Source organism: Bifidobacterium sp. LH_558 (assembly GCF_056356295.1).
This window is the reverse complement of record NZ_JBKETZ010000003.1, coordinates 115344-346029: the sequence shown is the minus strand read 5'-3', so window position 1 is coordinate 346029 and position 230686 is coordinate 115344. Positions and strand designations below refer to the sequence as shown.

General features: G+C 61.2%; 193 protein-coding genes, 2 tRNA genes and 4 pseudogenes (1 of these 199 running past the window's edge). 123 read left to right on the top strand and 76 right to left on the bottom strand.

Annotated features, from left to right (window positions below):
- The 4 genes from AC1AV0_RS06295 to AC1AV0_RS06280 form a co-directional block, all read left to right on the top strand.
- On the top strand, window positions 1-1293 hold the 3' portion of the coding sequence (locus tag AC1AV0_RS06295) for an ABC transporter substrate-binding protein (protein WP_476572203.1). Its footprint begins 27 nt before the window's first position; 1293 of the gene's 1320 nt are visible here — the last part of the coding sequence; its start codon lies beyond the left edge, outside the window; the stop codon is at window positions 1291-1293.
- Window positions 1294-1378: 85 nt separating this feature from the next.
- A complete protein-coding gene (locus AC1AV0_RS06290; RefSeq protein WP_476572201.1) occupies window positions 1379-3511 on the top strand; it encodes a glycosyl hydrolase 115 family protein in 2133 nt (710 codons plus the stop codon).
- 37 nt (window positions 3512-3548) lie between these two features.
- Window positions 3549-4595: a LacI family DNA-binding transcriptional regulator gene (locus AC1AV0_RS06285; RefSeq protein ID WP_476572199.1), complete on the top strand. Its 1047-nt coding sequence runs from the start codon at window positions 3549-3551 to the stop codon at window positions 4593-4595.
- Between the two features lie 42 nt (window positions 4596-4637).
- Entirely contained in the window at window positions 4638-6206 is a 1569-nt protein-coding gene (locus AC1AV0_RS06280) for a glycoside hydrolase family 28 protein (protein WP_476572197.1), read from the top strand.
- Between the two features lie 68 nt (window positions 6207-6274).
- Here AC1AV0_RS06280 and AC1AV0_RS06275 read toward each other — a convergent pair whose 3' ends face one another.
- Entirely contained in the window at window positions 6275-7141 is an 867-nt protein-coding gene (locus AC1AV0_RS06275) for a sugar phosphate isomerase/epimerase family protein (RefSeq protein WP_476572194.1), read from the bottom strand.
- A gap of 205 nt (window positions 7142-7346) precedes the next feature.
- On the opposite strand from AC1AV0_RS06275, the gene AC1AV0_RS06270 reads away from it, so the two are divergent.
- Both AC1AV0_RS06270 and AC1AV0_RS06265 read left to right on the top strand, forming a co-directional pair.
- On the top strand, window positions 7347-8993 hold the full coding sequence (locus AC1AV0_RS06270) for a UxaA family hydrolase (RefSeq protein WP_476572192.1): 1647 nt from the start codon (window positions 7347-7349) through the stop codon (window positions 8991-8993).
- A 363-nt stretch (window positions 8994-9356) separates the two neighbouring features.
- Window positions 9357-9737: a glycerophosphodiester phosphodiesterase gene (locus tag AC1AV0_RS06265; RefSeq protein WP_476572190.1), complete on the top strand. Its 381-nt coding sequence runs from the start codon at window positions 9357-9359 to the stop codon at window positions 9735-9737.
- Window positions 9738-9758: 21 nt separating this feature from the next.
- Here AC1AV0_RS06265 and AC1AV0_RS06260 read toward each other — a convergent pair whose 3' ends face one another.
- Window positions 9759-10325: a hypothetical protein gene (locus AC1AV0_RS06260; RefSeq protein ID WP_476572188.1), complete on the bottom strand. Its 567-nt coding sequence runs from the start codon at window positions 10323-10325 to the stop codon at window positions 9759-9761.
- 51 nt (window positions 10326-10376) lie between these two features.
- Here AC1AV0_RS06260 and AC1AV0_RS06255 point away from each other — a divergent pair, with 51 nt between their 5' ends.
- Entirely contained in the window at window positions 10377-11066 is a 690-nt protein-coding gene (locus AC1AV0_RS06255) for a lysophospholipid acyltransferase family protein (RefSeq protein ID WP_476572186.1), read from the top strand.
- Between the two features lie 127 nt (window positions 11067-11193).
- Here the strand turns inward: AC1AV0_RS06255 and AC1AV0_RS06250 are convergent, their stop codons facing one another.
- Together AC1AV0_RS06250 and AC1AV0_RS06245 are read right to left on the bottom strand one after the other, a co-directional pair.
- Complete coding sequence (locus tag AC1AV0_RS06250; RefSeq protein WP_476572184.1) at window positions 11194-13389, bottom strand: Stk1 family PASTA domain-containing Ser/Thr kinase; 2196 nt, start codon at window positions 13387-13389, stop codon at window positions 11194-11196.
- Window positions 13390-13523: 134 nt separating this feature from the next.
- A complete protein-coding gene (locus AC1AV0_RS06245; RefSeq protein ID WP_476572182.1) occupies window positions 13524-14612 on the bottom strand; it encodes a polyprenyl synthetase family protein in 1089 nt (362 codons plus the stop codon).
- A gap of 208 nt (window positions 14613-14820) precedes the next feature.
- Between AC1AV0_RS06245 and AC1AV0_RS06240 the strand changes: the two genes are divergently transcribed.
- The 3 genes from AC1AV0_RS06240 (at window position 14821) to AC1AV0_RS06230 (ending at window position 19543) form a co-directional block, all read left to right on the top strand.
- Complete coding sequence (locus AC1AV0_RS06240; protein ID WP_476572180.1) at window positions 14821-15498, top strand: DUF4192 domain-containing protein; 678 nt, start codon at window positions 14821-14823, stop codon at window positions 15496-15498.
- A 179-nt stretch (window positions 15499-15677) separates the two neighbouring features.
- The gene (locus AC1AV0_RS06235) at window positions 15678-17099 is read left to right on the top strand and encodes an RNA polymerase sigma factor (protein ID WP_476572178.1); all 1422 of its coding nucleotides are present in this window, start codon (window positions 15678-15680) and stop codon (window positions 17097-17099) included.
- A gap of 212 nt (window positions 17100-17311) precedes the next feature.
- Window positions 17312-19543: a DNA gyrase/topoisomerase IV subunit B gene (locus AC1AV0_RS06230; protein WP_476572176.1), complete on the top strand. Its 2232-nt coding sequence runs from the start codon at window positions 17312-17314 to the stop codon at window positions 19541-19543.
- Between the two features lie 208 nt (window positions 19544-19751).
- Here the strand turns inward: AC1AV0_RS06230 and AC1AV0_RS06225 are convergent, their stop codons facing one another.
- A complete protein-coding gene (locus tag AC1AV0_RS06225) occupies window positions 19752-21185 on the bottom strand; it encodes a DUF4153 domain-containing protein (RefSeq protein ID WP_476572174.1) in 1434 nt (477 codons plus the stop codon).
- 195 nt (window positions 21186-21380) lie between these two features.
- Here AC1AV0_RS06225 and AC1AV0_RS06220 point away from each other — a divergent pair, with 195 nt between their 5' ends.
- The 4 genes from AC1AV0_RS06220 to AC1AV0_RS06205 all read left to right on the top strand — a co-directional run bounded on the left by AC1AV0_RS06220 (window position 21381) and on the right by AC1AV0_RS06205 (window position 28918).
- Window positions 21381-21959, top strand: coding sequence for a DUF2975 domain-containing protein (locus tag AC1AV0_RS06220; RefSeq protein WP_476572172.1), 579 nt, complete (start codon window positions 21381-21383; stop codon window positions 21957-21959).
- Window positions 21960-22172 carry a helix-turn-helix domain-containing protein gene (locus tag AC1AV0_RS06215; protein WP_476572170.1) on the top strand — a complete coding sequence of 71 codons (213 nt, stop codon included), beginning with the start codon at window positions 21960-21962 and terminating at the stop codon, window positions 22170-22172.
- Between the two features lie 252 nt (window positions 22173-22424).
- Window positions 22425-23615 (top strand): MFS transporter, encoded by a 1191-nt coding sequence (locus AC1AV0_RS06210; RefSeq protein ID WP_476572168.1) that lies wholly within the window; start codon window positions 22425-22427, stop codon window positions 23613-23615.
- 239 nt (window positions 23616-23854) lie between these two features.
- A complete protein-coding gene (locus tag AC1AV0_RS06205) occupies window positions 23855-28918 on the top strand; it encodes an Lhr family ATP-dependent helicase (RefSeq protein WP_476572166.1) in 5064 nt (1687 codons plus the stop codon).
- Window positions 28919-28952: 34 nt separating this feature from the next.
- Here the strand turns inward: AC1AV0_RS06205 and AC1AV0_RS06200 are convergent, their stop codons facing one another.
- Complete coding sequence (locus tag AC1AV0_RS06200) at window positions 28953-29318, bottom strand: VOC family protein (RefSeq protein ID WP_476572164.1); 366 nt, start codon at window positions 29316-29318, stop codon at window positions 28953-28955.
- Window positions 29319-29405: 87 nt separating this feature from the next.
- On the bottom strand, window positions 29406-32129 hold the full coding sequence (locus tag AC1AV0_RS06195) for a DNA gyrase/topoisomerase IV subunit A (protein ID WP_476572162.1): 2724 nt from the start codon (window positions 32127-32129) through the stop codon (window positions 29406-29408).
- Between the two features lie 136 nt (window positions 32130-32265).
- Between AC1AV0_RS06195 and AC1AV0_RS06190 the strand changes: the two genes are divergently transcribed.
- Window positions 32266-33600 (top strand): alkaline phosphatase family protein, encoded by a 1335-nt coding sequence (locus tag AC1AV0_RS06190; RefSeq protein WP_476572160.1) that lies wholly within the window; start codon window positions 32266-32268, stop codon window positions 33598-33600.
- Between the two features lie 52 nt (window positions 33601-33652).
- Here AC1AV0_RS06190 and sepH read toward each other — a convergent pair whose 3' ends face one another.
- On the bottom strand, window positions 33653-34744 hold the full coding sequence (gene sepH, locus AC1AV0_RS06185; protein WP_476572158.1) for a septation protein SepH: 1092 nt from the start codon (window positions 34742-34744) through the stop codon (window positions 33653-33655).
- Window positions 34745-34899: 155 nt separating this feature from the next.
- Here sepH and AC1AV0_RS06180 point away from each other — a divergent pair, with 155 nt between their 5' ends.
- From AC1AV0_RS06180 to AC1AV0_RS06165, 4 genes are all read left to right on the top strand, one after another.
- Window positions 34900-35193, top strand: a complete 294-nt coding sequence (locus AC1AV0_RS06180) for a DUF4193 domain-containing protein (RefSeq protein WP_476572156.1) — start codon at window positions 34900-34902, stop codon at window positions 35191-35193.
- Window positions 35193-35672, top strand: a complete 480-nt coding sequence (gene dut, locus AC1AV0_RS06175) for a dUTP diphosphatase (protein WP_476572154.1) — start codon at window positions 35193-35195, stop codon at window positions 35670-35672. The genes AC1AV0_RS06180 and dut overlap by 1 nt, the downstream gene beginning before the upstream one ends.
- A gap of 74 nt (window positions 35673-35746) precedes the next feature.
- Complete coding sequence (locus tag AC1AV0_RS06170) at window positions 35747-38077, top strand: RelA/SpoT family protein (RefSeq protein ID WP_476572152.1); 2331 nt, start codon at window positions 35747-35749, stop codon at window positions 38075-38077.
- Window positions 38078-38315: 238 nt separating this feature from the next.
- Window positions 38316-41075 carry an ABC transporter ATP-binding protein/permease gene (locus tag AC1AV0_RS06165; protein WP_476572150.1) on the top strand — a complete coding sequence of 920 codons (2760 nt, stop codon included), beginning with the start codon at window positions 38316-38318 and terminating at the stop codon, window positions 41073-41075.
- Between the two features lie 28 nt (window positions 41076-41103).
- Here AC1AV0_RS06165 and AC1AV0_RS06160 read toward each other — a convergent pair whose 3' ends face one another.
- Window positions 41104-42006 carry a LysR family transcriptional regulator gene (locus AC1AV0_RS06160; protein ID WP_476572148.1) on the bottom strand — a complete coding sequence of 301 codons (903 nt, stop codon included), beginning with the start codon at window positions 42004-42006 and terminating at the stop codon, window positions 41104-41106.
- Between the two features lie 161 nt (window positions 42007-42167).
- On the opposite strand from AC1AV0_RS06160, the gene AC1AV0_RS06155 reads away from it, so the two are divergent.
- The 6 genes from AC1AV0_RS06155 to AC1AV0_RS06130 all read left to right on the top strand — a co-directional run bounded on the left by AC1AV0_RS06155 (window position 42168) and on the right by AC1AV0_RS06130 (window position 49377).
- Window positions 42168-43301 carry a C45 family autoproteolytic acyltransferase/hydolase gene (locus AC1AV0_RS06155; RefSeq protein ID WP_476572146.1) on the top strand — a complete coding sequence of 378 codons (1134 nt, stop codon included), beginning with the start codon at window positions 42168-42170 and terminating at the stop codon, window positions 43299-43301.
- Between the two features lie 23 nt (window positions 43302-43324).
- Window positions 43325-44773 carry a phenylacetate--CoA ligase family protein gene (locus tag AC1AV0_RS06150; protein WP_476572144.1) on the top strand — a complete coding sequence of 483 codons (1449 nt, stop codon included), beginning with the start codon at window positions 43325-43327 and terminating at the stop codon, window positions 44771-44773.
- A gap of 21 nt (window positions 44774-44794) precedes the next feature.
- A complete protein-coding gene (locus tag AC1AV0_RS06145) occupies window positions 44795-45610 on the top strand; it encodes an ABC transporter ATP-binding protein (protein ID WP_476572142.1) in 816 nt (271 codons plus the stop codon).
- 5 nt (window positions 45611-45615) lie between these two features.
- Window positions 45616-48039 (top strand): FtsX-like permease family protein, encoded by a 2424-nt coding sequence (locus AC1AV0_RS06140; RefSeq protein ID WP_476572140.1) that lies wholly within the window; start codon window positions 45616-45618, stop codon window positions 48037-48039.
- Window positions 48032-48694 (top strand): LysE family translocator, encoded by a 663-nt coding sequence (locus AC1AV0_RS06135; RefSeq protein WP_476572138.1) that lies wholly within the window; start codon window positions 48032-48034, stop codon window positions 48692-48694. Before AC1AV0_RS06140 ends, AC1AV0_RS06135 begins: the two co-directional genes overlap by 8 nt.
- A gap of 116 nt (window positions 48695-48810) precedes the next feature.
- A complete protein-coding gene (locus tag AC1AV0_RS06130) occupies window positions 48811-49377 on the top strand; it encodes a cyclophilin-like fold protein (RefSeq protein ID WP_476572136.1) in 567 nt (188 codons plus the stop codon).
- 1 nt (window position 49378) lies between these two features.
- Here AC1AV0_RS06130 and AC1AV0_RS06125 read toward each other — a convergent pair whose 3' ends face one another.
- Together AC1AV0_RS06125 and AC1AV0_RS06120 are read right to left on the bottom strand one after the other, a co-directional pair.
- On the bottom strand, window positions 49379-50767 hold the full coding sequence (locus AC1AV0_RS06125; RefSeq protein WP_476572134.1) for a GHKL domain-containing protein: 1389 nt from the start codon (window positions 50765-50767) through the stop codon (window positions 49379-49381).
- A gap of 9 nt (window positions 50768-50776) precedes the next feature.
- Window positions 50777-51508, bottom strand: a complete 732-nt coding sequence (locus AC1AV0_RS06120; RefSeq protein ID WP_476572132.1) for a LytR/AlgR family response regulator transcription factor — start codon at window positions 51506-51508, stop codon at window positions 50777-50779.
- A 254-nt stretch (window positions 51509-51762) separates the two neighbouring features.
- On the opposite strand from AC1AV0_RS06120, the gene AC1AV0_RS06115 reads away from it, so the two are divergent.
- The 5 genes from AC1AV0_RS06115 (at window position 51763) to AC1AV0_RS06095 (ending at window position 58743) form a co-directional block, all read left to right on the top strand.
- A complete protein-coding gene (locus AC1AV0_RS06115) occupies window positions 51763-54711 on the top strand; it encodes a glycoside hydrolase family 3 N-terminal domain-containing protein (RefSeq protein WP_476572130.1) in 2949 nt (982 codons plus the stop codon).
- 401 nt (window positions 54712-55112) lie between these two features.
- Window positions 55113-56318, top strand: a complete 1206-nt coding sequence (locus AC1AV0_RS06110; protein ID WP_476572128.1) for an MFS transporter — start codon at window positions 55113-55115, stop codon at window positions 56316-56318.
- Between the two features lie 47 nt (window positions 56319-56365).
- A complete protein-coding gene (locus tag AC1AV0_RS06105) occupies window positions 56366-56983 on the top strand; it encodes a cyclophilin-like fold protein (RefSeq protein WP_476572126.1) in 618 nt (205 codons plus the stop codon).
- Between the two features lie 144 nt (window positions 56984-57127).
- Window positions 57128-57958, top strand: coding sequence for an ABC transporter ATP-binding protein (locus AC1AV0_RS06100; protein WP_476572235.1), 831 nt, complete (start codon window positions 57128-57130; stop codon window positions 57956-57958).
- Window positions 57955-58743: an ABC transporter permease gene (locus AC1AV0_RS06095; RefSeq protein ID WP_476572123.1), complete on the top strand. Its 789-nt coding sequence runs from the start codon at window positions 57955-57957 to the stop codon at window positions 58741-58743. The genes AC1AV0_RS06100 and AC1AV0_RS06095 overlap by 4 nt, the downstream gene beginning before the upstream one ends.
- Window positions 58744-58967: 224 nt before the next feature.
- On the opposite strand, the gene AC1AV0_RS06090 is transcribed toward AC1AV0_RS06095, so the two are convergent.
- From AC1AV0_RS06090 to AC1AV0_RS06075, 4 genes are all read right to left on the bottom strand, one after another.
- The gene (locus AC1AV0_RS06090; protein ID WP_476572120.1) at window positions 58968-59762 is read right to left on the bottom strand and encodes an SDR family oxidoreductase; all 795 of its coding nucleotides are present in this window, start codon (window positions 59760-59762) and stop codon (window positions 58968-58970) included.
- A 177-nt stretch (window positions 59763-59939) separates the two neighbouring features.
- Window positions 59940-60854, bottom strand: coding sequence for a LysR family transcriptional regulator (locus tag AC1AV0_RS06085; RefSeq protein WP_476572118.1), 915 nt, complete (start codon window positions 60852-60854; stop codon window positions 59940-59942).
- 183 nt (window positions 60855-61037) lie between these two features.
- Window positions 61038-62081, bottom strand: a complete 1044-nt coding sequence (locus AC1AV0_RS06080) for a zinc-dependent alcohol dehydrogenase family protein (protein ID WP_476572116.1) — start codon at window positions 62079-62081, stop codon at window positions 61038-61040.
- A gap of 156 nt (window positions 62082-62237) precedes the next feature.
- On the bottom strand, window positions 62238-63833 hold the full coding sequence (locus AC1AV0_RS06075; protein ID WP_476572114.1) for a carboxylesterase/lipase family protein: 1596 nt from the start codon (window positions 63831-63833) through the stop codon (window positions 62238-62240).
- A 279-nt stretch (window positions 63834-64112) separates the two neighbouring features.
- Between AC1AV0_RS06075 and AC1AV0_RS06070 the strand changes: the two genes are divergently transcribed.
- On the top strand, window positions 64113-67016 hold the full coding sequence (locus AC1AV0_RS06070) for a glycoside hydrolase family 3 N-terminal domain-containing protein (protein WP_476572112.1): 2904 nt from the start codon (window positions 64113-64115) through the stop codon (window positions 67014-67016).
- 77 nt (window positions 67017-67093) lie between these two features.
- On the opposite strand, the gene AC1AV0_RS06065 is transcribed toward AC1AV0_RS06070, so the two are convergent.
- From AC1AV0_RS06065 to AC1AV0_RS06050, 4 genes are all read right to left on the bottom strand, one after another.
- The gene (locus AC1AV0_RS06065; protein ID WP_476572110.1) at window positions 67094-67960 is read right to left on the bottom strand and encodes a LysR family transcriptional regulator; all 867 of its coding nucleotides are present in this window, start codon (window positions 67958-67960) and stop codon (window positions 67094-67096) included.
- 70 nt (window positions 67961-68030) lie between these two features.
- The gene (locus AC1AV0_RS06060; RefSeq protein WP_476572108.1) at window positions 68031-69044 is read right to left on the bottom strand and encodes an aldo/keto reductase; all 1014 of its coding nucleotides are present in this window, start codon (window positions 69042-69044) and stop codon (window positions 68031-68033) included.
- Window positions 69045-69758: 714 nt separating this feature from the next.
- Window positions 69759-70391 (bottom strand): flavodoxin, encoded by a 633-nt coding sequence (locus tag AC1AV0_RS06055; RefSeq protein ID WP_476572106.1) that lies wholly within the window; start codon window positions 70389-70391, stop codon window positions 69759-69761.
- Between the two features lie 97 nt (window positions 70392-70488).
- Window positions 70489-71019: a MerR family transcriptional regulator gene (locus tag AC1AV0_RS06050; RefSeq protein ID WP_476572104.1), complete on the bottom strand. Its 531-nt coding sequence runs from the start codon at window positions 71017-71019 to the stop codon at window positions 70489-70491.
- 55 nt (window positions 71020-71074) lie between these two features.
- Between AC1AV0_RS06050 and AC1AV0_RS06045 the strand changes: the two genes are divergently transcribed.
- Window positions 71075-71935: an aldo/keto reductase gene (locus tag AC1AV0_RS06045; RefSeq protein ID WP_476572102.1), complete on the top strand. Its 861-nt coding sequence runs from the start codon at window positions 71075-71077 to the stop codon at window positions 71933-71935.
- Between the two features lie 97 nt (window positions 71936-72032).
- Window positions 72033-72512 carry a flavodoxin gene (locus tag AC1AV0_RS06040; RefSeq protein WP_476572100.1) on the top strand — a complete coding sequence of 160 codons (480 nt, stop codon included), beginning with the start codon at window positions 72033-72035 and terminating at the stop codon, window positions 72510-72512.
- 9 nt (window positions 72513-72521) lie between these two features.
- Here the strand turns inward: AC1AV0_RS06040 and AC1AV0_RS06035 are convergent, their stop codons facing one another.
- Window positions 72522-73094 carry a TetR/AcrR family transcriptional regulator gene (locus AC1AV0_RS06035; RefSeq protein ID WP_476572098.1) on the bottom strand — a complete coding sequence of 191 codons (573 nt, stop codon included), beginning with the start codon at window positions 73092-73094 and terminating at the stop codon, window positions 72522-72524.
- A 115-nt stretch (window positions 73095-73209) separates the two neighbouring features.
- On the opposite strand from AC1AV0_RS06035, the gene AC1AV0_RS06030 reads away from it, so the two are divergent.
- From AC1AV0_RS06030 to AC1AV0_RS06020, 3 genes are all read left to right on the top strand, one after another.
- Complete coding sequence (locus tag AC1AV0_RS06030) at window positions 73210-73581, top strand: hypothetical protein (protein ID WP_476572096.1); 372 nt, start codon at window positions 73210-73212, stop codon at window positions 73579-73581.
- 247 nt (window positions 73582-73828) lie between these two features.
- On the top strand, window positions 73829-74830 hold the full coding sequence (locus AC1AV0_RS06025; protein ID WP_476572094.1) for a DUF3737 family protein: 1002 nt from the start codon (window positions 73829-73831) through the stop codon (window positions 74828-74830).
- 108 nt (window positions 74831-74938) lie between these two features.
- Window positions 74939-76162 carry a MalY/PatB family protein gene (locus AC1AV0_RS06020; RefSeq protein ID WP_476572092.1) on the top strand — a complete coding sequence of 408 codons (1224 nt, stop codon included), beginning with the start codon at window positions 74939-74941 and terminating at the stop codon, window positions 76160-76162.
- Between the two features lie 83 nt (window positions 76163-76245).
- On the opposite strand, the gene AC1AV0_RS06015 is transcribed toward AC1AV0_RS06020, so the two are convergent.
- The 6 genes from AC1AV0_RS06015 to AC1AV0_RS05990 all read right to left on the bottom strand — a co-directional run bounded on the left by AC1AV0_RS06015 (window position 76246) and on the right by AC1AV0_RS05990 (window position 81178).
- The gene (locus AC1AV0_RS06015) at window positions 76246-76644 is read right to left on the bottom strand and encodes a cupin domain-containing protein (protein WP_476572090.1); all 399 of its coding nucleotides are present in this window, start codon (window positions 76642-76644) and stop codon (window positions 76246-76248) included.
- A gap of 59 nt (window positions 76645-76703) precedes the next feature.
- Window positions 76704-77708 carry an aldo/keto reductase gene (locus AC1AV0_RS06010; RefSeq protein WP_476572088.1) on the bottom strand — a complete coding sequence of 335 codons (1005 nt, stop codon included), beginning with the start codon at window positions 77706-77708 and terminating at the stop codon, window positions 76704-76706.
- Between the two features lie 126 nt (window positions 77709-77834).
- Window positions 77835-78758, bottom strand: a complete 924-nt coding sequence (locus AC1AV0_RS06005) for a LysR family transcriptional regulator (RefSeq protein ID WP_476572086.1) — start codon at window positions 78756-78758, stop codon at window positions 77835-77837.
- A 125-nt stretch (window positions 78759-78883) separates the two neighbouring features.
- The gene (locus tag AC1AV0_RS06000; RefSeq protein ID WP_476572084.1) at window positions 78884-79420 is read right to left on the bottom strand and encodes a peptidylprolyl isomerase; all 537 of its coding nucleotides are present in this window, start codon (window positions 79418-79420) and stop codon (window positions 78884-78886) included.
- Window positions 79421-79530: 110 nt separating this feature from the next.
- Window positions 79531-80076 (bottom strand): hypothetical protein, encoded by a 546-nt coding sequence (locus AC1AV0_RS05995; protein ID WP_476572082.1) that lies wholly within the window; start codon window positions 80074-80076, stop codon window positions 79531-79533.
- Between the two features lie 298 nt (window positions 80077-80374).
- The gene (locus tag AC1AV0_RS05990) at window positions 80375-81178 is read right to left on the bottom strand and encodes a Cof-type HAD-IIB family hydrolase (RefSeq protein ID WP_476572080.1); all 804 of its coding nucleotides are present in this window, start codon (window positions 81176-81178) and stop codon (window positions 80375-80377) included.
- Between the two features lie 232 nt (window positions 81179-81410).
- Between AC1AV0_RS05990 and AC1AV0_RS05985 the strand changes: the two genes are divergently transcribed.
- The 10 genes from AC1AV0_RS05985 (at window position 81411) to tig (ending at window position 94519) form a co-directional block, all read left to right on the top strand.
- The gene (locus AC1AV0_RS05985) at window positions 81411-82388 is read left to right on the top strand and encodes a MetQ/NlpA family ABC transporter substrate-binding protein (RefSeq protein WP_476572078.1); all 978 of its coding nucleotides are present in this window, start codon (window positions 81411-81413) and stop codon (window positions 82386-82388) included.
- A 154-nt stretch (window positions 82389-82542) separates the two neighbouring features.
- A complete protein-coding gene (locus AC1AV0_RS05980) occupies window positions 82543-83739 on the top strand; it encodes a methionine ABC transporter ATP-binding protein (protein ID WP_476572076.1) in 1197 nt (398 codons plus the stop codon).
- Entirely contained in the window at window positions 83736-84419 is a 684-nt protein-coding gene (locus AC1AV0_RS05975; RefSeq protein ID WP_476572074.1) for a methionine ABC transporter permease, read from the top strand. Before AC1AV0_RS05980 ends, AC1AV0_RS05975 begins: the two co-directional genes overlap by 4 nt.
- A 43-nt stretch (window positions 84420-84462) precedes the next feature.
- Window positions 84463-85614, top strand: a complete 1152-nt coding sequence (locus AC1AV0_RS05970) for a M20 metallopeptidase family protein (RefSeq protein ID WP_476572073.1) — start codon at window positions 84463-84465, stop codon at window positions 85612-85614.
- A gap of 6 nt (window positions 85615-85620) precedes the next feature.
- Window positions 85621-87318, top strand: a complete 1698-nt coding sequence (locus tag AC1AV0_RS05965) for an NAD+ synthase (protein ID WP_476572071.1) — start codon at window positions 85621-85623, stop codon at window positions 87316-87318.
- 248 nt (window positions 87319-87566) lie between these two features.
- A complete protein-coding gene (gene pflB, locus AC1AV0_RS05960; RefSeq protein ID WP_476572069.1) occupies window positions 87567-89942 on the top strand; it encodes a formate C-acetyltransferase in 2376 nt (791 codons plus the stop codon).
- Between the two features lie 204 nt (window positions 89943-90146).
- Entirely contained in the window at window positions 90147-91028 is an 882-nt protein-coding gene (pflA, locus tag AC1AV0_RS05955; protein WP_476572067.1) for a pyruvate formate-lyase-activating protein, read from the top strand.
- Between the two features lie 114 nt (window positions 91029-91142).
- Window positions 91143-91805 (top strand): DUF3000 family protein, encoded by a 663-nt coding sequence (locus AC1AV0_RS05950; protein WP_476572065.1) that lies wholly within the window; start codon window positions 91143-91145, stop codon window positions 91803-91805.
- Window positions 91806-91857: 52 nt separating this feature from the next.
- On the top strand, window positions 91858-93105 hold the full coding sequence (locus AC1AV0_RS05945) for an HRDC domain-containing protein (protein WP_476572233.1): 1248 nt from the start codon (window positions 91858-91860) through the stop codon (window positions 93103-93105).
- A gap of 52 nt (window positions 93106-93157) precedes the next feature.
- Window positions 93158-94519, top strand: a complete 1362-nt coding sequence (tig, locus tag AC1AV0_RS05940; RefSeq protein WP_476572063.1) for a trigger factor — start codon at window positions 93158-93160, stop codon at window positions 94517-94519.
- 257 nt (window positions 94520-94776) lie between these two features.
- Here the strand turns inward: tig and AC1AV0_RS05935 are convergent, their stop codons facing one another.
- Entirely contained in the window at window positions 94777-95541 is a 765-nt protein-coding gene (locus tag AC1AV0_RS05935; protein ID WP_476572061.1) for a MazG nucleotide pyrophosphohydrolase domain-containing protein, read from the bottom strand.
- A 284-nt stretch (window positions 95542-95825) separates the two neighbouring features.
- On the opposite strand from AC1AV0_RS05935, the gene AC1AV0_RS05930 reads away from it, so the two are divergent.
- The gene (locus AC1AV0_RS05930) at window positions 95826-96209 is read left to right on the top strand and encodes a transcriptional regulator (protein ID WP_476572059.1); all 384 of its coding nucleotides are present in this window, start codon (window positions 95826-95828) and stop codon (window positions 96207-96209) included.
- 702 nt (window positions 96210-96911) lie between these two features.
- Window positions 96912-97280 carry a metallopeptidase family protein gene (locus tag AC1AV0_RS05925; protein ID WP_476572231.1) on the top strand — a complete coding sequence of 123 codons (369 nt, stop codon included), beginning with the start codon at window positions 96912-96914 and terminating at the stop codon, window positions 97278-97280.
- Here the strand turns inward: AC1AV0_RS05925 and AC1AV0_RS05920 are convergent.
- Both AC1AV0_RS05920 and AC1AV0_RS05915 read right to left on the bottom strand, forming a co-directional pair.
- Window positions 97277-97519 carry a HepT-like ribonuclease domain-containing protein gene (locus AC1AV0_RS05920; RefSeq protein WP_476572057.1) on the bottom strand — a complete coding sequence of 81 codons (243 nt, stop codon included), beginning with the start codon at window positions 97517-97519 and terminating at the stop codon, window positions 97277-97279. The genes AC1AV0_RS05925 and AC1AV0_RS05920 overlap by 4 nt on opposite strands.
- Window positions 97520-97634: 115 nt before the next feature.
- Window positions 97635-97931, bottom strand: a complete 297-nt coding sequence (locus AC1AV0_RS05915) for a nucleotidyltransferase family protein (protein ID WP_476572055.1) — start codon at window positions 97929-97931, stop codon at window positions 97635-97637.
- A 71-nt stretch (window positions 97932-98002) separates the two neighbouring features.
- Here AC1AV0_RS05915 and AC1AV0_RS05910 point away from each other — a divergent pair.
- From AC1AV0_RS05910 to AC1AV0_RS05865, 10 genes and pseudogenes are all read left to right on the top strand, one after another.
- A pseudogene (locus tag AC1AV0_RS05910) lies at window positions 98003-98155 on the top strand (metallopeptidase family protein); the annotation flags it as partial.
- 177 nt (window positions 98156-98332) lie between these two features.
- A complete protein-coding gene (locus AC1AV0_RS05905) occupies window positions 98333-99013 on the top strand; it encodes a hypothetical protein (protein ID WP_476572053.1) in 681 nt (226 codons plus the stop codon).
- Window positions 98964-99176 (top strand): annotated as a pseudogene (locus tag AC1AV0_RS05900) (helix-turn-helix transcriptional regulator); the annotation flags it as partial. The gene AC1AV0_RS05905 and the pseudogene AC1AV0_RS05900, both read left to right, overlap by 50 nt.
- Window positions 99177-99380: 204 nt before the next feature.
- Entirely contained in the window at window positions 99381-100160 is a 780-nt protein-coding gene (locus AC1AV0_RS05895) for an ImmA/IrrE family metallo-endopeptidase (protein WP_476572229.1), read from the top strand.
- A gap of 484 nt (window positions 100161-100644) precedes the next feature.
- Window positions 100645-102789, top strand: a complete 2145-nt coding sequence (locus AC1AV0_RS05890; protein ID WP_476572050.1) for an ATP-dependent nuclease — start codon at window positions 100645-100647, stop codon at window positions 102787-102789.
- Complete coding sequence (locus AC1AV0_RS05885; protein ID WP_476572048.1) at window positions 102776-104413, top strand: UvrD-helicase domain-containing protein; 1638 nt, start codon at window positions 102776-102778, stop codon at window positions 104411-104413. The genes AC1AV0_RS05890 and AC1AV0_RS05885 overlap by 14 nt, the downstream gene beginning before the upstream one ends.
- A 397-nt stretch (window positions 104414-104810) precedes the next feature.
- Window positions 104811-107015: a DUF2075 domain-containing protein gene (locus AC1AV0_RS05880; RefSeq protein WP_476572046.1), complete on the top strand. Its 2205-nt coding sequence runs from the start codon at window positions 104811-104813 to the stop codon at window positions 107013-107015.
- A gap of 495 nt (window positions 107016-107510) precedes the next feature.
- Complete coding sequence (locus tag AC1AV0_RS05875; RefSeq protein ID WP_476572044.1) at window positions 107511-108341, top strand: Abi family protein; 831 nt, start codon at window positions 107511-107513, stop codon at window positions 108339-108341.
- 28 nt (window positions 108342-108369) lie between these two features.
- Window positions 108370-109167, top strand: coding sequence for a DUF1295 domain-containing protein (locus tag AC1AV0_RS05870; protein ID WP_476572042.1), 798 nt, complete (start codon window positions 108370-108372; stop codon window positions 109165-109167).
- Window positions 109168-109351: 184 nt separating this feature from the next.
- Entirely contained in the window at window positions 109352-109654 is a 303-nt protein-coding gene (locus AC1AV0_RS05865; RefSeq protein WP_476572040.1) for a DUF2316 family protein, read from the top strand.
- Window positions 109655-109683: 29 nt separating this feature from the next.
- Here the strand turns inward: AC1AV0_RS05865 and AC1AV0_RS05860 are convergent, their stop codons facing one another.
- Window positions 109684-110523 carry a hypothetical protein gene (locus AC1AV0_RS05860; RefSeq protein ID WP_476572038.1) on the bottom strand — a complete coding sequence of 280 codons (840 nt, stop codon included), beginning with the start codon at window positions 110521-110523 and terminating at the stop codon, window positions 109684-109686.
- Between the two features lie 269 nt (window positions 110524-110792).
- On the opposite strand from AC1AV0_RS05860, the gene AC1AV0_RS05855 reads away from it, so the two are divergent.
- The 3 genes from AC1AV0_RS05855 (at window position 110793) to AC1AV0_RS05845 (ending at window position 112041) form a co-directional block, all read left to right on the top strand.
- Window positions 110793-111350, top strand: coding sequence for a Panacea domain-containing protein (locus AC1AV0_RS05855; RefSeq protein WP_476572036.1), 558 nt, complete (start codon window positions 110793-110795; stop codon window positions 111348-111350).
- Between the two features lie 74 nt (window positions 111351-111424).
- Entirely contained in the window at window positions 111425-111664 is a 240-nt protein-coding gene (locus tag AC1AV0_RS05850; RefSeq protein WP_476572034.1) for a hypothetical protein, read from the top strand.
- A gap of 29 nt (window positions 111665-111693) precedes the next feature.
- Window positions 111694-112041 (top strand): MGMT family protein, encoded by a 348-nt coding sequence (locus tag AC1AV0_RS05845; RefSeq protein WP_476572032.1) that lies wholly within the window; start codon window positions 111694-111696, stop codon window positions 112039-112041.
- 156 nt (window positions 112042-112197) lie between these two features.
- On the opposite strand, the gene AC1AV0_RS05840 is transcribed toward AC1AV0_RS05845, so the two are convergent.
- Window positions 112198-113553 (bottom strand): metal-dependent hydrolase family protein, encoded by a 1356-nt coding sequence (locus tag AC1AV0_RS05840; protein WP_476572030.1) that lies wholly within the window; start codon window positions 113551-113553, stop codon window positions 112198-112200.
- A 152-nt stretch (window positions 113554-113705) separates the two neighbouring features.
- Here AC1AV0_RS05840 and dtd point away from each other — a divergent pair, with 152 nt between their 5' ends.
- The 9 genes from dtd (at window position 113706) to AC1AV0_RS05795 (ending at window position 121062) form a co-directional block, all read left to right on the top strand.
- Window positions 113706-114191 (top strand): D-aminoacyl-tRNA deacylase, encoded by a 486-nt coding sequence (gene dtd, locus AC1AV0_RS05835; RefSeq protein WP_476572028.1) that lies wholly within the window; start codon window positions 113706-113708, stop codon window positions 114189-114191.
- A gap of 207 nt (window positions 114192-114398) precedes the next feature.
- On the top strand, window positions 114399-115013 hold the full coding sequence (locus tag AC1AV0_RS05830; protein WP_476572026.1) for an ATP-dependent Clp protease proteolytic subunit: 615 nt from the start codon (window positions 114399-114401) through the stop codon (window positions 115011-115013).
- 3 nt (window positions 115014-115016) lie between these two features.
- Window positions 115017-115718 (top strand): ATP-dependent Clp protease proteolytic subunit, encoded by a 702-nt coding sequence (locus AC1AV0_RS05825; protein WP_476572024.1) that lies wholly within the window; start codon window positions 115017-115019, stop codon window positions 115716-115718.
- Window positions 115719-115873: 155 nt separating this feature from the next.
- Window positions 115874-117229 (top strand): ATP-dependent Clp protease ATP-binding subunit ClpX, encoded by a 1356-nt coding sequence (clpX, locus tag AC1AV0_RS05820; protein WP_476572022.1) that lies wholly within the window; start codon window positions 115874-115876, stop codon window positions 117227-117229.
- 84 nt (window positions 117230-117313) lie between these two features.
- Window positions 117314-117387 (top strand) — tRNA-Arg (locus tag AC1AV0_RS05815).
- Between the two features lie 30 nt (window positions 117388-117417).
- Window positions 117418-117494, top strand: a tRNA-Arg gene (locus tag AC1AV0_RS05810).
- 79 nt (window positions 117495-117573) lie between these two features.
- A complete protein-coding gene (locus AC1AV0_RS05805) occupies window positions 117574-118755 on the top strand; it encodes a MalY/PatB family protein (RefSeq protein ID WP_476572227.1) in 1182 nt (393 codons plus the stop codon).
- A 146-nt stretch (window positions 118756-118901) separates the two neighbouring features.
- Window positions 118902-120326, top strand: coding sequence for a Na+/H+ antiporter NhaA (locus tag AC1AV0_RS05800; protein WP_476572225.1), 1425 nt, complete (start codon window positions 118902-118904; stop codon window positions 120324-120326).
- A complete protein-coding gene (locus AC1AV0_RS05795; RefSeq protein ID WP_476572020.1) occupies window positions 120313-121062 on the top strand; it encodes an LOG family protein in 750 nt (249 codons plus the stop codon). The genes AC1AV0_RS05800 and AC1AV0_RS05795 overlap by 14 nt, the downstream gene beginning before the upstream one ends.
- On the opposite strand, the gene AC1AV0_RS05790 is transcribed toward AC1AV0_RS05795, so the two are convergent.
- The 7 genes from AC1AV0_RS05790 to AC1AV0_RS05760 all read right to left on the bottom strand — a co-directional run bounded on the left by AC1AV0_RS05790 (window position 121059) and on the right by AC1AV0_RS05760 (window position 129502).
- Complete coding sequence (locus AC1AV0_RS05790) at window positions 121059-121712, bottom strand: O-methyltransferase (protein WP_476572017.1); 654 nt, start codon at window positions 121710-121712, stop codon at window positions 121059-121061. The genes AC1AV0_RS05795 and AC1AV0_RS05790 overlap by 4 nt on opposite strands.
- Window positions 121713-121804: 92 nt before the next feature.
- Window positions 121805-122746, bottom strand: a complete 942-nt coding sequence (locus AC1AV0_RS05785) for a succinate dehydrogenase/fumarate reductase iron-sulfur subunit (protein ID WP_476572015.1) — start codon at window positions 122744-122746, stop codon at window positions 121805-121807.
- Window positions 122747-122759: 13 nt separating this feature from the next.
- Window positions 122760-124628, bottom strand: a complete 1869-nt coding sequence (locus AC1AV0_RS05780; protein ID WP_476572012.1) for an FAD-dependent oxidoreductase — start codon at window positions 124626-124628, stop codon at window positions 122760-122762.
- Window positions 124629-124691: 63 nt separating this feature from the next.
- A complete protein-coding gene (locus tag AC1AV0_RS05775) occupies window positions 124692-126278 on the bottom strand; it encodes a DNA-processing protein DprA (protein WP_476572008.1) in 1587 nt (528 codons plus the stop codon).
- A 1-nt stretch (window position 126279) separates the two neighbouring features.
- The gene (locus AC1AV0_RS05770; protein WP_476572005.1) at window positions 126280-127818 is read right to left on the bottom strand and encodes a YifB family Mg chelatase-like AAA ATPase; all 1539 of its coding nucleotides are present in this window, start codon (window positions 127816-127818) and stop codon (window positions 126280-126282) included.
- A 53-nt stretch (window positions 127819-127871) separates the two neighbouring features.
- Window positions 127872-128297, bottom strand: a complete 426-nt coding sequence (locus AC1AV0_RS05765) for a YraN family protein (protein ID WP_476572002.1) — start codon at window positions 128295-128297, stop codon at window positions 127872-127874.
- A 332-nt stretch (window positions 128298-128629) separates the two neighbouring features.
- Window positions 128630-129502, bottom strand: coding sequence for a pyridoxamine kinase (locus tag AC1AV0_RS05760; protein ID WP_476571998.1), 873 nt, complete (start codon window positions 129500-129502; stop codon window positions 128630-128632).
- Between the two features lie 386 nt (window positions 129503-129888).
- On the opposite strand from AC1AV0_RS05760, the gene AC1AV0_RS05755 reads away from it, so the two are divergent.
- From AC1AV0_RS05755 to AC1AV0_RS05745, 3 genes are all read left to right on the top strand, one after another.
- The gene (locus tag AC1AV0_RS05755) at window positions 129889-131205 is read left to right on the top strand and encodes an O-acetylhomoserine aminocarboxypropyltransferase/cysteine synthase family protein (RefSeq protein WP_476571995.1); all 1317 of its coding nucleotides are present in this window, start codon (window positions 129889-129891) and stop codon (window positions 131203-131205) included.
- Between the two features lie 342 nt (window positions 131206-131547).
- Window positions 131548-132366, top strand: coding sequence for an ABC transporter ATP-binding protein (locus AC1AV0_RS05750; protein WP_476571993.1), 819 nt, complete (start codon window positions 131548-131550; stop codon window positions 132364-132366).
- A gap of 19 nt (window positions 132367-132385) precedes the next feature.
- A complete protein-coding gene (locus tag AC1AV0_RS05745; RefSeq protein WP_476571990.1) occupies window positions 132386-134998 on the top strand; it encodes an ABC transporter permease in 2613 nt (870 codons plus the stop codon).
- 205 nt (window positions 134999-135203) lie between these two features.
- Here AC1AV0_RS05745 and AC1AV0_RS05740 read toward each other — a convergent pair whose 3' ends face one another.
- Both AC1AV0_RS05740 and AC1AV0_RS05735 read right to left on the bottom strand, forming a co-directional pair.
- Window positions 135204-136031 carry a response regulator gene (locus tag AC1AV0_RS05740; protein WP_476571988.1) on the bottom strand — a complete coding sequence of 276 codons (828 nt, stop codon included), beginning with the start codon at window positions 136029-136031 and terminating at the stop codon, window positions 135204-135206.
- A gap of 163 nt (window positions 136032-136194) precedes the next feature.
- Entirely contained in the window at window positions 136195-138780 is a 2586-nt protein-coding gene (locus AC1AV0_RS05735; protein ID WP_476571986.1) for a sensor histidine kinase, read from the bottom strand.
- A 191-nt stretch (window positions 138781-138971) separates the two neighbouring features.
- On the opposite strand from AC1AV0_RS05735, the pseudogene AC1AV0_RS05730 reads away from it, so the two are divergent.
- The 5 genes and pseudogenes from AC1AV0_RS05730 to AC1AV0_RS05710 form a co-directional block, all read left to right on the top strand.
- Window positions 138972-139685, top strand: a pseudogene (locus AC1AV0_RS05730) (alpha/beta fold hydrolase); the annotation flags it as partial.
- A gap of 84 nt (window positions 139686-139769) precedes the next feature.
- Window positions 139770-140426 (top strand): annotated as a pseudogene (locus AC1AV0_RS05725) (proline iminopeptidase); the annotation flags it as partial.
- A gap of 11 nt (window positions 140427-140437) precedes the next feature.
- Window positions 140438-141226 carry a pyrroline-5-carboxylate reductase gene (proC, locus tag AC1AV0_RS05720; protein WP_476571984.1) on the top strand — a complete coding sequence of 263 codons (789 nt, stop codon included), beginning with the start codon at window positions 140438-140440 and terminating at the stop codon, window positions 141224-141226.
- A 27-nt stretch (window positions 141227-141253) separates the two neighbouring features.
- Entirely contained in the window at window positions 141254-142348 is a 1095-nt protein-coding gene (gene ychF, locus AC1AV0_RS05715; protein ID WP_476571982.1) for a redox-regulated ATPase YchF, read from the top strand.
- A 33-nt stretch (window positions 142349-142381) separates the two neighbouring features.
- Window positions 142382-143452: a YeiH family protein gene (locus AC1AV0_RS05710; RefSeq protein ID WP_476571980.1), complete on the top strand. Its 1071-nt coding sequence runs from the start codon at window positions 142382-142384 to the stop codon at window positions 143450-143452.
- A 296-nt stretch (window positions 143453-143748) separates the two neighbouring features.
- Here AC1AV0_RS05710 and AC1AV0_RS05705 read toward each other — a convergent pair whose 3' ends face one another.
- Together AC1AV0_RS05705 and AC1AV0_RS05700 are read right to left on the bottom strand one after the other, a co-directional pair.
- Window positions 143749-143874, bottom strand: a complete 126-nt coding sequence (locus AC1AV0_RS05705; protein WP_476571978.1) for a hypothetical protein — start codon at window positions 143872-143874, stop codon at window positions 143749-143751.
- Between the two features lie 64 nt (window positions 143875-143938).
- Complete coding sequence (locus tag AC1AV0_RS05700; RefSeq protein WP_264298314.1) at window positions 143939-144061, bottom strand: hypothetical protein; 123 nt, start codon at window positions 144059-144061, stop codon at window positions 143939-143941.
- Window positions 144062-144239: 178 nt separating this feature from the next.
- Here AC1AV0_RS05700 and AC1AV0_RS05695 point away from each other — a divergent pair, with 178 nt between their 5' ends.
- Window positions 144240-144986 (top strand): AraC family transcriptional regulator, encoded by a 747-nt coding sequence (locus tag AC1AV0_RS05695; RefSeq protein WP_476571976.1) that lies wholly within the window; start codon window positions 144240-144242, stop codon window positions 144984-144986.
- A 187-nt stretch (window positions 144987-145173) separates the two neighbouring features.
- Complete coding sequence (locus AC1AV0_RS05690; protein ID WP_476572223.1) at window positions 145174-146001, top strand: histidine phosphatase family protein; 828 nt, start codon at window positions 145174-145176, stop codon at window positions 145999-146001.
- 128 nt (window positions 146002-146129) lie between these two features.
- Here AC1AV0_RS05690 and AC1AV0_RS05685 read toward each other — a convergent pair whose 3' ends face one another.
- Window positions 146130-146360 carry a MerR family transcriptional regulator gene (locus AC1AV0_RS05685; protein WP_476571974.1) on the bottom strand — a complete coding sequence of 77 codons (231 nt, stop codon included), beginning with the start codon at window positions 146358-146360 and terminating at the stop codon, window positions 146130-146132.
- Here AC1AV0_RS05685 and AC1AV0_RS05680 point away from each other — a divergent pair.
- Complete coding sequence (locus AC1AV0_RS05680; protein WP_476571972.1) at window positions 146337-146825, top strand: iron-containing alcohol dehydrogenase; 489 nt, start codon at window positions 146337-146339, stop codon at window positions 146823-146825. The genes AC1AV0_RS05685 and AC1AV0_RS05680 overlap by 24 nt on opposite strands.
- A 190-nt stretch (window positions 146826-147015) precedes the next feature.
- Here the strand turns inward: AC1AV0_RS05680 and AC1AV0_RS05675 are convergent, their stop codons facing one another.
- From AC1AV0_RS05675 to AC1AV0_RS05665, 3 genes are all read right to left on the bottom strand, one after another.
- Window positions 147016-147957, bottom strand: a complete 942-nt coding sequence (locus AC1AV0_RS05675) for an NAD(P)H-binding protein (protein WP_476571970.1) — start codon at window positions 147955-147957, stop codon at window positions 147016-147018.
- Window positions 147958-148355: 398 nt separating this feature from the next.
- Window positions 148356-149153, bottom strand: coding sequence for an AIM24 family protein (locus AC1AV0_RS05670; protein WP_476571968.1), 798 nt, complete (start codon window positions 149151-149153; stop codon window positions 148356-148358).
- 182 nt (window positions 149154-149335) lie between these two features.
- Entirely contained in the window at window positions 149336-150469 is a 1134-nt protein-coding gene (locus tag AC1AV0_RS05665; RefSeq protein ID WP_476571966.1) for a 5-methyltetrahydropteroyltriglutamate--homocysteine S-methyltransferase, read from the bottom strand.
- A gap of 304 nt (window positions 150470-150773) precedes the next feature.
- On the opposite strand from AC1AV0_RS05665, the gene AC1AV0_RS05660 reads away from it, so the two are divergent.
- Window positions 150774-152063: a uracil-xanthine permease family protein gene (locus AC1AV0_RS05660; RefSeq protein ID WP_476571964.1), complete on the top strand. Its 1290-nt coding sequence runs from the start codon at window positions 150774-150776 to the stop codon at window positions 152061-152063.
- A gap of 85 nt (window positions 152064-152148) precedes the next feature.
- Here the strand turns inward: AC1AV0_RS05660 and hxlB are convergent, their stop codons facing one another.
- The 3 genes from hxlB to AC1AV0_RS05645 form a co-directional block, all read right to left on the bottom strand.
- Window positions 152149-152715: a 6-phospho-3-hexuloisomerase gene (gene hxlB / locus AC1AV0_RS05655; RefSeq protein WP_476571962.1), complete on the bottom strand. Its 567-nt coding sequence runs from the start codon at window positions 152713-152715 to the stop codon at window positions 152149-152151.
- Window positions 152716-152749: 34 nt separating this feature from the next.
- Window positions 152750-153460, bottom strand: a complete 711-nt coding sequence (locus AC1AV0_RS05650; protein ID WP_476571960.1) for a beta/alpha barrel domain-containing protein — start codon at window positions 153458-153460, stop codon at window positions 152750-152752.
- A 99-nt stretch (window positions 153461-153559) separates the two neighbouring features.
- A complete protein-coding gene (locus AC1AV0_RS05645; protein ID WP_476571959.1) occupies window positions 153560-154318 on the bottom strand; it encodes a DeoR/GlpR family DNA-binding transcription regulator in 759 nt (252 codons plus the stop codon).
- Window positions 154319-154624: 306 nt separating this feature from the next.
- On the opposite strand from AC1AV0_RS05645, the gene AC1AV0_RS05640 reads away from it, so the two are divergent.
- The 5 genes from AC1AV0_RS05640 (at window position 154625) to AC1AV0_RS05620 (ending at window position 159885) form a co-directional block, all read left to right on the top strand.
- Complete coding sequence (locus AC1AV0_RS05640) at window positions 154625-155311, top strand: D-lyxose/D-mannose family sugar isomerase (RefSeq protein WP_476571957.1); 687 nt, start codon at window positions 154625-154627, stop codon at window positions 155309-155311.
- 125 nt (window positions 155312-155436) lie between these two features.
- The gene (locus AC1AV0_RS05635) at window positions 155437-156342 is read left to right on the top strand and encodes a carbohydrate kinase family protein (protein WP_476571955.1); all 906 of its coding nucleotides are present in this window, start codon (window positions 155437-155439) and stop codon (window positions 156340-156342) included.
- 2 nt (window positions 156343-156344) lie between these two features.
- On the top strand, window positions 156345-157457 hold the full coding sequence (locus tag AC1AV0_RS05630; protein ID WP_476571953.1) for an aldose 1-epimerase family protein: 1113 nt from the start codon (window positions 156345-156347) through the stop codon (window positions 157455-157457).
- A 66-nt stretch (window positions 157458-157523) separates the two neighbouring features.
- A complete protein-coding gene (locus AC1AV0_RS05625; protein WP_476571951.1) occupies window positions 157524-158945 on the top strand; it encodes a sugar porter family MFS transporter in 1422 nt (473 codons plus the stop codon).
- A 232-nt stretch (window positions 158946-159177) separates the two neighbouring features.
- The gene (locus AC1AV0_RS05620; protein WP_476571949.1) at window positions 159178-159885 is read left to right on the top strand and encodes an SDR family NAD(P)-dependent oxidoreductase; all 708 of its coding nucleotides are present in this window, start codon (window positions 159178-159180) and stop codon (window positions 159883-159885) included.
- A gap of 3 nt (window positions 159886-159888) precedes the next feature.
- Here AC1AV0_RS05620 and AC1AV0_RS05615 read toward each other — a convergent pair whose 3' ends face one another.
- The 4 genes from AC1AV0_RS05615 to AC1AV0_RS05600 are packed head-to-tail and all read right to left on the bottom strand — an operon-like array spanning window position 159889 to window position 163477.
- Complete coding sequence (locus AC1AV0_RS05615; protein ID WP_476571947.1) at window positions 159889-160509, bottom strand: hypothetical protein; 621 nt, start codon at window positions 160507-160509, stop codon at window positions 159889-159891.
- Window positions 160506-162047 carry an ABC transporter ATP-binding protein gene (locus AC1AV0_RS05610; RefSeq protein WP_476571945.1) on the bottom strand — a complete coding sequence of 514 codons (1542 nt, stop codon included), beginning with the start codon at window positions 162045-162047 and terminating at the stop codon, window positions 160506-160508. Before AC1AV0_RS05610 ends, AC1AV0_RS05615 begins: the two co-directional genes overlap by 4 nt.
- Window positions 162047-162808: an energy-coupling factor transporter transmembrane component T gene (locus tag AC1AV0_RS05605; RefSeq protein ID WP_476571942.1), complete on the bottom strand. Its 762-nt coding sequence runs from the start codon at window positions 162806-162808 to the stop codon at window positions 162047-162049. The genes AC1AV0_RS05610 and AC1AV0_RS05605 overlap by 1 nt, the downstream gene beginning before the upstream one ends.
- 48 nt (window positions 162809-162856) lie before the next feature.
- Entirely contained in the window at window positions 162857-163477 is a 621-nt protein-coding gene (locus tag AC1AV0_RS05600) for an MptD family putative ECF transporter S component (protein WP_476571940.1), read from the bottom strand.
- A gap of 227 nt (window positions 163478-163704) precedes the next feature.
- Here AC1AV0_RS05600 and AC1AV0_RS05595 point away from each other — a divergent pair, with 227 nt between their 5' ends.
- From AC1AV0_RS05595 to AC1AV0_RS05585, 3 genes are all read left to right on the top strand, one after another.
- A complete protein-coding gene (locus AC1AV0_RS05595; protein ID WP_476571938.1) occupies window positions 163705-164205 on the top strand; it encodes a nucleotidyltransferase domain-containing protein in 501 nt (166 codons plus the stop codon).
- Window positions 164205-164579 (top strand): HepT-like ribonuclease domain-containing protein, encoded by a 375-nt coding sequence (locus AC1AV0_RS05590; protein ID WP_476571935.1) that lies wholly within the window; start codon window positions 164205-164207, stop codon window positions 164577-164579. The genes AC1AV0_RS05595 and AC1AV0_RS05590 overlap by 1 nt, the downstream gene beginning before the upstream one ends.
- 221 nt (window positions 164580-164800) lie before the next feature.
- The gene (locus AC1AV0_RS05585) at window positions 164801-166591 is read left to right on the top strand and encodes a 1-deoxy-D-xylulose-5-phosphate synthase (protein ID WP_476571933.1); all 1791 of its coding nucleotides are present in this window, start codon (window positions 164801-164803) and stop codon (window positions 166589-166591) included.
- A gap of 99 nt (window positions 166592-166690) precedes the next feature.
- Here the strand turns inward: AC1AV0_RS05585 and AC1AV0_RS05580 are convergent, their stop codons facing one another.
- A complete protein-coding gene (locus AC1AV0_RS05580; protein ID WP_476571931.1) occupies window positions 166691-168109 on the bottom strand; it encodes an MATE family efflux transporter in 1419 nt (472 codons plus the stop codon).
- 198 nt (window positions 168110-168307) lie between these two features.
- Here AC1AV0_RS05580 and AC1AV0_RS05575 point away from each other — a divergent pair, with 198 nt between their 5' ends.
- Window positions 168308-168883, top strand: a complete 576-nt coding sequence (locus tag AC1AV0_RS05575) for a TetR/AcrR family transcriptional regulator (RefSeq protein WP_476571929.1) — start codon at window positions 168308-168310, stop codon at window positions 168881-168883.
- Window positions 168884-168954: 71 nt separating this feature from the next.
- Here AC1AV0_RS05575 and AC1AV0_RS05570 read toward each other — a convergent pair whose 3' ends face one another.
- Window positions 168955-170241, bottom strand: a complete 1287-nt coding sequence (locus AC1AV0_RS05570) for an ROK family transcriptional regulator (protein ID WP_476571926.1) — start codon at window positions 170239-170241, stop codon at window positions 168955-168957.
- Window positions 170242-170510: 269 nt separating this feature from the next.
- Here AC1AV0_RS05570 and alsE point away from each other — a divergent pair, with 269 nt between their 5' ends.
- From alsE to AC1AV0_RS05550, 4 genes are all read left to right on the top strand, one after another.
- Window positions 170511-171209, top strand: coding sequence for a D-allulose 6-phosphate 3-epimerase (gene alsE, locus AC1AV0_RS05565; RefSeq protein ID WP_476571924.1), 699 nt, complete (start codon window positions 170511-170513; stop codon window positions 171207-171209).
- Between the two features lie 68 nt (window positions 171210-171277).
- Window positions 171278-172276 (top strand): allose kinase, encoded by a 999-nt coding sequence (gene alsK, locus AC1AV0_RS05560; RefSeq protein ID WP_476571922.1) that lies wholly within the window; start codon window positions 171278-171280, stop codon window positions 172274-172276.
- Window positions 172277-172308: 32 nt separating this feature from the next.
- On the top strand, window positions 172309-173517 hold the full coding sequence (locus AC1AV0_RS05555; RefSeq protein WP_476571920.1) for an MFS transporter: 1209 nt from the start codon (window positions 172309-172311) through the stop codon (window positions 173515-173517).
- A 210-nt stretch (window positions 173518-173727) separates the two neighbouring features.
- The gene (locus AC1AV0_RS05550; RefSeq protein WP_476571918.1) at window positions 173728-174234 is read left to right on the top strand and encodes a MerR family transcriptional regulator; all 507 of its coding nucleotides are present in this window, start codon (window positions 173728-173730) and stop codon (window positions 174232-174234) included.
- Between the two features lie 48 nt (window positions 174235-174282).
- On the opposite strand, the gene AC1AV0_RS05545 is transcribed toward AC1AV0_RS05550, so the two are convergent.
- From AC1AV0_RS05545 to AC1AV0_RS05530, 4 genes are all read right to left on the bottom strand, one after another.
- Window positions 174283-174714, bottom strand: a complete 432-nt coding sequence (locus AC1AV0_RS05545; RefSeq protein ID WP_476571915.1) for a GNAT family N-acetyltransferase — start codon at window positions 174712-174714, stop codon at window positions 174283-174285.
- A gap of 130 nt (window positions 174715-174844) precedes the next feature.
- Entirely contained in the window at window positions 174845-175645 is an 801-nt protein-coding gene (locus tag AC1AV0_RS05540; RefSeq protein WP_476571913.1) for a methyltransferase domain-containing protein, read from the bottom strand.
- A gap of 28 nt (window positions 175646-175673) precedes the next feature.
- Complete coding sequence (locus AC1AV0_RS05535) at window positions 175674-177065, bottom strand: MFS transporter (RefSeq protein WP_476571911.1); 1392 nt, start codon at window positions 177063-177065, stop codon at window positions 175674-175676.
- Between the two features lie 262 nt (window positions 177066-177327).
- Window positions 177328-178230 (bottom strand): LysR family transcriptional regulator, encoded by a 903-nt coding sequence (locus AC1AV0_RS05530; protein WP_476571909.1) that lies wholly within the window; start codon window positions 178228-178230, stop codon window positions 177328-177330.
- Window positions 178231-178407: 177 nt separating this feature from the next.
- On the opposite strand from AC1AV0_RS05530, the gene AC1AV0_RS05525 reads away from it, so the two are divergent.
- On the top strand, window positions 178408-179904 hold the full coding sequence (locus tag AC1AV0_RS05525; protein ID WP_476571907.1) for a flavodoxin: 1497 nt from the start codon (window positions 178408-178410) through the stop codon (window positions 179902-179904).
- Window positions 179901-180620: a DUF4405 domain-containing protein gene (locus tag AC1AV0_RS05520; protein WP_476571905.1), complete on the top strand. Its 720-nt coding sequence runs from the start codon at window positions 179901-179903 to the stop codon at window positions 180618-180620. The genes AC1AV0_RS05525 and AC1AV0_RS05520 overlap by 4 nt, the downstream gene beginning before the upstream one ends.
- 39 nt (window positions 180621-180659) lie before the next feature.
- On the opposite strand, the gene AC1AV0_RS05515 is transcribed toward AC1AV0_RS05520, so the two are convergent.
- The gene (locus tag AC1AV0_RS05515) at window positions 180660-181373 is read right to left on the bottom strand and encodes a DUF4391 domain-containing protein (RefSeq protein ID WP_476571903.1); all 714 of its coding nucleotides are present in this window, start codon (window positions 181371-181373) and stop codon (window positions 180660-180662) included.
- 138 nt (window positions 181374-181511) lie between these two features.
- On the opposite strand from AC1AV0_RS05515, the gene AC1AV0_RS05510 reads away from it, so the two are divergent.
- Together AC1AV0_RS05510 and AC1AV0_RS05505 are read left to right on the top strand one after the other, a co-directional pair.
- Window positions 181512-182756: an MFS transporter gene (locus AC1AV0_RS05510; protein WP_476571900.1), complete on the top strand. Its 1245-nt coding sequence runs from the start codon at window positions 181512-181514 to the stop codon at window positions 182754-182756.
- A 162-nt stretch (window positions 182757-182918) separates the two neighbouring features.
- Entirely contained in the window at window positions 182919-183494 is a 576-nt protein-coding gene (locus AC1AV0_RS05505) for a TetR/AcrR family transcriptional regulator (protein ID WP_476571898.1), read from the top strand.
- Between the two features lie 30 nt (window positions 183495-183524).
- Here the strand turns inward: AC1AV0_RS05505 and AC1AV0_RS05500 are convergent, their stop codons facing one another.
- The 3 genes from AC1AV0_RS05500 to AC1AV0_RS05490 all read right to left on the bottom strand — a co-directional run bounded on the left by AC1AV0_RS05500 (window position 183525) and on the right by AC1AV0_RS05490 (window position 186842).
- On the bottom strand, window positions 183525-184931 hold the full coding sequence (locus AC1AV0_RS05500; RefSeq protein WP_476571896.1) for an MATE family efflux transporter: 1407 nt from the start codon (window positions 184929-184931) through the stop codon (window positions 183525-183527).
- A 147-nt stretch (window positions 184932-185078) separates the two neighbouring features.
- Window positions 185079-186380 carry an alpha-amylase family protein gene (locus AC1AV0_RS05495; RefSeq protein ID WP_476571894.1) on the bottom strand — a complete coding sequence of 434 codons (1302 nt, stop codon included), beginning with the start codon at window positions 186378-186380 and terminating at the stop codon, window positions 185079-185081.
- Window positions 186381-186533: 153 nt separating this feature from the next.
- Window positions 186534-186842 (bottom strand): hypothetical protein, encoded by a 309-nt coding sequence (locus tag AC1AV0_RS05490; RefSeq protein WP_476571892.1) that lies wholly within the window; start codon window positions 186840-186842, stop codon window positions 186534-186536.
- 200 nt (window positions 186843-187042) lie between these two features.
- Here AC1AV0_RS05490 and AC1AV0_RS05485 point away from each other — a divergent pair, with 200 nt between their 5' ends.
- Entirely contained in the window at window positions 187043-187939 is an 897-nt protein-coding gene (locus AC1AV0_RS05485) for a hypothetical protein (RefSeq protein WP_476571890.1), read from the top strand.
- 59 nt (window positions 187940-187998) lie between these two features.
- Here AC1AV0_RS05485 and AC1AV0_RS05480 read toward each other — a convergent pair whose 3' ends face one another.
- From AC1AV0_RS05480 to AC1AV0_RS05465, 4 genes are all read right to left on the bottom strand, one after another.
- A complete protein-coding gene (locus AC1AV0_RS05480; protein WP_476571887.1) occupies window positions 187999-190560 on the bottom strand; it encodes an ABC transporter permease in 2562 nt (853 codons plus the stop codon).
- 11 nt (window positions 190561-190571) lie between these two features.
- The gene (locus tag AC1AV0_RS05475) at window positions 190572-191237 is read right to left on the bottom strand and encodes an ABC transporter ATP-binding protein (protein ID WP_476571885.1); all 666 of its coding nucleotides are present in this window, start codon (window positions 191235-191237) and stop codon (window positions 190572-190574) included.
- A 161-nt stretch (window positions 191238-191398) separates the two neighbouring features.
- Window positions 191399-192691, bottom strand: coding sequence for a sensor histidine kinase (locus AC1AV0_RS05470; RefSeq protein WP_476571883.1), 1293 nt, complete (start codon window positions 192689-192691; stop codon window positions 191399-191401).
- Window positions 192688-193431, bottom strand: coding sequence for a LytR/AlgR family response regulator transcription factor (locus AC1AV0_RS05465; RefSeq protein ID WP_476571881.1), 744 nt, complete (start codon window positions 193429-193431; stop codon window positions 192688-192690). The genes AC1AV0_RS05470 and AC1AV0_RS05465 overlap by 4 nt, the downstream gene beginning before the upstream one ends.
- A gap of 141 nt (window positions 193432-193572) precedes the next feature.
- Here AC1AV0_RS05465 and AC1AV0_RS05460 point away from each other — a divergent pair, with 141 nt between their 5' ends.
- The 3 genes from AC1AV0_RS05460 (at window position 193573) to AC1AV0_RS05450 (ending at window position 197719) form a co-directional block, all read left to right on the top strand.
- Window positions 193573-195975 (top strand): carbon starvation CstA family protein, encoded by a 2403-nt coding sequence (locus AC1AV0_RS05460; RefSeq protein WP_476571879.1) that lies wholly within the window; start codon window positions 193573-193575, stop codon window positions 195973-195975.
- A gap of 141 nt (window positions 195976-196116) precedes the next feature.
- Window positions 196117-196323 carry a YbdD/YjiX family protein gene (locus tag AC1AV0_RS05455; RefSeq protein ID WP_476571877.1) on the top strand — a complete coding sequence of 69 codons (207 nt, stop codon included), beginning with the start codon at window positions 196117-196119 and terminating at the stop codon, window positions 196321-196323.
- A gap of 325 nt (window positions 196324-196648) precedes the next feature.
- On the top strand, window positions 196649-197719 hold the full coding sequence (locus AC1AV0_RS05450; RefSeq protein ID WP_476571875.1) for a helix-turn-helix transcriptional regulator: 1071 nt from the start codon (window positions 196649-196651) through the stop codon (window positions 197717-197719).
- A gap of 260 nt (window positions 197720-197979) precedes the next feature.
- On the opposite strand, the gene AC1AV0_RS05445 is transcribed toward AC1AV0_RS05450, so the two are convergent.
- On the bottom strand, window positions 197980-198879 hold the full coding sequence (locus AC1AV0_RS05445) for a LysR family transcriptional regulator (protein ID WP_476571873.1): 900 nt from the start codon (window positions 198877-198879) through the stop codon (window positions 197980-197982).
- 260 nt (window positions 198880-199139) lie between these two features.
- Between AC1AV0_RS05445 and AC1AV0_RS05440 the strand changes: the two genes are divergently transcribed.
- A complete protein-coding gene (locus AC1AV0_RS05440) occupies window positions 199140-199994 on the top strand; it encodes an aldo/keto reductase (RefSeq protein WP_476571871.1) in 855 nt (284 codons plus the stop codon).
- 192 nt (window positions 199995-200186) lie between these two features.
- On the opposite strand, the gene AC1AV0_RS05435 is transcribed toward AC1AV0_RS05440, so the two are convergent.
- The 4 genes from AC1AV0_RS05435 to AC1AV0_RS05420 all read right to left on the bottom strand — a co-directional run bounded on the left by AC1AV0_RS05435 (window position 200187) and on the right by AC1AV0_RS05420 (window position 203091).
- A complete protein-coding gene (locus AC1AV0_RS05435; protein ID WP_476571869.1) occupies window positions 200187-200561 on the bottom strand; it encodes a type II toxin-antitoxin system PemK/MazF family toxin in 375 nt (124 codons plus the stop codon).
- Window positions 200551-200826 carry a hypothetical protein gene (locus AC1AV0_RS05430; RefSeq protein WP_072726717.1) on the bottom strand — a complete coding sequence of 92 codons (276 nt, stop codon included), beginning with the start codon at window positions 200824-200826 and terminating at the stop codon, window positions 200551-200553. Before AC1AV0_RS05430 ends, AC1AV0_RS05435 begins: the two co-directional genes overlap by 11 nt.
- Before the next feature lie 145 nt (window positions 200827-200971).
- Window positions 200972-201769, bottom strand: a complete 798-nt coding sequence (locus AC1AV0_RS05425; protein WP_476571866.1) for a response regulator — start codon at window positions 201767-201769, stop codon at window positions 200972-200974.
- On the bottom strand, window positions 201766-203091 hold the full coding sequence (locus AC1AV0_RS05420) for a sensor histidine kinase (protein ID WP_476571864.1): 1326 nt from the start codon (window positions 203089-203091) through the stop codon (window positions 201766-201768). The genes AC1AV0_RS05425 and AC1AV0_RS05420 overlap by 4 nt, the downstream gene beginning before the upstream one ends.
- 267 nt (window positions 203092-203358) lie before the next feature.
- Here AC1AV0_RS05420 and AC1AV0_RS05415 point away from each other — a divergent pair, with 267 nt between their 5' ends.
- Genes AC1AV0_RS05415 through AC1AV0_RS05405 form a run of 3 tightly spaced genes read left to right on the top strand, consistent with a single transcriptional unit; the run spans window position 203359 to window position 206821 of the window.
- Complete coding sequence (locus tag AC1AV0_RS05415; RefSeq protein ID WP_476572221.1) at window positions 203359-204276, top strand: ABC transporter ATP-binding protein; 918 nt, start codon at window positions 203359-203361, stop codon at window positions 204274-204276.
- 9 nt (window positions 204277-204285) lie between these two features.
- On the top strand, window positions 204286-205542 hold the full coding sequence (locus tag AC1AV0_RS05410) for an ABC transporter permease (protein WP_476571862.1): 1257 nt from the start codon (window positions 204286-204288) through the stop codon (window positions 205540-205542).
- Window positions 205529-206821 carry an ABC transporter permease gene (locus AC1AV0_RS05405; protein ID WP_476571860.1) on the top strand — a complete coding sequence of 431 codons (1293 nt, stop codon included), beginning with the start codon at window positions 205529-205531 and terminating at the stop codon, window positions 206819-206821. The genes AC1AV0_RS05410 and AC1AV0_RS05405 overlap by 14 nt, the downstream gene beginning before the upstream one ends.
- Window positions 206822-206862: 41 nt before the next feature.
- Here AC1AV0_RS05405 and AC1AV0_RS05400 read toward each other — a convergent pair whose 3' ends face one another.
- The 3 genes from AC1AV0_RS05400 to AC1AV0_RS05390 form a co-directional block, all read right to left on the bottom strand.
- On the bottom strand, window positions 206863-208152 hold the full coding sequence (locus tag AC1AV0_RS05400; RefSeq protein WP_476571858.1) for an MFS transporter: 1290 nt from the start codon (window positions 208150-208152) through the stop codon (window positions 206863-206865).
- 198 nt (window positions 208153-208350) lie between these two features.
- Window positions 208351-209694 carry a nucleobase:cation symporter-2 family protein gene (locus AC1AV0_RS05395; RefSeq protein ID WP_476571856.1) on the bottom strand — a complete coding sequence of 448 codons (1344 nt, stop codon included), beginning with the start codon at window positions 209692-209694 and terminating at the stop codon, window positions 208351-208353.
- A gap of 169 nt (window positions 209695-209863) precedes the next feature.
- On the bottom strand, window positions 209864-210442 hold the full coding sequence (locus tag AC1AV0_RS05390; protein ID WP_476571854.1) for a xanthine phosphoribosyltransferase: 579 nt from the start codon (window positions 210440-210442) through the stop codon (window positions 209864-209866).
- A gap of 223 nt (window positions 210443-210665) precedes the next feature.
- Between AC1AV0_RS05390 and AC1AV0_RS05385 the strand changes: the two genes are divergently transcribed.
- The 11 genes from AC1AV0_RS05385 (at window position 210666) to mltG (ending at window position 223074) form a co-directional block, all read left to right on the top strand.
- Window positions 210666-213404 carry an ATP-dependent helicase gene (locus AC1AV0_RS05385; protein ID WP_476571852.1) on the top strand — a complete coding sequence of 913 codons (2739 nt, stop codon included), beginning with the start codon at window positions 210666-210668 and terminating at the stop codon, window positions 213402-213404.
- Between the two features lie 105 nt (window positions 213405-213509).
- A complete protein-coding gene (locus AC1AV0_RS05380) occupies window positions 213510-213911 on the top strand; it encodes a DUF4418 family protein (protein WP_476571850.1) in 402 nt (133 codons plus the stop codon).
- Window position 213912: 1 nt separating this feature from the next.
- Window positions 213913-215124 (top strand): ABC transporter permease, encoded by a 1212-nt coding sequence (locus AC1AV0_RS05375; RefSeq protein ID WP_476571848.1) that lies wholly within the window; start codon window positions 213913-213915, stop codon window positions 215122-215124.
- A 70-nt stretch (window positions 215125-215194) separates the two neighbouring features.
- Window positions 215195-216127: an ABC transporter ATP-binding protein gene (locus tag AC1AV0_RS05370; protein ID WP_476572219.1), complete on the top strand. Its 933-nt coding sequence runs from the start codon at window positions 215195-215197 to the stop codon at window positions 216125-216127.
- Between the two features lie 223 nt (window positions 216128-216350).
- Complete coding sequence (rpsD, locus tag AC1AV0_RS05365; protein ID WP_476571846.1) at window positions 216351-216977, top strand: 30S ribosomal protein S4; 627 nt, start codon at window positions 216351-216353, stop codon at window positions 216975-216977.
- Window positions 216978-217253: 276 nt separating this feature from the next.
- A complete protein-coding gene (locus AC1AV0_RS05360) occupies window positions 217254-217928 on the top strand; it encodes a histidine phosphatase family protein (protein ID WP_476571844.1) in 675 nt (224 codons plus the stop codon).
- Between the two features lie 81 nt (window positions 217929-218009).
- Window positions 218010-218387, top strand: a complete 378-nt coding sequence (locus AC1AV0_RS05355) for a DUF948 domain-containing protein (protein WP_476571842.1) — start codon at window positions 218010-218012, stop codon at window positions 218385-218387.
- Window positions 218387-218623: a hypothetical protein gene (locus tag AC1AV0_RS05350; protein ID WP_476571840.1), complete on the top strand. Its 237-nt coding sequence runs from the start codon at window positions 218387-218389 to the stop codon at window positions 218621-218623. Before AC1AV0_RS05355 ends, AC1AV0_RS05350 begins: the two co-directional genes overlap by 1 nt.
- 113 nt (window positions 218624-218736) lie before the next feature.
- Window positions 218737-221415, top strand: a complete 2679-nt coding sequence (gene alaS / locus AC1AV0_RS05345) for an alanine--tRNA ligase (RefSeq protein ID WP_476571838.1) — start codon at window positions 218737-218739, stop codon at window positions 221413-221415.
- A gap of 11 nt (window positions 221416-221426) precedes the next feature.
- Window positions 221427-221906 carry a Holliday junction resolvase RuvX gene (ruvX, locus tag AC1AV0_RS05340; protein WP_476571836.1) on the top strand — a complete coding sequence of 160 codons (480 nt, stop codon included), beginning with the start codon at window positions 221427-221429 and terminating at the stop codon, window positions 221904-221906.
- Window positions 221896-223074: an endolytic transglycosylase MltG gene (gene mltG / locus AC1AV0_RS05335; RefSeq protein ID WP_476571834.1), complete on the top strand. Its 1179-nt coding sequence runs from the start codon at window positions 221896-221898 to the stop codon at window positions 223072-223074. Before ruvX ends, mltG begins: the two co-directional genes overlap by 11 nt.
- Window positions 223075-223235: 161 nt before the next feature.
- Here the strand turns inward: mltG and AC1AV0_RS05330 are convergent, their stop codons facing one another.
- Complete coding sequence (locus AC1AV0_RS05330) at window positions 223236-223709, bottom strand: prepilin peptidase (RefSeq protein WP_476571832.1); 474 nt, start codon at window positions 223707-223709, stop codon at window positions 223236-223238.
- Between the two features lie 45 nt (window positions 223710-223754).
- On the opposite strand from AC1AV0_RS05330, the gene aroC reads away from it, so the two are divergent.
- From aroC to AC1AV0_RS05305, 5 genes are all read left to right on the top strand, one after another.
- Window positions 223755-224948, top strand: coding sequence for a chorismate synthase (aroC, locus tag AC1AV0_RS05325; protein WP_476571830.1), 1194 nt, complete (start codon window positions 223755-223757; stop codon window positions 224946-224948).
- An 86-nt stretch (window positions 224949-225034) separates the two neighbouring features.
- The gene (locus AC1AV0_RS05320; RefSeq protein ID WP_476571828.1) at window positions 225035-226699 is read left to right on the top strand and encodes a bifunctional shikimate kinase/3-dehydroquinate synthase; all 1665 of its coding nucleotides are present in this window, start codon (window positions 225035-225037) and stop codon (window positions 226697-226699) included.
- A 17-nt stretch (window positions 226700-226716) separates the two neighbouring features.
- On the top strand, window positions 226717-227163 hold the full coding sequence (locus AC1AV0_RS05315) for a type II 3-dehydroquinate dehydratase (protein WP_476571826.1): 447 nt from the start codon (window positions 226717-226719) through the stop codon (window positions 227161-227163).
- A gap of 59 nt (window positions 227164-227222) precedes the next feature.
- The gene (locus AC1AV0_RS05310) at window positions 227223-228884 is read left to right on the top strand and encodes a CTP synthase (protein ID WP_476571824.1); all 1662 of its coding nucleotides are present in this window, start codon (window positions 227223-227225) and stop codon (window positions 228882-228884) included.
- A gap of 135 nt (window positions 228885-229019) precedes the next feature.
- Window positions 229020-230654 (top strand): L,D-transpeptidase family protein, encoded by a 1635-nt coding sequence (locus tag AC1AV0_RS05305; protein WP_476571822.1) that lies wholly within the window; start codon window positions 229020-229022, stop codon window positions 230652-230654.
- Window positions 230655-230686: the final 32 nt, after the last annotated feature.

Below are 230686 nucleotides of genomic sequence, written 5' to 3'. Positions count from 1 at the left end.
GCCACCGCGATTGTTGCGGCAGCTTCGATGACCCTGGCCGGATGCGCGGGCGGCACGTCCGCCACGGGCGGTGCCGAGGTGAAGGCGTCGGACGAGGAGGTCACCATTCGCATCAGTTGGTGGGGTTCCGACACGCGAGTGCAGATCACCGAAGACGCCATCGATGCGTTCGAAGCGGAGCATTCCAATATCAAGGTCGAGACCACATACAACGACTGGTCGGGATACTGGGACAAGCTCGCCACTGAAAACGCCGGCAAAAACGCTCCGGATGTGATGCAGATGGACGAGCTCTACCTTGCCTCGTATGCCTCGCAAGGTTCGCTGTTTGATCTGGACGAGGCATCCGAATATCTGAGCCTCGATGGCATGGATGAATCGTTGAGGGATATGGGAAAGGTGGACGGCACGCAGTATGCCGCCCCGATTTCATCGACCGCCTTCGGCGTGGTCATCAATAACGATGTTGTGGAACAGTTGGGTTTGACCGTTCCAGACACCTCCGCATGGACGTGGGATGATCTCATCGACTTCGCGGAGCAGGTCGTTCAGGCCTCGAACGGCGAGACCGTGGGCATCGCGCCGCTGAACAACGGCATGAGCCTGCAGCTGTGGGCGCGTCAGCACGGTGAGAACCTCTTCGAGAACGGTGAGGTCTCCATCTCGGAGGAAACGCTGGCCTCGTATCTGCAGATGTCCTACGACTGGACCCATGGTGACAATCCGATCGCCGGCACGCCGGACCATCAGGCTGAACAGTCCTCCGGAACCGTGGACCAATCCGATTTCGCCACCAACAAGCAGGCGATGATCTTCACGCAGTCCACTCAGATCACCACCTATGCCAAGGCTGCGGGCACGGACAACATGACCCTCGTGCCCATGCCGAACGATGACGCTTCCAATAAGTACGGCTACCTGAAGCCCGGCATGTATTGGGCGGTGTCCTCTCAATCCGAGCATCCGGCCGAGGCCGCCATGCTGGTCGATTATCTGCTGAACAACGAAGAGGTCGGCGAGACCCTCGGCACGGACCGCGGAATCCCCTCCAACAACACGATTCGCGAATCCCTCGCCGAGACCTCCACCGGCACCGATAAGCAAGCGCTGGATTTCCCCTCCCAGATCGAGGACACTCTCGGCGATGCTCCGGCCATCACGCCTAACGGCGCCTCCGACCTCGACAAGATCATCGCCCGCTACAACCAGAAGGTGATGTTCGGCGAGCAGTCGGCCGCCGATGCCGCCACGGCCATGATCAGCGAGATCAACACCGCAATCGCATCCGCCTGATGACGATGCCTGAGGTGGGGTCAGACAGTTATGGCTCCACCTCAGATCATCTTGAACAACAAGTCGTAGTTATGAGGGTACAACCATGTTGATTGATGCCAACACCGTCATTGCGGCGGATGGGCGCCCGTCGTCGGTATGCGCCGCGGCCGCCGACGCACGGCGTGATCTGGCCAAGGTGTGCGGAATCGTGGACGATTCGCATACGGATGGTATGACGGCCGATGCCGCACGCATCGTGCTTGTTGATGCCGAATTCCCGTCCGAAGGCATGTTCAGTGTCTCATCCGTTGCGAGTCGGCGAGAATTGGTTGTTGCGGCCGGTGATGATTTCGGTTTCATCTATGGCCTGTACCACATCAGCCGTGAACTGCTGGGTGTGCCCGATCTGTGGTTCTGGATGGATTGGCAACCCGCTCGTGTCGGCGCGGTCGAAGTGCCTGATGAGTACAGTTTCGAGTCGCAGCCTTTCGCTGTCGCCGAACGCGGCTGGTTCGTCAACGACGAAGTGCTGCTGATGGGGTGGTCGTTAGACAATGATCCCGACCTGCCATGGCAGATGGTGTTCGAGGCGCTGCTGCGTTGCGGCGGCAACATGGTCATTCCCGGAACGGGCAACAACTCCGCCGGGCACGCCGTTGTCGCCGTGGCCCGAGGCCTCAAAATCGCGCAGCACCATGCCGAACCGTTGGGCGCGCGCCTGTTCTCGTCCGCCTATCCCGACCTCAACCCCTCATGGGATGAGCATAAGGACCTGTTCATCGGATTATGGAAGGAGTCGCTGGCGGCGCATGCCGGGCAGCATGTGATCTGGAATGTGGGATTCCGCGGGCAGGGGGATTCCCCATTCTGGTGTGCGGACCCCTCCTACGACACCGATGAGAAGCGCGGCGCGCTGATGAGTGAGATCATCCGCATCCAGCGGGCGATGGTGTTGGAATCCGACCCCAAGGCACGCTGTTGCGTCTACCTGTATGGCGAGACCCTGGAACTTTATCGCCAAGGCGTGCTCGATCTGCCGGACGACGTGATCACGATCTGGTCCGACAACGGCTTTGGTCGTATGGTCACCCGTCGTCAGGGCAACCACAATCCGCGTATCGACGCCATGCCCAACCCGGACGACGATGGTGCGCAGGGTATCTACTGCCATGCGTCGTTCTACGATCTGCAGGCCGCCAACCACATCACCACTCTGCCCAATCAACCGGTGCATATCGTCCGTGAACTGGGTGCCGTGCTGGCCAGCGGAGGCGACGCGTTCTGGGTCGTCAACTCGTCGAACGTCAAACCACATGCGTACTACCTCGACTTGATGGCCCGGCTGTGGCGCGAGGGCGTGCCGGCGCCGGAAGCGACCGCAGACACTGGTTGCGCGCAGGATGCAGTCGAATCCGTATGCCAATCCATCGTCGACCAGCATGCATGGGATTTCGCGGCCACCTATTACGGCGAGTCCGACGCGAGGTCGGTGGTCGAGGCCTACCGGGCGTATTTTGACGCGGCCGTGCCTTATGGAGAGCATTGGGACGAACACGCTGCGGAACAGTACTTCAATCATGGTCCACGCGAATTGATCAACCAATTCATGCGCGACCGCACGTCCGCATGCTCCGATCTGCTGTGGGCCACCGGCGATCGGCCGTTGGTCGAACAAATCGGAATCATCGACACAGCGTCCGTCATGGGTATGGGGCGGTATGCGGCGTTGGCGGAACGCAATGTCGTGGCCTCAGCCGGCATGACGAGGCATGCAGCGAGATTGTTCGACGACTCCATCGCTCTGCATACGCTTGTCTACGTCCATTGCTGCACAGCCACCCATCTGGTGTGCGAGGCGTTGCGTGAAGGACTGGAATCCGATTGGCAGCGGGCGTTCTGGCATGCGGGATTGGCCCGCAGTGAGTTCCAGCGGGCCCGTAAGGCGATGCTGTCGCGTGAGCATGGCAAATGGCGAGGCTTTTATGCCAACGAATGCCTGACCGATGTGGCGCAGAGCGCGTGGGTCGTATCCGGTCTTATGGCGTTCCTGCGTGCCATGGGCGACGGCCCTCATTTCTACCAATGGCAGCGAGACTTCATCTACAGCCGCGAGGAGGCGAAGGTCACCACGTTGCTCAACCTCGAGAACCATCTGACCGACGACGAGCTGTTCGACGCTATGCTCGCCAAATGGGAGGACGGCGGAGACGAGGATATATGCCGGTGCGTCGACTAGAATGTGACTGATACGTATCGATTGAGAGGGGTGTGATGTGAACACTGTGGTTCCGACCGGAATACGAGGCAAAGCGACCAGCAAGGACGTCGCCAAGCTGGCCGGCGTGGCGCAAAGCACGGTGTCGTATTACATGAACGGCAGCAGGCCGGTGTCAAAAGACGCCCGGGCGCGCATCGAAGCGGCGATGGCGACCCTCGACTACCATCCGAACTCCAGCGCCCGTACGCTGCGCACCCAGCGCACGAACCTCATCACCCTTATCGAACGATTGGACTACGAATCGGACGCATCGGATGTGGCGCCGTATCTGACCTCCATCATCGAGGAGTCCTACCGGCAGGGGTATGACGTCATCCTGAACACCACCAAAGCCGATCCCGACAGCCTGCGCCGCATGGACGGACGCAATATCTGTGATGGATTCATCCTGATGGATATCAAGCGGCATGACGAGCGCATCCCCGTGGCCGCCCAGATCGGCCTGCCTACGGTGGTGTTCGGCAAGCCGGATGATGAGCATGGGTTGGACGTCATCTATTTCGACTATGAAAGCGCCGGCACGATCATTGCGGACTATCTGGCCGGGTTCGGACATCGCACCGTGATGTTCCTGGATGAAAATCCTGTGGAGAACACCGATTACATCACATATCAGAGTATGTATGAGTCATTGCGGAAGCGCTGCTCCGATCATGGCATGGCGTTCGACGTCATACCGTTCGATCGAGACCATAAACAGTCGGCGATGGAGTCGATCGGCGAGAATATCCACAATCGTCTGGCTGTGGTCACTCGCCAATCGCACTCCACTAGGGCATGCATGGATGCGTTGGCAAGACGGAATCTGACTCCGGGGCGAGACCTGACGCTGGTGAGCGTCTGTCCGGATTCCAAGATTTCCTCGTTCAGCTTGCGGCCTTCGAACCTTTCGCCGCGTCCACGGGAGATTTCGACACAAGCCGTGCATATGCTGATCGATCGTATCGAGCATCCTGGCCGACCTCAATCAATCATGACCGTCAAAACAGACCACGTCACTACCCGGGACACCACCGTCGATTTCCGAAGCGAAGACGACTGACTGTCACAGCCATATCATTACTAATGAAGCGGAGCGAGAGCCATGACCGAATTGGCATCCCGACGGACAAGCATGCTCGACGCATGCGCCACCGACACCACACTCACCGTGTACTGGGACAAACCGGAATATGTCGATGCGAAGGCCGAGTACACGGTTATGGTGGACGGCACTGTCGTTACGCGAGTCAACCATACTTTCGCACGTATCGCGGGCCTGGTGCCGGAGCATGAGTATCGGGTAGCCGTGCACGTAGGGGAGAGCACGTCGGACGAAACGCGAATCGTGGGCGAAGGCCGATTCGTCACGGAACGTGCCAAACGCGATATCGACGTATCCCAGCCGCCGTACAGCGCCGTGGGCGACGGGCGCACCATGAACACCGCGGCCATCCAGCGGGCGCTTGACGACTGCGACGCCGACTCGAGAGTCGTCATTCCGGCGGGCGTGTACCTCACCGGAGCGCTGCGCATGCATTCGGACAGCGAACTTCATGTGCTTGCAAACGGCGTGCTGCAGGGGGCAACGAATCCGCAGGACTATGAGCCGCGCATATGGAGCCGTTTCGAAGGCGTGGAATGCGAATGCTACGCAAGCCTGATCAACATCGGCCATCTCGATCATACGTCCGGGCCGACCACCCATAATGTGCGCTTGTCCGGCCAAGGGGAGATTCGTGGCGGGGGAGCGGCGTTGATGCGCGCCACCATCGAACGCGAACGTGAACTGAAGGCCGATGAATTGGCGGCCATGGCCGACTACATCGCCACATGCGAGAACGCTGACACCATTCCCGGGCGCGTGCGCGGCCGGTTGGTCAACATCTCGAACGCCGAGAACGTCGAACTGTCCGGACTGACATTCGCCGACGGCCCCAGCTGGACCATCCACGCCATCTATTCGAAACACATCGTCACGCATGGGGCCACCATCCGCTCCAGCGGCGTGTGGAACGGCGACGGATGGGATCCGGACTCCAGCGAGGACTGCGTGCTCTTCGACACGCTGTTCGACACCGGCGACGACATGGTGGCGATCAAATCCGGCAAGAATCCCGAAGGCAACGCCATCAACCGTCCGACACGACATGTGCGCATCTTCTCGTGCACGGCCATGGGAGGCCACGGCATCGCCATCGGATCTGAGATGAGCGGCGGCGTCGAGGACGTGCGTGTGTGGGATACGGACGTCTCGCGTTCCCTGTACGGCATCCACATCAAAGGCACCCCCAAGCGCGGAGGATACGTGCGCGGGGTGTGGGTGTCGGACTGCGCGGTGGCTGCGATCACCATTCACTCCGTCGGCTACAACGACGACGGAGTGCCCGGCCCCGACCAACCGTATTTCGAGGACTTCCATTTCGAGCGGCTGCGAGTGATGGGATGGCAATGGCGTGGTTGCGACGATGTGCGTCCCGGCGTCGCCGTATTGGTCAAAGGTTTCGACAAGCCGGGCCATGAGGCCCGCAACATCGTGGTCAAGGACTGCATGCTCGGCGGCGTGGAACACGGTAGTGGGCGCATCGAGTTGTGCGATTGCGCTTCGCTGACATTCGACAACGTGAGTGCCGGCGCGAGTCCGATCAGTGATGTGGATGGGTCGCTGTCATAAGACGACGGACCGCGGCTAGCGATTGGTCACAGGAATCGCGAATGCCTCGACATCCGATCGGCCAGAGACTACAGATTCCCATACCGTCGTACGGCTTGCGCGATGGCATCGTCGGTGGTGTGCTCGAGGATGACGGGAATCCACGGACGGCGCTCGTTGGCAAGACGAACGATGCCCTCGATGTCGAGGATGCCCTTACCGGCGTCGCAACGGCGGATATTCATGCCGCAAGCCGTCGCGTCGGAAGGCTCGACGGTGAAATCGGAGATATGTACGGCCATGATGCGCTCGCCGAAACGATCGAAAGCCTCATTCGCGATCTGCAGCTGCGTCGAACCGTCGACGGTACGGCCATCGGGCGTGGTGTAGGCGGTCGCGTCGAACACAATGCCCAGCCAAGGGGAATCGATATCGGACAGGAGCCGTTCGGTGGAGGCGATGTCATGAATCGGATGGTTCGCACCCGGTTCAACGCCCACCATCGTGCCGAAGCGCTCGCCGACGGCGACGAGGCGGCGAATCGAATCCAAAGCCTGCCGGTACATCGACTCGGAGAAGTTCTCCTCGGTGAACCGTCCCGGCGCGGCGTCGACGGATCCGGTCTCGCTGGCCACCATCGGCGCGCCGAAGAAACGCGCATTGGCCAGATACGCTTCGAATTTGCGCAGACCTGCCTCGCGTGCGTCCGGATTGGGATGCGTCATGTTGAAGTAGCAGCCCAACACCGCGATATCGATGCCACGTTCGGCCATGATTCGCCGTATGCGCATACCCATCCCCGGGTTGATGGCGTCGGCGCCGCTGGGCAGATCAGGGAAGGACTTGCCCAACGCCAGCTGCGTGGTGTGCACTCCGTATCCGGACAATCCTTCGGCCAGCCGCTCAGGGGTGTCTCCCCACGTCACATCATGTCCGCGTGCGCCGAGATTGATCATCGAATCCGCCTTTCATATCAGGTCCGGCCGTTTAACGGGCCGTCGCGGCCCAACATAGAGGATGCAGAGCGGCCCTACGAATCCGCTGCCAAAGGTTGCCGGCGGAATCGGGCTATATATCACGGATCCGGCGCACACGCCAGAGCTAGCGCAACGATTGGCAACAAAAACCAAGAAACGCGAAAAGCCTTCGTACGTTTAGCGTATGAACGCAAAGCAGCCTGATCACAACATCACCAACATCACCAACATCCCCGCCGACGATTGCGCCGAGCGCGTCGCCTCGACGGGATTTATCCCCACCTGCGCCGATGGCGTCGCCCCGAACCATGATTATGTGGCCGAAATCCCCGAGAACACCGGCTTGGACACGATCTTCCTCGCGCAAGGCGATATGGTCTGCGTCGCCGCCCGCCCCATCACAGCGGGGGAGAGCGTGCAGGTCGAAGGGCATGAGCCGCTGACGGTGCTTAACGACGTGCCCCGCGGACACAAAATCGCATTGGTCGACGTGCCCGAAGGAGTCAACGTCGTCAAATACGGCTTTGAGATCGGCCGCGCCAAGCAGCCGATCAAACGTGGCGAATGGGTGCACACCCACAACATCGCCACGAATCTCGGCGACAATCTTGAATACACCTACGAGCCCACCGACGACACCGTTAAACCGGGCCAGCCCACCATGACCTTCCAAGGGTATCGTCGATCCAACGGCAAAGTCGGCATCCGCAACGATCTGTACATCGTGCCCACCGTGGGCTGCATCTCCGGACTGGTCGCCACTATGGCGCGCATGTTCACCTCGCGTCACAACGGCAACGGCAACTTCGACTCCGTGGTCGTGGCGCGCCATCCCTACGGCTGCTCTCAGCTCGGCGGCGACCTCGAATGGACGCAGAACACGCTGCGCGGCATCGTCGAGCATCCGAACGCCGGAGGCGTGCTGGTGGTCGGGCTCGGCTGCGAAAACAACCAAATGGCGCTGTTCAAGGCCGGACTGGAAGGCATCGACGAATCCCGCGTCAAAACCATGATCTGCCAGGATGAAACGGACGAATTCGACCGCGCGGCCGATCTGTTGGAAGAGCTCAACGAGGCCGCTGCCGGCGACCGACGCGAACCCATCCCGATGAACGAACTCAAAGTCGGCGTCGAATGCGGCGGCTCCGACGGCATGAGCGGCATCACCGCCAACCCCATGGTCGGCCGTTTCGCCGAATGGCTGGTCAGCCAAGGCGGATCAGTGGTGCTTTCCGAAGTGCCGGAGATGTTCGGCGCGGAAACCGTGCTGATGAGCCAGGCACGCGACGAAGACGTGTTCCACGACATCGTGGACCTGATCAACAACTTCAAAGGACATTTCCGCAAATACGGCGAAATCATCTCCGACAACCCCTCACCGGGCAACAAGGCCGGCGGCATCACCACCCTGGAAGACAAGTCCCTGGGCTGCATCCGCAAGGGCGGACGATGCGAGGTCGAGGACGTGATCCTCTACGGGCATCGCATCAGGCGCAACGGCCTGTCACTTATGCAGACGCCGGGCAACGATATGGTGTCCACCACCGCCAAGGGATCCGCGGGCTGCCATCTCATCCTGTTCACCACCGGCCGCGGCACGCCGTTCGGATGCTTCGTGCCGACCATCAAAGTCGCCACCAACACCCCGCTCGCCGAAAAGAAGAAGCGTTGGATCGACTTCAACGCCGGACGTCTGCTCGACGAGCCCGCCTCGGTGGTGGACGAGGACTTCCGCAAACTGGTGCTTGAGGTCGTCGACGGACGTAGGACCAATAACGAGAAGAACGCGATGCAGGAGACGGTCATCTTCAAAGACGGCCCCACCGAATAACGTTCGCAAACGGAGTGTCCTCACGCTTTCTCTCAGCTCGATGTATTCATATACACCTTCGCTTCGAGACGCGCGAGGACATACGCGTTTGCGAACGTTATTGCATAACCCGCACGGATGGCGTGTTATCGGGCTTAGCCGAAGCTCGACGTATGCCAATACGCCTTCGCTTCGGCACGCTCCGATACCGCGCGCATCCGTACGGCTTATTCGGCGAGCCTCATAACGCTTGCAAACGGAGTGTTCTCGCGCTTTCTCTCAGCTCGATGTTTGCGGGAAAATGTGGGCAACGAAATATGGTGTTTCCAGATGACGAGTATTTTGTCATCTGGAAATTTTTTCGTATCGAAAGGATGTACGGCCATGCCGCTTCCCATTCCGCCGGAGGACTCCGGTTACGATCACGCCCACGCCATCGAACTGTCCAAAGCGGCCGGTGCCACCGACGCCGACATCGCCGAATCCGAGACCTTCGGCCTGGCTCTCGACAAGCACAATGCGTGGGGACTGCCATTCAACGGATACTGCAACGCGGCGGGCTACGGCTACGTGTGGGAGCCGACCATGGGCGTGGCCCAGGATGGGTGGGACTCCCACGAGGCGTTCCTCACACTCAGCCGTGGGGCGCAGACGGCCATCGTCTACACCAGTTTGGAACGAGGTCATGATATCGACCGCGAATCCGCGCGCCAGTTTCTGAAGCACGAACGCGGCATCATCATCCACGGCAACCAGCCGTACTGATTGCTGGGCGTTATACGGGATTCAGACGCGGGCGCCGTCGTCGAACTCGTCCGCGCGGGTTTCGGTGTGGCCCTTGTGCTGCATGATCAGGCCGCCCGCGCCGAGAATCGCGCACAGGCCGAAGACGGTGCCGAGAATCGCCGCCAGCGACGGCACGAACACCGAGCCGATCAGTCCCGCGATACCGACGATCAGCAGCACCCAGAACACCAGTTTGGAGGTTTTCACCGGGCCGATTTGCGGGTTCGGCGGCACGAAGTCCTCGCCGTAGCGGTCCATCACATCATCGGTGTCCAGCCAGCTGGAACCGGTGAAATCACGCGGACCCTGCTGGTTGACGCGATCGCGCATAGGGCGCACGTCATCGGTGAAGGTGCCGGCGTCGAGATCGTTCACCGACAGCAGCGCCTCCTTCTCCTTGCGCTGGGCGTGCTTCTCGAAGCGTTTCGCCTGACGCGACGACTCCACATCCTTCAGATCGTCGGCGTGGGCCGCGGCGAACGCCGCCCATGCGTCATCGAGATTTCCGTCATCCGGCGTGGGGTTTGTGCGCTCGTCATCCGCATTGCTATTGTTGAGGTCAGTCATAGATACCACTCTAATCGGGCATGAGGCCAATCATGCGGAGAGGAAACCACAGTGTTGTATTGGTTCTTCGTTAAATCATTGGGATGGGTCGCCCGTCGACGTCTCGGCCCCACGGTCAGCGGCTTGGAGAATATCCCGCGCACCGGCGGCGCGATCATCGCGGCGAACCATCTGGCGGTGATCGATGACGCGCTGCTGCCCATCACCTCGCCCCGCATGATTCATTTCATGGGCAAGGCCGAATACTTCGAAGGCAAGGGACTGAAGGGCCGCTTCAAGAAGTGGTGGTTCACCTCCGTGGGCGTGTTCCCCGTGGACCGTTCCGGCGGCGACAAGTCGTTGGGTGCGTTGGCCCACGCGCGCGAGATCATCGAGGACGGCCATCTGTTCGGCATCCATATCGAAGGCACGCGCAGCCCCGACGGCCGTCTTTATAAGGGTCACACCGGCGCCGCTCGTCTCGCTTTCGAAACCGGCTGCGCGATCGTTCCCACGGCGATCATCGGCACGCGCGAACTGCAGGAGCCGGGCACGGTGATTCCGAAAAAGGGCAGGACCCAGATAATCTACGGCAAGCCGATCGCGGTCGAGCACAAGACCGGCGACGAGATCACCCATGAGGATCTGCGCGCGCTCACCGATCGGGTGACCGCCGAAATCCAAAAGATGAGCGGTCAGGAATACGTGGACGAGTACGCCCAGACCGTCAAGAAGCGCTTGAAGGAGCAGTCCGCGGCCTGACGGATTCCCGCACGAAGCTCCAATCAAAAGCAAAACCGAGGCCTCGTGGACTTCCGCTGTGACGGCGGATTCCACGAGGCCTCGTTTGTATGTAGTCGTATGGATTTGACCGGAAGTCTCAGACCACTCAGACCACGGTGAGAGTGACGACGGTGGCGTTGCCCTCCGTGTCGCGCAGGCGCACCTGCTGTCCGGCGGCGGGATTCTGCAAGCGCACCGTATGCGTCAGATCGCCCAGCGGCGCGGAGACCTTCACCTGCAGGCCCAGCGCCTCCAACGTCTGCGTGGCTTCGGTGGTGCTTTGGCCTCGCACGTCGGGAATCGTCACCATCTCGGGGCCTTTGGAGACGACCACATCGACCGTGTCGCCCCAATGCAACTGTGTGTCGGCCTCGACGGATGCGGAGATCACGTTGCCTGCCTCCACGGTGTCGCTGTATTCCTCGGTGATGTTCGCGGTCAGCTTCAAATCGTCCAAGGCCGCGGTCGCCTCATCTTGGGTGCGCCCCACGATATCCGGCATGCTCACCGGCATCGGCCCCTTCGACAGCACGATGGACACCTCGTCATTATGGTTGAGTGTGGTGCCCGGATCGGGGGAGACGCTTACGGCCGTGCCTTCGGGCAGATTCTCCGAATACACATCCTGCGATTCGTCATGCGTGACGTTGGAGAAACCGGCTTCCTTCAACGCGTCCAGAGGAGTCTTGCCCGATTCGGAGTTCGGGTCGAGGATATCCTCGGGGATGGTGGCCGTGCGCACGCCCTGAGAGACCGTCACGGTCAGTGTGGCGTTGTCGCGTTTGCTCACATGGCTGCCCACATAGGCGGTCGAATCGCCCACGGTGGCTGTGATCACCGAACCCTCGGGGATGTCGTCGCTGTAATCCTCGACGGTTTCGTACGGTATGCCCGCCACCTTCAGGGTGCTTTCGTAATCGCTCCACACGGCGCCTGCCAGCGAACAATCGGTCGCGCCTTCCTCACAGGTGACGTCGGTGGGCTGCGGCACCGACCAGTAGCTGCCGGGACCGAGGAAATACCACCAGGAGCCGCCCGAGCCGACCAACGCGAGCACCAGAACCACCACCAAAGCGATGATCAACGGTTTGCGGGGGCGTTTCTTCTTGGGGGATTCTCCGGCACCGTCTGAAGCGGCGGCGCCGTCGGTCATGATGGTCTGCGTGAACGCGTCATCCAGTCCGCCCAGAATCTGGGTCTGCTCGCCGAAGAAGCCATCGCCACGTGCGAGGGTGGATGCGGCGCCATCCGACTGGGGCAGCGGCACGACCCGCGTGGCCGCCGAATCGATGGCCGTGGTCGGCTGCGCGGTCGCCGAGGCCGGGGGGGCGGGCGGCAGGGATGAACCCGCGACGATCGGCGTGAACGTGGTGTCATCGGCCTTATCCGCAGCGTCAGACGAACCCTGATCCGGGGTTTTGCGGTACTGCCAATCCTCAATAGCCAACGAGGAGGTGAGCGCGCGCAGCTCGTCGGCGGCCTCGACGGCGCTCGCCGGACGCTGGTCGACCTGGCGTGCGGTCAGATGCGTGAGGAACGCGGCTACGGCCGGCGCGATGCCGGGACAGACGGTGGCGACGGACGGCACGTCCTCATGCACATGCTTGAACACCAACGTCACGGGATTGTCGGAATGGAACGGCACATCGCCGCTGAGCATCTCCCACGCCATAATGCCCACCGAATACAGGTCGCCCTGCGGGGTGGCCTGGTTGTTCTCGATCATCTCCGGCGCCAGATACGCGGCCGTGCCCAACAGCATGCCGGTGGATGAGAGCGTGGCCTGAGACGCGGCCTTCGCCAAGCCGAAATCGGTGATCTGCACATGGCCGCGGGAGTTGAGCAGGATGTTCTCGGGTTTGATGTCGCGGTGCACCACGCCGGCGCGATGCGCGGAGGCGAGCCCGTCCAAAGTTTCGGACACCACGCGCAGGGTCTCGCGCACCGAGAAGGTGCGCTGCTGGTTCATCTCATGGCGCAGATTCACGCCATGCACGTATTCCATCACCAGATAGTCCAAACCGTTGAACTCGCCGGTGTCGTACACCTGCACGATATGCGGGTTCGCGATGGCCGCGGCCGATTTGGCTTCGCGCCTGAACCGCTCCACGAACTGTTCGCGGTGGGGGCCCTGCGCGAGCTGGGTGTGCATCACTTTGACCGCCACCGTGCGGTCAAGTCGTTCGTCCACCGCCTCGAACACCGTGGCCATGCCGCCCTCGGCGATTTTGCGGACGACGCGGTAGCGGCCGTCGATCGTCGGCATGGTCTGGCCGTTGGGTTCCTCGAAGGCTTCAGTCATGATGGTGCTCGGTCAATTCCTTGATGTCGTGGTCCGAATGTCGCGGATCCGGTGTGTTCCCATGGAAAGGCCGCGATGCCGCGGCCCGTCACGCTTACTTAAGTGTACATGGCGTCAGTGCGTCGCGAAGGTGTTCATCGTAACGATTCTGGGATGAAATCACGGCATGCGGCAAGCAGCCGGTCCGCCGCCTCATCACGCAGTCCAAGCCGGGCGATGGCCTGACGCGACTGGCTCCACAGCGTGGCGATGCGCTCGCGGGAACGTTCGATCGCTCCGGTTTCGTCGAACAGGGCGATGACGCGGTCCACCTGCGCCTGATCGCGCTGGGTACGGGTGAAGATGGCGAGCAGCTCGTCGCGTTGCGCGTCGCTCGCCGCGGCCAACGCGTCCGCCAGCAGCACCGTGCGCTTGCCTTCGCGGATATCGCCTCCGACGGGCTTGCCGGTGGCGGCGCTGGCACCGATGACGTCGAGCAGATCGTCCGCAAGCTGGAAGGCCAGACCAAGCGGCAGCCCAATCGCCATTGCATGCCCGCGCGCCTGATCGGCCGGCATACCGACGGCGAGCATGGCGAAACGCAACGGCGCGATGGTGGTGTAGCTGGCGGTTTTCCAACGGAACACGTTCAGCGAGGCTTGGGAGAGTCCCTCCGGATCGTCCAGCGGTGAGGTCTCCACGGCCAGATCCAACACCTGTCCGATCTCCACCTCGCGGTGCATGTCGAGGAACGCGGCGACCAGATCGCCGCCGGAAGGCAGGTCGCGTACGGCCTGATGCACGATATCCACGCTTGCCGTGGCGAGAATGTCGCCCAGCATCAGTCCCAGCCCATTGCCGATGCTGCGGCTGCCCACCGCCTGTTCGAGCGCGCGGTGCGCGGACGGCTTGCCGCGGCGCAGATCGGAATCGTCGATGATGTCGTCATGCACCAGCGCGGCGGTCTGGAAGACTTCGATGCCGCACGCCAGATCGACCATGGCGTCACGCAGTCGAGCGTCCCCGTCCAGCGCGTCGAAGGCGGCGAGCGTCAGCAGCGCGCGCAGACGTTTGCCGCCCTCGCTGGAGGACACGGCCTGGGCGACCACCTCATCCATCACCCGCGCGCAATCCGCCGCCAACGCGTCGTCTTCGCCGCAAGGGGAGGGGAGGCCGGCGCGCTCGCGCACCAGTTCGGCGATGCGGGGCTCAATGCTCATACGGTCCGTTTCGGTAAGGCTCATGCCTTCTAACTTATCGACAGGCCATGTCGAATGTTGTGGACGCGTGGGGAAGTTATGCACATCGAAGCCGCTTTCGCGAGGCTGGTTCCACATCACCCGTTCCGGCTTGCGCGGCATACGCGCGCTCGCCCATGGTGGAGACATGAGTCGCGGATCGACCGAGGACTCCCGATTTGCCGCACCATTGCATAACGATGTCAAGGAGGACATGATGAACGCCACAGCCACCAACGTACGGGTGAACGACACACGTTTCCGCGCACGCATCCGCGAGGATGCCGAACACCGGAGCGATCCCATCGACGAGGATGTGCTTGAGGAGATGACGCGGCTGTTTCGCGCCCAACGCCGCAGAGACGGCCACCGCAAAGCGACGACGGCATGGTTGGACGGCCCTTTGGACGATTGGCTCGCCAACCTCGATGACGGCGTGGCCGAATTAAGCGTCGACGATATGGCCGCGATCGCCGTGGGCACATGCGAGACGTTGTCGATCCGCGACGCGCTGATCCTCTCGCTGATCACCGATGAGGAATCCTGTCCCAAAGCGCAGCTTATGGAGTTCGCAGCCCGACCCCACTTAGGGCGCTCGAAGCGGCGCATGTGCGAACTGCTGTCCGCCGCGTTCGAGGATGAGGGGCTCGCTCCTGATATGGAACGTTGCCAGACGGGCGTGATCATGCTGCTCGACATCGCCTGCTCGGTTCCGCCCGAACTCTCCGTGCAGCCGTTGGCGATGGTCGCCTACGCATTGTGGTGGATGGGAGACGAGCATGCCATCCTGTTCGCGATGCACTGCCTGGCCGTCGACGAGGATTGTTCGCTGGCGGCGATCGTCTTCTCGGCGATCAACCGAGGCATCACACCGGCCTGGTGCGCCCGCTGATTTGTGGGGTCGCGTCCGCCGCCGTGCGCGTGAGGGCGGCGGCGGACACGAAGGGAATTGCTCGCGGTGGGAATAATCGTCCTTGCGGGGTGGTTAACTCACATAGTTGACGATTTGCCCTTGCCAGAAGTGCGCCTTTATGGTATGTGCCGATGGCAGGAACACGCAGGAGGAAAGTTTTGGCCACGAAGGAAACGACGGCAACCAAGAACACGGCTGATGCGGATGAGGAGATGACCTCCGCCGCCAAGAAGCCGGCCGGGCGCAAGACCTCCGCCGCTAAAAAGACCGCCGGAGCCAAGAAAGCCGCTGGTGCGAAGAAGACCACGGCCAAAACCGCCGCCAAGAAATCCGCGGACGACAACGCCGAAGTGATCGACGACGCCGATCAGCTCGACGACGTCGACGATCTGGACGCCGACCAGGTGGACGACGTCGATTTGGACGTGGAGGATCTGGACGCCGAGGATCTCGATGTCGCCGCCGATGATGACGTCGAGGTGGATGACGATCTGGACGCCGACGATCTCGACGAGGATGTGCCGGACGATGAGGACGAGGCCGAGAAAGCCAAAGTTCCCGAACGTCCGAAGGAGAAGGGCGCGTTCGTGCTGTCCGATGCGGACGATGACGAGGAGCCTCCCGTCCGCGCAGGCAATCCGAAGCGTCGCGTGATCGCCGCCGGCGCCACCGCCGACCCCGTCAAGGACTACCTCAAGCAGATCGGCCGCGTGAGCCTGTTGAACGCCGAGCAGGAGGTCGACCTGTCCGAACGCATCGAAGCTGGCCTGTACGCGCAGCATCTGCTCGACACCGAAGGCGACACCATGGAGTTCAAGCGCAAGCGTGAGCTCAAGTGGGCCGCCTCCGACGGCAAGAAGGCCAAGGACCATCTGCTGGAGGCCAACCTGCGTCTGGTGGTGTCGCTGGCCAAGCGCTACACCGGCCGCGGCATGCTCTTCCTCGACCTCATTCAGGAAGGCAACCTCGGCTTGATCCGCGCCGTCGAGAAGTTCGACTGGAAGAAGGGCTTCAAGTTCTCCACCTACGCCACGTGGTGGATCCGCCAGGCCATCACCCGCGCCATGGCCGACCAGGCGCGCACCATCCGCGTGCCTGTGCACATGGTCGAAGTGATCAACAAACTCAGCCGTGTGCAGCGCCAGATGCTGCAGGATCTCGGCCGCGAACCCACGCCCGACGAGCTGGCGCGCGAGCTCGACATGCCCGTCGAGAAGGTGCAGGAAGTGCAGAAGTATGGCCGCGAGCCGATTTCGCTGCACACTCCGCTGGGTGAGGACGGCGATTCCGAGTTCGGTGATCTGATCGAGGACACCGACGCCATCGCCCCGTCCGACGCGGTCGCGTTCTCGCTGCTGCAGGAGCAGTTCAAGCAGGTTCTCGAGACGCTGTCTCCCCGCGAGGCGGGCGTGATCAAGATGCGTTACGGCCTTGAGGACGGCCAGCCCAAGACGCTCGACGACATCGGCCGCGTGTACGGCGTGACCCGCGAACGCATCCGCCAGATCGAATCGAAGACCATGTCGAAGCTGCGTCACCCCTCCCGTTCGCAGACCCTCCGTGACTTCCTTGACCAATGAAAGCCGCCGTTTTCCGTTCGGAAAACATAAGCGGCTTTCACGCGAGCCGGAAAAGGTGAAAGCCCAGTGGGCTTTCACCCCGGCGGAGCCATCCTTATAACCCAACGTGCCTCCAGCGGAGCAATCCATATAACAAGGACGGCCACCACCCGCCCGGTCCCACCATGTCCGCAGGCGAGATATCTCGTATAGTCCCCACAAGATAGAGAGTTATGGCAACTGAAGAATACGGCGCCAAAGACCTGTCCGTCCTCGAAGGACTGGACGCGGTGCGCAAGCGTCCCGGCATGTACATCGGCACCACTGACTCGCAGGGTCTTATGCACTGCCTGTGGGAGATCATCGACAACTCCGTGGATGAGGCGCTGGCCGGATTCTGCACCAACATCGTCGTGACCCTGCATACGGACGGTTCTGTGGAGGTGGCCGACAACGGCCGTGGCATCCCCGTCGACAAGGAGCCGAAAACCGGCTTGTCCGGCGTGGAGGTCGTGCTTACCAAACTGCATGCGGGCGCGAAGTTCGGCAACTCGTCGTACAACGCGGTCGGCGGTCTGCACGGCGTGGGCTCGTCGGTGGTCAACGCTTTGAGCTCCCGACTTGAGGTCGAGGTGGACCGCGACGGCAAAACCCACCACATGTCGTTCCATCAGGGCCATCCGGGCGTGTACACGGACGCCGATCCGGCTCATCCCTCGCCTGACTCTCCGTTCAAGCGCACCCGCAAGAACAAGCCCACCGAGCTTGAGGTCATCGGCAAAGTGCCGCCCAAAACCACGGGCACGCGCATCCGCTACTGGTATGACCCGGAGATCTTCAACAAGACGGCGGAATTCTCCTATGAGCAACTGGTCGACCGCGTGCGCCAGACCAGCTTCCTCGTGCCCGGACTGAAAATCACCGTCATCGACGAAAACATCCCCGAAGCTTCTTCTGTCATTCCGAAAGAATCGTCTGTCATTCCGAGCGAAGTCGAGGAATCTCCTTCCGTCATTGAGAGCGAAGCCTCCGCAACCCCCACCGTCGTCGACGGTGCTTTCGGCAAGCAGCCCGCCCACGAGCGCGTCGTGGAGTTCCTCCACACCGGTGGCGTCAAGGACTTCGTCGACTTCCTCTCCAAAGGCGAGGCCATCTCCGACATCTGGCGCATCCAAGGCGAGGGCACCTATAAGGAGGAGACCCAGGCCGTGGGCGCGGGCGGCGAACTGCACGCCGAGGAGATCGAGCGCACCTGCGGCGTCGACATCGCCCTGCGTTGGGTTAACGGCTACGACACCACAATCATGAGCTTCGTGAACATCGTGGAGACCCCCGGCGGCGGCATGCACGTCGACGGCTTCATGAACGCGATCACCAAGCAGATCCGCAAAACCGTCGAAGACAACGCACGCAAGCTCAAGGTGAACCTCAAGGACTCCGCCATGAAGGTGGAGCGCGACGACATCCAGGCCGGTCTGGTGGCCGTGGTCACCGTCCGTGTGGCCGAACCGCAGTTCCAAGGCCAGACCAAGGACGTGCTCGGCACCGCGCAGGTCAAGCCGATCGTCACCCGCTTGACCGACAAGCAGTTCGGTGAGATGATCACCGGTTCCAAGCGCGGGTTCAAGGACCAGTCGGGCCGCGTGCTGGAGAAGATCGTCGGCGAGATGCACGCGCGCATCCAGTCACGCAAGGCCAAGGAGGTCACGCGTCGTAAGAACGCGCTCGAATCCGCGTCCATGCCGGCCAAGCTCTCCGACTGCCAGCCGGGCAACGACGATGTGGCCGAACTGTTCATCGTGGAGGGCGATTCCGCACTCGGCACCGCCAAGGCCGCGCGCAACGCCGGCTTCCAGGCGCTGCTGCCGATTCGAGGCAAGATCCTCAACGTGCAGAAGGCCTCGATCACGCAGATGCTCGGCAACAAGGAATGCGCGGCCATCATCCAGGTGGTGGGCGCAGGTTCCGGCCAGAGCTTCGACATCACGCAGTCGCGCTACCACAAGGTCATCATGATGACCGATGCCGACGTGGACGGTGCGCATATCCGCATCCTGCTGCTCACCCTGTTCTACCGCTATATGCGGCCGCTGATCGAACACGGCTACGTGTACGCCGCCGTGCCGCCGCTGCACCGCATCGCGCTGACCGGCTCGCGCAAGGGCGAATACATCTACACGTATTCCGACGACGAGCTGGCCGTCAAACTCGCGGAGCTTGACGCCAAGCATATCGGCTACAACGACGACATCCAGCGGTACAAGGGTCTGGGCGAGATGGATGCCGACCAGCTGGCCGACACCACCATGGATCCGCGCACGCGCATGCTGCGCCGCATCCGCATGGAGGACGCCGCCAACGCCTCGGCCGTATTCGACCTGCTTATGGGCGACGATGTGCCGCCGCGCAAGCAGTTCATCGTCGACAACGCCGACGACTTCGACCGTTCCAAAATCGATACTTGATGGTTTTCCGTCATCCTGAGCGCAGGCCGTAGGCCGGAGTCGAAGGATCCCGCAGTCCGTGCAATGGCATGGAGGTTGTGAGATCCTTCGGCTCCGCTACGCTTCGCTCAGGATGACGTTGATAATGGTTATTCGTCATGCTGAGCGGAGTGCAACGAAGTCGAATCATCTCCACAGGATGGCGAAGTGTGCGCCGCCATATCGACGTTTATAGTGTGAAGCTGATATTCCATGCGTCGATGACGTTGTCCGGATTGGCAAAGCCGATAATCAGCCACCATGCCAGCACCAGCACGAATCCGATGGTGATCAGCGGCAAACGTTCGACGAACAGTCGTATCAGAGCCAACACCAGCATGATGGCCAACACCACGATGAACGTCATCGACAGGTACCGCAGCCAAGTCAGACCATAGGTCTGGATATACAAGGCGAGTCGCATGGCCGCGGATACGAGCATCACGCCGGTGGCTGCGATAAGGCCGATCTGCATGACAAGCAGTGGTATGCGTCGTGGCGCGTAGGTAAGAATAAAGCCGAATCCGATGAGGTTGGCCGAGGCGACGAATATGAGCTGGAAGAATCCCGTGCGCGCATATTCGGCATAGGTGTAACCATCCGGCAGACCATGCCCCACGAACAGGAACGTGAACTGTATGGCGCAGAACAGCAGATAGAACGCCAGTACGACACCGAGCACGACGCCGCTGATCAATGGGTCGAACGGGCGGCTGCGACGCGCCTTTTCAAGACTGGGCAGCGTGGGTTCATGGTCGCGGGTGTCCACGCTGGCGAGAAGCGAGAACAGGAACGGTGCCGGAGCCAGTATCACCATGACGTGCATGGTCAAGTCGCTCAGGTCGATATTCGACACCATATGGTTGAGCGTATAGGAGAACACTTCGTCCGCCTCCATCAACAGTGGCACGACCATGACCAGAATGGGCACGCAGATCAGCAGTGCCATTCCGATACGCCCCCAGAATCGCCGTAGCGACGTTCTACTGGTTGGGTCTTTCGCGCCGGTGACGAGGGCGGTCGCATCCGAACATGTGCGGGCCAGTATCGGCCAATGCGTGAACCATGAGAGCGTCCATCCGCGCAGCCAGTCGACGATAAGTTCCGATGGGCGATGGGTGTTGAATTTTCCCGATGAGAGTTGCAGAAAAGCCATCAATGCTGCGGGCAGCATGACCAGGGCGGTTGTGGTCGCATATGAGAGATTCGCCGGTGGAATGTGGAATGCGACGGTTTGCGTGGTGGCTGTCATCAGCCAGACGCTTATGGCGAGGATTGCGACGCCGGTGATCCACCACAAGACCGTGCGACGTGCGCGTGCGGCGAACAACGCCGTGCCTATCAGTGCGATGAGCGCGCACCAGCATCCCCATAACTGAAAAAGCGTGGTTTCGTCGCTGATTCCGCCGCTGGCGAGCAGCCGATCGAACAGCAGCGGAATGGCAAGAGCCGCCGCCAGCAAGGCGTACCGTCGTTTGAGCGGTATTGAGAGGGCGGTTTCCTCCCTTGATTCCGCCGCAATCGTATGGGGTGTTGCGGAGGATGCCTTCGGCTGGTCTGCTTGCGGGACCGGAGTAGTTGTCGGTTGCGGTTGGCTCGCGTCGTGCGGATGGTTGTCTGACATGCTGTCCCTCCTTCGTTCGGTTGCCGCCATCGTAAGCTATCGAAAAACGATAGATAGACATCGAATATCATTTCTTCACGGAAGTTGCATATCGATTTTCGATAGGTTATTATCGAAAATCGGTTATGGTGCCGTGTCGTGCGGTATCAGAATGCCTCTTGAGAATCTCAGAGGCGGCAGGAAAGGGAGCGTGATATGGAGCGGATCCATCGATTGAGTGGAGGAGAGGTGTCGGGAGGCGCGCGAGATGAGCGGCATCCCGTCGCCATCGCCGTGCTGAAAGGCCTGGTCGTGCTGTTCGAGCTGCTGTGTCTTACGGCACAGTGCGTCATCGTGCCGTTGTCTGGTGAAGTGGTCGCCGCATACCCTGAAACCGCGCCGATGCGCTGGCTTTATGTCGTGTTGGGGATTCTTGCCGTGGCGTGTTTCGAGGTCGCGTTGGTCGGCTTGTGGCGACTGCTGACGATGGTGCGTCGGCGTGACGTGTTTTCAGGCAAGGCGATGCGGCCCGTCAATCTCATCATCGGATGTGCCGGCGCGGAGGGCGTGCTGGTGTTCGTCGTGCTGTTGCTGTCCACGGTGCTGGAACCGCCCCTGATCTGGGATGCGGCCCAAAGCGCGTTCGTGCCAGCGGCGACGGGTATGCCGGCGCTTTCGCTGGCGTTGGTTGTGGCGCTGTTGCTGATCGTCGCCTTCATCATGCTGATGCTGGTTATGCGCTCGCTGCTCGCACAGGCGATCTCCCAGCGCGACGAGCTTGCGGCGGTGATCTGAATGACGATTCGTGTGAACCTTGATGTGATGCTCGCCAAACGCAAGATGAGCGTGAACGAATTGGCCGAACGCATCGGCATCACGCCGGTGAATGTGTCGGTGCTGAAAAACGGACGCGCCAAGGCGATCCGTTTCTCCACCCTCGACCAGATCTGCGACGTTCTGGACTGCCAGCCCGGCGATATCCTCGAATGGACGGAGGGTGAGGAGTAGCCGGGCGGTCGCGCTGTCTCCGATGCCTTCGACGCCCGGTTCAAATCCGTGTGGGGTACGACCCCGGGATGTTCCGACGTAAGGTCGACGTCCGCTTCGCGCCAGACTGTGGCGTACTTCGAGAAGAGGCCGGTGCGCGCTGACATTCGTAGTGATTTTTCCGTGTATCTTGCATGTCGCGGTATGAAACATGGTTGAATGACATCGTTATCATCCGTGAAGTCGTTATATGTGCGGAAGCGAGGGCGTATTGTGGTCAACCTGTTGTTGGCGGTAATCTACGTGGCGTTCATCAGTCTGGGACTGCCGGACTCATTGCTGGGTGCGGCCTGGCCCACCATGCACCAGGATCTCGGCGTGGCCGTCTCATGGCAGGGCGGCATCTCGATGATCATCTCCGCCGGCACCATCTTCTCCGCATTGATGAGCGACCGCATGACGCTCAAATTCGGCACGGGAAAAGTCACCGCGGTTTCGGTCGGCATGACCGCGGCCGCGCTGTTCGGCTTCTCCGTCGCGCCGAACTATTGGGTGCTGTTGCTTATCGCCATCCCGTACGGCCTTGGTGCGGGCGGCGTCGACGCGGCGTTGAACAACTACGTCGCCGTCCACTACAGCAGCCGTCATATGAGCTGGCTGCACTGCATGTGGGGCCTCGGCGCCTCGGTTGGCCCGTACTTTATGAGTTTCGCGCTGCTCAACGGCCAAGGCTGGCCGTGGGGATATCGCTACATCTCCATCCTGCAGGTGGTGCTCACGGCGATTCTGATATTCAGCCTGCCGTTGTGGAAAACGCGCGGCGCGGAATCCGCCGCCGATGAGAACGATACCACCGAGGCGTCGCTCGAACCGGCCGCGGCGAAGCCTTTGGGCCTGAGGGAAGTGCTCGCCATCCGTGGTGCCAAAGAAATCATGATCATGTTTTTCTGCTACTGCGCGGTCGAAACCACGGCCGGACTGTGGGCCAGCAGCTATATGGTGATGCATGTCGGCATTGACAAGACCACGGCAGCCAGCTGGGCCAGCCTGTTCTATGTTGGCATCACCGTCGGCCGCGCGCTGAGCGGATTCATGACCATGCGGTTCTCCGACCCGTCGATGATCCGTATCGGCCAGGCCACGGTGGTTCTCGGCATCGTGCTGATGGTGCTGCCCCTGCCCAACTATATCGGCGTGGTCGCAGGCTTGGTGACGGTCGGTCTTGGTTGCGCTCCGATTTATCCGTGTGTCATCCACTCCACGCCCACGTATTTCGGCGCGGACAAGTCGCAGGCCATCGTTGGCGTGCAGATGGCCAGCGCCTATGTTGGCTCGCTCGCTGCACCGCCGCTGTTCGGTCTGGTCGCGCAGTATGTGTCCATCGCCCTGTATCCGCTGTATATGCTTGTGATTCTCGTGCTGATGGTTGTGATGCACGAGCGTCTGCGCAAGCTGCGCGGCTAGTTTCGCGCCTGTATGTGCCTCTCGACCGGGATGGTGCGCGGGCCCCATGGGGTGGGGCTGATGCGTCTAGTCTCGGAAGGGGGATGGCTATGGTCGATGACGTAGGTTGCGAGTGTGGCTGATGCGCCGGTGCCGCGCCGGGTTGTCGTTTTGGTGCCGTCGTGCCTGATGGATGACCCGTTCGGAGGCCGACGCGCAGGCGCTCGCCAAGGTGACGGGCACGCTCTACAATCGAACATATGTACGATTGCATGGATGTGTTCGCCAAGCCCACCCGGGCATGGTTCACTCATGCGTTCGGCGAGCCCACCGAGGCGCAGCGGCAGGCGTGGCCTGCGATTCGATCCGGACGCGATACCTTGGTGATCGCGCCCACCGGATCAGGCAAGACCTTGGCCGCGTTCCTCTCATCCATCGATCGGCTGATGTCTCGCGCAGCGGACGAGTCACCTGCCCATGGTAGGCAAGGAGACGCTGACTCCTTACATGTTCGGAAGGCTCACGGCAGGCGCAAGACGGTCCGTGGCGTCACCGTGCTGTATATCTCGCCGTTGAAGGCCTTGGCGGCGGATGTGGCCAAAAACCTCATGCGTCCGCTTGACGGTATCGCTGCAGAATGCGAAGCGATGGGGCTTGACGCACCCGCGGTTACCGTGGCCATGCGCAGCGGTGACACCACGCCGGCCGAACGGCGGCATATCGCCACGCATCCGCCGGACATCCTCGTCACCACACCCGAATCGCTGTATCTAATGCTCACGTCGAAGGCATGCGACGTGCTGGCGACGGTCGACACGGTGATTGTGGACGAGGTGCACGCCGTGGCGGGCACCAAACGCGGCGCGCATCTGGCACTCAGCCTCGAACGGTTGGACGAGTTGGTGAGCCGGCATCAACACGACCATGACACGGAATCGGAACGGAACAATCAAGACGACGTATCGAATGCACGTATGCCTCGGCGCGTGCAGCGCATCGGCCTGTCCGCCACGGTGAAACCGCCCGAAGAAGTGGCACGGTTTCTTGCGGGCTCGCAGCCGGTGGGAATCGTCAACCCCGGAAGCGCGCCTGATATGGATTTAAGGATCGTCGAGCCTCTTTCCGATATGCGCGACCTGCAATCGGCGAATGTGAAGCACCGAGCCGGCGGCGTCGACGCGCGTCCTACCGGCGAACCCGCGATTTCGGGAGTCACCCCGGCCATGCGACGCTTGGCCAAACGCAAAGGATTGGCCAAAGCGGACGGCGACGGCATCGGCTATCAGGCCATCGTCGGCGCGGCGGGCGACGGCATGGGCGGCATGGGCTCGCCATCGGGTGACCAAGCCGGCTCGATATGGCCTGTCGTCGAACGCAGCGTGCTCGAGGAAATCCTCGCGCACAAAACCACGCTGGTGTTCGTGAACTCCCGAGGACTGGCCGAAAAACTCACCGCCCGCCTCAACGACCTCCACGCCGACACCATCGCTATGGCGCACCATGGATCCGTATCCAAAGACCGTCGCAAGCGCATCGAGGACGACCTCAAAAGCGGCAGGTTGCGTTGCGTGGTGGCGACCAGCAGTCTGGAACTCGGTATCGATATGGGGTCGGTCGATTTGGTCATTCAGATTGCGCCGCCGTTAAGCGTTTCCAGTGGACTGCAACGCGTCGGCCGCGCCGACCATCGCGTGGGCGGCGTCTCGCACGCCCTGTTCTACCCGTTGACCCGCGAGCAGATCATCGGTTCGGCCGCCAGCGTCGAAGCCATGCGGGCCGGCGATATCGAACCGATCCACGTGCCCCGCAATCCGCTCGACATCCTCGCCCAGCAGACGGTCGCCGCCGCGTCGATGGACGACCTCGACGCCGATCGTTGGTTCGAGGTCGTCCGGCGTGCCGCACCCTTCGCCGGTCTCGAACGCAGCGTCTTCGACTCGGTGATGGGTATGATGACCGGCGCCTACAACAGCGAGGACTTCTCCGCGTTCCGTCCGCCGCTGATGTTCAACGAGGATTCCGGTCTGATCGCCGCCCGCCCCGGAGCGCAACGATTGGCCGTCACCTCAGGCGGCACGATTCCCGACCGGGGACTGTACACCGTAGTGCTGCCCGAGGCTGACGCGGGCAAAGGGCCGCGCCGTGTGGGAGAACTCGATGAGGAGATGGTCTATGAATCGCGTGTCGGCGACGTCATCACCCTCGGCACCTCCACATGGCAGATTCAGGAGATCACCCGAGACCGTGTGACGGTGCTGCCCGCGCCCGGACGCACCGCGAGACTGCCGTTCTGGCATGGTGATGGCAACGGACGCGACGCTGCCTTCGGACGCACCAAAGGCCGTTTCCTGCGCGAAACCAGCGCCGCCCTCATCCTTGGGTTTCCCGACCGCGATGCAACCTTCTCCGGTCCTCCCGAACAAGATGCAACCTTCTCTCGTCATCCCGAACAGGACGTTACTTTTCTCCGTCATCCTGAGCGGAGCGAAGCGGAGTCGAAGGATCCCTCCCCGCGATTCGCCGAATCCACCGAACAACGCCTTATCGCCGACGGTCTCGACCGCAACTCCATCGACAATCTCGCCACGCTGCTCGCCGAACAGCGGGCCTGCACCGGCGTGGTGCCCAACGACCGCCATCTCATCATCGAACGATGCCCAAGCGAGGAAGGCGGATGGCAGGTCGTCCTCCATTCGCCGTACGGGCGGCGCATCCACGAGCCTTGGGCCATGGCCGTGAGCCACCGCATCAAACAGCGTTACGGATTCGACGGCCAGACCTACGCCGCGGACGACGGCATCATCATCCGATTGCCGGATGGCGTGGCGGTCGGGGACTCCCAGTCGCGCGACGAGGCGTCTGCGGATGCCGCAGCCGTCGACACCCCGTATGCCAGCCAGGGCCGGCAATCATCAGACAGACTGTCGCCCTCATGGCTGCGCAGCCTGTTCCTGTTCGACGCGGACGAACTGACGCGCGACGTGGAAACACAGGTCGGGGAGTCGGTGCTATTCGCAGCCCGGTTCCGCGAATGCGCGGCGCGTTCGTTGTTCCTGCCGCGCACCGATCCCGGCAAGCGCGTGCCGTTGTGGCAGCAACGTTTGCGGGCCGCGCAACTGCTCAACGCCGCGCGCACCCGACGCAACTTCCCACTGCTGTTGGAAACCGCGCGCGAATGCCTGCAGGACGTTTACGATATGGCCGCCCTACGCGAGCTCATGGTCTCGCTCAACGCCGGAACCATTGCGCTGGGGGAAGTGGAAACGCAGCGCCCCTCGCCGTTCGCGGAAAACCTGCTGTTCGGCTACGTCGGTCAGGTGATGTACCAGTATGACGTGCCGCAGGCCGAACGCAGCGCCCAACTGTTGTCGATCGACCCCGAGGTGCTGGAACGGTTGCTGGGAAGCGCCGATATGACCAGCGTGCTCGACGGGCAGGTCATCGCTGAGGTCGAAGCGGAACTCGCCGCACGCACGTTCTGGAACGACCTCGAAGCCTCCGATGTAACCGGCCGCATCGCACGCTTCGCCAAAATCCACGGCCCCTTCACCGCCGACCAGGTGATACGCGAGCTGGATTTGGACGCCTCAACCGTCGTCCGCACGCTCGACGAGCTCACCATGCGCGGCGAACTGCTGCACGGCCGCTTCACGGCCCAATCCATGCCGGGGAAGTCAGGGAAGCCGGGGAATGCCCACACGGATGCAAGGGGAGCGGATGGCTTGGAGTCACATGCCACGGAACCGCGTGCCGTGGAACCGTCTGTAACGGAACCACATGCCGCGGAATCGCAACCTGACCAATGGCTGCACAGGGATGTGTTCCGGCGGATCCGTTCGCGTTCGCTCAAGAAGGCGCGCGCCGCCATCACACCGGTGGATCCGGCGGCGTTCCAAACCTTCCTGCTCGACCGGCAGGGCATCGGTCCTGTTGGCGGCGAACGATACGAGGGCGTCGATGGATTGATGCGCGTCATCGAACAGCTGGAAGGCGTCGCGCTGCCGGCATCCGTATGGGAACGCAGCGTGTTTCCGGCCCGCGTGCGTGACTATCAGCCCGCATTGCTTGACGAGCTCATCACCTCCGGTGGTGTGATCTGGGTCGGGGCGCAATCCGGTGCCAAACCCAAGGGGCGTTCCAAAGAGCCTGGATTGGTGTCGTTCCATCCTGCCGACGCGGTGTTTCCTGAACAATCCACCCGTGGTCAGCGGCGCGAGGCCGCGGGCGTGGGAATCCTGCCCGACGCGATCGCCGATGTGCTGTCGTCGTCGGGCGCGTACCGGGCCGACCAGCTGGCGGATCTGTCGCGCAGGCGATGGGAGGAGATAGCGCCCGAAGTGGACCCCGACACCGGTGAGATCGTCGACAAAGCATGGTCGAGCAGTCAATTCGAAGAGGCGCTCTGGTCGCTGGTATGGCAGGGAAGGGTGACCAACAGCTCATTCGCGCCGGTGAGGGCGTTGGACTCCGGTATGCGTACGGTGCGGGCTCCATCGCGGGCCGCGCGCAGGCATGTCCGTGTGTCTGCGGCCGTATCATCCGCCATGTCGGGCCTGTGGATGGCAGTGGGTGACGGACGGCAGGCCGCAAGCCCGGAACAGGTGGCGATCGCGCGCGTCGAAGCTCTGCTGGACCGCTACGGGGTGGTCGCGCAGCCGCTTGCGGACAAGGAGAATCTGCCGGGAGGATTCTCCGCGCTGTACCCGGTGTTGAGGCGCATGGAGGAGCACGGCACGCTGGTGCGTGGCATGTTCGTCAAAGGATTCGGCGCGGCCCAATTCGCATCCAAAGAGGTGGTCGACGTGCTGCGCCAGGCGTCGGAAGGCCACGTCGAATCGGCGGTGGCATTGAGCGTGCTCGACCCCGCGAACCTCGCCGGATCTGCGGCGGCTTGGCCTGACGTGCCTGCGGGCGCGATCAAACCGATCCGTCGCGCCGGTGGCGTGGTCGTCATCGCCGCCGGGCAGCCGGTCGCCTATGCCGCGGTCAAATCCAAACACCTCACCATATTCGACGAACCAGCCGGGCTGGGCGGTGAGAACCGTGAATGCGGCGAGAACCGTGAGAACCGTGAAAACAGCAAAAACCGCGAGAGTAGCGAGAAGCGCGAGAGTAGCGAGAACCGTGAAAACCGCGAACACGACGCTCTGCTGCGGCGTGCTTTAAGCGAACTCGTATACGCCTTGCGGCGCGATACTCCCATTGGCAGCATCACATTCGCCGATGCGAACGGCGAATCGTTTACCGGAGGCAACCCTTATGCATGGGTGCTGCGTCAAGTGGGATTCACACTCACGCCGCAAGGCATGAAACTATATCGCTAAACGTCCAAGCTGCAATGCTGAACGTCTTAGTGATTCAGGAATTGATCATGGCTTCGATGTTGTTGCCTTCGGGATCATGCACGAAGGCCGCGTAATAGTTCGGGCCGTAATGCGGGCGCGGGCCGGGCTCGCCGTTGTCGGTGCCGCCGTTCGCCAAACCGGCCGCATGGAAGGCCGCGACCGCATCGGTATCGGGCGCTTGGAAGGCCACGTGCATCGGCACGACGTCGGCACCTTCCTTCGCCGTCGATACGAACACGCTGGAGCCGTCCGCATGGGCGAACTGCTGCACGCCGGGGAACGCCACGCCGCGTGCGTATCCCAACGGCTCCAACGCCGCATCGTAGAAGGCGACCTCGCCTTCGAAATCCTTCACGGTGATGGTCAGATGATCGATCATGGCATTACCCTCCTTGGATGATGACGGCCGCGATGCCGTCATCATCCACTGTAATCCATAGGGCTCGCCAAAGCGACGCGGTTCGCGTCAGCCGATGAAGGCGATGGGGGTGGCGAGGTCGGTTCCCGAACCGTCGCGGCGCATATCCGGCTTGGGCAGTTCGACGGGGGAGTTGCCCTCGCTCGACGCATGCAGCGGGTAGGCGCCCACCCATGCGAGGATCAGCGTGTTCTGCCCCTTGAGGAAGCGCTGCGAACGCACGCCGCCGGTGCCGCGACCCTTGGTCGGATACATCTCCAACGGTGTGATCTTCGCCGCACCGTTCTCGGTGCCGGGCAGGGCCTCAGAATCGCCTGCCACGGTCAGCACCACCGCGCCGGATGCCGAGGACAGGCCGTTTTCGCCCTCCTCATACACCCAAGCGATCTTGCCCGCGGGCACCACGTTAAACGCGGCCACCTGCTCACCCTCGGCCAAGCGGATGCCGGCCATGCCTCCGGCCGTGCGGCCCTGTGGACGCACATTGGCCGCCTCGAAGGTCAGCAGCGAGGAATCCGTGGCGATGAACACCAGACGATCCTCATCCTCGGCGGGAGCGGCGAACAGCGCCACATCGCCATCCTTCAGGTCGATAATCGGCCACGAATCCATCGTGGTGGGCGACTCGCGGTTCCACCGCTTGACCACGCCGCCCCGCGTGCCGATCGCCAACGGCGGCAACGCGGCCGTCTCGCCGGAGGAGGCTTCGGCGTTTTCGGAACCTTCACCCTCGCCGGAAGACGGCTTCGCCGGCTCCATCGCAATGGCGGTGATCACCTTCTCGCCCGGCACCGGGTCGGTGCTTTCGGTCATGCCGATCAGCTCATCCGCCTTCACACCGCCGGTCAACGCTAGCGTGGTCGACGCGGGCAACGCGGGAAGATCGGCCACATGCGCCAGCACCAGACGGCCCGCTGAGGTCACCAGACCATAGGATGCGCGGGTCGAGGTCGGGAAGATGGAAACGATCTGATCATCGGGCACACGCTTATCGGAGGCGGAACGCGTGTCGAACACGTCCATCGCGCTGGGTGTGGTGCGCGCGATCAAGCCGGAGGCGCTCATCATCACCACGCACGGCTCGTCCTCGATCTTCAACGCGCCCGCAAGCAGCGCATCCTCGCCGCTCTTCTTCGCGGCCTGCGCGGCGGCCTCCACATCGGCGGCCGCGGACGACACGGTCTGCGCCGAACGCACGGCCTCCATCGCGGACAAGGACACGCTGGAATCGCCCTCGATTTGCACCGGTGCCAACGCGCCGTCCTCACCCGCGTCCAACAGCACCGTGCGGCGCGGCGAACCGTATTTGGCGGCGGCCTCGTCCATCTCACGCACCACCACGGCGTCCAGCTCCGCCTCGGAGGAGAGGATGCGGTCGAGTTCTTCGATGCGGCGCTTCAACTCGTCACGCTCGGCCTCGAGCTCGATGCGGCTCATACGGGTCAGTCGGCGCAGACGCAGGTCGAGAATGTACTGGGCCTGGATCTCATCGAGGTCGAACACGGCCATCAGGCGTGTTTTGGCGGCGTCCGCGTCGTCGGAGGAGCGGATCACCTGGATGACCTCGTCGATGTCGACCATGGCGAGCAGCAAACCGTCGACCAAATGCAGGCGTTCCAGCGCCTTCTTGCGGCGGTATTCGCTACGCCTGCGGATCACCACGCGACGGTGGTCGATCCACACCTGGAGCATCTCCTTCAAGCCCATGGTGTGCGGGCGGCCCTCGACCAGCGCCACATTGTTGATGGCGAAGTTGTCTTGCAAAGGCGTGTGCTTGAACAGCTGCACCAACACTGCATGCGGGTCGAATCCGGTTTTGATCTCGATGACGATGCGTGTGCCGTTATGACGGTCCGTCAGATCGATCGCGCCGGAGATGCCCTCCAGCTTGCGGTTCTTCACACCGTCGGAGATGCGCTCCAGCACCTTCTCCGGTCCCACCATATAGGGCAGTTCGGTCACGACGATCGCCTTCTTGCGGGCGGTCACGTTTTCGACATGTGTGGCGGCGCGCGTGGTCAGCGTGCCACGGCCCGTCGCATACGCCTCGCGAATGCCGTCGCGGCCGATGATGATGCCGCCGCCCGGCCAATCCGGTCCCGGCACGCGCCGCATCAGCTCCTCAAGGGAGGCGTCCGGATTCGTCATCAGATACTTCGCGGCCGACACCACCTCGCCGAGATTATGCGTGGCGAGATTCGTGGCCATACCCACCGCGATGCCCGAACCGCCGTTGACCAGCAGATTCGGGATCGCCGCCGGCAGCACGGTCGGCTCTTTGAGCTTGTTGTCGTAGTTCGGTGTGAAATCGACGGTGTCTTCGTCGATGTCGGCGTTCATGCCCAACGCCGCCGGTCCCAGGCGGGCCTCGGTGTAACGTGATGCCGCGGGGCCGTCGTCAAGGGATCCGAAATTGCCATGGCCATCCACCAAGGGCAGACGCATGGCGAAAGGTTGCGCCAGACGCACCATGGCCTCGTAGATCGCGGAATCGCCGTGCGGATGGAGCTTACCCATCACCTCGCCGACCACACGGGCGGACTTCATGTACGGACGGTCCGGAGTGAGGTTCATCTGGCCCATCTGATAGACGATGCGTCGCTGCACCGGCTTCATGCCGTCGCGGGCGTCGGGCAATGCACGCGCGTAGATCACCGAATACGCGTATTCGAGGAACGATTTGCTCATCTCCTCGTTCAACGGCGTTTCGACGATATGCTCCTTGACCGTACGCGGGTCATAGGCCGGCTGGGCCGGTTTGCGTGATGCCATATGCGCTCCCTCAGTTCGAACAACCGCCCCATAATACCGTCAACATGTCCCAAAGCCGAGAATCGGCGAAAACGGGGTGTCCGAAAGGCTCCGCGAAAGGCACTTCTGAGAAGTCGTTGTGCTTGAATGTGAGATTATGAGCGTCGAAGTGCCGGAAATGGAAGAATTATTGCGTTTGGTGCCCACCGCGCAATATGGGGATGCGTCGCCGCATGGCGACGGGCGGGGGGACACCTCCAATACGTCGTCACATGGGCCGTCACATGAGTTGGCAAACGCGCCGTCAAATGCGCTATCAAACGAGTCACGCGGGGCTGTCCAAGACGAATCCCGCGGCGGCGCGCTGCATCTGTCGTCGCTGCTGCCCGCCGTATCCTCGGCCATTGGACACCCCATCGCCACCGCGGTGCACTCCGACCCGCGCCGCCTGCAAGCCGCGTTGGGCCTGCCCGATGTGAAATCCGCCATCGTCGTGTTGGTGGACGGATTGGGCTACTGGAACATCGCCATGAGACTGGGCCACGCGCCCACATTGCGTTCGCTGATGAACGACTCCGCCAACCAGCGCCCCATCTCCACATGCGCGCCCAGCACCACGGTCGCCGCAATGGCCACCTTCGGCACCGGCACCTGCCCGGGACTGACCGGCATGACCGGCTACACGCAGAAGAATCCGAACACCGGCCAGCTCAGCCAGCTCATCCAATTCAAGGAGGCGTTGGAACCCACCGACCTGCAACGCCAACCCACCATATTCGAAAGTCTTCGGGAATGCGGCGTGCGCGTCACCAGCTCCGGCCTGCCCAAATTCGCCAACTCGCCGCTCACCCAGGCCGCGCTGCGCGGCTCCGACTACATCGGCGGCGTGACCCCGCGCGACCGCGTACTCGCCGCCTGCAAGGCCGCCGCAACCCCCGGCCTGAGCTACCTGTACATCCGCGACGCCGACAAAGTGGGGCACAACTATGGTTGGGACTCCGACCAGTGGATCGCCACCTTCGAACGCATCGACGCGCAACTGGGACTGCTGCGGCGCAGCGCGCCCGCCGGCACGCTGATACTGGTCACCGCCGACCACGGCATGGTCACCGCCGATCCCGCCGAACGCATCGACATCGCCGAGAATCCACAGCTGGCCCAAGGCGTGGAACTCGTCGGGGGAGAGCCGCGTTCGGTGATGCTGTACGCGGACCGGAACACCTCCGCCGAGGAACTGGCTGAACGGTGGACGCAATCGCTGGGAAGCAAGGCTTTGGTGCGCACCAAAACGCAAGCCATCGAACAGGGCATGTATGGAACGGTGGACGCGCGTGTGCTGCCCATGATCGGCGACGTGCTCGTGCAGGCCACGGGCTCGGTCACCATCGTCGATTCGCGCTCGCAGTCGGAGAAGGCCACACGCCTGCCCAGCGTTCACGGCTCGCAGACGCGCTTGGAAATGGATATTCCCTGCCTGATCGACGTGGTGTGAGCGGATTCGCTTCGCCTACGCCGCCGAGAGGATGGCGATAGCCGGGGCCGGTTCAGTCGCCGAACAGGATTTCGTCCCAGCTGGGCACGGCGGAACGTCCGGACTTGCGTTTGGCGGCTTTGCCGGCGGCAGGCGTCTGCTCCGTCGTTTCTGCGGCGGCGAAGGCGGAGCCATTCGACACAGCGGCACCATTCGCCACGGCGGAGGAATCCGGGATGGGGGTCGATGGGGTGTCCGTCTGGGCGGTTTCGTGCGTGGCGTCCTCATTGGAGATCTCCGCCAAAGTCTGCATGATATCCGGCTGAGTAAGTCCGCCCGGATACTGCTGAGGCGGTTCGGTCTCATCCGTTTCGACCGTCGGATTCGCCACGGCTGCGGCCATAGGCCGCTCGATGGGGGAGACGGACGGCTGGCGGGTTTCAGGCCGTGCCGCCGGCAACGTCGGTTCGGGCGTGTTCCACGCGGAGACGGTCCGTTCGATGCGGGCCGAGCGCACGGAGTTGCCCGGCAGCGCCGGTGCCGGCGCGTCGGCACCGGCCTCGGCGGAAGCGTTCAGATTCTGCTCGCCCAGCAGCTTGCGGGCCGTGTTGTTCAGACTGACGACGGAATTGTCGTGCATATCCCAAGTCCACTCGGCTTTGGCGGTGCGTCCGGCGGTGGAGAACTGCGCGGTGATGTGCCAGGGCTCCAGACCGCGTCGGGTGGCCTTCCAGGAGACCGATTCCATGCCGATGCCAACCGAGGCCAGAGTGCGTTCCACCAGTTCGGAAAGGGTGCGCACCTTGCTTTCCTTGGGAGCGGGAACGCTGAGGAACTGTTCGATGGCGTATTGTTTCTCGGTTTCCACGGACGCGGAGAAACGGCGAACCAATGCCGCGCTCAGCTCGTAGCGTTCCGCCACGCGCGTCGGATCGGCGCCCGCGCGAATCAACGACTGAATCTGCGAGATGGGAAGCGCGGTCTGCTGTCGAGGCTGCTGACGATTCTGCTGACGCTCGCTGACAAGCTGCTTGGCCTCGAGAATGGCGCGTTCCAGGGCATCGTCCACCGTGACGGCGAATAGTTGTCCGCCTGAGGAGAACACGAGTTCGCCCGTTTCTCCAACGTGATCGAAGCGGGCTTCTTCAAGCCGATCCTGGGGCATAGGTGCACCACTTTCCGTCCATTGAGACATTACTTCTTCAAGTATGCCCCACGTGTCGAACTTTACGAGTATTTCAAATCGTGTATCCTATGGGCGAGTAAAGGCGTGTTTTGTTTCGGCGCTCAGCCGCGTCGGAACCGATGAAAGGAACCATAATGGCACAGGATTATGATTCTCCCCGCAACAAGGACGAGGATGAGGAGTCGCTGCAGGCTTTGGGCAAAAGCGCCCAGAGCTCGTCGAGTGACATCGACGACGACGAGAACGCCCTCGCTGAGGATTACGAGCTGCCGGGTGCCGACCTGAGCAACGAGGATTCCTCGGTGACCGTGATTCCGATGCAGGGCGACGAGTTCATCTGCTCGCAGTGCTTCTTGGTCAAGCACCGCAGCCAGTTGGCGACCATGGACGCCGACGGACAGCCGGTGTGCGAGGAGTGCGCCGCCTGATGACCTTCGATGTGGCCTACAACGAGCCGGAAAACACCGAGGTTCTTGTCAAATCGCTCGATCCGGAGCATCCCGCGCAGCTGCATTACGCGCACGCGGGCGATGCCGGCGCCGACCTCATCACCACGGTTCGGGTCGAACTCAAGCCCTTCGAGCGCGCGCTGGTGCCCACCGGCGTGGCGATCGCCCTGCCCGCGGGCTATGTGGCGCTCGTCCACCCGCGCAGCGGTCTGGCCGTCAAACAGGGCGTGACCGTGCTCAACGCGCCCGGCACCGTGGACGCGGGCTACCGCGGCGAAATCAAAGTGCCGCTGATCAATCTCGACCCCGAGCATACCGCGGTGTTCCAGCCCGGCGACCGCATCGCGCAGCTGGTGATCCAGCGCTATGTCGAAGCCCGGTTCGTCGAAGCCCAGACGTTGCCCGGATCGGACCGCGCCGAACGTGGCTTCGGCTCGACGGGAGTGTCGACGGACTGACATCGCGCGACGGCGTGGTACGGGACGCGAATGCGCGTACTATGGTTTCAAAACGTACGAGGGAGGTGACTGGTATGGCCGAGGAGACCGGAGAGCAGTATGCCGCCCGCATGCTGGGTTGCGAGATCAGCGCCGATCCGCTCAATCCGCTGGAACCGATTCTGAAGGTATGCCAGGCGCACCACCCCGACGAGGACATGTCGGTCCTCGAACGCGCGTACCGCCGCGCCGTCGTCCAGCATTCCCTCCAACGCCGCAAATCCGGCGAACCGTACATCATCCACCCGCTGGCAGTCTCCCAGATCCTCGCCGACCTGGGCATGGGGCCGATCGTCGTGGCCGCGGGCCTGCTGCACGACACGGTGGAGGACACCGACTACACGCTGGAGGAGTGCCGCGCGGAATTCGGCGACACCATCACCGGTCTGGTCGACGGCGTCACCAAGCTGAGCAAAATGGAGTACGGCGATTCCGCCCAGGCGGAGACCATCCGCAAAATGGTGGTGGCCATGAGCCGCGACGTGCGCGTGCTGGTCGTCAAGCTCGCCGACCGCGTGCACAACGCGCGCACCTGGCGTTATGTGAAAACCTCCAGCGCGCAGAAGAAGGCGCGCGAAACGCTCGATGTGTACGCGCCGCTGGCCAACAGGCTCGGCATGAACGCCATCAAAACCGAGCTGGAGGAGCTGAGCTTCAAAGTCCTCTATCCGAAGATCTACAACGAGATCGTGGTGCTGGTGGCGCGTCGCGCCGGACAGCGGGATGTGTACCTCAAGCAGATTCTGGCCGAGATCAACGAGGATCTCGACGAGCAGAACATCAGCGGCTATGTGACCGGCCGCCCGAAGGACTACTTCTCGATCTATCAGAAGATGATCGTGCGCGGCCACGATTTCTCCAACATCTACGATCTGGTCGGCGTGCGCATCATCGTCGACACGATTCAGGACTGCTACGCGGCGCTGGGTGCCGTGCACGCGCGGTGGAACCCGGTTCCGGGCCGCTTCAAAGACTACATCGCCATGCCCAAGCTCAACATGTACCAGTCGCTGCACACGACGGTGGTGGGCCTGGGCGGCAAGCCGGTCGAAATCCAGATCCGCACGTGGGATATGCATCGCCGCGCGGAGTTCGGCATCGCCGCGCACTGGAAGTACAAGGCGAACGGCCAGGCCGGACGCGCGCTCAGCTCGCCGGACAAAGCCGACCGCCAACGCGAGAACGTCGAAACGCAGGAGCTGAGCGAGGCCGACAACCTCAAGTGGATTCAGCAGCTCGCCGATTGGACGTCGGAAACCCCGGATTCCAACGAGTTCCTCGGCTCGCTGAAAGAGGATCTCGGCGCTGCCGAGGTCTACGTGTTCACGCCGAAAGGCAAGATCGTCTCGCTGCCGGCGGACGCCACTCCGGTCGATTTCGCCTACTCCGTGCACACGGAGGTCGGCCACCGCACCATGGGCGCGCGCGTCAACGGACGCTTGGTGCCGCTCGACACCAAGCTGGAGAATGGCGACACCGTCGAGGTGCTTACCTCCAAGTCGGATGCGGCAGGCCCTTCGCGCGACTGGCTGAGCTTTGTGAAAAGCCCGAAGGCCCGCAACAAGATCCGCCAGTGGTTCAGCAAGGAACGCCGATCCGAGGCGATTGAGGAGGGGCGCGACGAGCTGGTGCGCGCCATGCGCAAGCGCAATCTGCCGATTAACACGCTGCTGACCACCGAAGCGCTGGTCGGCATCGCCGACGACCTCAACTTCGCGAACGCCGACGCGGTGTTCGCCGCCATCGGCGAGGGACAGGTCTCCACGCAGAACGTGATCTCCCACCTCATCAAGGATGCGGGCGCCGATGAGGTGGACGAGGAGGTGGAGCAGGAGGCCCTGCCGCTCAAGCCGGTGGAGCGCCGGTCCACCACCAGCTCCACGGGCGTATCCGTCAAGGGCGTGGGCGACGTGTGGGTCAAGCTCGCGCGCTGCTGCATGCCGGTTCCGGGCGACCAGATCATCGGTTTCATCACCCGCAACCAGGGCGTGTCCGTGCACCGCTGCGACTGCCAGAACATGATCGACCTGCAGGAACGCCAGCCGGAACGTGTGATCGAGGTGGAATGGACCAGCACCAAGGGCGTGTTCATGGTCAAAATCCAGATCGAGGCCTTGGACCGCCGCAATCTGCTGAGCGACGTGACCCGCGTGCTGGCCGACCACGGCGTGAACATCATCTCGGGTTCGATCTCCACGGGCTCCGATCGTGTGGCCATCAGCCAGTTCAGTTTCGAAATGGCCGATCCGCAGCATCTGAACACCCTGCTGGCCGCGGTGCGCAAAATCGAAGGCGTGTTCGATGTGTACCGCATCACCGGTGCCAAGGACTCCGCCGAGCCCCGACTGCGTAAGATGCAGGGATGACGACGCACGTGCGAAACGTCTGAGTCGCGCCGTGCGACCCTCAAACACGACCGAAACGAACAGTCGAGGCGTTGTTTCGTTGGAATCCCGCCAGACTCGTGTTGTGCGGATGTGCGCGGGTGTGTAAGAAAAGGTCGCACGGATAGACAGTCCAACCGTCTTTGTGTGAATATGCCCGCGGCGAAGAACGGGCACGACGCCATTTGGTATTCTCAGCCTTAGGCCCAAGGAGGAACTCGTGCTGCAGATCAAGTCCATTTCCAAACAATACCGAGTCGGCGATTTCACGCAGAAGGCCCTGGACGGCGTCAGCCTGAACCTGCGCGACAACGAGTTCGTGGCCATCCTCGGACCCTCCGGATCCGGCAAAACCACGCTGCTCAACATCATCGGCGGCCTCGACCGTTACGACGACGGCGACCTCGTGATCAACGGCACTTCCACCAAACAGTACAAAGACCGCGACTGGGACTCCTATCGCAACCACACGATCGGCTTCGTGTTCCAAAGCTACAACCTCATCCCGCACCAGACCATCCTGTCGAATGTGGAGCTCGCGCTGACCATCTCCGGCGTCTCGAAGTCGAAGCGCCGCCGCCGCGCCCGCCGCGCGCTTAAACAAGTCGGCCTCGGCGAGCATATCAACAAGAAGCCCAACCAGCTTTCCGGCGGGCAGATGCAGCGCGTGGCCATCGCCCGCGCCTTAGTCAACGATCCCGACATCGTATTGGCCGACGAGCCGACCGGCGCGCTCGACTCGGACACCTCCGTGCAGATCATGGACCTGCTCAAAGAGGTGGCCAAGGACCGTCTCGTCGTCATGGTCACGCATAATCCCGAACTCGCGCAGGAGTATGCCACCCGCATCGTGGAACTGCGCGACGGGTCGATCCGCAGCGACTCCGACCCCTTCGAAATCGCCCAACAGCAGGCGGGCGAACCGGTGCACCGCACCATGGGCAAGGCCGCGATGAGTTTCGCCACGGCCCTGTCGCTCAGCCTGAACAACCTCGGCACCAAGAAGGCGCGCACTTTCCTCACCTCCTTCGCCGGATCCATCGGCATCATCGGCATCGCGCTCATCATGTCGGTTTCGAACGGCGTGAACACGTACATCGACGACATCCAACGTGAGACGATGACCTCGTATCCCATCACCATCGAGGAGCAATCCATCGATCTGAGCAGTCTGATGAGCCAAAGCGCCATGGCGGGCGGCGGCGAGGAGGACTCCGGCCATGCCAGCGACGGCATCTACCCGGACGATTCCAGCATCCAGCGGGCCTCCACGCTCACCACCTCCATCAGCGAGAACAATCTGACCGCGTTCAAGGACTACCTCGACGACCCCGACAGCGAAATCCACCAGTATGTGGGAAGCAATGGCATCCAATACTCGTATAACGTGAAGTTCTCCGCCTACACGCACGACCCCGACGGCACGTTGGTGAACGCGGACGGCGTGACCGTGGGCCAGAGCGCCTCGAACGACTCGATGGCCGCGCAGATGGCCACCAGCACCCCAACATCGTCGACGAGTTCCATGGCGATGCTGACCGGGCAGACGGAGGAGAATGCGGCCCCGAGCTCGTTCAACGAGATCATGCCCGGCGCGGACGATTCCACGCTGATCAGCAAGGTCGTTACCGACAACTACGAGGTGGTCGACGGCGCATGGCCCACCGGCGCCGACGAAGTGGTGCTTGTGCTCGACGAACGCAACGAGATTCCGCTGACCACCCTCTACGAGCTCGGTCTGCTGCCCGCCAGCGACTACCAGACGATGATGGATCAGCTCAACTCCGACGAGGAAGTCAGCACCTCCACCGACAAACTCGACTATGCGACCGCGCTCGACCAGACACTTACCCTGATCCCCGCATGCGACCAGTACGTCAAGGACGATTCCGGCCACTGGAGCTACGTCGGCGACGACGCGGACGAGATCACACGGCTTGTCGACTCCGGCACCGGCACCTCACTGCGGATTGTTGGCGTGGTCAAGCCCGTCGAGGACGCGCAGACCACGCTGCTCAGCCCCGGCATCGGCTATACGCGGGCGCTGACCAACGACCTCATCGGCCACACCGACGCCAGCGCCATCGTCACCGAACAGCGGGCCGACTCCGAGCACAGCGTGCTCAACGGGTTGGAGTTCTCCCCGGCCGACGACGCCGCCAAAGCCCAAGATGCGCGCACCTACGTGGCCTCGCTGGGTGTGAGCGACAAGGCGAGCATGGCGCGCACGCTGATGGCCTCCTCCATGGACGCCGAACAGCTGGCCGCGATGAGCGAACAGCAGATCGCCGACAGCTTCGACCAATATCTGGACGGCGCGGGCGACGACGTGCTTGTGGCGCTTTACGACCGCTACATCTCCACCGGCTCCTACGACGACAACCTCGCCGCGTTTGGCGTGGTCAGCCGTGACGCGCCCAGCGCCATCAACATCTACGCCGACAGTTTCGAATCCAAGGACGGCATCTCGCAGGCCATCGAGAACTACAACGCCTCGGCCGACGAGAACGACCAGATCACCTACACCGACTACGTGGGCCTGCTCATGAGCTCGGTGACCACCATCGTCAACGTGATCTCCTACGTGCTGATCGCGTTCGTGTCGGTGTCGCTGGTCGTCTCGTCGATCATGATCGGCATCATCACCTACATTTCGGTGCTGGAACGCACCAAGGAGATCGGTATCCTGCGCGCCATGGGCGCTTCGAAGCACAACGTCTCGCAGGTGTTCAACGCGGAGACAGGCATCATCGGCCTCTGCTCCGGCCTGTTGGGCGTTGGCATCACCGTGCTGCTGAATTTCCCCATCAATTCGATTCTGCACTACTTCATGGAGACGAACGAGGTGAACGCCGCGCTCAACCCGGTCGCCGGCGCGGTGCTGGTGGTGTTGAGCATCGTGCTCACCCTGATCGGCGGCATCATCCCCTCGCGCAAGGCCGCCAAGCAGGATCCCGCCACCGCGTTGCGCACGGAGTAGGTGGAAGGCGCACGTCCGGCAGTCGGAGTCACAGGCTGAACGTGTCGCCCATATCCGCCAGTCTGGTGCGCAATGCGTCGAGGAAAGCCGCGGCCGGCCGCGACAGGGTGCGTGAGTTTTTCCAGATCAGCGCATGCCGCACGTCGAGCCTGGGGTTGAGCGGGCGGAAGCACAGGTCGCTGTCGGCGGAGGTGTCGACGATTTTGTCGAAGCACAGCGCGCTGCCGAATCCCTCGCTTACCATCATCGCCGCGTTATACAGCAGATTGTAGGTGCCGATGATATTGAGACGGTCGGCGTCGACCCCGCGCCATCCGGACAATTCGTTGGACACCTTCGGCTGGGATGAGATGAACACAGGCAGATCGTCGAGATCGGCCGGGGTGATCGCCTCATGCGAGGCCAGCGGATGGTCCTTGCGCATCAGCAGACCCCATGTGTCGGTGGCGGGGATCTGCACGTAATCGTATTTCGCGGTGTCGGCGGGCATCGAGACGATGGCGAAATCCAACAGTCCGTTGTCGAGCTGCTCGGACACCGCCACCGCGTTGCCGCTGAACAGGTTGCAGCGGATGCGCGGATGCTGCGCGCGCAGGTCGTTGGCGACCTGCCCGAGCATGCGCATGGCATGTGTTTCGCCCGCGCCGATGTAGATATCGCCGGCGATCTGGTCCGACATGGTGGAGATCTCCGTGCCCGTGCGGTCCGTCAGTTCGATGATCTCCTGCGCGCGGTCTCGCAGCAGCTCGCCCTCAGGGGTGAGGGTGATGGTTCGGCTGCCACGGATGAACAGCTGCTTGCCGAGCTCCTCCTCAAGCTCGCGCAGTTGGCGGGAGAGCGTGGGCTGGGAGATCATAAGGATGTCGGCCGCGCCGGTGATGCTCTCCTCTTCGACGACGGCGAGGAAATACCTCAGAACGCGCAGATTCATAACGATTCCTTGATGTTGCGCAGCGCCGGATGACGGCATATCCGGCACATGCTTGGTGGGCATGGATTGTTATCGATTATAGACATTTGCTATGGATTTGTCGCACGTTTACCCTGTGAGCTCATCACCCCACATCGTTCCGCCACGAAGGGAAGGCCCGCATGACACGACATCGCAGCCCATTCGTCCGCTCCGTGATCGCCGGCGCGGCCGCCATCTCGCTGATGGCATCCGCCGGCTGCGCCTCCGCCGACGGCACCGGAACGGAGGCCATTCCCAAGGAGAGGGAGTCCACAATCCTGAGCGGCGGTCTACATGACGAGACGACCGTGAATGTGACGCCCGTCGACGACGTCGTGACGACTCTGAGCGACGGATTGGACACGGCGCGCTTCTCCGGGGACGACGGATTTTCCCGGTTCCTCGCGCGGGGCGGCGCATCATCCGATGCGGGTGTGGTGGACTATCTGGCGGGCGACATGCTCGACGGCGAGGTCATCGGCTCGCTGCTGGGCAGCCTGTTCGGATGCAGCACCATCGCCGCCCAAAGCGATGACGGCGATTGGCTGTTCGGCCGCAACTTCGATTGGGAGAACGTGCGGGCCATGATCGTCGAATCCCACCCCGACGACGCGTACGCCTCTATCTCCACTGTGAATATGGACTTCCTCGACCAAGGCTCGGACGGCATGCTCTCCCGGATGTCGGACGGGGCGCGCATCATCGCCGCGTTGTACGCGCCGTTGGACGGCGTGAATGAACGGGGACTCGCCGTTTCGGTGAACATGATTCAGGATTCCGCCACCATCGACCAGAACACCGACAACCCCGACCTGACCACCACCACGGCGATCCGGCTGCTGCTCAACCAGGCCGCGGATGTGGACGAGGCGCTGGCCCTGCTGCGCTCCCACAATCTGCACTCCTCGATGGGCATGATGATCCACTTGGCCATCGCCGACGCCGACGGCAACAGCGTCGCCGTCGAATACGTCGACGACGAGATGGTGGTGGTCGAGACCCCCGTGCTGACGAACTTCTATCTCGCCGACGGCGACAAACAGGGCATCGGCACCGAGGAATCCCACCAACGCTACGATCTGCTGACCTCCACGTTGGAGAACACCCTGCGGATGAGCGCCGCCGACATGCGCGACGCGCTCGACAGCGTAAGCAAAGACAATTTCGGCGGATTCTCATCCACCGAATGGAGCGTCGTCTACAACCTGAACGAACACACCGCCCGCTACTACCACCGCGAGGACTACACACACAGCTTCACCGTCGCCCTATGACAGACAGCACGGAAAGGAACCCCATGATTCCCAACCTCTCACTGGTCGGCGGATTCGTCGCCGCCCACGCCCGCGCCGCACTCCCGCGCCGGCGCATCAGCCGACTGCAGAACCGCATGCTGCGGCGCTTGCTCCACCACGCCTGGGACCACTCGCCCTACTACCGCAGCCGCTTCGCCGCCGCCGGAATCAGCCGTGACGACCTGAACACCATCGCCCTGAACCGACTGCCCATCACCGACAAACGCGAGGTGATGGAACATTTCGACACGCTGGTCACCAATCCCGCGCTCAGACTGGACGATCTGCGCGAATTCGATGCAAGCAATACCGACCGCGCCGCCACCTATCTGGGGCGCTACCATGTGGTGCACTCCTCGGGCAGCACCGGAAAACCCGGATACTTCGTCTACGACGATGCCGCATGGAAGCGTATGCTGGCGGCCATCACCCGCGGCGCGTTGTGGAATCGGAGCCTGCCGTGGGTGGTCCGCTTTCTACTCAAGCGCCCGCGTGTCGCCTTCATCGCCGCCACCGACGGCCGTTACGGCGGCGTGCTGGCCGTGGGCGACGGCATCGACGATCTGGGGCTCGCCCAACTGCAGCTCGACATCAATATGCCGCTGGACCAATGGATAACGAATATCAACGAATTCAACCCCACCGTGATCATCGGATACCCCTCCGCCATCAAAATCCTGCTGCGGCTGGCCGGCGAAGGGCATATCCACATCCATCCCGAGCGGGTCGTCTCCTGCGGCGAGCCGTTGGACCCCGGCCTGCGCGCGCAGATCGTCGACGCATTCGGCTGCGCGGTGGTCAACTTCTACGGTGCCAGCGAATCCCTGGCGTTGGGCGTTGAAGGCGACCCGGAGGACGGCATGCTGCTGTTCGACGATATGAATCTGATCGAAGTGGATGACGGGCAGATGTACCTCACCTCGCTCACCAACCTCACCCAACCGCTGATCCGCTACCGCATCTCCGACAGACTCCGACTGGTCGACGAGGGCGAGAGCGGGGATGAGAATGGGGCGAGCCGGGTCGTCGGTTCAGCTGATTCCGTCGGTTCCGGCCGTGCGCGCCGCCGGTTCCCCTTCACCCGCGCACGCGTGCTGCTCAGCCGCAACGAGGACATGTTGTGGTTCAACGACGGGCGCGGAGGCAAGGAATTCCTGCATCCGCTGGCCATCGAAGGCTTCTGCGTGGACGGTCTGCTGGACTACCAGTTCGCGAAAACCGGCGACGAATCCTTCGCCATGTGCGCCGAACGCCACCCCGACTCCGACGAGAACGCCATCCGCACGCAGGTCACCGAGCAGATGCGTCGGATTCTGCATGCCAAACATCTCGACCACATCGCCTTCGGCATCGAATTCGTGGACCGCATCGAACCGGACCCGCGCACCGGCAAGAAACGCTTGGTTGTCACCTGCCGATGCGAAGCCGCAGCCGTTGAGAAAGCCGTCTGACCACACGAGGAGCGCCCACGCATGACCACCACATCAGTTCCATCGCGAGTTCCATCGCAAGTCCCGCCGCACGAGAGCCCCGCCGCGCTGCTGCAGGGCCGCGCGCTCGGCAAACAATACCATCGCGGCGAATCGGCCAACATGGTGCTGCGCGGCGTCGACATCGACATCCACGCCGGTGATTTCACCGTGATCATGGGCGCGTCCGGAGCAGGCAAATCCACCCTCCTGTACGTGCTCAGCGGCATGGATCGGCCCACGGGCGGCGAAGTGCGTTACCGCGGGGCGCGCGTGGACGATTTGGGGGAGCGCGCGATGGCCCGCCTGCGCGCCGAGGAATTCGGATTCGTCTTCCAACAGCCGAACCTCGTCGGCAACCTCACCCTGCTCGAGAACGTGATCCTGGCCGGATACGTCGGCGGCGGACGCGACGCGGGTGTTGTGCGACAGGAGGGTGAGCGATTGCTGGAACGCATGCATATCGCCCACGCCGCGCACCGCCTGCCCTCGCAGGTCTCCGGCGGCGAGGCGCAGCGCGCGGCCATCGCACGGGCCGTCATCAACCATCCCGGCATACTGTTCGCGGACGAACCGACCGGCGCGCTCAACCGATGCAACAGCGACGACGTGCTCGACCTGCTCAGCGAACTGAACCAAGGCGGGCAAAGCGTGCTGATGGTCACTCATGACGTGCGCGCGGCCGTCCGCGCCAACCGCGTGCTCTACCTGCGCGACGGCGAACTGCTCGGCGAAGCGCTGCCCGGCGTCTACCGGCCCGACGAATCCAAAGGCCGTGAAACCTCGTTGGCCGCATGGCTTGCGGAAATGGGATGGTGACGGCCATGGCACCATATGCACCGCGCGCGTTGGCCATAACGCTCAAATCCACAATCCTGCGGCATAAGGGCTCGTTGGCGGGAGTGCTGGCGCTGATGATCGTCGCCTCCGCCGCGCTCGCCACTATCCTGGCCCTGCACGCCAACGCCAACACCTACGAACGCGAGGAACTGCAGCGGCTGGGATATGGCGACATCACCGTATGGGCGTCGAATCTGCCCGACGGAAGCGCCGAGGAGATCGCGGACGCGCTGGAAGCGCTCGACGAGGTGGACCATGTGGGCACGCAGACGGTGGTGTACGCCGATTACGAAGTCAACGGCGAACATTCCGACAGCGAAGGCCAGCTGATTGTCTATGACCGCGAACACTACGACTATCGGCTTTTGAACGACCAGGCCGACGGATATGCGGACACGCCCACGAGCCTGAACGCGGGGGAGACGCTGGTCTCGCCCGCCATGCGTTCGATGTTCGACGTGCAGATCGGCGACACCATCGCCTTCCAAGTGGTGCGCGGCGGCGATCCGGAGGAATTCACCGTGTCCGGATACGTCGAGGATCCGTTCATGGGCTCCTCGATGATCGGCATGAAAGGCTTCCTCATCACCGCCGACGACGCGCAACGGATCGCCGAACGCATCGAGAACGCCGGCATCGACGCGCTGGGCCGCGTCGGCGCGATGCTCCGCATCAGCGCCGACCCCGAAAGCGGATTGGACGCCACGGAACTGAACACTCGCATCAACGAGGTGGATGGTCTGCGGCAGGTCGTCGAATCCGCGCATACCGCGGACGCGATCGCCGGCTTCACCCTCACCGCGCTCAACGCCTATATCGGCATGTTGCTCGCCTTCGTCGTGGTGCTGCTCGCGGTCGCCGTCGTGGTGCTCGGCGCATCCATCAACGCCGACATCGAACAGGACACCCATGTGCTCGGCGTCTACAAAGCGCTGGGCTGCACCACCGGCATGCTTCGCGTCGTACTGCTGGCTCAGCATCTGCTCGGCGTCGTGCTGGGATTGGCCGTCGGCGCGGGAGCGTCGCTGTGGACCATACGTCTCGCGGCGCGTTCGACGGTCGACTCCACCGGCCTGCTGGTGCCGGCCGACTTCCCGACACTGCGGTATCTGGCCTGCGCCGCTGTGATCGTCGCGGCCTTCACCGTGTTCATCCTCGTCAAAACCAGACGGTTGGCGCGCGTCACGCCATTGCACGCCATCCAAGGCTCGTCGGCGATGGATACGGGCCGCGGTGGCGTTGCGGACGGGTTGGCTTCCGGCCGCGGCGAATCGGCCCGGCGGCGTCCACCGTTGCGGGCACGTTCGCTCGGCTGGTCCATGGCCGTGCGGCAACTGCATGACGGCCGCCGCTGGTATGCGGGTGCCTGTCTGGTGGTGGCGTTGATCGTGCTGCTCTCGTCGATGGTGGTGCGCGTGGACGCTTGGCTGGGCGCGGACGGTCGCGGCCTGATGGACGCGTTCAACCCGGCCGACATGCATATCGGCGTGCAATGCATCGGCGACTGCACCGTGGACCAGGCGCGCGACACCATCGAAGCGCATACGGCCGTGGTCGACGAATACGCGCTCGCCATGCCCGGCGTGGCGCTGAACGGCACCGACATGACCGCCAATGTGATCACTGAGCCGGAACGCTTCCACATCCTTCAGGGTTCAACCAGCCAGTCCGCCGACCAAGTGGTGGTCACCGAATTCGTCAGCCGCGACCTCGGCGTGGGGCTCGGCGACGCGGTGACCCTCAGCTCGGATCAGGGCAGCGCGCAATACACGATCGTCGGCATCTACCAATGCGCCAACGATATGGGGCTGAACGTGGGATTAAGCGCCGAAGGCTACGCGCGCATCGGCCGCGACAATCCGCAGATGTGGTGCCATCATTTCTTCCTCGCGGATGAAAGCGCCAAACAGGAGGCGCTGCTCGCCTTGGAGGACGCCTTCGGCGGCAACGCCTACATCCACGAGAACGCATGGCCGGGCCTGTATGGCATCGTCGCGGCGATGCGCATGCTGGTCGCCGCGATGGTGTTGGTCACCGCGCTGGTGGTGTTCGTCGCCGTCGCCCTGTCCGGAGCGAAGATTCTGGCGCGCGAACGCCATGATCTCGTCGTCTGCCGACTGATCGGCCTCACCTCGCGATACTTGCGTGCCTCGTTCGCCATCCGTTTCGCCGTGGTGGCGGCCGTCGGAGCGGTGATCGGCACCGTGGTGGCGGCCTTCGCCACCGATCCGCTGGTCGGCATGCTGCTGCGACTCTACGGAGTGAGTGATTTCGTCTCGCATCCGGCATGGTGGCGCGTGCCATTGCCGGGACTGCTGTCCGTCGCGTTGGCCGTCGTGTTCGCCTATCTGGTCTCCGGGTCGATACGGCGCGTCAGTCTGCAAGGGGAGTTGGTCGGCGATGCGTGAGTTCTGCGACATGCTGTTGACCGGCCTGCTGATCGGCTTGCTGTTCGGCGTGCCGGTCGGCGCGGTGGGGGCGCTGGTGGTGCAACGCACGCTCAGCCGGGGTTTCCTCGCCGGACTGCTGACGGGAAGCGGCTCGTCCGTGGCCGACTGCCTGTATGCGGGCGTGGGCGCGTTCGGACTGACGTTCGTCTCCGACCTGTTGTTGCGCTGGCGCGCGCCCATCAGCGTGGTCGGCGGATTGCTGATGGGTGCGATGGGCGTCGCTTCGCTGATGAGACGACGCGACGGCGGCGACGCAAGTCCGTCCGCTGGGCGAATGCGGGTCGATTCGACGCGAACGCGCGATATGGGCATGTTCGCCTCGGCCCTGGCCGTGGGTGTCACGAATCCCGCCGCCATCCTCGGATTCCTGTTCGCGTTCTCCTGCTTCGGCATCGCGGGGCCGCTCGATCCGACGCAAGGCGTCGCCTTGGTGGCGGGCATCCTCGCCGGCACGATGCTCTGGTGGCTGGCCTTGGCGGGACTGACCGCCGTATTGCGCGAACGATGCACGCCGGTCACGGTGGCGCGGATGGAACGCTGTTTCGCCGCCCTGGTGGCGCTGGTCGGCATCGGCATCGTCATCGCAGCCTGCGTCGGAGTGTTCGAACCCTGACCGAATCCCCACGAATCCAGCCAAAACCCATCATCCAACTAACCCACCATTCAACCAAGCTCACCATCCATCCACCATTGAGTAACCCACCCACCATTGTCGAAAGGAACACCATCATGAAGAACACATTGCGTCTGTGGATCGCGGCGGGCAGCGCGCTCGCCATGTCCCTTACCCTGGCGGGCTGCGCCGGCGGCGACACGTCGAACGGCACCGCGGCGGGCGGAGTCTCGTCCGGCACGGGATCGTCGAATTCGTCATCCTCGGGCGAGATCCCCACCGTACTGCAGGTGCGGTTCGGCGACGAAGGCGAACCCTTCGCCCTGAATCTGGACGGCAACGCCACCGCCTCCACCATCGCCGGATATGTGGCCGACTCCGACTGGCGTCTGCCGATCTACCATTACGACGATTTCGAAGACTCCGACGTGATGCAGTACTACGACATCCCCAGCCGCTACGAGATCCCCTCCGACCCGCAGACCGTGACCGAGGAACGTGCCGGCGAGGTCTACTATTCCGACCCGAACCGCATCATCCTGTTCTATCGCGACGCGCAGGTCAGCGGCGAATACACGAAGGTCGGTGAATTCGATCCGACCGACGACTTCGTCAACGCCGTCATCGACAATCCCGTGCTCGAAGGCTGGGGCAACAAAATCGTCCAAATCGGCGTGGAATAAGCTATGCCGGAATGGGGATGAGGATGTTGAGGGAGAAGACGCGGTCGGCGGTGGCGATATCGAGCTGGCCTTGGTATTTCGCCACCTGCCGGGCGATGGAACGCATGCCGAAGCCGTGGAAGCGTTTGTCGGCCTTGGAGGTCTGCGGCAAACCGTCCACCATACGCACCTCGCCCGTATAGTAGTTCTCCTCGCTCACGCGCAGCATGCGGCCGTTGGCGCGCAGATCGAACGTGATCTGTTTCTCGGCCGCGTCCGGCAGCAGCGTCACCGCCTCGATCGCATTGTCGAGGATGTTGCCGAACAGCGCGTACACGTCGGAACGGTCCATGAATCCGAGTTGCTTGCCGTCCGCCATGGCGGTCAGGGTGATGCCATGCTGCGCGCAATACAGGCTTTTCTCCGTCAGCAGCGTATCCAACGCGTCATTGCCGGTGTGGAAGATCGAATCGTACACGCGGATCGAGCGTTCCATCCGCTCCAACGCCTCGGTGGGAATGCTTGGCATGGGGGAGCCGTCGGGCATCATCTCCTGCGCGCGCTGCAATTCCTGCGCCGTTTTGCGCAGCGAAGCGAGATTCTTGCGCACGTCATGGAATTTGGTGTTCACCAGTTCGATGTTCTCGCGGCTCATCTCGTACTGCTGTTCCTTCAAACGGTTGATCTGCTGGATCACCGCCAGATCATTGGCCAGCCGGTCGTTATTCGACACGGCGAGCAGCAGCGCGAACGCGAGCATGCTGCACACCAGGTCGTACAGATAACAGATGACCTGGCCGCCGAATCCCAACGAGCCGCCGTCGACCAGCTCCTCCACCACCAGATTGAACACAATCACCAACGCCAGCACGCCAAGACTCATCAGCACACGAGCCTTCGTATCGCGAATCTTCTCACCATCCACGGTGAAATCGCGGGCCACCAGCAACCAGATCAGCCAGTAGACGACGGCGAACACCACCACATGCAACGGAATCAGCCGCATGTCGTAGATATACAAGCGCAAGCCCATCACGGAACGCAACGCCGAAACACAGGCGAAGGCGATATGCTGCGCGCAGTAGCCCACGGCGACGATGACCAGCGACTCCATCCACGATGCGGAGCAGATCCAACGCAGCATCACTACGAGCAGCGCCGCATAACAGGCGAAGAGCAGGGTGCTCGCCAGAAGACGCAGCGCGGATGTGGCCTGCCCATCGGTTGTCGGCATTGTCCACAGAAACGGCCAAACCATACGGACGGCACCCGTCGCCACACCGGCGGCCAGCGTGACGACAGCACCAATCGCGACGCGGTCCGTGCGATGCCAGTCGAGCCGACGCGTGAACAGCAACACGCCGGCGACGAACTCCAACAGGAAAGGCAGAAAATACGTCAGCTGCAGCATAATGGCCGCCTACGCCCGACTGTAGTAGGCGTTCAACGCCTGCATCAGCGGTTTCTTGCGGGAACGGGAGACGGGGACGCGCTCGCCATCCACCACCACCGTATCTCCCTCGAAGGCGTCCACCCATGCGAGATTGACCAGACAGTACCGGCTCGACGCCACGAAATCATGCTCGCCCAACTGCTCGGCCGTGGCTTTGAGCGAACCCCAATCCCGCCATGTGCCTTTGTTGGTGTGGTAGAACACGTTGTGCCCCGTCACCTCCACATAGCGGATGTCGTGCGAGTCGAGGAAATGCATGTGGTCGTCGGATTTGATGGCGATGGTCGTGCCCTTGCGTGAGTTGATGATGCTCAGCGCCTTGCGCATTTTCAACGCGAATCCTGGATATTCCAACGGTTTGACGAGATAGCCGACGGCATCCACATCGTAACCGACTGTGGCGTATTGGGCCATTTTGGTGGTGAACACGATCACCGTGCGTGTGTCCCTTTCGCGCAGTAGACGCGCGGCCTCCAACCCGTCGATGCCGGGCATCTCCACGTCGAGGAAAATCAGGTCGAAAGGCTTGCGGTCCGCGTCGTCGTAGGAGCGCAGCAACGCCGCGCCATCCTCGAAACGGGTGAGCGTGAGCCGGATGTCTTCGGCGGGATGCTCGTCGCAATAGCGCCGCACCATCGACTCGGTGACGGCGGCATCCTCGTCGACGTCATCGGTGATCGCAATCGAAATCAAAGCCATAGTAGGCATTCTAACCGCAGATCGGAGCTTGCCGCGACGATGCGGAACGGCTCATGCGACCACGATGACGGCTCGTGAAAAAGCCCAATGTGGCGATTCGCGCCGTTTTATGGTGAACATCAACACCACACACAAGACCCGACATTCGGCCCCATGACAAGGAAAGCCACGGCAGGCCGAGGGGTTCGGACTTGTGCTCGGGCACGGCAGCCCGGCGGTGGCCAAACCATACAACCCCATAGAAGGAGAAGAGCATGTTAGGCATCAATATCGCCGACGTGATCAATGTGATCGCATCGTTGCGCACGCAGCTCATCGCGATCGGCGTGGCGTTGGTGATCGCGCTGCTGGTCACGTTCATCGTCAACAAGCGCACCGTGAAGGAACAAAGCGTGCGCAAGCTCGTGCACAGCGAAACCTGGATCGCCGCCGCCGTGGCCATGATTGTGGCCGTGAGCATGATGCTGTTCGGGCCGTTAAGCACCACGCTGTCGCTGCTCTCCGGCGGCGGGCAGCTGTCCGAGGAGACGATGGCCCGCGCCAACGAGATGGCCGTCGACATCCAGCGCGAAGGCATCGTGATGCTGCAGAACGACGACGACCTGCTGCCGCTCGGAACCGGCCAGGTGAACGTGTTCGGATGGGCCTCCACCAATCCGATCTACGGCGGTTCCGGTTCCGGATCGCTTAACGACCAGTACGACACCACCTCCATCCTCGAAGGGTTGAACGAAGCCGGCGTCGAAACGAACACCGAACTGTCGCAGTTCTACACCGACTATCGCGCCGACCGCCCGGCCATGAGTGTGTTCAGCCAGGACTGGACCCTGCCGGAGCCGCCCGCCTCCACCTACTCCGATGATCTGCTCTCCAACGCGCGCGACTTCTCCGACACCGCGGTCGTCGTGCTCGCCCGTCCGGGCGGCGAAGGCGCCGATCTGCCGCACCGTATGGGCGACATCGCCGAGACCGGCCCCGGCGAGGAGACCGACAGCGGCGAGGGCGACGCGAACGCCGTCGCCGGACAGATGGGCGGCGACGTGGTCTACCACAATAACTCCAACGACTATCAGGACTTCGCCGACGACCAAGGCTATCTGACCCTCTCCCAGAGCGAGACCGATATGATCGACCTCGTCACCGAGAACTTCGACAACGTGGTGCTCGTCTACAACGGCGCCAACGACTTCGAACTCGATTTCGTGAACGACTATCCGCAGATCAAGTCCGTGCTGTGGTGCCCGTCCGCCGGACAGACCGGTTTCGCCGCCCTCGGCGAGGTGCTCTCCGGTGCCACGAACCCCTCCGGACACTCCACCGACACCTTCGTGCGCGACTTCTCGCTCACCCCGTGGTACAACAACATCGGCAACTTCACCTACGACAACATGGACGAGTTCAACGCCACCTCGTTCACCGGCACCAGCACCCCCACCTTCGTGAACTACGTCGAAGGCATCTACGTCGGCTACCGCTACTATGAGACGGCCGCCGAAGAAGGTGCGATCGATTACGATGCGGTGGTGCAGTATCCCTTCGGTTATGGTCTGTCCTACACCACTTTCTCTCAGGAGATGGGTGAGGTGACCTATGCCTCCGACGGCACGATCAGCTTCGATGTGACCGTGACGAACACGGGTGATGTGGCCGGTAAGGATGCGGTCGAGGTGTTCTACAATCCGCCGTACACCAACGGCGGCATCGAGAAGGCATCCGCGAACCTTATCGACTTCGCCAAGACGGACGAGCTTGCCCCGGGCGAATCGCAGACCATCTCGGTCGAATTCAACGACGAGGACATGGCCTCCTACGACTATGAGGGTGCCCGTGCCTACGTGCTCGAATCCGGCGACTACGGCATCTCGATCCGGTCCGACTCCCACACCATCATCGAGGAGCAGACCGTGACCGTGCCGGAAACCATCACCTACTCCGGCGAGAACATGCGCTCCAGCGACCAGACCGAAGTCACCAACGTGTTCGACGATGCCGCCGGCGACGTGACCTACCTGTCGCGCGCCGACCACTTCGCCAACTACGACGAGGCCACGGCCGCGCCGAGCAGCTACTCCATGCCCGAGGAGTACAAGGCCACGTTCATCAACGCCTCGAACTACGAGAACGAGAACGACGAGTCCGATGAAATGCCGACCACCGGCGCGAACAACGGCATCGACCTGTACGAGCTGTACGGCAAGGACTACGACGACCCCATGTGGGACGACCTGCTCGACCAGCTCACCTTCGACGACATGGACACGCTGATCGCGACCACCGGATACAACAACGCCGCCATCTCCAAGATCAACAAGCCCCAGCAGTCCGACGTGGACGGCCCCGCCGCGCTGAACAACAACTTCACCGGCGTCGGCTCCATCGGTCTGCCCGCCAGCACCGTCGTGGCCAACACCTTCAATCCGGAGCTGGCCACCGAATACGGCGAGATCATCGGCGATATGGCGCATGAGATCAACGTGACCGGCTGGTACGCCCCCGCCATGAACATCCACCGTTCCGCCTACGCGGGCCGCAACTTCGAGTACTTCTCCGAAGATCCGCTGCTCTCCGGCGTGATGGCCGCCAACGAGAACGCCGGCGCCGCCAGCAAGGGTGTGTATGGATTCATCAAGCACTTCGCGCTCAACGACCAGGAGACCAACCGCAACTCCATGATCTGCACCTGGGCTGATGAGCAGACGATCCGCGAAATCTACCTGAAGCCATTCGAGATGGCGGTCAAGGATGGCGAAGCCACCGCGGTGATGAGCTCCTACAACTACATCGGCACCCGTTACGCCGGCGCGCATTCGGGCCTGCTCAACACGGTGCTGCGCGACGAATGGGGCTTCCGCGGATTCGTGGAGACCGACTACTTCGGTGGCCTTGGCTACCAGGTGGCGGACCAGATCATCCGCAACGGCGGCGACGCGATGCTCGCCACCACGGACACCACCAACCACATCACCGACCACAGTGCCACCTCGCTGATCGCCATGCGCACCGCGACCCACAACATCCTCTACACCGCGGTGAACAGCTGGATCTACGAGAACGGACAGCCCGAAGTGACCACCCCGACCTGGCAGTACATCTACTACGCCGCCACCGGCGTGCTGGGTCTGCTGCTGATCGCCGCCGAGGTCGTGGCCATCCGCCGCTTCCTCAAGCGCCGCCAAGCTGCGGTGACGGTATCCGCCGAATAATTCGGCAGTTCCCCTCTCCGTCATCCTGAGTGGAGCGTAGCCTCATCCTCCGTCATCCTGAGCGGAGCGCAGCGAAGTCGAAGGATCTCTTGTCTGGCAACAGCGGAGATCCTTCGACTTCGTTCGTTTCACTCACTCCGCTCAGGATGACGAGGGTGTTGCGTTCGGAATGACAAAGCTGTCTGTTGCGTTCGGAATGACAAGGAATCGGGAATGACGTTGATGTCGGTTCCGTCGTCATGCCGAGCGTAGTCGAGGCATCTCATTCCCGATAACGAATCTATAGCCATGCCTCACAGATATGAGTCGGCATCGTTCATAGGTATTTGATATGCCGACTGCGCGATGCCTATGGTAAAGCCAATCCAAACCATTCCATACCTCGTGCAAGGCGAAAAACCATGTCTCAACCATCATCCGAATCCCGTGTGGCGAACCTGCGCATCTTCCTGCTGGCGGTCGGCGCGTTCGGCCTGATCAACACCGAGATGGGCGTCACCGGAATCCTGCCCGCGGTGGCGAGCGAATACGGCGTCACCGTGGCGACGGCCGGCCTGCTCGTGAGCCTGTTCGCCTTGGCCGTCGCGTTCTCCGGCCCCGTGGCACCCTTGCTATGCTCCCGCTTCCGCCGCAAAACGGTGATGATGGCCTCGCTCGCCGTATTCACCGTATGCAGCTTCGCCTCCGCATTCGTCTCCAGCTTCCCGCTGATGCTGGTGTTGCGCGTGATTCCGGCGATCATGCAGCCGGTATACACCTCCTTCGCCTTCTCCGAAGCCGCCGCCGCGGTGAGTCCGAAGGACGCGCCCAAAGCTACCGCGAAGGTGATGATGGGCGTCTCCGCCGGCATGGTGTTGGGCGTGCCCTGCGTGAACTGGATCGTCTCGATGAGCTCCGTGCGTGTGGGCATGCTGTTCTTCGCCGCCGTCAATGGATTCGCACTGTTGTCCTTGCTATTCGGTCTGCCCAGTGGTGAGCGTCCGCAGGCGATGTCATACGGCAGCCAGCTGCGGCATCTTCTGGAAGGGGAGACGTGGCTCGCCATCCTCGGCGTGGTGGCGCTCAACGGCGCGGTGTTCGGCGTGTTCAGCTATCTGTCCGAGTATCTCGGCACGGTCGCCGGCCTGCGACCGTCCACCATCAGCCTGATGCTGCTGGCATACGGTCTGATGAATATCGTGGGCAATATGATCGCGGGGAACGCGCTGACCCGATCGCCGCGCCGTTTCGCCTGCATGCTGCCTATTCCAATCGCCGTGATGTTCGCGCTGTTCTTCGCGTTCGGCGCGTTGACGGTGCCGGTGGCTGTGATTCTGATCGTGCTGGGCGTACTGGCCGGTTGCGTCGGCAACGTCAACCAGTACTGGATCTCCAGCGTGATGCCCGACGCTCCGGAATTCGCCAACGGCCTCTTCCTCGCCGCCACCAATCTGGGCACGATGATCGGCACGCAATTGGTCGGCATGCTGATCGATTCCGTCGGCTCCCAAGTGATTCCTCTCGGCGGCATCGCCATGCTGGCGGTCGCCCTGCCCCTGTTGCTCGCACGCGTCGCTCCGCAGGCGCGCGGCATACTGCGTGCCCATCGCCAGCGGGCGAACGCCTGAACCATGCGCCTCTGCGTACCGGTCAATCTCTTATAAGGAGCTATGCGATGAACCAGTCGAACATCTTCCGCAACACCATCGGCGGCGCGTTTCGCGTGCTGACTGCCATACTGGCGTGCGCGGCGCTGCTTCTGGTCGCCGGATGCGGCGTGCGGAACGAATCGGTGGGGGAGAGCGGTTCCGGAACCGACTCGTCGCAATCGTCCGCAACACAAGACGAATCCGGCGGTACCGACGCCGAATCCGAATCCAATGCCGACGACTCCGCTGCTAACGGCGATACTGGAAGCGACGATACTTCGGAAAGCGAGCAGATAATGAACGCCATTACCATCACCGTCAACGGACAATCCTTCTCGGCGACTCTGGCCGACACCGAAGCCGCCCGCGCCTTCGCCGAACGGCTCCCGCTCACGCTGGAGATGGACGACCTGCACGGCAATGAAAAATACCATTATCTCGACGAATCCTTGCCCACGAACGCTTCGAATCCCGGAACCATCCACGCCGGCGACCTGATGCTGTTCGGCTCCGACTGTCTCGTGCTGTTCTACGAGACCTTCCAAACCTCCTACTCCTACACCCGCATCGCCTCCATCGGCGACCCGGCCTCTTTAGCCTCTGCCGTCGGCCGCGGCAGCGTGACCGTGACCTTCGCTAACTGAAACAACCCTTTCTGTTTACAGGGATAACCGCAATGGTTGTTTCTATTGGGTGCTCGGTCCGAGACGGATGGCTGCCTCTTCGCTAAGAAACGCGGGGAAGCGCCGTGTCATACTGTGCGGCGGTATGGTGTGCCTATGCAAGAGATGCAGAAGGTGCTGTGTGCTCGGAATATGTCGTGCGATATGCCGTCGTCCCACGGCGAGGCAAGTGTGTTCCAAAGGCTGTCGCTGTCGCTTGGCCGGGGTGAGATCGTCGATCTGGTCGGCCCGTCCGGCTCCGGCAAAAGCAGTTTGCTGACCGCGTTGGCCCGATTGAATCCGCATGCGACCGGAGATATGGCGCTTGAGGAGCGGCCGGCGGAGGAGTTCACGCCGCAGCAGTGGCGTCGCCGTGTGGCCTATCTGCCGCAGAAGCCGACGCTGATCGGCTCCAGCGTGGGTGAGGCGATCCGTCTGCCATGGACGTTGGCGGTGCGCAAGGAAACGGGCTCTTCGATGAGGAATCAGCTCGTGGGACGGGGAGCGCGCGCCGGTCGCGAGGCGGACGTTCTCTTGCCGGACGAGCGAATTCGTGAATTGTTGGATGCCGTCGGCTGCACGGATGTTGAACTGTCCCGCCCGGTGCATGATCTGTCCGGTGGACAGGCCGCCCGCGTCAGTCTGGCGCGCACGCTGCTCACCCAGCCGACGGTGCTGTTGGCCGACGAGGTCGATGCCGGATTGGATGATGACAACGCGCGTTTGGTGGCCGACGTGCTGGCCGAAGCCGCCGGGCGAGGCATGGCGGTGATGCGCATCCGGCATCGTCCGCCGGATGGAAGGGCGACACGCATCCTTAGACTGGCGGATGGCGAGCTGACTGATCTGGCGGATTTGACCGGTGCGATCTCACCGGTCGGTTCGTTCGATGAAGCCGAAGAAAGAGTCGTTGCAAACGGTGCGGGAGATACGACGGTTGAGGAGGCGCGCGGATGAGCGGCACGACCTATGTCATCGATATCTGGGGTCTGTTGGTGGCGATGCTGATGGTGACCGTCGCGGCCGCCGTGTCGGGAGTCATGCGTATGGGCGTCGGCCGAACGTTGTTGTGGTCGGCATGCCGGGCATTGCTGCAATTGTGCGCGATGGGCTTCGTCATGGGGTTCGTGATCAGGGCGAACAATCCATGGCTGGTGTTTGCTCTGATCGCCGTGATGGTGGTCGCCGGTGTGCAAATCACGCTTTCGCGAGCCAAAGGCGTGCCGAAAGGGCTTACTGGGCCGGTATTGCTCAGCTTGGTGGTCACGATGGCCATAATGATCGCCGTGGTGGCCGAGCTCATCGTCCGTCCGCAGCCGTGGTATGCGCCGCAGCTGGTGGTGCCGCTCACCGGCATGCTGCTGGGCAACACGGTGAGCGCCCTAGCGGTGGGATTGAGTCGGTTCTACGAAAGCATGGGGGAGCGGCGCGATGAGATCGACACTCTGCTGGCGCTCGGCGCAACCACGTGGGAGGCGGCACGTCCGTCGGTGGTCTCGTCGATTCGACTCGGCCTGCTGCCGACCACCGCATCGTTGGCGTCCAGCGGCATCGTCACGATTCCCGGCATGATGGCAGGCCAGGTCATTGCCGGAGGGGATCCGTTCGACGCCGCCAAATACCAGTTCGTGATCCTCACCGCTATCGCCGCGCTGACTCTGCTCGCCGACAGCCTCATCATGCTGATGGTCTACAAAACCTGCTTCACCGCAGATGACAGGTATCGGTTGCCGGCGGCGTGATGGGTGTGCTTCTGACCGTTATCGATAGCGTCGATACGCCGAATTATCCCGCCGGTTGCGCGATGTCTACATGGCTGAAATCAAAAAAAGTGTTTCAGTGCGATATCAAACGCTTGAAGAAAAGCATGCAGATAGTGAGGACTGTCGGTTTCTTGACCGTTAGTCCATATCCTGTTCCCATTCGCGCAGCGTGTGCACTAGTGACGGAACATGCCGTGGTGCGGTCAGTCGCGTTGGGCGAGCTGTCGGACGTGGTCGAGTTGGTCGAGCACGCGCTGGGGTTGCCCTTCGAGAGGAAAGTCATGCCGGTCGAGTGCGCCGTCGAGTTCGCCCGCGCCGTCCGACTGGAGCGCGGCGAACATCGGCGTCAGCTCCGCGTTGGACTGTCCCGCGCCGGATTCGGCCACGAGTTCCAGCGTCTTGCCGAGCGCCTGGTCGTCGCTGAGCGCGGCTACCAGCACCTGCGCGATTTGCTGGCGCGCCACGACGCCGTCCGCAGGTGTGCCGGCGCGGCCGGTATCGCCCTGCAGGAATGTCAGACGATGCTCGTCCGGCCTGTTGTAGTCGAACCAGCCGGGGCGCACGATAGTGTACGGGTTGCCGCTCGCGCGGACCAGCCATTCGCCGCGGCGCTTCCAATCATGCGCTTGGGTGGAGGCGTTGTAGTTGGTGTCCATGTTGGTCACTCCCAGCGCGGACATGAGCACGATGCGCACCTTGCGTCCGTCGAGCACGTTCAGCACGTTGCGCACCGCGCCGTAGTCCACGGATTCCATCTGCGCGGCGTTGCCGTTGCTGCCGTGGGTGAAGACGATGGCATCCACGCCGTCGAGCGCCGGTCCAAGCGTCTCTGGATCGGTGAGCTGGCCTTCGACAATCTGCGCGGCCGTGGGCAGATGCGCGGTTCGGGCGTCGCGCACCAGCGCGCGTACGTCGAATCCCTGCTTGATGCCCTCGCTGACCGCCAGTCGTCCGATGCTGCCGGTTGCGCCGACGAACAATACACGTTTCACGTTCATGATGTGTCCTTTCTTGGGATGTGCTCCAGTGGAATAGACCATAGAAATCATCCGGAAAAGATACAAATACGTGAGATTGGCATTTCGATATGCGCTTACTGCATATAGCGCCGTTGCCGAGACTCCGCTTAAATGTGGTTCTCCAGTCCGAGAAGAAGGGGCGGTCTTTGTGGTGCGTTATATGGCGTAGGCTGGTTCGATGTTATCCGGATGGTCGAGAAGATCCCGCATCACCTCAAGAAACGCCTCGGCAGGCCGCGACAGCGGCTGGTTCTTCTTCCATGCGAGACTGGTGCGTATCGTCCGCTCGGGAAACAGCGGAAGGAAGGCGAGCCCGTCGTCCAGGTACGGAGTGAGGACGCTTTCGCAGCACAGCGCGTTTCCGAATCCTCGACGCACCAGATAGACGGCATTGTGCGGAAGATTCATGGTGCCTGCGATTTGGAAGCTGTTGTCTCCGCGTTGAATCTGCGCGAAGACGTCGTTGCGGCTCAACGAGCCTTTGGGTAGGAGGACCGTCATATCCTTCAGTTGCTCCACGGTGATGAACCGTTCGTTCGCGAGCGGATGGTCGGCCCGCACCAGCATGCCCAGACGGTCCCGTTCCGGCATTTCCAGATAATCGTAGGCGCTCATGTCAAGCGGCTGCACCAGCAGACCGAAGTCGGCGAGCCCGTTGTTGAGTTCGTCGATTATGTCGTCGCTGTAGGCGTCCTGCAGATGCACCTGAATGCCGGGATGGCGTCGACGCAGGCGGGTGAGCGCTTTGGCGACGGTGTCCATGGCGTTGATCTCAGCCGCGGCGATGTGCAGATCGCCTGCGATGGTCTCGCTGATGGTGAGTTCCGCCGTGGCCTTGTCGGACAATGCGAGAATCTCGCATGCGCGGCGGTAGAACATCCTACCTTCGCGGGTGAGCTCCAGAGCGCGGCTGCGCGATCCGCGCACGAACAGCACCGTGCCGAGCTCCTGTTCGAGACTTTTGATCTGGCGCGACAGCGTGGGCTGGTTGATGCGCAGCACATCGGCCGCCGCGGTGATGCCTTCCTCGCGTACGGCGGTCACGAACGCGCGTAAAGCCCGGGTCTCCAACGGAACGCCACCTCCCTATGCGTGTGTTTGAGCGCTACCCGTATGGTACCTCGCTTGCCGCCGCGAGACCTTCCGCTCCAACCGGATCACCAAGCGAACGGGTCGGTACGGTCGGTTAGAGCGTCATTCAAATGCGGCGGCGCTATGCAGCCGTATGCCTGAGAGGCATCAGATGGGACAGGCTTAGCCGATATGAATCATGGATTTGATGGCGCGGCGTTCATCCATCGCCTCGTAGGCGTCCTGCACATGGTCGAGGTCGAACGAGGCGGTGAATACTTTGCCTGGCTCGATCTCGCCGTTGAGCACGGCGGGCAGCAGCACGTTCCTGTCATAGGTAATGGCCGAGGCCGGGCCGCCCCTAAGGCCGACGTTGCGCCAGAACAGGGCGTTGACGTCCAGCTTCGACGCATCGATATGAGGCACGCCCACACGTCCGACCGTGGCGCCCGCTCCGGCGACCGCCAGCGCGGTCAGCGTGGATTGCTCCGAACCGACACATTCGAGCACGGAGTCGGCACCGTCGCCGTCGGTGAGTTCCATAACGCGTTCCACGGCTTCGTCTCCACGCTCCGGCACGATATCGGTGGCCCCGAACTCGCGCGCCACCGCCTGGCGGTCGGCGTGGCGGCTCATGGCGATGATGCGTTTCGCTCCGAGCAACTTCGCGCTCAGCACACCGCATAGGCCCACCGCTCCGTCGCCGAACACCACGGCCGTGCTGCCGGGCTTGACCTCGGCGCTGACGGCGGCGTGATAGCCGGTGGCCATCACATCGGCCAAAGCGAGCAGCGAGGCGCGCATGTCGGCGGAATAGTCGTCCGGTGTTCCGGGAATTTTGACCAGTGCGGTGTCCGCGTTGGTCGCGCGCATGATTTCGGCCTGATAGCCGGCGTTGCCGCCCGGCTCCACATTGGGGCAGTTCGCGTCGAAGCCGGCTTTGCAAGCCGCGCAGTGTCCGCATCCGTGGGTGAACGGCACGATGACGAAATCGCCCGGTTTAATCTCGCGCACATCAGCGCCGACCTTTTCGACGATGCCGATGGACTCGTGCCCGACGAGCGAGCCGTGCTGGCGCTGGGAAATGCCTCGGAACCACCACAGGTCCGATCCGCATACGCAGGCGTCGAGCACGCGCACGATGGCGTCGGTCGGCTTCTCGATCACAGGTTCCGGCATGTCATGGACCTCCATAACACCCGGTTCCACGAATACGGCTGCTTTCATTGTCTACGCTCCTTCATCGATGCCGTACAGCCGTGCGGATGGCACGGCTTTCGCTGACCTTATCCGCCGGTAGCGGTTACCGGTCAAATCGTGACATGCCTGGTGAAGAGATCCTTCGACTCCGCTGCGCTTCGCTCAGGATGACGGCACTGCACTTCAGTACTGGTAATCCGGCGCGAGCAGGGACATCAGCGTCTGGTCGTGGTGGTGGACCAGTTCGCTGTCGTCGTCGAGCAGCATGGTCGCGCCGGACTCGCGGGTGTAGGGCTCCCATTCGGGCAGGCCGTCCGCGGCGGGCACGCCGTCGCGCGCGAAACTCACCCACGCCTGGCTGATGCGGTCGGCCAGTGCGTCGCCACTCAGATTGTCGAAGACGTAGGGGATCTCCGCGCCATGGTATGACCCCATCACGCCGTTGGAGTGGGTGAACACGTAGGCGTACACGTTCGCTCCTCCTTGATCGGCCTTATGCGACATGATTTTGAGCATCGGCAGTCGGATCAGCGTGTCCACCCGGCTGGCCTCGAGCCCGCTGACGTTGGGATACGCCTCTTCGACGGCCACTGCGATGGCATCGGTGTCGTTTTGGGGTACGTCGGTCGGTGCGCTCATGCCCGTCCATTCGTTGAGATTGCTGCCGATCAGCAACGTCACGTCCTCGCCTGCGGCCGCGAAGGAATCGTCGGTGACGGGATTCGTGGGCAGGAAGTCGCCGTCCACGACCGGCCCCCATTCCATCTGATAGCCGCTGCCTAAGGGTGCCGGAATCTGGTATTCGTTCGCGGTGGTCTGCAATGCGGAGGTCGCGGCGTCCTGCAGGTCGGACACCGACACGGTCTGCAAGTCCTCGATGTTCTCGGCGGTGATGTTCAGATTATCCAGAATATGTTCGGTCAGCGTCTGGCTCTGCTCCTTGGTGGCGAAGGTGACGCCCATCGTTTCGGTGGCGCCGCTTTGCACGATGGCCTTGCTGAACAGCCCCTTGGCGCTCGGCGCACTCATCAGGGCGAGCTGTTTGGCGCCGCCGCCGGATTGTCCGAACAGGGTCACGTTGCTCGGGTCGCCGCCGAAGGATTCGATGTTCTCCTGGATCCATTCGAGGGCGGCGATGATGTCGGTGACTCCCACATTGCCGGAGTCCGCGTATTCCTCGCTATACGCCGACAGGTCGAGATGCCCGAACACGTTGAGACGGTGGTTGACTCCCACCACGACCACGTCGCCGCTGGCGCTGAGGTTCGCGCCGTCGTAGTTGCGCTCGTTGGCCGAACCGGTGGAGAACCCGCCGCCGTGCAGCCACACCATCACCGGGCGGCGTTCGCCGTCGTTGATGCCGGGCGTCCAGATGTTCAGATTCTGGCAGTTGTTGTCCGCGGAATCATCGTCTTCGGATGCGGACATGCCAAGCATGGAACCTTGCGGCGAGGTCGCGCCGTACGAATTGGTGGTGAGCACGCCATCCCACGGTTCGACCTCCTCGGCGGGAACGAAGCGTTTGCTCGCCTGCGCGTATGGCACGCCGAGATAGCGGTACACATCGCCTTGCATGGCGCCCTGCACATCGCCCGCCTCGGTTTGCACGATGGTGTTGGATGAGGTCGGCAGATCCTGATATGCCGGCGGCGAGGGGAAACTCCGGCGGATGACAACGACGATGACAAGAGCGATGACAACGAGCACCGCCACGATGGACGTGATGACGATCGCTATTTTCTTCTTGCGACTCATCGGCGTACGTACTGATGCGTTCATGACGGCAAAACCTCGTTCCTGATTGTGATTCCCGCCAAACACGACGGAAGGATATGCGCCAAGTGTATGGAGTCAGATCATGGCTCCGTAAGGCGGATATGCGGTTGCTCTATAAAAAACCTGCATCATGCTATTCACTATCCGCATAGCATGATACGACGTTTCGCGAGACGACGGCCGGTCGCGCGCCTTAGTATGGCGACATCTCCCCACCGCCAGCCGTCCATCGGCATGCCGGTGGGGCTGGTCAATCCCAACGCAACTCAAAGGAGAGAGCAGATGCTCAGTATCAATTGGAGCGATGTGATCAACGTGCTCGCATCCGTGACGCCGCATCTCATCGCGATCGGCGTCGCGCTGGTCATCGGCATCGTCGTGACGGTCGCCGTCAACAAGCGCACCGTGCAGGCCGCATCCGTGCGCAAACTCGTGCACGGCGAAACCTGGCTGGCGGTGCTGGTCGCCGCCGTGGTCGCCGTGGCGCTGATGCTGTACGGACCGTTGTTCAGCCTGCTGAACAACGCCACCGCCGAACGCCACACCCTGCAGGACAGCACGGTCGCCGCGGCCAACGACCTCGGCCCGCGCATCCAAGACGAAGCCATCACCCTGCTGAAGAACGACGATGGAGCCCTGCCGCTGGCGGCCGGCAATATCAACGTGTTCGGTTGGGCCTCCACCAATCCCGTCTACGGCGGCACCGGATCCGGCGCATTGTCGGACACCTATCCCACCGTCTCGCTGATCGACGGACTCGAGCAGGCGGGATTCAGCGTCAATCAGGATCTCACCGGCCTGTACACCTCCTATCGCGCCGACCGTCCCGAAGTGAGCCTGTTCGCCCAGGATTGGACGCTGCCCGAAGTGCCGGCCTCGCAGTACGGCGACCTCATCGCCGACGCTACAGACTTCTCCGACACCGCCGTCATCGTGCTCGCCCGCGTGGGCGGCGAGGGCGCCGACCTGCCGACCAACATGAAGGCCGAAGGCATCACCTACACCAACAATTCCGAGGATTACGAGGACTATCAGGCCGGGCAGCACTTCCTCGAACTCAGCCAGACCGAGCGCGACATGATCGACTTGGTCACCTCGAACTTCGAGAACGTGACGCTGGTTTACAATGGCGCGAACACCTTCCAGCTCGACTTCCTCGACGACTATCCGCAGATCACCTCCGTACTGTGGTGCCCGCCCGCCGGACAGGCCGGATTCACCTCGCTCGGCGCGGTGCTCGCCGGCGACGTGAACCCCTCCGGCAAGACTTCCGACACCTTCGTGCGCGATCTGACCGCCACTCCCAGCTTCAACAACTTCGGCAACTTCGCCTTCGACAATATGGAGGAATTCCAGATTCCCGAAGACGATCCGTTCGCGGCCAACGCCGTGCCTACCTTCGTCAACTATGTGGAAGGCATCTACATCGGCTACAAGTTCTACGAGACGGCCGCCGACGAAGGCCTCATCAACTACGACGAAGCCGTGCTCTACCCGTTCGGCTACGGTCTGAGCTACACCACCTTCAGTCAGGAGATGGGCGAGGTGACCTACGCTTCCGACGGTACGATCAGCTTCGACGTGACCGTCACCAACACGGGCGACGCGGCTGGCAAGGACGTGGTCGAGGTCTACTACAACCCGCCCTACACCAACGGCGGCATCGAAAAGGCCTCCGCGAATCTGGTGGCCTTCGACAAAACCGACGAGCTCGCTCCGGGCGAATCGCAGACGCTGACCGTCGAGTTCACCGACGAAGACATGGCCTCCTACGATGAGAACGACGCCGAAGCGTATGTGCTCGAACAGGGCGACTACGCGGTGTCCATCAATACCGATTCGCATACCGTGATTGCGGAGCAGACCGTGACCGTGCCCGAAACCATCGTCTACGACGAGTCCAACCCGCGTTCCGACGATCAGGTCGCCGCCACCAACCAGTTCAGCGACGCGGCCGGCGACGTGACCTATCTGTCCCGTGCGGACGGTTTTGCGAACTACGCCGAGGCCACCGCCGCGCCGAGCACCTACTCACTGGCCGACGAATACAAGGCCAACTTCGAGAACAACGGCTCCTACGATCCGGCCGACCACAACAATGCGGACGACGTGATGCCGACCACCGGTGCCGACAACGGCGTGCGTCTGGCCGACCTGTACGGCGCCGACTACGACGACACGCTGTGGGACGACCTGCTCGACCAGCTCACCTTCGATGAGATGGACACGCTGATCGCGCTCGGCGGCTACGGCACCCAAGCCATCGATTCCATCGGCAAAATCGCGCTCACCGACCTCGACGGTCCGGCTTCGCTGAACAACAACTTCACCGGCGTCGGCTCCGTGGGCTTCCCCTCGTCCACCTCGTTCGCCTGCACCTGGAATCAGGATCTGGCCCGCGAATTCGGTGAAATCATCGGCGACATGGCCCACGACATGGACGCCTCCGGCTGGTACGCGCCGAGCATGAACCTGCATCGTTCCGCGTTCGGCGGCCGCAACTTCGAATACTATTCGGAGGATCCGCTGCTCACCGGCACGATGGCGGCCACCGAAGTGGCGGGCGCGCGCTCGCGCGGCGTGTACTCCTTCATGAAGCATTTCGCGCTCAACGATCAGGAGACCAACCGCTGGGCGATGCTCACCACATGGTCAAACGAGCAGGCCATCCGCGAAGCCTATCTCAAGCCGTTCGAGATGTCCGTCAAGGACGGTGGCGCGCAGGCCGTGATGAGCGCCTACAACTACATCGGCGTGACCTACGCCGCCGCCTACGCGCCGCTGCAGCAGACGGTGCTGCGCGACGAATGGGGCTTCAACGGCATGGTGCTCTCCGACTATTTCGCAGGCTTCGGCTTCCAGAACGCCGACCAGATGATCCGCAACGGCAACGACATCATGCTCTCCACCACGGACGTGACCAACCATGTGACCGACCGTTCCGCCACTTCGGTGATCGCCATGCGCAACGCGGCGCACAACATCCTGTACACCGCGGTCAACAGCTATCACTATGAGAACGGCGAGCCCGCGCGGACGATTCCGATCTGGCAGACCATCACCTGGGTCGCGGTGGGAGCGCTCGGCCTGCTGGTCATCGGCCTTGAAGTCGTGTCCATCCGACGCTTCATCCGCCGTCGTCGCGAGGAGGGCGCAGTCTCCGCCTCCGTGACGAGCGAGGCCTGATAATCCTTCTCATCCATTGCATTGCCTGACGTGGCGTCCGGGGTACCTCCATTCCCCGGACGCCACGTCTTTTTCTTTTACGAGCGGGATGCCACGGCCGAAAGGAATACGTTGAGGAAGTCGGCGTCGTCGGCGCGGCATACGCCATGGAATTCCGCGGTGGCGTCGGCGTCGACGATTCTCACGAGTTTGCGGTCGCGGACCGGGCGCTCGTAGATGCGGATGGATTCCTGCGTGACGAAGTACAGCAGGTCGGTGGTCTGCGCGATGGCGGTGAACGATTCGGAATCGGATTGGCGCAGCAGACGCGAGGCCGGCAGCCGTTCGCGGCACACCTCCTCCCAGAAGCCGATGCCGTCGAGCAGCAGAATGTTGTATCCGTTGAAGTCCTTGAACTGGATCTCGTCGAATCTCGCCAGCGGATGGGCGTGCGGAACCGCCAGATACAGCGTCTCCGTCATAAAAGGAGCGCCGATGAGATTCAGCTCATCCAAAGTCTCCTTGAGGGGATAGTTGAATATGGCCAGCCGGTAGGTGCCGTCCGCCACGCCTTCAAGCATGTCGGAGTCGGGTTTCATCTCGCTGGACACCGTCATATCGGGATGCAGGCGCGAAAGAATCCGGGACGCCTCCCACAGCGGAGCCGGCGCGCAGGATGCCACGGCGATGGTATGGCGGCTGCGGTCGTATTCGCGCACACGGCGCATCATCTCGTCGTGCATGTCAAGCAGCCGGTTTGCGTATTCGACCGCCATCTCGCCGTTCTCGTTCAATGCGATGGTGTTGCGGTCGCGCTCGAACAGCGGCACCTTGAATTCGCTTTCCAGCCGACGCATCGTGCGGCTGAGCGACGGCTGCGACATATGCAGACTGCGGGCGGCACCGGACAGCGTCCCCTTCTTTGCGAACGCGACCAGCTGTTCGAGATCCTCCATATCCGACATACCCCATGACTGTACACCATGTGGATGCGCCGGTCGACGCCGCCCGCCCATAGCCGTCGGCCGAATCGGGTCAGGAATTCCCGCGGATCCGGCTGCCGCCGAACACGTCCAGATCCATATGGTCCAGGGCTTCGTCAATGGCGTGGATCTCGTCGGCGGTGAGCGTCACCTGCGAGGCGGCGAAATTCTCCCGCAGACGCTCGGGCTTCCTTGAGCCGGGGATGGGGATGATCCACGGCTTCTTGCACAGCATCCACGCCAGTGAGATCTGCGCGGCGGTGGCCTGCTTATCGCGGGCCAGTCGTGCGATCAGTTCGGTGAGCCCTTGCGCTTTGCGTCGGCCTTCCTCGCTGAACTGCGGCATGGCGGCGCGGTAGTCCGCCGCGTCCGTGAACGTGGTTGCGGCATCGTAGCTGTTGGTGAGGAATCCATTGGCCATGGGGGAGAACGCCACCAGCGCGACATTCAGTTCCTCCAAAGTCTTGAACAGCGATTCGTGCCAGCGGGCCATCATCGAATACCGGTTCTGCACGGCGGCCACGGGGCAGACCGCGTGGGCGCGACGCAGATAGGCCTCGTCGGCCTCGGAAATGCCCCATGCGCGGATCTTGCCTTCGCGGATGAGTTCGCCCATGACCTCCGCCACCGTCTCCGGAGAGGTCTTGGGGTCGATGCGGTGCTGGTAGTAGAGGTCGATGGTGTCGACGCCCAGGCGTTTCAGACTGCCCTCGACCGATTTGCGAATGCTCTGAGGCGAGCTGTCGACCATGAGCGTGCGATCCGGCGCGATCGCGATGCCGAATTTCGTGGCGACCACAACGTCGCTTCCCATGCCGCGAATCGCCTCGCCCACCAATTCCTCGTTGTATGCCGTGCGTCCGTCGGCATCGATGCCCGTATAGCTTTCCGCGGTGTCGAAGAACGTATATCCCATCTCGTAGGCCTCATGCAGCACGCGGACCGCTTGGCCCTGATCCATGGGAGCGCCGTAGCCGTGGGTGAACCCCATGCAGCCCAGCCCCAGCGGAGACACCACGATCTTCGATCCGCCAAGCATCCTTTGTGATGTGTTCCGCTCGCCCATAGCTGTCCCCTCCGTCATGTGTTCGCTGTGTTTTCGCTGTTCCGCGGTTCCGTCGGCAATGCGCGTGGCGCAAGTGTGCCGCGGCACCGGCCGATTCCGTTCGCTATGAGTTCATGCTATGCGCCTGTACGCGTCCGGCGCGTAAGGATTCGGCAATCGCCCATACGCAATGCGCATAGCTCCATACGGCGGCGGCATAGGCCACGAGAGCTGAACCTGATCAGCAACCTTTCGGTATAACGGCACCGGTCGTGAGGGTTGAGTCCGACCATCATCCTCTCGGCATGGCGGTATGGCATCGGTGTGAATGTTTTCAGGAGTCCTCTACGCGCATTGTCCTTCTCTAGCGTGGATGAATCGCCACTTACTGTCGGATTGCCCACGCCAGGCGCTTCCCCAACGTGGATAAGTTGGTAGTAGGTGGCGATTCATCCACGCTAAGCACGTTCTCAACGTGGACAAGTTGGTAGTAAGTGACGATTCATCCACGATTGGCACTCTCAACGTGGATAAGTTGACAGTAGGTGACGATTCATCCACGTTTAGCGCACTCTCAGCGTGGATGAGCTGACAGTAGGTGGCGACTCATCCACGCTTAGAGTCCTCAGCGTGGATGAAATGCCACATGCCGACGATTCGTCCACACTGAAATCCTCTCAGTGTGGACGAATCGACACTTACTGACAGCCCATCCACGCTGGATGGTTGGCTCTGTTACAGATTTAGGCTGGCGACCCAGTCCTGAACATCCGATTCGGATGCGCTGGATGAGAAGCGCTGACCTTCCTGCCAGTCGCCGGTGCCGGCGAGTTCGGCCAGTTGGGTGGCGCTTGAGCCGAGTCCCGAGCTGGTGGAGGTGCAGAACGGAATCACCGTCTTGCCGGTGAAATCGTTCGCCTCTACGAATCCGTTGACCGGCCACGCGGCGACGGCCCACCAGATCGGATAGCCGATGAACACAGTATCGTAGGAATCCCAGTTGGGCACTTCGGTGGTCGTCAGTTCCACATCGCGCTGGTCGGGATTGTCATGCTCGCGCACGACGCGGCTGTCATCGTTCGTCCAGTTGAGGTCGTCGTCCGTATACGGTTCGGATGGAGTGATCACGAAGATGTCGGCGCCGGCGGCATCGGCGACGGCGTTCGCCACCTCCTCCGTATGGCCTTGGGCCGAATAGTAGACCACGAGCGTCGATCCGTCGCCGCTGGTGGTGGGGGTGTCGGTGGTCGTCGACGAGTCGGACTGGGATGCGGCGGAATCCTGCGCGTCGGACTGCGAGGTTCCTCCGCAGGCGGCGAGACTGGCGGCGAGTACGATGCTCATGGCCGCCGCTGCGATTTTCTTCATGGGAATCATCCTCCTAAAAGTCGGTTGCGGTGGATGGTTCGACCATAGATTCCGGTAACCGCTACCGGTCAAATTCGCGGCACGCTGTGAGCGAACATCACCGTAAAGCTCCAACGAGGTGACGTTCGGCGGGGAGCTCCGGCTCGTTGAACGCGGCAAGCTCCTCGGGCATCGCGGCATCCGGGTCGTCGACCTCGATGAGATTGCTGTAGTACTTGGTGCGCCTCTCGAGCACACCGTTGTAGAATTCCTGCTTCGCATCGATATAGTCGATGCTGCGCTGGATCTCGGCCATGCGCTGTTCGAGAATCTGCCGCTTGGCCTCCAGAATCTGTTTGCGTTCGGGAATCGAGGACTCGCCCTGCAGGCACAGGTCGAGGTATTCCTTCATTTCCGCGGTTCCCATGCCGCAGGCGCGTAGGCAGTTGAGGGCTCCGATCCAGGCGATGTTCTTCTCGTCGAACACGCGACGGTTGTTCTCGTCCCGGCGCACGTTGGGCACCAACCCCGCCTTGCAGTAGAACTTCAGCGTTTCGTAGCTCATGTTGACGAGTTTGCATGCTTCTTTCATCGAATACATCGTCGCATCCTTCCGCAACGGCGTGTCGCCGATTTGACCGGTAGCCACTACCGGCTCCTATGCTCAACGATAACACGGCAACACAAACGAGCAAGGAGTTCATATGAACAACATCACCCTGAGCAACGGCGTGGAAATCCCCCAACTGGGATTCGGCGTCTTCCAGATTCCGCAGGAGCAGACCGCGCAGGCCGTGCGCGATGCGATCGAGGTCGGATACCGCCATATCGACACCGCCCAGTCCTATTTCAACGAGAAGCAGGTGGGCGAGGGTATCGCCACCAGCGGAATCGACCGCAAGGAACTGTTCGTCACCACCAAGGTGTGGATCGAGCATTACGGCTACGAGAACGCCAAGGCCTCGCTTGAGGAATCCTTCAAGAAGCTCGGCCTCGACTACATCGACCTGGTGCTGTTGCATCAGCCCTTCGCCGACTATTACGGCGCATGGCGAGCCCTCGAGGAGTTCTACCGCGAAGGCCGCATCCGCGCCATCGGTGTGAGCAACTTCAATCCCGGACGTCTCGCCGACATCGCCGCGTTCAACGAAATCGCCCCGATGGTCAACCAAGTCGAGACCAACCCGTTCCACCAGCAGACCGCCGCGCATGAGAACATGGTCGCCCGCCATGTGGCGCATGAGGCGTGGGCGCCGTTCGGCGAGGGCCGCAACGGTCTGTTCGACAATCCCGTGCTCGCCCGCATCGGCGAGGCTCACGGCAAGTCCGTGGCCCAGGTCACGCTGCGCTGGCTGATGCAGCGCGACGTCATCGCCCTGGCCAAGTCCACCCACAAAGAGCGCATGGCCGAAAACCTCGATATTTTCGATTTCGAGCTGACCGCCGACGAGATGGCCGCCATCGCCGAACTCGACAACCGTTCCAGCCTGTTCTTCGACCACGACGCCCCCGAAACGGTGGACCTTTTCGTCGAGATGGTCGCCGCCCGTCACGGCAAGGCCTGACGGTTGCGTTTGAGCGGCATGTCTCAATTTGACCGGTAGCGGCTACCGGAGAGTAGTGTCGCTTCCATCGACATTCATCGTTCAACAAAGGAGCATCATGACAACCCTTGTGGCCTATTATTCCGCCGAAGGATACACCAAGCGCGTGGCCGAAACCATCGCCGACGCCACCGGTGCCGACCTGTTCGAAATCACCCCGGCCGAACCCTATACGGACGCCGATCTGGACTGGCGCGACGCCAACAGCCGCGTCGTGCGAGAGCATGACGATCCGACGCTGCGCGAAATCCCGCTGGACAGCGCGGCCGTGCCGGACTGGGACTCCTACGACACCGTGTACATCGGCTATCCGATCTGGTGGGGCATCGCCGCATGGCCCGTCAACGGTTTCGTCACTGACAACGATTTCACCGGCAAGACGGTGATTCCGTTCTGCACCTCATCCAGCTCGCCGCTGGGCGAAAGCGATACTCTGCTGGCGGGACTCGCCGACACCGGCGATTGGAAGAAGGGACATCGTTTCCAGTCCACCGTCTCCGATGCGGAGATTCGCGACTGGGTCGCCAGCCAGCAGTAAGACATTCCCTCACGCTCGCGTGGGGGAGGCGATGATGCGAGGGATGGCGTTGAACATGATCAGTGTGATGCGTTCGACGCTTTCCTCGCAGTCCCGTTCAATCCAACGCTGCAGAACGGCGGCGATTGAGGCGATCAGCGCGTCTTTGAAATAGGCGAGTTCGGCGTCGTCGTTGATGCCGATATCCGCGCCGGCGGGCCGGATGCGCTGGTCCCATAGCGTTTCTCCGCCCAAATCCAATGGCAGACGGCGGCTGTGCTTCAACGTGACGCGGTAGAAATAGCGATGCTGCCTGATATGCGTCAGATAGATGCGCAATGACCCCTCGGAGAGCGGCTCGTGTAGGCCGGCCTGCCGGAACGCTTCGGTCAGTTCGTCGTTGAGATACTCCTGCATGGCCGCGAACATGTCATCCAAATCGGTGAAATGCTCGTAGAACGTGGACCTGTTGATATTCGCCTTACGGCAGATATCCGCCACGGAGAGCGGGCGGTCTGTGCCGTTGTCCAGCAACATCACCGCGGCGGCTTCGATGCGTCGGTCCGTCGCCAGAAACCTCGCGTTGTTCTTCACATTCACCATGCTTCCATTATTCCAACAGATGTTGAAGTAATGATGATTGAATCGCCGTAAAACCGCACGTATCGTCGATTTCGGCACGGCGGAACCCCCGTCGGCAAGCATGAGAGGAATGCAAATGAGCAAAGCCAACTACGTGACCCTGGTGCTTGGCACCGTCTCCGCGCTGGTGTTCGCGCTGGGCATGTGCATGTGCCTGCTACCCGAATGGAACGCGTTCATGCCTGGCGTGATCGTCGGCGTGATTGGTGTGGCGCTGTTTCTGGTCACATGGATGGTGCGTCGCCATTTCGACGGCAAGCCCGCCATCGTCTGGAACGCCAAAGCCGTTGGCGTGAGCGTGTACGCGTTGGTCTCCGCGCTGGTGTTCGGCGCGGGCATGTGCCTGACCATGGTGTTCACCCAGTGGATGATCCCCGGCATCGTCGTCGGCATCGTCGGCATTGTGATGCTGCTTGGCCTCATCCCCATGATCAAAGGCGTCAAGTAGTTGATTCGTGAGCCATTCGTCAAAGGCATGCACTTCGCTGTCGGCTCAGCATTGGAGATGTGTCTTCTTCCAAGCCGTTTTTCGCATGCTCCTGAGAGATTGAGTCTTGTTCGAGATGGCTTGGCATAGCAGACAAGACGGAACGACTTCCATAGCGGTTGAGCATGGAGGGGCATCGGCGCTAGGTATTTGATATGCGCCTGTGATGGTGTTTGAATGCCGGTAATACGACAGGAAGGACAGCATCATGGGCGCAACGGCAACGAATACGGCCTCATTGAATAATCTCGACACCTCCGCAGTGAGCGGTGGAGCGATGGAATGCGCGTGTCTGGCAAAACAGCAGCTGAACGAGCATGAGCACCACCGCGAATCCGCGGACGTGTGCCAGCAGGTGCTTACCGGCGAGCGCGCGATGTTCCAAGCAGCGAACCAGCGCATCGTCGACTCGACGTTCGCCGACGGCGAATCGCCGCTCAAGCACGCGCATGACATCGAACTCATCGGCAGCATGTTCAAATGGAAGTATCCGCTGTGGTACTGCGAGAACATCGTCGCGAAGGACTGCACCTGGTTCGAGATGGCGCGTGCCGGCGTGTGGTACACGAACAACATCACCGTGGAGAACAGCGTCATCGAAGCGCCGAAGAACTTCCGCCGCGCAGACGGCGTGCGGTTGACGAACGTGCAGTTCCCGAACGCGGCCGAAACGCTGTGGCACTGCCGCAACGTCACCATGCATGACGTGAGCGCCAAAGGCGACTACTTCGCCATGAACTGCGAGAACACGACCATCGACGGCTTCACGCTGGTGGGCAACTACTCCTTCGACGGCGCGAAGAACGTGGAGGTGCACAACGCGCGCATGCTCTCCAAAGACGCCTTCTGGAACGCCGAGAACATCACCGTCTACGACTCCTTCATCTCCGGCGAATACTTCGGTTGGAACTCGAAGAACATCACTCTGGTCAACTGCACCATCGAAAGCCTGCAGGGCATGTGCTACATCGACAACCTCGTGATGCGCGACTGCCGCCTGCTCAACACCACGCTCGCCTTCGAATACTCCACCGTGGACGTGCAGATCGACGGCGCCATCGACAGCGTGCTCAATCCGTCGGGCGGTGCAATCCGTGCTGAGCGGATCGGCGAACTGACCATGAACCCCAACGAGGTGGATGTGTCGGCCACCCGCATCATCTGCGATGCCATCGATTCCCGTCGCGACACCAAGCCCGCATCGTTCTAACCAATAGAAGAGATCCTTCGACTCCGCTACGCTCCGCTCAGGATGACGGAAAGTCCTCCTCGTCATCCCGAGCGGAGTCGAGGGATCTTTTGTGCTATAGGAGTAGTTATGACCTACGATTTCGACACCCTGATCGACCGCCGCGGCACCGGATCGCTTAAATGGGACGAATACAACGCCGAACTGCCGATGTGGGTGGCGGATATGGATTTCGCCACCGCTCCGGAGATCCGCGAGGCCTTGCAACGCGAACTGGACCGCGGTGTATTCGGCTACGCGATCGAAACCGCCCAATGGCGGCGCGTCATCGCCGACTGGTGGGAGCATCGCCACGGTTTCCGCTTCGATGAGGAATGGCTGGTGTTCTCCACCGGCGTGGTGCCTGCGATCTCCAGCATCGTGCGCAAGCTCACCACTCCGGCCGAGAACGTGCTGGTCATGACACCCGTCTACGACATCTTCTTCAATTCGATTCTCAACAACGGCCGCAACCCGATCGAATGCCCACTCGTCTACGACGAGACGACCATGCGTTACTCCATCGACTTCGCCGATTTGGAACGCAAGCTCGCCAACCCGCAGACCTCGCTGATGCTGCTGTGCAATCCGCACAATCCCATCGGCATCGTATGGGACGCCGATACGTTGGCGCGCATCGGCGAACTCGCTTGGAAGCACCATGTCATCGTGGTCTCAGACGAGATCCACTGCGACCTGACCATGCCCGGCGTCGAATACACGCCGTTCGCCTCGGTGAGCGCGCATTGCCGCGACAATTCGGTTACCTGCGTGGCTCCGACGAAAACTTTCAATCTCGCCGGATTGCATTCCGCCGCGGTCGTCGTGCCGAACCCAACCCTGCGTCACCGCGTATGGCGCGGCATCAACACCGACGAAGTGGGGGAGCCCGGCGCGTTCGCGATCCCCGCCACCGTGGCCGCCTTCACTCAAGGAGAGCCTTGGCTGGAAGAATTGCGCGCCTATCTGGCCGAGAACCGCCGCGTGGTCACCGACTATCTGCATGATCCCGCGAACTGGCCAGCGTTGCCCGAGGGCACGGGCGTTCGCGTGGTGCCGGGCGATGCCACCTATCTGCTATGGCTCGACTGCTCGAACGTGTTGAACGCCGCCGGCAAGCAAGATACCGAGGACTTGGGCGACTATCTGCAGCGCACAACCGGCTTACTGCTGACGGCAGGCGGCCAATACCATGGTGACGGCGCGCGGTTTGTGCGTCTGAACGTCGCCTGTCCCCTCGAACGTGTATATGACGCGCTCGACCGTTTCCTCCGCGGCGTCAACGCCTATGTCGCTGACAAACAGCGCGACTGATTGGACCGGAATTATCAGAGCATACGAATGGGGTGTCGCTCATTTCAAGCAGACACCCCAAAACTTGTTTATTGAAACTGGAATTACTTCAGCGTGAGGTATTCGGCGTCTTCCACAGGCTCCAGCCATTCGGTCGAGACGTTTTCACCCGGCAACATGATCGCGATATGCGCGAACGCCTCGTTCGGGGCGGCGCCATGCCAGTGCTTGGTACCGGCGGGCACATAGACCGCCTCACCGGGCTTGAGCTCGTGCGGCTCCTCGCCGGCGAACTGGTAGTAGCCGCGACCGCCCACAGCGATGAGAATCTGCGGGGAGCCATGGTGGATATGCCAATTGTTGCGGCAGCCTGGCTCGAAGGTGACGTTGTGAACGCCGATTTCAGGCGCGTCGATCAGCGGGGCAAGATAGCTCTGGCCGATGAAATACTGCGCGAAAGCGTTGTTCGGTTCTCCAATCGGGAAGCTGCTGGGATTCTCCATAATTGTTCTCCTTGATTGTGGTTATTGGTTGATTTGCTTATATAGGCGGGCGCTCGCGGCTACCGGTTGGTCAGGCTTTCCTGAAGTTCGGGATACCGCGCGCCCACCACTTCGAATTCGTCGAGATGCTTGCGGATGTCGGCCAATTCCTCGGCCGTGAACTCCACTTCCGTCGCGCCGATGTTGTCTTGCAGGCGATTCACATGCTTGGTGCCGGGAATCGGCACGATCCAAGGCTTCTGCGCGAGCAGCCACGCCAAGGCGATGCGGGCCGGCGTGGTGCCTTTCGCTTCGGCAAGCGAGCGCACATATTCGGCCAGCGCCACGTTGTGGTCCAGATTCTCGGGAGAGAAGCGCGGGATTTTGCTGCGGTAGTCGTCGTCCGAGAATTTCGCGTTGCGGTCGAACCGGCCCGTAAGCATGGCTTTGCCGAGTGGGCTGAACGGCACGAAGCCGACGCCCAACGCCTCCAAGGTGTCCAAAAGCTGTTCTTCCGGCTTGCGCCACCACATCGAATACTCGCTTTGCACGGCGGTCAACGGGCATACGGCATACGCGCGTTTGATGGTGCACACGCTCGCCTCCGACAATCCCCATCCCAACACCTTGCCTTCGCGGATGAGGTCCTGCACGGTGCCGGACACCTCTTCGATCGGCACGTTCGGGTCGACGCGATGCTGGTACAGCAGGTCGATATGGTCGGTGCGCAGACGCTTGAGCGATCCCTCCACCGCGGCGCGGATGGTTTCAGGGCGGCTGTCGAGCGTCTGCACGCGGCCGGAGGGGTCGAGTTCGTTGCTGTGCAGGTCGAATCCGAATTTCGTGGCGATAACGATTTCGTCACGGAACGGCTCCACGGCCTCGCCGACCAGCTCCTCGTTGGTGAACGGTCCGTAGACCTCGGCGGTGTCGAAGAACGTGACGCCTTCGTCGTGCGCTTTGCGAATCACCGCAATGGACTCGTCATGCGGCAGGAACGGCGGCCAGCTCATCGTGAATCCCATGCAGCCCAGTCCGATGGCCGAAACCTCTAGGCCGTTGGCTCCCAAAGTACGTGTACGCATGATGCCTCGCTTACCGAGTGTTCGTTGATGGTGATGTTGTCATCATTGAACACCGTGCGCGCCGATGCCGCCAATAAACAAACGACATGCGCCGCCATGCGTTTTGGGTATCGCGGGACGTGCGGGTTATGCGGACTTCGTAGGCTCGTCGGCGCGCAGGAATTCGACGAACGCGGACGCGGCCGGCGTCATCGACTGGCCCTTCTTCCAAGCGATCACCGCGCCAGTCTCCATTTTGGGGGAGAGCGGGCGGAACAGCAGCCTCTCGTCCACAACCGGAACGTCGAAACTGAAGGAGATTCCCACGCCGTTGCGCACCATCGTCGCGGCGTTCATCGACAGGTTGAAGGTGGCGGCCATGGTGATCTGTTGCGCCACGTCGCCGAACCAGCTCATCACCTCGCGTTGGACCTCCGCGCGGTACGGCATGATCATCGTCGCGCCGACCAAATCCTGCGGGCGGATCACCGTCAGCTTGGCCAGCGGACTGTCGGCGCGCACCAGCATGCCCCATCGGTCGGTGACATGCGTGCGCACATAGTCGTAACGGTCCACCGCCACCGGCTCGCTCATCAACCCCAAATCCAGCAGTCCCTGTTCCAGTCGCTCCTGGGTCATGTCGGCGGTGAGCGTGCGGATGTCGAATCGGATGTGCGGATGCAGCGCGCGGAACGCGGCGATGCGGCGGGACAGGTACGTCATGCTGCGGGATTCCGCGCAGCCGATGGCGATATTGCCGGTGAGGTTGCCCTGCGAGTCGCGCAGCTCGCGTTCGGTTTTGTCGGCCAGCGCGACCAGCGTCTGCGCGCGGTCGTACAGCAGATGGCCTTCGGGAGTCAGTTCGATGGTTTTGGCGCCGCGGTGGAACAGGGCGATGCCGAGGTCGTCCTCGAGTTTCTTCAACTGGCGGGAGAGCGTCGGCTGCGAGACCTGGAGCAATTCGGCGGCCCAGGTGATGTTGCGCTCCTCGGCGACGGCGAGGAAATACCGCAGCACATGCAGGTCCAGCGGTGATTTCGCGGGCTTGGCTGGAGGGATGATGTCGCTCATGGCTGTCTGTTCCTCGATTCGGGTGTGATGATTGTTCAGCATATAACAAAAGAGCGGCCGTCAAGCCGCTCTTTCGCTATTGGACAGGTTTATCAGCTGATGGTGATTCCAGTCGTGCGCGCCGCTTACTGCACGTCGATCGACAGGATCATCGCCGGCTCAAGCGGGCGGTCCATCGGATCGGTGGCGACGGCTTCGAGCTTGTCGACCACGGCCTTGGACTTATCGTCCGCGACCTCGCCGAAGATCGTGTGGTGACCGTCGAGCCACGGGGTGGGCACGGTGGTGATGAAGAACTGCGAGCCGTTGGTGCCGTGGACCTTGCCGTCCATACCGCGGCGCAGACCGGCGTTCGCCATGGCCAGCAGATACGGCTTGTCGAACTTCAGGTCGGCGACGATCTCGTCGTCGAAGTTGTAGCCGGGGCCGCCGGTGCCGGTGCCGAGTGGGCAGCCGCCCTGGATCATGAAGTCCTTGATGATGCGGTGGAAGCTCAGTCCGTCGTAGAACTTCTCATGGGAGGCCTGGCCGCTCATCGGATCGGCCCACTCCTTCTCGCCGGTGGCGAGGCCGAGGAAGTTGGCCACCGTCTCCGGGGTCTTCTCGTCGAACAGGTTGATGGTGATGTCACCCTCAGAGGTGCGCATAATAACTGTAGTCATGCCCTCAAGTCTCGCACGCCCGCCAGACCGGAAGTTGATAGCGGCAACTGGTTGTCTCCTGTCAAGGCGAGTCGGCAAGTCGACCGATTGCCGGAAACGACGTCGCTTGATCAGTCGTCTACGCCCATGCGTAGTTCGAGGGCGTCGCCGGCTTGGTCGAGGGAATCGTCGATCGCATCGAGACGGGTGTCGAAGGTGAAATACGTTTGGCGGTCGATCGCGCCGCTTCGCACGGCGGCCTCGATCTGGTCCTCCAAGGAATCGATTTGCAATTCGAGCTGCTCAAGCGGCGCTTTGGCGTCGATATACGCTTTTGGACGGTCCGCGAGGTTCGAGGGAACGGAAACGCTGCCCGCGGTTTCGACCGCGGAAGCGGCCTGCTGTTCCAAGTCGGTGATCGCGGCGTCGAAATCGTTGGTGCCGGTGGAGGATTGGCTGTCGTTCGAGTCTGCGGATGATCCGGAGCCGTCGGTCGAGTCCGTCGAACCGGAAGTGCCGCCGGTCTGACCGTTCTTCAACTCGTCGATTTCCTGCTGCATGCTGTCGAGTTTCTCAAGAATCTGCCGGTCGGCGCTGCTGGTGCATCCGCCCACCAAGGCGAGCGCGGCGATGGCGGCGATGGAGGTGGCTACGATACGCGTCATTGTGTTGCTCATACCCACTCATTCTACGGAGCTGGAGTCGCAACATTCCAGTCGAATGCGCATGAACTATCTCACGCCTCTCGTCATCGGCGTGGAGATGCTTCGACTCCGTTGCACTCCGCTCAGCATGACGAATAACCATTATCAACGTCATTCCGAGCGAAGCGGAGCGTAGTCGAGGAATCTCAGTGCGTTTGTGGGTGGAGGGATCCCTCGACTGCGCTCGGGATGACAGGTGGCGCGCTCGGGATGACGGTGCGGTGCGCTTGAGAGGATGACGCGGTGGAATGCCGACGGTGGTGCGCTCGGCTTAGAGCACGCCGAAATGGGTGAGCGCGTTGAGGACGCCGTCGTGGTCGACGTCGTCGGTCACGTAGTCGGCGGCGGCTTTCGGCGCTTCGGTGGCGTTGCCCATCGCCACGCCGATGCCGGCGAACGCGAGCATCTCCGTGTCGTTGCCGCCGTCGCCGAACGCCATCGTCTGTTCGCGGCACCATCCGTACCGCTCCATGAACCGTTGCATGCCGCGCGGCTTGCCGCCGTCCGCAGGGATCAGATCGGTGAAGTCGGGATGCCAACGCACGCCCTTGACGTTGCCGCACAGTCCGACGATCTCGCTTTCAAGGGCTTCGTCGACGAAGGGACTGATCTGGAACGTCTCATGCGTCTCGGGCCGCACATGCGGGTCGCCGATATGCGTGGTCGGCGCGGTTTTGCCGAGCTTTCGCCATGTCGCGCGCATCGCGTCGGTGATCTGGTTGAAGTAGACGTAGTCCTCTTCGCAGTAGTTCGCCACCACATCCGGATGCTCGTCGAGCCATGCGGTGATCGTGCGCACATCGCTCGGCGACAATGCTTGGTATTCGCGATAGCCGTGGTCGTCGAAGCAGTATTGTCCGTTGAGTCCGACGATGCCGTCGAACGCGACGGGGATTGTGTCGAGCACGACGCCCATATGCGAGGGCGCGCGCCCCGTGCAGACGAACACCTTGATGCCGCGTTCCTGCAGGCGGTGCAGCGCGTCGATGGTGGAGGCGGGCACCTCATGGGTGGTGAAACTGGTGAGCGTGCCGTCGATATCGAAGAATACGGCCTTGATGCCATGCGATGCCATCGTAGGAGCCTCCCGTCTTGTGAATCCCAAGACCATTGTGGTGCGTGCCGAAGACCGAAACGGCAAGGCCGTAACGCGTTATCAAGGGCGCGGATTCATTGGCATCTTACGCACGCTATAAGCAACACGTATACGGCAATCCGCTATTTTCCGCCATTTTCGCGATGTTCATCCTCTATGGTGGGGTCTCGTCAACAACCGCGTCAATCTTTTCGAAGAAGGGGAAGAGAACATGACAACCGCAATCCAGCAGCCGGCCTCGCCGGCCGATCCGAACGAACCGGTGCGCGTGAACCACACGCTGCGCAACGCCATCATCGCCATCGTCGTGGTGGCCATCGTCGCGGTCGGCGGATTCTTCGGCTACCGCGTATTCGCCGGCGCCAGCGAAACCGCCGCCAAAGGCTCCGAAAGCAATCCTGTGAAAATCGGCGTGGTCGGCGCCACCGATTCCCAGTGGCAAATCTTCCAGCAGAAGGCCGAGGCGGAAGGCATCTACGTCGACATCATCGACTTCCAGGACTACACCTCCGAGAATCCTGCGCTCGATTCCGGCGATCTGGATCTGAACGAATTCCAGCATCTGCTGTACCTCGCCAACTACAACGTGAGCAACGATAAGGATCTGCAGCCAATCGGAGGCACCGCCATCTATCCGCTCGGCGTCTACTCCACGAAGTACCAGTCCATCGACGAGATTCCGGCCGGCTCCACCGTCGTCATTCCCAACGATGAGACCAACCAGGCGCGCGCCATCGGCGTGCTCGAATCCGCCGGACTCATCACCCTCAACGGCGACTGGACCGCGTTCTCCACGCCGGCCGATATCGACGAAGCCAACAGCAAGGTCACCGTCACCGCATTGAAGGCCGAACAGGTCGCCAACAGCCTGAGCGATCCGCAGGTGGCCGCCGGTGTGGTCAACAACGACTATGTGTCCGACGCCGGACTCGATCCGGACGACGCCATCTACCAGGACGACGCCGAATCCGAATCCGCCCGCCCGTACATCAACGTGTGGGTGGCGCGCAAGGACGACGCGAACAACGAGACCTACCTGAAGCTCGCCCAGCTGTTCCAAGATTCGGAGGTGTTCGGCGCGCTGCAGGAGAACTCCGGCGGCACCGCGGTGGACGCCACCGGATTCAGCGCCGAGGAGCTGCAGGGCTTCCTCGCCGACATCGAAGCCGACACCAGAGCGGCCGAATAATCCACATTTGCCTGAACTGCGGGAAGGGGCGCGATTCAGGCACCAGCCGTGGCATCTCGGACCGTTCCCGCCTCATTACGCGGGGTCGACGGCCGGGATGCCGCCATGCCTGTACGACTACGAATCCCATCGGATTCATGAAGAAAGCGAAGCAATGAGCGAACCCATCATTGTGCTCGACCATGTGGTCAAGGAATTCCGCGGACGCGGCACCGGCGGGAGTGAAGCCGCGGCAGGAACGCGTGCGGTCTCGCGTGCGGTCGACGAGGTGAGCCTGAGCATCGGCAAAGGCGAGATCTTCGGCATCATCGGCTACTCGGGAGCGGGCAAATCCACGCTGGTGCGGCTGATCAACGCACTGGAACGCCCCACTTCGGGCGCGGTCAACGTGCTCGGCACCGACATCACTGCCCTGCCGGAATCGAAACTGCGTCCGATCCGCCGCAAAATCGGCATGATTTTCCAACAGTTCAACCTGTTCTCCACCAAAACCGTGGCGCAGAACATCGCCTACCCGCTGCAGCTCGACCATTGGCGCAAGGACTATCAGGAACGTCGTGTCGCCGAACTGCTTGATTTCGTAGGCCTCTCCGAACATGCAGGCAAATACCCGTCGCAGCTTTCCGGCGGGCAGAAGCAGCGCGTCGGCATCGCCCGCGCGCTGGCCACGAATCCCGAGATCCTGCTCGCCGACGAGGCGACCAGCGCGCTCGACCCGGAGACGACCACCGAAGTGCTGGGGCTGCTCAAACGTGTCAACGAGGAGCTCGGCATCACCATCGTGCTCATCACCCACCAGATGAACGTGGTGCAGCAGATCGCCGACCGCGTGGCCGTGATGAGCGCCGGCCGTGTGGTGGAAAGCGGCGACGTCTACGATGTGTTCGCCGCGCCACGGCAGGAGGTCACCAAACGCTTCATCGCCACCGCGCTTTCCGGCGTGCCCGATGAGGCGCGGGTCGCCCAACTGCACCGCGACTGGCCCGGCCGCATCATCACCGTGCTCATCCGGCAGCGGGACATCCAACGCGCCGCCGACGAAGCCGCCACCGCCGAACACAACGGTCTTGACGGCTCGGCCGGCCCCTCGGTCACGATTCCGGCATCGGGACAGCACATCTCCGAACTCATCGCGCGCCACGGCGTCACCTCCAGCCTGCTGTACGGCGGCATCGACACGGTCGGAGGCATCGCCATCGGCGCGATTACCTACGAATTCTCCGGCAGCGAGGAAACGCTCGTCGCCTTCCTCGACGACCTTCGTCGCGACGGCGACGTGGTCGACTTCGGCACCGCCGACCATCCCGTCTCCTATCAGGAGGCCATCGCCACACAAGGAGGGGCGCGATGATCGTATTGTCCTCACGCAGCGATTGGACCGTGCTGCGACCGCTGCTGTTCGAATCCATCGGCCAGACGCTCACCATGGTGCTCGTCACCCTTCTGATCGGCGGATTCCTCGGTCTTGTGCTCGGCGTGGTGCTGTACGGCACGCGGCCGGGCAGCCTGTTCGAAAACGCGCTTGTCTACCGGGTGCTCGACGTGATCGTCAACATCGTGCGGCCCATTCCGTTCATCATCTTCCTGGCGGCCATGCAGCCGGTCACCATCACAGTGGTCGGCACGTCCATCGGCACCGCGGCGGCCATCTTTCCGATGGTGCTGATGTGCACCTTCGCCACGTCCCGTCTGGTCGAGCAGAATCTGGTTCCGGTCGATCCCGGCATGATCGAGGCCGCCCGTGCGATGGGCGCGTCCAAACTCACCATCATCCGCACGGTACTCATCCCCGAAGCGTTGGCGCCGCTGATCCTCGCCTACGCCTTCCTGTTCATCGGCGTGCTCGACATGTCCGCCATGGCCGGCTACATCGGAGGCGGGGGACTGGGCAACTTCGCTATCGCCTACGGATACCAGAAGTTCGACCAGACCGTCACCTGGACGGCCGTGATCATCATGATCCTGCTCGTGCAGGTGGTGCAGGGACTCGCCAACGCGCTCGCCAAACATCTGCTTAAACGCCAACGGTAGCGGCCATCCGCGCCACTGATTCACAAGGATTAGGATGGAAACCATGACCGAACACATCGAAATCGACGACGAGCTTGTCGACATCCGTCATCATCTGCACGCCCACCCCGAGCGGAGCTTCTGCGAATTCGAAACCACCGTGTATCTGGAACGCCAGCTTACGGCCCACGGCATCGAAATCCTCGACAATCCGATGGAAACCGGCGTGGTGGCCCTCATCGAAGGAACCGCAGGTCCGGGCCCATGCGTCGCCCTGCGCGCCGACATCGACGGCCTGCCCATCGACGAGGACTCCGGTCTCGACTTCCGGTCGGAGAACAAAGGCGTGATGCACGGCTGCGGGCACGACCTGCATATGACCGGTCTGCTGGGCGCGGCCTTCTGGCTGGCCGAGCACCGCGACCGCTTCGCCGGATCGATACGGATCATGTTCCAACCCGCCGAAGAGACCGGCATCGGCGCGAAAGCCGTGATCGAGGCGGGACTGCTCGACGGCGTCGACGCGATCATCGGCACGCACAACAACCCCAATTACGCTCCCGGACAGATCGCCATCGGCGCCGAACCCATGATGGCCGGCTGCGTGCGGTTCAACGTCACCCTGCACGCCGAAGGCACGCACGCCGGATATCCGCATAAAGGCACCGGCCCGATCGAGGCGCTCGCCTCCATGATCCTGAGCCTGCAGACCATCGTGAGCCGCAACGTCTCGCCCTTCCATCCGCTGGTGCTATCCATCACCGAAGTGCACGGCGGGCACGTGTGGAACGTGGTCCCCGCCGAAGCCGGCTTCCAAGGCACGGTGCGCTACTTCCACAAGGAGGACGGCGAACTGGTCGGGAGGCGATTCCGCACCGTCGTGGAGCAGACCGCCGCCGCATACGGCATCCGGGCCGACGTGGAATGGGATGACTTCCAGGACCCGCTCGTCTCCGACCCCGATTTGGCGATGGCGCTCGCCTCGGAAGTCAGCGACTACGCGCAGCTGGAGCCCATCCGCCCGTCCATGGCGGGGGAGGACTTCTGCGAATACACGAAGGTCACGCTGCCCGTGTTCGCGTTCATCGGCTCGAACGGCGTCGAAGGCTGCCCCGACTGGCACAGCCCGCATTTCGTGGGATTGGACGAATCTATCCCCACCTTCGTGAACTTCTACGTCAACGCCGCGCTGCGCGTGCTGAAGGAACTACACTAAAGGAACATGACTCAGATTCGTTTCGCACTCGCCCAGATCGATACCCGCGTCGGCGACCTCGACGCCAACGCCGCCAAAGTGCTCGACCGGGCCCGACAGGCCGCGCAGAGTGATGCGCAGGTCGTCGTGTTCCCCGAGATGACCCTTACCGGATATCCCATCGAAGACCTCGCCCTGCGCGCCACCTTCCGACAGGCCGCATGGGACAAGGCCAACGCGCTCGCCGCCGATCTCGCTGCCGAAGGACTCGGCGAGTTGTTCGTGGTCGTGGGCACGGTGGGCACCGACCGCGCGAACGACAAGCCGCGCAACCGCCTGGTGGTGCTGCACGACGGCGTGGTGTGGGCCGGATATGACAAGCACTTCCTGCCCAACTACGGCGTGTTCGACGAGTTCCGCATCTTCTCCGCCGGGGGGGACGCCATGGTGCTCGACGTGGACGGCGTGCGTCTCGGCGTGGCCATCTGCGAGGACATCTGGCAGGACGGCGGCCCGGTGGCCGATCTCGCCGGCCGCAACATCGACGCGCTCATCACCATCAACGGCAGCCCCTACGAGGAGGGCAAAACCCAGACCCGCTGCGAACTGGTGCGCCGCCGCGCGGCCGAAGTGGACGCGCCGGTGATCTACGTGAACCAGGTCGGCGGCCAGGACGACCTCGTATTCGACGGCGGCAGCTTCGTCGTCGACCGCGACGGCACGCTGCTGCAACGCTCCCCGATGTTCATGGAGGACCTCGCCTGCTGGACGCTCGACACGTCAGCGGAACGTCAGGAACAGGTCGGGATCGCGCCCGATCTGGACCCGGACGAGGAGGTGTACACCGCCTGCGTGCTGGGATTGAAGGACTACATGGCCAAGAACCGCTTCACCGGCGTGACGCTCGGCCTGTCCGGAGGCATCGACTCCGCGCTCGTCGCCGCGATGGCGGCCGACGCGGTGGGCGGCGAGAACGTGTGGGGCATCTCCATGCCGAGCATGTACTCGTCCGACGGATCCAAAGACGACGCGGCCGACCTGGCCGCGAACATCGGCGCGCACTACGACGTGCAGCCCATCGAACCGCTGTTCGTGGCCTTCCAGAACCAGCTCGAACTCGAAGGCGTGGCGGCCGAGAACCTGCAGGCGCGCATCCGCGGCGTCATCGTGATGGCCTACTCCAACTCCAAGGGCCTGCTGGCGCTCGCCACCGGCAACAAATCCGAACTCGCCTGCGGATACTCCACCATCTACGGCGACGCGGTGGGCGGATACGCGCCCATCAAGGACCTGCTCAAAACCCGCGTGTGGGAGCTGGCCCGCTGGCGCAACCGCGCGGCGGCCGAAGGCGTCGGCATCGGCGGGCTCAAGATCGTGGGCAACGAGGCGGGGGATCGCGGAGTCGCGCTTGCCGACGGCGTGATGATTCCCGTCAGCTCGATCGAGAAGGCCCCGAGCGCTGAACTGCGCCCCGGACAGAAGGATTCCGATTCGCTGCCCGAATACGAGCTGCTCGATCGGGTGCTCGCCGCCTACATCGAGCATGCGCATGGCCGCGCCGATCTGCTGGCCGACGGGTTCGACGAGGGCACCGTCGACACGGTGATGCGTCTGGTGGACCGCGCCGAGTGGAAGCGCCGCCAGTATCCGCTGGGACCCAAGGTCACGGCGCTGGCGTTCGGACGCGACCGTCGTCTGCCCATCACCGCGGCTTTCCGCGAATAACGCGACCAGTCGCAACACGACACAACGTGACACAACGCGTGGTTGGGCCGCGTCCGCAAAACGCATGCGGACGCGGCCCAACCGCGTGTTCGCCTGCGGCGCGACGCTCCGGCGATGTGAACGATAACGGAATGTGAGGTAGCTCACGCGAGTTTTATGGGTTCTCCCAGCGGGCGAAGACTACACTAGGGAAGCAATGGTGCTGTGACGATGCGGCATCACAACAAAACAAACACCAAGGAGTGGATATGACAGCAGTTGAGACGACCGCGGTCACCCCGGAGGAGCTGGACGCCAAGGCGTGGGCCGGCTTCGAAGGCGGAAACTGGCAGCAGGATATCGACGTTCGCGACTTCATCCAGAAGAACTACACCCCGTACGACGGCGATGAGTCCTTCCTGGCGGATGCCACCGAGAAGACCAAGCATCTGTGGAAGTACCTCGACGACAACTACCTGGCGGTCGAGCGCAAGCAGCGTGTCTACGACGTGGACACCCACACCCCCGCCGATGTCGACGCCTTCCCGGCTGGCTACATCGACTCCCCGGAGGTCGACAACGTGATCGTCGGCGTGCAGACCGACGAGCCCTGCAAGCGCGCCATGATGCCGAACGGCGGCTGGCGTATGGTCGAGCAGGCCATCAAGGAAGCCGGCAAGGAGCCGGATCCGGAAGTCAAGAAGATCTTCACCAAGTACCGCAAGACCCACAACGACGGCGTCTTCGGCGTGTACACCAAGAACATCAAGGTCGCCCGCCACAACAAGATCCTCACCGGTCTGCCGGACGCCTACGGCCGCGGCCGCATCATCGGCGACTACCGCCGCGTGGCCCTCTACGGCGTGAACAAGCTCATCGAGTTCAAGAAGCGTGACAAGGACTCCGTGCCCTACCGCAACGACTTCACCGAGCCGGAGATCGAGCACTGGATCCGCTTCCGCGAGGAGCACGACGAGCAGATCAAGGCTCTCAAGAAGCTCATCAACCTGGGCAACGAGTACGGCCTCGACCTGTCCCGCCCGGCCCAGACCGCTCAGGAAGCCGTGCAGTGGACCTACATGGGCTACCTCGCCTCGGTCAAGAGCCAGGACGGCGCCGCCATGTCCTTCGGTCGCAACTCGACCTTCTTCGACATCTACATCGAGCGCGACCTCAAGGCCGGCGTCATCGATGAGGCCGGTGCCCAGGAGCTCATCGACAACATCGTCATGAAGCTGCGCATCGTGCGCTTCCTGCGTACCCAGGACTACGACGCGATCTTCTCCGGCGACCCGTACTGGGCGACCTGGTCCGACGCCGGCTTCGGCGACGACGGCCGCTCCATGGTCACCAAGACCTCGTTCCGTCTGCTCAACACCCTGACCCTCGAGCACCTCGGACCTGGCCCGGAGCCGAACATCACCATCTTCTGGGATCCGAAGCTGCCGGAAGGCTACAAGCGCTTCTGCGCCAAGATCTCCATCGACACCTCGGCCATCCAGTATGAGTCCGACAAGGAGATCCGCTCCCACTGGGGCGACGACGCCGCCATCGCCTGCTGCGTCTCCCCGATGCGCGTGGGCAAGCAGATGCAGTTCTTCGCCGCTCGCGTGAACTCCGCCAAGGCGCTGCTCTACGCGATCAACGGCGGCCGCGACGAGATGACCGGCATGCAGGTCATCGACAAGGGCGTGATCGATCCGATCACTCCGGAAGCCGACGGCACCCTGGACTACGAGAAGGTCAAGAACAACTACGAGAAGGCTCTCGAGTGGCTGTCCGAAACCTACGTCGAAGCGCTGAACATCATCCACTACATGCATGATAAGTACGCCTACGAGTCCATCGAGATGGCTCTGCACGACAAGGAAGTGTACCGCACCCTGGGTTGCGGCATGTCCGGTCTGTCCATCGCCGCCGACTCCCTGGCCGCCGTCAAGTACGCCAAGGTCTACCCGATCTACAACAAGGACGCGAAGACCCTGGAAGGCCACGAGTACGAGTACGTCGAGGGCGCCGATGACGATCTGATCGTCGGCTACCGCACCGAGGGCGAGTTCCCGCTCTACGGCAACGACGACGATCGCGCCGATGACATCGCCAAGTGGGTCGTCTCCACCGTGATGGGCCAGGTCAAGCGCCTGCCCGTCTACCGTGGCGCCGTCCCCACCCAGTCCATCCTGACCATCACCTCCAACGTGGAGTACGGCAAGAACACCGGTTCCTTCCCGTCCGGCCACGCCAAGGGCACCCCGTACGCTCCGGGCGCCAACCCGGAGAACGGCATGGACTCCCACGGCATGCTGCCGTCGATGTTCTCGGTCGGCAAGATCGACTACAACGACGCGCTTGACGGCATCTCGCTGACCAACACGATCACCCCCGACGGCCTCGGCCGCGACGAGGAGGAGCGCATCGGCAACCTGGTCGGCATCCTCGACGCCGGCAACGGCCACGGCCTCTACCACGCCAACATCAACGTGCTGCGCAAGGAGACCATGGAGGACGCCGTCGAGCACCCGGAGAAGTACCCGCACCTGACCGTGCGCGTCTCCGGCTACGCGGTGAACTTCGTCAAGCTCACCAAGGAGCAGCAGCTCGACGTGATCAGCCGTACGTTCCACCAGGGCGCCGTCACCGACTGATCGTAGTCGTGACGCACCGAGTGTGAAACGCTGAAAAAGGCGGGACCCATACGGGTTCCGCCTTTTTCGTCCCCTCCCGTCATACCGAGCGGAGGGGACGTGACGAAGGCCACATCGGCTTTCCGGCGAGCCACCAGCGGCCCCGGCGCGGGGGCACTAGACTGGGTGTCAGTACACGACCGAAACGAACCCAGGAGGACGATGATGTCTGACGCGACCCAATTCCGCACCACCACGCGGCATATGCTCAAACAATCGAAGGAATACGCCTCCCAGACGCTGATGGGCGGCCTGTCCGGCTTCGAATCTCCCATCGGACTCGACCGACGCGACCGCATCGACGCGCTTAAAACCGGCGATATCGGCTTCGTCCACTCATGGGATATCAACACCTCCGTCGACGGCCCCGGCACACGCATGACCGTCTTCATGAGCGGCTGCCCGCTGCGCTGCCAGTACTGCCAGAACCCCGACACATGGAAGATGCGCGACGGCAAACCCGTCACCTTGGAGGCCATGATCAAGAAGGTTGACCGCTACAAGGACCTGTTCAAAGCCACCGGCGGCGGAATCACCTTCTCCGGCGGCGAGTCGATGATGCAGCCCGCGTTCGTCTCGCGTGTGTTCCGCGCCGCCAAGGAGATGGGCGTGCACACCTGCCTCGACACGTCGGGCTTCCTCAACAAGAACTACACCGACGAGATGCTCGAAGACATCGACCTGTGCCTGCTCGATGTGAAATCCGGCGATGAGGAGACCTACCACAAGGTCACCGGCGGCCTGCTGCAGCCCACCATCGACTTCGGGCAGCGCCTCGCGAAGGCCAGCAAGAAGATCTGGGTGCGTTTCGTGCTCGTGCCGGGCCTGACCGATTCCGAAGAGAACGTCGACAATGTGGCGAAGATCTGCGCGAGCTTCGATGGAGCGGTGGAACACATCGACGTGCTCGGATTCCACCAGCTCGGCCGCCCCAAGTGGCACGAGCTGCGCATCCCATACCCGCTGGAGGACGCCAAAGGACCCAGCGCCAAACTGCGTCAGCGCGTCGTCGAACAGTTCCAGTCCTACGGCTTCACCGTCTACTAAACCCATCGGAGTCCATCCGAAGGGGAGTGCAGGCTGCAAGGAATTCGGCGAAATATCAGGCGTACGGGCGTGTGGATGCGCCGTAACGGGGCTTGGAGCCTTTAGCCTTGGTATATGGCAGACATCTACGCATTTCCGGCGGGTGCGCCCTCAACGGCGTCGGCGCCCCGGCAAGACGGATTGCCCGAACGGCCTGCCGGCGTGCCCGATGAGGTGTGGAACGCCGTGGAGTCGGTTCGGGATATGACGCGTGTCGCCGACGTGCGTTACCGCGAAATACCCATTCCCTCCACGCTGGCCGACTATGGCATTGGCGTTGAGCTGGAATGCGGTGAACACGGCGAAGACGCCGCGTCGTTCCTATCGGATCCGTCCTCTTCGCCGCGACTTGCCACGGGTTGGATTATGATTCTGTTCTCGGCGCAGTCGCGTATCGACTGGGCCGGTCGCTGGCGGTGCGTGGCCTTCACCCGATTGCCGCTGCACACCAGCGAGAACGATGGACTCACCCCACGCATGTATTGGGAAGACATGTGCGACCATCTGGCGGATGTCATCCCCGACTCGGTAGGTGGCACGGTGACCGTGACCCAGAACACCTCGTTCGGCACATTGGCCGCCGAGCCGGACGCCGGTTGCGAGATGCGCGTGTCTTGGTCGCCGCTCGAGCTGCCCGATGGCGGACTCGATGCCGGCGCGCAGGTCGGCATGTGGGCCAGGTTCATCAGATCCACTGTTCGTTTCGACGAGGGATTGGTTAGTGACTCATCAGATTGACCGCCGCATCGCCAAGGCGGAACCGCGTCTGCTCAGCGAGCCGCGCGGGGGAGTGCCCGACGTGATCGATACGCTCGCCGGATTCCGTGAGGCGTGCGATGCTTTGGCCGCGGCGTCCGGCCCGTTGGCCGCCGATGCCGAACGCGCGTCCGGATACCGCTACGGCCATGAGGATTGGCTGGTGCAGTTCAAACGCGGCGACGCCGGCATCATGCTGTTCGACCCGGTGGCCTTGGGCCAGGCTGGTGCCGATTGGGCTGACTTCAATCGCGCCGTGGGCGACGCCACCTGGATTCTGCATGATTCGATGATGGATCTGCCGGGTTTCGGAGACTTGGGGATGACCCCGCAGCGCCTGTTCGACACGGAGATCGCCGCGCGACTGCTCGGCATGCACCGTTTCGGACTCGCCGCCGTGATCGAGCATTATCTCGGCGTGACCTTGGCCAAAGAGCATTCCGCGGCCGACTGGTCGTACCGCCCGCTGCCGCGCGACTGGCGCAACTATGCCGCGCTGGACGTGGAACTGCTGATCGAACTGGAATCGTTGATGCGCCGTGACCTGCGCGAGCACGGTAAAGACGAATGGGCCGAGGAGGAGTTCGCGTTCGCCCTGCGCGAGGGACTCGCCCCCAAGCCGGCGCATCCGGCACCTTGGATGCGTATCTCACGCATCACCCAACTGGGGCGCGACCGTCGCGGACTCGCCATCGCCAAATCGCTGTGGGAGGAACGCGACCGGCTGGCCCGCCAGTACGACATCGCCCCCAGCCTGCTGCTGGCCGACTCGTCGATTATGGAGGCCGCGCAGAAGAAGCCGCACAATGTGCGCGAATTCCGCGCGATCCGCTGCCTCAACGAGCGGGTGCGCATGCATACCGGCAGCGCGCAGGACAAAATGTTCGAACGGTACGCGCCCATCCAACGCGAGGTCAAGCCCCGCGTGTGGAAAGACGCGATCCAACGCGCGCTGGACCTGAAACCCAGCGAACTGCCCGTCATGCCGGCATCCAACCAGCCGGGGGAGAACGAGACGAACGCGCCTAGGTCGATGCGCCTGTGGCAGACCCGCCATCCCGAGCGATATGAGCGTTTGCAACGGGTGCGCAAGGTCGTCAACCAGATCGGCGAGGACACGCGCACGCCGGCGGAAATCATCGTCAAACCGCAGATTCTGCGCAACCTCTGTTGGCTCGATGACCCCTCGAAAGTGGACGTGACGCGATTCCTCGAGGAGCAGGGCGCCAGAACATGGCAGGTGAAACTCATCGCAGCGTCCGTGAGTAGGGTTATCATGTAGAGGTTGCCCTACGGCAGAATGTAAGAAAACACGACTTTCAGGAGCGTTAAGCGTGAAAATCAGCGTTAGGAATCTTGAGCCGACCAAGGTGAAGCTCACCGTCACCGTCGACCCGGAAGAGTTCGAACCCTATCTGGACGAAGCCCGCAAGGAGATCGCCAAGCAGGCGAACATCCCCGGCTTCCGCAAGGGACATGTGCCGGCGAAGCTCATCGAGCAGCGTTACGGATTCGCCGGCATCGCCGGTGAGGCCGTGAACAACGCGGTGCCGGAGCTCTACTCCAAGGCGCTCGAGGAGAAGAAGATCCGCCCGATGGCCCAGCCCGAGCTGGACGTGCAGGAAGTCCCCGCTTCCTCCAAGGACGAGACCAAGCTGAAGTTCGTCGCCACCGTGGAGCGTCGCCCGGAGATCAAGCTGCCGAAGATCGACGGCATGGAGATCGCCATCGACAAGCCCGAAGTCAAGGATGAGGACGTGAACGCCCGCCTTGAGTCCCTGCGTCAGCGTTTCGGCACCCTCGTGGGTGTGGACCGCCCGGCCGCCAAGGGCGACTTCGCCAACATCGACCTGGATGCCCAGATTGACGGCGAGTCCGTCGACTCCCAGGAAGGCGTGAGCTACGAGCTCGGCTCCGGCACCATGCTCGACGGTCTGGATGAGGCCCTCGAAGGCCTGTCCGCCGGCGAGGAGACCACCTTCGAAGGCACGCTGGAAGCCGGCGAGCACGAGGGCGAGAAGGCTCAGATCAAGGTGAAGGTCAACTCCGTGAAGGCCGAGGAACTGCCGGAACTCGACGACGACTTCGCTCAGGAAGCCTCCGAGTTCGACACCCTCGAGGAGCTCAAGGAAGACATCCGCAAGAACGCCGCCGACGCCGCCAAGGGCCGCCAGGCCACCGAGGCCCGCGACGCGTTCATCGCCAAGCTGCAGGAAGACCTGGAGATCCCGGTGCCGAAGGGCGTCAAGGCCTCCATGGTCGAGGAGCACCTCAAGGGCATGACTCCGGATCCGGAGAAGGCCACCAAGGAGCAGAAGGCCGAAGCTGAGGAGCAGGTCGAGAAGGAACTGCGCGATCAGATGACCCTCGACGCTCTGGCCGAGATGCTGGACGTGCAGGTCTCCCAGGCCGACGTGTTCAACTTCCTCGCCTCCATCGCCCAGCAGTACGGCATGGACCCGAACAACTTCATCCAGGCGATCATCCGCAACGGCCAGCTCGGCTCCGCCGTGCAGGAAGTCGGCCGTTCCAAGGGCCTGCTCGCCGGCATGCGCGCCGTGAAGTTCACCGCCGACGGCGAAGAGGTCGACCTGTCCGCGTTCCTCGGTGAGGACGACGAAGAGGCCGACTCCGTCGAAGCCGCTTCCGCCGCCGCTGCCGTGGCCGACGAACTGGCCAACGCCGACGCCGAGTGAGCTGCTTGACTGACGTCGAGTGAGCTTGCGCTGACTCGGCCTCGGTTGTCATCGTCGTTGTCGCTACTGGCAACACGATCGACAGCTAGCCACTAGCTTCTAACGAAAGACCGGAACCTGTAACGGGTTCCGGTCTTTTGCTATTGCGTGCAGTTGTCGTTTTATACCGCGTACTCGTTACTCGTCATGCCGAGCGTAGTCGAGGCATCTCATCCCGCTACTCCGCCTAGTTCGCGTTGATGCTTCTTGGCTGGCTCCTACCGGGTGTTTGATTCCAACTCAACAATCCTCTGTTCGACGTCACGCAGCCGATTGCGCAGCGCCGATTCAATATCGACTCCATTTGCGTCGGCCTGTTGGATGACGCGCAGAATCTGATCAGCGTAATCATTCGGCGTCGGCTGGGATGAGGCTTTGTTGGTACCGGCGCGATCCATGGCTTTTACGAACAGTTCCGGATCGGCGGCCTTGGCCACGCGATGCACGATCTTCGCCGCGCGAGGGAACGCGCCCTGCGCGTGCGAGATGCCTTCGATGGCTGATTTGCGGCGCTTTTCGCGCTGCTTCATCTGATTCCATGTCGCCAGAACCTCTTCGGCGGACTCCTCTTTGGCTGCGTTCGCGTCATCATCGGGCGCGAACACATTCGGATGACGCGTGATGAGCTTATCGACCAGACGGTCGCACACCTCATCCAAAGTGAACGGATCGGCCGAGTCCTTTGCGCATACTGCGGCCTGATATAGCGACTGCATGAGCAGATCGCCAAGCTCCTCGCGCATGCCCTCGCGGTCGTTCTCTTCGACCGTATCGACGAATTCGTAGGTCTCCTCAAGCAGGTTCTTGAGCAGGGTGGTGTTGGTCTGCTTCTCGTCCCACGGGCATCCGCCGGGATTGGCGAGAATCGTAACCAGAACGCGGGCACGCTCCAACGCGGTCGGCGCCTGAACGACGGGATCAAGCTTCGAACACCGTTCGAATCCTGCGGGCAGTTGGTAATCATCATGTGCGGCTTCAGTCATGCCACCCATACTAATCTCGCCCAAGTAACATCGCCCATCCGATGGTTGTGATTGGTTGGCGTGCACCTCGTCATGCCGAGCATCCCTCTCTCGTCATGCCGAGCGCAGTCGAGGCATCTCAGCCATCCTCATCCTGTTAGTGTCCACCTTCCTGCCATGTTGAGTGTTCCTCCCTCGCCATGCCGGGTATCCCCTTTCCCAGTCATGCCGAGCGTAGTCGAGGCATCTCCATCTCCCTGTCGTACACTTATCCCAGCGAGATTATGACGGCGAAACGAGGGCACATGAGCGACAACAGCACGGACCGCAAAGCGTTGGAGGCGCTGGCGGGGGAGCCGTCTCAGGAGCAGATCGCCTACTACCGCAAGCCGTTCATGGTGCTGTGGGCCGCCGTGCAGGAGGCAAGTAGCGAGTTATCTGAGGATTACGACCTTTCACCGGAAATGGCCCAACTATGGGTTGCCGAACGAATGCGCCAAGTCTCCGATTCTCTGGTGGATCGCTTGGCGGAGAAAGCCGCGTCACGCGGTATCAGCAAATCGAATATCGCCCGCGCCGCCGACGCCAGCCCTGCCAACGCCCTACGTCGCTTCCCTCGTCTGCGTGACGATTCCGATGCCGCCAAAACCCGCCTACTCATCGACGACGTCCTCGATTCGTTGGAGTAATTCCTGTCAGCGTTATCAGTGTCGTCAGCGTTGCCGATTTGATACCTACTGACGATTCGTCCACGTTCAGGATGCTCTTATCGTGGATGAAATGCCAGTTACTGCCGATTCATCCACGTTGCGGGGCTGCTCAGCGTGGCCGATCTGTCACATACTGCCTATCCATCCACGCTGCGCTGCCTCAGTGTGGATATCTCGGTAGTAACTGTCAAATCACCCACGTTGAGGAGGCGCTCAGAGTGGATGATCTGTCATATACTGCCTATCCATCCACGCTACGTTGTCTCAGCGTGGATATCTTGGTAGTAACTGTCAATTCATCCACGTTGCGGAGCTGCTCAGTGTGGACGATTCGTCATTTACTATCAGAACGTCCACGGTGAGAGGCTGATTCCCGTGGATATAACGTCACTTACTATCAGAACGTCCACGTTGAGAGTCCAGCTCCCGTGGATAAGCTGTCATTGACCATCAGAACGTCCACGCTGATAAGAGCTGCGCATCGACATGCGCGTCATCCGCCACTACAAGGAATGAGTGTGAAACGCATGATGAATGCTTGGAAAATATGCTGTCAAACCCTTATCCTGTGTTGGAAAAGTGGCAGATGGCAGCCTAATTCGTGTTGGAAAATGTGCATGCTGAGATGATTGGGTATGTTTGAAGGGCATGACAACACGGTGAAAGAGTGCTGATATGGCGTTGAGAATGACGGATGACGAGTTCGCGGCCGCGGTCGAGGAGGCGCTGGATTCGATTCCCGAACGGTTCCGCGAAGTGCTCGACAATGTGGGCATCGCCATGGCCGACGAACCGAACGAGCGCGAGCTTGCCTCCATGTGCGGTTCCCACGGCGAGTTGCTGGGATTGTATGAGGGCGTGCCGATCACGCAGCGCACCACCGGCTACGGCGGTGTGATGCCCGACATCATCACCATCTTCAAAAGTCCGCACGAGCGCGTCTGCTCCACCCGCCAGCAGCTCGTCCGCCAGATCGGCATCACCGTGATCCACGAGATCGGCCACTACTTCGGCCTCGACGACGACTACCTCCATTCGCATGGGTACTAGTTGTTGCGGATGGCGCCTGCCGTGGTAATGAGATGCTCTACTTGGTCGATGAACGGCGGAACATCAACGAAGATGATGTGGGCGAGTAAATCCCAGTTGCTGCCTTCATAATCGTGAACGATGCGATGTCTTACACCGGCGACACCTGACCAAGGAACTTCAGGGTGATCGGCTTTGAACTCTTTGGACAGCCGATACACTTGCTCCCGATGTCGTGAAGTGGCGTAGCCAGCATCCATTGCAAGGTGTAGTCGTCCTCAACCTGTTGCTGTGTAATTTCTTTGTCAAGGATGGTTTGTTCTAGTTTGCGACCGATTTCTGCGATGCGCCGGAGCCTGTGCAAGTCTTTCTCGTTCATAGCAACACCGCGTCCTCGAATACAGCATTGCGGAACGGCCCGTCGTTGAGTTCGCTCAGCTCGTACATGTCCACGTCTTTGCCGGACTTCTCTCGTAGTTCTTCAGCCATGGCGAATACGTTCAATGGGCTGAATCCGGGATTGCCTTCAAGCAGCACGTCGATGTCTGAAGTCGATGTGGCCTCGTTACGTGCGTATGAGCCGAACAGGCGTGCCGATTTCATACCGTAATGCGACAGCATGGGAACGATGAGCTCGCGAAGTTCATCATGGCTGTATATATGTGAAATCATGACAACTCCTTCGTGCTGGAAGCTAACCTACCCTCATATTAGTTGACATGTGATTGCTTGGAAAACATGATAATGGTGTGATGCCCGACATCATCACTATCTTCAAAGGTCCGCACGAACGTGTCTGCTCCACCCGTCAGCAGCTCGTCCGTCAGATCGGCATCACCGTGATCTACGAGATTGGCCACTATTTCGGCCTCGACGACGACTACCTCCATTACTAGATTGTCGCAGAATGATTTTGTGCCTTAATTGATGCTGCCTGCCCTGATGTTGTGTGTTGGTATATCGGGCGCGAGACGAAGGACTTGGGCTCGCATGCGTTGACTATGGAGTCAAGGCATGTTTGTACAGTAGATACAAAATTTCTGGTTTTTAACAAAGTTGTGAGGAGGGGCGTGTTGTCTATTCAAAATGATTTCGCTGGTTTTGCAAAGAAATTTAAAGGTTTAAGCGCGGATGCCGAGTTCGAGAGAATTTTCGGGTTTTCGAGTGAGATAATTAGACAGTCTGCGAGGATTGCGCTTCGACGCTATCGTGAATCTGATGAGTTTCATACGCAACTGAGTGGTCCAGGTTCGATTTTCTACCATGCGTTCGTGGAGGAGGTCCGGGCATCTATCGATGTCGAAGACGATTGGATTGCCAACCGTTCCGCTGATAATAGAACTGCGCCGCGTGCATATCGACGTGATGGTCTAGGTTTGGCTTTTGCTCAAGGAACGAAAGCCACTGGCGATACCAATCTGGTGTTGCGGTTGAAGAAAAAGTTAGGGCCGGTGACGTTGTTGGAAATCCAGAGCAACAGTTGTTCGGATCTGGTTCAACTGAGTTTTGATGCTCTGGAACAAGAGTCGAAAGCACGACCTCAGACCTTATGGTTCGTGGTGTACCACTGTGAGGAAGATGTGGTTCATCTGGAAGTGTCTTTGCCTGTTGGTGCGACGGACGACGGTAAGATAATGGGGTGGGACAAACGAATTGTGCTGGCTGATGTCGGCATGATGGAACAGCCTGTGGAGGATCGAGCAGATGAGCGTGGTGAGGATGACGAGCCTAGAGTCGCCATTTCCGCGCGCTGATTCGAATGGGCCATCGCTGAATCCGGATAGAATACGTTGCGCCCGTGAAACGGCTGGAATGAGCAAAGTCCAGCTCGCTGACGTCTTAGGCGTAACGCCTCGTACCATAGCGAATTACGAAGAGGAAGGCGCTCCCGCGGCCAAAAGCAGACTCTTGGCTGAGGCTCTGGGTGTTATGCCCTCGTTCTTCTCCGTGCTGCCCTCTGAGTCTGCTATCGAGGATTTGTCTATGGAACAGGTGTGGTTCCGATCGTTGCGGAAGTCTACAACTAGGCAGCGGAAATCGGCTGTTGGCCATGGTCGGAACGCTTTGTTGTTCTTCCGTTGGATTACCGATCATTTTCTGCTTCCGGAATGTGACCTCCCCATGGGTGAAGAAATCGCCTCGTCGCCAGTGCAATATGCCGTTGCTCTGCGTGGAGATTGGGGTTACGGGGAAAACCCGTTGCCTGACATGATGCGTTTGGCTGAATCCCATGGAATTCGTTTATTTGGATTGCCGGATGTGGGGCGTGAGGTGGATGCGTTCAGTTTCATGTTCGATGGGGTTCCGTATATTGCGGTCGACACACATAAGACCCCGGAACGCATTCGCTTCGACATCGCCCATGAAATCGGTCATTTGCTCATGCATGAGACTTCTCTGACTGAGTCTGATTTGAACGGACGTGATGTGGAGAAAGAGGCGCATGAATTTGCTTCAAATCTACTGATGCCAGAACGCCGTGTTGCGTCGATGATTCCTCATCATGCGAGCTTGAAGCAGATTCTTGAAGCGAAACGATACTTCAGGGTCTCTGCTGCGGCTATGGCATATCGTGCTCATGCACTCGGACGTCTGACTGATTGGGAGTACCGTTCCGTGTGCTCCGAGCTCAGTGTGCGGGGCTATCGATCCGGAGAACCTGACGGTATCAAGCGTGAGGATTCGCAGGTGTTTCGATTCATCAGCGACTCCAACCGACGCAAGGGAATTTCCAGCAGTACCATCGCCGAGGAAACAGGCTTAACTGGAAAAGAATTGCATGACCTGTCATTCGGTAATCTCCTGACCGTTATCGAAGGAAGCTCTACTGGGAGCCGTCTTTCATCAAGAGATGGAGCAAAGCCTGCGCTGACATTGCACGTGAATCAAATGGTTCGCTGAGCCTTCGCCATCACCAATCTTCCGAGATTACTGAGAATGCGTCGGCTCCCCACCAGTCAGCAGCTCGTTCGTTAGATCGGTATCACTGTGGTTCACGAGATCGGCCACTACTTCGGTCTCTACGACTACCTCCATTCGCACGGGTACTAAAAACAGAGACTCTTGCCGTGTCATATAAAAGTTCCGTTGTGTGGAGCAGTGGCTTCACGGTATATCTGTGAATTTTGCATTTTGCTGTAGACGAAGTTGTTGAGTGAGCCTGTTTTCGCTTTGCCAGACTGCAGTGACATCAATCTATGATGAGGTTGTTACGGGAGATTAGTGTTACTGGTCGTAGGTCTACAAGTGAAAACGTTTAGGTTATGGCTGCTTTATTGAGTTGTTCAGTAAGTGAGTTAGGACACACAAGATACAGCCATGATGAGAGTATCCTTTTACATTGGGAATTATTTGATAATACAATTCCGCATAGGGAGAATGTCCGATGAAGGTATCCAAAATCCATGTCAGAAACTTCAGATCGTTAGCTGATGTCGATATTCCTCTTCGTGAGGATATGACTTTGGTCATAGGTCGCAACAATACTGGTAAGACATCGCTTGTTCATGTAATGAAGAAATTCCTGCAGCCAAAGCAGAAATTTTCGCTGTACGATTTTGGTCCGGAGTCCATTGAGTATATGAAGACCTTGCTTGAGAAGGAGGATGGTGATTTAACCGGCCAGAAAATCAGCATGGATTTAACAATCGAATATGGGAAGGATGAGGATTTTGGAGCAGCGGGAATCCTTCTCATGGATCTCGATCAGGGGATTCAAGAATTTGTTGTACGTTTTACCTATGCGTTGACGGTTGAGGGACAACGGAAACTGCGCAAAGAGCTCGACGTGGCTTTTAGCGAGGTTAAGTCCAGAAATCCTTTGCAGAAAGCTCATTACTACGAACGCTGTCTCAGAGATGCACTCTTTTTGTCATCCTATGGAACACGATTAGTGGAAGCAGTGAACCCAATGAATTCATCTGATACACGACAGTTGAACAGCAGTGTCATAAAAGACGTCATTGCACTAGAAATCATCGAGGCAAAGCGTGAATCCAACAATAAAGAGGGGAGAGTGTCCACTCTATCAACACTTGCGCAACGGTATCGAGACCAGCTGCAGCACCTCGACGCGCAATTGTTAGAGGTCGATCAGGCGATTGATGATGCGAACAAAGCTTTAAGTAATCAATACGATTCCCTATTCGAAGAGGTTATTGAAGACATACGGGCTTTATCATATAACTCTGGTGAGAGTAGAATACATATTGAATCAAATCATGATAGTGCGAACATGTTTCGACAGTCCACAAAAGTCACTTATGGTGAGAGTGATGATTTGATTAGATTACCTGAAGATTTCAATGGTCTGGGTTATTTGAATTTCTTTGAAATTATATTCCATATCAAGATAGCGATTGAGTCTCTGAAACAAGGCAATACCACTTATAGCCAGGACATTGATAATCAGAAAACTCCTGCGCTGATTAACTTGCTATTTCTGGAAGAACCTGAGGCACATACGCATCCTCAGATGCAGTATGTTTTCATCCAAAGAATCGAAAGCATCATAAATCAGTCGGTGCGGCCAAACGCAGTGCGTCCGTTTAATCTTCAGACTATAATCACCACACATTCCCCTCAGATTGTATCTCAGGCTAACTTCAATGACATTAATCTCATGACTCGACCAATTCTTGGCGAGGCAACTAATGACAATGCTCTTGCGCAAGCATCACGTTTTTCCAAGGTTGATTGCAAGTCATTGGCTGATATGAAATGGCATATGCAAAGTCAAACTGCAGAGATGGATAGTCTTACTAAATTCACAAAGAAATATATTTCCTTAAATCATTCGGAATTATTCTTCGCTAAGAAAGCTGTTCTTATCGAAGGTCAAACCGAACGAATACTCATGCCAACGTTTATGCAGATTATTGACACTGAACAGGCCGGTAATGATTCGTGGGATAGTCTTTTGTCCCAACAAATTTGTATCCTCGAGATGGGCGGAGCATATGCGCATAAGATATTGCCAATATTGGCGACTTTAAATATTAGAACATTGGTCATTACGGATATGGATCCAGTAGTTGGCGCAACGGGAAGAAGTGTTTCATTTGAAAAGGCAGATCGAACTTCAAATGCAACGATTAAGGCTATCGCAAAGATAGAAGATATACTTGGAATAAAAGAGTTTGTTAATCATGCATATAGAATTAAAGAGTCTAATCAATTACTTGAGTATGTGAAGGACGATTTGGCTGGACAAGTATATCTTTGTTCTCAAACATCGTTTGGTGATTGCGTAAATCCGTCTACCAGTTTTGAGGATGCTTTCCTTTGTGAAAATAAGTTCTTCTTTCAAGAGAACTCATTTTCTGCTGAGTATAGTAATTGTATGAAATTTAAGAAAAAAATGAAGAGAGAAAGTAATTACTATGAAATCGCAAGGCAAACAGGAATTAACAAGGCTAATTTCGCGATTGAGCTTATGATGGCATATTTCTCGGGTAAGCAGTGGAATATTCCGACCTATATCCGTAAAGGTTTGTTATGGCTGAATGGATCACCCGATGAACGAGCGTAACTCTCCATGCGCTATAGATGCGATTCGTGACTGTTTGGGTCAACGGCGGTCATTTATACTTAGAGGCGGTGCCGGCAGCGGCAAAACACAGACTCTGGTTGATGCGGTGAGAATGGCGCACCAAATCGAGCCGATGGCTTCTGTCGCCTGTATTACTTATACCAACAATGCCGCCCAAGAGATTATGACTCGCGTTGACTCTCCGGATGTTGTTGCATCCACCATTCATTCGTTTCTCTGGAATCTTATATCACCATTTCAGGCTGATTTGGTCAGAGACTTCAAGACTTATTTGATGGCTAAATGGGCTCATAGCCTATCTGATGATGATAAGAAATCATTGAATGATGTTAAGGTCATTAGATATGAGGATTATCCTGATTTACCACAAGGAATCATCAGTCATAACGAATTATTGGCATTAAGCCTCGCAATGTTCACAAGGCATTCGTTGCTGATGGACTGTTTTCTTGCTAAATATCAGTTCCTGTTCATCGATGAATATCAGGATGCCGATGAAAATGTAATATCTTTGTTTCTTGACTGTATTCTTCCATATGCGCAGGAGGAAGGCTCCGACAAACCAAAACTGTGCATCGGTCTATTTGGAGATCCCATGCAATCTATATATAACAAAGGTATTACAGATATCGATTCTGGTCGACGGTTCGCAGGCAATTTTGCTGAAATATGGAAGCCTGACAACTATCGCAGTTCATCTGAAGTTATCCAAGTGATCAACAATATACGTGCTGATGGCAAACTTCAGCGACCTTCTGGAAAAGTTCGTCATGGAATAGTTACATTCCTTCACGGTCCGCAGGCTACATTCTCTGGGGCTCATATGGCTTCGTTCACTGTAGCTCGCGATCTCCCGCGATGGGCTGATCGAACGGCTAATTCAGATGCGAATTGGAAAATCCTTAGCCTCACTCATCGACAAGTTGCGAACATAGCAGGTTATGAGGAATTTCGCTCAGCATTCAGTAATAACAATCGCTTGTATGGGCAGAGTGTTGACGGTGATAATCTGGTGCTCGCGCTGCGTAAACTAGGAGGTATCCTTCACCACTATCGTGAGAAAAAGTACTCTCGGATTCTTGACCAAGTTACACCGAATGCTATACGGAGCTTTGCGGACAAGAAACGTCTTATTGGATTGCTTGATCAAACGGTAGATGACTGCACTACCATTGATATGGCGTTCAATTTGTTGTCCGAGAGTAACCTATTCTTTTCTGCCTCGCTTATTGACCAGCTTCGTCAAAAAAGCAAAGCCTTTTCTCGTATCTGTGGTTTACAGGCCGTCAATCTTATTCCATATTATGAGGAATGTGTGAACCTGACATCCTTCGAGACCATGCACGGATGCAAAGGACTTGAATATGACAATGTCTGCGTTGTGCTCGATGACACTTGGAATATGTACAGCTTCGCGAACTATCTAGCTGGCAAAGGTAAAGACACAGTGAGGGAACGCACTGCACGGCTCTTTTACGTAGCATGTTCCCGAGCCCGGAAAAATCTCGTCGTGCTCTATCCAGACTCGGAACTTGATGTTATTGCAGGTGCTAAAAAAATATTTGGGGACGATAATGTCTTGGATGCTTCACTTTTTGTCTAGGCAGATTCACGGGTTGTTTAGAGTCTAAGTGCGTGATTGACAAACGTTTTCAGGAATCTATAGATAATAGTGATAATGTGACGTGATAGTCGCCGGTGATTTGGATTCAGATGAAGTAGTGCATATTCGCGCAATGCGCTGTCAGTCAGGACAGTCAATAAGAGAGATGGAACGTTGTTTTTTGCGTCTATGATCTGGTAATCAATTCATAATGAATTCACTAGATAACTATAGAATCAAACAATCGTTGGTTTAGGCGAATTTAGCGCAAATATGAACATCCAAGAATTGCATTATAGAAATATCTCAGAGAAACGTCTGTGTTCTTATCCGTTTTGAGAATATCGAGATGTGAAACTTGTCTGGTGAAGACGATTTGTGTGTGCATAATAGTCGTATGGCAAGTTCTGTGTTATCAAAAACAGTCATTGTGGATCTCCCCTATGCCACATTCGAGGATTCGCAAGTTGAAGAAATACTGAATCGGCAGCTTGGAGAGCTTTCCTCTGATGATGTTGCTAAATCTCGGCATGCGTTGCTTGATTATCCCACAGTATATGTGGTTCATGCGGATAGGAATACGGAATATACGGTGTACGTGGGGGAGACCAATAATATTCGGCGTAGGACAAAACAGCATATCAGTCGCGATTCCATTGTGCGTGAGGACTGGAGTGAGCTGCGTAGGTGGATGGATGAAGAGCCCGAGAATGTGTCCCAGTATGTTATTGGTAATGAGCACTTCAACAAATCATTGACATTAGATGTCGAGAACAGGTTGATGAATTATTTGCTTGGCTCGCATTCAGTGAAAAAATTGAACAATCGACGGACAAATGCTCAAGGGGATTACTATACCAAGGAAGAATTCGAGCAGATTTTCAATGAAATATGGCTTGGTCTACATGATATGGACCCCAATCTGTTCCCTGCAGAGCAGATTATTCGTGATTCTGCTTTATTCAAGGCATCGCCATTCCATGAGCTGTCCAATGATCAAGTTGAAGCTGAAAATATCATTATGTCGGTGGTTGAAGATTTGTTTGAATCTTCTGTGGAACGATTGCTTGCAGAAAAGACAGGATTTAATACTAATCAAATTATGCAGGAGGATCACCCAAAACTCATTTTTGTTCAAGGTGCTGCTGGTACGGGTAAAACTGTGCTTTTAAGTCATCTGTTCTACCGTTTATCTGTGGAACTGGGGTTTGATAGTCGATTTGAAGATGAAGACGATGAGGATATGCTCAGTAGCGGAATAGATATGCTTTCGAGAACCAACAATCGACAGAACTCTTTTAAGTCGTATGTTTTGGTTAACCATCATGAACAAAAAACAGTATATAATCAAATCGCAGTGAAATTGGGTCTGCAAGACACATATGATGATGTGGTGCTATTGCCCTCTGAATTCATCAATCGTTTTAGTGAATCAGCTGTTGGGAAAAATGGGAAACCGACAGGACGTGGTATTCCAAGCAAGCCAAGAGGTAAGGCAGATGTAATTCTAGTTGATGAATCGCATTTACTTCTTACTCAAGGAAGCCAGAGTTATTCTGGTGAGAATATGTTGTATGACCTGCTTAGACGAGCGAAAGTTGTCATTGCTGTTTTTGATCCGCAACAAATACTTCAAAGCGCACAGCAGTGGGATTCAAAGTCGTTGACAACAATTCTAGGGGAACAGTTGGATAATAATCCGTCAGTGGCCGATAAGGATGCCTTTGATTTTGTTCCTATGACGATTAGTGGTGACATAGTTGATGTTTGTCATATCCGACTTGAGCAGCAGTTTCGTATTGCTGCCGACGAGGCGACGTTTAAGTGGCTTGACGATTTCATTGGGTCCCATGAGAAGCCTGGAACTATTGGTAAAATTCCTCATGACCGGGGTGAAAAGAATGAAGGAAGATATCTTCGTGATCCTTATGAGATTAGGATATTTGATTCGCCGATTGAACTCATGAGCGCCATTAAAGACAAGGCCAAGGAAAAAGCGGATGGTGAAAATGGACATGGGCTTTCACGCGTGCTGGCAACCTATGATTGGCCATACAAGAAGGGGAGGCCCAATCCAAATAGTCCGGATGGATATTGGAATGTTGAGCTATATCGCAGTTCAATCTATGATGACGACACTGGTGAAGAGAAACAGATTTGGAGAATGGGTCATGCGCCAAACGATGAAGGTAAATTCGATGTAGAAAACCCTGATGGGAATCCTTCTCGCTTTTGTCATCCGTGGAATTATTGTTTGCCTGAACTCGGCTCTCGGACGAGTGCCAAAGACGGGAAAGCATGGGCCGAAAAAGATTACACTATCGATGAGATTGGATCCACCTTCACCATCCAGGGTTTTGATTTAAATTTTGCGGGTGTGATTATTGGTCCGTCAGTCAAGTATAAGAATGGTCATATTGTGTTCGACAAGACTGCAAGTAAAAACACTAGGGCTACAAATATGCGTAACGGTTCTATCGACTATTCGGAATCCAATCTGCGTAATGAACTAAATGTACTGCTCAAGCGAGGTGTGCATGGACTTTATCTGTTCGCGGTTGACCCAGAATTGCAAAAGGCATTAAAAGACGCTGCCAAATAATAAAGGCTTAGAATTCCTGCATCTGGATTCCTTACTGCAGACGTTTTTGATACAGAGAATCGACTGTTTTCAAGCTATGTGACTAGTGAGGCGCCCATGAGTTAGGCTGGACAATAAATCCGCATCAGAGACAGTAATGCTTGTGTCTCAGAATCGGTTCGTTCGTGGTTGCCTGTGAGCACATGGATAAGACGATCAGATCGAGCAGCGTTATGGGAACGAGGCGCGTGCGGCTTCATAGAGCGTCTCCTTGGCGAAACCGCTGGTGTTGATGTACAAGCCTCTGTCGGAATCGTGTAGTCCTCCGATGAATAAACGCAGTGCGGGCACTCATGGGGAGTGATGATGCTTCACTTCGACGATGATGCGTGGAGGTGAAAGCCTCAAATCATCTGGTGAGGCAATGACATCATGGTCCTAGCCGTCGCCTTTCGGTGTCATGGAGGTGCGGTATTCCATCGCACGCAGCAGTTTTGATGCGCTAGTCTTGCAAGCATGACGCAACAGTTTAAACCGTGGTTCAGTATTGAGCAGCAGGTGGCGCGTATCGAGGCGCGTGGCATGGTGGACGCGGGCGAGTTTGCGGCGGAATTCGCTCGCATTGGATACTATCGGCTGTCTGGTTACTGGAAGGTGTTCCGTATCGGCGGATCCGGTGGCGATTTCGTAGCCGACGCACGGTTTGCGCATGTTATGGCGTTGTATCGGTTCGATGATGCGTTGCGCGCCACGCTGTTCGCGTCGATGGAGAAAATAGAAATCGCATTGCGCGTGCGTATCGGTCATGTGCTTGGTGCGCGCGATCCGCTGGGCCATATCCATCCCGAAGCGTTGCGGCCGAATCTGAGCCGCAACGGGTGGGAGCGGTTCGTGCGCAACTATGAGAATTCACGACGTAACAGCGACGAAGACTTCGAAGGCCATTACGGCGCCGACTTCGACGGCGAACTGCCGGTATGGGCGGCGGTCGAACTGCTGTCGTTCGGCGATCTCAAACACCTGTACGGGTATCTGCGCGACGAGGACCGCGGCGCAATCGCCAAAACGCTCGGCGTGAAAGCCAGCACGTTGGACGCCTGGCTCGACCCGCTGAACGATCTGCGCAACGTGTGCGCGCATCACCGCCGCATCTGGGACCGCGAATTCGAACTGAACGGCAAACCCATAGCCATGGAACGCGTCATCGGCATCGTCGCCATGTTGCTGAACGCAATGGGGGAGAGCGGCCAGCTCGCCGCCCTACGCGACTGCGTCAAATCCTTCCCATCCGATCTACCCAACAACGTACGCGCCCCACGTGTGTCCTGGCCTGGCGAAGCGCGGTGAAAACCCGTAAGACCATACAATGGTGAGCATGCAGTTTCTTATCTTGTGCGTTGTGGCGCTGGTCATCTCATCCATCGGGTTCTATCGGTTCGTGTGGTTCATCTCGTTGGGCTACGGATTCTCCATGGCCGGCATCGGCGTCGCGTTACTCGTCATCTTCGGCATGAGCGGCGCACTCACTTGGGTGACGGCGATTATGGCGGTGCTGCTCATCGTTTACGGGCTGCGACTCGGCGGATATCTGCTGGTGCGCGAACAACGCAGCGCAGCCTACCAGCGCACGATGAAGAACGAAATCAAAGACGGCTCCGGCATGAACCCGATCCTCAAAATCCTGATCTGGGTGGTGTGCGCGCTGCTGTACGTGTGCGAGGCATCGCCGCTGCTGTTCCGACTGCAGAACCATGCACCCACGGACGCGGTCGCCATCATCGGCATGATCGTCATGTTGCTCGGCATCGCGCTGGAATCGGCATCGGACTACACCAAAAACCGCTTCAAGAAAACCAATCCGCAGCGTTTCTGCGACGTGGGCCTGTTCCGCCTCGTGCGTTGCCCGAACTATCTGGGCGAAGTGCTCACCTGGACGGGCATGTTCGTCTCCGGACTCACCGCGCTCAACGGCGTATGGCAATGGTTGGCCGCCATCGCCGGATGGGTGTGCATCGTATGGATCATGTTCGGCGGCGCACGCAGACTGGAACTGCGCCAGAACAAAAACTACGGCAACGATCCCGAATATCAGTCATACGTATCCAAAACGCCGATCCTCATCCCGTTCGTACCGCTGTACAGCGTCGCGAAATACCAGTGGCTGGTGGGGTAGCAGTCTTTTCAGACTGTGGCATGGTGAAAGCGATCTCGGAGTCTGGTCTGGCCTCAATTGGGGCGTCGAGTGCCGGACCAGTGCCGGACCCCTGCCGGGCCAGTGCCGCGCATTATGCGAATAGCTACATTGAAGACTTGGCTGAGCGAAACGGAGTATTCTTGCTGAACTGATTGGAGGGGCTATGTCGTTGAGTGTTGAACAGAAGGTTGCGACGAGGCGTGAATTCGCGCGGAATTTTGAATTGTTGGGAGTGACTCCTGCGCAGGTGGCCGCCGATTTGGGCGTGAACGAGCATCGAATCGAGGACGTCATGAACCTGCGCAACGTGCGGCATCTTGAGGATGCCTGGGTGTTGCGCCGGTATCTCATGGCGAAAGCGGCACAGCAGGGCGTTGAACTGGTGCCGTTCACTGCGCTTCGCGGGAACCCGGAGGATTACTGGTTTCTTGACGCGGATCGTGTGAATACCATGATGCTTGACTGAGCGTCTTGGCGCTGGATTTTCATGGGTCCTCAGGCGATGAAACGGATGTAGGTGCGGTCGTCGAAAGCGTCCGAATCGGGGAAGAAGCCCTTTGTCGAACGGTACTTGCCGATGAGCTGCGGGTCGGTGCGGCGGATTTGTGCGAGCATGGTTTCTGATTCGTTGAGCGTGGGGAGCAAACGCGGATAGCCGTCGCTGGCAAGTATTATTTCGTCACCTGGCTCGACGGGAATGATGCGAACAGGCCAGTCGGGATTCGTATAGCCGTCGAATACGAAATAGCCGAATTCGCCGGGGCGATTGGCGAAGCGTGATTGCAATCGTAGAAACGGCAGAATCGCTGCTCGCGAATCAGCGGTTGAATCGGCCTGCGCGACGAAACTGCGCAGGTCGGCAAGTAGCGTATCCACGCGCTTCACGGTCGGAATCTGCACACCGTTGACCATCGCTTGGCAGTCGCCGAACAGCCAGATCTCATGACGCGGCGCGCTGTAGACAACGGCGTTCGCTTGCAATCGCTCCACGGGTTGCGTTGCGAAGAACTCTGCCGGTTGGGAAGGGTCGCTGCTGTATTGCGTGCGCAGAGCCGCATCCAAAGCATGCTGCATGCCACGCATGTCCAACGGCATGAGGGTGTTCGTGGAATCGGGGTAATTCAGAGAATCAGCGTCTTTGGTATCGCACTTGCACAACGCGGCCAGCAGCGTATCCTTCGCCACAACACCGGGCGAAGGATGCCACAGGTCGTATTCGGCTTTGGATGTCACCCCGTCGATCACGGCAATATAGGCGTCGCCGACGAACAAGCCGTCCTCATTCAATGACGGATCGCCATGCTTGCCCACGGTTTGTGATTCCAATATCCTCACGACATTAAGTCTAATCTGTGAAAGGCTGCGCGGGAGGAGATTCTTCGACTAAGCTACGCTTCGCTCGGAATGACGGAAGAGGCAATGCTTCGCTCAGAATAATGAGGCTGTATCGTCATAGTCGAGGCATCTCATTCGGATAACGGGTGCTGAGCTTCGCTCGGAATGACGGAGGGTGCAACGCTTCGCTGGAGACAAGGGTAGAGGAATGCCATGGAATCTTTGGCGTATACTGATATGTTCAAGTGAAGGTCAATGGAGGTGCGCGCATGGACGTTATGGATGTGGCGGATTTCTTCATCGCAACGGCGAATGAGGGCAACCCCGAAGAAGACGACGGCATGACGAACATGAAGCTCAACAAGTTGTTGTTCTTCGCGCAAGCCGCCAGCTTGCAGCGTTTTGGGAAGCCGTTGTTTGATGCGCCTTTGGAGGCATGGAAGTACGGTCCTGTGGTCAAGGATGTGTATCGGACGTTCAGCGGATATCAGCGTGATGCCATCGCCAAAGTCGCGCGTCCCTTCGACTGGAAAACCATTGATCCGGAGGTTTTGCAGTTATTGTGCGACGTGTATCGCACCTATGCGAGGGACTACTCGGCCATTGGTCTGATGCGGATGACTCATAAGCCCGGAACGCCATGGAGCCAAGCGTATGAGGAGAACCGGAACAACGTCATACCCTGCGACTCCATTCGTGAATGGGTGGTACGGACACCGTTGATGATAGACGAAGCGTCGGCACCGGACTCTTTGGTCGTCGAAGCAGAGCTAGATAAACACGGGCGCCCATTCCTTCCAGAGGGATGGGAAGACGATGATGACTGACGTTCGCCTTGGCAAGTGCGCAGAGTTTGGTTTCCGTATCGGGAAGATCCCAGCAGAGGCAAAATCGGCCGGTTGTGGTCAAAGAGGTGACCGACGATGGCTGCGTGGTGATTTGCGTGACCAGCAAGGTCGAAAAGAGTCACTTTCCGGATTTCATGTTGTTGAAGGACTGGAACGAAGAGGGACTCGACAGAGCGTCCGCAGTGAGGTGGAATCGTCTGTTGAAAGTTCCTCTCAGCGCGTTGGGAGAACACCTTGGTGATTTGTCTCCTTACGACCGTCTGGAATTGCAGATGCGATACCAGTTTCACTGATTCGTTGGAAGAACGAGAGGCATGCGGATATGACTGAATCGTTTTCGCAGAGGGTGTATGACGTGGTACGCCGCATTCCGGAAGGCAAGGTCGCCACATATGGACAAGTGGCGGCGCTCGCGGGCGCGCCGCGATCGGCGAGGTTCGTGGGATTCGCGTTGCATTCCAATCCTGATCCGGGCGTGACTCCATGCCATCGCGTGGTGTTCAGGGACGGCTCGCTTGCCCCGGGATTCGCGTTCGGAGGCCCCGATGTGCAACGGGAACTTCTGGAGAACGAAGGCGTCGTATTCGTTCCGCCAAGCAAGGATACCGGTGAGGCTGCCGGCGCAGATGGATGGCGTGTGGATCTCCGTCGTTGTCAGTGGGATGCCTGAAAACAACATTGCCCGTTAAGTGGATCGCATATTCTTGCCCGTTCGCCGATTCCGGGGGTGATGAAAAAAGTAAAGATACCCCCGGAATCGAGGCATGCTAGGGAGGCCAAGTCACTTCATGGTCTCAAGGAGCACGTGCACAAAGATGCCTGCGTGTCAGAGGGCGTAGGTGCGGTCCAGTAGGGTGTCGATTTCGGTGAATCGCTTGATTTTGGCGTCGGGATTCCAAATCGGGTGTCCTGCGGCGACGACCAGGTCCGGATGTTCCAGAACGCGCAGATCATCCAACGGATTGCCGTCCAACACCAGTAGATCGGCGGCGCGGCCGGTCGAAATCGAACCGGTGACGTCCTCCACGCCAAGAATCTCCGCATTCACCGCCGTCGCCGCATGCAGGGCCTCGGCGGCGGTGAATCCGCCACGTTTGACCATGAAATCCAACTCGCGCCATGTGGCGTATTGCGTGACGAACGTCATCGCCGCATCATTGCCCACGCCCACGCGCACGCCAGCCTCATGCGCCTGCTGGATGCCCGTCACCATGCCGGCGACCACGGTGCGCGTGTTCTCCAACTGGATATCCGTGATGCCGGACACCGACTGGTCGACGTCCAACAGCGGCAACGCCGCGCTCAACGTCGGAACCAACGCCGACCAGCCGCGCAAAGCGTTCGGATTATCCAAGAACAGCTCAATCAGCTCATCATCCAGCGCGGCACCATGTTCGATGGTGTCCACGCCGGCGAGCAGCGCGCGACGCACGCCCTCGGCGCTTTGCGCATGGGCTCCCACGATCACGCCCGCCTCATGCGCGGCATCGCAGATCGCGCGCATCTGCTCCATACTCATTTGCGGAGCGCCGGCTTCACCCAGTTCCTGCGCATCCGTCACTCCGCCGGTCGCCGCGATTTTGATCGCGTTCGCGCCATGCGCGATGTTCTCCAGCGTGTTCGCCCGCGCGGCATCCTCATGCTGGCAGATCAGTGCGATCAGTGGCGCGCCATGGCCTTCCGGAATCGCCAGCAGAGGGCCGGACGCCAACAGGCGCGGGCCGACGATCTCACCCGCTTCGATGCGGTCGCGCAAGGTCACGACCTCATAACCCACGTCACCCATCGTGCGCAGCGTCGTCACGCCGGAACGCAGATGCATCATCACGCTCGACTTGGCTTTCGCCGCGGTATACGGCCGCCCCAACGGCGAATGCGCGAACGTGGCCACTCGGCGCTGCCCCGACGGCGTGGTGAGTTTGGGATTGATCGGCTTGCCATCGGAGAACAGATGCGCGTGCGCGTTGATCAGCCCCGGCATCACCGTCTTGCCGGTCGCGTCGAGCATATGGTAGCCGGAGGGAATTGGCGTGGACAGGCTGGGGGAGACCTGCTCGATACGGCCGTTCTCGCCGACGATGATGGTCATGTCGTCGAGTGCGGTTCCTTCGGCGTCGCCGGTGACCAGCGTGGCGTGCGCGAGGGCGAACGGTTCGATGATGGTGGAAGGTTTTGCGCGCATATCAGGCTCCTTTGCGTACGGACAACTGTCCACCAGTGTAGTCGTGTTGCGGGGAGATCCCTCGACTCCGCTCGGGATGACGGAAAGAGCGGCTCGCGATGACGGAAAGATGACCTGGGATGACGGGGAAGGTGTTGCGTACAGTAGCGGGTATGAGGATTGTATTGCAACGAGTGAGCGCCGCGTCGGTGGATGTGGTGGATGAGGCGACCGGTGAGCGGGACGCGAGTTTCGAGCCGCAGAGCATCGGCGAGGGGTATATGCTGCTGGTCGGCGTGGGCGACGAGGACGGCGACGAGCATGTGGCGTGGCTGGCCCATAAAATCGCCAATCTGCGCGTGTTCGAAGACGAGAACGGCAAGATGAACCGTTCCATTCAGGATGTCGGCGGCGAAGTGCTGTCCATCTCGCAGTTCACGTTGTTCGGCGATGTGCGCAAAGGCAACCGTCCGAGTTTCGTCGCCGCGGGCAAGCCCGAGCACGCCGAGAAGGTGTGGCGGCAATTCGGCGACGCCCTGCGTGCCGAAGGTCTGACCGTGAAGGAAGGAAAATTCGGCGCGCATATGCGGGTGAGCCTCACCAACGACGGACCCGTGACCATCGTGATGGACACCGACCAGCTCATGCGCAAAGCGTGAACCACTCGGCATGGATGGTGGCGTCATCGCGATTCATCGTCGTTGGTTCGCGATGCCGACGGCATGCGTCGCATGATGCGGGCATCGCGACATCCTCGCGGAGGTGAGCATGCGTACGCTGGCCGCCGAAAAAGCGTGAAATCGCGCCTGCCGTCGCTTGAAGGCGGTAGGCTAGACACTGTTTGAAAACATAGAAGGAGAACCACGGTGAGCAATATGTTTGCAACCGCACCGGTCATGGCCGGCGACGAGGCGCCCGCGGGCCCCGCCGATCCGATCTTCAACCGTCTGCTGAAGGACCGCATCATCTGGATGGGCGAAGAGGTCAGGGACGATATGGCCAACCGTATCTGCGCCCAGCTGCTCATGCTGGCCGCCGAGGACCCGAAGAAAGACATCTGGCTGTACATCAACTCGCCCGGCGGCTCGATCACCGCGGGTATGGCCATCTACGACACCATGCAGCTCATCGAGCCCGATGTGGCGACCGTGGGCTTGGGCATGTGCGCTTCGATGGGCCAGTTCCTGCTGAGCTCCGGCACCAAGGGCAAGCGTTACCTGACCAGCCACGCCCGTGTGCTCATGCACCAGCCGTCCGGCGGCATCGGAGGCACCACCACCGACGTGCGCATCAACGCCGAACTCATCATGGATATGAAGAAGACGCTCGCCGAACTCACGGCCGAGCAGACCGGCCACACGGTGGAGGAGATCTACCGCGACAACGAATACGACCACTGGTTCACCGCGCAGGAGGCGTTGGACTACGGTTTCGTGGACCAGGTCATCACCACGCGCGACTCGATGAAGAAGGGGGAGTGACCCATGGCAAGTGAGGAAGCGAAGTTCGCCGCCCGTGCCGACCGTCTCGCCGGCCCCACCGGCGTCGTCGGATTCATGCCGTCCGCGCGCCGCGAGGCCGCGTTCGCGCCGCAGAACCGCTACGTGCTGCCGCAATTCGAGGAGAAGACCCCGTACGGCTTCAAGCGTCAGGATCCCTACACCCGTCTGTTCGAGGACCGCATCATCTTCATGGGCGTGCAGGTGGACGACACCTCCGCCGACGACATCATGGCCCAGCTGCTGGTGCTCGAATCGCAGGATCCGAACCGCGACGTGATGATGTACATCAACTCGCCCGGCGGATCCATGACCGCGATGACCGCGATCTACGACACCATGCAGTACATCAAGCCCGACGTGCAGACCGTCTGCCTCGGCCAGGCCGCCTCCGCCGCCGCGATTCTGCTCGCCGCCGGCACCAAGGGCAAGCGTCTGATGCTGCCGAACGCGCGCGTGCTCATCCACCAGCCGGCCATCGACCAGGGCTTCGGCAAGGCCACGGAGATCGAAATCCAGGCCAAGGAGATGCTGCGTATGCGCGAATGGCTGGAGAACACGCTGGCCAAGCACACCGGCCAGGATGTGGACCGCATCCGCAAGGACATCGAGGTCGACACCTTCCTGACCGCGCCGCAGGCCAAGGAATACGGCATCGTGGACGAGGTGCTCGAACACCGCCAGTGACCGCGCGTAACGCGCGTGCTATTGCGTGCTGATCACGTACTATTGCGTATCAGCCGTCTGCGAACTGCGCATGACCTTTACAAGCGATACCCCTGAACCCGCACGGGTCAGGGGTATCGTGTGTTCAGAGACATATCGTGACGAAGGAGATGGCCATGGGGCGTGTGGTGAGCTACAACGAGGATATTCCACGTTGCACCTTCTGCAGCAAAACCGAACGGCAGGTCAAGAAGCTCGTCGCCGGTCCCGGTGCCAACATCTGCGACGAATGCATCACGCTATGCGTCGACATCATCTCCGAGGAACGCCAGCAGGACGCGCAACTCAACGCGTTGAGCCTGCCGAAGCCCGCGCAGATCAACGATTATCTCAACCGGTATGTGGTCGGCCAACAATCCGCCAAACGCGCGCTGTCCGTGGCTGTGTACAACCACTACAAGCGCGTCAATATGGAATTGCGCGAATCGGCCGACGAATTGGACGATGATCGCAGCGGCGCGCAGGCCAAAGCGCGCGAACGCCAGCGCCGCATAGCCAGACGCGACGATCCCTTCGCCGATGTGGAGGTCGCCAAATCGAACATCCTTTTGATGGGGCCGACCGGCGTGGGCAAAACCTATCTCGCCCAGTCGCTCGCCCGCGTGATGAACGTGCCGTTCGTCATCACCGACGCCACCACACTCACCGAAGCCGGATATGTGGGCGACGATGTGGAAACCGTATTGCAGCGCCTTTTGCAGGCCGCAGACGGCGACGTGAACCGCGCCCAGCACGGCATCATCTATATCGATGAAATCGACAAAATCGCCCGCAAATCGGGGGAGAACACGTCCATCACGCGCGATGTGTCCGGCGAGGGCGTGCAGCAGGCGTTGCTGAAGATCCTCGAAGGCACCATCGCCTCCGTGCCACTGGAAGGCACGCGCAAACACCGCGAGCAGGAGACGGTGCAGATGGACACGCGCGGCATCCTGTTCATCTGTGGAGGCGCGTTCGTGGGGCTCGCCGACATCATTAAAACGCGCCTCGGACGGCGGGCCAGCGGTTTCGGCGCGACCTGGCATGACCACGAGGTCAAAGACGAGGAACTGCTGAGCCAGGTGAGCGCCGACGATCTGGCCGAGTTCGGCCTGCTGCCGGAATTCATCGGCCGACTGCCCGTCATCAGCGTGCTGGAGGAGCTGACCGCCGACGATTTGGCGCAGATTCTGACCCAGCCCGCCAACGCGCTGACCAAGCAGTATCGCAAACTGTTCGCGGTTGACGGAGTGGATCTGGCGTTCACCGACGAGGCCGTCCGCGCCATCGCCCAAACCGCCATAGCTCAAGGTACGGGCGCGCGCGGTCTGCGGTCCATCATCGAACGGACCCTGCAGGAGACGATGTTCCAACTGCCCAGCATGGAGGACGTGCGACAGGTGATCGTCGACGAAGCCTCCGTCAACGGCGGAGGAAGCCCGAAACTACTGCGCGAAGCCGTCGACGACCTACCCCGCAGACGCGTCGCCTGACAATGTGACACGCCGAGTTGCGATATGCCTCAGCATGTGTATCATTATTCGAGTTGCCTGAACGACTTCAAGTTCAGGCGGCATGCGCGAGTAGCCCAGCGGATTAGAGCAGCTGACTACGGATCAGCAGGTCGCAGGTTCGAATCCTGTCTCGCGCACATCCCGAACCACGGGGACAACAGTGGTATGCGCGAGTAGCCCAGCGGATTAGAGCAGCTGACTACGGATCAGCAGGTCGCAGGTTCGAATCCTGTCTCGCGCACCAGAGGAAACCCTTGGGAAACCAAGGGTTTTTCTGTTTGAATCCCATGACGATGATGTGAAAGGTGCGTCGCCTGATGAGCGTGTACGACTTCGATACCATTTTGGAACGCCACGGCTCCTCATCCGCCAAATGGCATCAGATCGTGGAGGAGATGGGCCACGGCAACGAGGACGTGGTGCCGCTGTCGGTGGCGGATATGGAGTTCAAGCCTGCGCCGCAGATTGTCGAAGCCATCGTCGAGGCGGCCACGCATGATGTGTTCGGCTATGATTACGCGACCGACGACTATTTCGCCGCCTTCACCGGCTGGATGGCCCGCCGCCACAACCTTGAAGTCGATCCGGCCACCGTGCGCCTGTCCGACGGCGTGATGCCCGCCATCAACGCCGCCCTGCGCGCCGTCACCCACCCCGGCGACAAGGTCATCATCCAACGCCCGGTCTACTATCCCTTCACCTTCGCCTGCGAACGCAACGGCCTGACCATTCTCGACAACGCGCTGCGCCTGAGTGACGAAGGCCGCTACGAGATGGACTTCAACGATCTCGAAGCCAAAGCCGCCGACCCACGCTGCACCGCGATTCTGCTGTGCAATCCGCACAATCCGGTCGGCCGCGTGTGGACCGCCGACGAACTGAAGCGCGTGGGCGACATCTGCCTGGAGCACGGCGTGACCGTGCTGTGCGACGACATCCACGCCGACTTCGCCCATCCGGGGCACCGAACCGTGCTGTTCTCGTCGCTTGGGGAGCGGTATGCGAACAACGTGTTCGAATTCACCGCGCCCACCAAAACCTTCAATCTGGCAGGCCTCTTGTGCTCGAACGCGATCATCCCGAATCCCGAGCTGCGTAAGCGCTTCGACGTGGCGGCCGAGAACATCGGCGGACTGACCGTCAGCCACTTCGGTCTGGTGGCTTGCCAGGCCGCCTACAACCATGCCGAATCATGGTTGGATGAGCTGATGGTCGTGCTGCAGCGCAACCTCGGCGTAATTCGCGACTTCGCGGCGCGCACCGAAGGCATCCGCCTGATTGAGCCCGAAGGCACGTATCTGGCATGGCTCGACTGCCGTGGACTCGGCTTCGAAACCCCCGAGGCGCAATGCGAGTTCCTACGCAACAAGGCCCGCGTGTTCCTTGACGAGGGTTCGATGTTCGGTCAGTGCGGCGACTATTTCGAGCGGGTGAATCTCGCCTGTCCCACCGCGCTGCTGGAGCAGGTGCTCGACCGGTGGAGCAAGGCCCTGTCCGAACGCTGAATCGCACGCTCCGTTTCGGTTCAGTGATGGCCGGTCGCGTGCTGCGTCGGCGTGTCGTTCCACCGGGTAAGCCCGGGGCGGAACGTCCCTACGCGGTCCGTACAATGGAACGGATTTAAGGAGCGGCGATGAGCGTGAACACCACCATGACAGGCACCCGGGGCGTGTGGGGAAGGATTCGGCACATTGCCGCCTCCGACCGCATATCCGGCCTGATTATGCTGGGATTCGCCCTCGCTGGCCTGGTGCTCGCCAACCTGCCGTGGACCGCGCACATATTCGAAACCGTTTCGGAGACGCAGCTGGCGATTCCGTACACGAATATCGCCCTGCCGCTCGGCCATTGGGCGCAGGACGGCCTGCTCACCATCTTCTTCCTGATGGTCGGATTGGATCTGAAGCAGGAGCTCACCACCGGCTCGCTGTCCAATCCCAAAGCCGCGGCCGTGCCCATGCTATGCGCCGTGGGAGGCATGCTGGTGCCGCCGATCCTGTTTTTGTCGGTGACGGCTCTGTATTCACGGTTCGCGCCGCCCGCTCCCGGCTTAGAGCAGATCGCCAACGGTTCCGTGTTCTCGTTCAGCGACATCGCGCAAGGCTGGGCGGTACCCACCGCCACGGATATCGCCTTCTCGCTCGCGGTGCTGGCATTGTTCGCCAAAGCGCTGCCGGGCTCGATCCGTGCGTTCCTGATGACGCTCGCCACGGTCGACGACCTGCTGGCCATCATCCTGATCGCCGTGTTCTTCTCGTCGCTCAACGCCTGGTACTGGTTCCTCGGCATAGCCGTATGCGCCGTCGTCTGGGCGCTGCTGGTACGTATGCGCCGCGTGCCATGGATCGCGGTCGGCTGCGTGGGCATCCTTGCATGGGTGATGATGTTCGAAGCGGGCGTGCACCCGACATTGGCCGGCGTGCTGGTCGGCCTGCTCACTCCGTCGCGTGAGATGCATGGAGAGACCAGTCCGCGCGCCGAACGCTACCACGACAAGCTGCAGCCGTTCTCGTCGCTGCTGGCCCTGCCGATTTTCGCCCTGTTCGCCACGGGCGTGCATTTCGACGCGCTCACCCCCGCGCTGATGATCTCGCCGGTGGTGGTGGGCATTATCGTGGCGCTGGTGGTCGGCAAACCGTTGGGCATTATGACCACCGCCTGGATCGCCACGCATATCGGCGGTCTGAAGATGCCGCGCGGCCTGCGCGTGCGTGACCTGCTGCCCGCCTCATGCGCCTGCGGCATCGGCTTCACCGTATCCTTCCTGATCGCCTCGCTGGCCTATACAGATGCGGAACTCTCCGCGGAGGCCCGGTTCGGCGTGCTGGTCGCCTCGCTGATCGCGGCCGCCATCTCCGGCGTGCTGCTACATCGCCAATCCCAGCGCTATGAGGCCGCGCAAGCCACGGATGCGGGGGAGCGAAGCTGTCAGACTCCGGCCGAACAGCTCACCACACTGTCGGATGGCACGCAAAGCGCGACCATCGAAGCGTTCACACCGGAACAGATGGCGCAGATCAAAGCGCGAAAACTACGGGAGACCATACGCCAAAGGAGGCATAATGAGCGAACATGAGAAGCAATCGCCGTTAGGCAACACCTATCATCGTGGTCCGGTGATCATGCGCGGCGACATGATTCCGCAGGAGAGCACCACCGCGAATCTGCTGCGCCCCGACCAGAACGCCGACTGGCTGCATATGGATCCGTGGCGCGTGCTGCGCATCCAATCCGAATTTGTGGACGGTTTCGGCGCATTGGCCGAACTCGGACCCGCGATATCGGTATTCGGCTCCGCGCGCGTGCGCGAACAGGATCCGGATTATCAGGCGGCGCAAACCATGGGACGGCTCATCGCCCAGCGAGGAATCGCCGTGATCACCGGCGGCGGCCCCGGCATCATGGAGGCGGCCAATCGCGGCGCTGCCATGGCCGGCGGACGGTCAGTGGGATTAGGCATCGAACTGCCGCACGAACAAGGCATCAACGAGTGGGTGAATCTCGGCATGAGTTTCCGCTACTTCTTCGTGCGCAAAACCATGTTCGTCAAATACTCGTCCGGCGTGATCGTCTGCCCGGGCGGATTCGGCACCTTGGACGAGATGTTCGAACTCCTCACGCTCGTACAGACGCACAAGGTCACCTCCATGCCGATTGTGCTGTTCGGACGCGACTATTGGCAAGGATTGTTGGATTGGCTGGCGGGGGAGGTCAGTGGACGGGGCATGATCGCGCCCGTCGATCCGCATCTCGTGACGGTCACCGACGATCCCGAAGAAGCGGTGGCCGTCGCCGCCAGCGGTCTCAGCTAGCGTTTGACGGCGATCACCGTGCCGGTGCCGTCGGGCGTGAGCGTCGAATCGAATTGCTCGTTGGCTTCCAGGGATTCGAGGAAAGCGCGCATCGCCACGGTTTTCTCGCTGCGGTTCGCGGCGTCGAGCACTCCGCCCTGCGCCAGCACATCGGTGAACACGATGGTGCCATGCTCGCTCAACAGCCGTGGCGCCTGGTCGAGCGTGGCCTGATAGTTGGCCGCGTCGCCCGCCACCACGATCAGATCGTAGTCGTTCGCGTTCAGACGCGGCAGGAACACGCTGACGTCGGCGTTCACCGCGCGCAACGAGGTCTGCGTCTCATCCTCCAATGTGTGGAAGATGTTGCGGATCATCGTGATGCCCTGCGCGGAGGAATCCACCGCGGTCAACTGGCCGCCGTCACGCAGGCCTTCCAACAGCGCGACCGTCTCCACCAGCGAGCAGGTGCCCACGGCGATCACGGACTGCGCGCCGGTCAACGAGACCATCAGCGACAGCAGTTCGGCCTGCGCCGCGGACGTCTGCGGCACTCCGTTCTGCTCCGCGGCGGCGCGAACCTCGATAAGCGTCTGGCTTTGGCGGGCGAAGGCGCGATCCTCGGCGAACTCCCACGCTTTGGCATGATTCGTATGCTGCATTCTATCCATAAATCCTCACTCTACCGTCTCATTCAGGCGGCGGGTAGCGCGTCGAGCGCAATATGCCACCGCCGATACCAGGTGTCTTGCAACAGGCGAGGCTAGCGTTCGCGCACCTTGGCCACGATCTGCCACATCTCCTCGCCCACATCGATGCCGCGCGGGCATTGGCGCGTGCAGGCGCGCACCGACTGGCATGCGGACACGCCGTCGGCGGTGTCGATGGCCTCCAGACGTTCGGCGGTCTGCCCGTCGCGCGAATCGTTGACGAAACGGCTGGCCCAGATCAGCGCGGCCGGGCCGATGAACGCGTCGCCGCCGGCATACACCGGGCACAAGCCCTCGCATACGCCGCATGCGATGCAATTGGTCAGCATCTCATACTGCGCCAACTGTTCGGGATGCTGCAGATATTCGAACACGTCGACCTTGCCCTCGCTGGTGGTGGCGAGCACGCCATCCGCCTGCAGATAAGGCTTGAGCTTACGGATCTGATTGAGCATCGGATCGATGTCGGCGATCAGATCGCGCTGCACGGGGAAGCCGGGCAATGCGGCAAGTTCGATCACGCCCAGACTGCCATCGGCATCGGCGACGGCAGCGCCCGCAGGCGTGCTGCCTGAATCGGCCGCGGCATCGCCGGTCGCGCGGAAGCCCTCGTCGTCGACGGCCGGATTGGCGCCGGCGGGCTTCGCCCAATCCTTCACCATAGCGGTGCACAGCAGATTCGGGGTGCCGTTGATCGCCACCGCATCCGAACCGCACATGCCATGCCCGCAGGAATAGCGGAAGGCGAGCGTCGGATCCATGGTTCGTTTGATGGTCAGCAGCAGATCGAGCACGCTGTCTTCCGCGCTGGCGGCGACCACATACTCCTGCACCCACTGCTTGCCGCGCGGGCGACGGCGTGCGGACGCGGCGTCGGATCCACCGAACGGCGAGCTTTTCTTCGCGAACGGGCTGCCGCCGCGCGCACGGTCGCGCTCACGCTCGGCACGCGGGGTGAAACGATGGATCTGCAAAGTCACAGTGGTGTTGGTCATGCGTTCCTCCTCTTTAGTATTCGCGCTTCTGCGGCGGCATATCCACGATACGCACCGGTTGCCAGACGACCGTGCCGTCGGCGTCGGTCATGGAATGCGCGAGGAAGCGTTCGTCGTCACGTTCGGGGAAATCGGTGCGCTTCAACGAGCCACGCGACTCGTGCCGCGCGTCGGAGGCGACGAGCACCGCCCCGGCCAAAGCGATGAGATGGCGGATTTCCCAGATGGCGGTGATCTCCTGATTGAACGCGGCGGTCTGCTCGTGGGCGGTCAATGCTTCGGCGCGGGGAGTGAGATCGTCGCGCAGCACGGCCATCGCTTCGTCCAGACTGGCGGCATCGCAGCGCACGGCCGCGGCACGCTCCATCACGGAACCCAACTCGGCCATCAGCGTGTACGGATTATCGTCACGTGGGGTTGCCTCATCCGCGGATTCAGGCGCGCCGGCGAGCAGCGCGCGCAGCTGCGCCTCCCGGGCGGATTCGACGGCGTCAACGGCCTGTTCCAGCACAGTATCGGCATCGGGATCGGCCATCGGGCCATCCACCGGATCGTCGGCGATGCGCTTGGCCAGCGAAGAGCCGGCGCGCGTGCCGAACAGGCAGGCGTCGAGCAGAGAGTTGCCGCCCAAACGGTTCGCGCCATGCACGGACACGCAGGAGCATTCACCCGCGGCGAACAGGCCGGCGACGGGTTGACGCGCGCCATCGACCCACTGGTAGACCTCGCCCTCCGTGGTGACGGGGATGCCGCCCATCGTGTAATGCGCAGTCGGCTTGATCGGCACCCAATCCTTGGCGGGGTCGAGGTTCGCATACTGTTTGACCGTCTCCACCACCTGCGGCAGCACGGCGAGCATATGCGCTTCGTCGACGCCGGTTAGATCCAGCCAGACGCAATCCTTCGGACCATCCGGATCCTTGGGATCGGCCACGCCGCGGCCGGCGTCGATCTCGGCCATAATGGAACGGCTTACCACATCACGGGCCGCAAGATCCTTATGCTCCGGCGCGTACCGGGCCATGAAGGCCTCGCCGTCCGCATTGCGCAGGATGCCGCCTTCGGCGCGCGACGCCTCGGAAAGCAGAATACCGGTATGCGCCAGGCCGGTGGGGTGGAACTGCACGAATTCCGCATCCTCCAACTGCAGGCCAGCGGCCAAGGCCAACGCCATGCCATCGCCGGTCAGATCCCACGAATTCGACGTGGTGTGGAACAGACGGCCGGCACCTCCCGTGGCCAACAGCACGTTATGCGCGCGCACGGCATGCGTTTTGCCCGCATGCGTGTCATAGGCGACCACGCCGGCCACACGCGACTTGTCGTCGGTGAGCGCCAGATCGGTCACATACCATTCCTCGGCGAACTCAACGCCGGCCGCGACGCACTGCTGCCACAAAGTGTGCAGAATCTGATGACCCACACGGTCGGCCGCATACGCGGCGCGCTTCACCGGCTCTCCGCCGAAATCCTTGGTGTGGCCGCCGAAACGACGCTGCGCGATACGGCCCTCGTCGGTGCGCGAGAACGCCACGCCCTGGCGTTCCAGATTGATCACGGTTTGCGGGGCGTATTGGGCGAGCAGCTGCGCCGCATCCTGATCGACCAGCCAATCGCCGCCCTTGACGGTGTCGTAATAATGCCAATGCCAATCATCGGCGTCCACATTGCCCAGGGACGCGGCGATGCCGCCTTCGGCCGAACCGGTATGCGAACGCAACGGCTGGAGTTTGGATATCACCAGCACCTTCGGATCGAGACCCTGCGCGCGCAGATCCTCCATTTCGGGGGAGTTCAGCAACCCCAGCGCCGCCGACAGTCCGGCCGCTCCGGCACCGACGATCACCGCATCATACATATCTTCCAACTGCTTCGGACTCATACCCTCGATTGTCCCACAAGGGCAGACCTACGGTGTCGCGACAACCGTGCGGATGTTGTCGTATTACGACGGGGCCTCACCGGTGGCAGTGGCGATGCCGCCGTCCAAATCGATGACGCCCAGAAGCTCCAGTTCGCCCAAAGTCTCCATCACTTTGGCGATGGGATAGCCGTCGTCGTTCCGCTCGCGGCGCAGAACGCTGAGCAGCGCGTCCGGCGTGGGGTAGAGGTGCTTGGCCCGGCAGTCGGCGATCAGCGACATCATGTGTTGCTGCGTTGCAGTCAGTGAGTCGGCGGGGTTGTCTTGCGAAGCCTCTGACTCGCAATTCGATGGGTGGTGACTTGCGTCGTCGGCGGCGGTCGTCGGATGTGCGGTCGCGGCCGCTTGCCTTTGACTGTGGTCGCGTTCGTTTGCGGCTGCACGTAGGTCCGGTATGGGCGATGATGCCGTCAGCGGTTTCGATGTCGGTCGTTCCGTCGGATCCGTCGGTGAGGCTTGCGATGGCACCGCCGGAGGGATGTTCGGTTGGGGTTGTGTGGCGTCACCTCCGGGCCAGGCGGGCCGGTGCGCTGCATGGCAGATATCCTCGATCGAGGTGGCGGCGCACAGCAGCATCGCCTTGTTCTGGCTGATGATCGCGTTGCAGCCCGCGTTGGCGGGGGAGTTGATATCTCCAGGCGCGGCATACACCTCACGTTCCAATTCCGCCGCCCATCCGGCCGTGTTCAACGCGCCCGACCGCAGACGCGCCTGGGCGACCACCAGTGTGGAACTCAACGCCGCGATGATGCGGTTACGCAACAGAAACCGACGCGCCTCGGGAATCGTTCCCGGGCACAACTCGCTGATCAGCGCGCCATGATTCGCCTCGATGGCTTCGAACAGCTGCTTGTTGCGTAACGGCCCCATATGATGCAGACCTCCGGCGAACACGGCCACGGTGCTCCCCGCATGGTTTCGAGGCAGATTCTCCGCTGCACGCAACGCGCCCCAATGGGCGGCCGCGTCCACGCCCATCGCCCCTCCGGACACCACCGTATGCCCGGCCGCGGCCGCCTGTTCAGCGACGGTATGCGCCACATACCGCCCGTAGTCGCTGATGTCACGCGAGCCGACGATGCCAATCGGTTTCGGACAACTGACCAGCGCGTCTGGATTCCCTTTGCCCCACAGGCATAGCGGAGGCGCCCAATCCGAACGGATCGATAGATCCATCAGCTGTTCTGGCCAGCATCGGTGGTGCGGGGCGATGATCCATTGCGTGCCCTCGGCGGTGAACCATTCGCCGAGCGTGGTCACCTGCGCCGAGGGCATCTCGCCCATGCGCGCATGCCAACGCGCCAGCGAGGAGTGGAAGGCGTTCATCGCCTGCGGGGTGACGGAACGCCCCCAGCGGGCGATGCCGGTGGCGAAGGTCCGGTCGAGTTCGCCCAATGCGTTTTTCGCGCCACCTTCGCCACGGTTAGGTGCGGTTTCTGCCAATAGGCACCACAGCTCCTCGGCGCTGGGGCTTCCTTTGAGCAGGGCGACCATGAACGCGTCCGCGCCGTCGAGCAGGAAGGTGAGCGCCGCGCGATACAAGGTCTCCGCATCTGGTTCGGGGATGGAGGCCATGCGTGCGGGAATCGGTGGGGAGGATATGTCGTTCATGTCAGAACTCCCGGGTTTTCATGGCGATGGCCTGGCTCATCATATCGGCGTCGGGACTGGTCGCTCCCGCGAGGTCGGCCAGCGTCCATGCCAGGCGCATCGCGCGGTCCGCGCCGCGCAGCGTCAGCCGCTGCGTCGACAAAGCCCGATTCACCAGGGTCATCGCATGTTGGGAGGTGTTGCGATGCAACCATGAGCCGGATGCCTGCGCGTTGCAGCTCCAGCCGCTGTGTTGGAATCGTTCCGCGGCGGCCTGCCGTGCCTGCGTGACGCGGGCGCGGATCGTCTCGCTCGCCTCTCCGGTGGCGGCGTTGGCGCTTGCGATGCGGGAGACCGGCAACACTTGGATTTGAATATCGATGCGGTCGAGAATAGGTCCGGACAGGCGCGCGAAATAGCGGATGCGGTCCTTCTCCCGGCAGGTGCACAATTCGCCGTTGCCGAAGGAATAGCCGCAAGGGCAGGGATTGCTGGCCATCACCAGTTGGAAGCGGGCCGGATAATAGGTGGTGCCTTTCGCGCGGGACAACGCCACATACCCCGATTCCAACGGTTCGCGCAAGGTTTGCAGCGTGCGGGCGGAGAACTCCGGCGCCTCGTCCATGAACAGCACGCCGCGATGCGCGCGCGTGATCGCGCCCGGCGTGGCCAAACCAGCGCCTCCGCCCACCAACGCCGCCGTCGACGAGGTATGGTGCGGCGCTTCGAACGGCGGCACGTCGCTGATGCCGTATTGGGGGAGCGTGCCGCACAGCGAGCGGATCGACGCCACCTCAAGCTGCTCCGCCTCGTTCAGCGGGCACATGATGCCGGGCAGACGCGAGGCGAGCATGGTTTTGCCGGTGCCGGGCGGGCCGGTCATCAGCATATGATGTCCGCCGGCGGCCGCGACCTCAAGGGCTCGTTTGGCGTTCTCCTGGCCAAGCACCTCGCGCATATCTCCCGTTTTGACGGCGGATTGCATGGCGACGTCGGCCGCGGACGAGTCGCTTGCGAGCGGCGGTTCGTCGGGCAGCGTATATTTGGCGTCGCCTCCCATCAGTTCGATGAGTTCACCCACATGGCGCACGGTGAGCACCTGCAGTCCATCGACCATTTCGGCTTCGTCGCGGTTGGCGTACGGCACGATGACATTGCGGATATCGCGTTCCCGTGCACGCAGCAGAATCGGCAGCAATCCTTGGATGGGCAGCACGGAGCCGTCCAGATTCACCTCGCCCAACACGATGGTGTCAGCCAGACAATCGGGCGGAATCGCGCCCGCCGCGGACAGGACGCTGGCCGCGATCGCCAGATCATGTGAGGAACCACGTTTGGGTAGGCTCGCCGGACTCATATTCACCGTGACCCGTACCGACGGCCAGGTGAATCCGGTCGCCTGACAGGCGGATTTCACCCGTTCGCGAGCCTCCGACAGCGAAGCGTCGGGCAGGCCGATGATGGAGAAATACGGCAGGCCGGGACTGACGAAGGCCTGCAATTGGATGATGAACGCCTTCAATCCAATCAAACCGACCGACAGCGTGCTTCCGATGGACATCCTCCCCACCTCCTTTCGATGTCGGCGCGACGGCCATGTGGGCCGCGTGTGCGCTAGAACGCGTTGGTGATGTGGTTGATCACGGGTCGTTGCCCGCGGGGAACGAGGGTGATGACGTCAAAACGCACGCCGCGATGCGCGATGCGATGCGCCGGCTCCATCAGCCATTCGACGGCGGCATGGCGCAGATGCTGCTGCTTGTCGTGCGTGATCGCCTCCTGCGGCAGCCCGTAGTGCAGGGAACGTCGGGTTTTGACCTCGACGAAGGCGATGACACGGCGCGGATCCATCGCCACGATGTCAAGCTCGCCATAACGCGTCTGCCAATTGCGGTCGAGTATCGACCACTCATGCGAACGCAACCATGCGGCGGCGTAATCCTCGCCGGCCGCGCCGAACTGTTTGGCGGTGAGCCGGCGGTCGCACAACCGCATGGCGAGATCCGTCAGTGTGTTCCTACCCTCGTCGGGCGGTTCCATAAGGGGTTGCGGTGCCGCCGATTGCGTCGGGGAAATCGCCGGAAGCCGCGCGGGCGAACATGTTGGCGAACATGTCGGCGAAAGTGTTGGTGAAAGTGCTGTGGTAGTCATGATTCCACTGTCGACGACGCTCAGGGTTCCGCACAAGCGGAACTGGAGAATGTGAATCCAGCGATAGGAATTGGCGTGTTGTGGATTCAAGGTGGATAACTTTTGGGATTTCCACCGATTTCGCGGCCATGTGGATAACCGCTTGCGGCAACAAAAATGGCCGTTCCGAAGAACGGCCATCAGAAGAAACGAATGGGCCGCGAAAGCCACGGCCCGAAATGCTACTTGACCAATCCGGTCAGCTCGCCCAGATTGAGTTCGAAGCTCACGCCGCGCTCCTCGAAACGCGGCTGGTTGCGGGTGCTTTCCATCGCATGACGCACGAATTCGCCGGCGATCTTCGCGGACTCTCCCAGCGGACGCCCGGCCATCACCGCGCCGCACAGAGCCGAAGCGAACGCGTCGCCGGTGCCGTGGATCATGTACGGCAGCTTCTCATGCACGAGCTCGACCTTCGCCTGTGCGCCAGTCGTGGCCGAAGCCACGAAATTGCGCAGCGTGCCGTCGCCACGATCGATGCCCTTCAACACCACGTTCTTCGCGCCCAAAGCCAGCAGCGCGCCCAGCCAATCCTCGGCCTCGGCATCGGTGAGGTTCTGACCCGGATACTCACGGCCGGTCAGAATGCTCGCCTCGGTCAGATTCGGCATCAGCACGTCCGCTCCATCGGCCAGCGCGCCCATCGCCTGGCACAGTTCCTCGGTGTAGGTGGGGTACATTTTGCCGCCGTCGCCCATCACCGGATCGACCAGACGCAGCGCGCCGGGATACTCGCGGTAGAGACGCTGGATCAGCGCCACCTGCTCGGCGGATCCGAGGAAGCCCGAATAGACGCCATCGAGCTCCACATTCTCCTTGCGCCACGCATCGAGATAGCCGTCGAGGATCTCGGTGGTGTCGTGGAAGGTGTAGTCGGCGTACATCGTATGCGCGGAGAACAGGGCGGTGGGCACCGGGCACACGTCGCAGCCCGCGGCCGAAAGAATCGGAATCGCAGCGGTCAGCGAGCACTTGCCGTAGCCGCACATATCGTGCACGGCGGCCACGCGCGGAATGTAAAGCGGGTCGCGGTCGAACAGGGTGACGTCGGTCATGGAAGCCTCCAAACGAACAATGGAACGGTACTGCTGGTATCGACTGTAACGGGATGCGGGACAGGATCGCGGGGCATGTCCGCAATCCGACAGGAACCGTCGAGGCGAAACAGCCCGTCGCGTGGCGGCGGCGGGGCCGAGCAAGCGATCGTGCCGGCGTGTCGCCACAGGTGGCGGCGTGGTTTCCGTGTGGTTGAGCGGCATGGAATCCCAATGATTCCAACGAGTTAGAGAAGGCCATAAGCAACGGCGATAGCGTTCGGCTTGCGCCGCGCTCAGCCACGCAGGTAGCTTCTTAACCATCGCCTCGCCAACCGCTCCACGGCGGACGGCGATGGGCAGAAACGAACCACACAAATCCTCACCACATGGAAGGGAACATCATCATGGCTGAGAAGAACGCGAACTACCGTTTCGAAACCCTGCAGCTGCACGTCGGCCAGGAGCAGGCCGACCCGGCGACCGACGCGCGCGCCGTGCCGATCTACCAGACCACCAGCTATGTCTTCCACAACTTCGACCACGCCGAGGCCCGCTTCGGTCTGGCCGACGCCGGCAACATCTACGGCCGCCTGACCAACTCCACCCAGGGCGTGTTCGAGGACCGCATCGCCGCCCTCGAAGGCGGCACCGCCGGCCTGGCCGTCGCGTCGGGCGCCGCGGCCGTCGAATACGCGGTGCGCAACATCACCCAGTCCGGCGACCACATCGTCTCCGCCAAGAACATCTACGGCGGCACCTACAACCTGCTGCGCCACACGCTGCGCCGCGACGGCATCACCACCACCTTCGTGGACACCGACAATCCGGCCGAGTTTGAGAACGCCATCCAGGAGAACACCAAGCTCGTCTACTTCGAGACCTTCGGCAACCCGAACGCCGACCTGCCCGACTTCGAGGCCATCACCGAAATCGCGCACAAGCACAACCTGCCGGTGATCGTCGACAACACCTTCGCCACCCCGTACCTGTTCCGCCCGCTGGAGCACGGCGCGGACATCGTGGTGGAATCCGCCACCAAGTTCATCGGCGGCCACGGCACCACCTTGGGCGGCGTGATCGTCGAAGGCGGCAAGTTCGACTGGGCGGCAGTGCCGGGCAAGTTCCCGACGCTGACCGAGCCGGATCCCTCCTACCATGGCCTGAACTTCTACGAGGCGCTGGGCGGGGCTGCGTTCGTGACCCGCGTGCGCGCCATCCTGCTGCGCGACACCGGCGCCACCCTGAGCCCGTTCTCCGCGTTCCTGCTGCTGCAGGGCGTCGAAACGCTCTCCCTGCGCGTCGAACGCCACGTCGAGAACGCCCTGAAGGTCGTCGAGTACCTGCAGACCGTGCCTGAGGTCGAATCCGTCTCGCACCCCTCGATCGAAGGCCGTAAGGACCATGAGCTGTATAAGAAGTACTTCCCGAACGGCGGCGGCTCGATCTTCACCTTCGACATCAAGGGCGGCAAGGACGCGGCGCGCGTGTTCATCGACAACCTGCACCTGTTCTCCCTGCTGGCCAACGTGGCCGACGCGAAGAGCCTCGTGATCCACCCGGCCTCCACCACGCACTCGCAGGAGACGCTCGAGGAGCTCGAGGACCAGGGCATCCACCAGGGCACCATCCGCCTGTCCATCGGCACCGAGAACATCGAGGACATCCTCGACGATCTCAAGGGAGCGTTCGCCGCACTGCGCGAATCCGGCCTGTCCAAGTAACACAACACGTTCATGACGGGCGTCATCCAGGGGGAGGCGCTCGACATGAATCCGAAAGTGGCGGCGATGGGACGTGAAGGGCGTCCCGCGCCGTCGTCCACCACAAAACGAAAAAACACTTACCCCACAAGGGCCTCGCACCGAGTCATGCGGCGCGAGGCCCTTCGCGTTCCGTCTGCCCAACGCAACGGGCGGACTCGTCCTCAAGGATGAGGCGGGACCGTGCGCATTTCCACCCGGCGCACGATGGGACGCGCGGGCGTTGATTCGTACCTTGGAAGTATCACCCGGCACAAGGTCCGGGCCCAGACAAGAAACAAGAATCAACGAATAGGGGAGAACATGACAACGGAGAGAAAACTGGCCTATCCCACGGCCATCGAGGCGATCGACCTCGTCAAGGACTACGGGCGCGGCGAGAACGTCGTGCATGCCCTGCGCGGTGTGAACGTGCGCTTCGAAAAAGGGCGCTTCACCGCCATCATGGGCCCCTCCGGTTCCGGCAAATCCACACTGATGCACACGCTCGCCGGGCTTGACTCCGCCACCGACGGCCACATCATGTTCAACGGCGGCGACATCACCGCCATGACCGACAACCAGCTCACCCTGCTGCGCCGCAAGAAGATCGGCTTCATCTTCCAAAGCTTCAACCTGCTGCCCATGTTCACCGCCGAGCAGAACATCCTCATGCCGATCACACTCGCCGGAGACAAGCCCGACCGCGCCTGGTTCCGCCAACTGGTGCGCACGCTCGGCCTCGAACAGCGACTGAACCATCGCCCGAACGAACTATCCGGCGGCCAACAGCAGCGCGTCGCCATCGCCCGCGCGCTGATCTCCAAGCCGGCGCTTGTATTCGCCGACGAACCGACCGGCAACCTCGACTCCGTCTCCAGCGCCGAAGTGCTGGGATTCCTGAAGAAATCCGTCAAAGAACTCGACCAGACGATCATCATGGTCACACATGACGCGGTCGCCGCCTCATACGCGGACCGGGCCATCGTGTTCGCCGACGGACGCATCGTGGCCGACGAAGCCAATCCGACCGCCGAAGTGATGAACGAACTGCTCATGGCCGAACGTGAGCGCGCCGCCCGCCAGGCCGCCGCCGAAGCCGACGTCGTTCCCGCGGCCTCCGGCCCGCGCCACCGCCGCTAATCCAAGGAAAAGAAGCATTATGTTTTCCATTACTTTGAAACTTATGAAGAAAAGCGCGAGGATGCTCATCCCCGCGGGCATCGCGATCCTCATCGGCACCGCGTTCATCGCGGCGACGTTCCTATTCGGCAACGCGATGGACTCCTCGCTGCGCACCCAACTGACCGCGCAGCTCGGCGGCGCGAACTATTTCGCCACCCCCAAAAACGAGTTGAACGAAACCGAAACGGAGTCGCTGTACTCCATGACGGTGGCCGACCTGCAACTCGACCGCATCCGTGCCATCGACGGCGTGAACGACGCGCGCGCGGACATCGCCGTCAGCACACAGGCGAACCACGGCTCCAAACACGCCTCCATCCTCACGGTCAGCACCGCCAAAGAGGCCGAAATCCTACCGGTCGACATCACGGAGGGCAGCCAGCCCATCGACAACAACGAAATCGCACTGCCGCAGTCCGTGGCCGAACAACTCGGCGTGCGCATCGGCGACACCATCACCATCGGCGACGGGCAACAGACCCAATCCACCGAACTTGACGTGCGCGTGGTGGGCCTGACCGACGACCCCAACGGCGCGTTCTCCTACTACGGCGGCGCGGCCGTGGCCTCGGACAACGTGATCGCCGACATATGGGGATGCGACGATTTCTCCCAAATCACCGCCACCATGCTGATGCTCGACCTTGACGAAACGAAAGCCGACGCCGCGCTCGCCGACATCGCCAAACTGCTGCCCTCGGCGCTGACCGTCGAATCCCGCCAGACGTACTCCGACCGTGCCATGGAAACCATGACCGGTAACGGCACCGACATCACCACCATGTTCCTGCTCGGTTTCGGCGTGCTCGCCATGCTCGTCGCCGCATTGGTCATCGCCAACACCTTCCAGGTGCTTGTGGCCCAACGCCGCCGCACGCTCGCCCTCCTGCGCACCATCGGCGCGAAGAAGGGCCAGCTATACGCCTCCGTGCTGTTCGAAGCCGGCGTGCTGGGATTCGTCGCCTCACTGCTGGGCATCGCGCTCGGTATCGGATTGATGGCGCTGCTATGCCATTCCAGCGCGATGAACATCATGTTCGGCACGAACGCCGAACTGGTGATCACCTGGCCCGTGTTCGCGGTGCCCATGGCATTCGGCATCATCATGACCATTCTCGCCTCGCTCGGCTCCGCCCGCACCGCCACTTCCGTCACCCCATTGGAGGCGTTGCGTCCGATCGAACTGACCGACACGCGCCGCTCCAGCATCGCGCGCGCCCTGCTCGGCGGACTGATGGTGGCCGCAGGCGCCGCCATGACCGTGGGTGCATTGTGGCAGATGCATGGACTGTTGGCCTCGTCAAGCGAGATGAACGACGGGTACACGCCGGTTCTGCTGCTCGCCATCGCCGGCTGCGCGCTGGTGTTCGTCGGCATGGTGGTCACTGCGATCTTCTGGCTACCGCTGCTCATCAAAGCCTTCGGCGCGCTCGTCTCGCTCGCTGGCCCCTCGGCCAAGGTCGCGCATGCGAACATCCAGAAGAATCCGCGCCGCGTCGCCGCCACCGGTGCTGCGTTGCTGATCGGTGTGACGCTCGTCTCCACCATCGTCACCGGTGCGGCCAGCGGCAAGCAGACCATGGACGAGGCGCTTTCCACCCGCTATTCGACCGACGTGGTGGCCCTCGGCGACATCAGCGACAAGACGCGCGACTCCATCGCCGACATCGAAGGCGTGGCGAACGTCGTCTACGCGCCCACCTCCACCGCGATCGTGACGGATGCGAACGGCCATGAAACCTCCGTGCTGCTCGTCGGCGTCGAAGACAAAACGCAGGTCGCGAGCGTGGTGCGCGCCGACCTGACCGACGCCGCCATCGACGAACATACGGTACTTATGCCCGAGTATTCCGTGGCCGGTGCCCACCTCGTCTTCGACGGCGGCCAGCGCATCGAACTGACCGACGAGGAAGACTCGCCGACCGGAAACACGCTGGACTTGAACATCACGCAAAGCGACTACCGACGCATCTCCAGCATGTACGGCGCGGTCGCCTTCGTCAGCGACGCCCTGTTCGATGACGGCACCATCGCCGCACGCGGACACATGACGCTGATGCGCATCGAAGAGGGGGACCGCTCCCTCAACGACATCTTCACCGAACTGCAGAACGTTCTGGCCGACGAGTCGGGCGTGAGCCTGACCGGACCCGTCGCCGAACGCACGCAATGGAACGGCATCATCGACTCGATGATGGCCATGCTCGTCGGACTGCTCGCCGTGGCCGTGCTCATCGCCCTGATCGGCGTGGCCAACACGTTGAGCCTGTCGGTGATCGAACGCACCCGCGAATCCGCGACCCTGCGCGCCATCGGCATGACGCGCGGCCAGCTGAGGCGTTCGCTCGCCGTCGAAGCGCTGCTCATCTCGGTGGTCTCCGGCGCGGCCGGCATCGCGTTGGGCACTCTGTTCGGCTGGGCCGGATCCTACATGGTGTTCAGTGTGGTCGGCGAAACCGTATTCCCCTTCGACTGGGCCACCAACGGCATCGTGTTGCTGATCGCCGCCATCGCCGCACTCCTCGCCAGCGTCTTCCCCGCCCGCCGAGCCGTCAAAACGCCTCCCGTTGAAGCTCTGGCTGAAGCCTGAGCTTCAACATGAGGCCTTCGCGGCAAGCCGCTCACTTCGCCTACGGAGAGTCCACTGGACTCTCCGCTTGACGGCTCAGCCCGTTGAAGCTCTAGCCGAAGCCTAAAGTCCCGCGTGCGCCGTACGGCGCACGTGACATACAAGAAGTGCCCGCTCATCATCACGATGGGCGGGCACTGTCCATTTCAGAAAGGCAGTCGCGGAGCTAGACGAGGTGGTTGTCGTAGGCGAAGACGACGGCTTGGACGCGGTCGCGGGCGTTGATTTTGGCGAGGATGTGCGCCACATGGGTTTTGACGGTGGGTAGGGAGATGAACAGTTTGTCGGCGATCTCCTGATTGCTCAGTCCGTGCGCGATTTCGATAAGCACCTCGCGCTCGCGGTCGGTCAGGTCGTCGAGTTCGGGATCGGTGTAGTAGCCGGATGCCGCCTCGCCGGCACCGGCCGTGCCAGGATTTGTCATCCCATACGCCTGCGCCGCACCGGCTCCGTCGGCGGTCGCGTTATGTGCGCCGGCATAGCCGTCTTGCATCATCTTCTCGATGAGACGCTTGGTGGCTGACGGGGCGATGATCGCATTGCCGTTGAACACCGTGCGAATCGACCCCAGCAAGGTCTCCGGTTCCGTGTCTTTGAGCAGGAATCCCGAAGCTCCCGCATTGATCGCGGCCATCACATACTCGTCCAAATCGAAAGTCGTCAGGATAATCACGCGCGTCTGGCGAGCGGCGTCATCGCTTGGTATCGCAGGTCCGGCCATACTCGCCATCGAGGATGCGGCGGAACCGCCCGTGGCGGCCCCCAGCGCGGTGATGCGTCGCGTGGCCTCCAAACCATCCATGCCGGGCATACGCACATCCATCAGCACCACATCGGGGCGCATCTGTTCGGCCAACGCCACCGCCTCAGCACCATCACGCGCCTGCCCGACCACCACCATATCGCTTTGCGAACCAATCACCATCGCGAAACCGGCACGCACCAGCTCCTGATCATCGGCGATCACCACGCGAATCCGCTGTTCTTCACTCATAGTCTCACCTTATCGAATCGGCCGGCGGCGCACTGGCGGAACATACCCTGATTTTTCCCTGAGATGGTGATGCCGTCCGTATGCCGCACCATCCGCACCGCATCGTCCGGCACCTGTCGTGTTCTTCGGAGCGCGCAATCCCTTTCCTCTGGCGCCGTACGACTCATGCCAATCGGGCGGAACGGTCGGCGCTCGGTTCCGTTTCGGCGATGTCGCGCAGCTGCTCATCCAATGAGGCCGCGGGTGCCAGCTGCAATTCGGGATTCTGCGCTTCGGCCGTATGCGCTTCGTCGCTGAAGCCGGTCTCGCGCAGTACGCGCAGCAATTGGCGCATACGGGCCAACGCCTCGCGTCCCTGATGTCCGATCGCCTCGAAGGCCGCCGCGATCGCTTCGCCGGAAGGCTCCTCGCCGCGGGCAGCCGCCTCGTCCAACATCGCGAGTCCCGCTTCGGCCTGTGCGCTCACGCTGGTGAGGGTGGTCGTCACCTCGGTCTGGATGCTCGCGCTGATGCGGTCGCGTTCCATATTCGCCGCCAACACACGCTGCTTGGCCTGTTCGGCGCGCAACGCCTCCTCACGCGCCTGCAGCACCAGCGCGTTCGAGCCGCGCGAGCGCGACCATAGCGCGCCGGCGATCGTGGCCGCGCAGCATAGCATCACAATCATCATGTACAGCACCGGCATCAAGCGTTGAAAGGCGGTCATGCCGGAGACCAGTTCACGCTGTCCCGTCGCCAACAGGTACAGCGCGTACGCCAACGAGAAGTCGCTGCGTGTCGTCGAGTCGAAGAGTATGGGCACCGTGGCCGACCAGACCTTCGCGCCGAACAGCAGGGAGAGTATCGCCGAGATGACCGCATACCGCTTCCACGTATGCCTCCGCTCGTACAGCACCGCGGAATACAAGGCCACCAAAGCGAATACGTTGGTGAACATCACCGTCGGCAGGAACATCAGTTGGAAAGCCGACACGGCGGCCACGACCAACGCCACGGCATCGGGGAAGCGGCGGCGGAACATCAGCGGCAGAATGGTGCCGCCGCTGACGAACCATAAATACGCCGCCGAACCGGAGTCATACCAGTATCCGCCCAGCAGGACGGACGAGGTGAGCGACGTGCCCGACAGGAATCCCAACAGCAATAGCGTGCCGAGCACATCCGTGGCCAGATAGTGGCGTTCCGTCCACTGCGACAGTCGCTCGATCCAGTTGAAACGTTCGCCGTGGAGCGAATCGGGTTGATCGATCGGCTCGCTTCGCAAGGCCTGGGCGGCCGTGGAAAGAGGTAGGGGGATGGGGATGGGGAGATCCCTCGACTGCGTTTCACTCCGCTCGGGATGACGGGGGAAGAGATCGTGCGGGGGCGTTTCGACAATGGTCGGGGATACCTCGGTTGAAGTTGGGGATGTTTCGGATTCGGTGGGAGCGTAGGGGAGGAAAGCGGTGACTTCGAAGCCGCGGGAATCCGTGCGCGGGCCGGCCGCCACCGAACCGCCGGTCGCCTCGATGCGCTCGCGCATGCCGACCAGACCGTATCCGGGCTGATGGCCGTCCCGCTCCGCCTCGACGCCACGTCCGTCGTCCAGCACCTGCAAGGTCAGTCCATTGGCCTCCCAATGTTCGATGACATCGACCCGCACTCGAGTGCGCGACGACGCCCCGCCCGTAGGTGCCAGCGCGTATTTGCGCACATTGGTCAGCGCCTCCTGCACCAAACGGTACGCGGCCATACTCGCATCCTCGCCCAGCCGCTGCGGCACTGGAACGCCGACGATACGACGCTCCAGCATCCAGTCATCGCCCGCCGCTGCCTGCGACTGCTCCACCAGCGAGGCGATGTCGCCGTAGCCGGCGCTCGCCGACCAGCCGAATACGGTGAGCAAGCGGCGCATATCACCCAACGCGCGCCGCGACTCGTGACGAATCGTCTCCATCGTGCTGCGCGCGACCGCCGGATCATGCACGCCCGCATACCGCCCGCCATCCGACTGGATGATAATGATCGACAACGTGTGCGCCACCACATCATGCATATCGCGGGCGATGCGCGCGCGTTCCGCCAACGCGGCGATATGCTGCTCCTCCTGCTCGCTGGCCCGCAACGCCTGCTCGCGCTCGCGCATCAGCCGCAGCGTGTACAGGCGGGCGCGCTGCCAGAAGGCGAGCACAACCACCGAAACCACGCACAGGGTGACCGCCAAACCGACGCCCATGGTCTCGGTGGCCACCGTGCTGGCGCAATCAGCGGTCATCTCGAACGTGCCTGTCGCGGAACGGCACACGCGAGCGGACGGGAATGGGGGCGGCGCGAACAACGGTCCCGCGTCAATCGAGAAACCACCCACAACGGAGGCGAGCACGCTCATCACCGCCGCCACCACAAGAAAAGCGCGCGTGTGCTTCGGATCGCCGTACACGATCACCGAATACAGCAGAACCAGCGCGGCGTAATCGCCCAACACCAGACTCGGGCCGAACACCAGCTGCAGCGCCGCCAGTGCGACGAACGCCAACGCGGCGGCCTGCGGCCAGCGTCGGCGAAACGCCAACGGCACCATGACGACGATCGTCCAGAACACAGCGCTTGAAGGCGTTTGCTCGAACAATGCGCCGGTCCCATCGGTCATCGAGGCACTGGTCACGCCGACGAACAGCGCCGCGGCCAGCATAATCAATGTGTCCACGAACAGCGGATTGCCTACCATCCACCGCCGCGCGCGCCGCCACCAAGCCATGCTGTTCGTCATGAGGTTCAGCCTAACGCCTCCGCCGCACCTGCCGCCATCCGCCTCGCGGACGATGCGATCAGGATGCGCGGCAACCGGGCTCGTCGGCACTCCCACGATGGGGACGCGCGCGTGATGTGTGCGCGCCCGACGGGCGGGCGCACCGGTGCGTCGCGGCACGGTTTGTCTCGTGCAATGAGTGAGATAGAGGCATGACTTTGCTTACGAAATACTATGTGCCAGGACTGGCCATCGAAGACCATTCCGTCGACGTGCCGCTCGACTGGGCCGGCAACGAACCGGGCCACGACATCAGCGGCGAAACCATCAAACTCTTCTACCGCGTCGTCACCGCTCCCGAACGCGTGCACGACGACCTGCCTCTGCTCATCTTCCTGCAAGGCGGCCCCGGCGGATCCGGCCCCCGACCCCTCTCCGCGTCCGACGGATGGATCGGAGAAGCCATCAAGCATTTCCGCGTGATCCTGCCCGACCAGCGCGGCACCGGACGCTCGAACCGCGTCGACACGCACACCATGGCCGCGCTCGCCGCCCGCGCCGGCTCGCCGGCCGAAGCCGCCGCCGCGCAGGCCGCGTATCTCAAGCATTTCCTCGCCGACTCGATCGTGCGCGACTTCGAACACCTGCGTCTGAGCGAATTCGACGGCCGCAAGTGGGTGACGCTCGGCCAAAGCTACGGCGGATTCCTCACGCTGACCACCCTTTCGCTGTTCCCACACGGCGTGATCGCCAGCTTCACCACCGGCGGCATTCCGCACGTGCCCGCGGACGCGACCGAAGTGTACGAGCACACCTTCCCGCGCATGGTCACGAAAACCACGCAATTCTATGAGCGCTACCCGCAGGACGCCGAGCGCGCAGCCGCCATCGCCGACATGCTGCCCACCGCGGCCGAAGTCGCCGAACGGCTCGCCGCCGCCGGAATCTGCGGTGAGGGGGCCGACTATTCCGCCGGCCTGCGACTGGGGGAGATCGACCCGTCGATCCCGCTGCTGCCCAACGGCGACCCGCTCACCGTGGAACGCTTCCAGACGCTCGGCTCCGACTTCGGCATGAAGCCCGGCTTCGAGCGCGTGCATTGGATTCTCGACGACGCCTTCCTCGCGGGCGACGGCTCGGCTGTGGCCGGCGGCACGCTGAGCGACGAGTTCCTGACCGATGTGATGGATGCCACCGGTTCGCGTCCGCTCTACTGGCCGCTGCAGGAGTTCATCTACGCGAACGGCGAGATGGACGCTCCGATCCGTTGGGCAGCCCAGCGTGTGCGCGACACCCGGCCCGAGTTCGCGACCGACCGCCGTCCGCTGATGCTTACCGGCGAGACGATGTTCCCGTGGATGTTCGAGCAGGAGCATGCGCTGCGCCCGTTCAAGCCCGCCATGGACCTGCTGATGGAGGACACGCGCTTCGGTGTGATCTACGACGAGGAGCAGCTCGCCCGCAACGAGGTGCCGCTGCAAGCCGCCGTGTACTTCGACGACATGTATGTGGATTCCGGCATGCAGCTCGACACGTTGAGCCACGTCGGCAACTCGCACTACTGGACCACGAACGAATTCGAACACGACGGGCTGCGCACCGGCAACGTGTTCGAGAGGCTGTGGAACGAGGCGTTGAGCCGCGGCGATTTGGAAGAGCTGTTCTAGAAAGGACTCTTATGGACACCACTGTTGGATTCATCGGATACGGCAATATGGCCCAAGCCATCGCTTTGGGTTGGGTGAACGCCGGCGTGCTGCCGGGCGAGCGGATCGTCGCCTGCGCCGCGCACTTCGACAAGCTGGAGGTCAACGCCGCCAAACTCGGCGTGAAGCCGGTCCGCAGCGCCGCCGAAGTGGTGGAGGCCGCCGATGTGGTTATCGTGGCGATCAAGCCGTACCAAATCGAATCGGTGTTGGGGCCGCTCGCCGACGCGTTGAACGCGCCGGGCAAAACCGTGGTGTCCATCGCGGCCGGATGGGATCTGGCGAAATACCAGGAGCTGTTGGGGGAGGGCGCGCACGTGCAGTGCACGATACCGAACACGCCGATGGCCGTGGACAAAGGCGTGCTCGTCACCGAAATCGCCAACACGCTCACCGATGACGAGACATCTGTGTTCGAAGCGCTGTTCTCGCCGATCAGCCTTATCGAACGTGTCGATACCGCGCATATGGGCATCGCCATGGTGGTGGCCGGCTGCGCGCCCGCCTTCACCGACATGTATTTGGAAGCCTTGGGTGACGCCGGTGTGAAATATGGTTTGCAGCGCGCCACCGCCTACCGTCTCGCGGCGAAGATGATCGAAGGCGTGGGAGCGTTGTATCTCGACACCGAAACGCATCCCGGTGCCATGAAGGACGCGGTCTGCTCGCCGGGCGGCACCACCATCAAAGGCGTCGCCTCGCTGGAGGAGAACGCCTTCCGTGGATCCATCATCAAAGCCGTCGACGCCATCGTCGGATGACGGGACGGGCCGCTAAGCTAGGGAACCATGTCTCTTACCATCGGAATCGTCGGACTGCCGAATGTGGGCAAGTCCACCATGTTTAACGCATTGACCCGCAACAACGTGCTCGCGGAGAACTATCCGTTCGCCACCATCGAGCCCAACACCGGCATCGTGCCCCTGCCGGACGATCGCCTGCCGGTGCTCGCCAAACTGGTGAACACGAGCAAGGTCGTGCCCGCGACCGTCACCTTCGTCGACATCGCCGGCATCGTCAAGGGCGCCTCCGAGGGCGAAGGCCTGGGCAACAAGTTCCTGGCCAACATCCGTGAGGCCGACGCGATCTGTGAGGTCGTGCGCGCCTTCGAAAACGACGATATCGTGCATGTCAACGGCAAGGTCGATCCGGCCGACGACATCGAAACCATCAACACCGAACTGATCCTCGCCGACCTGCAGACCATCGAGAACGCGCTGCCGAAGCTCGAGAAGGACCTGCGCGGCAAGAAGATCGAGCCGTCGTATCTGGCCGCCGTGCAGAAGGCCAAAGAGATTCTCGAATCCGGCCGCACCATCGATGAGGCCGCCGCAGCGGGCGAAATCGACAAGGCCGACGTCTACGACCTGCATCTGATGACCGCCAAGCCGTTCATCTACGTGTTCAACGTGGACGATGACGAGCTTTCCAACGACGAGCTCAAAGCCAAGCTCGCCGCCTCTGTGGCACCGGCCAAGGCGATCTTCCTCAACGCCCAGTTCGAGGCCGATCTGACCGAACTCGATGAGGCGGACGCCCGTGAGATGCTCGCCGACGCGGGCCTCGAGGAATCCGGTCTCGACCAGCTGGCCCGCGTGGGCTTCGACATCCTCGGCCTGCAGACCTTCCTGACCGCAGGCGAGAAGGAAGTGCGCGCCTGGCAGATTCACAAGGGTTGGACCGCCCCGCAGGCCGCCGGCGTGATCCACACCGACTTCGAGAAGGGCTTCATCAAGGCCAATGTGGTGAGCTACGACGAGTTCGTCGCCGCCGAAGGCTCGATGGCCAAAATCAAGGAGGAAGGCAAGCTGCGCACCGAAGGCCGCGACTACGTCATGGCCGACGGCGACATCGTCGAATTTATGTTCAACGTCAGCAAGTAGTGTCTTCTTACATGAATGAGTTGAATGAGAATCATGAGAGAATTCTGCGCTAAGTGGTGGAAACGCATCGCGACCACCGATATGCTGTTCATCGCCATCCTGACGCTGATCGCGTCCTTCATCGGCTCCTGGCTCAAACAATTTCCCGGATTCAGCCTGTTCGGAGCGCTGATCATCGCCCTGCTCATCGGTATGGTGATCCAATTTCCGATCCGATCCTTCTATGTGGGGTCCGATGACGGCCGCAAGGCCGGCGTCAAGGACGCGGCGGGCCTGATCTCCAACAAGCTGCTGCGCTTGGGCATCATCCTGCTCGGTTTCAAACTCAACCTGCAGGTGCTGTTCACCCAGGGCATCAAATGCCTGCCCATCGCGGCCGTGATCGTCACGCTGGTGATCGTCGTCACCTATGCCATCGCCCGCGCGCTCAAGGTCAACCCGATGCTCGCCATCCTCACCGCCGGCGGCACCGGCATCTGCGGCGCGGCCGCCGTCATGGGACTGTCCGGCTCGATCACCGTCTCCGAAGAGGAGGAAGAGGAAAAAGCCGACGACGAGGTTATGGCCGTCGCCACCGTCGCCATTATGGGCACCGTGTTCGCGCTGATCGAAATCGCGCTCTTCCCGCTGTTCGGCCTGACCTCAGCCCAGCAGGGCGTCGCGGCCGGTGCCACGCTGCATGAGATCGCGCACGCGGTCGCCGTCGGCGGCGCGTTCGGCGAAGAGGCGCTCAACATGGCCACCATCATGAAGCTCAGCCGCGTGCTTATGCTCGTGTTCGCCGCGATCATCATCGCCATCTGGTGGGATAGGAAGCATTCCACGGTCAAGCATGAGGGCAAGCGCAAGGTCGCTTTCCCGTACTTCATGCTCGGCTTCATCGCAGCGTCCGTGCTCGGCACCTATGTGCCGTTCCTGACCGCGATCTCCGCCAACTTGGTCGATGTCGCCTATATCGTGCTCGGCATGGCTATGGCCGCGCTCGGCATCAACGTGAATTTCAAGGCGATCGCGCAAAAGGGCGCCAAGGCGGTGCTGGCCAGCTTCATCGCTTCCGTGCTGCTCATGTTCTTTGGCGTGGGCATCGCGGTGCTGTTCTTCTAGAATCTGCAAAAACGTGAGGCGCCTGACCGGCATACGTCGGTTCAGGCGCCTCGGTGTTTATGGAGGAGATTCCTCGACTTCGCTCGGAATGACGAGGATGGTTTCGCTCGGAATGACGAGGAGGGCCGCGCTTATGATGGCGGGTGGCGGAGCTTAATCGTCATTCCGGACCGAGTCTTCTCTCGTCATTCCGAGCGAAGTCGAGGAATCTCAGATGGCGCAATCGCGGTTTGGAATAGCAAAAAGCCCGCATCCGTAATGATTCGGACGCGGGCTATAGAGATGAAAGTCTAAGCTTACTTGCGCACGATGCCCTTGATGGCGTTCCAAGCGCTCACCGAGAGGGCGTAGTGGCCCAGGGAGGGGTCGGCGGCGGCCAGCGGGGAGCGGAGGGCTTCGTTGATCATGTTCTTGTTATCCATGGTTGTGTCCTTTTCTTGTATAACGTTTTTCTTATTTGATTATCAAGTCTGTAGTCGGTGCGTCTTACTTGCGCACGATGCTCTTGACGGCGTTCCAGGAAGCCTGGGCCAGGGCGTAGGAGCCCAGCGAGGGATCCGTGGAAGCGAGGGGAGCGCGGAGCGCTTCGTTCATGATCTTGTTATCCATGATGTTTTCCTTTCCTCACTTGTTGTGTTCCTTGTTCTGTTGACAATGAATACATTACGAGGCTCGTTCGGGTTTCGCTAGCCATTTTCATCGCATTCTTGATATAATCATCGGGTAATCAGAGCGATTTACCTTTTGTTCACATTGCACTCAGGTTTTGGTAAGGAAAGGAGCGAGTATGGCGGTCGTTGAAGAGGCGAAGCTGCGGTATCTGGACTTTCTGAGCCGTGAGGATCGCGTGCGGCACCATCGCTACGTCGAGGAGATGAAGCAGTACGAACTGATGAGGTCAGGCGATGGGGCGGCCATCGCCGAAAGCGTGAAGCTGTGGGATTCCGGATTGTATGGCCATGTCTGCGACGATCCGCTGCGCAATGCGAAATATCTGTTCGTCACCTCCATCACCCTGGCCACGCGCTTCGCCATCGAAGGCGGTATGGATGAGGAGGACGCCTACAACGCCTCGGATCTGTACATCCAAGACGTGGACCGATGCGCGAGCGTCGCCGAAGTGCGCCGCATGCACACCGACATGATGACGTTCTTCACTTGGGCGATGGCCGACCTGCAGAAAATCGACGTGCATTCCAAGGCGGTGGCCGAATGCATGGACTACATCCACTATCACCTGCACGAGCGGATCACCGTGGCGATGCTCGCGAACCATGTGCATCTCAATCCCACATATCTCTCCGAGCTGTTCTCCAAGGAGACCGGCACGTCGATTTCGCAGTACGTGACCGACCGGCGTATGGAGGCCGCGGCGAATATGCTCAGATACTCGCAGTACTCCCTGGGTGAGATCGCGCAGATCCTCGCCTACAGTTCGCAAAGCCACTTCAGCAAAGTGTTCAAAAAACAGATGGGCGTGACTCCCGGCGACTACCGCAAAGCCAACGCCCAAACGGGCATCTGGCCGGAATAAAGCTCATACGCTCAGAATGACGCGATGGAGACGCTGCGGTAAATTCTTTGCGACGTCTCGTCCGCAATGCCGTCGCTTCCGTGTGGTTTGGGCTACGGTGGATTCCAGTATCGAACAGGAATGCGGCACGCGCAGACACGACAGGAGACGCATGTGCCGCGACGAGAAGGAACGCGAGGGCGCATCAATGGGCATGCCGCTGGATTTGTATGTTATCCGCCACGGCCAATCCGAGGCGAACGTGATCGTGCAAGCGGGGGAGCAGGGCGACAACTCGCTGTTCACCCAAGACAATGTCACCGTTCCCGACCGCTCATGGAGACTCACCGCCACCGGCCGCAAACAGGCGGACTGCATCGGCCGTTGGCTGGTCTCGCAACAGCAGCTGTTCGACCGGTATCTGGTGTCTCCATACGTGCGCACGCGCGAGACTGCCGCCACGATGGCGCTGCCGAAGGCCAAGTGGGAGGAGACGCGCGTGCTGCGCGAACGTTCCTGGGGCGAGATCAGCACCATCACCAAAGACGAGTTCCGCAAGCATTACGAGCGCAACTGGATGTTCAAGGCCACCGACCCGCTGTATTGGCGTCCGCCGGCGGGTGAATCCATCGCCGACGTGGCCGAGGACCGCGTGCATAACCTGCTGACCGCGCTCAATCGCAAGTCCGACGCGGAATCCGTGGTGATGGTCAGCCATGGCGACTTCATGCTCGCGCTGATGCTCACATTGGAGGATCTCTCCGACGAGGAGTTCATGCGCCGCGCGGACGCTCCGGAATGGGCGATCACCAACTGCACCTGTCTGCACTATTCGCGCCGTGACCCCGCAACGGGCCGCACGCACAAGCGCCTGCGTTGGGAGCAGACCGCCCGTCCCGTGCTTGATCAGGAAACCGGTCGTTGGGAGATCAAAGTGGAGCCGTGGCGCGAATTCCAGCGCCCCTACCTGTCCAACGGCGATCTGGTGGATGTGGTCCACGCCGTCGATCCTCACTTGGAGGAATATGCTCGCTGAGACGCGGGCAGATGGTGCACCTCGTCGGCTCTGACGGGTCGGTCTGCATCTGGAAGGAATACGCCTGTTGAAACGGCTCGGGCGGGCGGGGAAGCTGATTCGGGATTGCCCGCGTCGGTGCAGTCGCGTTACAGGTCGGCCGGCCAGTAGATCGGATTGCAGTCGTCGGGAATTTCGCCCGCTAGAATCTCCCTGCAGTGGGCCACCTTGTCGTCGATGCAGGCCGCCCGTCGCTGGAGCTGTTCCAGCTCGTCCCGCGTGCGCGCCTGCAGGTCCTGAAGGATTTCGAACCGCTCTTGGATGGTGCCGTCGCCTTGCTGGCATAGGGAGAAATAGTGTTTGACCTGCGCGATCGGCATGCCGCTTTCGCGCAGGAACCGTGCGCACCGCAGCCAGTTGAGGTCGTCGGCATCGGCGGCGGCACCTGCCTCGACATCACCAAAACCATCGCCTTCGGCGTCAAACAGTCCGGCGACATCGGGGAGTATCTCACCTATGCGAAGACTCCGGACACGACGGAGCATCTTCCGGTCGGCACAATCATCACCTTCCCCTCCTCGGGATCTGACATGAACGGTTCGACGCAGATCCTCGGCGTCGAAACCGAAGGGCGCGGCATCGATGAGATCGTGCACGACGGCATGCAGGCCATGTTCGCGCTGTACCGAAAGTACGGCATGCCGACCCGCTTCTCGCAGATCCGCGACATCCGCGAGGACGACGCCGCTCTGCGCGAATGCATCGAACAGCTGGGACCGCTGGAATCCATCTATACGGATATCGACACGAAAACAATCATGCGGTTGATCCGCGAAGCGGTGTGAGTCCGCGCGCACAGCCTATTTAGTATTAAGTGCGCTCAACCGCAGGTCCGAGGCGAAATGATGTTATTAACTCGTTGCGCGTGAAATGATGATGATCACGCTCCAATGAGCTGAACACGGGAAGCCGGTCAGCTCTCAGAACGCGATCATCATTCACTATGGCATCGTCACTGATCAGAGCAATATGGCGCTAAGCGTCCTTGGAGTGACGGTCGCCGATTTGGAATTCGTCCGCATGCTCAAACATGTACCGGACGGTGATTGGATCGTCTCCGGTGAGCTTCTTGAAGTCGTCCGTGAACACGTCCATTTTGCCTTCGCGAATGGCCTGCGCGAAAGTGACCATACCGTCGGAGGAGAATGGGGCCTCGGAACCTTCCTGGAACACCCCATCCGTGGTGCGCGGCACGCCCATCGCATCAAACACCTGGTAGTTCTCTTCGTCGGTGATCTCCTGGTAGACCACATGGTTGCCGGTCACGGTGTTGCCGATCTCGACGAACTGGGCGATGGTCATCAGCTCGGGACCGTTGATATTCTCAATGGCATGGTGCAAATCGGTATTGCATAGCGCATAGGCTACGGCCTTGGCGCAGTCCTTGCGTGAGATATAGGCCATCAGACCATCGCCTTGACTGTTCTTGAGCACGCCGTCGGTGTGCACATAGGTGAAGTAGTTGGTGATCATGGCCTCGGCATACTGCGAGTTGCGCAGGAAGATGTAGTCGAGACCGGCATCCTGAACGTACTGCTCCGTCCAGGCGTGGTCCTTTTTCTCAACGCTTGGATTCGTGGGATCGGCGGCGTTGACCAGCGAGGTGTACACGATTTTGGTCACTCCCGCTGCCTTTGCGGCGTCGATGGCGTTGCCGTGGGCTCGTTGGCGCTTGACACCTACGAACGGCATCGACACCAAGGCCATGACGTCGCCGCCTTCGAACACCTTCTCAAGCCCTTCCCTCACATTGAAATCGGCGACGCGCGTTTCGACACCGAGCGCCGCGTACCGTTCGAGAGAGGCCGGGTTGTAACCAGTGAAAATAAGTTGTTCGGGCTTTGCGATCTCAAGCAGATATTCGGCGGCCTGGCCTCCAAGATTTCCATCAACGCCGGTGAGAATGAGTTTGCCCATAAGAATCCTCCTTGATTGAGATGGTAAAGACACGCTGATTATACGGCGTAAGGATGGAATCCCGCTCATAGCGAGTCCCTTTTGTCTGATTGCCGCAGAGCAGCGTTATCACGGCAAAGACAGCTCAATGCAGCGCTCATACATACCCAAGAAGACAATTGCATAACAGCATGGAGATATCAACGTTGTTTTATATGTAAAAACCAGCATACCTTTAGCGAAAAGAGCAAAGCATTTGTCAATCGCGGCAGGCGCTTTGCTCTTTCAAGATTATTACGAGAGGAGATTTCTATGACAATTTATGAGGGAGTTGGCCGATGCGGTTGATCCGCGAAGCGGTGTGAGTCCGCGCCGCGGCGTCATGCTTGTGAGCGGCGGCGCGGATTGGGTCAGGTGGGTCACGCCTTGCCGGAGCCGGCGTTGGGATTGGATGTGGTCGAGGCGATCGGTGCCAATAGGACGCGACCGGTGCCGCGGTAGACGTTGACAAGTCCCTCGCCGCTGGCGGCCGAGCCGATAAGCGTTTTGCCGGAACGCTCCACCGTGAACTGCAGTCCGGTGGTCCAAGCGATGGCGAAATTGCCGTCGACCTTCAGCTCCTCGTTGTTCAGGTCGATGGTGACGAGTTCGGAGATGGGGACGGGGGATTCCAAAGCCACGGTGCCCTGACCCTGCAGCGACAGATTGAACAATCCCTCGCCGCCGGCGACCATGGCGCTGGGGCGCGAGACCATCACCGCCCGCTGCTGCACTGAGGATTGGCAGGCGTAGAACAGTCCGTCGTTGACGGTCATCGCGCCGCCCATCTGCTCGGGGTCGATGAGTATGATATGCCGGTACGTGGGTTCAAGCACCAGCGTGCCCACACCGGTGTATTCTGGTTTGATGGCGGATTCCTTGGTGACCGCGCCGCGGGCGATTTTGCCGATGAAATCGCCCATGCCCTTCACTCCGGTCGTGGCTTGAATATTGCCGACGGACCATTGCATGGCACCGGCCTGTACGGTGACGCCCATGCGTCCGTCCAACGTGCAGACCAGCTGGCGGCGGCGCACGTTCATCTCGGCGGCGAAATACGCGGCCATCGCGCCGCCGTAGTCGACGGAGAAGTCGCGCTGCCACTCCAACACTTGGAACATGCCCTGCTGGGCGATGATTTTCGCATCGTCGTTATCGGTGAAGTTGTAGATTTGCATTGACGTTTTCTTTCTCTTCTGCGGAGGATTCGTCCGTGAACCCTCGCCCATTCTCTCACCTCAGGCGAGGCGACGGCTGCGCGACGCTCGGAATGCTGATGAAGGCTTCGCAACAGAAGAAGAGCCGCTCCGAATGTGTTCGGAGCGGCTCAGGACGTTAGTGAACGTCAGGGGTGGTGAAATCAGGCTTCGGGCCAGACTTCGGCGGCGACGGACTGGACGAGGGCGATCTTGGCCCACTGCTGGTCCTCGGTGAGCTTGTTGCCCTCCTCCGTGGAGGCGAAACCGCACTGCGTGGACAGGCACAGACGCTCCAGCGGCACGTACTGGGAGGCTTCGGCGATGCGCTCCTTGATCACGGAGGCATCCTCAAGCTCGGGTTTCTTCGAGGTAATCAGGCCCAACACCACGATCTTGTCGTCGGCGACGTGCTTAAGCGGCTCGAAACCACCGGAGCGCGAGTCGTCGAACTCCAGATAGAAGGCTTTCACATCCTCGTCGGCGAACAGATACGGCGCGATCGGATCGTAGCCGCCCTCGAACGCGTAGGTGGAGTGGTAGTTGCCGCGGCACACATGCGTGGTGACCACCAGATCCTCAGGTTTGCCGGCGATGGCGGCGTTGTTGAGCTCCACGCCCAAGCGGCTCACCTGCTCGATATCCACGGCGCTCATGCCGGTTTTGGCCACGAAGTCGGTGTCGCAGTAGATGCCCCACGTGCAATCGTCGAACTGCACGTTGCGGCAGCCCGCGGCATACAAATCGGCCAGCACCTGCTGGTAGGCGGCGGCGATATCGGCCTTCAGCGCCTCGTCGTCTGGATAGGCGGCGCGCAGGGAAGCCACCTGGCCCTCGGCGCGGTCGAGCGTGATCTCCGAATACAGCTGGATCGGCGCGGGAATCGTCTGGCGGGCCACCTGGCCGTCATCCTCAAGCGCCTTGACGAACTTGAAATGCTCGACGAAGGGGTGGTTCTCGCCGCTGATCTTGCCGGTCACCACAGCGGTGTCGGCGCGCGTCTCCTCATCATGGAACATATAACCCTGCAAAGCGGAGCGGCGCTCCACACCCTGCAATCCCCACATGAAATCGAGATGCCAGTAGCTGCGGCGGAACTCGCCGTCGGTGATGACCTTGAGTCCGGCGGCCTTCTGCTTGGCGACCAGATCGGCGATCGCCCGGTCCTCGACCGCCTTGAGCGCGGCGTCGTCGATCCTGCCCGCCTCGAAGTCGGCGCGGGCATCCTTGAGCTCGGTCGGGCGCAGGTAGCTGCCGACCACATCGGCGCGGAACGGGGCGTTCTTCGCATACGTCATGGGTGGATGTTCCTTTCATGAGGTCATCGGTTCATCGGGTACGTGGGTTGCGGGCATCGCCCTGCAAAACCATTTCACGATACTGGATGACGGCCGTAATCGTCGACGTTGTCCGCATGCCGGCGTCGTATGCGGAATCTCCTCCCAACCGTTCTCCCAGTAAGGCGTAAACGGCTCGTGACACATGATGGCAATGGGGCGATTACAATAGCCAAGGAATATGCGGACGCGCCGGGTTTGCATGGCCGCCGACGGCGACCGAAAACCGGCGGGCCCGCGCTCAACAAGAAGTGAGGAGACTCCATTGTCCAACCTGTTCTCTTGGGCGCTGCACGGCGACGGCAAAACGCTCGCGCCGGGCGAGGTCGTCGAACCCGACGAGCGTCTGACTTGGGGCCGTACCATCGGCATCGGCGCGCAGCATGTGATCGCCATGTTCGGCGCGACCTTCCTCGTGCCGATCCTGACCGGCTTCGACCCATCCACCACGCTGTTCTTCACGGCCATGTCGACCGCGCTGTTCCTGCTCATCAACAAGAACGTGCTGCCCAGCTACCTCGGTAGCTCCTTCGGCTTCATCGCCCCGATCGCCGCCGTCACCACGGCGAACAAGGGCATCGCCGTCGCCTCGTTCGGCATCATGGTCACCGGCATCCTGCTCGCCCTCGTCGGCGTGCTCGTGCATTTCGCCGGCGCCAAGTGGATCGACATCATCATGCCGCCGGTCGTCAACGGCGCCATCGTCGCCATCATCGGCTTCAACCTGGCCCCCAGCGTGTGGAACAACTTCCAGGTCGCTCCCGATACCGCGCTGGTGACCCTGCTGGCCGTGCTGCTCATCGCCGTGCTCTTCCGCGGTCTGCTCGGACGCCTCAACATCCTGCTCGGCGTGATCGTCGGCTACATCTACGCCTGCTTCCGCGGACAAGTCGACTTCTCCGCCATCGGCGAGGCCGACTGGATTGGTCTGCCGCAGTTCCACCTGCCGCAGGTCGACTTCTCGATTCTGCCGATGTTCATCCCCGTGGTGCTCGTGCTCGTCGCCGAGAACGTCGGACACGTCAAGTCCGTGGCCCAGATGACCGGCCGCGACTACGACGACCAGATGGGCACCGCCCTGCTCGCCGACGGTGTGGGCACCGCGCTCGCCGGCTTCGGCGGCGGCTCCGGCACCACCACCTACGGCGAGAACATCGGCGTAATGGCCGCGACCAAGGTGTATTCGACCGCCGCCTACTGGTGCGCGGCCGGCTTCGCCCTGCTGCTGAGCCTGTGCCCGAAGTTCGGTGCGATCATCAACACGATCCCCGCCGGTGTGCTCGGCGGCGTGACCACGTTGCTCTACGGCATGATCGGCATGATCGGCGTGCGCATCTGGGTGGAGAACAAGGTCAACTTCGACAAGCCGATCAACGTGATGACCGCGGCCATCGTGATGATCATCGGCATCGCCGACTTCACCTTCGCCGTCCAGGGCGTCTCCTTCAACGGCATCGCCCTCGGCACCATCGCCGTGCTCGTCGCCTACCACGGCCTCAAGGCCATCGGCAAGGCCACCGGCACCATCGACAAGGACGATCCGGACGTGAAGTGATCGCCTCCAGCGTCATATGACGAAGCCCACGGACGCATATTCGCGTTCGTGGGCTTCGCCATATCTGCGGCAGGTGCGGTCGCGTCTACTCGAGGTTCGCGTGGAATTCCCACAGCGAGTCGAGGTCGATGCGGGAATTCCTCACCATGGACATGGCGATGGCGTCTCCGACCAGCAGCAACGACTGCTCGAACAGGCTGGTCATCGGCTGTTCGCTCGGCTTGGTGCCGGAGCCCGGCTTGCCCGCGGCGGGCACGTGCACGAACAGGTCGGTGTACTGCGTCATCGGGCAGTCCTCAACAATGCCGATGCGCGCCACTTTGGCGCCGTACTGTTTCGCCTTGCCGGCGATGAACAGCGGGAATCCGGTTTTGCCGGAGCCCGAGCCGACGATGAGCAGATCCTGGTCGCAGATGGCCGGCTCGGTGATCTGCCCCACCATCACGGTGTCGATGCCCAGATGCGCGAGGCGCTTGGCGATGGCCTCCAAGGCCAGCTGCACGCGGCCCACGCCAACGAAGAACACCTTGCGTGCGTCGGTGATCATGGCGACCAGCTGGTCGATCTGGTTTTCGTCGACGTTGGCGAGCACATCGGAGAGTTCGTTGACGATGATGCGTTCGCATTCGCGGAATGAGGTTGTTGCGGTCATGATGGAAGTTCCTTTCTTGCGGTGATGTGTGCTCTCAGCGGTTGTTGGCGGTTTTCTCGCCGGTGGCCTGCTCGTAGGCGTCCAGGGTCAGTCCCCAAGCCTTGCGGATGTCGGGGTCGCGCTTGAAGATACCGGTGTTGCCGAGCACGAAGGTGTTCGCTCCGGCCTCGCGCATGGATTTGAAATTCTTCTCGTTGCAGGAGCCGTCGATCTGGATCTCGTAATTCAGCCCGTGTTCGTCACGGAACCGCGCCAGCTGCTCGATTTTGCGCAGGGTTTCGGTGATGAGCGGCTCGCCGCTGTAGCCGATCTCCACGGTCATCACGGTGACGAGGTCCACGCGTTCCAGCAGCATCTCGCATTCGGCGAAGGAGGTCAGCGGGTTCACGGCGATGCCGGCGCCGCATCCGTTTTCGCGGATGATGCGCAGGGTGCGGAAGGCATGCGCGCCGAGCGATTCGACATGCGGGGTGAGCATGGTCGCGCCGGCGGCCACCAGTTGGTCGATCCAATGGTCAGGGTCGGTGACCATCATATGCACCTCGTTGCGCAGGGTGCTGAGGGGGAGGATCTGTTCGATCCATGAGGTGCACAGGCCCATGCTGGGGGAGAAGTGCCCGTCCATGATGTCGACGTGGTAGGTGTCGGCCACGGTGTTGAGGTATTCGACCTGCGGGGCCGGGTTGCGGAAGTCGGAGCAGTACAGGGATATGGCGAAATGGGGTTCGGGGAATGGGGCCGTCATTGGAGTTCCTTGTCTGGTGAAAAAGGGTGCGTTGATCCAGAGGTGCGGCGAACCTGCGGTTTCGCCCACCCCGGTCGGGTTGCGTAATGGTTGTGCCGGCTACTGCTGGGTGACGCGCACGGCGATGCCCATGGCGGTGAGCGCGTCCACGCAGTCGGGCGTGCCTTCCGTCACGATGACGTCCAGCGCGTCGCATTCGGCGATGCGGTAGGTGGAGATGTGCCTGAATTTCTCCGGTGTGATGAGACTCATGACCTTGGCGCCGGCCTTGATGATCACGCGCTTGGTCTCGGCCGACTCCATATACGGTGTGGTGATGCCGTGTTCGGGGTCGATGGACGAGACGCCAAGCAGCACCAGGTCGCAGTGCAGCTGCTGCAGCACGGTGAGCGCGGCCGATCCGATGGTCTCCTTGGACTTGTGGTGCACGATGCCGGGCAGCATGTTGACTTCGACATGGTCGTAGTCCGACAGCCACAATGCCACGGCCGGACTGTTGGTGATCACCGTGCCCTCCCAGTCGCGGGGGAACGCCTGCGCCGCCAGATAGTTCGTGGATCCGCCGTCGATGAAGATCACGCGGTTCTCGCAGATCTCGTTCATCGCGGCTTGTGCGAGGCGCTTCTTCACATCCACGCCCAGGTCGACGCGGTTTTCGAAGCGGCTCAGCTCGGTGTCGGGTTTGATCGCTCCGCCGTGCACTCGTTGCACGGCGCCGATCTCGTCGAGTTCCTGCAGATCCTTACGCAGGGTGGCTTCGGTCACGCCGAGCTCCTTGGCGTAGTCGGCGACGACGATGCGGCCGTTGGCTTCGAGGTGCTTGAGGATCAGTTCCTGTCGTTCGGCCTTCATCATCATGTCTCCTTGTGGCTGGTGGTGTGCGCATTGGTTGGGTTCATCATACCAAGAGTTTTCGTTTTTTATCGTTATGGTGATTTTTTCATTTCAAAACCTTTCGTTTCGTGTTGACAACTATCGTAACCTTGTGTTATAACTTTGTCAACAAGCAAAACGAAACAAATCGAAACCAAAAACGAAATGGTTCGGAAAGCTTGGGTGAGGCACCGGCACGGCGACGTGTCATAGTGCCGGCACCGAATTCCATAACCGATAATGAAACAGGAACGGCAACGCCGCGACGTTCAAGTGAGAAAGGCTCCCATCATGAAGCGCTCGGAAATCAACGCCACCATCAAGCAGTTCGAAGAATTGCTCGACAAGTACCACTTCCGCATCCCTCCGTATCTGAGCTTCACCCCTGAGGAATGGGCCGAAAAGGACCACGAATGGGATGAGATTCGCGACAACATGCTCGGCTGGGACATCACCGACTACGGCGAAGGCGACTTCGAACACAAGGGTCTGGCGCTTATCACATTGCGCAACGGCAACGTGAAGGACGACAAGTACACCAAGGTCTACGCCGAGAAGATCATGATGAGCATGCCCGGTCAGCTCTCTCCGATGCACTTCCACTGGAACAAGATGGAAGACATCATCGTGCGTGGCGGAGGCACCGCGGTGTTCCACCTGTACAACGCCGATCCCGAAACCGAGGAACGCCTCGACACCCCGGTGCTGGTGTGCCGCGACGGCCGACGCTACTACGTGCCCGCCGGCGAGGACATCGAACTCAACGAGGGCGAATCGCTCACCTTCTACCCGTACACCTACCACGAGTACTACATCAAAGAGGACTCCGTGCCCACGCTGGTGGGCGAGGTGTCGATGTGCAACGACGACAACATCGACAACCGCTTCTACGAGCCCGTCGGGCGCTTCCCTGAAATCGAGGAGGACGAGCCCGCCTATCGCCTGCTCTGCAACGAGTATCCGGCCGTCGAGGACTGACCGCGCCGCCGGCCTCCATCAATCCGATTCAATACACCACTCCAGGGCGCGGCCCACCATGGGTGACGCCGCGCCCTTGGCCTCGCATACCCAAAACCAAGCGTTTTCCAAGGAGAATCTTCATCATGACCAACCTGTCACCCGCAACCGTGGTCACCATCGGTGAGCTGCTGTGGGATATGCTGCCCGACGGCAAGAAGCCGGGCGGCGCGCCCGCCAATTTCGTCTACCATGCCGCGCACAACGGCGTCGAAGCCACGGCCGTCACCGCGGTCGGCGACGACGAACTCGGCCGCGAACTCGTGTCCGCGCTATCCGTGGGTGGAGTCAACGTCGTCGCGCAAGTCAACGATTATCCCACCGGCATCACCGCAGTCAGCCTCGATGCCGCCGGCATACCCTCCTATGATGTCGTGCACGGCGTAGCCTGGGACCATATCGCCTTCACTGACGATGTGAAGGAGCTCGTCTCCCACGCCGACGCGATCTGCTACGGCACCATCGCCGCCCGCGAGGCATGGGGCACAAGGGATGCCATCTACGCGATGATCGACGCGGCGCGCGCCGATGCGATACGGTTCTTCGACATCAACATCCGTTCCGGATTCGTGAACAAAGAGGTCGTCACGCGGTTCATGGAAGGCGCGACCATCCTCAAAATCAACGATGAGGAGCTACCCATTGTGGCCAACCTGTTCGGCATCGACGCGCCCGGCGAGTCGATCGCGTCGCAGCAAAACGTCATGCGCGCGCTGGCCGAGCAGTTCGACCTCGACGTGGTGATCCTGACGGCCGGCGACGAGTACAGCATCGTGATGGGGCACGACGAGATCTCTATCCTCCCCACGCCGAAAGTCGAGGTCGCTGATACGGTCGGTGCCGGCGATTCCTTCTCCGGCGCGTTTCTCGCCTACCTGCTGCGGGGGTATGATCTCGGCGCGGCGCACCGTCGTGCCGTCGAAGTCGCCGCGTTCGTCTGCTCCCAGTCGGGCGCGTGGCCGCAGTATCCCGAAGAATTGGAGGAGGCGTGATCATGGTGAATGTCAACAAGAACCATACCGATGCGTACGCGGGTGGTGCCACGCGCTCGGATATGCTCGCCCATGTGGGCAGCGTGCAGCAGGCCGCCTACGTCCGTCCGATTACCTATCGGGAAGGCCGCGCCCACGGACTTGACGCCATCGAAGTGAAGAACGGGCCTATGAGATTCGTCTCCATGGCCGACAAGGCGCTCGATGTGAGCGAGTTCGAATACCGCGGCCAGAATCTCACGTTTCTGTCCAAGCCGGGCCTCAATGGCCGCAACCAGTTCGACACGCATGGTCAGGAGGCGCTGCGCTCGATTATGGGCGGACTGTTCTTCACCTGCGGATTCGAGAACATCTGCGGTCCGTATTCGACGCCCGAGGGATCAAAATATCCCGCCGGCGACTACCCGATGCATGGCCGTGTGCGCACCACTCCCGCCGAACATGTGCGCGCCGACGCGCGCTGGGAGGGTGGCGACTACGTACTCGAGGTCTGCGGCGAGATGCGCGAGGCCGAGCTGTTCGGAGAGAACCTCGTGCTGCGCCGCACAATCCGCACGGTGTATGGTCAGCCGTCGATCACCGTGGATGACGAGGTCACGAACGAGTCATTCCGTGACGAGCCGCTGATGTGGATGTACCACTGCAACTTCGGCTGGCCGCTACTGGACGAAGGCGCCGAGGTCGTCATCCCGAGCCGCGTCGTCGCACCCCGCGACGAGACCACCGCCGCCGATACGACGGCATGGAACGAAATCGGCACCCCGGAAGCGAACAAACCCGAAAGCGTATACATCCACGAACTCGCCGCCGACGAATCCGGCCGCAGCTTCGCCGCCGTCGTCAACCGCAGGCTGGGACTTGGCGTCGTCATCGATTTCTCCGTGGAGGACTTCCCCCATTTCATGGAATGGAAATCCATGGCGTCAGGCGACTACGTGGTCGGACTCGAACCCTCGAACTCCAAGGTGTACGGCCGCGGCTGGCACGAGGAACGCGGCGACCTGCCCATGCTCGCGGCCCAAAGCTCGCAGCGCAAAACACTCACCTTCACCATCGTCGAAGGGGAGCGGTCCATCGACGCCCTTATCGCACGCCGCGACGCCCTGCTGGCGTAAGCCATGCCTCTCCATCCAACTCCTATCGCCGCGAATCGGCTCTTTCAACGAAGAAGGAAACCCATCATGTCCTCATCAATCCCTGTGCCCGCCATGCCCGAATCCAAGTCGAGCAACCACTCCGTCGCACGACGCCTCGCCATCATCGCCGCCATCGGCGGACTGCTGTACGGCTACGATTCCGCCGTGATCAACGGCGCCACCGAAGCCATCAAAACCCAATTCGCCACCGGCGACGCGGTCCTCGGATTCGCCGTCGGCTCCGCATTGATCTCCGGCGGCATCGGCGCGCTACTCGCCGGCCGCATCTCCGACAAAATCGGCCGCGTGCCCATGATGAAAATCGCCTCCGTGCTGTTCTTCATCTGCGCCGTCGGCTGCGGCTTCTCCACCAGCATCTGGATGCTGGTCGCCTTCCGTGTGCTCGGCGGATTCGCGGCAGGCATCGCCGCCATGGTCGCGCCGGTGTACATCGCCGAGATCTCGCCGGCCGACGAACGCGGCGTCCTGGGCGCGATGCAACAACTCGGCATCGTGATCGGCATTTTCATCTCGCTGCTGGTCAACGCACTGCTGGTCCACATCTCAGGCGGCGCGGACGCCGCCATGGGGCCGCTGGACACCTGGCAGTGGATGTTCATGTGCATGGCGGTGCCCTCCGTGCTGTATTTCGTACTGGCCTTGACCATCCCCGAATCGCCGCGCTATCTCGTCGCCCAGCATCGCGACGAACAGGCCGCCACGGTGCTCGCCTCGGTCAGCGTGGATTCCTCACCCATCGATGAGCAGATCGCACGCATACGCGACTCCATCGGCACCGACCACAAGCCCTCCTTCCGTGATCTTCTCGGCGCGAACGGCCGCATCCGACCGATCGTGTGGGTGGCCGTGGTGTTCATGATCTTCAACCAGTTCACCGGCATCAACGTGATCTTCTACTACTCCAACTCGCTGTGGAGCGCCGTGGGCTTCACCGAAAAGGACTCGTTCACCATCACCGCCATCACCTCGCTGGTCAATATCATGGCCACGCTGATCGGCATGACGCTGGTCGACCGCATCGGGCGTCGCCCGCTGCTGCTCGCCGGATCCATCGGCATGGTCGTGGCACAGGGCGGTCTCGCGCTGCTGTTCGGCACAGCACCAATCGTCGACGGTTCCCCGCTAATGGGGCCGGTCACCGGACCTCTGGCCTTGGTGTGCGCCAACTTCTTCGTCATCGCCTTCGGTGTGACCTGGGGCACCGTGTCGTGGGGCATGCTCTCCGAGATGTTCCCCAATGCGATGCGATCGGCCGGCATGTCCGTGGGCACCGCGGTGCAGTACACGTCGAACTTCGTTGTCACCGTGTCGTTCCCGATGCTGCTCGGCGTCAACGTGGGATTGGTCTACGGCCTGTTCGCGCTGTTCGCCTTCCTCTCCTTCTTCTTTGTGCTGAGGTTCGTCAAGGAGACCAAGGGCGTCGCTTTGGAGGATATGAAGGCCTGAGGTACTGACCTGCGGTCGCACGGAGCTCGTCGCCCCGGATCCGCGTGTGAACTTTGACAAAGTGTGAAACGAACATGAGATTCGTAGAAACGCCGAAGTTCCGCGAATCCGGGGCATGTGCGATTGTGAGGTTCCGTGCGATTAGGGTCGCACGGGCGGGAGGATCGACTCCTTCCGTGCGCGAGGTACCATAGACGGGAATCCAAGCAAACCGGTTCGAGGAGGAAAGAGCATGGCTAACGGCAACGGCAAGCGCATCGCGATCGTCACAGGCAGCGCATTGGGATTGGGATACGAGCTGGCGAAGCAGCTCATCGAACAGGATTGGATCGTGGCGGGCATCGACTTCAACGCCGAACGCCAGAGCGAACTGACTAAGGAACTCCCCTCGGATTCGTACCATGCGTTCGTCGGCGACGTCTCCGACGAGGCCTTCGTCAAGGACTCCGTCACTCGGATCTCCGCGCTGGGCCATATCGACCTGCTTATCAACAACGCCGGGCAGCCGAGTTTCAAAACACCCACCGGCTATGAGGGCGCGGATGTCGACAAATGCCTCAAAGGCCTTAAGGGCATGATCCTGTGGAGCGTGGAGACGCTGAAGGCCACAGGCGAAAAAGATGTCAAAATCGCGAATGTGATGAGCACCGCCGCCACACGCGGCAACGCCAACGAAAGTGTCTACTGTGCCACCAAATGGGGAGAGAAGGGCTATACGGCAAGCCTTCAGGCCGCATACAAGGGCACAAGCGTGAAAATCGTGGGCCTCTATCCCGGCGGCATCGACACCGCGTTCTACCGCGACAGCCACGACTACGTCTCCGAAGAGAAGCAGCGCACCTTCATGGATCCGGCCGACGTGGCGCGTGTGATGCTGTTCAACCTCGTCAACGATGCCAACCTCACCGTCTCCGACCTGCAGATCGAACGCAACAGCTGACGATCAATCCTCGAGATGATGCAGGGCGCGGACGATGGCGCAACGGTCGTCAATCGTGCCCTCATCCGCGCACATGGTGGCGTACCAGCGCTGATTGCGCAGCGTGCCGGCCGGATCGGCCGACATGTCGAGCAGCGTGTTCAGATCGCTGGCGTACTGGAAGTGCAGATGGCTGAGCAGACCGCCTTGCGCGAACGCGCCGCGCGCGGGCATCGGATCGATGGCGAGCAGCCAACGGAACGGGCAGTCCGCAGGCGCGTCGGCGGCTTCGAACACCGTGGTGGGGGAGCCCTCGAGACCCTTCGGCACCACATGGTGCACGGTATAGACGAATGTGCCGAGCTCGTTGCCGCCCTCCGTCAGCCAGGTCAGCGCGAAGCCGTCGTCGCCATGCGCGTCGACGCGCCAACCGGAGATGATCTGAGGCTGTTCGGGGCTGGTGGTGGCGCAGGCCATCGACCAGAACGCGCGGATGCCGTGCGCGGCCATCGGCGCGGTGGCCGGATTGGCGAGAGCGGCCTGCTGGGCCTGCTCCCATGTGATCTGCATGGCCGGATCGTTGGACGCGATGTAATGTTCGAAGCTTTCCCACTGGCCGACCCAGTCGTTGGGATTGAACGTCATAATTCCTCCTTGGCAGATGGTGTGGTGGATTCCAAATCGATGATGCGGTCGCACCAGCCGGCGGCCAGCTCCTCGTCATGCGTGACGACCAATACCGCGGTGCCGGCGGCGGCCAATCGGCGTAGCAGCGTGCCGACCTGTTCCATATGATGGCGGTCGAGTCCGCTGGTCGGCTCGTCCAGCACGACCAGTCGTTTGCCGCACATCATCGCCGAGGCGATGGCCGCGCGCTGCTTCTGCCCGCCCGACAGGCTCATCGGATGACGGTCGGCCAATTCCGCCAGGTCGAGCTCACTCAGCAACTGTTCGCAGCGGTCGGCGACTTGCGGGTCGGTTTCGTCCAATCCGAGCAGCAGTTCCTCGCGCACGCTGTCGCTGAACAGCTGATAGTTCACGTCCTGCATCACGAGGAATCCGGCGCGGGTCAGCGCGGCGGGGCGTGCGGGTCGCTCATCGAGCAGGATGCGGCCGGAAACTGGCTTGATCAGGCCGGTGAGCGTGCGCACCAGCGTGGTTTTGCCGCAGCCGTTGCGCCCCATCAGACCGGTGATTTCGCCGGATTTCAGCTCAAGGTCGGGGATGGCGCGGCTGAACGCGTCACGTTTGCGATAGCCGACGCGCAAGTCTTCCGTACGCAAAAGCACTGCGCCGCTCGCCGGTTGCGCTGTGGAATCGACGCGCGTGCTTTCGGATGGGGGAGTCTCGCTGCCGGGCATATGGTCGGCGGGATTCGCGAGGTTGCCGTCGCTCAGTTTCCGCTCGATCCGCTGGCGATACGGCGTAAGATCCAACGCGCGCAAACCCCAATCGTGAATCCGCTCCTGCGGCAACGCGAGGAATTCGTTTGCGGACAGGTCGTGCGTGATGCGGCCATGCTCGCAGACCACATAGCGGTCGGCGACGCCGGTAAGCCAGGCGAGCCGGTGCTCGGCGACGATCACGGTCAGCCCGTCCGCCTTCATCCGCTCGATCGCCTGACGCATGTCGTCGATGGCGGCCGCGTCGAGATTGCTGGTCGGCTCGTCCAACACCACCACTTTGGGGTCGAGTACCGTGGCCGCGGCGATGGCGATGCGTTGCTTCTGTCCGCCCGACAGGTGAAACACGCTGCGGTCCAACAGATGGGTGACGTCGAAACGACGGGCGACGGACTGCACCCGTCGGCGAATCTCATCGGCGGGCAATCCCATATTCTCGCAGGCGAAGGCCAGCTCGTCGGTAGTGTTCGCGTTGAAATACTGCGTTTTGGGATTCTGGAACATGCTGCCCACCAATGGCGTGAACTCGTCGATCGGTGTGGTCGCCACAGCGAGACCGCAGGTATGCTGCGCGCCGGTGAGAGTACCGGCGAAGAACGAGGGCACCAAGCCGTTGAACAAGCGGGTGAGCGTGGTTTTGCCGCATCCGCTTTGGCCGCACAACACCACGCATTCGCCCTGTCGGATGGTCAGCGTCGCGTCGCGCAGCGCATAGTCATCGCCGGCGGCGGCATAACGGAACGACGCATGATCGGTGACGCAGATGGTGGAATCCGTCATCACAGTACCCCCGCGATATCCAAGGCCAACGGCAACGTGCAGACAAGCATCACCAGCCAGTCGGCGGCGCGCATGCGGATTTCCGTGCGCGAGGTGTGCGCGCCCACACGTCCCAGACCTTTGGTCAATGCCGCCACCGACAGATCCTGCGCGACGGTGGTCGCGTTCATCAGCAGCGGAATAAGAATGTATTCCAGCGACTGCGCGGGATGCCGCAGCAGCGCCGCCCCGCCCGACGCGATTCCCCGCAGCGCCATCGCGTTGCGAATCTGCCGATAATCCTCGGCGATGGTCGGGAAGAAACGGATCACCACCACGCAGGGGATGACGACCGCTTCAGGCGCGCGCATATGCCGCATCGCGCACACCAGCTCACTGGCCGACGTGGTGGCGAAGGCGTACGCGCCGGTGATGAAGCAGGGCAGCATCATGCGCATGCCCGCCGACAGCAAAGCGGCGAACTGCAGCCAGACGTTGGTCGTATCGGCCGGAACCAGCATGCTCACGACAAGCAATACGGCATAAACACACGCGAACCGCGTCGCCATGCGCGCACGCCCCGACACGAGCTGCAACGCCAGAAACATCGCGACCAGCAGCACTTCGGTATGCGTGTTCACATGGAAGAACAGCAGCAGATTGGCGACGAGCAGTAGGTACAGCTTCGCCCGCGGGTCGAGATGCAGGAATCGGCGCGAGTCGCGTTTCGTGTTGTCGCGGGATGCGGACGATACGCTGACGTGCGGGGCGTTATAGGTCATAGACGTAAGGCTGCGTGTGGGATGCGGGTCAGAGCGTGGGCGTTCGGGTTAGGCGATGCCGGCTTTGACGAAATGCTTGCGCATCATCCGCTGGCCGAACCAGCCGCCGAGAATCGCGCATACGAGAATCGCGCCCATCGACAGCCAGAACGTGCCGACGTTGATGTTCTCAAACACGCCGTTGATGTAGGCCGCGTCCTTGCCGCGGTTCTCCAGGCTCGCCACATAGGCGTCCTTCATGAACCACAGCGGCAGGATCGGGCCGGTGAGACCGTAGGAGAACACGACGTAGCTGACCAGCAGCAGCGTCTTGCTTTTGTACTTGCCGGCGCGGGCGATGAGGTCGGCGGCGACGGGGAAGATGATGCTGGCGAGGAACGAGAGCACGAAATGCCCGGAGATGAACAGGAACAGGCCGATCACCACGCCCATCACCGTGATGCCGCCGAATTTGCCCACGCGTGCGGCCAGCAGCATGAACACGCAGCCGGAGATCAGCGCGGAGACTGCCGGCAGGAAGATCGAGCCGAAGCCGCCGGTGAACAATGTGCTCGACAGCGTGGCGACGCACACCATCACGAAATACAAGGCGGTGAACACGCCGATGGTGATGAGGTCGGGCACGGTGAGACGGTTGCCGCCGACGGTGGGAGTGGTCTGTTCGGTCATAAGAGGGTGGCCTTCCTTCGTGTGATGCCTGTGGGCGATGCGAGGTCAGGCTTTTCAATCTATCGAGCCGGCGCGCAAAAGGCAATACTTTTTATGTAAAAATCGGTATTCAACGATATGTTCCCATATTGACTGTGTTCGCCTTTCGGTTTGCGTTTTGGCGTATGCGTCATCCCTGGCGAGTTCTGTCAACGCGAAGGATATAGCATACATGCTATAGTTGGGGCATGAAAATGATTGATGAACTCAAAGACGAGCGCGTGCGGCTTGGGATGAGCCAGAAAGCGGTCGCCGAGGCGATGGGAACCACGCAGTCGGCCGTATCCCGCGCCGAACGTGTCGGCAATCCCACGCAGGATTTTCTGCAACGCTACAAACAGGCGCTGGACGGAGCGTTCCGTTCCGAAAGCACGCTTGAGCTGGAGACGATCAAACTCATCGTCTCCACAGTATGCCGCAAATACGGCTTGGCGGAGGTATGGCTGTATGGTTCCATGGCGCGAGGCGAGGCGCGATCCGACTCCGATGTGGACCTGTTGTACCGCCTTGAGCCTGACGCGCGTTTCGATATGATTCAGCATGCCGCGTTGGTCGAGGAATTGCAGGCTATGTTGGGCAGGGAGGTTTCGTTGACCTCGCTGAATGCATTGGAGCGTCATGCCGAAACAAGCCGGGCCAGTCGCCGGTTCTTCGACCACATCAAACCCGACATGGTCAAGGTGGCATGATGTCCGAGACGTTCCACGCGGATCAACGCTATCGCGACGAAACCAACCTGCTTCGTCTGGTCGAACATCTGGAGCACGCCTTCGCCGACGCATCCCAAGCGGAATCAGCGGATGAGTTGGAATCCAATCGGACGTTGTTCAACTCGGTGGCAATGGAGATGCTGCAGGCGCAGGAATCCGCGCGTCGGTTATCCGATGAATTCCTCGCATCCACGCCGGCCTTGCCATGGAAGGAACTGCGTGGCATGCGCAACATCATCGTGCACCAATACGACGAGATCGAATCGCATACGCTTTATGAATCGGCCACGGTGAACGTGAGCTCATTGCTCGAACAGCTGCGCCCGTATGTCGACGCCATCGAAGACGAGTGAGATCCCTCGACTCCACTACGCTCCGCTCGGGATGACGATGAAAGGGATGCTTTGACGCAATCGTCCACTCGGAGGACGTTGAAAGAGATGTTTGGCGCACGCGTCCGCGCGGAGATTTCACGCTGAGGGTGAACAAATGGGGAGTCGATTTTGACCTCAAGCGCTTGAAGTTTTTAACGTCGTGCTCATCACCGTCAGGTGCATATCGAAAGGACACGACCGTGACGAACCATTTGAACTCCATCAACGGGCCCGCCGACCTGAAGAAGCTCGACCGCGCCCAACTGCCCGAACTGGCCGACGAGATCCGCCAAGCGGTTCTCACCAAGGTCACCGCGGCAGGCGGCCACTTCGGACCCAACCTCGGCGTGGTCGAGGCGACCATCGCCCTGCACTACGTGTTCGATTCCCCGAACGACAAAATCGTGTGGGACGTCTCCCACCAGTCCTACCCGCATAAGATCCTCACCGGACGCAAAGAGGCCTTCCTCGACCCGGCCCATTATCACGACGTGACCGGCTACACGCATCCGAGCGAAAGCGAACACGACCATTTCGTCGTTGGCCACACCGGCACCTCCATCTCCATGGCCGTGGGCCTCGCCAAAGGCCGTGACCTGAACGGCCGAGGCGAGAACGTCATCGCCTTCATCGGCGACGGCTCGCTCTCCGAAGGTGAGGCGCTCGAAGGCCTCGACAACGCCGGCGCGATGGACACGAACCTCATCATCGTGCTCAACGACAACGAATGGTCCATCGCCGAAAACCAGGGCGGCATGTACGAGGGGCTCGCCGAACTGCGCGCCACGAACGGCGCTTCGGAACGCAACATGTTCCGCGACTTCGGCCTCGACTACCTGTATGTGGCCGACGGCAACGACACCGCCGCGCTCGTCGAAGCCTTCGAGCAGGTGCGCGACATCGACCACCCCGTCGTTGTGCACATCCACACCGACAAGGGCCGCGGATCAGCATGGGCTGAGGAGAACAAGGAAGCCGGCCACTGGCGTCTGCCCGAAGCCGCGCTGAAGCAGATGGAGGAGGCGGGCCCCGTCGAAGACGTCGACTCCGTGACCGTGGACTTCCTGGAAAGCAAGATGAAGGCCGATCCCACGGTGGTCGCCATCACCGCCGCCACCGCCGGATCCGGCTTCCCGCGCGACTTCCGCGAGCGCGTGGGCCGCCAGTTCGTCGACGTGGGCATCGCCGAACAGCATGCGATCGCCTTCGCCTCCGGCATCGGCAAGGCGGGCGGCAAACCGGTCGTGGAAATGTACTCCACCTTCATGCAGCGCGCCTACGACCAGCTGCAGCAGGACCTCGCTCTGCAGGGCAATCCGGCGACCATCATCATGATGAGCATGGGCTCCATCGCGCCGGCCGACAACACGCATGCCGGCATGTACGGCATCGCCATGGCCAACACCATCCCCGGACTGACGGGCCTGGCACCGGCCACGCTCGAGGAATACCTTGCCATGCTTGACTGGTCCATCGACCGTGCGAATCGTCCGGTGCTCATCGCCCAGCCCGGCTCGCTGTATTCCGAGGCCGATCTGGCCGCCGCTTTGGGCGGACCGATCGCCGAAGCGGGAGCGGACTCGTTCGATGAGAAGGATCTGTCGTACCGCACCATCGCGCGCGGTTCGAAGGTCGCGATTCTCGCGCTGGGCGACTTCCTGCAGCTCGGCGTGCGGGTGCGTGCCGAACTCAAGGACAAGCTCGACGTGGACGCGACGCTGATCGACCCGCGCATGTTCTCCGCCGTCGACGCGAACGCGCTGGACGCGCTGCGCGACGAGCATACGGTGGTCGTCACCTTGGAGGACGGCATGCTCACCGGCGGCTTCGGACGTGAGGTCGCGGCGCATTTCGCCACCGACAAGACCATGACGGTGCTCAACTACGGTGCGGACAAGGAGTTCAACGACTGCGTTCCCACCGACGAACTGTTCCGTCGCTATCATCTCGACCCTGAGACGATCGCCGAGGAAGTTCGCCTCGCGCTGTAGTCCGGACATGCGATAGCGGCTCTCCCGTCTGCCATCAGGCGGGAGAGCCGCTTTGCTATGAGCTCGCGATATGTCGGGTAAGGGGATTGATTGTGGGCGCTACGAGGCGCGTGTCAGCAGCGTGCGGCGGCGGGTTGTCTTTGATGAGGCGCTGGGTTGCGTCTTGCCGATGGCTCGGTAGAGCGCCGCAGCGGTGATCGCCCCGACGGTTTCCATGAAGGGCTGCACAAGCATCAGACCGTACAGCGGCCAAATCCAGTTCGCCAGCGCCATCAGAGGCAGATCGACGGTGCCTTTGCGCAACAGCGAAAGCACCATGGCTTGTTTCGCCGAACCTGTCGCCTGAAACACGGCGATCAGCATGAATTCGATAACGATGGACGGCAATGCCAGCGATCTCAACCGCAGGAACCGTGCGCCGTAATCCACAACGGTCGGCTCGTCGATGAACAGACTCACCAGACCGCCGGCGAACAGCTGATAGACCAGCAGGCAGGCAATGGAGGCGACGAAACCAAGGGCCAGCGTGGTACGGATGGCCGCACGCATGCGCCGATGGTCGCCGGAGGCGAACGTATAGGCCACCAGCGGAATCACACCGTCCGAAATGCCCATGATGAGCTGGAAGGGAATGGTCTCCAGCCGTTGCATCACACCCATGCCCGAGAGCACCTCGGTGGGCTGTGCCGACAGGAATCGCACCATCGCGCTGTTGGACACCGACGACAGGATGATCACCATCGCGGCGGGCAGTCCCACAGTGACTATGGCTCGCACGTCGGCGCGCGGAATAGGCTTGGGCAGCAGGCTCATGCGCACCATGCTGTCGGCGCGATGCCGCACCACATACGCCAACAGAAACGCCAGGCCGGTCGCATTCGACAGGGCCGTGGCCAGCGCCGCGCCGGCGACCTGAAGGTCGGCGACGAAAATCAGCAGTGGTGCCAGCACCATGTTGACCGCCACGCCCAAGCACATGCCGACGCTGGCGATCGCGGCCTTGCCCTCGGCGCGCACGATGGCCGCCACCACCAGATTGAGAATCGTGAACGGCGCGCCGACCATGCAGGCGAACACCAAATAATGCCACGCGAAGCGGGCAACCTCGCCGTGCGCGCCCAGTAGGCCCAGCATCGGCCGGCCGATCACGGCCATAATCAGGGCAAAACATACGGCGCTGCCGGCGGCCATCCATACCGTGGCGGTGGCGGTGCGTCCAGCGCGTTCGAGATCACCCTGACCAAGCTGGCGCGACACCAGGCTGCCGCCGCCCACGGCGAACAGATTGGACACGGCGTTGAGCAGCATGAACACCGGATAGGTGACGGTTAGCGCGGCCACCTGCGCCGGGTCGCCGGTCTGACCGATGAACCAAGTGTCAGCCATGTTGTAGACCAGCACCACCATCTGGCTGATGACCATCGGCACCGCCAACGTGGCGATGGCGCGGGGAATCGGCATCGTCTCGAACAGGGCCTTCGAGTCGGCTGCGGATCTGGTTTTCAAATGAATAGGCATGATGGGAATATCTCCAATGTAATGTCACTTGAGTTGCATATTTCTTGCGAGGGACATATCATCACGAAGCCGGACGCATCGCAATGGACAAAATCTTCGATATCGGGACTTGTGCCACGGTTCGGCCCTCATGGTGGCATAAGTCGCATAAGAACCCGCGTCGCACGAGGGCGGCGTGCGGAAGGAGGGAGTCGGAATATGGTCAACCGCAATGATTTGCGCGTCGTCAAGACAATGGACGCCATCCATACCGCATTCGAGGCCATGATCTGTGAAATGGATTATGGGAAGATTTCGGTGACCGAACTATGCCAGCGTGCGCGCGTCAACAAGAAAACCTTCTACCGCTACTATGCGACGCTCGACGATCTTCTGGCTGAATTCCAGTCGGAGATGGGCGCCGCGTACATCGAAGCCACCAGAGACTTCCAGCTGCCACGCGACATTCCGCAGGTGTCGCGGGTGTTCTTCGAATTTCTTGAATCCAAACCCGTGTACTCGCGCATCACCTGCGCGCCCACCTACCGGCGCACCCAACAGAGTCTGACCGACACAGTGGTCGATGACCACTGGCGCAAGTCCGGTGCGCTGGAACGCGTGCCCGAGCCCGAGAGAGCCGTCGTCCTCGCCTTCGTGCGCACCGTCGGCGTCGAAATATACCGCCAGTGGGTGGCCGGTGGGCGCAAGGTGCCGCTCGAACGCATCATCGAGATGACGTCCATCCTGCAATCGGACGGACTGGGCGGACTGCTGCGCCCGGACGCGGATGCCTGAGGCGCGCGTCGCGATTGATGACGCCTGTGCGGACGCAGGGAGAAAGAGGAAACGGCTGGGCGGTGAGATGACTATCGGTCAAGCAGATGTTCGGCCGATAGCGCGCGGTCGGTGGCGAGCACCAGCGCGCCGGCCAAACCGTTGAACCGGCCGAGAGGGCTGCGGCCAATGGTCAGGTTGCGCGTGGTCAACGGGCGCGCCTTGCGGTAGACGGTGGTGCGAATCACCGTGAGCAGCTCGTCGCTGGCCTCGACGATCATGCCGCCGACAATGACGTGACGCGGGTTGAGTACATTGCATAAGGTGGCGATCATGGTGCCGATCGCCTCCCCGGCTTCCTCGACCGTCTGCTCCGCGCCGAGGTTGCCGTCGCGCAGCCGTTCGATCAACTGTTCGACCGTGGTGGGTGCCTCGGCGGCGGGGGAGAGCTCCTGCAGTCGGCGCAGCATCGCGGGAACCGCCGCCACCGCCTCAAGGCAGCCGGTCTGGCCGCAGGCGCAGCGGCGGCGGATGCGCGGGTCGAAACAGGTGTGGCCCACTTCGCCGGCGGCACCGTTGAACCCATGGAAAATACGGCCGTCGGAGCCGATGATCCCACCGCCGATGCCGGTGCCGATTTTCACTTCGATCAGCGGCTGCTCGCTGGCCGGCATGATGGCGGCGTCTCCGAGCGCCCGAAGATTTGTGTCGTTCTCCACCATCACCGGGCAGCCCAATGCCTCGCCCAGATATCCGACCGTATCGAAAGCATCCCATCCAGGCATGATCGGAGGGCGGATGGGGGAGCCGTCGCGCATATCCAGCCTGGCAGGCAATCCCAGCACGGCATGACGCATCGGAAGATCGGGCCGAGTTTTGCCGGCCAAGCGCCATAACTGTTCGGCAAGCCAATCCAAAAACTCGCTGGGGCTGAATGCCGATACGTCGATGATGTGGCGCTCGCAAGCCAGCAGTCTCATATTCATATCGGCGACGGCCAGCATGGTGTGTCGGGCGCCGACGTCGGCAAGGGCCAGCAAACCAAGCTTCTCGTTGATGGCCAATCGTTCCGCCGGCCGACCTCGGTCCACAGCGATGGTGCCGGTGGGAGTGAGCAGTCCGTGCCTGATCAACGTGTCGACGCAGGCGGACACCGTGGAGCGGGGTAGTCCGGTTTCGCGCACGAGCGCGGCCTTGCTTTGCGCCGTGTGGGAGGCGACGAGCAGCGCGACTTGGCTGGGCAGGCTGTTGCCCGCGGTGTGTTCCGCTCGTGCGCGCTGGCAGGGTATGGCGAGGTCGCGCAGTTCGGGAGGCTCTTCGACGGTGGGTGCCATCGTGGAGCTCGGAGACGGGGAACTGGGGGATTGCGCGGTGTTCATGAGGGCTCCCTTGTTGTCGGCGTGATGTATGGAGGCGTGCGTGGTTTTTCCGGCCGTGCGTCGCTGCATGACTTTCAACAGATTAATAACAGAATACGACATAAATCTGTCGTTGAGTGACATTAATCATCCTCGTATCGTAAGAATCACCTTAAGGAACATGGCGACACAGCAGTACAGCAGTTGCCGAGCTGGTACCAACGACGAAACCACCAAACACACACCGCTTACGCCCGAGCGCATGCGCGGTATACGTCAAAGGACAAGCAATGAACGCTCCCAAATTCGCAGTCTCGCTGATGTGCATGGACTTCGCCATCGCCGGCGAGCAGGTCAGCACGCTAAGCCAGCATGCCGACTCCTTCCATCTGGACATCATGGACGGGCATTTCGCGCCAAATCTGTCGCTAAGCCCCGCATGGCTCAAGAAAGTGCTGCCGAACAGCTCCATCCGCAACGAGGCGCACGTCATGGCCGACGATCCCGACATGTGGCTCGAACCGCTCGCCGACGCCGGCGTGAACGTCGTCTCTCCGCACGTCGAAACGCTCAACACCCATGCCTTCCGCACCATGAACGCCATTCGTTCGCTCGGCATGGGCACCGGCCTGGTGCTCAACCCTCTGACCACCTTCGATTCGGTGGTCCCGCTGCTGGAACGCATCGACATCCTGACCATCATGACCATCGACATCGGCTTTGCCGGCCAGCCGTTCATCGACGAAATGCTCGCCAAAATCGAGCAGGCGGCGGCATTCAAGGCCGATCACGGTCTGAACTATGAAATCCAGATCGATGGCTCATGCAGTGAGAAAACCTTCGCGAAACTGCGCGCGGCCGGCGCGGAAACCTTCATCCTCGGCAACGCCGGTCTGTTCTCTCTCAACCGCGACCTTGACCAGGCGTGGGCGCAGATGCGCGCCAACTACGAGCGCACCACCGGCGAAACCCTTCACGCCGAAGACTGAGCCGACGCATCTCATTCCTTCTCATTTCTTTCCATCCCACCTATTTATCTATGCAAAGGAGCATCACCATGTCCATCACTACCACAGGCACCGCATCCCACGTGGGCGCGCCCATCTCCTCCGCCAGCATCGCCACGGCGGACAGTCCCGTCAACTCGGCCACGCTCAAAACACCGGTCGTGCTCGGCATCGACATCGGCGGCACCAATCTGCGCGTCGGCTTGGTCGACCAACTTGGAGCGCTTGTGGACAGCCGCCGCGTTTCCTCCCAAGAGGCGCTCTCCGGAGCCGATCCGATGGGCAAGCTCGCCGACTATCTGGATCGCTATCTGGGCGAAACGCTGGACGACACCTATGATCTTAAGGCCATCGCCGTGGGCTTCCCCTCAGTAGTGGACGCGAGCCGCACCACCGTGATTCAAACCACCTTCATTCCCGGTCTCAACAACGTGAACGTGCCCGACCGCCTCTCCCGATTCGGAGTGCCGGTATTCATCGACCGCGATGTGAATATGATTATCCGTTATGACGCGAAGCGACTGGGATTGCAGGGCGCGCGCGGCGTCACCTTCGGCTGCTACGTGGGCACCGGCATCGGCTGCGCCCTGGCGGTGGACGGCAACATCCTCGTCGGCCTTCACGGCGTGGCCGGCGAACTCGGCCACATCTATGAGGCCACCGGCATTCGTTGCGGTTGCGGACTCGACGGCTGCTCGGAGACAGTGGCCTCAGGCAACGCCCTCGTGCGCGAACTCGAAGCCCATCATCCCGGTGCTGTGATCGACGACGCCTTCAGCGAATACGGCGACGAGGAATTCGTCGACCAGTGGCTCGAACACCTCGCGTGGACTTTCTCCACCGTCATCAATCTGCTCGACCCGACCACCATCATCATCGGCGGCGGCGTCACCCAGATGAAGGACTTCCCCAAAGCAAGACTGGAGGAGAAGATCAAGCGCATGTCCCGCAAACCCTATCCGGCCGAAGACCTGCCTATCGTCTATACGATCCCCGGCAAGTACGACGGCGTCATCGGCGCGGCCCTGTGCGCCCTGGAACAGCTGTAAGGCACAATGGATCTCAAGGAAGGACCACTGCGATGACCAAAACCACTTACAGCCCGCTGATGAAGTTCTCGTTGCTGTCCATCTCGCTGCTGCTCACCTCAGCCAACGCCATCTCCGGCGTTATGCCGGCGCTGGTCGAACAGTTCGCCGACCAGGATCGGTCGACTGTGGAATTGCTGAGCACCGTGCCCTCGTTCTCGATGATCATCATGATCATCCTCTCCGGATTCATCGCCCGCGCCATCGGCGACAAAGCCACCGTGACCATTGGCCTGGTCATCGCCGTGGTCTGCGGCGTGATCCCCTTCGTCGCCACCGGCTCGTTCCCGATCATCATGGCCTCGCGCATCGGACTGGGCGTCGGCTTCGGCCTGATCAACTCGCTGGCAGTCTCCATGATCGCCTCGTTCTTCACCGGTGACGAAAAGGCCACGCTGATGGGCTTCCGCTCCGCCTTCGAATCCCTCGGACAATCCGTGATGACGCTGATCGCCGGATTCCTGGTGACCTTCGGATGGAACATGTCCTTCCTCGTGTACCTTGTCACAGTACCGATTCTCGTGCTCTTCGTGCTCTTCGTACCCAAAGCACCGGTCGGGACGGAAACCGGGGGAGAAGCGGAACAGGACGGCGACACGGCGCAAGCCGGTTCCGCCGCACCCGCGAAGCAGCGCGTCAATGCGCCCATCATCCTGATCGCAGTGTTCCTCGTCGTGGCCGTGACCATGTACATCGGCCTGACCGTGCGTCTGTCGTCCGTGGTGACGGACTCCGGCTTCGGCACCATGCAGCAGGCCTCCACACTGCTGAGCGTCATGACCATCGGCGGCATGCTTATGGGCTTCGTTTTCGGCCTCATCAACAAAACGCTCAAAGCGCAAACGCTCACCGTCGGACTCGCGGCGCTCGCCGTCGGCGCGATCGTCATCCATTTCGCCCCGAACTTCGCAGTGCTGTGCGTCGGCGCGATGATTGCCGGCATATCCTACCCGACGATGATCTCCTACACCTTCAACCAGATCTCCGAAGTGTGTCCCAAGGGTTCGGACACGCTGTGCACCTCCGTGGTGCTCGTCGGCTGCAACCTCGGTGCCTTCACCGCGCCCTACACGCTGCGCCTGGTAGGTGCGCTGACCGGTGGTTCTCTTTCGGCGCCGTTCCTCGTCTACGGCATCGTACTGCTGGTTATCGCCGCAGGCTATGCCGCATGGAACATCATGCATGGCGTGAAGAAGGCCTGACCGGATACCGTTGCAGATGGGCGCGGCCGGTGATGCGCCGGCCGCGCCCATCTCGTATGCGCCGCACCCCGCGCCGACGTCATCTGGGATGCATAATGTGCGGGCATTACGGTGGCTCTCCCTGTGTGTTGTGGCGGGGAGAGTCGCTGTTTTTTCTGGAAGCGGATGTTCGGTTGACTTCAAGTACTTGAAGTCATTAGCGTGAACGGTATGACACAGCAAGACACCACAACCGGCCGGACGCAATGGCACACGATTCGCGAAGCGTCGCTGCTGAGCGGATTAAGCGAATCGACCCTGCGGTATTACGAGCAGATTGGCATCATTCCGCCGGTGGCGCGCGACCCCAGCTCCGGGCACCGTGTCTACACCGACCATGACATCGACGTGCTGCAGACCCTCTCCTGCATGAACGCGATCGGCATGTCGCTCGATGCGATGCGTCAGTATCTGTCCAACGCGACCGAAGTCCTGTCCGGTGAAACCGATGCCGTCGACCCGCAGGTCGTGCGCGAACGGGCGAAACAGCAGGTCGAACTGCTCGACTCCCAGGCGCTGCGGCTGGCTGAACAGCTCGAACGCATCAAAATCCAGCAGGCCTACTGTTCGATCAAAACGATGTATTGGAACGCCATCGCCGAAGGGCGCAGGGCCGACGCCGAACGCATCCTCGACGACAACCGCGACATCGCAGAACAGGTGCGCCGCTGCGCATAGCCGGTTTGGTAGAAGCGGTCCGGTCGGGCCATGAGTGGGTGGAGCGGATTAGCCCAGTGATTTGGTCATCCATCCGTGCTCGCCGTCGTCGAACAGCTCGTCGGTGACCTGATATCCGAAGTGCTCATACATCGGAAAGTTCTCTTTTTCGGCGTGCACGGCGGCGGTCACGCCCCCGGCCGCCAGAATGCGGCGCTCCGCTTCGGACAACAGCGTTTTTCCAACGCCGTGCCCGCGTTCGTCGGCGACCACCGCCAGCCGGGCGATCACCCAACGACCCGGTTGGTCGGCATGCTCCGGATCCGGAAAGAACCGACACGTCGCCACGGCGCGGTCGCCGTCGAAAGCCAGAAGATGCGTGGCGCATCCCGGCTCATCCCACTCGTCGAACTCCGGACGGAACTCCTTCTCTCTGACGAACACCGCCGTCCGAATCCTGCGAGCCTCATCCGTCGCCACGTCGTATTCCCGAATCTCCATATGCGCCTCCGTTCCAACCATACCGTAATACAGTCAGACTTTCTCCGTGGGCATGACCTCAAGGAACAGATAATCGCGGTACCGTTCGCGGACCAGCTCGACCAGACACCGTGCCTGTCGATTCGCTGGACTACAGCTGGGCTAGGAAGAAGAAGCGCGGCATCGGGATGAGCACAGTGCCGTCCGACTGCAGCGGATAGACCTTGCTGAGGCGTTCGACGAACATTCGTTCATACTCCTGACGCAGTTCGTCGGTGGGCAGCTGCGCCAGATACGGACGCATGCCGGTGCCGCGATACCATGCGACGACGCCTTCGTACCCGTCGAGCGCATGCCAGTAGGTCGTCTCCCACACTTCCGTGCGGCGAGACAATGGCGCGATGAGATCGTAATATGCACCAACATCGAATCGGTCACCGCCCAAATGATGGTAGGGACGGGTGCCTGCAACGCCGATGTGTTGCGCGAACGGGGCTTCGGCCGCCATCTCGCGCATGATGGTGTGAGCGGGCTGCTTGATGGTCTGCGTGAACTGACAGGCTGCGAAACCACCAGGCCTCACGCGCCGCAGCATGGCCGGGATCACCTCGCGATGGTTCGGCACCCACTGCAGGCAGGCGTTGGAGAACGCCACATCGAAGTTGGAGGGCAATGTGTCGAGATTGGCGGCATCAAGTGTTTCGAACGTCATGGCAGGATACGCGCGCCGCGCGGCCTCGATCATCTCCGGTGACGAGTCGATGCCCAGCGTCTCGGCATTCGCATAGCGGGAGGCGAGCTGCGCCGTACTGTTGCCCGGACCGCAGCCGATATCCAGCAGCTTGTGCGGCAGCCCATCATCGGCGGGCAGCCGATTCACCAGATCGCGGCTTGGCTGTGTGCGCTGGTCGGAGAATTTCAGATACTGTGTCGCGTCCCATGTGAATCCCATGCTTCGCATGATACTGCGTGGCATCCGGTTACTGTTTGCGCCGTCCAACTACGTGTCTTTGGCGGTTATTGCGTTCCAACCGAATCGACAAGCCGAGTGTTACCAGCAGTAGCGCGGCCGTGGCGAGGAAGCATACGCGCATGGCCGAGGCGAAGGAACCCATCGATGCAACTATCGTGCCGAAGACGGCGATGCCGAGCGTGCTGCCGACCTGACGCATCGTATTGAACATCGCACCCGCGATGCCCGACTGCTCCGGCGCGACGGAGCGCAGCACCAGCGCGGACGTCGGCGGAGTGACGAAGGAACAGCCGCATCCCACGACGGCGACCAACAACGCCGCCGACCAGGCGTTCAGATGCGATCCGAGCAACGCCATAACGGTCAGACCGGCCGTCATAGCAATCAATCCTCCGACCACCGGCACACGGGTTCCATGCGCCACGGCGATGCCGGGGGAGCGCAGATTGCCGATCATGCCGGCGAACGCCGAGGGGATGAACGCCAATCCCGACACAAACGCGGAAAGACCCAGTTCGTTCTGCAACAGACTGGTGGTGAGGAACACCATGCCATACCAGGCGATCATGAACACCAGTCCAATCACCATGGACACACGCATATCGTACGAACGCAGCGTGCTCGGCGGCATCATCGGATGTTTGACGTGACATTCGACGGCCGCGAACGCCGCCAACGAGATGACGCCGATTGCCAACAGCGCAATAACCAGCAGCGAACCGAACCCGCGCTCGCCGCCTTCGATAAGACCTGCGACCACACCTCCCAAACCGAGAATCGCCAAAACCTGTCCGGCAAGGTCGAACGGAGCCACGCGGCGTTCGGAGGGGCGCATCTTCGGAACCAACACGAGAATCAGCACACAGGCGGGAATGTTGATGGCGAACACCAGACTCCAATGGATCGGCGTCAACAGGCCGCCCAGAATCGGTCCCATAACGGCGGCGACGGTGCCGCCGAAGGCCCAATAGCCCATCGCCTGCCCCTGCTCGACCGGATCGGGATAGTTCTCGCGGATCACACTCATCGACGAAGGCAGCAATGCCGCCGCTCCCACGCCCATAATCGCACGTCCCGCGATCAGCATCGGCATCGTGAACGCGAATGTACAGATCAACGAACTGATGAGGAACAGCGCGGAGCCGGCCGCGAACACCCGTTTGGCTCCCAACCGGTCGGACAGGTTGCCGGTGCCCAGCAGCAGCGTGGCGAACGGCAATGTGTATCCGTCCACCACCCATTGCTGTCTGGACATGCCGCCTCCCAACTGCTCGCCGATGGTCGGCAGTGCGAGATTGACGATCAGCACGTCCATGCAGCTCAAGAAGAACGCGGTCGAAGCCGCCGCCACCGGAACGCGCGACGTGTGGTCATGCCGGGTTGAATCGGCGAAAGACATATGCGATCTCCTTGCACGAGTGCGTTGCATCCTACGGTTCGAAAGCCGTCACCACGAACGGCGGCGACCTGCCGCTGCGGATACTGTATGCCGGTCGACGCCATGCAGGCCAATACGCAAACGCTTGATTCGACCATGCCCTATGAGCATTCTGGGTGCCTTCATCAGACGGTCTGATCGGCCGTCAGGCTGGTGCTGTCTGCGTGCGACGGTCATCTTTCACGTGCGCGATGGTCATCGTGGGGACCGTCGACGGAAATGATCAGGATGCGCGCGTGATGAGGGTGCGAACCTCGTCGAGATAGGCCTGGCAGGCGTGGGACATGGGTTGTCCTTTGCGCCAGACCAGACTCAGATGCGCGTCCATCGGCGGATCGAGCGGCCGGGAGACCAGATCGCCCGTTCCCGTTTCGCCCGCATCCAGCAGGGAATCGCGCAGCGCCAGCTTGCATCCGAATCCCTCGGCGACCATCAGCTGGGAATTATGCGTGACGTTGGTGGTGCCGATGACGTTCAAGCGGGAGATTCCGCCGCCGATCCATCCGGACAGGTCATTGCGTTTGAAAGCGTTGCGCGGAACGATCAGAGGAACGCCTTTGAGATCCTCGCGGCGGATCGAGGGGCGCGAGGCAAGCGGGTGTTCCCGTCGCATCATCAGCACCCACTGGTCGACCACCGGCAGTTGCAGATAATCGAAACGAGACATATCCGCCGGTTCCAGCACCAGGCCGAAATCATCCATCCCCGCGTCGACACGTTCCAGCACATCAGTGGCGTTACCGTCGAACATATGGAAACGGATGCCCGGATGGCGCGCATGCAATGAGGTCATGGCACGGGCGAGCAGGCGCATGGTCTCGCATTCGGCCGAGCCGATGTTCACATCGCCGGAGAGTTCCTGATTGGTGTTCGCCAGATCGCGCAGCGTCCTGTCGCTGATCGCCACGATCTCTTCGGCGCGGCGGCGCAGCAGACGTCCCTCCTCGGTGAGCTCCAGCGTGCGGCCGCGCGTGCCGCGGACGAACAGGGGAGCGCCGATCTCTTCCTCCAAGGCTTGGATTTGGCGCGATAGCGTAGGTTGGCTCATACGTAGCATATCTGCGGCCGCGGTGAACCCTTCCTCCTCGATAACCGTCAGAAAATAGCGCAGTACCCGAATCTCCATGGAGGGTTTCCTCTCTCGCGGCCAGTCCTTACAGGATACGGAGGCCGTGCGGGCATTGTCAATGCTTGGCAGGCATGGAGTGCACTAACAAGTCGGTATTTGCATCGCAATGTCGCCGCCGTTATGTTCAAGCCATTGACCGAGGCCGACGGTCATTCGCGTCAGAAAGGTTGCACTATGGTCACGAACACCCCCAGACGGAATACAGGAACCGACGCTTCCAGACGATCGAAAATCATCGCGCTTGTCGCATCCGTGGTCGCCGTTGCGCTGGTGGTGTCCGCCGTCTGGTGGTTTGGCCCGTGGCGGCGCTCCGAACGGTCCGTTGCTCCGACGACGCTATCCAAATCGGTGGTTCGTGACGATTCCGGCGACACCACAATGATGGTGGTCGAAGGCGGCACGTTCGCCATGGGCAGTCCGGAATCGGAGCGGCAGCGTGGAGCGGACGAGACGCGGCATGAGGTCACGGTCTCCGACTTCCGCATCAGCCCCACCGAAGTGACCCAAGTCGACTACCAGCGCGTGATGGGCGTCAACCCCAGCCACTTCCAAGGCGACGACCTGCCCGTCGAACAGGTGAGCTGGTTCGACGCGGTCGAATACTGCAACCGTTTGAGCGAATCCGAAGGGCTTGATCCCGCCTACACCATCGACGGAGACGACGTGACTTGGGACCGCTCGGCCAACGGATACCGCCTGCCTACGGAGGCGGAATGGGAGTATGCCGCGCGGGCCGGAACCGACACCATCTTCACCACCGGCGACCAAATCACCGCCGCGGACGCGAATTTCGAAGGCACCTACCCCTATCTCATCGAGGAGAACTACGTCCATCACACCAATCCGGACGTGGTGCAGAGCGAGAACAGAGGCGAGAGCATCGCCGTCGGGTCCTTGCCGGCGAATGCTTACGGACTGCACGACATGGAAGGCAACGTGTCGGAATGGGTGTTCGACTACTACGGCGAATACGACACCATCCGAACCACCGATCCGTATGGCCCCGAAACCGGCTCCTTAAGAGTCAACAGGGGCGGCGGATACGACGATTTTGCCAAACAACTGCGCAACGCCTACCGTTCCGCCACCAATCCGCGTTCCGTCGACCAGAACATGGGTTTCCGCATCGCGCGCAATGTCGAGCCGATCGACGAAGCCGTATCCACAAGCAATGCGCTTGACGTGGAAATTCCGGAACATCCGAGCATCCTCGTCGCGTATTTCTCCTATTCGGGCAACACCGAGCATGCGGCCGAACTCATCGCCGAAGCGACCGGCGGAGACCTGCATGAGATCGTGATGGACGAACTGTATTCGGGCAACATCTACGAGTCTTCGCAGGCCGATCTGAACAATGACGTGCATCCCGCGCTCTCCTCGCGGGTGGGAGATATGGACCGCTACGACGTGGTGCTGCTCGGATACCCGACCTGGTGGTCCACGATGCCGATGCCGGTCGTCACATTTTTGGAATCCTATGATTTCGCCGGCAAAACGATCATCCCGTTCTCATCGAACGGCGGCACCCGGTTCGGCGATTCCGTCTCCGACCTCGCCAAGCGGGTGCCGGGCGCCGTCGTCGGCCAGGGATTCGAATTCACCTATTCGGGAGGATTCGATCTCGCAAGCGACATCAATGCATGGCTGTCCGAAAGCGGGCTGGCATCATGACGCAACACGATGACGATGCGCGTCGGGCGCGTTCGGCCCGCCGCGCGCGAAAGACGAAAGTGTTGCGTGTTATGCGCATCGTGGTGGACGCGGCGATGTTCGTCCTGTTCCTCTACCTTATGGGATATCAGGCGGGCAGGGGATTGATGCTGCACGCCGTGCTCGGCATCACCCTGTTCGTGTTGTTCGCGGCCCACCATCTGCTCAATATGAACTGTTTCCGCACGCTTGGCCGAGGCCGGTACACCACGAGGCGCGTGGCGTTCGTGGCGGTTGACGCGCTGCTGTTCGCGGCCATGATTGTTATGGCGGTCAGTTCGGTGATGATGTCCGGATCGGTGTTCGAATCCGTGCCGATCCGCACCACCCAGTTCGCGCGCGACCTGCATCTCGCCTCCAGCGCATGGGGTTTTCTGCTGATGGCGGTGCATCTGGGATTGCACACGCACGCCCCGCTGCTGCGCTGGCGTGCGCGCGTGCGCGGCACGGCGTTCGACTATGTGCAGCTGCTGGCATTGGGCATCGTAGTGCTGGCTGGCCTGTGGTGCCTTATGGATAGCGGTCTGATCGGCGATATGCTGTTGCTGGGCACGCGGCGCGACCATGCGGCAGGCACGATCGTCGGATTCACGCGATACCTGTGCGTCGTGAGCGCGGTATGCGTCATCGTCCATGCGATATTCCAAATCGCGCGAATTATCAGATCGCATCGCTGAAGGGTGAAGGCCTGAATGCGGTGTCGATAACGGTGGCGGCTAGGCTTCCAGTGTTTCGATCTGCTTGTTGACCTTATGGAGTTTGGCGTAGATCTCATTGCGCTGCGCGGGTGTTTTGGCACGTGTATGATCGCGGCCCAGCTTCTCCGCCTCGGCCCGCAACATGGCAATCTGCTCGCGTCGGGCGATACGCGCGTCCAAATCGGCACCGTCGGCCGAATCCAGAATCGCCTGTGCGCACAGCGCATCCCACGCCTCATCCAACGTCGAACCCGCGAGCTCCAACTGGGCTTCGCTGGCCGGCTTCCAATCGCCCGCATACACTTTCGTGACAGGCACATGCCCCGGCTTGACAGGCATGTTGCGGCGCACTGCGAAGGCGCACTCCTCATGGCGCGAGCCTTCGCGCTCCACCTCGCGCACCACGGCGAACACGATGCCCGAGGCACGCTGGGAGGCGATATGGTCGACAACCTCGACCGGAACATCCGCGCCTGAGATGCGCAATCCGATCACCAGAATCTCCCGCATCCGCTTGCCGTCGGCGATGCCGGTGTTCGCCGCGCGCATCAGCGACAGCATGGTGATCGACTCCACTTCGGTGGCGTACCGTTGCTTGAGTTTGGCGGAGACCGGTGCTTTGGCCATGAACATCTGTTTGGGCAGCGTACCCTTGGGCGCGGGAATCGCCGTGGAGACGGGCAACCCCAATGTCAGTGCGGAAACCGTGCCGCAAACCGCTGCAGTCATCATCGACCTTCTTTCGCCGGAACATATCGTTGCCCCGACTCTACCAGCCGGACCTGCGCCACGCCGCGCACGTCCAAACACCGGCCCGGCCCGTGTGGCTGACGGGAGGGTTGTCGGCGAGCGTGAGCAAGATAATGAGCCATGGGAGAACAAGGCGGAACGGTCCGTCGCGACAGGCGGCACGTCAATGGCGCGGGCCCGATCGCGGCGATGGTGTTTCTAGTGGCGTTGAACCTACGGCCTGCGATCGTGGCGGTCGGACCGCTGCTGCAGGATCTGGGAGATGATCTTGGCTGGAGCGAAGGCGCACAGGGAATGCTTGGCGCATTGCCACTGCTGGCGTTCGCCGTGATGAGCACGCTGGTGCGCTTCCTCACCGCTCGTTTCGGTGAGGATGTGGCCGTGCTGTTGGCGTTGCTCTGTATCGCCGCCGGAACGGTGATCCGCTCGGCCGGCGGTTCGGCGACGGTCTGGCTCGGCACGCTGGTCATCGGCTGCGCGATCGCCGTAGGCAATGTGCTGGTGCCGGTTATCGTCAAACGCGACTATCCCAAGCACGTGTCCGTGGTGACATCCATATCCTCGGCCTGTATCACCGCGGGCTCCGCCACCGCCAGCCTGACCGCCGCGACCATGGCCCAACATTGGGGAGGATGGCGCTCGGCGCTCGCGTTCTGGGCCGTACCCGCGGTCGTCGTCGCGGCCTTATGGGTGATACGGATCGTCATACATCGGCGAGCTGTGGAATCCACTCGTGTGCGAACCGAGGATTCCTCGTCGAACGCCGTTCGCTTCAGCGCGGGTGATGAGAAGGATTCACAAGACGACGTTCCGTTGTGGCGTCGGCCGATGACATGGTGGGTGACGGCGTTCATGGGACTGCAATCCGCCGCGTTCTACACCATGTCGAATTGGCTTCCCTCGATTGCCATGTCGGTGGGTTTTGACTCTGGTGCGGCCAGTCGACAGCTGTTCGTGTTCCAGGTGATTGGCGTGTTCTCGGGTCTGTTGATCACGCGTCTGATGAATGTGCGGGGCAATCAGATCACGGCCGCGGTGGTGGCGAGTCTGCCCGTGGCCGCAGCGGGTTTCGGATGGTTGATCGCTCCGGAATCATCCATGCTATGGTCCGTCATCGCCGGATGCGGGCAAGGTGCGGCGCTTGTCGTGGCTCTCGCATTGATTGCGATGCGCGGGCGGACTCCGGGCGAAACCGTGGCCTTGTCCGGTATCGCCCAATCCGTGGGATATCTGTTGGCCTCGGCCGGGCCTTCGGTGTTCGGGGTTCTCGCCGAACATACCGGCGGGTTCCACGCTTCACTGGCCTTCTTCATCGCCCTTGCGATTATCCAATGCGCAATCGCCGTCCGTGTCGGACGTGCGTAACCGGCCTTCCGACTGAATGGTTCGACAGGTGTCGTGTGATAGGTCGAATAAAATGCTGCATGTATCGCACGACAGTGGTTGGACAATCATTTCTGGGTCCTTGGTCGCGTGTGCGCCGTCTATCATGCGACACTTGTCGGGTTATGCGGAGACAATATCGTCATGGTTATGAAACAGCCCGAGGTCACCGCCCGAACGCGCAACCGTCTTCGCCGCGCGTTCTGGATGCTGTATGAACGCCAACCCATCGAGAAGATCACAGTGCGGCAGATCACCGATCTCGCCGGATACAACCGCGCCACCTTCTACATGTACTACACCAGCGTGCTCGATTTGCGCGAGCATGTGGAGGATGATTTCATCGCGCGACGCATGACCGCCATACGGGATGTGATTGTCGATTTCAGCGATCCGGAGAGCATCCGCATCAATCTCGCCGCATTTCTCGATCAGACCGCCAAAGACAAGCCTTTCCTCAAAGTGTTGCTCGGTCCGCACGGCGACCCCGCGTTCGTGGAGAAGATGAAGGAGGCCGTCAAGCCGTTTATGATGCCTTTTATCGAACGGAACGTCGGCGAAGACGCTGCGGGACGGAACATGGAATACGTGCGGGAGTTCTATTTCTCAGGCGTTCTCGCCGTGATCCGCCGATGGCTCACCGACTCCGACCCCATGCCCGCCGAGGAACTGCTCGAACTTATCGTCAGCGTGTTCATGCCCGAAGTCAGCGTCGAATAACGCGCGCGTTTGTCCGGCCGGTTTGGCCGCTTAGCGTGCGGGTGTGCGGCGCGAGGGACGGTAGACGATCAGCGAGCCGAGCACCAGCGCGGCGGTGACGGCGAGGGAGATCGGGTAGACGAGCATAATCGACTCGAACGTGCGGTGGTTGGGGAACACCAGCAACACCCAGCCGATACGCGTGCCGCACACGCCGATCACGGTAAGCAGCGCCGGCACCAAGGAGATACCGAAACCGCGCAGATATCCCGAGGCCATCTCATAGGCCATGGAGAAGATATAGCCGATGAACACCATGGTCAAACGGATATAGCCGATATCGACGGCCTCGGGGTCGTGCACGAAAATCATCAGCAGACTACGGCCGAACAGCAGCACCAGCGTAATCGCAGTGGCGGTGGCGACCACATCCTCCAAATAGCAGACGGCAAGCACCCTGCGGCATCGGCCGAGCTGGCGGGCACCGTGATTCTGCCCGGTGAAGGTGGCGCACGCCTGGGCGAAGGAATTCAGCACCTGATAGGCGAACACCTCGATATTGAACGCGGCGCTGGAAGCCGCCATCACCGTGGTGCCGAGGGAATTGATCGCGCCTTGGATAATGACGTTGGCGAACGCGAACACCGCGCCCTGAATGCCGGCGGGCAAGCCGATGCGCAGAATCGAACGCATGGCCATCATATCCACTCGCAGTTCACGCAAATCGACATGGATCGGCGCATCGGTGCGCATCAGCATACGCAGCAGCACCAGCGACCCGAAGGCGTTGGACAGCACGGTGGCGATGGCGACGCCCGCCACGCTCATATGCAGACCCGCGGTGAACATGAGCCCCAAAGCCACATTGAGCACGCCCGCCATGGCGAGCACCTTCAACGGCGTGGCGGTGTCGCCCACGGAACGGAAGATCGCCGCCTCGAAGTTGTAGAGCAGAATCACCGGCAGGCCGATCAAGTAGATGCGCAGATACACCAAGGCGAGCGGATACACGTCGGCCGGCACGTTGAGCATGCCCAGAATGGCGGTGGCACCCAGTTCTCCGACGACCAGAGCCGCCAGACCGCCGGCGACGGCCATAACGATCGCGGTATGCACCGCCTTGCACACGCCGTCCATACTGCCGCGGCCGATCGCGTTGGCGATCACCACATTCGCGCCCAACGACACGCCTATGAAGAAGTTGACGACCAGCATGACGATGAAGCTATTCGCGCCCACCGCCGCCACAGCCTGCGTGTCGTCGCTGCCGGAGAAATTGCCGACGATGGCCACGCCGGCCGCGTTGAACAGCTGCTCCAGAATGCCTGTGGCCGCCACCGGCAGCGCGAACATAAGCACACGGTTCCAGATGGGGCCGTGCAGCATGTCGATGGTGCCTTCGCCGTTTTTTTCGCCGCTCGTATTATTCGTCGTTTCGACTGTGTGCTCGTCTTCCACCGCGACCATCCCTTTCGCCCTCTGCACAATGTGCCGGCAGGATTATAGGAGCGTGAGGCTTCGCGGGACAATAGCTGCTCGCTATGCGGTTCTATAGCGAAACCACATAGCGAAACGACATAACGCGCGGGCTGGGGCTGATGACCTTCAGTGCCGGTAGAGCGTCGCGCCGGTTTCGTCGGCGATGGTGACGTGTGGGGCTTTGGAGTCGGTGATGTCGAGATCCACGGTGATGCTGTGCGTGCCGTCGGCGCTGGTGGAGCGGTAGACGTAGCGCGTGTTCTCCAACGTCAGGGCTTCGGTGCGCGCCTCGACCAGCCACGAGTTGCGTCGGCGCAGTCCGATCAGATCCTGATGGGCGCGGTAGACGGGTTCTCCCAGCGTGGAGAGTTCGGTGGGGGAGTCGGGGAATTTGGGACGGATGTCGTCGTCGCCGCCGAAACGTTCCTGTTTGATTCCCGTATAGCCCTGTTCGTCGCCGTAGTAGATGCTGGGCACGCCGCCGACCGTCATCAGCACGGCCAGCGCGAGCAGCGCTTTGGGCTGGCCGATCTGCGAGGCGATGCGCGTCACGTCATGGTTGCCGATAAAGGTCTGCGGCACGAAGGTGTCGAGGAAGGCGTTATGCCGTTGTAGATTCCAGTCGAGCTCGAAGAAGTTGTCGGTTTCCAGACTGTGCTGGATGGACTTCCACAACTCGTATTGCGTGGTCGAATCCATGCCGGATTCGCGTACGATGGCCGGATAATCGCCGTGGATCACCTCGCCGAAAATCCAGGCTTGCGGATGGTTGGCGCGCACCCGCGGCAGCACCTGCGCCCAGAACGACGGCGGTACGGCGTATGCGGCATCCAGACGCCAGCCGTCGGCACCGCGGTCCAGCCAGTAACCCATCACATCGGCGACCAAATCCACGGTCCGCAGTGCCGTATGATCGAGGTCGACCAGTGAGCCATGCCCCTCGAACACGTCGAGCGAAGGCTTGCCGGCATCATCGGCACCCACGCGAATCAACCCATGCCAAGGATTGTCCGCGGCGGCGAGCCTGCCGGAAGCTTCGTCCAACGCCGCCTGCACAGCCGGATGCTCGCGCCCCACATGATTGAACACGCCATCCAAAACAAGCTTGATCCCCTTGTCTCGGCAGGCGGCCGCCAAACGGTCGAAGGCCTCGTCGCCGCCGAGCCGCGCGTCCACGCGCTTGTAATCCAACGTGTCGTACCCATGCGAGGAGGATTCGAAAATCGGGCCGAGCAGCAGTCCCGAAGCGCCCAACTCGATCGCGTAGTCCAGCCAATCGACCAACGCGTCGAGACCTCGCCCGTTGAAGTCGCTGCCGTATTGGCGGCGGATGTCGCAACCGCAGAATCCCAAGGGATACACCTGCCAAAACATGCCATAGCGCACCCAATCGGGCATGGCGTGAGTCGTAAATGTGGCGGTCATCATATCTCCCGTCGGTCAGGTCCCTCGGTCAGGTCATTGACACCCATTGTTCCATGCGAGACGCACGGACGGAACTAGGCACCGTTTTGGAGCGGTGCCTAGTTTTGCGTTGCGGATGCCTTGACGGGAGGTCTCAGGCCCCATATGGGCTCGTCGTTACTTCTTGCCGCCGAACAGACCGCCGACTGAGCCGAGAATCGACTGCAGCGCGTCGCCCTTCATGAGATCCTGCGCGAGACCGCCCAGGTCGCTGATATTGAAATCCTTGCCTTGCAAGGCGGAGGCGAGCGTGCCGACGACCTCGTTCACCTGCTCGTCGTTAAGCTTGATGCCGGTCACCTTTTCGATCATGGCGCCGGGGTCGACGCCGAAGGACTTCAGCATCTGCGGATTGTCTTTGATGGCGCTGGTGAGCTGATCGACGATCTGCTGATGTCCGGCATCACCGGTTGTTTTCTGTGTCATGGGCACACCCTTTCTTCGCTCTGATGTGTGTCAGCTAGACCATCGTCGCACGCTGGAAGACGCTTGACAGGCCGACTTGCGCAATCTTCGTGCGGGGGCGTACCGCTTTCAGGTACGTTGCGCCACCTACGCCCCGTCAGGGGAGGATTCGCGTCCATATAATCGCGGTTGTTGCCTGTAAATCGACGATGGAGAGCATCATGGCAGAGAAGAAGAGCCCGGCGAAGCGCACCAGCAAGCGCGTCGACGATCCCAAAGACCGCAAGTTCATCGACCGTTCCACCGGCGAGAGCGTCACGGACGTGAAGGCTCACAGCGCCTCGGGCGTCGACCTGGACGCCTCGCACGCGCGCCGCCGCTCCCAAGCCATGCCGCTGCGTATCGTGGCGTTCGTGCTGTGGCTGGTCGGCATCGTGATGGAAGTGCTGGCCGTGCTGGAGATGAACGGCACCTTCAACTTCCCCGCTCTCGAGCGCATGTGGTGGATCATCATCCTGCTGGTGATCGACTTCGGATTCGTGCTGGCCGGCTCACTGACGTGGAATCGCGCCAACAGCATCGATCCGGCATCAAAGAAGAACGCCGTGGCCTATTGGATCCAGACCGAACTCGGCGTGATCATCGCCGTGATCGCGTTCGCCCCGATCATCCTGCTGATGCTGACGAACAAGGACCTCGACAAGAAGACCAAAACCGTGTGCTCCATCGTGGCCGGCGTCGCGCTGGTCGCGGCCGGTCTAGGCGGCGCCAACTGGCAGCCCACCACCTCCGAGGCGTACGATCAGGCCGAGGTCGCCGCATCGCAGCTCGCCGATGACGGCAATGTGTACTGGACCTCGTCCGGCGACGTGTACCACTTCAATCCGGACTGCCCGCATCTCAAGCGTTCCGCAGAAATCTACTCCGGCACCATCGAAGAGGCGTTCGCGGACAACCATAAGACCCGCGCCTGCAAGGATTGCGCCACCGAGGGAGGCCGCTACGTGCTGAAGGACGAGGCGGACGATTCCTCGCAAAGCGACGGCTCCGACGAGTCAGGCGATACCGGAGACGAACCCGACGATTCGGCCGACGCCGAAACCGTCGGCGAGGAGTGATCGTAGTTCATTTCCTGTTCATGCGGTCAGTGACGGTTGCGCTGACCGCATGAACAATGTCAATCGGTTGCCCTCAGTCTTTCGACAATACTTTGCTTCTCCAGATTCTTGAAGCAGATATAGGGGATCAGAATCGCAAGCGCAATCAGAACAGGCGTACAGATCACCAGCGGCAACAGCGTGAAGTGGAATGTCGCCGTCCAATCGGTCGAGACCATCATACGAACGCCAATTCCCACGGCCAGAGCACCCAAAACATAGGACGCCAACAAGGTGCTTCCGGCGTAGTACAAGCCCTCGTCGATCAGCATGTGCCGAAGCTGTCGCTTTGTCATGCCGATGCTCTGTATCATGGCGAATTCTTTCCGCCGGGAGACAATCGCCGTCAGCATGGAATTGATGAAGTTCAACATGCCGACAAAAGCGATAATCAAGCTGATGGCGAAGCCCATAACCGTATTGGCCCGTGTCTGTTCCTGATAATGCTCAATCAGAGTGGATTTCGCGGTATAGTTCAGGGATTTATCCACGTTGTCGCGGTAGTCGACCAGCATGTTTTCCGCCTGCGGCTGGTATTCCTCCGCCACATCGAAGAACAGCTTTCGCAAGGTGTTGTCCGGGTGCGTCTCCCGGAATGTATCCGCCGGAAGATAGAACGAAAGGAAATCCTGCGTACTGCTGTTGACGCCCTCCGTGATTGTGGGTATATCCGCCACAATCGCCATCACTTCATACTGTCGTCCGTCCAGCTCCACCATATCCTCAACGGAATAGGTCGGCTGGGTTTCCTTCTCACTGTCCTCTGCGCCGGTGGCTGCCTCCATCACCACATAGCCTCCGGATAGGAACGCATCTTTATCAAAGGTGCCATCCAATATCCGGCCGTCTTGTGCGAAAGCGTCCAGTATCAGGCCGTCAACGCCGTACAGCATGGAAACGCATTCGCCGCTTTCGATTATGTCATGGTAGGCTTCGGCCAGCCCCGCATCCGTTGCTTCAATGTAGGCGATTCGATCATCGGCCTGGTAATAGGTCTGGATATTTTCAAGGGCGGAGGCCCCGATCTGGTGGGTGAATACTTGCGAATACAAGCGCCCCGTGGCTTCCAGCCCGGGAATCCCCTCAATGTTCTGTGCCAGCTCCGGGGAAATGGTTGTGCCGTAGGGATTATAGGTTCCGAAGGTGGAGGAAATTGAGCTGTCCTCTACCTCAAAATCACTGATAACCGTCTGGCTCATATATTTATCAATGTCAAAGCTGGCGTTTTTCGCAAAGACGCAGGAAAGCAGCACAAGCCCCAGCGTCAGGGAACAGACCACCGTAATGGTGCGCTTCTTGTTCCGTCCCAAATTGGCCAACGCCATCTTCGGGATGCTTGCGCCGCCGGTGCTTTTCTTGATTTTTCGTGTGCTGATGGTGCCTGCATCGGTGTAGCGCAGAGCCTCCATCGGGGAAACCTTGCCGGCGATTTTGGCGGGCCTCATGCAGGAGATCAGGACGGTCAGATAGGCGAACACCGCAGAACCAATGAAGATATAGGGATTGACCGCTGCTTTTGCCTCTCCTGTTGTCCCGGTTATCATCACCGGCACCAACACGGCTCCCAGCAGATACCCGATCGCAAGTCCGATAGGAATGCCGATCAGCGACAAACGGTTGGCTTGCCCGTAAATCATCGTCTTGAGTTGCTTTCTGGTGGTTCCCAAAGTTTTCAACCTGCCATAAAAGCGGATGTCGCCGGCGACGGAAATCTGGAAAATGTTGTAGATAATCAGATACCCGCTGGCAAATACCAACACCATGCAAATTGCCATCGGCAGCACTTCGCGGATGATGTTCTGGTTCATGGTGGCGTCATAGGCAGCATTGGGAGAAAAGGACACGTCGGACAGTCCGGTGTCGGCTGCGATTCGCTCCGCCGTCCCTTCCAGATCGCCGTCATTGTGAAGATCGAGGTGAAGCATCACGGTTCCCAAAACCTGCCCGTTCGCAAGCTGCGTTTCCTGGTCGATATCTGCGCACTGGATTTGGACGAAGGTTTCGGAAACCCATGCCATGCTTGCCATCGCGGCGGAATTGCCGTCCCAATAGCCGGAGAGAACGAAGGTGCTGGTGGTGTACTCATCAGAAGTTAAGTCCTTGCGCCATCCAAGGGTGATTTTTTGCCCTAATTCATAGGGCAGCCCCATCTTGTCAAGGGTGAGGGTGTCCAACGCGATCTCGTTTTCCCGTACCGGCATGGTTCCCGTTGTGGGGTAGGAAAAGCTGGAACGAGCGTAGTTTTCGTCGGCATAGCGGATTTCCACCTGCCGACCGGTCAATTCCTTATTTTCGGCCACGCCTATGATCGCGCTTTTCCCGTAGTCCCGAACAGCTTCGTGGGTGATGATTTTTTCCACATCGGCGTCCGTCATGGTGCCGGAGCTCAAATGGCTGTTATATCCGGCCTGCTGGAAATTCATGTTCCGTATATTGCTCACCATGCTTTGCGACAGGACGAACAGGGACGTGAACATAACCGTTGTGAGGATGATGGCGAAGACGGCGATCAGGTTGCGGGTTGTATTCGCCTTGAAACTGCGGTTTGTCAGTGTGTGAATGATTAATTTCTGTTCTTTCATGGTGTCGCGCCTTACTGTGCAATCCGGCCATCTTCAATGCGGATGGTGCGGTCCGCCCGCGCTGCGATTTCCGGGTTGTGGGTAATCATCACAATGGTCTGATGGAATTTCTGGCTGGTGACTTTCAGAAGTTCAATCACTTCGTCACTGGTTCTGCTGTCCAGATTGCCGGTCGGTTCGTCGGCAAGGATAATGGCCGGTTTGCTGGCCAATGCCCTTGCGATGGCCACACGCTGCTGCTGGCCGCCGGAAAGGGTATTGGGCATATTGTGGAGCTTCTTTTCCAGCCCCAGCAGCGCCATGATCTCCTTGATGAATTGCGTATCCGGCTTTTTCCCGTCAAGCTGAATGGGCATGACAATGTTTTCGTACACATTCAGAATGGGAACCAGATTGTAGTTCTGGAAGATGAAGCCGATCCGCTGGCGGCGGAATACGGTCAAGTCTTCATCTCTCAGCTTGCCCAGTTCATAGTTATCCACCTTGACCGTTCCGGAAGAAGGTCGGTCTAAGCCGCCCAACATATTCAGCAGGGTGGATTTACCGCTGCCGGATGTGCCGATGATGGCAACGAATTCGCCCGGCTCGATGGAAATGCTCACGCTGTCCAGAGCCTTGACGATGTTCGGTTCCGCGCCGTATTGCTTCGTCAATTGCTTGGTGCTCAAAATACTCATGCCATAGCCTCGCTTTCTTTTCTGGTTTTGTTTTCACCGTATCCAGGCAAAGAAAAGGCGCAATGGATAATGCGTAATCTAATATTGACGATGAGAAAACTATGATTTTCCGTCGAAATAAGAGCAGAAAACGCCGCTTCGCGAAGAAGCGGCGTTTTCGATTAAGGGCAAGGAATCAGAATATTCAGCCGATAGGTTCCTTCTTCCTGCTGGAAGCTGCACTGGCCGTCGTATTTCTCTATGGCTTTTTTGATATTGGGAATCCCAAAGCCATGTACAAAGCGGTCTTTCTTTGTGGTTCTCTCGGCCAGATGGTTCCCCGGCAATGTATTGTTTTCCACGGTGATAAGCAGCATATCCCGGACGCGCTCGGCCTTAACGGTAATCAGGCGTTTGGATTCCGGCAGTTTTTCACTGGCCTCTATCGCATTGTCAATGGCGTTGCCGAAGATGGTACTGATGTCCAGCGGCTCTATAAAGTCAATCCCGTGAAAGTCGACCATAGCGGAAAAATCAATCTGCTTTTCACGGGCTTTTGCCGCCTTATCTTTTACAATGATGTCCAGAAATTCATTTCCTGTGTGCGCATAGTCCTCGTACTCTGTGATTTGGGAGCGCAGTGTTTTCGCCATCTGGCGTGTTTCCTCTGTATTCTGCCTGTTTTCCATGACAAGCAAATGGTTTTTCAGGTCGTGGTAGATGGAGCGAACCCGTTCCTCATCTTTCATTTTCTCCTGATAGTAAGCGAACTGCTGCTGAAGCTGGGCGATTTGCATTTTGTCCCGCTGCTCCTGTTCCCGCAGATACATGGTGTTTTTCGCATAGAGAAATGTCATAATGCCGGCCGCAGGAAGAGCCGTTGAAACAATATAGTGGAGTCTGTCTCCCACGACTCCTAGGTTCAAATGCATATAAACATCCGACATAAAAACCACTATTGCGAAAATAAATACCGTTGTCAGCAAAATAAAGTCTTTATAATTCACTTGATAGGTGAAATTTCTGCACATCAGATATGAAAGGCATAAAACTACAATCCGTGCAACCAAAATGATTGCATAAATTTCCCAGCGCATGAGCGAATCGCCGTCAATCACAACAATAATATCGTCCTGATAGAAAGCGTATCCTATCAGCATTCCCAGGCCTTCGGTCAGTATTGGTATCGTAATCAGGTACGCTTCATAGCAAATACCGCATGTGGCAAATGAGTCTGCATAGCATGTTTTTATTACAGTCAGACCGACGATGATAAGAACGGGAATTTTGTATGCACCCAACTCAGTAAACCATGTCATAGCATAAATACTGAGAAAATATATGCCTATGATGATGCACTTATTTGCGAAGGCGCTGAAACGAGGCTTTTTGCATAACCATAAGCAGAATAGATACACTGAAATGGCCTCTGTCGCCGTTGAAAATATATCTAAAATCTGATATGCCCATGTCATAACATATCTCCCCAATAGTCAGTCAGACGCTCCATAAATTCTTTGCGCTTCGGCTGGCTGATGGGAATGGTCTCGCCTGAAATCAACTCAATATCCAGCTTTTTAATGCCTTTCACATAAAACAGATTGACTATATAGCTGGTATGGCAACGCACAAAGTCGTTGCCGCGCAGGGCCCGTTCCATTTCCTTCATGCTTTTGTAGCAGATGATGTTTTCCTGTTCGGTATGGAACATCAGATTGCGGTTGAAGGTTTCAATATAGCGAATGGATTTCAGGGGAACCTTGTATTTTCCCGTGTCGTTGGCGATCACCAGAGAAGGTTGTTCTTCTTTTCGGCTGCGCTCTGCGAATTTATCCAGCTCCGATTTCAGACGGGCGTACTGTAAAGGTTTGATGATGTAGTTGGTCGCCTGATACTTGTATCCCTCAAGCCCGTACTGCGTGAGAGTGGTCAGGAAAATAATCCCCACGCGTTCATCCATCCGCCGAATGCGCTCGGCGGCATGAAGGCCGTTCACCAGTTTCATACGAATATCAAGGAAAATCAGGTCTATGGTGGGATCGTATTTCTCGATCAGCTCCATGCCGTCATAGTAGGGAGTGATCTTTATATCCCGTCCTGTTTCCTTGCTGTATTGGTTCAATAGGTCGGTCAAATGCTGAACAAAAGCTTTTTCATCGTCACAAATCGCTATATGCAACACCGGTTCACCTGCCTTCCCTCTATCGTCCATCATATGTGAGCCATCTCATAGTCCGCTCATATAGTGGACTTTTTCTTTCCAAGCAATGTATGGGGGTTAGCGTGATGGAAGCCACGGAACACCTACTGTGGCCGATTCACAGAGATACACGAGAGAATCACGAACGAGGACATCATGACGAACGTTGCGTCATCCGCGGCCGCCCAAGCGCCAGCGCCGGGCAGGCTGGAATTCGAGAACGACTACACGCCGGCCGAGGCCGAGCGTGTCATCCGCAACAGCAAGGGGCTGCCCGTCGGCGTGCGCCCGAAGATGGTGTGGACCTGGCCCAAGGCCCTGCTGTGGGCCGCCATCGCCATCGTCGGCGCCATCGGTTGGTCCATCCTCGCCGTCTCGCGCGGCGAACAGATCAGCGCCATCTGGTTCGTGATCGTGGCGCTGTGCTCCTACGCCATCGCCTACCGCTTCTACGCGTACTACATCCAAATGAAAATCATGCGCACCGATGACGCGAACGCCACCCCGGCCGAACGCGTGCACGACGGCGCGAACTTCGAACGCGCCGACCGCCGCGTGCTCTTCGGCCAGCACTTCGCCGGCATCTCCGGCGCGGGCCCGCTCGTCGGCCCGATCCTGGCCGCGCAGATGGGCTACCTGCCTTCCGTGCTGTGGATCATCCTTGGCGTGATCCTCGCCGGCGCGGTGCAGGACATGCTGGTGCTGTGGATCTCCGCCAAGCGCCGCGGCCGCTCCCTCGGCCAGATGGCCACCGATGAGATGGGCAAGTTCGGCGGCATGATCCTGTCGATCTTCCTGGTGGTGATGACCGCCATCGCCATGGCCTTCCTTGCGCTCGTGGCCATCAAGGCCATGGCTTCCTCGCCGTGGGCCGTGTTCTCCATCGGCATGACCATTCCGATCGCCCTGCTGATGGGCTGCTACCAGCGCTTCCTGCGCCCGGGACGCGTGATCGAAACCACGCTGCTCGGCTTCGTGCTGCTCGTGCTCGACATCGTCGCCGGCGGCTATATCGCCGACTCTCCGATCCTCGCCCCGATCTTCACCCTGACCGCCCCGCAGCTGGTGATCGCCCTGGTGATCTACTCCTTCGCCGCCGCCGCGCTGCCGCACTGGCTGCTCGTCACCCCGCGCGACTACCTGTCCACGCTGATGAAGATCGGCACGCTGGTGCTGCTGGTGATTGGCATCCTCATCGCCAATCCTTCCGTGCAGGTGCCGGCCCTGACCGAACTGGCCTTCACCTCCAACGGACCGACCTTCTCCGGCGACCTGTTCCCGTTCCTGTTCATCACCATCGCCTGCGGCGCCCTCTCCGGCTTCCATGGCGCGGTGAGCTCCGGCCTGACCCCGAAGGCCGTTGAGAAGGAGAACCAGATCCGCATGATCGGCTACGGCTCCATGCTGGTCGAATCCTTCACCGCCGTAATCGCGTTGATCGCCGCGATCACCCTGAGCCAGGGCCTGTACTTCGCCACCAACATGTCCGCTGCGCAGATCCAGGCCACGGCCGGCGAATCCTACTCCGCCGAAGCTTCACCCGAAGCCAACGCCGTCGCCGCCACCGAGAACATGCAGGTCTCCGATATCGAAGGCGAGCAGATGGCCACCACGTGGGAGTCGGTCGACGAGAACGGCGAGACGGTGGTTTACGAGGGTGAGGAGGCGCTGACCCGCGCTGCCGAGGATCTCGGCGAGCAGAGCATCGTCTCGCGCACCGGCGGTGCCACCACCTTCGCCATGGGTATGGCGAACTTCCTCAAGTCCTACCTCGGTGGACAAAGCTCCCTGAGCTTCTGGTACCACTTTGCCATCATGTTCGAAGCGCTGTTCATCCTCACCACCGTCGACAACGGCACCCGCGTGGCCCGCTACCAGATCGGTGAGATGCTCGCCAACGTCAAGCGACTCAAGAAGTTCAGCGACCCCACCTGGAAGCCCGGCAACATCATCACCACGCTGGTGGCCACCGCGCTGTGGGGCGGCCTGCTGTGGATGGGCGTGGCCGACGCGAACGGCGGCATCAACGCCATGGTTCCGATCTTCGGCATCTCCAACCAGCTGCTTGCGGCCGCCTGCTTCGTGCTCGTGACCGTGTGCGTGGTCAAGATGGGCCGCGCCAAGTACGCGTGGATCCCCGTCATTCCGCTTGTGTGGGATGTGGCCGTGACCTTCACCGCCGACTTCCAGAAGATCTTTGGACCGTTGAGCTACTTCACTACCGCCGCCAACTATCGCGCGCAGATCGAATCCGGCGCGTTGGAGGGCGAGGCGCTGGCCAACGCGAGGGCCGCTCTGGGCAACGCCTACCTCGACGGCATACTGAGCGTGTTCTTCCTTGTGATGATGGGCGTGTTCGTGATCGTCGGCATCGTGGTCGTCGCCAAGACGCTGATCTCGGGCAAGACGGGCGTCGAAACCACCAGCGAGGAGCCGTTCGTCGAATCCGAATGGTTCGCCCCGTCCGGTCTGGTCGCTACCAAGCTGGAGCAGAAGGTGCAGCGCGAATACAGCGCCAAACTGCACGAACTCGCGCAAAACGCTCAGGCCGCCGCCTGAAACAAGGAAATGTCATTCTGAGCGGAGCGCAGCGGAGTCGAAGAATCTCACCTGCAATATGCCGAAGAGATTCTTCGACTCCGCACTTCGTGCTCCGCTCAGAATGACGATTGGTACATATCTCGAGTTGGTGGAAAGAACATGAACGTCGTATTGGACAAGCTTAAGCATGCATGGCGCGGCATCGTCTGGTATCTGCGCGAGGTCAGCGGCGAGGCTCGGTACGACCATTATCTCGAGCACTTCGCCGCCGAGCATCCCGGCGAAACCCCGATGAGCGAGGTCGAATACCTGCGCGCCCGTGAGGAATACGACCGCCTGCACCCCAACACCAGTTGCTGCTGTTGAGCGGGTTCGCACGGAGCTCGAGGAGAGTGAGAGGCGTGCGACTTTTCCACACATGAAAGTCACATCGCCTCACAAGACGAAATGGCGGCATTCCAAGGAATGCCGCCATTTCATGTTCGTTTTGGGTTGCCAAAAGGGTCGCACGAGCGTTTGATGGGGATGGTTCCGTGCGCAACCTGTCAGGATGAAAACGTTGGAATGACGCCGATGCAACCGTGGGTTGCGGAGAAAAAACGGGATGCGACCGCAAGTTGGTAGCGCGAGGATGCGTCGATGTCGCATAGTGAAGCCGTACACTGATGCGTAACCGGTAAGGAGTCCTGAGATGAGCTTCCGCGACAATCTGCAATATCTGAGAGCGAGCCGCAATCTGACGCAGGAGCGTCTGGCGATGCTGCTGGGCGTCTCACGTCAAGCCATATCCAAATGGGAGAGCGAAAAGGCCTATCCCGAAATGGACAAGCTGATGATGATCTGCGAACTGTTCGGCTGCACGCTGGACGACCTAGTCATGGGCGATGTGCGCAATCCCGCGAATCCAACCGTCACATCTCATAATGCCTCCGAGCTCGTTGAGGCCATCGACGAACGGCAAGTCGAGAAGGGTGGATTACCGATGGCGGCATCCGCGGAACCGGTACAGGATATGACCGGTTACGACGACCATGTGCGCCGGTTCGCCCTCATGATCGCATTCGGCGTCGCGGCGATCATCGTCGGCGTAGGATTGTCGAATCTGTTCGACGACAACCATTCGATCATCGGGCCGAGCCCGTGGAACGAGGTGCTGGCTGTCTTATTCGTGTTCGTCGGCACGGTTATAGGATTGATCCTGCTGATTCCGGGCGGCATGCGGCACGGTGACTTCAATCGCCGGCACCCGTTCATCGAGGATTTCTACACCGACGCCGACCGCACGTACGCCACGCGACGTACCGCTGTGGGCGTGGTCGTCGGCATCGCCGTCATCATCATCGGCATCCTGATACTGATATACGCCGAAGAGGTGCTGGGAGTCGACGGCGGATGGCCGGTATGCCTCATGCTGATGACAGTCGCAATCGGCGTATGGCTGTTCGTCTATGTGGGCATTCGCCATGAGTTGATGAATATCGACGAACGCAACGCCTCATTGGAAAAGGAACGCAAGGAACGCGCCGGTGAGCGCGACCGCTATGGAGAGCTCACCGGGGCAGTGTGCGGCATCATCATGATCATCGCCACCATCATCGCCCTGTTGCTTCTGTTCATGGGCGAGCCCATCGATGAGATGGATTGGTCCGACGGATGGCGCACCGGACAAGGCCTGTTCTGGCTGCCGTGGCCCATCGGCGCCCTATGCTGCGGCGTCGCCGCGCTGATCATCCAAATCTTCAAAAGCCATCATGACCGGTAGCGAAGGGAGATCCTTCGACTCCACTTCGTTCCGCTCAGGATGACGGAGAAGATTTCGCTTTGCTCAGGAGACGTTGATGTCCATGCCGTCATGTCGAGCGGGGTCGAGACATCTCTCCTCAAAGAGTAGGCATTCAACGTCATGCTGAGCGGAACGAAGTGGAGTCGAAACATCCCTGTTAAGAATGACGTTGGGGATAAGTGCATGCTACTGCTAAAGATGGATGGCTTGCACGCGGCGTGAACAGCAGTAAGAGAGAGTCATTGCGCGGTCTCCAGTGCTGTTGAGACGGCGTCGAGGAATGACGCCACTCCCGCGACGGGATTCTGCTCATGGATGATGCCGTAAGGCACTCCTCCCGGAACGTCGATAGGACGGGAGACGAGCAGCGGATGCACATCACTCCACCCGTCAAGCGCCAGCAGCGGTATGCCATCCTGTGCGCAAGCGTTGAACAAAGCGGTGTCGTAGTAGGGAGGACCATCGAGAATCTCCACCTGTCCGCATGCCGCGAGGATGGAATCTCGCGCGGCATCGTTGACGGGACTGATGCCGCGTGGCAGCATGCGCAGCGTACTACCATCGAAGTCGGCGGGCTTAATGAGACTCTTGCAGGAGAGCGGGTGCTCGCGTAACAGATAGGCCTCGATCCGTCGGTTGCCGAACGGTATGAGTCCGCAGAAGTCCCGTGCCGGATCGGCATCGAACGGGCCGACCATGATGTCGTACGCCTGTCCGACGAGACGATGGGCGCGGTCGTCCTGCGAATCCTCGAAGGGGATGATGGTTAATGAAAATCCATTGCGGAGCTCCGGTGATTGGTCCCAAAGTTCGGTGATGGTCCTGCATGGGTAGAGTGGCGACGTGCCCACTCGAATGGAGATCTTGGCATGGTCTTGTTTTTGGCGGGCTCGTTCCAGAGCGGCTTTTCCCAGTCGATCGAGTCGTTGCACGTCGCGCAGCAATGAGGCACCTGCGGCCGTGGGGAGTACGCCGCGTGACGTTCTTTCTAGCAAACGGAATCCGCATCGTCGTTCAAGACGGTCGATCTGTTTCATCACGGCCGTTGGCGAGAGGAAAAGCCTCTCGGCCGCCTTGTTGAAACTGCCTGCCTGAGCGACCTCGACAAACGTGTAATACAACGCATCCAGCATCGGCATCTCCAATCTTTCTATCAACCGTAGGTTAATGCTATACGAACAAGTCGGAACTTCCACATCGAGGGTTTCTTCCTTAGTATGAAACTGACGATATTCGGAAAAAGGAGTGTGGCGGTGAGCTCTGATGAGCGAAGCGTGATGCAGACCGTCGATGTATGCGAATGGAACGGTGCTGGTCTGTGAAGGCGCGGCTTCTCTCGATAGCTTGCTGCGATATCTGGAAATGATCCGAACAATCTGGTGAAACGAAAGGGAAAACAATGGAATATCGTATGCTCAACGACGGCAATCGAATGCCGATGGTCGGAATCGGCACTTACCTCAACAACGACCCTGTCGAATGTGAGCGAAGCGTGTTCGAAGCGATCCGTGCGGGATACCGTCTGATCGACACGGCGCAGGCGTACGGCAATGAAGAGGCCGTGGGGCGGGGTATTCGGCGTGCGATACGCGAACTGGACGTGACTCGCGAAGAGTTGTTCGTTGCCGGTAAGGTATGGTTCCGTTCTTTCGAGCCCGACGCATGTCGCGCAAGTGTGGAGGAATCTCTGCGGAAGCTGGGCGTGGATTATCTCGACCTCATGCTGCTGCATTGGCCGTTCGGTAATGTGTACGGCGCGTGGCGCACGCTCGAGAACATGCAGATGGAAGGCAAGATTCGGTCCATCGGCGTGTCCAATATGACGATGGACCGTCTGCTTGATCTCATTGAGTTCAACCGCGTCACGCCGGCCGTCAATCAGATTGAAACGCATCTGTACTGTCAGCGAAAAGAGGAGCGCGCTTGGATGCGTGATCTGGGAGTCGCGGCTCAGGCCTACGCCCCATTGGGACAGGGCCGCATCGCGGAGATGTCAGCCGAACCCGTCATCTGCCGGATCGCCCAAACGCATGGCAAGTCCGCGGCGCAGGTCATGCTGCGGTTCCTGACGCAGGGCCAAGTGGGCGTCATTCCCAAAACGGTGCATGCCGACCGCATGGCGGAGAACCTCGACGTGTTTGACTTCACCTTGTCCGAAGAGGAAATTACCGCACTTGAGGGTCTCGACACCGCCAAGCCTTTCATCGGGGATTCGGACAATCCGGACAAGGTGCGAGCCGCGTTCACTTGGTAAGCCCCATCGGAGAGATAGATTGGCCTGTCGGCTGGCGCGCCGGACAGGGGTTGTTCTGGCTGTCGTGGCCCATCGGCGGCCTGTGCAGCGGCGTCGCCGCGTTGACCAGCCAAATCTTCAAAAGCCATCATGGCCGGTAGTTAGAGAGCTTTAGCGCTTGTCTTCCACTGGCTCTAGCCGCGAGTGATCACGCTAGAGCCAGACGAATCGTTCCGGCGGTAGCGACGTAATGACCTGACTCAGTCGTTCGATGTCGTTGCGGGACAAATGACCGTAGTAGCCGTCGAGTCGTGCGGTCTCAAAGCGCACAAGTTGCGCGCAGCGGGCGGTGCTGAGGTGATCGAGTCCGGCTTCGGCCCAATCCTCGATATGAATGTCGCCGTCTTCGGTCCATGTGGGATTACTGGTGACCTTTACTCCCACGCCTTCCTCACCGTCGTTGGAGATTCTGATCACCGCAATGGGGCGATATTTGCCGCGTCCTTTATCGTCTTCGTACCTTACCCAAGCGCGTACCACGTCGAAACGACGCAATTGATCGGGGAGGGGCTTGCGATCAGTCATCATCGTCTTTCCAGGACTTGGGAAGAATCATCGCGCCATCCTCGTCATATCGAGGCTGATATACGAGAGCGTCCGGGATGTCGAAAATCGGCCCGTCCTCATCTTCTCCGATCACGCTGACGCCTGTGGTGGCAGGCTTGAACGAGTTCACCCAGTCGGCGACATACTCATCTGGCGTCATGCCTTTAAGTTTGGCGAGGCCGCTGAATACGCGCAAAGCATCCGCATCTACGTTCATGGGCTTAGGATCGAATATCGCAGTGGACATACAAGCCTCCTTTCGCACACATTCTATCTAAACAATCGTATGCCCTAGTATCGGTTTTAGCTTCAGGAGATCCTTCGACTCCACTTCGTTCCGCTCAGGATGACGAATTAATTATCATCACCATCATCATGGTAAGGATTTTCGGTTAGCGGTGGGTGTTGAGCCAGAGGATGGCGAGTTGGGTGCGGTTGGACAGGTGCAGTTTGTCGAGGATGGTGCTGATGCGGTTGCGTACCGTGCCTTCGCTCAGGAACAGTTGCGCGGCGATTTCACGGTTGTCGAATCCTTCGGCGACCAGGGCGGCGACGTCCCGTTCGCGGTCGGATAGGGAATGCAGTAGACGCAGGCCTTCGTCCGTGGCGCAGTTGCCGCCATTGATGGGGATGTTGCGGTTGGTTTCTCCAGTATTGGCGTTTGCGTTGGGAGCGCTGGGAACGTTATGCGTTCCGACAGGAGATTTTGTTTTGAGCAAGGCGGGCCGGCCGTCTCCCGCCAAGCTGCGTCCGTCCGCCGCCGATCTGCGTTCGGTTCCCGCGGCGGTGAGTTTGCCGAGCACTTCGGCGCCGAGCACGATCTGCCCGGCCATCACCGCCTGTACGGCCGGCGCGACCGAGGCCACGTCCTGTTTGATGAGGTAGCCTTTCGCGCCCAACGCCATGGCCTGGTCGATATAGGATTTGTCCGCGAAGGTGGTGAGGAAGAGGATGCGGGCCGCCTTGTCGAACTCAAGGATGCGGCGCGCGGCCTCCAGTCCGTCCATGCCGGGCATCTGGATGTCGATCAGCATCACATCGGGCCGCATCGCCGGGCCGGAACGGTAGCGTTCCAGCGCTTCTGCTCCGTCGGCGGCCGTCCAAGCCACTTGTGCGACGCCCGTCGCCTGAAGAATCGTGGTGAGTGATGAGCACACGATGGCGTCGTCGTCCGCGATGGCCACTTTCATGAATCCGCTCCATTCCGTGTATTTCGGGCTAAGGATTGATCGTCGCCGTCGTAATACGCGAACGAGGCTTTGGGAATCGACACGAACACCCGCCATCCGTCGCCATAAAGGCCAGCCGAGCAGACGCCATCGAGAGCCCGCACCCTGGCTTCGATATCGGCCAATCCCATACCGCGGCGGTCCTTGTGGTCCTCGTGCGGTATGACCGTGGATCCGCCGACCGGACGCGAGTCCATCGTCGATGCAGACCTTCCACCGCCGTGGGGATTCCTCCGCGCGACGGCATCGCCGTTATCCTGTATGACCAGCTGCCAGAACGCGGGGAACTCCTGTGCGACCACCGCCACCTGAGTGGCCATGCTGTGTCGCGCGGCATTGGACAGGGATTCGCGGATAACCGCGGCGAAACAGCGGGCGACCGGCGCGGGCGCATCATCGACGGTGCTGCGCAGGTCGACGCGCAGGCGGTCCGTCGAACGGGCGGCATCCGCCATCCATGCGGCGAAATCGACCCCCTCATCATCAAGATCGTGCACGGAACGCCGCACCATCGTCATGGCCTCATCAAGGGTTTCATGAATATCGGCGAAACTCTGCTCGGACACGGCATCATGCCTCGCCTCGGCGAGCACGCGCGATGCCTCGCTTTGCATGATCGCACGGGTGAGCAGATGGCCCACATTATCGTGGATGTCGCGTGCGATGCGTGTACGCTCGTTCAGCATGGCGGTATGGGCCGCCGCCATGCGATCCTCATGGGCGTCGGAGAGCTGACCTTGCAATGCCCGCACGCTGTTGCGCCGCTCATCCTGTATGCGGTTCAAACGAAGTCCCGTCAACATCCGCTGATGCACGGACGATCCCCACAGGAACGCCACCGTCGCCAACAGGGCGATCACGACGCCGGGGGTACGCCAGTCGGGGCGGCTCGACAGCGTCCAACCCAACGGAACCATCCATAGATACGGCAATACCACGGCACCGCCGATACGCCGCAGCCAGGATTCTGGACGCGGCATGGCACGGCGATGATGCGCGTCCCGCGCCGCGTTGGGATGACCGGTGAGACGGCGGGCGTCGAACGCGACCGTCGGCAAGACAAGAATGAACGCCGGCAGTACCAGCGAGCATGCGATCATCAGACATCCGGGAATCCACGCCCAAGAGAACCGCATCGTGACGAGCAGCCATTCCGTCACCGACGCGCAACAGACGGCCGTCAGCATCACGGCGATATCCCATGCCGTGACGGAACCCCGCCATTGGACGAGCAGTAGCGCGCACAACGCTGTCAGCAGCAGCTTGTCCAATAATCCGGTCATACCCCACGAGTCTACCCACCTTCGTCGGCTATGTGGCTGTGACAAATGTCATTGTCGAAAATCAAATCGTGAGCGTAGTCACCGGTGTCGAGCCCCATGCATGGGCGATGATGGAACTATCGACGATATGGGAGGGTGATGATGAGAGATATGGCACACGAATCGCGTCCGTCTGACGTGCGGCCGGCCTCGTCGGCACGGGAGCGGAACGATGATGCGTCGGATTCAGCGGTCGAAGTGAGAGGATTGGTCAAACGGTACGGCGACATGCTGGCGCTTGATTATTTCGACCTCGACGTGCGGCGCGGTGAGATCTTCGGTCTGCTCGGCCCCAACGGATCCGGCAAATCCACGGCCATCAACTGTATCCTCGCATTGCTGACCTACGACGAGGGCGAGATCCGCGTTTTCGGTGAGCCGGTCACGCCGACCAGCTACAGCGTGAAGCGACGCATCGGCATCGTGCCGCAGAACGTGGCCGTGTTCAACGAGCTCACCGTCACGGAGAACATCGACTACTTCTGCTCGCTGTACGTAACCGAACGCAAACGCCGCGCCGAACTGGTCGATCAAGCCATCGATTTCGTCGGATTGGGGGAGTTCCGCAAGTTCCGCCCCGGCAAACTCTCCGGCGGCCTCAAACGACGGCTCAATATCGCCTGCGGCATCGCCCACCAGCCGGAGCTGATTTTCTTCGACGAGCCGACCGTGGCCGTCGATCCGCAAAGCCGCAACGCCATTCTCGAAGGCATCCGGCGGCTCAACCGCGAAGGCGCGACCATCGTATACACCAGCCATTACATGGAAGAGGTCGAACGGATCGCCGACCGCATCCTCATCATGGACCATGGCCGGCATCTCGCGCTCGGCACCGCCGAAGGACTCAAAGACATGATCGGCATGGGGGAGCGCATCAGCGTCGCGACCCTGGATCTCGACGACGAGACGCTGCGGCGCATCCGCGCGCTGCCGTTCGTCATCGAAGCCGCTTGGGACGGCAAGGAGTTGGACGTGCGCTGCCGACGCGGCGAACGCAATCTCGCCGACCTGCTCGACCTGCTCAACGAGTCAGGCGTCAACGTCGGGCATCTGACCAGCCGTCCGCCCTCCCTGAACGACGTGTTCCTGGAACTGACCGGCACCGCCCTGCGCGATTCGGCCGACGGCGACGGAACCGAAGAGTAGGAGCAGGCCATGTGGAGTACATTCATCGCCATGATGCGCGTCAACCTGCGCGACAAATCAGGCATGTTCTGGATGATCTGCTTTCCCATCATCCTCGCCACCATGCTGCAGGGCGTATTCGGCGGCATCTCCGAGCAGAGCGTGATCGAGCCGGTGCCGGTGGCCGTGGTGTCGGATGCGGCATGGGACGGCGCGTACGGTGCCGAACGCTTCGTGCGTGCCTTGGCCACGGGCGGCGACGGCGAGACCACGCTGGTGAGCATAACCGAAACAAGCGAGGTCGAGCAGGCCGAGGAATTGCTGGACGATGGCGACGTGCGCGCCATACTGGCCGCGGACAACGACGGCCGCATCGCCATGACCATCTCCTATACGACCGCGGCCCAAGTGCAAGCGGCCCAAGTGAACGGCGGCGACGCGACCTTGATCAGCCTGAGCGCGTTAAGCAATGCGCTCGACGTATTCAACACGAACAGCGGCGTCATCGCCGACACCATCACCGAGGCGTTGCGACGCGATCCACAGCTGGCCGGCGACCCCGACTTCTGGACGGCATTCAGCGACCGGCTCGGTACCGACGCCGCCGGCTCCGGCACCGCCTCCTACACCAATGAGATTACGCTCACACGGTTCACGCCCGAACCCATGGCCAGATACCACTTCGCGCTGCTGGGCATGGCCGCCATGCTGAGCATGCTGTTCTCCTGCATCCCCTTGGGGTTCATGCAAGCGAACCTGACCGACAGCGGCGCGCGCATCACCGCGGGCGCGCTGCCGAAATCACAGATGGTATTGGGAGTGTTCCTCGCCGGATGGCTGATGTCGTTCCTATCCTCCAGCATCGCGTTCCTATACATCCGTTTTGCGCTCGGCATCACCGTCGGCGGACGTGAGATCCTGGCCGAGGTCGGACTGCTCGTCGCCTCGTTCACCGCCAGCGCCTTGGGACTGGCGCTCGGCGCGATCCCCAAACTCTCCTTGAACGCCAAAAACGCCATATCGATCGCCATCTCCGTCGGATTGTCCGTTCCCGCGGGACTGATGGGCGTCACCTCCATGTCCGTCAACGACACGATTCAACGCGAGGCTCCCATGCTTCACCTCATCAACCTCGTCAAACAGGTCTCGAATCTGTTCTATGACCTGCTGTACTACGACAGCCTCGCCCCGTTTGCCCAAACCATCGCCGTTCTGCTCATCATGTCCGCGCTCGCCATGGCCGCGGCGACGGCTCTGCTCAGGAGGCAACGCTATGCGCACCTGTAAAACCGCATTTCTTGTTATTTGGTCGCATAAAACCGTGTTTTTCCTCGGTTATCTGTTCGCTTGCAGTCTGATGATGATCGTGCTCTCCGTCGGCGTGGTCCACGGCGTGCTGAACGACGGGAACGAGCGCGCCATCACCTTCCACCAATCGACGGTAGGCGTGGCCGTCATCGACCGGGACACCGATTCGCAGCATGCGTTCAAGCAGGGACTTGAACGCGCGTTGGCCGACAACGCGACCTTCCACGACGTGCGCGACACCACACGCGACATGCAGGACGCCGTGGCCACCGATCAGATCAAACTTCTGGTCATCATCCCGCGAGGTTACACCGAACGATTCGTCCAAGCCGCACGCGAGGGGAGCGCGATGCCCAGCGTGGACACGGTGACCGGTTCCGGCTCCGGCGCGGCCGCCATGGCCGGCATCCAAGTCAACGGATTCCTCGACGCGGTGCGCATCGCCCTTGCCTCGGACGAGGACGCCACAATCGACGAAGCGATCGAGCGCGTGGCCGAACAGCGGGCCGACCTGCCGCAAGTGGCGGTGCGGGCCGCGGGCGGCGACGGCACGTCGGAACGCCATACCGCGGTGTCGATCACCGCGTTCATCGTGGTGGCGGGCAGCATGGTCTACTCGATGATGATTGTGATGACGCTGTCCGTCGGTCTGGTGGTGTCGCGGTTCAACGAAACGCTCGTCCGCTCGCGGCTGGCGGCGGCGCCGCAATCGTCCGTGGGCATCGGCGGCGGCGTGATGGCCGCCAGTCTGATCGTGGCGGTGGTCGTCTGGGCGTACCATGTGGCGCTGCTGTTGATCGTCGGTGCTGTGATGCCGGGCGGTTTGGGCGCGTTGGCGCCGTCTCGCATCGCTCTGTCGCTGACGGCGATGTTGGTGCTCTGTCTGACGGCGTTGGCGTTCGGCTTCATGGTCGGGCAGTTCTCACTGTCGTGGAACGCCACCAGTGGTGTGGCCAATGTGGCGAGCATGGTGGCGGCGTTCCTTTCCGGCGCGTGGGTTCCCTCGTCGATGATGCCCGACGCCGTGATCGCTTTGGCCAAATTCACGCCCGGCTGGTGGTATACGGAGTCCATCTACCAATCCTTCGGAGGACGCGACGCCGTCATCGCCGGAGCGCCTGATCTGGGTGGCTGGTGCGCGTCGGTCGGCGTGCTGCTGCTGTTCGCGTTGGCCTTCGTCTCCATAGGATTGACGGTCGGACGTCTGCGTCAGCTCAATCCCACAGCCGCCGGTCCCGCGTTGACGCAGGTGGTGTGACGGTCGGGTGCCGTATGTGTTCCATACGGCACCCGACGTGTTTAGTCGCGTTCGAGATGGCGGATGCTGGGAATCAGCCATGTGATCGCGGCGAGGGCGAGCATCAGCGCGCCCGAGCCGACGAACCAGATCGGCGCGCCGACCCTATCGACGAACAGCGACGATGCCGCCGTTCCGATGGGCAGCGCCCACGCCATCAGACTGCCGTAGAGGCCGAACACGCGGCCGAGATACTCAGGCGAGATCCGTTGCTGAATCAGCGCGATCGACGGCGCGGAATACAACGGCGAACTGAATCCCATCACGAAACTCATGGCCAGGAACAGCAGGAATCCGCCGCTGCCGGCCAGACCTCCCACCACCGTGGCCGCGCCGAACACCACGGTGGCGAGCACCACGCTGGCCACCTTGCTGCGCAATCCGCCGGTGAATCCGATCAGCGCGCTGCACACCAGCATGCCGATGGAGAACAGCATTTCCGCCGTGGCCGCGCCCGTCGTTCCGCTATGGAAATGGCTGATGCATAGCACCGGGAACAACGCGCTGATGGGGGAGAGCGCCAGCGTGAACATGAACCCGCACAGCAGCAGCGAAAACAGTCCCTTGTCCGCGCGCAGCACACGCAATCCATCCAAGGATTCGCGCCAGATGCGCGCCATCGCCGCCGCAATGCCGGGCGACGATTGGGCGGTGGCTTCCGCGGTCTGCGACTCCTCCTGCCTGCCGCCGACCTCAAGACGGGCCGACAGTACCGCGATCGAAGCGAACAGAGCGCCGGCCACGTCAAGCGCGACCATCGCGCCCAAGCCGAACAACGGATAGATCACGGCCGCCAACGCGGCGCCGACGATATACCCGCCCGACTGCACGCCTTGGCTGATGCCGGACAAGCGGCCCAACGCCTCGGGCGGGGCGATCATAGGAGTGAGACTGTTGAACGCCGGCGTATGCAGCGACGAGCCGATCGCCCTGAGGAACAGGGCGATGACCACCATCCAAACCGGCAGATCGCCGGCGATGGCGAACAGCAGCGCGACAAGACTGACGGCGGCGATGCTCAGGTCGGCGGTGATCAACGTGATTTTGATGGGGTAGCGGTCCACGATCACGCCGGTGAACGGGCCGATCAGCGCCAGCGGCAGGAATCCCGCCGCCGAAGCCAGGGCGACCATGCTGGCGGAATTCGTCTGCGCCATAATATGCCAGATGAATCCCATCTGCAGGATGGAACTGGTGAGTACGGATATGGCCTCGCCACCCCAGACGACGCCGATCTGACGTTTCCATGCGGTTGAGCGCGCATGAGGGTGTATGTGATTGTCGAAAGACATAATAAAACTCCGCGGTGTGAATGATTGGATATAACGACTTCACAGGCCGCAGCATGAAAAGCGGGACTGCGGCCGACTAGCGCAGCCGCATGCGCACGATGAACATGAAAAACCCTCCCTCGTCGGAAGATGCGTACGTACCGTGTACCAGTGTAGCAGCTTGGGACGGGGGAGGGTTTTGGGAACGTGAGATTAAGGTCAGTCCGCCGCCGGCGCGCTCAAGAAGTGCTCCTCGCTGGGGAGGACGGCGTTGAGGATCACGGCCACCACGAAGGCGACGGCGATGCAGTTCGAGGCGAAGATCGACTGGAACAGCGCCGGGAAGTGCACGAAGATGTCGCTCACCTGCGTGAAACCGATGCCGATGGTCAGCGAAAGCGCCGCGATGGTGATGTTGCGCTGCGAGTAGCCCGCTTCGGAGATCATCTGGAAGCCGGAGAGGATGATGTTGCCGAACATCATGATCGTGCAGCCGCCGAGCACCGCCTGCGGCAGCGAGTTGAACACTTCGGCGATGGCCGGCACGAAGCTCGCCACGATCAGAATCACACCGCCGGAGAGGATCACCTTGCGGTTGACGACCTTGGTCATGGCCACGAGACCGATGTTCTGCGCGAAGGAGGTCAGCGGCAGGCAGCCGAACAGACCGGAGACGGAGGAGATCAGACCGTCGCCCGCGATCGCGCCCGCGGTCTCCTTCTCCGTGGGCAGACGGTTCAGGCCCACCTTGGTCAGCGCGGCCGTGTCGCCCAGCACCTCGACCGAGGAGACGACGTACAGCAGACCCAGTGAAATGATCGCACCCCAATCGAATTCGGGCTTGAACGGCATGAACTGTGGCACGGAGACGATGGCGAGATCAGTAAAGCCGGAGAAATCGACTTTGCCCATGCAGATGGCCACCACATAGCCCACCACGAGGCCGAACAGCACGGACAGCTGCTTGGCGGTGCCCTTCATCAGCAGCTGGAAGGCGAGGCAGGCCACTAGGGAGATCAGGCCGAGCGTGAGGTTCTGCCACGAGCCGAAGTCCTCAGCGCCGTCGCCGCCGCCGAAGCTCGTCGCGCCCACGGTCAGCAGGGAGAAGCCGATCGAGGTGACCACGATGGCAGAGACGATCGGCGGGACGAAACGACGCCAATACTTGGCGGTCAGGCCCAGCACCAGTTCGAGGATGCCGCCGACCAGCACCGCACCGACGACCGCGCCGTAGCCTTTATCGGCGCAGATGGCGACCGCGGCGGCCACATAGGTGAACGAGATGCCGGTCACCATCGGCAGGCGCGAGCCGATGCGCCACGCGCCATACAACTGCAGGCAGGTGCCGAGGCCTGCCACCAGCAGGCCGGCCTGGATGATGGTCGCGGACTGCGCGTCCGTCATATTCGCGGCCGAGGCGACGATGAAGATCGGGGCGAGATTCGCCACGAACATCGCCATTACGTGCTGCAGGCCGAACGGAATGCCCTTCCAGAACGACACGGGGGTGTCGAGGGAGGTCAGCGCCTCCATCGAAATGCCTGCTTTCTTCTTCTCTTCCATAGGTTCCTCTCTAGGGATTGCATTGGTGGATGTGAGATGTGCGTTTACGTAGGAGATGCTTCGACTCCGCTACGCTCCGCTCAGCATGACGGTCTGTTGTCGTCATGCTGAGCGAAGCCGTAGGCGGAGTCGAAGCATCTCACAGTGCGTTCGTAATAGGAATGGTCACTCAGCGGAATTCGATGACGCCGGTTTCGGCATCCATGGACTCGACGATGGCCAGCGAATCCACGTCGTAGCCTTCCTCACGCAGCTTGTCGCCGCCGCCCTGGAAGCCCTTCTCCACGGCGATGCCGATGCCCTCGACGCTCGCGCCCGCGGCCTCGCACAACGCGATCAGACCGCGCAACGCCTTGCCGTTGGCCAGGAAGTCGTCGATGAGCAGCACGCGGTCGCCCGCCTCGAGATACTTCTTCGAGACGATCACCGGGAATTCCTTCTGCTTGGTGAAGGAATACACGGTGGTGGTGTACTGGTCGCCGTCCAGATTGATCGACTGCGCCTTCTTGGCGAACACGACCGGCGCATTGCCGAAATGACGCGCGGCCATGCACGCGATGCCGATGCCGGAGGCCTCGATGGTGAGGATCTTGGTGATTTGCTTGTTGGCGAAATGCTCGGCCCAGGCGGCACCCATCTGATCGAACAGGGACACGTCGCACTGGTGGTTGAGGAAGGCGTCGACCTTCAGCACGTTGCCCGGCTTGACCGTTCCGTCCTGACGGATGCGCTCTTCGAGTTCCTTCATGAAACACTCCTCGTGTGGTGGGGCGAAAAGGGTATGGGAAAACCATACGCCCTGTAGTTGACGCTCAGCGGCACCTGCCGTGGCGAGGAGGAAGCGGTCATCCACCATGGAATTCTGACTTGGCGGTGTGGTAGACATGATGGGCGCATATGCGTTGCCCTCCGCGCGATGGATTGACGGACACGACGGATGGGAACGCCGGTCGGATAACAGGAGGAGCACAGTGCAGCAGGATCCCGATGTCATCGCACGCACCGCAGAGGAACTCGTGGGCGATCTCAATCCGCAACAGGGCGAGGCCGTGCAATACCAAGGCCCGGCGCTGCTGATCGGCGCGGGCGCGGGCTCCGGCAAAACCCGAGTGCTCACCCGCCGCATCGCATGGATTCTCAGCCAATTCGGCGCATGGCCCAGCCAGATCCTCGCCATCACCTTCACCAACAAAGCCGCCGCCGAAATGCGCGAACGCCTCGCCACCCTGATCGGACCGGTCGTCCAACGCATGTGGGTATCGACCTTCCATTCGGCCTGCGTGCGCATCCTGCGCCGCGACGGCCAGTCCATTGGGCTCAAATCGGGCTTCTCCATCTACGATTCCGCCGATTCGGAACGCCTGATCAAAATCATCGCCACCGAATTCAATCTTGACGTCAAGCGCTACACCCCACGCTCCATCCTGGGCAAAATCTCCGACCTGAAGAACAATCTGACCGGATGGAAGGAATACCTCGCCGTACACGCGCCGGACTTCACGCCGGGGCAGCGCGGCTACCAGTTCGGCCACGTAGGCGATTTGGAAGCCATCCACGCCGTGCTCTACGCCGAATACGAATACCGCCTCGGGCTGGCCAACGCCGTCGACTTCGACGACCTGATCGGGCGCACCGTCGAACTGCTGCGTACCGACCCGCAGGTGGCCGACTACTACCACCACCGCTTCCGCTATATCCTCGTCGACGAGTATCAGGACACCAACCACGCCCAATACGTGCTCGTGCGCGAACTCGCCGGAGTGGACGCGCGCGAATCCGCCGAACCCACGGGCAACAACGGACGGTTCGCCGGCAAAACCGGCCCCGCATGGATCACCGTCGTGGGCGACTCCGACCAGTCCATCTACGCCTTCCGCGGCGCCGACATCCGCAACATCCAAGACTTCGAGCAGGATTTCCCCAACGCGAAAACCATCATGCTCGAACAGAACTACCGCTCCACACAAACCATCCTCGACGCGGCCAACGCCGTCATCACCAACAACGAAGGCCGCAAACCGAAGAAACTGTGGACCGCCATGGGCAAAGGCGAGCCGATCGTGGGCTACGCGGCCGACAACGCGCAGCAGGAGGCCGCATGGGTGGCCGGCGAAATCGCCCGCCTGCACGCCGAGGAAGGCATCGCCTACTCCGACATGGCCATCATGTACCGCGCCAACGCGCAGTCACGTTCACTGGAAGAGGCATTGATCAACGGGGGAGAACCCTACCAGCTGGTCGGCGGCACGAAATTCTACGAACGCAGGGAGGTCAAGGACGCGCTCGCCTACCTGCAGGCGCTGGTCAATCCCGACGACGACGTGAATCTGCGCCGCATCCTCAACGTACCCAAGCGCGGACTCGGCGACCGGGCCGAAGGCATTCTGCTTAACTACGCGCGCGAGCATGGCGCCAGCTTCTTCTACGCGCTGATGCATGTGGACGAGATCCAGGATATGCCCACGCGCACCGCCAACCAGTTGCGGGCCTTCCGCGATCTGATGGCCTCGCTTTCGCAGTTCACCCGCGCGCATGACGCCAAACCCAGCGAGGTCGTGGCCGAAGTGCTCGACAAGTCGGGCCTGCGCGCCGACTTGGAGAAATCCGTCGACCCGCAGGACGCCTCTCGCCTGGAGAATCTCTCCCAGCTGCAATCCACGGCCGCGGAATTCGAGCAGAAAACCCCGGACGCCACGCTGGCGGGCTTTTTGGAGACCACGGCACTGGTGGCCGATTCCGACCAACTGCCCGACGAGGGCGAGGATTCCGGCAAGGTCACGCTGATGACCCTGCACACCGCGAAGGGCCTGGAATACCCGGTGGTGTTCCTCACCGGCATGGAGCAGGGCACCTTCCCGCATTCGCGCGCCATGGAGGATATCAGCGAGCTGTCCGAGGAGCGTCGTCTCGCCTACGTGGGCATCACGCGCGCCAAGCGGCGGCTGTATGTGACGCGCGCGGCCGTGCGCTCGCAGTGGGGGCAGGCCAGCGACATGATGCCCAGCCAGTTCCTCGACGAGATTCCCGACGAGCTGATCGATTGGAAGCGGCGCGAAGCCGGCGTGGAGCGCATGCGCGGCGCTTGGGGCCGCGATGACTTCGACGATGATTTCGGCGGCTGGGACGACGACTTCTCCTCCGGAGCGACGTTCGGCGGATCCGGCTCTTCGTATGGCTCTTCGTATGGTTCGTCATATGGGTCGAGTTCCCGATACGGTTCGTCGTATGGTTCGGGATCGTCATCGTATGGTTCCGGCTCCAAGTACGGCGGATCGGGCTATGGGGCCGGTTCGTATGGCGGATCCTCATACGGCTCAGGTTCGGGCGGACGTTCCTACGGGTCGGGTTCCGGTTCGCGCTCCTATGGTTCCTCCAGTTCCCGATACGGCTCAGGTTCGGGCTCGTCGTATGGTTCCGGACGCTCGGGCTCCGCCGCCTCGGGCGGCACGCGCGGCGGCAAGGTGACCACGCGTCGCGTCGCGCCGAAATCCGGCGGCGCGACCACGCAGCCCGCATCCTCGTTGAACAAGGACAACCAGCTGAACATCGCCGACTTCTCCATCGGCGACAAGGTGACGCACGACAAATTCGGACTCGGTACCGTCGTCGACTTGCAAGACAAGGGCCGCAATTCGGTGATCACCGTCGACTTCGGCTCCGCCGGCACCAAACGCCTCATGCTCCGACTGGCGCCGATAGAAAAACTCTGAAGGAGTTTTTCCCGCTACCACAGACCGGCATGCAAATCAAGTCTTGATTTTCTTGATGTTCGGCTGCATAATCTCGAAGGTTTATGCAACTGATGAGAGGACATCATGAAGAACAAGCTGATCGCATCACTGCCCGCCATCATCCTCGGCACGCTGACCGCCATCGCCCCGCAGACCTTCGCCCACGCCTGCGCCGGCCATGACGTTCCCGGTGCCTGCCACTACTCGGCGCTGGCGGCCAGCGGCGTCGGCGTGGTCATCGCCCTGCTTGGCGTGGCCGCCCTGTTCGTCGGCGCGCGCGAACGCATCGGCCTGAACATCGCCGTTGTGGCGAACGCACTGCTGGTGCTCGCCATCCCCACCGTGCTTATCGGCGTGTGCCAGGGCGCGATGATGCACTGCCGTATGGTGATGCTGCCCACGCTGATGGTGTTCGGCGCGCTCGCCATCGTCTGCGCCGTTATCGCCATCCTGATGGATTCCAAGGCCACCAAGACCGCCCGCTGACATGCCGCATATCACACTGGGCAGGCTGCCCTTCGAGAATCTCAAGCGCAAACCGTTCCGCACGGCCGCGCTCTTGGTGATCGTCACCATGCTTTCCGCCACCTTCTTCGGCGGCGCGATGCTGGCGCTGAATCTCAACGCCGGTTTGGACAGCATGCAGAAACGTCTGGGCGCCGACCTTATGGTCGTGCCGCAGAATACCGGTGCCAAAGCCGAGGCGCTGCTCACCAGCTCCACCTCGAGCACCTTCTACTTCACCAACGACATCGCCTCGCTGGTGAATCAGGCCGACGGCATCGCGCAATCCACTGTGCAGACCTACATCTCATCGCTCACCGCCGACTGCTGCGATGAGCAGGTGCAGATCATCGGATTCAACCCCGCCACCGACTTCGTCATCGAACCGTGGATCACCTCGGAATACGACCAGACGCTGGAGACGGGCCAGGTGATCGCCGGAGCGAACATCAACGTGTCCACATCCGGCACCATCAAACTCTACGACCACGAGTTCCCGGTGGCCGCCCAACTTGCCACCACCGGCACCAGTCTCGACAATTCCGTCTTCGTCAACCAGGAGACCATCCCGCGCATCGTGGGGTATTCGGCCCAGGTGGGGCATCCCGCAATCCCCGAGGAATACGCCGACACCGCCGTCTCCGCCGTGCTGGTCAAAGTGGCCGAGGGATACGAAGCGGAACAGGTGGCCGACAACATCACCGAGACTTCCGGACTCGACGGCTTGGGCTACGTGTATCCGGGCGGCATCACCGCCACCACGAAAACGAATCTGAACGCGATCGTCGGCTACGTCGCCGTGTTCCTCGCCGCCTTCTGGGTGATGGGCGTTGTCGTGCTGCTCGCCGTGTTCTCCTCATCCACCAACGAACGCAAACGCGAGTTCGCGTCGCTGCGCATCATGGGCGCGACCCGCGGCATGCTGGTGAAGCTGATCATCAAGGAATCCGCCCTATTGGGTGTGATCGGCGGCGTGATTGGCATCGTGCTCGCCTCGTTGGTGATTTTCCCGTTCAGCACGCTGATCGGGCGGCAATTGCAGCTGCCGTACCTGCAGGCCGGCGTGCCGACCACGCTGGGGTTGATGCTTGCCGGACTGGTGTTCGCCGTGGTCACCGGCATGCTCGCCTCGGTGCTGAGCGCCTACCGTCTGTCGAAACCGGAGACCTATCTCATGCTCAGAGAGGGGGAGTGACGCGCATGATCGAACTCCTACCCCTTGGTTGTCTCGGATATGGAGAAGAGGAGGCGAAGCGATGGCGGAGATGAACCAGCCGCATGCAGCAGCCCCTGGCACAACGACGCAAGACCGTGAAACGCCTTTGCTCGCGATTCATGATCTGACCCGCGAGTTCAAACGCCGAGGCGAAGACTTCGCCGCCGTCGACCACGTGGACCTTGCAGTGGACTCCGGTGAGCTCGTCGCGATCGTCGGGCGTTCCGGCAACGGCAAAAGCACGCTGCTCAACCTCATCACCGGACTGCTCAAACCTACATCGGGTTCGGTCTCGGTGGGCGGACGTGATGTGGCGTCGCTCGGGGACCGTGAGATTTCGGCCCTGCGCAATACGGTTATCGGATTCGTGCCGCAGAGCCACACGCTGCTCGGCAACCTCACCGTGCTCGACAATGTGATCCTGCCCGCCGTGTTGGGCGGTGGGGGAGCGGCCTCGGCGGGACGAGATCCCTCGACTGCGCTCGGGATGACGAATGTTGGGACTTCCCTCGCATCGAGTGGCGAACCTCCTGTCGCATCGGGTGAAAACCCCTCCGTCATTCCGAGCGGAGTCGAGGAATCTTCCGACGTGCGGCTTGACTCGGACATGCCCGACGTCATCGCGCCGATGCCCGCCGCTGCGGCGCAGCCGAACGAATCCGATTCGTTGACGGATCGTGCCATGACGCTGCTGGAGCGTCTGGGCGTGGCCGACCTGTCCGCCTGCTATCCGAAGGAACTCTCCGGCGGCGAGATGCGGCGCGTCTCCATCGCCCGCGCCCTGATGAACAATCCCCAGCTGCTGATCGCGGACGAACCCACCGGCGACCTCGACGCGGAAAGCACCGCCATCGTCATGCGCCTGCTGCGCGAAACCGCGGACCGGGGCACCGCCGTGCTTATGGTCACGCACGATCCCGACGCGCTGGCCTACGTCGACCGCCGCTACCGCATGGACCGCGGCGTCCTCACCCAGGACTGACGCTTGTCACGAGGCGCGGGTACTATGTTCACTTTGGTGTGTCCCATCAGGGACGCACTGTCTGGAGCCTTAGCCCATCAACGGGTCGGCGGCCCGAATCCGTAAGGAAACAGGCCGTTCGTGAGCGATCACGACGAAGCGTTGGAGAGGCCGGCTCAGCGCGGGGACTCACCCAAGAATCCTCGCGTTCCGTTCAGACAACGACAGAAAGAATAGGAATATCATGACGAACGTTCAGCGTTCCCGCCGTCAGGTGCGTCTTTCCCGCGCCCTGGGCATCGCACTGACCCCCAAGGCTCAGCGCATCTTCGAGAAGCGTCCGTACGCCCCCGGCGAGCACGGCCGCACCCGCCGCCGCACCGAGTCCGATTACGCGGTGCGTCTGCGCGAGAAGCAGCGTCTGCGCGCTCAGTACGGCATCTCCGAGAAGCAGCTGCGCGCCGCTTACGAGAAGGCGACCCGCACCGCCGGCCAGACCGGTAACGCCATGCTGCAGGATCTCGAGGTCCGCCTCGACAACCTGGTGCTGCGCTCCGGCTTCGCCCGCACGACCGCCCAGGCCCGTCAGTTCGTGGTGCACCGTCACATCCTCGTCGACGGCAACATCGTGGACCGCCCGTCCTACCGCGTCAAGCCCGGCCAGACCATCCAGGTGAAGGCCAAGAGCCAGACCACGGTGCCGTTCCAGATCGCCGCCGAAGGCGTGCATCGCGACGTGCTGCCCCAGGTTCCCGGCTACCTCGACGTGAACCTGGCCTCCCTGAAGGCCACCCTGACCCGCAAGCCGGAAGCCGAAGAGGTGCCGGTGCAGGTCAACATCCAGTACGTGGTCGAATTCTACGCTCGCTGATCCTCAGCGAACCCATCCTTTAGGACATACCGGACGATGCCCCGTGGCCCACAGCGGCTGCGGGGCATCGTTCGTTGTGCGGGGTCGCACGGGCCGACGCCCCGGCCTCTCCCGTGCGACCCTCAAATCCCAACGAAGCACGGCGAAACGCACATGTTCCTTGCGAAATCACCGTCATTCCGGCGATTGACGCTGTTACCCGATGTTCGGTTTCTGTTCGGAAAAGTCGCACGGAAACGATTGCGACGCGCCATCGTGCGCGTACACTTGGGAGACATGATTCTGCATCTGCATCTCGTCCGCCACGGACAGACCTATTTCAACCGATACAACCGTCTGCAAGGATGGTCGAACTCGCCGCTGACCGAAGCGGGACTCGCCGACGCCGTCACGGCGGGGGAGAAGCTCAAAGGACTCGATTTCGCCGCCGCCTACTGTTCGGACACCACGCGCGCCCAGATGACCGCCGAGCGTGTGCTTGATATCAACGAGGCCGCCGGGCACGCACGACCCGCGCTGATCGCGGACATGCATTTCCGCGAACAATGCTACGGCTACTACGAAGGCCAGGATATGGCGATGGCCTGGTATGCGGCCGGCGCTCCGCACGGCGCGAAAACCTACAACGAGATCGTCTCGAAATTCGGACTCGCCGCCACGCGCGACTTCCTCAAAGAGGCCGACCCCTTCCATGACGCGGAATCCGATGAGGAATACTGGTCCCGCGTCGAAGGCGCGTTCGCGCTGATCGCCGCGAATCCCGACCTCCATGACGGCGACGATGTACTGCAGATCAGCCACGGCAACACCCTGCTCAGCCTCGCCCACCGCTTCGGTTCGGAAGATCTGGACTTAAGCGAGCGGCCCGCCAACGGTTCGGTCACCGTGCTTGATTTCGATACTTGCAAACCTTTCGCCGAGGCCATCACCATCACCGCGTACAACCGGTGATGATTCGCGCGTCGCACCTATTTATTAGTCTGGTGCGGTATTGTGTACGGAAGAGTTCGCTGAGCAGGAAAGAGGTTCAAGATGGCTGTAGGAGAGATCGCAGGTCTGATCGCGGCGATCGTGTTCGCGATCCTCGCCGGATTCATGATCTACCCGCTGATCCGCTTGGGCAAGCTGTTCGACCAGATCGCCGACACCGTCAAGCAATCAGGCGAACACGCCATTCCCGCGCTTGACGAGTCCGTGACCACGGTCCGTCAGGTCAACAAGTCGCTGGAGGATGTGAACAAGATCTCAGCTGCCGCCTCCACCACGGCGAACAACGTCGGCGCGCTCACCGATCTGTACGGATCCTTCCTTGGCAAGCCGGTGATCAAGGCGGCGTCCGCCGTGTACGCGCTGAAAAGCACCGCCCAGTCCTTCCTTGCCAAACAGAACACCGACCAAGGGGAGAAGTGATGTTCAAACGACTGTTCTGGATCGGAATCGGCGTGGTCGTCGGCGTGATGGCCGTCACCAAGGCGCAGGCCTATGTCAAGGCGCACACCCCCGATAGGGCGCGCCAGTTCCTGCTCGGTCCCGACCCTGAGAACGTGACGATGCAGACGCTGGAAGGCCTGATCGCCGAGTTCAACGCCACGCGCCGAGCCCGCGAGGCTGAACTCAACCAGCAATACGCGGACCGCGCCCGCTGACCCATAGGCACGACTGTTTTCGACGCATCAACGGCCCCGTCGGCCACCCGTAATTCTTCAACGATGGGCACTCACGCCCGCACACCACAACCCACAAGGAGCATGGCACCATAATGCGCACTTCTGAAATCGCGAAGCGCTACCTTGACTATTTCGAGAAGCACGACCATCTCGTCGTGCCGTCGGCGTCCCTGATCTCGCCGAATCCAACCACCCTGTTCACCATCGCCGGCATGGTGCCGTTCATCCCCTACCTCATGGGCGAGCAGACCGCGCCGTACCCGCGCATGGCCTCGAACCAGAAGTGCGTGCGCACGCTGGATATCGACGAGGTCGGCAAAACCACCCGCCACGGCACCTTCTTCCAGATGATCGGCAACTTCTCCTTCGGCGACTATTTCAAGGAGGAGGCCATCCACTACGCCTGGGAGCTGTTGACGCTGCCGGTCGAACAGGGCGGCTACGGACTGGCCCCCGAGAAGCTGTGGATGACCACGTTCACCGACGATGAGGAAGCCCGCGCCATGTGGCGCAACGAGGGCGTCGACCCCGAACATATCCAGATCATGGGCATGGAAGACAACTTCTGGACCACCGGCGGCCCCGGCCCCGGCGGCCCCTGCTCCGAGATCTACGTGGACCGCGGCCCCGAATACGGCGTTGAAGGCGGCCCGATCGCGGACGAGAACCGCTACATCGAAATCTGGGATCTCGTGTTCGAGAACTACGAGGTCGACAACGTCAAATCCAAAACCGACCTGCATATCGTGGGCGAGCTGGAGAACAAGAACATCGACACCGGCGCCGGTCTGGAACGACTGGCCTACCTGCTGCAGGGCAAGCAGAACATCTACGAGACCGACGAGGTCTACCCGGTGATCGAGGCGGCCGAACGCCTCTCCGGTCACAAGTACGGCGAGAACGCGGACGCCGACGTGCGTTTCCGTGTGGTCGCCGACCATGTGCGCTCCGCCCTGATGATCATGAGCGACGGCGTGCGTCCGAGCAACGTCGGCCGCGGCTACGTGCTGCGCCGTCTGCTGCGCCGCGTCGTGCGTTCGATGCGCATGCTCGGCGTGACCGATCCGGTGCTGCCCAGCCTGTTCCCGGTCTCCAAGGCCGCGATGGAAGCCAGCTACCCTGAGCTCAACGACACCTTCCACGACGTGACCGAAGCCGCCTACGGCGAGGAGGACACCTTCCTGCGCACGCTGGAGAACGGCACCACCATCCTCGACGTGGCCGTGAAGAAGGCCAAGGAGGCCGGTGAGGAGACCGTGTCCGGCAAGGACGCGTTCACCCTGCACGACACCTACGGCTTCCCGATCGAGCTGACCCTCGAGATGGCCGCCGAACAGGGCGTGAAGGTCGACGAGGCGAAGTTCCGCGAGCTGATGGCCGAGCAGAAGGGCCGTGCCCGCGCCGACGCGCTCAAGAAGCGCCACAACGTGGACCTCTCCGTCTACGACGATTTCAAGAAGACGCTCGCCCAGCCGATCGACTTCCTCGGCTACACCGACTTCTCCGCCCGTGGCACGGTGCTCGGCATCATGCAGGAGGGCAAGGGCTCCGTGCCCGCGGTCACCGCTCCGGCGACCGTCGAAGTGATCCTCGACCGCACGCCGTTCTATGCGGAGGCCGGCGGCCAGCTCGCCGACCAGGGCGAGATCCTCTCCGACGACGGCGCGGTGCTCGAGGTCGACGACGTGCAGAAGCCGATCAAGGACCTCATCGTGCACCAGTGCCGTCTGACCGAAGGCACGCTGGTGGTGGGCACGCAGGTCAACGCCAACATCGACCTGAACCGCCGCGGCGCCATCGCCCGCTCGCACACCGCCACCCACATGGTGCACAAGGCGCTGCGTGAGGAGCTCGGCCCGCAGGCCACCCAGCGCGGCTCCGAGGACGCCCCGAACCGTCTGCGCTTCGACTTCCAGTGGTCCAAGGCCCCGGCCAAGACCGTGATCAGCGCCGTCGAAGAGCGCGTGAACGACCGTCTGCGCGACAATCTGGCCGTCACCACCAACGAGATGAAGTTCGACGACGCCATCGCCCTGGGTGCCATGCACCTGTTCGGTGAGAAGTACGGCGACATCGTGCGCGTCGTGTCCATCGGCGAGGACGGCTGGAGCCGTGAGCTGTGCGGCGGCACCCACGTGGACCACGTCGGCAAGATCGGCGCGGTCAATATCATGTCCGAAGCCTCGATCGGTTCCGGCGTGCGCCGCGTGGACGCGCTGGTGGGCCAGAGCGCCTACGAATACAACGCCCGCGAGCATGCGCTCGTCTCGCAGCTGAGCGACAAGCTCAACGCGCGCCCCGACGAGCTGGCCGACCGCGTGAACACACTGCTCGCCAAGCTCAAGGAATCCGACCGCCGCTTGGCCGCGATGTATGAATCCCAGCTGGCCGCGTCCGTGCCGGAACTCGTGACGGCCGCCAAGAACACGAACCATGCGGTCAAGGTCGCGGTGAAGAACGTCGGACACTTCGGCTCCTTCGACGCGCTGCGCAAGACCGTGCTCGACGTGCGCGGACGCCTCGGTGAGGACGCCCCCGTGGTGGTGGCCCTCGCCGGCGTGAGCGAGGACGACAAGCCCATGGTGGCGGTCGCCACCAACGATTCCGCCCGCAAGCTCGGCATCAAGGCCGGCGATCTGGTGCGCGGCGCGTCCAAGATCCTCGGCGGCGGTGGCGGCGGCAAGCCGGACTTCGCCCAGGGCGGCGGCGCCGACGCGACGAAGATCGACGAGGCGCTGGAGGCGTTGTCCTCCGAGGTGGCGAAGGCCTGACCGATAAGCCTATGGTGTGGTTAGGCGTTGATCTTGGGAACGCACGGGTCGGACTCGCATTGTCCGACCCGGAGCTCACCCTTGCCCATCCGGCAGGCAACATCGCCGTGTACGGCGACTCCTTCTTCGCGCTGGAGGATGTGTGCGCCCTGATTGAGGATGAGCATGTCGACCATGTGATTGTGGGGCTTCCCCTGCAGATGGACGGCACGGAAGGCAAAAGCGCGAAAAAGGCCCGTCGATGGGCCGACAATCTCACTAAACGTTTGAATCTGCTGGTGGACGATGACCAGTCGCCGCTTCAGACGGTTCCACAGGTAACATTGGTTGATGAGCGGCTGACGACCGTCAGTGCGCACCGTCTGCTTCTCGACGCGTCGGTCCGCACGAACAAGCACAGGCCAGTCGTCGACCAACAGTCTGCTGTGGTGATATTGCAGACGGCACTTGATGGTGCCAGAGAGAAGAAGGAGGCGATCGATGTCCGATAGCTTCAACGATTTTTTCGATGAGAACACGCAGTGGGTCGATCCCTCCGAAGCGCCTCTCGGAGCGGAGCCTCCGCGCCCGCCGAAATCGCGCAAGGAGATGCGTCGCCGCCGCGCTCAGCGCACACGCAAGCGTGTGGTGCGCACGATCGTCGTCATCGTGGTATTGGCATTGCTGGCCGCCGGCGGATACTTCGGATACCGTGCGCTCGTCTCCTGGAGCGCCGCCCGCAACGCGCAACAGCAGCAGGCCGCGATTCAGGATTATTCCGGTCCCGGTGGCGAAGAGGTGCTGTTCACCGTGCAGCAGGGCGAGGGAGCGGTCCAGATTGCCGAGAACCTCACCGAGGCGGATATCATCAAGTCCGCGGCGGCGTTCACCACTGTGGTGGCCGCGAACAATCTGACGCTGTACCCCGGAACCTACACGCTGCGGCTGCAGATGGCCGCCGCCGACGTGGCGAACATCCTCTCCGACCAGACCAATGCCAGCGGCTTCCTTGAGGTGCGTCCCGGCGACCGCGTCTCCGCGGTGATCGCCAACGCCGTGCTGTTGACGGACTATACCGAAAGCGATTTCGAAAGCGTGATCAACGGCGGCGGCGACGGCATTCTGCCCTCCGAAGCCGAAGGCAGCTTCGAGGGTTGGTTGGAACCCGGCACCTACGACGTGCAGAACAAAACCGTCACCGAAATTCTGCAGGAGATGGTCAATGCCCGCATCGCCAAACTCGACGATTTGGGCGTTGCCGCCGACCAGCGCCAGCGCGTGCTTAAGATCGCATCCATCGCCGAGGCCGAGGTGAACCGTGAGGAGTACTACGGCAAGGTCACGCGCGTTATCGAGAACCGTCTTGCGGACGGCATGAATCTGGGCATGGACACCTCCTTGGCCTACGGTTTGGGCAAGAGCGCCAGCGAGATCACCGACGCGGATATAGCCGACACCTCGAACCTGTACAACCTGCACAACCACGAGGGATTGCCGCCCACGCCGATCAGCAATCCGGGAGACAACGCCATTGAAGCGGCGATCAACCCCGAAGAAGGCGATTGGATGTACTTCGTGACGGTCGACCTGTCCATCGGCGAAACCAAATTCGTCGCCACCGAAGACGAGTTCTGGCAGATCCGCGACGAATACAAGAACAACAACGAGAACGCCAACTAACATGCGCTGAGCGCGAATCATAGCGGCTCGGAACCGACTGTTCGGTTCCGAGCCGTTTTCGTTGTTCTTGGCCGTTTGCTGGGAAGAGATTCCTCGACTCCGCTTCGCTTTGTTTCTTCTTCGTCATCCTGAGCGGAGCCGTCAGGCGAAGTCGAAGGATCTCAGCCCCATACAGTGGAGCATGCCACGGCGGCGACCGCGGCGATGACGATCACCGGCACGAACGGCACCTTGCCGCGGTACGGCGTGCGTTTTTGCGGGTCGAAACGCTGCCAGCCCGCCATCCACAGCAGACCGAACACGCCCATCGCCAGCCACCACCACACCACGGCGAGCAGGCCGAACATCCCCACGGCCAAACCGACTACGAACGTGCAGGTCACATCCCCGAATCCCAACGCTCCAGGCCGGATCAGCGCCAACGCGCCCTGCACCGCCGCGCACAGCAGCGCGAACAGCAACGACTGCAATATCACGAACGCGTTGTTCCCAACCACCGCCGCCACGATGAGGGCGAGCAGCTGCGCGAGCGAACCCGCGGCGACCCATGCGCGCGGCACCCGGCGATGGCGCACGTCTTCGACGCACAACGCCAGTCCACATAGAAGACTCGGCAGACACGCAAGGTATGACATACCGGTAGGATAGTCCGAAGTTACCCATCGGATAAAGGAGAAGGCATGTTGCGCTGGCAGACCGCGGGAGAATCACACGGCGAGGCGTTGGTCGCGATGATCGAGGGAGTGCCCGCGGGCGTGCGCGTCAACACGGCCGATATCGTCGGAGCCCTGGCCCGCCGCCGTCTGGGCTACGGCCGTGGCGCGCGTATGAAATTCGAACAGGACCAGGTGCGTCTGCTGACCGGTGTGCGCCACGGCGTGACCATCGGCGGCCCCATCGCCATCGAAATCGGCAACACCGAATGGCCCAAGTGGACCGAGGTGATGAGCGCGGATCCGCTCGACCATGAGCTGGAGCGCGAGGGCCGCAACGCGCCGCTCAGCCGCCCCCGCCCGGGACATGCGGATCTGACCGGCATGCGCAAATACGGCTTCGACGACGCGCGCCCCGTGCTGGAACGCTCCAGCGCGCGTGAAACCGCCTCACGCGTGGCCTTGGGCGAGGTGGCCCGCCAGTTCCTCGAGCAGACGCTGGGCGTGACCACCGCCTCGCATGTGCTGTCCATCGGCGGCGCGGGCATCACCGACCCCACCGAAGCGACGCTGCCCACCGCGGCTGACGTTCAGGCTCTGGATGCCTCGCCCGTGCGCACGCTGGACAAGGACGCCGAATCCCGCATGATCGCACGGATCGATGAGGCGAAGGAATCCGCCGACACGTTGGGCGGCGTGGTTGAGGTCATCGCCTATGGCATGCCCGCCGGCGTGGGCACCTATGTGGAATCCGACCGTCGCCTCGACGCGGCGTTGGCCGCCGCGCTGATGGGCATCCAAGCCATCAAGGGCGTGGAGATCGGCGACGGCTTCCTCGAAGCCATGCGTCCCGGTTCCCAGGCGCATGACGAGATGGTGCCGGGGGAGAACGGCGGCATCGAACGCGTGACCAACCGCGCCGGCGGCATCGAAGGCGGCATGTCCAACGGGCAGCCGATCCGCGTGCGCGCCGCGATGAAGCCGATTCCCTCCATCCCGAAGGCCCTGCGCACCGTGGATGTGCTCACCAGCGAGGCCGCGCAGGCCATCAACCAGCGTTCCGATTCCACCGCCGTGCCGGCCGCCGCCGTGGTCGCCGAAGCGATGGTGCGCCTCACACTCGCCCAGTACGCGCTTGAGAAGTTCGGCGGCGACAGCGTCGAGGAGACCCGCCGCAATATGGAAAGCTATCTCGCCTCCTGGCCCGAACATATGCGCTGAGGAGAAACGCGCGGCATCCGCTGACAGGCCGTGCGTGAACGCCCGAATGGGCGTCGACACGGCCGACTGGACGAATGGTGAGACAGATGAACGTTGAAACAACCGACAACCATAACGCCGGTGAGAGCGGCCGACCGCTGCCGCATGCCGTGATCATCGGCATGATGGGCGCGGGCAAGACGCGCGTGGGCAAAGAGGTCGCACATATGCTCGACCTGCCGTTCGCCGACGCGGACGTGGAGATCGAGCGTGAAGTCGGCATGAAAATCCCCGCCTACTTCGAGCGATACGGCGAACCCGCCTTCCGTGAGGTCGAACGCGACCTCATCATCGATATGCTGGAGGATTTCGACGGCATCTTCTCGCTTGGCGGCGGCGCGCCCATGACGCCGGCCGTGCAGGATGCGCTGGCCTCATACATCGAGCGCGGCGGCAAGGTCGTCTATCTGATGGCCGACCCCGCCGAGGCCATGGAACGCGCCAACCGCGGCGGCGGACGCCCCATGCTCAACGGCGATGCGGACGCGCGTTGGAAGAAACTGTACAAAGAACGCGATCCCGTGTTCCAGCGCGTCGCGAACACGCATGTGCGCACGCGTGGATTGACGCCGCAGATGGCGGCGAGAAAGGTGATGGATATGCTCGCGGAACGCACGGTGCATGTGACCGGATCGACCATCGAACCCTATGATGTGGCCATCGGCGAAGGCGTGATGAACCATCTCGCCGACGTGCTCGGCCCCAAGCCGGTGCGCGTGGCCCTGATCCACACCCAGCCGGTGCAGCGGCATTCCGACCGCGCGCGCACCCTGCTGCGCCAAGCCGGCTATGAGGTGAGCGACATCGTGATTCCCGATGCGGAACGCGGCAAAACCGTCGACGTGGCCAACGGCATCTGGGAGCGCCTCGGCGACGAGGGATTCACCCGCTCCGACGCGATTGTGGGACTCGGCGGGGGAGCAGCCACCGATCTGGCCGGATTCATCGCCGCCACATGGATGCGCGGCGTGCGCTACGTGAACTGCCCGACCTCCCTGCTGGCCATGGTGGATGCCTCCACCGGCGGCAAAACCGGCGTGAACACGGCCGCAGGCAAGAACCTCGTCGGATCCTTCTACACGCCCGCCGGCGTGCTGGCCGATGTGAAGACCTTGACCACGCTGCCGAACGACATCTTCACTGAAGGATTGGGCGAAGTCGCCAAATCCGGTTTCATTATGGATACGGAAATCCTGCGCATTCTCGAAGAGCATGCTGATGAGCTGCGCGGATTCAACGGCGACAATTTCCTCGGCTCCGGACTGCAGGATGTAGTGGCCGAGCTGATCGAACGCACGGTGAGCGTGAAGGCGAAGCACGTCTCCGCCGATCTCAAAGAGGCCGGCATGCGCGAGTTCCTCAACTACGGCCACACCATGGGCCATGCCATCGAAAAGCTCGAGCACTTCCGCTGGCGGCACGGCAACGCAGTGGCGGTCGGCATGGTGTATGCGGCCGAACTGGCGCAGCTGCTCGGCTACATCGACACCGATCTGGTCGACTACCATCGTTCGCTGCTCTCGTCGCTGGGACTGCCGATTTCGTGGAACAACGGATCCTTCGACGATGTGCTCGCCTTGATGCACAAAGATAAGAAGGCCCGCGGCAACACGCTGCGCTTCGTGGTGCTCGACCGCCCCGGCCATGTGGTGCATCTGGAGAACCCGCCGGCCGACGCCGTGCGCGAAGCCTTCGACCGTATCAACCACTAAGGAAAGGAACTGCCATCATGACCAAGGTCATCGTCGTCAACGGTCCGAATCTGGGGCGTCTCGGTGTGCGTCAGCCCGACGTATACGGCCGTCAGGATCTGGAGACCCTGCGCGCGCTGTGCGCCGAATGGGGCGCCGCGCTGGGCTTGGACGTCGAAGTGCGTCAGACCGACGATGAGGCCGAGATCATCGGCTGGATGCATCAGGCCGCCGACGAGAAGACCCCGGTGGTGATGAACCCCGCCGCGTTCACCCACTATTCATACGGCCTGGCCGATGCTGCCCATATGGTGATCGACGAAGGCCTGCCGCTGATTGAGGTGCATATCTCAAACCCCTCGGCGCGCGATGAGTTCCGCAAGCGTTCCGTGATCAGCCCCGTCGCCACCGGCACCATCACCGGCATGGGCTTCTACGGCTACAAAATGGCCCTAGACGCCGTTGCCCACCTGATCGCCGACTAGCCAAACTCACGCTGATTGTTAACACGCCGCGTCATATACGGATGATAGGATGAAATTCCATGGTTAGAAGACAACATGGTAATTCCTCTGAACACATCACCAAGCATATTTTCGTCACCGGCGGTGTGGTTTCATCCCTCGGAAAAGGCCTGACGGCATCGTCCCTCGGCCGACTGCTGCGCTCCCGCGGCATCAAGGTGCTGCAGCAGAAGCTCGATCCCTACATCAACGTGGATCCGGGCACGATGAACCCGTTCCAGCACGGCGAGGTCTATGTGACCGAGGACGGCGCCGAAACCGATCTCGACATCGGCCACTACGAGCGCTTCCTCGATGTCTATCTGAGCCAGAAGGCGAACGTCACCACCGGCCAGATCTACCAGGAGGTGCTGCGCAAGGAACGCGCCGGCGAATACCTCGGCCAGTGCGTGCAGGTCATCCCGCACATCACCAACGAGATCAAGTCCCGCATGCGCGCTCAGGCAAGCGACGACGTGGACGTGATCATCACCGAAATCGGCGGCACGGTCGGCGACATCGAGTCTCAGCCGTTCCTCGAGGCCGCGCGCGAGGTGCGCCGCGACCTCGGCTCCGAGAACTGCATGTTCGTGCACGTCTCCTTGGTGCCGTACATCTCCGCCGCGCATGAGCTGAAAACCAAGCCCACCCAGCATTCCGTGATGATGCTGCGCCAGCTCGGCATCACGCCGGACGCGCTTGTGCTGCGTTCCGACCGCCCGCTCAACGAATCCATCAAGGACAAGATCTCCCTGATGTGCGACGTGGACGCCGAAGGCGTGGTCAACTGCGTGGACGCCCCGAGCATCTACGACGTGCCGAAGGCCCTGTTCGACGAGGGACTCGACGCCTATGTAGTGCGCGAGCTCGGACTGCCCTTCCACGATGTGGATTGGGACGAGTGGGCCGACCTGCTCGACCGCGTGCACCACCCCAAGCATGAGGTGAACATCGCCATCGTCGGCAAGTACATCGATCTGCCGGACGCCTACCTGTCCGTCACGGAGGCCATCAAGGCCGGCGGTTTCGCCAACTACGCGAAGGTGAACGTCAAGTGGGTCGCGGCCGACAAGTGCGAGACCGAGGAGGGTGCGGCCGCCGCGCTCCACCAGGTCGATGGCATCGTCGTGCCCGGCGGCTTCGGCATCCGCGGCATCGACGGCAAGATCGGCGCGTTCAAGTTCGCCCGTGAGAACAAGCTGCCCGCTCTGGGCCTGTGCCTTGGCCTGCAGTCCATGGTCATCGAATACGCCCGCCATATGGCCGGCCTGCCCGACGCGAACTCCACCGAATTCGATCCCGAGTGCGCCACCCCCGTCATCGCCACGATGGAGGAGCAGAAGGACATCGTCGCAGGCAAGGGCGATATGGGCCACACCATGCGTCTGGGCTCCTACCCGGCCGAACTGGAGGAGGGTTCGCTGGTCGCCGAACTCTACGGCACCACGCATGTGACCGAACGCCACCGCCACCGTTACGAGGTGAACGTGGCCTACAAGGACGCCCTGCGTGAGGCCGGCCTCACCATCTGCGGCCAGAGCCCGGACGGCGAGCTCACCGAATTCGTCGAGCTGCCGCGCGAGGTGCATCCGTTCTACGTCTCCACGCAGGCTCATCCGGAGTTCAAGTCCCGCCCGACCAAGCCGCATCCGCTGTTCGCGGGTCTGGTCAAGGCCGCGCTGGACCACCAGCAGAATCGCTGACGGCAGACTCTGCGTACGTAAGCCAAGCCCCGTCCTTCTGGCGGGGCTTGCTGCTATATTGACGAACAGTGAGCGCCGCGGCATAACGGCGCTCGTTGTGCGAGAAATAAGGGTTTCCAACAAGAAGGAACGACTATGGCTGATGAGTCAGTGAACCCGAACCTTTCCGATGCCGCACCAGAACTGCAATGGAGCACCGGAGACGAGACTGAGGTGATTAATCCTGTGGCGGCTTCGCCACTCGCTGCGGTCATCGACCCGACGGATGATGATCTGGATGTGCTGGGTACCGCAAAGAAGAAGCGTCTGATCTGGCCGTGGATTGTGCTGGCCGTCGTACTCGTGTTGGGCGGCGCCACCGCCGGCGGCTGGTGGTTCTTCGAATCCCACGCATTGCCGGGTGTGAGCCTTTGGGGCAATTCGATGGTGGGCAAGTCCAGGCAGCAGATCATCAACGCCATCGACGATCAGGTGAACAATACCGCCGTTCCGGTGGAATACAACGGTGAAACCGCATCCTTCACCTTGCGTGAGCTCGGCTATGACATCGATTCCGAAGAGATCGCCGACCAGGTGGTGAACGCCAAGCGCGACGGCGCATGGTGGAAGCGCTATCTGCCGAACGAGCAGGAGAATATCGAGCCGGCCATCTCGACGTCCGTCGCCGACGGATCCGTGATCGACGCGGCATTGGGCACGGCCGAAGTGACGCCGGTGGACGCCCAGGTGACCCTGAACGCCGACGGCAACGGTTTCGACGTGGTGCCGATGCAGCTCGGCAAGGGCGCGGACGCGCAGGCGGTGGCCGAACAGGGCATCGCCGCGGTCGAATCCCTGGGGGGGACCCAGCCGCAGACTGTGACCATCGAACTGAAGGACACCGAGCCCGCGGTCACCGACACCATCGCGAACGAGGCGAAGGCCACGCTTGACGGCTTGGTGAGCAATCCCGTGGAGATCAAGGTGAACGACCACACCATCGCCACGATCGACGCTCCCGCCCTCGCGGCCTCCATGACAATCAACGCGAACGAACAGGCCACGCTGGCGGACAACGAAACCCGCAACGGCTATGTGGTGTTCAACGCCGACAAGATGCAGGAGTACTACAACAACTCCATCAAGACGAATCTGCAGACCGGCCGCGAGGACCGCGAGGTCATCATCAACAACAACGGCGAAGAGCTCGAAGTGGCCGTCGAGGGTCATGACGGTGTCACCGTGGCGGACGGCGCCGACACGAACATCGGCCCGCAGCTTGTCGAAGCCCTGGCCGACGGCGGCGGTTCCGTAAGCGTCGAGGGCACCGTCGATCCGATGCAGACGAAAACCACCAAGCGCCATGTGGTGGTCGACCTGTCCGACCACAAGGTCTACGCCTACGAGAACGACCAGCTGATCCGCGCGATGAGCATGTCCGCCGGTCAGGGCAATGACTACGCCACCGGCGAGTGCACCGGCGATATGTGCACGCCCACCGGCGACTTCACCATGTGGCTGAAGTACCCCTCCCAGACCATGAGTGGCTCGCTTACGCTCTCGGACGGTTCCATCGAAACATGGAACGCCCCCAACGTCGGCTTCGTGAACTACTTCTCGCACAGCGGCTGCGCCATCCACCGCATCGCCAGCGACGGGTACTACAGCGACGCCGCCGTCGCGGCCATGGGCATGAACACCTCCCACGGCTGCGTGGGCATCGGTTGGGACCAGGCCGAATGGTTCTACAACTGGTGCGTGATGGGCACCTCCGTGCACGTTCAGGCCTGACGGATCGACTCATCGCGTAAACGATTCAGCGC

Coding starts and splice junctions, on each gene's coding strand:
- AC1AV0_RS06150 (WP_476572144.1), top strand. CDS start 43,325: ATGATTCCCAACCTCTCACTGGTCGGCGGATTCGTCGCCGCCCACGCC.
- AC1AV0_RS05890 (WP_476572050.1), top strand. CDS start 100,645: ATGAAGGTATCCAAAATCCATGTCAGAAACTTCAGATCGTTAGCTGAT.
- AC1AV0_RS05405 (WP_476571860.1), top strand. CDS start 205,529: ATGCGCACCTGTAAAACCGCATTTCTTGTTATTTGGTCGCATAAAACC.
- AC1AV0_RS06130 (WP_476572136.1), top strand. CDS start 48,811: ATGAAGAACACATTGCGTCTGTGGATCGCGGCGGGCAGCGCGCTCGCC.
- sepH (WP_476572158.1), bottom strand. CDS start 34,744: ATGCCCCAGGATCGGCTTGAAGAAGCCCGCTTCGATCACGTTGGAGAA.
- AC1AV0_RS05750 (WP_476571993.1), top strand. CDS start 131,548: ATGACAACGGAGAGAAAACTGGCCTATCCCACGGCCATCGAGGCGATC.
- AC1AV0_RS05375 (WP_476571848.1), top strand. CDS start 213,913: ATGCCGCATATCACACTGGGCAGGCTGCCCTTCGAGAATCTCAAGCGC.
- AC1AV0_RS05605 (WP_476571942.1), bottom strand. CDS start 162,808: ATGACCTATAACGCCCCGCACGTCAGCGTATCGTCCGCATCCCGCGAC.
- AC1AV0_RS05620 (WP_476571949.1), top strand. CDS start 159,178: ATGGCTAACGGCAACGGCAAGCGCATCGCGATCGTCACAGGCAGCGCA.
- rpsD (WP_476571846.1), top strand. CDS start 216,351: ATGACGAACGTTCAGCGTTCCCGCCGTCAGGTGCGTCTTTCCCGCGCC.
- AC1AV0_RS05505 (WP_476571898.1), top strand. CDS start 182,919: ATGGTTATGAAACAGCCCGAGGTCACCGCCCGAACGCGCAACCGTCTT.
- hxlB (WP_476571962.1), bottom strand. CDS start 152,715: ATGACCGCAACAACCTCATTCCGCGAATGCGAACGCATCATCGTCAAC.
- AC1AV0_RS06135 (WP_476572138.1), top strand. CDS start 48,032: ATGCGTGAGTTCTGCGACATGCTGTTGACCGGCCTGCTGATCGGCTTG.
- AC1AV0_RS06270 (WP_476572192.1), top strand. CDS start 7,347: ATGAACGCAAAGCAGCCTGATCACAACATCACCAACATCACCAACATC.
- AC1AV0_RS06015 (WP_476572090.1), bottom strand. CDS start 76,644: ATGGAGAATCCCAGCAGCTTCCCGATTGGAGAACCGAACAACGCTTTC.
- AC1AV0_RS05490 (WP_476571892.1), bottom strand. CDS start 186,842: ATGACACAGAAAACAACCGGTGATGCCGGACATCAGCAGATCGTCGAT.
- AC1AV0_RS05530 (WP_476571909.1), bottom strand. CDS start 178,230: ATGGAGATTCGGGTACTGCGCTATTTTCTGACGGTTATCGAGGAGGAA.
- AC1AV0_RS06190 (WP_476572160.1), top strand. CDS start 32,266: ATGAGCGTCGAAGTGCCGGAAATGGAAGAATTATTGCGTTTGGTGCCC.
- AC1AV0_RS05400 (WP_476571858.1), bottom strand. CDS start 208,152: ATGTCTTTCGACAATCACATACACCCTCATGCGCGCTCAACCGCATGG.
- AC1AV0_RS05795 (WP_476572020.1), top strand. CDS start 120,313: ATGAGCGAACATGAGAAGCAATCGCCGTTAGGCAACACCTATCATCGT.
- AC1AV0_RS05985 (WP_476572078.1), top strand. CDS start 81,411: ATGACAACCGCAATCCAGCAGCCGGCCTCGCCGGCCGATCCGAACGAA.
- AC1AV0_RS05625 (WP_476571951.1), top strand. CDS start 157,524: ATGTCCTCATCAATCCCTGTGCCCGCCATGCCCGAATCCAAGTCGAGC.
- AC1AV0_RS06240 (WP_476572180.1), top strand. CDS start 14,821: ATGATGAACGCCACAGCCACCAACGTACGGGTGAACGACACACGTTTC.
- AC1AV0_RS05880 (WP_476572046.1), top strand. CDS start 104,811: ATGGCAAGTTCTGTGTTATCAAAAACAGTCATTGTGGATCTCCCCTAT.
- AC1AV0_RS05710 (WP_476571980.1), top strand. CDS start 142,382: ATGAGAGAATTCTGCGCTAAGTGGTGGAAACGCATCGCGACCACCGAT.
- AC1AV0_RS05970 (WP_476572073.1), top strand. CDS start 84,463: ATGACCGAACACATCGAAATCGACGACGAGCTTGTCGACATCCGTCAT.
- AC1AV0_RS06155 (WP_476572146.1), top strand. CDS start 42,168: ATGACACGACATCGCAGCCCATTCGTCCGCTCCGTGATCGCCGGCGCG.
- AC1AV0_RS06045 (WP_476572102.1), top strand. CDS start 71,075: ATGAACAACATCACCCTGAGCAACGGCGTGGAAATCCCCCAACTGGGA.
- AC1AV0_RS05640 (WP_476571957.1), top strand. CDS start 154,625: ATGAAGCGCTCGGAAATCAACGCCACCATCAAGCAGTTCGAAGAATTG.
- AC1AV0_RS06060 (WP_476572108.1), bottom strand. CDS start 69,044: ATGGGCGAGCGGAACACATCACAAAGGATGCTTGGCGGATCGAAGATC.
- AC1AV0_RS05700 (WP_264298314.1), bottom strand. CDS start 144,061: ATGGATAACAAGATCATGAACGAAGCGCTCCGCGCTCCCCTCGCTTCC.
- AC1AV0_RS05535 (WP_476571911.1), bottom strand. CDS start 177,065: ATGTCTTTCGCCGATTCAACCCGGCATGACCACACGTCGCGCGTTCCG.
- AC1AV0_RS05790 (WP_476572017.1), bottom strand. CDS start 121,712: ATGGATAGAATGCAGCATACGAATCATGCCAAAGCGTGGGAGTTCGCC.
- AC1AV0_RS05590 (WP_476571935.1), top strand. CDS start 164,205: ATGTCCGAGACGTTCCACGCGGATCAACGCTATCGCGACGAAACCAAC.
- AC1AV0_RS05645 (WP_476571959.1), bottom strand. CDS start 154,318: ATGATGATGAAGGCCGAACGACAGGAACTGATCCTCAAGCACCTCGAA.
- AC1AV0_RS06100 (WP_476572235.1), top strand. CDS start 57,128: ATGCAGAAGGTGCTGTGTGCTCGGAATATGTCGTGCGATATGCCGTCG.
- ychF (WP_476571982.1), top strand. CDS start 141,254: ATGTCTCTTACCATCGGAATCGTCGGACTGCCGAATGTGGGCAAGTCC.
- mltG (WP_476571834.1), top strand. CDS start 221,896: ATGTCCGATAGCTTCAACGATTTTTTCGATGAGAACACGCAGTGGGTC.
- alsK (WP_476571922.1), top strand. CDS start 171,278: ATGTCCATCACTACCACAGGCACCGCATCCCACGTGGGCGCGCCCATC.
- ruvX (WP_476571836.1), top strand. CDS start 221,427: ATGGTGTGGTTAGGCGTTGATCTTGGGAACGCACGGGTCGGACTCGCA.
- AC1AV0_RS05875 (WP_476572044.1), top strand. CDS start 107,511: ATGACGCAACAGTTTAAACCGTGGTTCAGTATTGAGCAGCAGGTGGCG.
- AC1AV0_RS05480 (WP_476571887.1), bottom strand. CDS start 190,560: ATGAAAGAACAGAAATTAATCATTCACACACTGACAAACCGCAGTTTC.
- AC1AV0_RS05310 (WP_476571824.1), top strand. CDS start 227,223: ATGGTTAGAAGACAACATGGTAATTCCTCTGAACACATCACCAAGCAT.
- AC1AV0_RS06140 (WP_476572140.1), top strand. CDS start 45,616: ATGGCACCATATGCACCGCGCGCGTTGGCCATAACGCTCAAATCCACA.
- AC1AV0_RS05595 (WP_476571938.1), top strand. CDS start 163,705: ATGAAAATGATTGATGAACTCAAAGACGAGCGCGTGCGGCTTGGGATG.
- AC1AV0_RS05995 (WP_476572082.1), bottom strand. CDS start 80,076: ATGAGCAACACAATGACGCGTATCGTAGCCACCTCCATCGCCGCCATC.
- AC1AV0_RS05555 (WP_476571920.1), top strand. CDS start 172,309: ATGACCAAAACCACTTACAGCCCGCTGATGAAGTTCTCGTTGCTGTCC.
- AC1AV0_RS06055 (WP_476572106.1), bottom strand. CDS start 70,391: ATGAAGAAAATCGCAGCGGCGGCCATGAGCATCGTACTCGCCGCCAGT.
- alsE (WP_476571924.1), top strand. CDS start 170,511: ATGAACGCTCCCAAATTCGCAGTCTCGCTGATGTGCATGGACTTCGCC.
- AC1AV0_RS06110 (WP_476572128.1), top strand. CDS start 55,113: ATGTCTCAACCATCATCCGAATCCCGTGTGGCGAACCTGCGCATCTTC.
- AC1AV0_RS06280 (WP_476572197.1), top strand. CDS start 4,638: ATGACCGAATTGGCATCCCGACGGACAAGCATGCTCGACGCATGCGCC.
- AC1AV0_RS05895 (WP_476572229.1), top strand. CDS start 99,381: ATGGGTGAAGAAATCGCCTCGTCGCCAGTGCAATATGCCGTTGCTCTG.
- AC1AV0_RS05430 (WP_072726717.1), bottom strand. CDS start 200,826: ATGTCCACTGCGATATTCGATCCTAAGCCCATGAACGTAGATGCGGAT.
- AC1AV0_RS05870 (WP_476572042.1), top strand. CDS start 108,370: ATGCAGTTTCTTATCTTGTGCGTTGTGGCGCTGGTCATCTCATCCATC.
- AC1AV0_RS06245 (WP_476572182.1), bottom strand. CDS start 14,612: ATGAGCCTTACCGAAACGGACCGTATGAGCATTGAGCCCCGCATCGCC.
- AC1AV0_RS06145 (WP_476572142.1), top strand. CDS start 44,795: ATGACCACCACATCAGTTCCATCGCGAGTTCCATCGCAAGTCCCGCCG.
- AC1AV0_RS05630 (WP_476571953.1), top strand. CDS start 156,345: ATGGTGAATGTCAACAAGAACCATACCGATGCGTACGCGGGTGGTGCC.
- AC1AV0_RS05320 (WP_476571828.1), top strand. CDS start 225,035: ATGAACGTTGAAACAACCGACAACCATAACGCCGGTGAGAGCGGCCGA.
- AC1AV0_RS06275 (WP_476572194.1), bottom strand. CDS start 7,141: ATGATCAATCTCGGCGCACGCGGACATGATGTGACGTGGGGAGACACC.
- AC1AV0_RS05460 (WP_476571879.1), top strand. CDS start 193,573: ATGACGAACGTTGCGTCATCCGCGGCCGCCCAAGCGCCAGCGCCGGGC.
- AC1AV0_RS05635 (WP_476571955.1), top strand. CDS start 155,437: ATGACCAACCTGTCACCCGCAACCGTGGTCACCATCGGTGAGCTGCTG.
- AC1AV0_RS05705 (WP_476571978.1), bottom strand. CDS start 143,874: ATGGATAACAAGAACATGATCAACGAAGCCCTCCGCTCCCCGCTGGCC.
- AC1AV0_RS05825 (WP_476572024.1), top strand. CDS start 115,017: ATGGCAAGTGAGGAAGCGAAGTTCGCCGCCCGTGCCGACCGTCTCGCC.
- AC1AV0_RS05370 (WP_476572219.1), top strand. CDS start 215,195: ATGAACCAGCCGCATGCAGCAGCCCCTGGCACAACGACGCAAGACCGT.
- AC1AV0_RS06200 (WP_476572164.1), bottom strand. CDS start 29,318: ATGATCGATCATCTGACCATCACCGTGAAGGATTTCGAAGGCGAGGTC.
- AC1AV0_RS05770 (WP_476572005.1), bottom strand. CDS start 127,818: ATGTCCATCGGAAGCACGCTGTCGGTCGGTTTGATTGGATTGAAGGCG.
- AC1AV0_RS05845 (WP_476572032.1), top strand. CDS start 111,694: ATGACTGAATCGTTTTCGCAGAGGGTGTATGACGTGGTACGCCGCATT.
- AC1AV0_RS05990 (WP_476572080.1), bottom strand. CDS start 81,178: ATGGCATCGCATGGCATCAAGGCCGTATTCTTCGATATCGACGGCACG.
- AC1AV0_RS05840 (WP_476572030.1), bottom strand. CDS start 113,553: ATGCGCGCAAAACCTTCCACCATCATCGAACCGTTCGCCCTCGCGCAC.
- AC1AV0_RS05515 (WP_476571903.1), bottom strand. CDS start 181,373: ATGATGACTGCAGCGGTTTGCGGCACGGTTTCCGCACTGACATTGGGG.
- AC1AV0_RS06040 (WP_476572100.1), top strand. CDS start 72,033: ATGACAACCCTTGTGGCCTATTATTCCGCCGAAGGATACACCAAGCGC.
- AC1AV0_RS06220 (WP_476572172.1), top strand. CDS start 21,381: ATGGAGCGGATCCATCGATTGAGTGGAGGAGAGGTGTCGGGAGGCGCG.
- AC1AV0_RS05350 (WP_476571840.1), top strand. CDS start 218,387: ATGTTCAAACGACTGTTCTGGATCGGAATCGGCGTGGTCGTCGGCGTG.
- AC1AV0_RS06105 (WP_476572126.1), top strand. CDS start 56,366: ATGAACCAGTCGAACATCTTCCGCAACACCATCGGCGGCGCGTTTCGC.
- AC1AV0_RS05745 (WP_476571990.1), top strand. CDS start 132,386: ATGTTTTCCATTACTTTGAAACTTATGAAGAAAAGCGCGAGGATGCTC.
- AC1AV0_RS05540 (WP_476571913.1), bottom strand. CDS start 175,645: ATGGGATTCACATGGGACGCGACACAGTATCTGAAATTCTCCGACCAG.
- AC1AV0_RS06170 (WP_476572152.1), top strand. CDS start 35,747: ATGGCCGAGGAGACCGGAGAGCAGTATGCCGCCCGCATGCTGGGTTGC.
- AC1AV0_RS05980 (WP_476572076.1), top strand. CDS start 82,543: ATGAGCGAACCCATCATTGTGCTCGACCATGTGGTCAAGGAATTCCGC.
- AC1AV0_RS06215 (WP_476572170.1), top strand. CDS start 21,960: ATGACGATTCGTGTGAACCTTGATGTGATGCTCGCCAAACGCAAGATG.
- AC1AV0_RS05920 (WP_476572057.1), bottom strand. CDS start 97,519: ATGGATGCTGGCTACGCCACTTCACGACATCGGGAGCAAGTGTATCGG.
- AC1AV0_RS06075 (WP_476572114.1), bottom strand. CDS start 63,833: ATGAACGCATCAGTACGTACGCCGATGAGTCGCAAGAAGAAAATAGCG.
- AC1AV0_RS05395 (WP_476571856.1), bottom strand. CDS start 209,694: ATGGAAGAGAAGAAGAAAGCAGGCATTTCGATGGAGGCGCTGACCTCC.
- clpX (WP_476572022.1), top strand. CDS start 115,874: ATGGGGCGTGTGGTGAGCTACAACGAGGATATTCCACGTTGCACCTTC.
- AC1AV0_RS05450 (WP_476571875.1), top strand. CDS start 196,649: ATGAGCTTCCGCGACAATCTGCAATATCTGAGAGCGAGCCGCAATCTG.
- AC1AV0_RS06005 (WP_476572086.1), bottom strand. CDS start 78,758: ATGAGCGACATCATCCCTCCAGCCAAGCCCGCGAAATCACCGCTGGAC.
- AC1AV0_RS05765 (WP_476572002.1), bottom strand. CDS start 128,297: ATGGAACCGCCCGACGAGGGTAGGAACACACTGACGGATCTCGCCATG.
- AC1AV0_RS06080 (WP_476572116.1), bottom strand. CDS start 62,081: ATGAAAGCAGCCGTATTCGTGGAACCGGGTGTTATGGAGGTCCATGAC.
- AC1AV0_RS05435 (WP_476571869.1), bottom strand. CDS start 200,561: ATGATGACTGATCGCAAGCCCCTCCCCGATCAATTGCGTCGTTTCGAC.
- AC1AV0_RS05785 (WP_476572015.1), bottom strand. CDS start 122,746: ATGACCAACACCACTGTGACTTTGCAGATCCATCGTTTCACCCCGCGT.
- AC1AV0_RS05550 (WP_476571918.1), top strand. CDS start 173,728: ATGACACAGCAAGACACCACAACCGGCCGGACGCAATGGCACACGATT.
- AC1AV0_RS05495 (WP_476571894.1), bottom strand. CDS start 186,380: ATGATGACCGCCACATTTACGACTCACGCCATGCCCGATTGGGTGCGC.
- AC1AV0_RS05330 (WP_476571832.1), bottom strand. CDS start 223,709: ATGTCATACCTTGCGTGTCTGCCGAGTCTTCTATGTGGACTGGCGTTG.
- AC1AV0_RS06065 (WP_476572110.1), bottom strand. CDS start 67,960: ATGTCGGATATGGAGGATCTCGAACAGCTGGTCGCGTTCGCAAAGAAG.
- AC1AV0_RS06035 (WP_476572098.1), bottom strand. CDS start 73,094: ATGGTGAATGTGAAGAACAACGCGAGGTTTCTGGCGACGGACCGACGC.
- AC1AV0_RS05930 (WP_476572059.1), top strand. CDS start 95,826: ATGAGCGACAACAGCACGGACCGCAAAGCGTTGGAGGCGCTGGCGGGG.
- AC1AV0_RS06025 (WP_476572094.1), top strand. CDS start 73,829: ATGGGCGCAACGGCAACGAATACGGCCTCATTGAATAATCTCGACACC.
- AC1AV0_RS05675 (WP_476571970.1), bottom strand. CDS start 147,957: ATGGGCAAACTCATTCTCACCGGCGTTGATGGAAATCTTGGAGGCCAG.
- AC1AV0_RS05390 (WP_476571854.1), bottom strand. CDS start 210,442: ATGAAGGAACTCGAAGAGCGCATCCGTCAGGACGGAACGGTCAAGCCG.
- AC1AV0_RS06010 (WP_476572088.1), bottom strand. CDS start 77,708: ATGCGTACACGTACTTTGGGAGCCAACGGCCTAGAGGTTTCGGCCATC.
- AC1AV0_RS05665 (WP_476571966.1), bottom strand. CDS start 150,469: ATGACGTATGCGAAGAACGCCCCGTTCCGCGCCGATGTGGTCGGCAGC.
- AC1AV0_RS05485 (WP_476571890.1), top strand. CDS start 187,043: ATGGCAGAGAAGAAGAGCCCGGCGAAGCGCACCAGCAAGCGCGTCGAC.
- AC1AV0_RS06225 (WP_476572174.1), bottom strand. CDS start 21,185: ATGTCAGACAACCATCCGCACGACGCGAGCCAACCGCAACCGACAACT.
- AC1AV0_RS05865 (WP_476572040.1), top strand. CDS start 109,352: ATGTCGTTGAGTGTTGAACAGAAGGTTGCGACGAGGCGTGAATTCGCG.
- AC1AV0_RS05520 (WP_476571905.1), top strand. CDS start 179,901: ATGACGCAACACGATGACGATGCGCGTCGGGCGCGTTCGGCCCGCCGC.
- AC1AV0_RS06260 (WP_476572188.1), bottom strand. CDS start 10,325: ATGACTGACCTCAACAATAGCAATGCGGATGACGAGCGCACAAACCCC.
- AC1AV0_RS05735 (WP_476571986.1), bottom strand. CDS start 138,780: ATGACGAACAGCATGGCTTGGTGGCGGCGCGCGCGGCGGTGGATGGTA.
- AC1AV0_RS05755 (WP_476571995.1), top strand. CDS start 129,889: ATGGCTGAGAAGAACGCGAACTACCGTTTCGAAACCCTGCAGCTGCAC.
- AC1AV0_RS06160 (WP_476572148.1), bottom strand. CDS start 42,006: ATGAATCTGCGCGTTCTGAGGTATTTCCTCGCCGTCGTCGAAGAGGAG.
- AC1AV0_RS05650 (WP_476571960.1), bottom strand. CDS start 153,460: ATGACGGCCCCATTCCCCGAACCCCATTTCGCCATATCCCTGTACTGC.
- AC1AV0_RS05885 (WP_476572048.1), top strand. CDS start 102,776: ATGAACGAGCGTAACTCTCCATGCGCTATAGATGCGATTCGTGACTGT.
- AC1AV0_RS05470 (WP_476571883.1), bottom strand. CDS start 192,691: ATGACATGGGCATATCAGATTTTAGATATATTTTCAACGGCGACAGAG.
- AC1AV0_RS05915 (WP_476572055.1), bottom strand. CDS start 97,931: ATGATTTCACATATATACAGCCATGATGAACTTCGCGAGCTCATCGTT.
- AC1AV0_RS06070 (WP_476572112.1), top strand. CDS start 64,113: ATGCTCAGTATCAATTGGAGCGATGTGATCAACGTGCTCGCATCCGTG.
- pflA (WP_476572067.1), top strand. CDS start 90,147: ATGTCTGACGCGACCCAATTCCGCACCACCACGCGGCATATGCTCAAA.
- AC1AV0_RS05455 (WP_476571877.1), top strand. CDS start 196,117: ATGAACGTCGTATTGGACAAGCTTAAGCATGCATGGCGCGGCATCGTC.
- AC1AV0_RS06195 (WP_476572162.1), bottom strand. CDS start 32,129: ATGGCATCACGCAAACCGGCCCAGCCGGCCTATGACCCGCGTACGGTC.
- AC1AV0_RS05775 (WP_476572008.1), bottom strand. CDS start 126,278: ATGAACGACATATCCTCCCCACCGATTCCCGCACGCATGGCCTCCATC.
- AC1AV0_RS06125 (WP_476572134.1), bottom strand. CDS start 50,767: ATGCTGCAGCTGACGTATTTTCTGCCTTTCCTGTTGGAGTTCGTCGCC.
- AC1AV0_RS06230 (WP_476572176.1), top strand. CDS start 17,312: ATGGCAACTGAAGAATACGGCGCCAAAGACCTGTCCGTCCTCGAAGGA.
- AC1AV0_RS05425 (WP_476571866.1), bottom strand. CDS start 201,769: ATGAAAGTGGCCATCGCGGACGACGACGCCATCGTGTGCTCATCACTC.
- AC1AV0_RS06095 (WP_476572123.1), top strand. CDS start 57,955: ATGAGCGGCACGACCTATGTCATCGATATCTGGGGTCTGTTGGTGGCG.
- pflB (WP_476572069.1), top strand. CDS start 87,567: ATGACAGCAGTTGAGACGACCGCGGTCACCCCGGAGGAGCTGGACGCC.
- AC1AV0_RS05610 (WP_476571945.1), bottom strand. CDS start 162,047: ATGACGGATTCCACCATCTGCGTCACCGATCATGCGTCGTTCCGTTAT.
- dut (WP_476572154.1), top strand. CDS start 35,193: ATGACCTTCGATGTGGCCTACAACGAGCCGGAAAACACCGAGGTTCTT.
- proC (WP_476571984.1), top strand. CDS start 140,438: ATGGACACCACTGTTGGATTCATCGGATACGGCAATATGGCCCAAGCC.
- AC1AV0_RS05615 (WP_476571947.1), bottom strand. CDS start 160,509: ATGACGTTCAATCCCAACGACTGGGTCGGCCAGTGGGAAAGCTTCGAA.
- AC1AV0_RS05305 (WP_476571822.1), top strand. CDS start 229,020: ATGGCTGATGAGTCAGTGAACCCGAACCTTTCCGATGCCGCACCAGAA.
- AC1AV0_RS06115 (WP_476572130.1), top strand. CDS start 51,763: ATGTTAGGCATCAATATCGCCGACGTGATCAATGTGATCGCATCGTTG.
- AC1AV0_RS06205 (WP_476572166.1), top strand. CDS start 23,855: ATGTACGATTGCATGGATGTGTTCGCCAAGCCCACCCGGGCATGGTTC.
- AC1AV0_RS05935 (WP_476572061.1), bottom strand. CDS start 95,541: ATGACTGAAGCCGCACATGATGATTACCAACTGCCCGCAGGATTCGAA.
- AC1AV0_RS05510 (WP_476571900.1), top strand. CDS start 181,512: ATGGGAGAACAAGGCGGAACGGTCCGTCGCGACAGGCGGCACGTCAAT.
- AC1AV0_RS06020 (WP_476572092.1), top strand. CDS start 74,939: ATGACCTACGATTTCGACACCCTGATCGACCGCCGCGGCACCGGATCG.
- AC1AV0_RS05855 (WP_476572036.1), top strand. CDS start 110,793: ATGGACGTTATGGATGTGGCGGATTTCTTCATCGCAACGGCGAATGAG.
- AC1AV0_RS05760 (WP_476571998.1), bottom strand. CDS start 129,502: ATGACCGACGTCACCCTGTTCGACCGCGACCCGCTTTACATTCCGCGC.
- AC1AV0_RS05545 (WP_476571915.1), bottom strand. CDS start 174,714: ATGGAGATTCGGGAATACGACGTGGCGACGGATGAGGCTCGCAGGATT.
- AC1AV0_RS05975 (WP_476572074.1), top strand. CDS start 83,736: ATGATCGTATTGTCCTCACGCAGCGATTGGACCGTGCTGCGACCGCTG.
- AC1AV0_RS05690 (WP_476572223.1), top strand. CDS start 145,174: ATGGGCATGCCGCTGGATTTGTATGTTATCCGCCACGGCCAATCCGAG.
- AC1AV0_RS06030 (WP_476572096.1), top strand. CDS start 73,210: ATGAGCAAAGCCAACTACGTGACCCTGGTGCTTGGCACCGTCTCCGCG.
- AC1AV0_RS05600 (WP_476571940.1), bottom strand. CDS start 163,477: ATGACCGAACAGACCACTCCCACCGTCGGCGGCAACCGTCTCACCGTG.
- AC1AV0_RS06250 (WP_476572184.1), bottom strand. CDS start 13,389: ATGACTGAAGCCTTCGAGGAACCCAACGGCCAGACCATGCCGACGATC.
- AC1AV0_RS05695 (WP_476571976.1), top strand. CDS start 144,240: ATGGCGGTCGTTGAAGAGGCGAAGCTGCGGTATCTGGACTTTCTGAGC.
- AC1AV0_RS05440 (WP_476571871.1), top strand. CDS start 199,140: ATGGAATATCGTATGCTCAACGACGGCAATCGAATGCCGATGGTCGGA.
- AC1AV0_RS05355 (WP_476571842.1), top strand. CDS start 218,010: ATGGCTGTAGGAGAGATCGCAGGTCTGATCGCGGCGATCGTGTTCGCG.
- AC1AV0_RS05780 (WP_476572012.1), bottom strand. CDS start 124,628: ATGAGTCCGAAGCAGTTGGAAGATATGTATGATGCGGTGATCGTCGGT.
- AC1AV0_RS06120 (WP_476572132.1), bottom strand. CDS start 51,508: ATGGCTTTGATTTCGATTGCGATCACCGATGACGTCGACGAGGATGCC.
- AC1AV0_RS06180 (WP_476572156.1), top strand. CDS start 34,900: ATGGCACAGGATTATGATTCTCCCCGCAACAAGGACGAGGATGAGGAG.
- AC1AV0_RS05475 (WP_476571885.1), bottom strand. CDS start 191,237: ATGAGTATTTTGAGCACCAAGCAATTGACGAAGCAATACGGCGCGGAA.
- AC1AV0_RS05950 (WP_476572065.1), top strand. CDS start 91,143: ATGGCAGACATCTACGCATTTCCGGCGGGTGCGCCCTCAACGGCGTCG.
- AC1AV0_RS06290 (WP_476572201.1), top strand. CDS start 1,379: ATGTTGATTGATGCCAACACCGTCATTGCGGCGGATGGGCGCCCGTCG.
- AC1AV0_RS06265 (WP_476572190.1), top strand. CDS start 9,357: ATGCCGCTTCCCATTCCGCCGGAGGACTCCGGTTACGATCACGCCCAC.
- AC1AV0_RS05575 (WP_476571929.1), top strand. CDS start 168,308: ATGGTCAACCGCAATGATTTGCGCGTCGTCAAGACAATGGACGCCATC.
- AC1AV0_RS06090 (WP_476572120.1), bottom strand. CDS start 59,762: ATGAACGTGAAACGTGTATTGTTCGTCGGCGCAACCGGCAGCATCGGA.
- dtd (WP_476572028.1), top strand. CDS start 113,706: ATGAGGATTGTATTGCAACGAGTGAGCGCCGCGTCGGTGGATGTGGTG.
- alaS (WP_476571838.1), top strand. CDS start 218,737: ATGCGCACTTCTGAAATCGCGAAGCGCTACCTTGACTATTTCGAGAAG.
- AC1AV0_RS06000 (WP_476572084.1), bottom strand. CDS start 79,420: ATGACTACAGTTATTATGCGCACCTCTGAGGGTGACATCACCATCAAC.
- AC1AV0_RS05570 (WP_476571926.1), bottom strand. CDS start 170,241: ATGAACACCGCGCAATCCCCCAGTTCCCCGTCTCCGAGCTCCACGATG.
- AC1AV0_RS05380 (WP_476571850.1), top strand. CDS start 213,510: ATGAAGAACAAGCTGATCGCATCACTGCCCGCCATCATCCTCGGCACG.
- AC1AV0_RS05360 (WP_476571844.1), top strand. CDS start 217,254: ATGATTCTGCATCTGCATCTCGTCCGCCACGGACAGACCTATTTCAAC.
- AC1AV0_RS05800 (WP_476572225.1), top strand. CDS start 118,902: ATGACAGGCACCCGGGGCGTGTGGGGAAGGATTCGGCACATTGCCGCC.
- aroC (WP_476571830.1), top strand. CDS start 223,755: ATGTTGCGCTGGCAGACCGCGGGAGAATCACACGGCGAGGCGTTGGTC.
- AC1AV0_RS05580 (WP_476571931.1), bottom strand. CDS start 168,109: ATGCCTATTCATTTGAAAACCAGATCCGCAGCCGACTCGAAGGCCCTG.
- AC1AV0_RS05410 (WP_476571862.1), top strand. CDS start 204,286: ATGTGGAGTACATTCATCGCCATGATGCGCGTCAACCTGCGCGACAAA.
- AC1AV0_RS05445 (WP_476571873.1), bottom strand. CDS start 198,879: ATGCCGATGCTGGATGCGTTGTATTACACGTTTGTCGAGGTCGCTCAG.
- AC1AV0_RS05965 (WP_476572071.1), top strand. CDS start 85,621: ATGACTCAGATTCGTTTCGCACTCGCCCAGATCGATACCCGCGTCGGC.
- AC1AV0_RS05465 (WP_476571881.1), bottom strand. CDS start 193,431: ATGATGGACGATAGAGGGAAGGCAGGTGAACCGGTGTTGCATATAGCG.
- AC1AV0_RS05685 (WP_476571974.1), bottom strand. CDS start 146,360: ATGCCGATCGCGCAGGTCAAACACTATTTCTCCCTATGCCAGCAAGGC.
- AC1AV0_RS05315 (WP_476571826.1), top strand. CDS start 226,717: ATGACCAAGGTCATCGTCGTCAACGGTCCGAATCTGGGGCGTCTCGGT.
- AC1AV0_RS05740 (WP_476571988.1), bottom strand. CDS start 136,031: ATGAGTGAAGAACAGCGGATTCGCGTGGTGATCGCCGATGATCAGGAG.
- AC1AV0_RS05670 (WP_476571968.1), bottom strand. CDS start 149,153: ATGCAAATCTACAACTTCACCGATAACGACGATGCGAAAATCATCGCC.
- AC1AV0_RS05420 (WP_476571864.1), bottom strand. CDS start 203,091: ATGACCGGATTATTGGACAAGCTGCTGCTGACAGCGTTGTGCGCGCTA.
- AC1AV0_RS05525 (WP_476571907.1), top strand. CDS start 178,408: ATGGTCACGAACACCCCCAGACGGAATACAGGAACCGACGCTTCCAGA.
- AC1AV0_RS05415 (WP_476572221.1), top strand. CDS start 203,359: ATGCTGGCGCTTGATTATTTCGACCTCGACGTGCGGCGCGGTGAGATC.